A 192,426-nucleotide genomic window follows, 5' to 3' on the forward strand; every position below is an offset into this window, starting at 1 on the left:
TGTAAGTATTTTCTCGCAAAAGTATGGATATCCAGAATTTCCTTTCTCGCAAAGCAGCATAAGCAGCCAAGGACTGCATTTTGTTGTTTAAATGATTTTTTATAAAAACAAGATATATACAACATAACATCATCCTTTGCTGCTTTGCTTCTTATGCTGCTTTGCGAGAAAAAAAAGGCCGAAGGTTCATTCCTTGAACGCTTTACGAGAAAAAAACCATTGCAAGCACATCATGTAAACTTAAACTCACTTCCATGAACGACAAAAAGCTAATTGTACAATCACTCCGCGATGGATTGCTCAAAGGCAATGCCCATGTAACTTTCGAAGAGGCTATTCGCAACCTCCCTGCTGAAAAACGCGGAGAAGTGCCGGAGAACATGCCTTATAGCATCTGGCAACTAGCAGAGCATATACGAATAACACAATGGGATATACTTGATTTCTCTCGAAACCCACATTACAAAGAGATGAAATGGCCGCATGATTACTGGCCTAAGGAGCGTGCGCCGAAAAATGAAGATGCCTGGAAAAAGTGTATGCATGAAATCAAGGAAGACCTCCACGCATTCATCGCGCTGCTCGAGGCACCCGATGCGAATCTCTTTGAGCCTTTTGCTCATGGCGATGGACAGCATCTCTTCCGGGAAGCTTTGCTGATCATTGATCATAACAGCTATCATGTGGGCGAAATCGTTGCCCTGCGCCGCTTACTGGGTGTATGGCATGGATAAGGAAGGTTTCAGTAACTTGCGTCGGATACAAACAGGCAGCAGTTGCGCATGGATTTAAATTATTGGAATACGTATATCCGTAACAGAAGATTTTATAAAGATGTCCGAGAGATGTATATCGCGGATGCAGACAGAGAAAGGATTATTACTAATATCTTTTCTATCGGCGGTAAACGCGGATGGTACTATGGCAATTGGCTATGGCAGCTACGTGGATGGATGGATATGCTGGTGGGCGGCCCTGGCCTCAAACGCGGCAGACGAGCGCCACGCATACTGGAGGCAGGTGATTATGTAGATGTATGGCGGGTATTGGAGACAGATAATCGAGCAGGACTACTGCTGTTAAAAGCAGAAATGAAAATGCCTGGTGAAGCCTGGCTGCATTTTGAGCTGAGAGATAATAAAGTAATACAAACTGCTGTATATACACCAGGATCGGTATTAGGAGATATTTACTGGGCAAGTGTCTGGCCGTTTCATGGGTTTATATTTCCTGGAATGCTGCGAGGAATTGTAAATTATAAAGCATAAAAAAAGCGTCTCTACAAATAGTAGAGACGCTTTTTTTATAAAGAGCAATTCCTTTGTTATTGGTTAGCTGGTTTTTCCAGCAGTTTGAAGAACTGGTCGAGCTGAGGCAGGATCACAATTCTTGTTCTGCGGTTAGCAGCTTTACCTTCTGGTGTGTCGTTAGAAGAAACAGGCACATATTCAGAACGGCCAGCAGCGGTCATCCTTGCAGGAGGAATACCGTATTGGTTCTGCAGGATACGAACCACGGAAGTAGCGCGTTTAACAGAGAGGTCCCAGTTGTCGAGCAGTACGTTCGGACGGTAAGGAACATTATCTGTATGACCTTCTACCATGAATTCAATATCAGGCTGGTTTAAGAGTACTTTAGCCACTTTACCCAGCACATCTTTTGCGCGATCGGTTACATCATAGCTACCGCTTTTAAACAGCAGTTTATCAGAGATATCGATGTAAACCACTCCTTTTTCTACTTTGATGTTGATATCTTTATCATCGAGGTTACCGATAGCACCTTTCAGATTCAACACCAGTTGCATATTCAGAGAGTCTTTACGAGCGATAGCGCCCTGGAGATCTTTGATATATGCATCTTTAGCACCGATATTGTCCAGTGATTTTTTGATGCTTTCTGCCTGAGAGCTGGAGATTACAGAGAGTTCTTTCAGGTGTTCCAGCATCTGGCTGTTATTTGCTTTCAGCTGATCTTGTTGATCAGTCATGTTTTGAACACGGTCCCTATAAGCAGCTGCAGCGCGTGCTGCATCTTCATCACACTTCTTCAGTTGTTCTGCCGTGCTACGATATAAACTGTCCAGACGAGCATTTCTTGCCTCAGATTCCCGCAGCTTTCTTGGAGCTGAACAGGATGCCAGTACGGTGGAAATTGCAAGCACAGGCAGGACAAAACGTTCTATTTTCATAAAATGCACTTTTAATTAATCTGATAAATTTCTTTAATAAGTTGACTATAGGTCCCCTAAGGTAAGGCAGCACATGCAAATAACAGGCCGAAGCAGGTTATCTTTAACAAAATCTTCTTAAAATGATATTAATTTTTGATTAGTAGCAAAGAAATAAATATTATTGCATTTATATATCTGTCTAAATTATTGTATTAGACCTCACTGATACGACCTCATTCTTTCTGTTCAATTCCGAGTCATTTATAAGAAGCCTGTGGTAATCAGTGGCTGTTTTATCAGTAGATATCTGTTAAATAAAAACCATTAACCATATGTCAACTTCTATAAACTATCACTATTTTCGTTGAAATGCTGTTCACAAACTATAGGGTAATAAAGAAGCGCGATACTGAAATAATTGATTATATATTTGTCGCCAGCTTGTTCACTGTATCTATTTTCCATTAATTGCTGAAATGTATGAGAAAGGTGGTTTCTTCGGGTCAACCAACAATAAAGGAAATTGCTAAAAGGCTGAATATCTCTGTATCAACTGTTTCCAGGGCATTACACGATCATCATAGTATCGGGTTGAGGACCAAGACGAGAGTACAGGAGCTGGCCGCAGAACTGGGATATGAGCGCAATCAGACGGCGATCTTCTTCCAGCAGGGCAAGACTTTTACTATTGGCATTTTATTACCTGAATTATCGGAGGCATTTTTTGCCAGTGCTATCAGTGGTATTGAAGATGCTGCTTACAGCAACAATTATACAGTATTGCTAGGCCAATCACACGATGATGAAGCCCGTGAGAAACAGATTATTCAGAGCATGAAGCATCATCGCGTGGATGGTGTGATCGTGTCTGTCGCTAAAAATACCCGTAACTACGAGCATTTTGAGATGCTTCGCCAGGCGAAGATCCCGGTGGTATTCTTTGATCGTATTCCGGCCTTACCTAATATCAATAGTGTTTCCTGCAATCTGGAATCAGGCACTGTAGAAGCAGTGGACTTTCTGTTAAAGAAAGGCCATCGTGTTATTGGGATGATCAATGGTCCTGAGCAGATGGTGGCGAATAAAGAGCGCACCAATGGCTATATCCAGGCATTAAGCAAACATCGCCTGAAGTATGACCCTGAGCTGGTAGTGAATGCCGACCTCACTGCCGCCGGCACCGCCGCTGCCATGGAGCAGCTGTTGTCGCTCAAAAGGAAAGTCACGGCAGTAGTTACCTTCAACGACTATGTAGCCATGGATGCCGTACAATATGCACTCAAACAAAACCTGGAAATAAACAAGGATATTACGTTCGTATCGTTTGCCAATACACCGGTAAGCGGATATACAGCCTTCCCTCCTGCTGCCTCCGTAGAGCAGTTTCCTTATGAGCAGGGACAAGCAGCTACTAACATGCTGCTGGATATCCTCAACGGCAAACATGCGCTCAATGATTACCAACAGATGATTATTGAATCAAAATTGGTATCTCACTAAAAAAATAAATATCTTGTGGGAATATAACTGCCGATAACCCTGCCATAGTTGGTTTTACCATGGCACAGGTTACCTGCCTTGTTCATTGTTCTAAATAAAATTGTTCACTGTTGCGTAACTTACCACGCTTCATTGTTCACTGTACACACCTAAACAGATGCGGTCTCTTTTCTGGCGGCGCTAATTGTTCACTGTATTGCGCCTTACTGTTCACTGTCTAAATAAACTGCTTTTCTTACGTCAGAAATTTTACTTTCTGTATTAATTGCTCCTCTAGTTTACGCAAATGTTTTAACAATTTCTTTACGCAAACGCTTGCGCTATCAACGCAAGCGTTTGCGTAATTCCAGCGCAAACGCTTGCGTAAACCTGTCTTGATTTGTGTATACCATACACACTATTCGCGCATCGCTCCATGAAAATTCCATCATTTTTTATTATCCTTGTCTCCACTATTCTTTTATACATTCATTTATTATGAAAAGAAAATTCCTTCGCTGGATGAAACCCTTGCTTCCAGCGGTACTTTTATCAACCATGCTACAGGCGCAAAATAAAGACGCCACCAAAGACCTTATATTTCATGATGCCCTGGAATTTCCGGTAATAGATAAATACCACGATGAAGCCAACTATAACAGATTACCCGCAAAATTCAAGGCTACCGTGCGACCAGAAGTATGGGCGCTTGGCCTTAATTCTGCCGGCATTGCCATTAGATTCCGCTCTAATGCGTCCAATATCGCCGCTAAGTGGAAAGTAAAGAATACAGCCAACCTTAATAATATGAACGCTACCGGCGTAAGAGGCTTGGACCTCTATGCACTCGTAGGTGAAAAGTGGCAATACGTCAACAGCGGCGTTCCTGAAAACACCGCCAATAGCCAGAAAATGCTGATTAGTGGCGGCAAGCCGGAATACAGAGAATACCTTCTTTTCCTTCCCCTTTATGATGGCGTAGATTCATTGTCGATAGGCATAAACAAGGACGCAGAAATTTCCAAGCCTGCCACGCAGCATCTGCTCAATAAAAAACCAATCGTATACTATGGCAGTAGCATTGCTCAAGGCGGATGTGCCTCCCGGCCAGGGCTGGCTTATACTAATATGCTTGTGCGCGAACTGCAACGCCCTGTCATCAACTTCGGATTCAGCGGAAACGGTATGTTCGAAGCCTCCGTGGGAGAAGCCATGATAGAAATAGACCCTGCGCTGTATGTCATTGATTGCAGCCCGAATACAAGTCCGGAGCTGATACATGAACGCGCTGTTAAACTGGTGCAACAAATTCGTGCGAAAAAGCCAGATGTGCCGGTATTACTGGTAGAGAACTACATTTATGAGGCGGCCTTCTTTCAGCCCACCATTATGGATATCGCTACAAAAAAACAGGTGGAGCTGAAAAAAGCCTATGATGAACTAATTGAATCCGGTGTTAAACATCTATATTATAAAACTGGTGAAAACTTCATCGGCACCGACCATGAAGGCACTGTAGACGGTATACACCCTAGCGACTTAGGCATGAAAGCCTTTGCTGAACATATTCTTCCAACATTGCAAAAACTGACCAAAGGTCAGCCATAATACACAACGCATACTCCGCCAGAACCGCATCTTTGCAGAGGCATGCCATTTTTTATCTCAAATCATACTTTTTTTATGAAAAGCGTTTATGCTTTCACGTTGCTCTTCTTCTTTGCCGCTTTTGGAGCAAAGGCTGCCAACCTTTCTGATTCTGTACGTATTCCGGGAATGCCGGGCCAGGGCAGCTGGATTAACCAACCTGCCAAAATCACTGTAAAAGGCAACAACCTGAATTTATTTGCACCTAAAGAAACCGATTTCTATCACGCCCCGAATGGTGGCTTCAAAGCTACATCTGCATCCATCCTGCTTTTCCAGCCGGATTCTAATTTCACCATCACCACACGTACCAAGGTAGCATTTGGTAAAACTTATGATGGTGGCGCTATTTTCGTGTATGCAGACACCACGCACTACATCAAATTCCTCTTTGAATTCAGTCACTATGGTAAATATTCGATCTGCTCCGGCGCTACAAACGGCGTAACCGATGATTGTAACAATGCAGTGGCGGTAAAAAATGAGGTTTATCTACGCCTCAGCAAAAACGGTCCTGTTTACGGTCTTTTCTATTCATTGGATGGTAAAGAATGGTTCTGCGCCAGGATGGTGCGCTTCAATCCTGGTGGCAACATCAGGGTGGGCTTCTCTTCACAGGCACCGCTTAGCCAAACATGTGAAACCACTTTCTCAGATATTCAATATGCGCCTGTCGGATTTAAGAACGGCAATACCGGCGATATAAAATAACGGTAACACACCTACGAAGGAGCCTTGTAATAGGCTCCTTCGCTGTTTATACGGGTTTCCGTTTTTGATATTGCTATTATACATATTGCTTCAACGTAATCGAATTAGCAATCTTCGTAGGCATTTCTATCATCATATTTTTCCAGGGGGTATATGGTAATATCTTCCACATCAGTTGTCCCATCCAGAATTTAAACCGAGTGGCAGGTACAAACCATTGTGCGCCATCTGCCATTTTCTGACAACGTTTTACCAATGGCCTCATATGCGCCTCGTAGCTGGCAAAAGCCTGTTCGTAATTACCATTGGCCTCCTTTAGCTCTCCAGCCAGAATATAAGCCCCTATTACCGCCATACTGGTGCCCATGCCCGACATTGGAGAAGCGCAATGTGCGGCATCGCCCAGTAGGACTACCCTTCCTTTTGACCAGCGATCTATCTTAACCTGGCTAATAGCATCAAAATAAAAATCGGGCGCATTATCCATCATCTCCAGTAGTACAGGTACTTTCCATTCTTCCTTGGCAAATTTCTCTTTAATAATCTGCTTCTGTTGAGCAATATCCCGATGATTATACGCTATTTGTTCTCCTGCGAAATATAAGGATGCCCTGGCTTCTGTACCTTCCCTGGCGCCAAATACGCCTACTCTTTTACCTAATGTACTGTAAAACACCCCATCCATATTTAATTTCAGAAAATCTGGCGTGGTGAAGATAGCCACATACATTCCCAGGTGCGAAACACAGCTGGCTTCATCTGCAAAGGCGATACTTCGCACTTTGGAATGCAGGCCATCAGCGCCGATCACCAAATCGAAGTCACAGGTTTTATGACGTTTAAACGTCACCGTTACACCATCTGTATGCTCTGTTAGCGCAGTAATCGTATCATCAAAAATATAGCGTACATTTTCGCGGGTGGCATTATAAAAGATGTTTGCCAGATCTCCCCGCATAATCTCTAACTCGCCACTGGTAAAGGCGTCAGGAAAATTACCTACTTTATTATTATGTTTATCAACAATATTGATTTTGGCGGTACGTGTTTCAAATTTTTTGATTTCCTCCAGGAGACCCATCTGTTGCAGCACAGAAAAAACCACGCCTCGAAAATCAACGGCATAACCACCTGGTCGGATGGCAGGCGCCTGTTCTATGATAGTAACATCAAATCCAAATTTGTGCAGCCAAAATGCAAGTGCAGGTCCGGCGATACTGGCGCCTGACACCAGAATAGTTTTTGTTGTTTTCATGCTTCAAAACTAGTCGCACGGCTACTCTTCATCAATTGACAATCGGTAGGTTTCTGAAAAACCTCGGTAAGCTATTCTATTTCTCCGGCAAAAGCTTATCTATTATAAGCATAAAAAAAGGCTGACCAAAAGTAGGTCAGCCTATGGATTATACAGTGGTCATCACAGTTAACCTTTACCTGCAATCAATTTGTTTAAAACATTCACTATTTCTTCTTTTTGAGAAAAATCCAGGTTGGCTGCTATAAAACCGCGATGGTCAATAATCATCACGTGCGGGATGCTGGTAATGCTAAACAGCGGTGTAACTCCCTCTTTGGGAGATAATCCGCCAGGGGTGATTACCTGTTTCCATTCCATTTTTTGCGCAGCCAGTGCATCTTTCCATTTCTTATCATCTTCATCGATAGATACGCTCACAAATACTACACCTTGATCCTTGAAGTTATTGTAATGCTCACGCATTTTGGGGATATAGGCCAGGCAAGGCGCGCACCAGGATGCCCAGAAATCCATGACAACGATCTTACCCGCGAAATCCTTCATTGAAATGGGTTTTCCGGAAGGATCCGTCATCTTGAAATCTTTCATTTCCTTGCCCGCACCTACGCGCTCGTAGTTGAGTAACTTAGTTTTTAGCTGTTTGCCATAATAGGAGTCCTTTGCTGCCGCTGGCAACAAATTGTAAACCTCTGTTGTATTAACGTAATTAAATGCCAGCAAGCGTGCTATAAACGGCGCTACCAATGTATTCGGATGCGCCTTGAAATAATCTCTTGCAGAGAGTTCACTCTTCTGCCATCTGCAATACTCTGCATTGGCAACGCCGCCTTTCAGGCTATCCGCAGCAATGGTGGCAAAATTCCCTTCGATTGAATAGCTTGTATTTTCCAGGAAGACAATGAAGGTTTTGGTACTGATTTTAAGCAACACCGGCTGCGGATGATCAAGCTTTCCACTATAGGTAAATTCACCGTTTTCGATTTTGACTTTCGGTGACAGGAGCGAATTTATTTCTCCATCGGGCCCGTCTTCTCTCAAAGTTATGCTTACACTACCACTGATTATTCCATTCACTTTCCCTTTGATGACAAATCCATCTTCAGCTAAGCTCACCAATGGCGCCAGTATGCACACTACAAGTCTGAGTAAATATTTCATGTAGTAAAGATTTATTTATTTTGAAGCAGCGGAGTTTTTCGTAGTCGTGCCAAAGATCTCTGCCATTTTTTTATCGAGTTCAGCATCAAACAGATTTTTAGCTATCACCTTTCCATCTGGGCCTATGAGGACGTTCTGCGGAATAGCGGCAATGCCATAAGCAACGGCAGCAGGCTCGCTCCAGCCTTTCAGTGAAGAAACGTTTATCCATGACAGTTGGTGTTTCTCAATGCCATGCAACCAGCCATCACGTTTGGAATCCAGGGAGATGCCCAGCATTTCAAACTGCGTACTTTTATATTTTTCGTGCATGGATTTAAGATAAGGCACCTGCGCAACGCATGGCGCACACCAGCTGGCCCAGAAATCTATAAACAGGTATTTACCTTTAAAATCAGCCAGGGAAATTACTTTACCGTCTACATCCGGAATAGTGAATGCCGGGGCAGCCTCACCCACTTTAAGGTTATGTGGCACACCTGGTACGTCGGCGCCATCATCTCCAATTTTAAGGCTCATCGGACTTGGATCAACCTTGCCGGGATGCAGGTAACGCTGCATAATACGGCTATTCACCGCATGTTCTCCAAGTGTACCAAGGATAGAATCTCTTTCCTTTTTCCCTTGAATATAACAGGTAAGTAAATAACCGGTGACGCCAGAATTACTGTGTTTTTTTATCCATTCTTTAAAGAAGGTATCTCGAACGACTGAACGCTCTGTCGCCTCTTTCAGGTAGATATCTGCTTTATCTTCATCTCCCACTTCCATTGCTTTATGATAAAGTGCTTCCAGGTCTTCATCTCTCTTACCATCAGCAAATGCCGGGTTGATTTTTCTATCTATCTCCTGCCATTCAGCTACCCACGGAGATCCGGTATACTTTGCATCGTTGAAATCCTTACCTTTTATTTGCATGTTGCCCTCTTCCAGGTAAAAAATATTCATTAAACTATCTTGCGCATTCCCAATTTGAATAATATAGATACTTCCACCTTTGGGCATAGCCATACTAAACTTAAACTGATGATTTTTTACAATACAGGTATCTGATTCCCCTGAATATGGTTCGTAAAGCAAGGCCTTCTTACCATCAGCAGCCTTATCCAGCTTACCCGTGATTACTACTGCTTTTTGTGCATAGGCAGCAATACCACTTATACTCAGTACCAGTGTCAAAAACTTCTTAATCATTTATTATTTTTTTAGGAAGATGATCGATATTATTGTTGTGAACGAAATCTATTTTTTTGATTCATTGACCATATCTGTTAATATGTTTAAAGTTTCTGCGAGATAAACATCTTTCTTCAATCGTTCCAGCATGTCACTATATCCTTTGGATACCTCATTCATAGGGGATTTAAACGCTGGATTCAGGTTGCGGTATAAAGCCGGCGACACATTTAACCAATTGGGCGTTGATAATTCTCTGTTAGCCAGGATTTCTTTATTATACTTATTCATTAGCTTATACTGCTCACAAAAAGCGGTGTATGCTAAAGACATTGGTTGATCAGGAAGCGAATTCAGTTGTTGAGAATAATTCTCGATATTTTTGAATGCTGTATTTTGTTTAACTCTTTCTCTTGCTTGTGCTACTATTTTATCATAGTTAAAAGGAAAAGATAAACGCTCGAATGATGTCAGCATAACAGAATCAAATGCTAGTGCGGAAGGATAATCCTTTTCCATTATCGCCTGAAAACTAATTCTGTTTTGCATTACAACATCTGGTGTAACCCCCTTTAACTGCGTGGCATTTCCGGTAACCCTGTAAAACTTCTCCACGGTCAATCGCATGTTACCATAGTTTACATCCTTGGTACCGAGGGCAGGGTCGCCCATTCTGCCAACATTGAGTGTTTGTTGTGCGGTACCTTTTCCAAAGGAAGAGGAAGGCCCCACGATGATAGCGCGGTTACGGTCCTGCATGACAGCTGCAAATATTTCAGAAGCGGAAGCACTGTTCTCATCAATCATTACAGTGAGTGGTCCTTCATACAACGCATTGCAGCTACTCATCGCATAACTGTCTATTTTATCTTTACTTCGTAACCAGGATACCGGCCCTCCTGGCAAAAATGCCACAGACATTTTTACTACCTGATCGAGTGCACCACCACCATTTCCACGGAGGTCCATTATCATCCCATCTACTTCCTGTTCTTTGAGTTTGGCCACCTCTTTCAAAACATCAGCCGCAGATCCATTACCTTGTCCGCCTGATTGGTCCATATAAAAAATCGGGAGATAGATATAACCGAATTTCTTCCCATGTTGCTCTATTATAGCGCTCTTAGCACGGTTCTCCACATCATTTACCTGTTCCCGTTTAACCGTTACCGTTCTTGCGGTTTCTCCAGGTTGTTGCAACATCAGCCTAACGTCTGTATCTTTTTCTCCGCGGATCATATTAGAAACATCCGTAGATTCAAGCCCACTAACATTTTGCATTTGTCCTTTATCATCTGAGATAGCCAGGATATTATCATTCTCTTTTACTACACCGCTCTTGAAGGCCGCCCCGCCAGGCAACAGACGTTTTACAAAATAGTCGGCGTCTTTTAGTCCCAGCTCCATTCCCAACCCGTAATACATTTTGTTCAACTGCTGATTGAGTTTATCATCCTTAGGCCCCGCGAAATAAGTATGTGGATCTATCTCTATCATAGCTACCGACATGTATTGTGTAAACAGCTCATTCGAATAGTTCGCTGCGAGTGCCTTTTTAAAAAACAGGTCGTTCATCTTCCGTGTTTTCTCTCTGGCCTTTATCTCCAACGCGGAATCCATCCTGCTCGTTTGTTCAGCTGATTTTCCAGTGGCCGCCAACAGTTCCTGGTAGTTGCTAAGCGTGGTATATTTAAGTCTCTTACGCCAGATATCTTCCCGCTCCTGCAAAGTAGCCGGAGCAGGAAGTTTTTTTCTGTTTAGAATGACTGATTCTTTTATCGTATAGTCGAATGGGTTAGCCAGCAATTTTTTATACAGATCATTGCACTCCTTCAGCCGTTGGTTATAAATGGTAACGGTCGCATCAAAAAAGGCTGTCTGCCCATCGTTAAAATCTTCATCAATGGATTGTTTATATTTAGCAAGACTATCCAGGTCTTTCTGCAGAAAAACATTTCTGTTTATATCGAGTGCCTGCATAAAACTGCTCCATACTGCCTCACTGTATGCATTATCAATTGCCCTCGGCTGGAAATGCATTTTCTTTACTTTGGCAATAGTAGCTGCTACGGTACCTTTTCTGAAAGCCGGTAACTCTGCCTGGTTGGATGGTATCTGTGCATGGGCTGATATACCTGTCAGGGTAGCTCCCATGAGCAACAGCCATTTATTTCTCTCAAAAATTTTCATATTATCTTAAATATTTTAAAGAAGGTCTTCCTATTTAACCTACTGCTCTTCACCGATTGCTTGTAAGTCAACGCCGATGCTATTGAAGTAATTAACGACAGTAGCATATTTCTTTTTGATGAGTCCTTTGGTATCTACTTTTGGATCGAATATACCTGCGGTGGTTTCCGCCTGCGAATGACTGGCGATATACTCTACATACCCCAGAAAATCCACCATCATGTTGCTGATTTGCCCTGGCAATATTGGTTCTATAATTCCAAAGGAATATTGTGTAGAGGCAATCATCGCATTATAATCTGGCGGACACAAAGCCACAAATGAAGGGGGAATTGTCAATGCAAGCCCTTTAAATGCTCTGTCAAAGTAATTCCGGTGAAGACTTCCTCTGATTTTTTTTAATTCAGCCGAACTTTTAGATAGCAAGGTGCTATCTGCCCAACCTATGCAGAGCATACTTCTTGTATTGGCAAATCCATTTGCATTACGTTTATTACCTGCACCTATATACGCTGCCAGCAAAACCTTTATAGGCAAAGTTTTTCTCAATAATGAATCCGGGTATCTGTTCAACACCTGCGTCTTAAAAAGATCAAGTACCGCAGGGATATACGCTGGATTTGCAGCAAAAGCACTGTCGGATAATTTGTCGATATAATTGTAAGCATAATCTACCTGTGAAAATTTATACAGGATATAGGTATCATACTTTTTATATATAGAAACGATCGTATCGTCGTACGCTGCTGTTCCCTGAGGAATTTTGTATAGTGGTCCTGCCGGGGTGGCCGTCAGGTCTTCTTTTTTGTTACACGCAGTCAGTAAAACAACCGCTGTCAGAATATAAAATATTTTCATAACCAGTATTATTGAAGATTATTCTGCTTTTCTCAATCCTGAGATAGTCGGGTTTGGTGTTAATGCAGGGTTTCTTGTCATAGCACTCTGCGGTATGGACATGATATACTGCGGATCGCGGCGTTGCAACTTATAATATTCGGTAACGCCTGCAGCAGGCAGGTAAGCATGTGTGATAGATGGCATGCCATATCTTCTCAGATCAAACCAGCGGTGACATTCTTCTACATATAGCTCCCTCCGTCTCTCCGCTCTGCAGCTATCCAGCATTTCACTTGCAGGCAATAATGTCCATGGTTTAAAGTCTGCCGGCATAAACCTGCCCTGCCGCAGCGTGTTCAAAGCCTGGAGACCTTTACTACCCGCTGGTCCATCTCCCTTCGTACGATACAACTGTATGTAAGCCTCCGCCATATTCAGATAGGCTTCTGCACTTCTCCAGGTATTTGTGAGACCATTATCAGAATTTAACCCACCTGTCATATTTTTCTGGGAGGAATAATCAAAGGCAAAAATAGATTTCAATTCATCCGGCGTCTGCTGAATAGCTATCTGAGATCTCAAATCAGCTGGCTCAAAACAATTTGCCAGATCATGCGAAATATTATAGCAAGTACCGTATGGCTGCAGGCTTTGCTCATTTACATTTCCATAACACCATATGGTTTCTATATTAGCTCTTCCTGTTAAGGGCTTGGTGAATATATCGTCTATCCCAATCCATTCATTGTAATTCATCAATTGAGGATGGTCTCTGATAACCACCGCTGCATGGCCGATTGCCTGATCCCATTTTTCTTCATAGAGATATACTCTGCTCGCCAGGAGATGAGCTGCCAGGTAGGAGATCCTGTAGTCTTCTACTTTACTTTTATGTAACTCCATCAGATATATGGCACTATCCAGATCCTTTTCGACCTGCTCATAGACTTCTTTCACGGTACTCCTTGCCAGGTATTGATCCGATAAATTGGCTGATAATCTCAACGGAATACCCGGGCTCTTTTCGGGAGTAGTAGTAGAATCGTTATAGGGCCTGCCATATATATTTACGAGCATAAAATGATAAAATGCCCTTAACGTATAGGCCTCCCCTTTATATTGGTCTTTCTCTGCCTGTGTACCGATTGATTTATCAAGGTACTGCAATGCAACGTTAGCGCCCAGCAATACCCTGTAATACGCCTCCCAGGTGTCTACAGTCGGATATCCTTTTGAAGGGGCAGTGTTATCGAAATTGGGTTGCCATTGATAGAAATCGCGTGCAGTGCCTGCCTCGCCTGCTATAAAGGGAGCAAAATAACATTGCACATCATCGGTCAGATAAACCATCCATGGTTGCAGGAGCTGACTTCCTACCGGATATCCTTCCGTATAGAGGATCTCTCCAAAGTCGGCCGCGGTTTTAGGGATAACCTCTGTCTGTGAATATTCCCGCAGGAACTTTTTACACGACATTAAACTTAAAGTTCCCAGAAGTAGCAATATCAGTTTCTTCATACTGAAGGATTAAATATTTTGTTAAAATGTCGCGTTTAATGAAAAGGCATATTGTCTCATCCTTGGCAGTGCAGAGCTTCCAACACCGTCAATTTCAGGGTCCTGACCATGCAGCTGCTTGTTAGCAATGGTGAATACATTATTTACTGAGAAACCAGCAGAAGCCCCTTTTATGTAATATTTCGCCAGCAAAGATGCCGGGATACCGTAATTGATATTGATTGCATTACAGCGGAGATAATCATTGCGCACCACTCTTATATCCGATAAATTATATGCTGTATAAGGATTAACCTTATTGGTTAATGGTAATCCCTGAGCATCCGTCGTAGCATATGGCACAATTATAAAGTCTTCATACGGTACCATACCCATCATTGCCGGAACATTGGTATGTTGCTCATCACCAGGTTTTCTCCAGCGATTAAAATAATCGCGTGTCACATTGGTATAAGGTGCAGGAAGAACGCCTACCTCCATTGCCTTCAGGTAAGGATCATTCAGACGTTTGCTACTGCCAAGACTAACATAGAAAGCTGCACTGATAGAAAAAGATTTGTAAGTGAAACTAGGCGTGATACTACCTGAGAATTTAGGAAAGGTCTGTCCGGAATACACTAGAAATGAATCCGGGATACTAGTTTTAGCCTGGTTCATTTTATCAAAAGTTGGCAATCCGGTATTATGATCTAAGCCTTTGAATATATAGGAATAGAACCCTGATACCGCCTTGCCTGCAAGGTGTCCGGTTCCGGTAAACAGGTAAGCATAGTTACTGAGATAGGCCTGATCAGATACACGGTTAATAACCTTACCAGCGATAAAACTCATCGAAAATCTGGTATACTTTCTTCTGATAATAGTAGCATTAACTGAAACATCCACGCCACTATTGAATAAGTCGCTGCCATTTCTGTACATCATCCGTCTCCCGTATTCCAGTGGAATATCTATATTATCCAATACGTCTACGGTTTTTTTCCGGAAGTAATCAACTGATAATGTCAGGCGTCCATCCAGCAAGAATGCGTTCGTACCAAAGTTCCACTGCCCGGTTTTTTCCCAGCGCAGATTAGGGTATGGTAATGTTTTGATACGCAGATATGGGACATTGGTATAGGTATCCCCCATTCCATTTGCCGCATATGTGGCAATGAGCTCAGGCCCCACAGCACTTACCACATTCCCTTGTGTTCCATAAGATACGGTGAATCCCAGATCGCTGATAACAGCACCAACCGGGAACCACTTTTCTGCTGCGGCGTTCCAACGCCCGGAAATACTGTAGTTAGGTAAAAATTTTCCGTTGGAATATTGACCGAATCGGTTAGATCCATCGCTTCTGATCGTTCCACTAAAAATATAGCGGTTCATCAAATTATATGCTGCCGTGCCTAATACTGAAACGGTGTTTTGCAGATCATTCATAATAGTAGTATTACTTATCTGCTTCCTGGATACATCCGCAGGAAAGAACGCCTTACCTCTGTCAGGAAAATAACCAGGCTGTGTGGAATAGATGCTGTTACTTTTAAGGCTGCTTATTTCATTAGCAATAGAAAAATTGACCTGGTCCCTGTTATTAAATACACTGGTGCTATAATCCAATGTATTGACCATCCTCAACGTTCTGCTGGCAGAGGTGATCATATCAGCAATACCGCCATAAGGAATGGGTGAACTGAGAAAAAATTGACTCTTGCTGTCAGGAGTCTCTCCATAATTCCACCCTCTCATATTGGCAATGTAATAGGACTTGTCATCAGCCGCAGACATGCCACTGGCATTATTAATGATAGCACTCGAATTGTGACGGAACAACCAACCGTGGCCAATCTTATATTCTAACTGCACATTCATGCTGGTTGAATTGGAAGTGCTGGTATTTTCTGTATGCGTTATTTCATTAAGGATATTAAAATTCAAAGCATTTAACTGCTTCCTGATATCAAGGTAGCCATAGGAATCGCCATTGACTGAACTTCTCATTGGATAAAAAGCGTCTGGACTGTATCCCCTGTTGGTTTGCAAAGCATATCCCAATGGATTAGCCGACCTGTAATAACCGGTAGAATTACTGTAGTTACTGTTGAGCGTAACATCCAAAGTCAGCCGCTTACTCAAACGCGAATGAAGATTGACATTTCCACCATACATTTTCTTATTATCATTGGTAGCAGATCCGTAAAAATTAGCATAGTTCAATGAGGCATAATAAGTGGTTTTATCATTTCCCCCGCTTACACTCAATGAATGCTGCATACTCAGCTGACTTCTGAAAAGAAGCTTAAACCAATCCGTATTGCGGGTTTCCATGGCTGCCACTTTTTGATTAAAGGTCGCCTCATCAATATTCCTTGCATATAAATCCTGCAGCAAGCCTTCATAGGAAATGTTTTCTTTTACACCAGTCGTTATACCACTATTTACAATTCCATCTTCTTGCATCTCCTTGGAAAATTCCAAACGCTCTTTTGAATTCATCAAATTCAATCTATTGTAAGAGGGCCGACCCGTATAACTTATATTGGTATTATATGTCACTTGCATAGGCCCCGATTTACCACGTTTGGTAGTCACCACGATTACGCCATTCGCCGCGCTGGTTCCATAAATGGCAGTAGCCGCAGCATCTTTCAGTACAGTGATACTTTCAATATCGTAGGGATTCAATCCGCTTATTGCGTTTCCCATCAATTCAAAATTCGATTGAGAAGCACTGCTGATCATATTGTTTAATACCGCTGAAGAAATGTCTACCGGGTCAGGACGGATCATCCCATCTATCACCCATAGTGGCTGGGCATTTCCCAGTAATGTGGACGTTCCACGCAAACGGATGGTAGGTTTTCCATTCACACTACCCGTGGTATTTATGATCATCATACCAGGCACTTTTCCCTGCAACATCTGATCTACACTGGTAACTCCAGGTTGTATGATATCTGCTGCCTTTAATTTGAACACAGAACCCGTCGCCATACGTGGATCTATTTTCTGATAACCATTCACCACCACCTCTTTGATTTCCCTGGCAATGGTATCCATTTTAAAATCGATTAGTCCTTCAACACCAGCCTTTACATTATATACCAGCGACTTCATACCAATCCTGGAAAAGATGATTTCTTCATTAGGATAAGGCACCATAGTAAAAAGGCCGTCGGGCTGCGTTACCGTCATTAACTTAGATTCACTGGCCCGGATACTCACGCCAGATAAGGGATTACCACTTGGATCAGTAACCCTTCCAATCAAAACAACTGCTGTTTTTCTCTGCTGGCTTTCCTTCAGTATATTGGTGGCCGACGTTGACTCCTTCTCATAGATGGTAATACCACCTGTAGGATCTACCTCATATACCAGATTTGTATTGGATAATATTTTCTTTAACAACTCCCCTAATGAAATATCTTTTACATCAATAGTTACAGGAGGTTGATGACTGATCAGCTCTGTGTTGTAAGTGAGCTTTAATTTAGTTTTTAAGCGCAGTTCCTTCAAGGCCTTACCCATAGGCAGGTTATTCACCTTATAGGAAAACTTTTGCGATAAGAAAATCTGGTTGGTTTGTGCAAAGATTGTAGTTCCCTGTAGTAACAGGAAGATAAACAGAATAGGTAAGCAATAGGCATACAAAGCCCGCCCCTTCCGTAAGAAGGACATGCCAATAATTTTACGCATTTAGTCTGGTATTTAGATTTTTCTAAACAACTATCCGTTGTAGTGAATTCGAGCTGTATTTATGCCAGCACGTGTTTTATGGTTGATATAATACTGTAACGGTTTTATCTTTTATCTGAAATCTGATCTTATGATCACTCTGCGTGATTTTGTTTAATACATCCTGTAATACAGGTGTCCTTGTCATATTCAGTGTAAATTTATTTTTCGATGTCAAAGGATTTTCAAAACGAAAATCATAATCATAACTTCTCGCTAAAATGGTGGTGATGTCCTGTAACGTAGCATCCTCAAAAAACAACTCTCCATCTTTCCAGGCAGTATAAGCACTTACTTCTACCCACTGCGTTCCAATATCGCCGCGCGTTCCACTGTAAACGGCCTGTTGGCCAGGCTCCAGTAATACAACGCCCGTTTTTTTCTCTACCGCTATTCTGCCACTTTCCAGCGTAGCCACCACATTATTCGTATAGTTGTTTACGTTAAAAGCGGTTCCTAAAACCTTCATATCCACATCACCTGCATGTACGATAAAAGGATGATTTTTATCAGCAGCCACATCGAAATAAGCCTCTCCTTTAATATATACATCTCTGGTATTTTTCTGAAAGGCCGCAGGATAAATCAGACGTGAACCGGCGTTTAACCAAACCTTGGTTCCATCTGCCAGACGTAGGGAAAACTGCATCCCACGTGGAATATCAAGCGTATCAATACTGGCAGCTGTTTCATTATTATCCGCTTCATATACAATGGCTGATTGAGCGGCAACTACTTTCGCCGTGCTACTTTGCAGCACTTGCGTATCTTTATCGATGGTAATTACCTTACCATTTCCGAGCTTCAGCTGCACCTTTCCGGATGGCAGCTGATCTGCCAGCTGCACTTTGGTATGTGTATATTTTGAAGATGATAATATCCACCATCCTGCTCCTATCATCAGCAGCACAGCTGCCGCTACTTTCAGCAGACTAAATATTTTCGCTCTCTTCTGTTGACGTTGTTGTTCAAATAACGCCCAGCCATCTTCAAGAGAGAATTGATCAGCTCCCAGCCTTGCCTGCATTTCCTTTGCAGTTGCCAGCAGCTCCAACTCCTCCTGCGTAAGACTTCCCGGTATACGATTCTCTTCCATCGCATCCAGTATCTTATCCCAATCTATCCCCAATTCATTATCCTTATCATTCATATATTAAATCATTGATAAGATGATTACTAAAGTGGTCAACTTAGCCATCCAGCCGCATTCCTTTCGTAAAAACTGTAAAGAGAGTTTGATCTGCGTTTTTACAGTATTGATAGAGATATCCAGTGCCGCTGCTACCTCTTTATATTTCATACCATCGCGGGTACTCATCAGAAAAATCCGCCTGCGCTGCTCCGGCAACTTCGACACAGCAGCCCATAAAGCCGCATTACGGCGCTCTTCCTCATCCAAATCTGCCGAAGGAAACTTGTGCAATAGATGCTCCATCACATGCGTTTCCTGCAGTGTCATTTTATCCGACTGTTTTATATAATTCAGCGAAGCATTTCTGATAGCCTTCAAAGCATAGCTTCTGAAGTCGTGTGTCAGCTGGATAATATCCCGTTTATTCCAGCAATAGAGAAAGAAGTCCTGCACTATATCCCTGGCAGCTTCTGCATCGTTCACTACATAAAAAGCGGCTGTGCATAGGAATCGATAATGAAGCCTGAACTGTTCCTCAAAAGAAACCGCTTCACCTGTATTTGGTTGATACATAATCCATTTTCCACCTCTGTTTATATGGCCACAAAGTAGAAATAAATCCTGGTTAATTTCTATCATCAGCTTTTCCTGCTTTATGCATGATTGAAATAGTTACCACTTACTATCTCATTAAAATAGTTATTACACATGACTCCTGGCTATAGCTTCCTAAGGCTCGCTACTGATTTAAAACCCTCATTTGGCGCTGACCGATGCTATAGGCAACGAAATGGTAAAAAAGGGTGAAGGCAAATCATTATTTTTTTAAAAATTTTTTGTTAACGAGGTAAAACAGAAATTTTGGGAGAGAATTGTATCAGTATATAATAAAAAAGAGCAGGTCAAAATGAATGACCTGCTCTTTTTTATCACTATAAGGATATCTTACTTCAGATATAAGTCGAAATAATCAGTAATCTTCTGCATCAGATGTACCCTATCTTTTCCAAGTACATTATGTAAATGTCCCGGATATACGAAATAATCCACCTGCGTACCCGTATCCACACAGGATTTCAGGAATTTGATAGAATGTTGCCATACCACTACATCATCGTTGGTACCATGAATTAACATCAGGTGTCCTTTCAGATTTTTGGTTTTTGTCAGCAGATTATTATCCGCATAGCCTTGTGGATTTTCCTGCGGCGTATCCATATAACGCTCTGTATACATTACCTCATACATGCTCCAGTCGATCACCGGACCACCTGCTACCGCCACCTTGAACACATCCGGATGACGCAGCATCAGTGAAGTGGTCATGAAGCCACCAAAGCTCCAGCCGTGCACGCCCATTTTGTCGGCATTAACGTACGGTAAAGATTTCAGGTAAGCCACACCTTGCAACTGATCATTCATTTCCATTGTTCCTAACTGGCGGAAAGTAGCCTGTTCAAAAGCCATTCCTCTGTTTGAACTACCACGACCATCCATAGTAAATACGATATAGCCATGTTGTGCCATGTATTCATACCAGAGGTTTCCACTGGCAGGATAAGTGTTTTTGATCAGCTGTACATTCGGGCCATTGTAGAGATACACAATTACCGGGTATTTTTTGCTGGCGTCAAAATCTGTAGGCAGAATCAGTTTGCCGTAAAGTGGTGTGCCATCATCTGCTTTCAGCGTTACATTCTTAATCTCAGGGCGCTTGAAGGCTTTGAGAGGATCTGCGCTTTCGATAAGGGTTTGTTTGAACTTACTTTTAACACCCAGGATTTGCGCTACAGCAGGCACATTCGCAGAACTGTAGGTATCCAACAAATAGTTACCATCTGTGCTCACCTGTGATTCATGCCAACCGGCGGCATCGTCGATACGGCGCATGGCAGCGGTTTTCAGGTTCACGGCATACAGATGTTTCTCCATAGGACTTTCCTTGGCAGTGCTAACGATCACCTCATTAGCAGCCTGGAAACCCAGTATATCATTCACTACCCAATCGCCTTTGGTCAGCTGGCGCTGTAATTGGCCATTTGTGTTGTAGAGATATAAGTGCGTATAGCCGTCCCTGTCAGAATACCAGATAAACTGATCATTTTTTCCAGGAACAAAAGTAAGCGCATGACTAGGATGCACATATTTAGGATCTGTTTCTTCGAACAATGTTTTTACCAGTTCACCGGTAGTAGCACTATATTGATTTAACCAGAGATGATTTTGCTCACGGTTTAATATGGCGATATATACAGATTGCTGATCAGGCGCCCAGGTAACACAGGTTAGGTAATGATCTGCAGGCAGGCCTGTTTTCAGGAATACTGTTTTTTGTGTAGATGGTTGGTAAACGCCCAGTGTTACTTCATGAGAAGTACCGCCAGCCATTGGATATTTAATAAGATTTGCTTTCGCAGGTGTAACAGACCAATCGATGATGGGATAATCGTTCACCATGCGCTGGTCCATACGGTAGAATGCCAGCAGGTCGCCGTTTGGAGAGAAGAAGATGCCACCGTTGATACCAAATTCATCACGGTGTACACTTTTACCATTTACGATATTGATATCGTTGTCGTTGGTGATTGTCTGTGTCTGACCATCTGCTGTGCGTAGATAGAGATTATTATTAACGGTCCAGGCGATCTGGCGGGTTTTATTATTTACACTTATATTTTCAGCGCCGGCAGGCAGTTCGCACCAGCTGGCAGCAGTCCATTTGCCATCTTTCTGGGTAACGGTATAAAGTTGGGTTCCTAAGGCAAACCAGGCATTGGAGCTGTTGGCCCAATGTAATGTAGGCAGATTGCTAAGTGTTCTTGAGCCGGAAAGTTGCTGATTCAGGGTAGCGGCGGTAAGCAGGGTATCGGCTTTCATGGACGGAAGGCTGTACTTAACCCAGGCGCTGGAACCGTTGCCAGTGATCATCCTGGTATAAGCTTGTTCGCCGGGCACCCATTCAAACAGTTTAAGTCTTTCAGGGGCCAGCTCCATGCGAAGCCCGTTGGTAGCTTCCGACATGGTGTACATCCGTTGCTGGGCATAGGTATGCTGCCAGGCACTCATCACACATCCAGTCAAAAGCACTAGGAACGCTTTTTTCATCCTTTTTACAGTTTTAGGATGCGAATGTAACCAAAACGGCCCTGTTTACCAGCGCAAAATCAGGTCACTTGCCAGTTGCGTTGCATCCATTCCTGTTCTTCCGGAAGGAGATAGTCGGCACGTTTCTCTTTTATCCAGGAAAAGGTTTTCCGTACCTCGGCTTTTGCAGTCCTAAATTTCCAGAGATATTCCAGGCCTAACATCAAATCTGTAAAGCCGCTTTTCACCGCGTCTATATTGAGATGGGGCACATTAGTGCGTTTTTTTGATAAAAGGTCTGTCACCCTGTTAATCACGGCCTGGATAGCATTTTCGTCGCCATATTTATAAATGGCTTCCATGGCCTCCGTTTTGAGTTGCCCCCGCATCAGGTTGCGGGTATAGAACATCACTTCTTTCTCTCTTTCTATATCAGCAATGGTGGCAAATGCCATACTACGGATATCCTGCCTGGAATGCTCCAGCAACTTTCTAAGGGCAGTCAGACTCTTACGGGAGGCAATCTTATGTAAAAGAAGGGTTATATAATATATATCATACTCATTTACAGTCCGTTGCAATAATTGCAACGCCCATTCTTCTACAGCAGGGTTTTTCGTCTGCCGAAGCGCCAGCAGCGCTGATCTTCTTACATTCACATTACTGCTGAGGGTATTATTGAGTAGAGGCTGGATGTTGATATATCCGGGCACAGGTAATCCTCTTTCCAAATCCTGCTGAATACCGGTAACCATATCTGCATCTTGTTCTATACGAAGGCGATCTATTAGGAATCTTACTACTTCAGGCTCGTTGGTATTGCGGGCTAACTGTGCAATGATATAACCTGCAGCCCGGCGTTTTTCTTTATCAGGTTCATTTTCAATGTACTGATATAAAGTAGGAATATAGGCGTGGTTGGCCAGTTGTTCTGCCTCCCTGAGTGCCTGCCAGCTGATGGTCTGAGAATCGTGAAGCTGATCTGAGCGGTCGCATATCCTGTTGATTAGGTTTGTTAAATAATCCATCGCTATAGATTTTTGATCTGCTACCTTAACATTTTCAAGAACCATACCAACATGGATGTATCAGCTTAATTGTATAGTTGGCCCTCTCCGATTAACAGTTTTATACTACATTTGCGACTGTATTTTTGGATTGGTTTCGATATAAAGCTCAGTACATACAGATGCACATATTACTCAAAAACGTAAAGATTTTAGCGCCTTCTTCTCCCTTCCACGGGCAGCAAAAAGACATTTCCATTCAAAATGGCGTCATCCATCAGATCGCTGATCACCTGGAAGATAGCCATGCCACTGTAATTTCAGGCGACAACCTGCATGTTTCTGCGGGCTGGATGGATATTTTCTCTCATTTCTGCGACCCAGGCCAGGAGCATAAAGAAGATCTGCTCAGCGGTATCCAGGCAGCGGCCAAAGGTGGTTACACTACTGTGATGGTAGTACCTAACACCCAACCAGCCCTGCATACCAAACCACAAATCGAATACGTAATTAGTAAGTCGCGCCATAGCCTTGTAAACGTACTCCCGATTGGCGCCGCCACCAAAAATCTGGAAGGCGCTGGCATCGCAGAAATGTATGAAATGCATGAAGCAGGGGCTGTCGCATTCTCCGACGGCTGGAAACCAATACAGTCTCCCGGCCTGCTCCTAAAAGCGCTACAGTATATTAAAGCCTTCAACGGTACGCTGATCCAGCTGCCAGATGATACCAGCATTTCCGCTCATGGCCTGATGAACGAGGGTATCTACTCTACCCGCCTCGGTATGCCAGGAAAACCTGCGCTCGCCGAAGAACTCATCATCCAGCGTGATCTTGAACTGGCAAAATACACCGATTCCCGCCTCCATATAACGGGCATCTCTACACGTAAATCTGTAGAACTCATTGCCAGAGCCAAAGCAGATGGTATCAAGGTAACCTGCTCCGTAGCGCCTTACCATCTCTCCCTGACAGATGCGTCGCTCATGGACTATGATTCCAATTTTAAAGTAAATCCTCCACTGCGCACCGCGGATGATGTCAAAGCACTGCAGGATGCCGTGAAAGACGGTATCATCGACTGCTTCGCCACCCACCATCTGCCACAGGACTGGGACGCTAAAGTGCTGGAGTTTGAATATGCAAAAAATGGTATGATCGGCCTGGAAAGTACCTTCGGCGTGTTACGTAAACACCTGCCGGAAGTACCACTTGAACAGTTGCTGACCATGCTCACAGATAAACCTCGTCAGATCTTCGGTATTACCCTCCCGGCCATCCAGGAAGGCGCCGTAGCCAATATGACCATTTTCAATCCTGACCAGGAATGGACATTTACAGAAGCGGATATTGCTTCCAGGTCCAAAAATTCAGCGTATATTGGAGCTGCCCTGAAAGGTAAACCTGTAGCTATAGTGAATAACGGGCAAGTAACTAGTAAGTAAGTCATTTATTCCTACATCTAAATAAACTTTGTTGCTATGTCAAACAAAAACCATATTGCTTACGGCGTTGCCGCTGCTTTGATCCAGTTTGTACTCTCCCTGGGCTTCTATTTTGCAAAATTGAACCAGGAAAAATGGACCGGTTATGTGAGCCTCGCTGTACTCGTTGTCGCAGTTATTCTTTCTTGCCAGGATTATGGTAAGAAGAATCCAGGCCAGACTTTCGGTAGCATTTTTGCCAATGGCTTCAAAACAACCGCTGTTATTACTGTCATCGGCATCTTGCTGAGCATAGTTTTCCTGGCTATTTTCCCGGATGTAAAAGAACAAGCGATGGAAGCTGCACGTAAACAAATGGAAGCTGACCATAGGTTAACAGAAGACCAGATTGATACAGCGCTTGAACTAACCAAAAAAATGTTCTATCCGCTGGTAATCGGTGTTGCGCTCTTCGGTAACCTTATTGCTGGTTTAATCGCTTCACTGATTGGCGCAGGAATTGCACCAAAAGCGCAACAAGGCCGGCCACAATAAAACCATCAGCCGACCGCAATAATATCAAGGAGAAAAATAATGAAGTTGAACATATCCGTCATCGTTCCTTTAAAAAACGAAGAAGAATCATTACCAGAGCTGGCAGCCTGGATAGACCGTGTCATGCAAGCCAATAACTATTCCTACGAAGTATGGATGGTAGATGATGGCAGCACCGACAACTCCTGGCAGGTAATCCAGCAACTCGGTACCGAAAACCCTAGCATCAAAGGCATCAAATTCCAACGTAACTACGGCAAGTCAGCAGCCCTCAACGAAGGCTTTGCCGCCGCTCAAGGTGATGTAGTCATCACCATGGACGCCGACCTGCAAGATAGTCCGGACGAAATCCCCGAACTCTACAAAATGATTGTAGAAGACGGCTACGACCTCGTCAGCGGATGGAAAAAGAAACGCTATGATAACGCCGTTACCAAAAACCTTCCCTCCAAACTCTATAACTACACCACCACACGTATGAGTGGCGTAAAACTGCACGATATGAACTGCGGCCTCAAATCTTACCGCAAAAAAGTCGTGAAGTCCATAGAAGTTTACGGGGAGATGCACCGCTATATCCCTGTAATCGCCAAATGGAACGGATTTCGTAACATCGGCGAGAAAGTAGTGGAACACCGCGCTCGTAAATATGGTACCAGCAAATTTGGCCTGGAACGCTTTGTAAATGGCTTCCTCGACCTGGCAACCATCATGTTTATCAGCAAATTTGGTAAAAGGCCCATGCACTTCTTTGGCGCCCTGGGCTCCCTGTTTTTCTTCCTGGGTTTTATTATCGCCGGATATCTCAGCCTCGCTAAAATTTTCTACGATAAATATAACATGACAGACAGACCTATCTTCTTCCTCGCCCTGTTGAGCATGATCATAGGTTCACAACTGTTTCTCACCGGATTTATCGGAGAACTGGTAACAAGAAACGCCAGCGAACGTAATCACTACCTCGTAGAGGAAAGAATGAACAACGCTAAATAATGCCACACGGCCACCATTAAGGCCGCGAACGATTTATACAATGGCTCAGAAAAAGAAAATATTGATTGTCGGCACAGCCTACCCTTTCCGGGGTGGGCTGGCTGCTTATAACGAACGCCTCGCCGAAGAATTGCAGCAGGAAGGCCACGACGTGGAAATATTCACGTTCACCGTCCAATATCCTGAATTCCTCTTTCCCGGCAAAAGCCAATACTCCACTGATCCAGCACCAAGCCATCTTCGTATCAAACGATTGGTTAACTCTGTTAACCCGCTGAACTGGATCAAAGTAGGTCGCAGGATCCGGAAAATGAACCCGGATTATATCCTCGTGAAATTCTGGCTGCCCATCATGGGCCCTGCCTTTGGTACCCTACTCCGCATAGGAAAGAAAAAAGGGCATACCAAAGTGATTTCTATCCTGGATAATGTTGTTCCACACGAAAAACGCCCCGGCGATATTCCTTTCACAAAATATTTTCTCAAACCCGTAGATGCATTCATCGCTATGAGCCAATCTGTGCTCAACGATCTCCGCGTGTTTGAACCAACAAAACCTGCTTCCCTCATCCCCCATCCTATCTACGATAACTATGGGGAACATATCTCCAAAGAAACTGCCAGGGCTAACCTTGGACTACAGCAAGACAAAAAATATGTCCTTTTCTTTGGTTTTATCCGCGCTTATAAAGGCCTGGACCTCTTCCTCAAAGCCATGGCTGATGAGCGCATGAAGGACATGAACGTACATGCTATCGTAGCCGGAGAATATTATGAAGATCCAGCCCCTTACCAGCAACTGCTGGAAGAACTGCAACTGGGCAACCGTGTGCTCATGCACACCGACTTCATTCCTACGGAAGCTGTTAAAAATTACTTCTGTGCCGCCGACCTGGTAGTACAACCCTACAAGAGTGCCACCCAGAGCGGTATTTCACAGATAGCCTACCATTTCAATAAACCTATGGTGGTCACAAAAGTAGGTGGACTCACAGAAATGGTGCCCGACGGTATAGTAGGTTTTCAGGCGGATCCCGAGCCACAAAGCATCGCCGCCGCCATCGGGAAATACTACACCGACCATCGCGAAACAGATATGACAGAGGCTGTGAAGAAAGAAAAATTACAGTATTCCTGGCACCGCCTCGCCACAGAAATTCATAAATTAGCCGACGAAATTTAAACACAAATATCTAAACCCATTCCTGGCGTGATTTACAGAAGTAAAGCTCCTCTACGTATAGGCCTTGCCGGTGGCGGCACCGACGTAAGTCCTTATTCAGACTTATACGGCGGCGCTATCCTCAATGCTACCATCTCTTTATATGCCCGCGCTTCCATTGAACCGCTGACAGAGAATAAAGTTATTTTTGAATCTGCTGACAGAAGAGAATCCCTCTCTTACGACGCCGTATATCCCTTACCGTTAGATGGTAAGCTCGACATACTCAAAGGTGTTGTAAACCGTATCTTCCAGGATTACGGCAAACTACCGTCCGGATTCAGACTCACCACCTACGTAGATGCACCTCCAGGCTCAGGTCTCGGTACCTCCTCCACACTGGTAGTAGCCGTACTTGGCGCATTCGCAGAATGGCTCAAACTCCCACTGGGTGAGTACGACATGGCACATCTGGCATACTCCATCGAAAGAGAAGACCTTAAACAGGCTGGCGGTAAGCAAGACCAATACGCCGCCACCTTTGGGGGGGTCAACTTCATGGAATTCTACTCCGGCGATAAAGTGATCGTAAACCCACTCCGCATTAAAGACGTTTACCTACATGAATTAGAAAATAACCTCGTGCTCTTCTATACCAGCACCAGCCGCTTATCTTCTACCATCATCTCTGAACAACAGAAAAACGTAAACGAGAAAAAAGACGATAGCATTGCTGCCATGCATCACCTGAAAGAACAGGCAGTAATGATGAAAGAAGCCCTGCTCAGAGGTACCATCGATAAAATCGGTGATATCCTCGACTATGGCTTCGAACAGAAAAAGAAAATGGCCCACGGTATCTCCAACCCCCAACTGGACGAAATCTATGATGCTGCTCGTAAAGCAGGGGCCAGCGGAGGAAAAATCTCCGGCGCAGGTGGCGGCGGTTTCATGATTTTCTACTGCCCGAAAAATACCAGATTCGCCGTAGTAGACGCCCTCAATAAATTCGGAGGAGATGTTAAACGTTACCATTTTACCAATAATGGTGTTCAAACCTGGAGCATCTAACTTAACTTTAGCAGATGAAGCAAGAAATAGCGAATAGATTGAAAGCCAGCATTTCCGTGAAAGAGGCAATATGCCAGGACGAACAATTGCTGGAAACCATACACCAGGTGGCCGAAACAATCACCAACAGCCTGAAAGCTGACCATAAAATTCTTTTCTGTGGCAACGGCGGCAGCGCCGCTGATGCACAACACCTCGCTGCAGAGTTCTCCGGCCGGTTTTATAAAGACCGTACACCACTCTACGCAGAAGCATTACACTGCAACTCCTCCTATATGACCGCTGTAGGTAATGACTACGGCTACGATCAGGTATACGCCCGTATCCTCCGCGGTATCGGTCGTCCCGGCGACGTACTCATAGGCATCTCCACTTCCGGCAATTCCGGTAATATCCTCGAAGCCATGAAAGTGGCCAAAGAACAAGGTATGATCGTAGTAAGCATGACTGGACAAACAGGCGGAAAAATGAAAGAAGGAAGTGATTTCCTCCTCAATATGCCATCCACCGATACGCCACGTATCCAGGAAGCACATATCACCGTCGGACATATCATCTGCGAAATAGTTGAAAATAACCTCTTTTCATGACGCCAACTGAATGTATTGTGCTGGCAGGAGGCTTGGGAACAAGACTTCGTGATGCAGTAGCAGACAAGCCCAAATGTATGGCGCCCGTTGGCGACCAGCCTTTTCTCTATTTTCTCCTGCAATATCTCCACCGGCAAGGAATTACGCATGTAATTCTCTCTCTTGGATATATGGCAGAACAAGTGATAGAATGGTGCAATAACAATCCTCAGCCTGTTCGTATCTCCTTTGCCACAGAACCAGAACCCCTGGGAACTGGTGGTGGTATCATGTACGCATTAGATAAAGTAGAAGGAGATAATATTTTTATCGTTAATGGAGATACCTATTTCGATGTCAATCTGCCTGGGTTAAACAGCGTCCATACTAGCCACCATAGCAATTTATCCCTGGCATTGAAGCCAATGACGATGTTCGACCGATACGGTACTGTAGCCATCAACAATAAGGGGCAAATTTTCGAGTTCCGCGAAAAACGATTCACAGTGGATATGAGTTTGATCAACGGAGGCATCTACATAACCAGCGCCAGCTTCCTGAAAAGCCTTGGCCTACCCCTGAAATTCTCCTTCGAGAAAGAAGTACTGGAACCTTTGGCAGCATCAAAACAACTATACGGTTTTGTCAGTGATGCTTACTTCATTGACATCGGTATTCCTGACGATTACTATGCGTTCGTAAATAAGTACGAGCAATAAATCTGTTATCAGTATTATGACTTTATTCCTTGACAGAGACGGTGTTATCAACGATGAAATAAAAGACGGATACGTACTAAACTGGGACATGTTCCACTTCAGCGACGGCGTTCTGGAAGCCATGCCTCTCCTAACAAAAGCATTCGATCGTATTATTATCGTTACCAATCAACGTTGCATTGGCCGCGGACTCCTTACTCACAGTGGCCTGGAGGGCATTCACTCCAAAATGATGGTGGAGATTCAGAAAGCCGGTGGTCACATAGATAAAATCTTCTATTGTCCTGAAGTCAACAATGATAGTCCCTGCCGTAAACCACAAACTGGCATGGCCTATATGGCACAGATGGAATATCCCGATATTTCATTTACCGATGCAGCAATCGTAGGAAACTCCATGAGTGATATGCAGTTTGGGAGAAACCTGGGCATGAAAACTGTTTTCATCGCTTCCACGCATCCTGAAATCACCCTGCCTCATCCGCTGATAGACGAACGCTTTGATACCCTGCTCGATTATGCCAGGGCCATACAATAAATTAAGCGCATAACCGTATAATAAGTATGGTAAAAAAACTGATTTTATTCTTGCTGCTTAGCAGCGCTACCTATACCAGTCAGGCGCAAAGCCGCGTTCCGGCTACAACACCCGGAGTACCAGCACTGGAGCCCGCGGCCCGTACCAGCCTTAAACATTACCAGGACACCCTGAAAAAGCTTAGCCAGGAGATATTCCTTGGCAAAGGAGATGAAGGCCGCCAGCATGCCTGCGATGAGTTTATTCCCATACTGGTGAAAGCCCTGAAAAACAAGCATTCTTTCCGCTTTCCTTTCGACTCACTGCGCACCATATCGATACAGTACCCGAAAGATAGCAGCTTCCGTATTTTCTCCTGGGCACTCGAACGTGAAAATGGCTTCTATCGCCACTTTGGCGCTATTCAAATGAATACTCCAGACGGACAATTAAAACTGTTTCCGCTCTTCGATGCCTCCGATTACATGACCAACACAGACACTATCACCGATAATAAATACTGGTATGGTTGCCTCTATTATCATATTGAGCAGCGCCATTATTTTAACCAGGAATTTTATACCCTCTTTGGATGGGACGCTAATAACCCACGCAGCCAGAAAAAAATCGTGGACATGCTGACATTCAAAGATGGGAAACCTGTATTCGGCGGGCCGTATTTCAGCTTTGCACAAGACAGTACGCCCAAACCTGGTAAAAACCGCTTTATACTCGAATACAAAAAGGAAAGTACCATTAGCCTGAACTTCCAGCCAGAAAAGGACATGATTATCTACGATCACCTGGTATCAGAATCCAATGAGCCGGAAAAAAAACACACCATGGTATCCGATATGGATTATGAAGGCTTCAAATGGATGATGGGAAAATGGATGCATGTAGATAAAATCTTCCACGATGCCATCCCTATGGGCAAAGGAGCACCCGTTCCGATGCCAATGGACGTGAAAAAGAAAAGCATGACCAATCCGCAGAGCTATGAGGAAGCAACAGGCACTGGTACTGCTGCACCAGCTCCTACTCCGCAAAAAAAGAAAACGACTAAGTCATAAATTATCTGTTCAATAAAAAATCCCCAATGACTTCAGTCATTGGGGATTTTTTATTGTTCTTTCCGTCTGTTTCACAGGCAGAAATTATGCTGAAGAAACAAAATACAAGCCTTTGCCTCTCTGCGGGAAATATTAAGCGAATAATTCTCCCTGTACATTGCTATCATCTTCCGGATCTGGATCTTCATCTTCAGAAAGTAACTCTGCACTGATCAGATCATCACCGGCAATCCTTGTACCCACTGCTTTCCAGCCAGTCACTTCGATAAACTCTGCCAGGTTGATTTCCTCTTCTTCTGGATTACGTTTTTTACCAGTTTTCAGCAATACCACTGGTTGTGTATGCGTAGTCACCATTTCCAGATAGTTGCCCTGTCCTTCCTTAATGAATACAAACTTGTTATTCAAGGTTTGCGTTTCAATGCGGAAACGTTTTACATTGAACTGTTTTTTGTCTGCATCAAAATAAATAGCAGTAACGATTTTATCCGGATTGAACTTCTCAATATATACGACATCGTTAGATTCGTAACGGTTGGTTAACTCATAATTTGTCAACTCATAGGTACCATTCTTAAATGCCACGAAGATTTTATCTTCTCCTTCAAAACTACCGATGTATACACCTCTTTCTTCGGTATTCAGTCGGCCGGTTTCAGGATCATACCAGATTTTTTGTCCTGCCAGTGTACTAACGCCTTTCTCTTTGAATTTCACACCACGGATAGGATATTTAGTTACCTGGTTACCCATGGAGTTACGCCCTTTAATCGCAATGGTTTCAAAGAACAGATCAAATTCTTTATTTCTGGCGGAGCAGTTCGGACTAAGCTTAATGGTTACTACTTCTGCTTCTCCGTTAGGGTTAGCAGAGAAGTAATGTACCTTGGAGTTCTTTTCTCCTTTATGTGCCAGATCGTATTCTTTATCACGCGTTACACCCGTAACATTGAAACGTTTTGCGTAGCTGACGCCTGTTTTACCTTCTACATAAATCATGTTGTAGGTAGTACGTTCATCATTTTTACGAAATACATCTACGTGAATAATATCTTTACCCACAAAGGTTTTATCAGCTACTTTGGTCACCAGCATCTTACCATCTTTGCGGAATACAATGATATTGTCGAGGTCAGAGCAATCTGCAACAAATTCATCTTTCTTCAGGGAAGTACCGATAAATCCATCTGCACGGTTCACATAAATTTTGGTATTGGCAATCGCCACCTGTTGTACCTGAATGGTGTCAAAGGTTTTGATTTCTGTATTACGTTCACGGCCCTTACCATATTTTTTGAGGAGTCCTTCGAAATACTCTACAGAGTAGTCTACCAGGTTAGCGAGATGGTGTTTTACCTCTTTAATTTCGCCTTCAATTCCTTTGATCTGCTCATTTAGTTCATTGATATCGAGGCGGTAAATCCTACGTACAGGCTTCTCCGTTAGTTTAACAATATCTTCTCTAACGATGGCACGTTTCAGGTTTTTCTTATATGGAGCAAAAGCCTTGTCGATGGCCGTCAGCACAGCTTCCCAGTCTTTATGCTTCTGTTCCAGTTCTTTATAGATACCTTTCTCGAAGAAGATTTTCTCCAGGGAAGTATAATGCCATTTATCTTCCAGTTCTGCCAATTTAATTTCCAGTTCCTGCTTCAGCAGTTCTTTGGTATAATCAACAGAAGATTTAAGCAGATCCGAGGCAGTGATAAACTGCGGTTTATCATCCACGATTACGCAGGCATTCGGGGAGATAGAAATTTCACAATCGGTAAACGCATATAATGCATCGATCGTGATATCTGGAGAAATCCCTGGTGCCAGCTGCACTTCAATTTCAACATCCTTAGCAGTGTTATCAACTACTTTACGGATTTTGATCTTACCGCTGTCGTTGGCCTTAACGATAGACTCCATCAGCTGGGTAGTGGTAACACCGTATGGCACATCCTTTACCAGCAGGGTTTTCTTATCTTTCTCTTCAATATGTGCACGAACACGCACTTTACCTCCACGTTTACCGTCGTTGTAGTTGCCTACATCGACCATACCGCCGGTGGCGAAGTCAGGAAACAACTCAAATTTTTTCCCTCTCAGGTATTTGATAGAAGCGTCCAGCAGTTCGTTAAAGTTATGTGGTAATATTTTAGTAGACAGACCTACTGCGATACCTTCTGCACCTTGTGCCAGCAGCAGCGGGAACTTCATCGGCAGTGCCAGCGGCTCATTTTTACGGCCGTCATAGCTCTGCTGCCAAGTGGTAGTTTTAGAGTTGAATGCTACATCCAGTGCAAACTTAGAGAGGCGAGCCTCAATATATCTGGCCGCAGCCGCATCATCACCGGTTCTTACATCTCCCCAGTTACCCTGTGTTTCTATAAGCAGATCTTTCTGTCCAAGGTTTACAATGGCATCGCTGATGGAAGCATCACCATGCGGATGGTACTGCATCGTTTGTCCGATAACGTTAGCCACTTTATTGAAGCGGCCATCATCCATTTCCTTCATGGCATGCAGGATACGGCGCTGAACGGGTTTCAACCCATCTTCAATGCTGGGAACCGCGCGTTCCAGGATTACGTAGGAAGCATAATCCAGAAACCAGCTCTCATACATACCGCCGACATGCGTGACATTATGCAGAGATTCGTCTGTTGTTTGATTTTCCATATCCATTTATTACTCTTACGATTTTACTTTTATCATTTTTTCAAAATCCTCTCTCCATACACGTACACTATCTTTTCGTACATCATCCATGGAGTTGAGTTCTATAAAACAGCAGTCTGTTACAGCAATGAGCTGATGCCATACCAGGATAGGTATTTCTACCCGGCAAGGCGCCTTTATCTCCGTAATCACAATTGCATCACCATCCAGCGGACACCAATGTATTTCGGCTGTTCCACTGAAGAGATACATGATCTCAGGATTCTTATTATCACTATGACCTTCATGATAATGCTGGCCACTGCTACTGCCTGCATTTCTGTAACACAACATGAAATCACCAGTACGTTGGCTATTCCACATATAATTACTACCTCTTTCATCTTCTCCCTGCAGGGATACTGGCGTTATTTCGATCATAGTAATAAAGCTGGCTTAATATATCTTTCTAATTACTGGCGACGCACTGCTAGGCATTTTCTACCGGTACTGTGGCGGTTGCTTCTTCGCCACCAGGTTGTTTAATTTCAAAATCTTTCACAGTTTTGAGCTCTCCCCTGCTTTCCAGTTTTCCTTCACGTACCAGCTCCTTTAATCGCCAACCAAGGAAATGCTCTGGCAGCGGATATTTCAGCTTACCTCCCACCTGATTGGCTATACGCCAGGCTTTAGTAAACTCTTTACCTGCCTGCAGTTGCAAATCTTTATCATAGAATGTTGCCGGCTCTCCTCTTAGTTTTTTACCGCCTTCGAGTATACGAATTCCAGCATTTTCATTCATGAGGCGATGCCACTCATCGCCATCCAACTCAAACTCAGCCAGCGACACAGGGCGGGCAAGTTTCTTAGCTTTCAGGAATTCTTTCGGAAGTATCTGATGCAGATGAGTAGGATAAAATACCGCCCCTTTTTCATTTAAGAAAGGAAGATTGTTCAGGTAGATGATATGAACACGACCAGAGAAGTCGTACAACTGACTGACCAACCAGAAATAGCCGGTTACGTCCTTTGAGTTTTGTCCGGCCCAGATCCAGATTTCTAATTCAGGATCCTCTTTCAGCATTGTTTTTAGCTCTCGGAAACGATCCTCATCACCAGGTATTTCAGGTGCTGATTCCACTACCGGCGCAGCCGCTTCTTCAAACATATCGGCAGTTGTAGCCGCAGCAGGCGCTGTGCCCTGCATTTGCTGCCACCACTGACGACGGCCCGCTTGCCCTTCCTTCGTATCAAGGATGAACAAAGGTCCTACGGACAGGTCATCTTCAAAACACAGAACATCTCCCTGCATTTTTTCATCCATGCCAATGGCTTCAGCCAATACCGGCACAGATGACAGACCAAACACAATATGCTTTAAGCTCATACAATCTCTAAATTACCTGACAAACTATTCTTCCACGAGATCCTTCTCGTAACGGAGGTTATTAATGATAAATTCTTGTCTTGCCTGTGTATTCTTACCCATATAGTATTCCAGCAGTTTCTGGATATGGATGTCTTTAGACAAAATGATTGGTTCTATACGCATATCATCACTGATGAATCTGCCGAATTCCTCCGGAGAGATCTCTCCCAATCCTTTAAATCGGGTAATCTCTGGTTTACCAGTCAGCTTTTTAACCGCCTTCTGTTTCTCCTCTTCATTATAGCAGTAGATGGTTTCCTGTTTATTACGTACACGGAACAACGGTGTTTCTAAAATATATACGTGCCCGTTCTTCACCAGATCAGGGAAGAATTGCAGGAAGAATGTGAGGATCAGTAAGCGGATGTGCATACCATCCACGTCAGCATCAGTTGCTACTACAATATTATTGTAACGCAGCCCTTCCAGCCCTTCTTCAATATTCAAGGCATGTTGCAGCAAGTTGAACTCTTCATTTTCGTAAACGATCTTTTTAGTCAGACCGAAACTATTTAAAGGTTTACCACGCAAGCTGAATACCGCCTGTGTTTCCACATTGCGAGACTTAGTAATAGAACCACTTGCAGAATCCCCCTCCGTAATAAATATCGTCGTATTTAATCTGCGTGCTTCCTGTTCTGCTTTGTCCTTACCCGTAACTTCCTCATTCAGGTGAATACGGCAGTCACGCAGTTTTCGGTTATGCAGGTTCGCTTTCTTCGCACGCTCGTTGGCCAGTTTTTTAATACCTGCCAATTCCTTACGCTCTCTTTCACTCTGCTCGATACGTTTCTTCAACGCATCCGCTACTGCTGAATTTTTATGCAGAAAATCATCCAGGTGCTTAGACAGGAAGTCCAGTACAAAAGCCTTCATAGAAGGACCGCCATCGTACACTGTCAGGGAACCCAGTTTGGTTTTTGTCTGCGATTCAAACACCGGCTCCTGTACTCTTACTGCAATAGCAGCGCAGATAGAAGCACGGATATCAGTAGCATCATAATCTTTTTTGTAGAAATCACGTACCGTTTTCACAAATGCCTCACGGAATGCCGCCAGGTGCGTACCTCCCTGTGTCGTATGCTGCCCATTCACAAAGGAATAATACTCTTCCCCATATTGGTTTTCATGGGTAATCGCCACTTCAATATCTTCTCCTTTCAGGTGAATGATAGGATAACGCAAGTCATCATCATTCGTCTTACGCTGCAATAAATCCAGCAGACCATTTTTGGAGATATACTTTTTACCATTGAAGTTGATCGTCAGGCCCGCATTTAGGAAACAATAATTCCACATCTGGTTCTCCAGAAATTCAGGAATATAACGGTAGTTCTTAAATACAGTATCATCAGGCGTAAAGGTCACTAAGGTGCCATTCTCTTCGTTTGTAGCCGTTTCTTTATGATCTTTTATCAAAACGCCACGATCAAACTCTGCTACCTTCATTCTTCCTTCACGCACGGATTGTACGCGGAAATAGCTGGACAAAGCATTCACTGCTTTGGTACCCACACCATTCAAGCCCACCGACTTCTGGAACGCCTTGCTATCGTATTTGGCACCAGTGTTGATCTTACTCACCACATCCACTACTTTACCTAATGGAATCCCACGCCCGAAGTCTCTCACCGTTACGCTATGCTCCGTTACCTTAATATCTACCTGCTTACCAAAGCCCATTGTATGCTCATCGATACAGTTGTCGGTTACCTCTTTCAAAAGAATGTAAATACCGTCGTCCATGCTGGAACCATCGCCCAGCTTACCGATATACATACCAGGACGGAGGCGGATATGCTCCCGCCAGTCCAGCGACCGTATGGAGTCTTCCGTATAGGAAGCAAATAGATCCTTATTATCCGTTTTGTCCGTATTTGCCATAATATATTAAAGTTTCCTTATATTTATACTGTTTCTTCTCAAATCCGGCTGTCATCTCTACTAAATCTTTTAGCAAAACCAGATTACTGGCAAAAATAATGGATTCAGCGAATCAACCCAAGTCTAACTTAAATAAATAAAAAAATGTATGCGTAATATTGGTTATATAACATATATTATTATATTTACAAAAGATAGCCTTTTCTTGTAATTTCTACTGTAGATGACGAATTATTTAATAAAACAATCATCTACAAATAATAGTTTTTCAGAAAGATATCTTTACAATATACCTATTTTTTGAAATCCTAGCCAATGTCCTTATGAAAACACTATGCCTTATCCTTTCCCTGCTGCTCATAGTTGCAGCCTTTATTGCCAGCCGCTATATCCGCAAAGAGCAGGAAAATAACGTAGGAAATAAATTTCTCAGACTCATCCGCAAGTTCGATAAATGGCAGATGATGCGCTAACTTCTTATATTTTTTATTCCAATTAACCGGCTTTACCTACTGAATTGAAATTAGGTCGCTCAGCATGGCTATGACAGATTAAGATACTTTCATCTTTAATCCTGTTCCCTATGAAAACTAGTTTATTATTTAAACTGGCTTGTCTGTTGATTGCCGCAATGGTTTTACTGGTATACCAAATACGAAATTGGTTAAAAACAGAAAGGCATTGAATAAATCAATGCCTTTCAATTTCTTATTACTTATGTAGTACAGTAATTATCGGTTGTAATACTTGTTCACTGCATCAGTCCTGCTGCGTACATGCAGTTTTTCATAGATATTGTGGACATGCCTTCTCACTGTCTCAATACTAATAAATAAATTGCTCGCAATTTCTTTATACAGGAAGCCTTTGGACAACTGATCCAGGATTTCCTTTTCACGGGTAGTCAGGGCCTCCAGCGCCGGATTAGGTTTCGCCTGCTTCTGGAAAAATGCTACCACTCTTCTCGCAATCTGTGAACTCATCGGTGAGCCACCTTCATGTAAATCACGAATAGCTTCCAGTAATTCTCCCGGAGAGGTTTTCTTCAGAATATAACCACTAGCGCCAGCTTCCAATGCATTGAAGATTTTATCATCATCCTCATAAACCGTCAACATCATAAACTGCATATCCTGGTATTCCGCTTTTAATCGCGCAATACATTCAATACCATTCATACCTCCCGGTAAGTTGAAATCCATCAACACTACATTTGGTAATAAATGAGGGATCTGTTCCAAAGCGGTTTCTGCATTATTGAAAGTGCCAACACAGGCATATCCGTCAGAACCATTAATCAGCAATTCCATAGCCGTGCGAATATCATGGTTATCCTCTACTATAGCAATAGAGATAATATCCATGTTATCCTGGGACTTCTTCTTTGAGTATACCGTCATGTTTTAAGTAATTCTAACACTTAGATGTTATAGTAACAAATGTATGTTAATTTAGTGGGATATCGAGAAAAACTATTGTTCCGTTATTAGACGTTATTTCAGCATTTCCCCCTACTGCTGTCATTCTTTTCTGAATATTTTTCAAACCATTTCCGAATAATCTCACCTTTTCCTGATCAAATCCTTTTCCATTGTCCTTGATCATAATGGTCATATTCTTATTGTTCATCTTCACCTCTATCACCACCTCGGTCGCCTTTGCATGCTTCATCACATTATGCAACGACTCCTTCACAGCAAGGTAGATATTTCTTCGTGTCCCCCCGCTCAACTTGATGTTAGGTATGGTTTCCGGAAAATAAAATTGATGCGTGATATGTGCGTGCTCCAGAAAATCAGCCGCGAAACTTCTCATATAAGCAATCAGGTTAGCAAGCGAATCATTTGATGAATTCATGGCCCAGATAATCTCACTCATCTTATCCACCATCTCTCCTGCTGTCTCAGAAATACGCTCGATCTCCTTCGTCTGCGAACTGTCCTGTATCTTACGCTTCGCAATTTCACTCAGCAACCTGATAGTGGAAAGCCCCGACCCCAGATCATCGTGCATATCACTCGATATACGCGCACGCTCCTGGTCCACCGCCTGCTCCTTCTCCAATTTTAATTTCTCATGACGAATCTTATAGTCAAGATACAATGTTGAAAAATAATATGCAATGCCTAACAATAATAACAGCAATAAAAATCTAAACCACAGCGATTGCCAGAATGGTATTCGTATCAAAATCTCCAAAGATGTTGGCGTAGTATTCCAGATATCATCGTTATTGGAAGCCCGCACCTTAAATGTATATTTCCCCGGATGAAGATTCGTATACCTCGCCATCCTGAACGTTCCGCCATCTACCCAATCCTCATCCGCTCCCTCTAACTTATACTGCACCCTGTTCTTCGGCGGGTTCGTATACTCCAATGGTACAAACTCCAACGCTATCGTATTTTGGTTATACGGCAACTCTACCTTCTTCAGTAAAGAAACCACCGTGTCAGACTCATACGGCTTGTCCAACACCTCCATGCGCCTGATCACCACCTTCGGATAATAGGGATTGTTACGGAAATTCTTCGGATAAAATCCATTTACCCCTCTGATACCTCCAAAAAACAATTCTCCATCCACCGACTTAAAACATGCACCTGTATTAAATTCATTCGACTGCAACCCATCTTCATGATCAAAAGTGATAATCTCATTGGTGACCATGTTTATCTGCGACAGTCCTTTGTTATGACTCACCCAAATCTTATCCTTATCGTCCAGCAACACGCCATACAGATAGTCATTGATCAGCTTCGGATTATCGTAACTGTTGAAATGCTGTACGATCTTGTCTTGCTCATTTAATACAAATAACCCTTTGGTGCCTGCTACCAACGCCTGCTTATGACTATTCTTAGTGATAGCCTTTACTGCTGCACCCTCTGGCAAATTAACACGGTTCCAATGACTGTTACCTGTATGTCTTACAAAAACCGCCGACTTAGTTCCCACATACTGATTGCCCATCATATCTTCATAATAAGCAGTCAATACTTCATCACCAAAATCATGCACCAGCGATACTTTATACTTGCCCGCCTCTGAGGTGAACGTCAGCAGATAATGCCCATAGTTGAAATATAATTCTCCATTGGACCGCTTGAATAAAAACGGAAACTGCCCCGGATCTCGTGGCAGCCCCAGTGGCTGAATATATTTCGTCAGATCTGTGTAATTGCGATTGATCACATTGAATAATCCAATATGCATGCCTTCAAAACTCAGCCAGATATGTTCATAATCCTCTCTGCAAATGGCTGCCAAACTGTTTCCCGGGAATTTTTCAGGATAGGTTTCATTGGAAATCCTTTCCAGGAACCTGCCGGCATCCCCATAAACATTCAGCCCATCATTCATCAGCCCTACATACAATTTGCCATCATCGTGCTTGTATATAGACCTGACCATATTATGGGTGATATAGGGAGATCTGTAAAGATTAAATATTTTTCTGTGTGGAGAATATTTTTTGATACCATCACCATCTGTTCCTACCCACATGTTATCAGAAGCATCCCTGTAAAGGAAAGTAGTTACATTGAACGAGTGCGTTTCAAAAGTATTGTAACTAACAATATGGCGGATGATTTCATTTCTGGCAATACTATATATCAATACGCCATCATTACCGCCAATCCATGCATTCCCATCATGGTCCAGCTCCATTGTTCTTGGAATAAAAGGCTCATTCCGCTCATTACGTACCTCATAAGCACGGTCGCTGAACTTATTCCTTTTTTTATTGAAGATGGTAATATGTCCGTCGCTGGCAATTATAAGCGAATCTTCATTCAGCCGGCGCATCACCGGATTCGCACCTACACCAGGCAAACAGAATGTTTGTAGCTGTAAAGTGTGAATATTCAATGCCAGCAACTCTCCCGGCTGGTACGACATCCAGATCAGGTCATTATCCTTGTAGGCAAACTGAGGAATGATGCCAGCAGCAGTAAATTGCCGCGGATATGCAATGATTCGTTTTTTAGAGTATGTGTCTCTGTCCACTACGTACAACCCTTTCATCGGACGCCATATCCAATAAGTATGCGTCGCCGTATCTTCGCCAAGTATCTTAAACTTTACATTATTATCCCGCTCTGCAGCATTGATACAAGAAGTATCTAATAATATAGCGTTGAAATTATTCAGGTACTTATTGTAAATACTGATACCATTATTATGGGCCAGCAACAATTGATTACGACTATCTTTAAAAAAGGAGTATCCTTTATACCCTCTCAGATCAAATCGATTAATAACTGCCCTGTTACCATTGGTAGTACGAGGTACCAGCTCCCCTCTCCCATCTCCGGGCTTAATCTGAACATTGGGTTTATATCGGTATTCGTTGAAGATATATCCATCAAAACGGTTAATACCATCTCTGGTAGAAAACCACATAAAGCCCTGGTCGTCCTGGGCAATATCAAATATGGAACTTTGAGAAAGACCCTCATTTACACTATAGCTGTCAAATATGTAGGGCTTCTCCTGGGCACGTGCGATCATCGCACATAAAATGCATAGGCTTATCAGGACAAGTACTTTCATATTACGCGGTAAGTGCACGATGGTTTTAGTGTTAATGACAGTAAGCAGGTTAAGGCTTTATTGCAAATATATAATTCTGCTTCACACTTTATAGCAATTTTGTAATTTTCTTCCCGCTAACAGATTGGAAATAAATATCATAACTTATGTTCACTGACCCTTTTTTTGGTACCGCTAAGAAACGTTACACTTTACAGTGGCTGCTTTCAGCCGCAGGAGTTCGTTTCATATTATTGATTATTTTACTCCTGGCAAACCGTATTTCATTGTCTGCCCAACAAAAATATCAGGTAAAAATAATCTGCCCTCAACCTGAAGCTACCAGTATTCGTGGTCTTGCCACTACCAGCGATAGTGCCATCTGGGTATCTGGCACCAAAGGCAAAGTGGGCAGGTCACTTGATGATGGTAGCAGTTGGGAATGGTTTATGCCCGATCCCAATTGCGATAGCTGCGACTTTCGCTCACTACATGCTTTCAATCGCAATACAGCTGTCGTTATCCGGATAGGGCAACCCGCAAAAGCTTATCTGACACAAGATGGCGGAAAATCTTGGACTAATACGCTCACCATCGATACCGCAGGTATATTTATCGACGGACTCACTATCTCAAAAAATGGCGAAGGCTATGCTATCGGCGATCCACTCCCCGATACCACAGGACAGCTACGCTTTGTAATGCTACAAACTCACCACGGAAAACAATGGCAAACCATCACAGGGCCTATTGCTGCTAACGGTGAGGCCATCTTCGCCGCCAGCAACACCAGCCTGATATTGCTACCAGATGGAACACCCTGTTTCGTAACCGGTGGATCAAAATCAGCCATTTACAAGAAAAAAGGACTTAACTGGAATGCCTATACGCTGCCAGTCATTCAGGGCGAATCCGGTACCGGCGCTTTTTCCGTAGCCTTCCGCGACCAACAAAATGGCATCGTCGTTGGCGGAAATTATAAATCAGATACCCTCCGGGATCGTAACTGTTTCCTGACCACCGATGGTGGGAAAACATGGAAACCTGCCCGTACAGCGCCTTCCGGTTATAAATCCTGTGTAACATGGCTGAATAAAAATATGGTGATCACTACCGGCACCAGTGGTACCGACATCTCTCTGAATGGTGGCCAGGACTGGCAAACTATTGGCAAAGGATTTAACGTATCCACCAAAGCTGTCTATGGAAACAAAATTTTCCTCGCAGGCAAGGAAATTGCAGTAATAACTGTTGAATAATAAATGATGAAGGGAAGTGAGATGGACCTGCTACTAATCAAAAAGGTGCTCCTGGAAAGGTGCACCGCTGGAATAGGTTAAAGCAAAAAGTACATTTATTGCTTTCAAGTTAATAAGATATTTATACTTTTTTGTGTCTTTTTTGTCAATTGAATATTTTTTATCGTAAACGTACCGATATACATTCTGAACGTGAAAGCCCGAAAGCACAATTTTTTTTGTGTAATTTAAGCCCGGGATATCCAATACATTGAATTAGAGTTTATGCAAGTCGAAACTTCATCCAGCAAATATTCTGAGAAACACTACCCGGACGCGATCAGGTCCTGGAAAAAAGAAGGCAATTATTTTTCTTTCTATACCTCTGAAACCATCCTCGAAATACGCGTTATTTCAGATAAAATAATACGTTTCAGATACGCTTCTGATGGCACTTTTCAACGGGATTTCTCCTACGCAACCAGCGATACACTAGAAGAATCCCCCATCGCGTTTGGTATCCGGGAATTTGAAGAAAACTTTGAAATATATACAAACTGTATCAAGGTATTGATTGCCAGAGATAACCTGCGCATCACCATTACCGACCTGAATGGAAAAGTGATCAACCAGGACGAAATGGGATTTCACTGGCAGCACTATCTCCAAAAAGGTGGAAAAATCGTTTACTGCAGTAAACTCATTCCTGAAGGAGAGGTTTTCTACGGACTTGGTGATAAACCTACTGACCTGAACCTCCGTGGCAAACGCCTGGAAAACTATGGCACCGATGCCTACGGCTACCAGAAAGATACAGACCCACTCTATCGGAATATACCTTTCTATTACGGATTGCATAATAATATCGGCTACGGTATTTTCTTTGATAATACTTTTCGCACCATTTTCGATTTCGGTAAAGAAAGAGAAAATGTATGCAGCTTCTGGGCAAGAGGTGGTGAGATGAACTACTACTTTATCTACGGCCCACAACTCATGGAAGTAGCGGAAGCCTATACCCGCATTACAGGCACGCCCGAATTACCTCCCATGTGGGCACTGGGTTATCACCAATGCCGCTGGTCTTACTACCCCGAAAAAAGAGTTAGAGAAATAGCCACCGAATTCCGCCAGCGTCAAATTCCTTGTGATGTCATTTACCTCGACATCGACTATATGGATGGTTACCGCTGCTTTACCTGGAACAAAGAATATTTCCCTGATCCTGCTAAAATGATCAGCGACCTGGAGGCACAAGGCTTCAAAATCGTTGTCATTATAGATCCTGGCATCAAAGTAGATCCGGAATACAGCATTTATCGCGACGGCCTCAAAAATAATTACTTCTGTAAACGCGCGGATGGCGCACTTATGGAAGGCGATGTATGGCCAGGAAAATGTGTATTCCCTGACTTCACCAATCCTGAAGTACGCGAATGGTGGGCCAGCTTATTCAAAGGTCTTGCAGAAACCGGCGTACGCGGCGTTTGGAACGATATGAACGAACCAGCTGTTTTCGAAATGGGTAGCTTCCCGGAAGATGTACGACATGATTATGATGGCGAAGAAGTAAGCCATAGAAAAGCACATAACATTTATGGGCATCTTATGAGTAAGTCTACCGCAGCCGGGCTCAAAAAATACCTGATGCCGCATCGTCCTTTCGTAATTACCCGCTCCGCCTATGCAGGCGCACAGCGCTGGTCATCCGTCTGGACAGGTGATAACGTTAGCAGCTGGGAACATTTATGGCTGGCTGCTGTGCAATGCCAGCGCCTTGCCGTTTCAGGTTTATCATTTACGGGCAGCGATATTGGCGGTTTCATTGGTGAGCCCGATGGTGAACTTTATACCCGCTGGATCCAGCTGGCCACTTTCCATCCACTGATGCGCACTCATAGCGCCAGCAATGAAACAGGTTTCAACCAGGAACCATGGAGCTTCGGTGAGAAATATGAAGCTGTCACCAAAAAATTTATTAGTCTAAGATATCAGCTGCTTCCTTACTTCTATACCACTTTCTGGCAATATGCACAAAACGGTACACCGATGATCCGGCCACTATCTTTTGTAGCACAAGACGAACCTGATACCTGGAACTGCTCGCATGAGTTTATGTTCGGCGACTCCCTGCTGATCAGCTTTGTGAATGAAGCCAACATGCAGGAAAAGGATGTTTATCTGCCTAAAGGGGAATGGTACTCTTACTGGAATGATCAACGCTATACTGGCGGCCAACATGTAATGGTACCTACTCCACTGGAAGAAATGCCATTGTTCGCAAAAGCAGGCAGCGTAATTCCTTCTTTTCCGCTTATGCAATATACCAGCCAGCAACAGCCAGAAGAAATGATCCTGGATATTTATTATGGAGAAGAAAAAACAAAGAGTACCCTCTATGAAGATGCAGGCGATCATTACGGCTATAAAAATGGCCAGTATAATGTAATTCGCTTCAAGCAGTTATCAGACGCAAATAAATTCTTCCTGAAGAAAAAATACTTCGTGAATTACCAAACTTCCTATAACCGCTACAGGATAAGAGTACACGGTTTACCATTTGCAGCTAATACGATTCTGGCAGATGGAAAAATCATCCATGCAGAACAAAACGCTGCGGCAAACATCACAGAATTCTTTACAGATAAAGGATTTGAAGAGATTATCATTCAGCCTTGATGATCGTTGCAACGTGCTGTGGATTTTTTTAGAAAGATTTGATAGTGAAGTAAAAAATAGGTTTAAAAAAAGCAGGCACAATAGATAGATATCTAATGCCCTTTGTCCTAACCTATGCCAACTTTAGAGTATCAAAATTAAAGCGTCTTTAATACACTTCAAAATTCATTGCTGCAAAACAGCCATAATGAACAAAATGAACAGGAATAGCAACTGTTCATTTTGTTCACATCAGTCCAACCTGCTCCCACACTTGATTTTCAGGCAAAAATGCATTTTGCAGATAGCTCATCCGTGCAAATACAAATCAGCATTGTGATCGCTAGCTGTAACAGCCAATTATGATTTGGGAGAGGTATAAAAACAAAAACTCCCCTTTTCAGGAGAGTTTTATATGGCTATAAACTGCGAAAAATTTATACCATCAGGCTAACCAAGTATTGCTCGGTATTCATGTTAATAATATATCGATAGGAAACAAATAGACATTAATGCGCAAAATATCAGAAAAATAAATACTGCTCTAAACATCAATTCAATTTTGTCTACACTGAAATCATAATGATTCCCTTCTGAGTGACGTTTCGCGTGGTGCAAGCTTAGGCTTTTCATACAAACAATTTAATAGGATTATGGAATAAAGAAATACAAAAAATAGCTGTATTTCAATGGGTTGATATAGCTAAACATCCAGATAAATTGAAAGTACAACTAAAAAAGCTAAAATGGACAAATCTTTTTGTTCATTTTAAAGTATAGGTTGTTCATTTTCTGCCTAGTGCTTCTTCTTGCCGCCTGCAGCCGCTTCATGTGGCAATTGTGATACTGGCGCCTTTGGTGCCACAGACACTGGGATGGAATCATTATCACCAGCTTCTGAAGCTGGGATGATCTCTCCCAGGCGGTAATATTCCTTGCTCATTTTTCCTGTTTCCTCGTCATAAACCTTCCAGAGTCCTTGTCTTACAGGATTACCTTCCCTTACAATCTCCTTCATCGTCTCATTTCCAGTTTCCAGATCAATTACAGCAATAGTATCTTTCTGTCCAGGTATTTCAGATGATACAATCAGTCCTTCTGCACTTTTCTTTCCATCCGGATAGAAATACTTGCAATAGCCGTTCAATGCGTTGTTTTTATATGTTTCCTCCGCCAGTAAAATTCCTGAATGTGTACTTTTCGTCCATTTTCCGTCTTTCCGGTCATTTTTATAAACTCCCTCCCAGGTAAATCCAGGCTCTCCCCTGATCTCTCCTACTTCCTCCATCCACAATCCCTGCTTTCTACCTTTTTCATCCTTCTGATTGTGTTTAGGGACCTTATACTCCAATTGCTGGGCAAAGGCACATAGCACAAAACACTGAATCATACAAACAAGTAATAACCGACGCATAAAATAGTTTTTCACAAGTTAAAGAAAAGATATATATATTAACAAAAAAGCCTCTCCCTTTGATGGGGAGAGGCTCTGACAATAAATACGGCGTTACTGTTTGCTAAGTTTGATCTGACCCAGCGGTGTATCCTGGCCTTTATTAATACTTACATTGGAGATAGTGGTATCCTTGTAAGGCGCAGATGGATTGATGAAAACATTCCAGTTACCTGGTTTCAATCCACGCACTTTAAATGAACCATCTTTCCATGGCAGTGCATAAAGGGTATCGCTGTTACTGTTATAAACAGTTATAACAGGGTAGGCATCTGTAGGTGTAACGCGACCTGACAAGCTGCCCATTTTCAGGATAGTGAATACGTTAATGTAAGGGCTCAGAATAAATTTACCATCTCTGGTTTTGATAATAGAACGTTGTACATCAAAATCAAGCCATAACTGCAGGTTATCTGTGCTCAGCTGATCCCATTCTGTATGTCTCACACGAATGATGATCTTACTCTGACCAGTGATAGAAGTTACAGGATAGGTAACTCCGTTTTTAACCAATGAATTGTTACTACCGATAGTGATACGGATACGTTCCATGGTACCTTTGTGAACTGTGCCTCCGGCAAGCAGGGTATCAGCGCCGTTACGCAGGGTTAACAGGTCATAAACACCTGGATGAATGGCCAGCGAGTCCCATACTTGGCAACTGTCGCTTTTCTGACCTAATTCATTGTCCCAGCCACAACGATTATGGTCGTCCCAATCTTCGTTGCCTGCCTTTCCGCAGGTGTCTACCAGCACTTCTACTTTACGGATATCCAGCATTACTTTGTCAAAGTATCCAGGATCATCGGAAAGGAAAAGACTTACTTTTTGCTGATTGGCCGGAATGGGCTGGGTAGAAGTGGAGTTATCCTTGTTACAAGCTGTAAAAAATATGGCTCCTGCTGTAACAAGCACTGCAAATACTAACCCGGCTTTACGGAGATAGTTCCTCATAAATAAATGGTTTTAAATCAATAAAAAATATGGATGCAAAAACTTGGTTGAAAAATTTCTGATTAGTTGACAATGAGCCTTATTGTCTGCCATTGGGGCACTCTCTGTTTCACCGCAATTTCCGGCCCGCTTAAATAGATTGTTAAAATTCCTCAGGGTTTAAAACAGCAAAAAAAATGGCTCACCTGGTTAAGGTAAGCCATTATATAACTCCAAATGCGATCAGTTTATTATCTGGCGGGCGCAGAATAACGAAGGATTGTGGCTCCCAATGGTGGTAAGCGCAAACCAATCGAATATTCTCTCCCATTGTAAGTCTGCTTAACTGCCTCCTGCTCCTGCGAATTAATAACGCCACTGCCATAATACTCAGCAGCATCACTATTCAATACTTCCTTCCACTTACCTGGAACCGGAACTCCAATAAGGTAGTTTTCTCTCGGAATAGGTGTCATGTTCAAGGCAACCAACAGCAAATCATCTGGCCGTATGCCTTTACGCATGTATACCAGCACGCAATTATCATAGTCATTTACGGTAATCCACTCAAAAGTAGCGCTGTCAAACTGCTGCTCATATAACGCGGTAGAACTGGTATATAACTGATTCAACGCTTTCACATATTGCTTCAAACCTTCATGTGGCCTGAATTTCAGCAGATGCCAATCAAGTTCCGTTTTATAATTCCATTCAGATGTCTGCCCAAACTCATCTCCCATAAATAACAACTTCGTACCCGGATGCGTAAACATATAACTATACATCAGTCGCAGGTTAGCAAACTTCTGCCACTCATCTCCCGGCATCTTATATAACATAGGAGATTTTCCATGTACAACTTCATCATGACTCAATGGCAACATGAAGTTTTCGCTAAAAGCATATACCAGGCTGAATGTCAGATCATTCTGATACCACTTTCTATACACAGGGTCCTTTTTGAAATAATCGAGGGTATCGTTCATCCATCCCATCATCCACTTCATTCCAAATCCCAAACCGCCGAGGAAAGTAGGTCTGGAAACGCCATAGAAAGAGGTTGATTCCTCTGCGATAGTTTGCACGTCAGGAAACAAGGCATACACCGTTTCATTCAGCTTCTTTACAAACGTGATTGCTTCCAGATTTTCATTTCCACCATGTTCATTAGGTTCCCAGCCACCACGCTCCCTGCTGTAATCCAGGTGTATCATAGATGCCACTGCATCCACCCTTAAGCCGTCTGCATGATATTTATCTAACCAGTAAACTGCATTACTCAAAAGAAAAGAACGCACTTCATTTCTGGCATAATTAAAGATATAACTGTTCCAGTCGGGATGATAACCTTTACGCATATCCGCATATTCGTAGGTATGAGAACCATCGAATCGGAAAAGGCCATGAGCATCATATGGGAAATGCGACGGTACCCAATCAAGTATCACACCTATTCCTTCCTGGTGCAGTGTATCAATCATTTCCATAAACTGCTGCGGCGTGCCGTAGCGCGAAGTTGGAGCATAATATCCTGTCAACTGATATCCCCAGGAGCCATCAAAAGGATGTTCCATTACCGGCATCAGCTCCACATGGGTAAAGCCCATCTCCTTTACATATGGCACGAGCATACGGGTAATTTCCGGATAAGAATAAAATTTTTCTTCATCCAGCGGATCAGGCTTACGCCAGGACCCCAAATGCAATTCATATACACTGAAAGGACGCTTAAGCGAATTATGATCTTTACGTACTTCCATCCATGCTTTGTCTTTCCACTTATAATCCAGCGAATGAACAATAGAAGCGGTTTTAGGCCTCACTTCCCACATGGTGGCATAAGGATCTCCTTTAAACAATTCTTCGCCGCTATTGGAGCGGATAAAATATTTGTAAAGACTGCCATCACCGATATCAGGAATAAATCCTTCCCAGATGCCGGAGCTATCCCAGCGTGGTAAAAGGGTATGGCTGTAATGATCCCAATCATTAAAATCTCCAGTTACGGATACATAGGCCGCATCAGGCGCCCATACTGCAAAATAAGTTCCCTGCATACCGTCGCAGGTAGCGGGTCGGGCACCAAACTTTTCGTACAGCCGATAATGTGAACCGGCCTGAAATAATGCGATGTCTGCGGATGTAAAAAGGGAAAAGGGGATAACGGACTGTTCTACGTTATAGGAATCTCCGGTCATAAGACTGCTGGTTGAATGTAGTATCAACCAAGATAGTTTAATTTTTGGGAAATTGACAAAATAAAATTCTGTTTACGAAGAACATTTTTCGACTCACGGTAGTGGCTATATGAAGAAAGTTGCATCGGTGGGAGCAGCCATAGGAAGGGCATGACAATAAAAAAGGGCTCTATTGTGTAGAGCCCCTTTTCTTATTGCAATTTCAGGTATTGATTAGTCTTTAGAGAACTTACGTTTAAACGGAGGTCTTCCACCGCCACCGGAGAATTCTCTTTTTTCGCCTCTTTCACCACCACGGTTTCCACCGCCTTCGGTGCTGTGCCAGCGTTTGCGAGGGCCGTCATCTCTGCGACCACCACCACCGCCACCGCCGCGACGTTTATCACCATCCTGGGACATTTCGATCCTTACAGAACGGCCATTGTATTCAACTTTCTTGAAGCTCTGGGTTACTTTTTCTACCACATCGTTTTCTACTTCGAAGAAAGAATAAACACCTTTCAGATCGATACGACCAATTTTGTTACCGCGAACGCCAGTGTTATCACACAGGTAACGCAGCATATCACCACGGTTGAAATCGTCTACAGAACCCAGGTTGATGAACAGACGAGTGAACTTGCCGTTATCGCGGCGTCCACCTCTTTCTTCACCAAATGAACGTTTTTCTTCTTTCACGTTCAGGTCTGCAGCATCCTGGTAGTATTCGAGGAATTGGTTGAATTCCAGAGAAGCGAAGCGTTTGATCAGCTCTTCTTTGGTCATGTTAGCAAATTCTTCGTTGATACGTTCCAGATATGGTTCGATCTGTTCTTCGTTTACCACTACGTTATGTACTCTGTGGATCAGACCAAACAGTTGTTTTTCACATACTGCGAAGCCATCAGGTACTTCACCTTTAGTAAATTTCTTACCGATCACTCTTTCAATCTGACGGATTTTACCGATATCACGGCTGCTAATGATAGCGATAGAAGTACCAGACTTACCTGCTCTGGCGGTACGGCCAGAACGGTGAGTGTAGTTTTCTACGTCATCAGGCAGTTCGTAGTTAATAACGTGCGTAACGTTGTCAACGTCGATACCACGGGCAGCAACGTCAGTAGCTACCAGTACCTGCAATGCTCTTTCACGGAAGCGTTTCATTACCTTATCACGCTGTTGCTGGGTAAGGTCGCCATGCAGTGCATCTGCATTGTAGCCATCTTTAATGAGAGATTCTGCGATTTCCTGAGACTCAATCTTGGTACGTGTAAAAATGATACCGAAGATATCCGGGTTGTAGTCAACCAGGCGTTTCAGTGCTGCATATTTTTCACGTGGGCGTACCACGTAGTATTCGTGTTCGATATTAGCGTTACCGCTGTTTTTATTACCTACGGTCAGTTCAAATGGATCTTCCATGTACTTCTGTGCGATACGACGCACTTCCTGCGGCATGGTAGCGGAGAACAACCAGGTAGTTTTTTCTTCAGGGGTGTTAGAAAGGATACTGTTGATATCTTCCTGGAATCCCATATTCAGCATTTCATCTGCTTCATCCAGTACAGCATAGCGTACATTGTCGAAGTTGATAGCGCCACGATCGATGATATCGAGTAAACGACCCGGGGTCGCTACTACGATATGAACTCCTCTTCTGAGTTCACGCAGCTGTTGAACGATGCTGGAACCACCATAAACGGCAACGATGCTAACGTCGCCCAGGTGTTTACTGAAGTTTTTCAGATCATTGGTAATCTGAAGGCAGAGCTCACGGGTCGGGCATAATACCAGTCCCTGAGGTTTGTGCAGGTTTACATCAATTTGCTGAAGCAGCGGCAGGCCAAATGCTGCTGTTTTACCAGTGCCCGTCTGGGCAAGACCCACGAAGTCGCGGTCACCACTCAATAAAACGGGAATTGCTTTTTCCTGAATAGGGGTTGGAGCAACAAAGCCCAAGTCTGTAATTCCCTTTAAAATGGACTCTTTTAAGCCCAGTGATTCAAATGTTGTCATTGATTTACATTGATCCGGCTCCGTCGGGAGCCTTAGTAAGAGTGCCCGTTTAATGCGGGGACTTTTGAAATATTTTTTCTGTTACTTCAGACATTTTGCCTGAAGCAAAGAGGCAACGCAGGTTTTTTCAGCGCGCTGCTTACACCAGTTCTCCTTCGAGGTCGTAGTCAAATGCTTTCGTGATACGAACCTCCACGAAGTCGCCGGGTTTAAGGCGTTTGGTGGTATTTATTATCACTTCATTATCTACTTCCACAGAGTCAAATTCAGTGCGGGCAAGATACCTGCCGGACTCTTTCTTGTCTACGATTACTCTAAAAATCTTCCCAACCATTTCCTGGTTCTTTTCCAGGGAGATTTCCTGTTGCACAGCCATAATATCCTGTGCTCTTCTTTCTTTTTCCTCAGCCGGAATGTTGTCTTCCAGTTCGTAGGCACTGGTACCTTCTTCATGGCTGTAGGTGAATACGCCTACACGGTCGAAACGCATTCTTTCGAGGAAACTTTTGAGTTCTTCCACATCTTCCTCTGTTTCACCAGGGAAGCCGGCAATCAACGTTGTACGCAGCGCAATGCCTGGTACTTTTTCGCGGATAGCCTGAACGAGCTCTTCAATTTCTTCGCGGGTTATCTGACGTTTCATCGCTTTCAACATACCATTAGACGCATGTTGCAGCGGCATATCCAGGTATTTGCAGATATTTGGGAACTCATTCATTACATCGAGCACCTCCAGTGGGAATTTAGTAGGATATGCATAATGCAGACGTATCCATTCTAATCCTTCTACCTGGGCAAGGGCGCGCATTAAATCACCCAGACGGCGCTTTTTGTAGAGATCCAGACCATAATAAGTCAGTTCCTGTGCAATAAGCATGATTTCTCTTACACCTGATTTAACCAGTTTTTCTGCTTCTGCCACCAAATCTTCAATCGGCTTGGAAACATGTTGACCGCGCATCAGTGGAATTGCACAAAATGCACAGGTACGGTTACATCCTTCTGCAATTTTCAGGTAAGCATAATGGGAAGGAGTACTAAGTAAACGCTCTCCTATCAGCTCAGCCTTATAATCAGCATCAAATTTTTTGAGAATCAGCGGAAGTTCCATTGTACCAAACCACGCATCCACTCCTGCAATCTCAGATTCGAGATCACCACGGTAACGCTCGCTCAGACAGCCGGTAACATAAACTTTGTCCAGTTTACCTCTCTCTTTGAGTTCTACTTGTTCCAGGATGGTGTTGATGGATTCTTCTTTGGCTTTGTCGATAAAACCACATGTATTCACTACCACAATGTTGTGGTCGCGTTTTGTACTTTCATGTACAACGTCAATTTCGTTAGCAGCAAGCTGACCGCTCAATACTTCCGAATCAACCATGTTCTTGGAACAACCAAGCGTAATAATATTAACCTTGTCTTTCTTTAAAGTTTTCGTCTTCAAGGGCGAATGTTTTAGAGCATGCGGGTCAGAATTTTTCTGTTCCGCTACCGCCACGAAGACACACAGACACTAACATAATAAAACAGCAGACTTACTGTACGTGACTTTGAGCCTTAGTGGGGGTTGAATTTGGAAGGTGCAAAGTTAACAAAAAGATTGATAATTATAAAATTAAAGATAAACGACTGCAAGTCAATTTTTTATAATCAGCTCAGATCTAATCAGGCATCAATTAATTTTAATACCTTATTAGCCCTGTCCTGTGCCAATTCGCGTTTTTTATGATACCACCATTGCGGAGCCAGCTTAATAAGCAGGTTATTCATGCCTCTTAAACCAACTATATGATAGAGCCCGTTTAATTTACCAGCCAACGACTGGTCCAATGCACGTAAACTCATGGCAAAACCACCATCTATATATTCCATATGGTGCCAGTAGCCACCAGGCATAAACAGGGTATCTCCATGTTCGAGTATGGTGGTATAACCGCTGGCATAGTTCAATGCCGGGTATTCAGTTGTGTTTAATTGCTCATGCCAGTTTACAAAACTAGCGGCACTCTCCACTGTAAATGGCATACGATAAATGTAAGGCGATTGGTCATTTTCCAGTAAAAGTACTCTTTTACGGCCTACAAACTGTGTATGGAAAATATGAGAGAGGTCGATATCATAATGCATATGCGCTACTGATCCTGCGCCGCCTACAAACAACATCGGGTACTTTTTCAATAACCCTTTTGCATATACGTCTGGCCAGGTAAAATCTTCGGTTAGCTGGGGTACATGCTGGAAAATGTTGAAGAGGAAAATCCTCAAGGCTACAGGTCCTTGCTGGACCATGTCCAGGTAATCGCCGAATTTAATGTAGTCATCGGCGCCGTTGACGGGTGTGTTGGCATCAGCGCGGGTATTATTATATACCCCTACTGTTTTATCGCCTACGATCGACTTGAAATAATCCCAGGTCCATTTATCCCTCGCTATCCAGTCTTTACTGATCCCTGTCATTATAACAGGTTTCCTTGTTTCATAGTAATTCTTTCTGAAGTCTTCCGGGGTGATCTTATCAACTCGATCTATGCTTTTTATATTCATAATCGCGAATTGTAATTATTTGGTCCAAAAAAACGACAACTCTAATTTAATGAATGGCAGGGTTATGAAGCAACAATACTAGTCAGTAAGGAAACTTGAGATGAGTACTAACCAGCAGGCAGCAATATAGTTATTGCGAATATAACGTATTTGTTTACTTGCTGGTTAGGTTTACTTAAAGTAAATATGTAAGTGGAAATTACTTAAATAATCAGATAAATTATACAATATTATGTATATCATTCGTTTATGCTAAACAGAGAATCTACAAAAGCATTTTTATCAAATACCTGTAAATCTTCCATTTTTTCACCAATACCGATATATTTTACTGGAATTTTGAATTGATTAGCAATAGCTAATACTACACCACCTTTGGCAGTTCCATCTAACTTGGTAATTGCAAGTGAGGTTACTTCGGTGGCAGCAGTAAACTGACGGGCTTGTTCAACGGCATTTTGTCCGGTAGAACCATCGAGTACCAGCAGTACTTCGTGTGGTGCCTCAGGAATAACCTTTTTCATGACGCGCTTTATTTTACTCAGCTCGTCCATGAGGTGGAGTTTATTATGTAATCGGCCGGCAGTATCGATGATAATTACATCTACATCTTTGGCAGCGCCACTTTGTACGGTATCAAATGCGACAGCGCCTGGATCAGAACCCATTGCCTGTTTTACAATAGGCACTCCTACTCTTTCGCTCCAGATGGTCAGCTGGTCAACAGCTGCAGCGCGGAAGGTATCCGCGGCACCTAACATTACGGATTTACCAGCTTTTTTAAAGTTATAGGCCAGTTTACCAATGGTGGTGGTTTTACCTACCCCATTCACCCCAACCACCATAATCACATAAGGTTTTTTGCCGGCAGGAACATCAAAGTCACGAAATCCACTATCTGGCGCGTCTACTAGCAATGCTGCAATTTCCTCTTGCAACAACCTGTTCAACTCACTGGTACCCAGATATTTATCTTTAGCAACACGTTGCTCAATTCTGTCAATGATTTTTACGGTTGTATCCACGCCAACATCTGCAGAAACGAGAGCGTCTTCCAGGTTATCCAATACTTCAGTATCAACGGTAGACTTACCTGCAATTGCACGGCCAATCCGGGAGAGGAAACTTTCTTTTGTTTTCTGGAGGCCCTGATCCAGGCTTTCCTTTTTCTCTCTGGAAAATAGATTTTTGAAAAAGCTCATATTAGTTATAATAGGTCTGTAATGCAGTCCCTGTCATTTTTGCAATTCAAACAGGTCGCTAAATTACGGGTTTTTCCCGGTTTCTTGACCTGCAAAGATTACGCCAGCAGGTCTTTTCTTGCTGCTATGTAGCTCAGACTGCAAAAATAGCAGGTAAGGGTTAACTTTTTTTATCTCCAAGACATTTTGGGGAATACCTGTCTTTGTTAGATGAAGCGGAAAATCCGCTTACAGCAAAACCAGGAGCATCGGTATACAAACACAAAAAGCCGTCCCAAGAGGGACAGCTTTTTTAGTATGATTAGTAAAGCCGAATTACTTTGCGTTGATATGCTCCTGCACTTTATCTTTGTGCACGATAGCTTCTTTGAAAGTATAAGCACCAGTTTTTGGAGAACGCACTGCTTTCACCACTTTGGTCCATACTTTCGCGTCAGCTGCTGCTTTAGCATCCTTTACTTTCGAGTTCTTTGAAGCTGCTTTTGCCATTGTATTTATTGTTTTTATGGACTAATGGTTATATGGCTGGTATGCAAAACAACCATCAACCATCAACAATTAACTATTTAATTTCTTTGTGTACAGTCACCTTTCTCATGATAGGGTTGTACTTTTTCAGCTCCAGACGTTCAGGAGTGTTTTTCTTATTTTTTACAGAGATATAGCGGGAAGTACCTGCGAGACCTGAGTTTTTATGCTCAGTGCATTCCAGGATTACCTGCACTCTATTACCTTTTTTTGCCATTTTGTATACAAATTAAGTGAGTCCACGAATTAGATTTCCTGACCAGCTGCACGCAATTCCTTCACTACTGCATACAAACCTCTTTTATTGATGGTTCTTAAACCGTCAGCAGATACTTTTAAAGATATCCATTTGTCTTCTTCCGCCAGGAAAAAACGTTTTTTCTGCAGGTTAGGCAGAAACCTTCTCTTTGTCTTAATGTTGGAGAAGGAAACATGGTGACCTGTAATCGGCTTCTTTCCTGTCACCTGACATACTCTTGCCATGATTCTTAAAATTTAGGAATGCAAAAGTCGAATTTTTATGTGGATTTTGCAAATATAATTACATGAATTTATTAACAAATTCGAAAATTCATGATTATAACAGTCAATTCCACACGAAAAACAACTCCGCAAGTGATTAATAATCAATTGTTTATGGAGCAAATTTTCATCTGTCCCCCGATTCAAATATTTTTTATAATAATACAATCAAACTCCTCAGTACTGCACCGAGTCTGACAGCATCCAAAACACGCTGTGGTTCTGTACCATGTTTCACGACAGCCTCCTCATGAGAGGTTACACACATCTCACAACCATTCAGCGCAGAGATCACCAGGCTTAACAGCTCGAAAAACTCTTTTCCTAAAACAGGGTTAGCCATAATACTCATACGGATACCTGCAGAGGTCGCGGTATAAAACTCCTTATTTACAAAATGTCTGAAACGATAGTACACATTATTGGCACTCATCAGCGAAGTACAGCTAATAGCTTCTGCCACCTCTTTTTCACTGGCTCCTTCCTGCACGGCCAACTTTCCAAATGAAGCCTCTAATATAGTACTTCTTTCATTCACCGCAACAGCCAGACCTATCAGATAGGCTTCCTTCTTGCTCAGGGAGGCAGCTCCCAGCGAATTGGTTACGTTAATTTTCAGATCCTTCAGGTAACGGGCATCTGCATTCACTAAAGCCTGCAGCTTTTCTGATACCGGCTGCTCTGCTAAACCAACAGCTTCTAACAATTGAATAGCGGTATCCTGATTTGTTGTTGCGAACATATATATTTTGTATAGTCTGTTAAAACCTGGGGAAACAGGCCATGCTTATTGCATTTCCTGTTTCCCCGCTTTATTGTAATAATTATTTGCTGATTAAGCGTTCAGGGTAGCTTCACCTTTCTGCCAGTTGCAAGGGCACAGCTCATCTGTTTGCAGTGCATCCAGTACACGCAGAACTTCTTTCACGCTACGACCTACAGACAGATCGTACAGAGATACCCAACGAACGATACCTTGTGGATCTACAATGTAAGTAGCACGGTAAGCAACTTTCTCATTTGATTCCAGGATACCCAGTTCTTCTGCCAGGGATTTAGAAGTATCAGCCAGCATTGGGAACTGCAGGCCACGCAGATCTTCGTGATCTCTTCTCCATGCAGCGTGAACAAACTCACTGTCAGTAGAAGCACCGATCAGTACAGCATCACGGTCAGCGAAATCTTGTGCATGTTTGTTGAATTCAGCAATCTCGGTAGGACAAACAAACGTAAAGTCTTTAGGCCACCAGAACATCACCATCCATTTGCCAGAAGCTTTCAGTTCTTCGGAAGACAGTTCATAAAATTCTTTTCCTTTTTCGATAGAAACTACAGCCGTCTTTTTGAACTCAGGAAACTCTGACCCTACGGATAAGATAACATTTTTCATAATTCTATTTCGATTTTTGATTTGCAGATTTAGCTATTTACTTTTTCCGGGCGCAAAGATCACTTTACATTCATTATTAATCAAATAGATTTTAAAAATGTGACATAGAGATTGCTTATATATTATGCTTTATACCCTATATCCGCGCCTATTCTCCGTTTATCTTCCTATAAACAAAAAAATAATGTACAGCATAACATTATTATGGGATTTCTGTAACATTTTGGCACGTTATTTAGTTATATAATCGGACTTAATTAAAAATAGCATGGAAATGAAAAAGAAATATTTTATACTCGTAGTACTCACGATTGGACTTGCTCTGATTCCGTTTATCAAAAACAGCATCATAAAACAAGATGAATTTGACGCCACCAGAGATCTGTTCATCTAATGTTTAGCGGGTCCCGTTGTACTTTCAGAACTTCCCCAGCCCGGGGTCAGGCTTCCATTTGCTGTTAGGTTCATAGTGCTGCCAAATTGCATACCCAACCTTCCTAAGTAACTGCCAGGCTTCATTATCCCGGTTCCAGCTTTGATCTGTATTGTTTTTTGTGGCAATACAGTATACATAATCACCGTGAGGTGCATTTACCATAATCACCTCCGATCTGGATTCATCCACCGCCCCATTTTTAGACGCTGTTCTGATATTCTCCGGGACCTGTAACAAACCTTGTGTATCCCAATAATTGCGCGTTAAATTCCTGTACATACGCTCACTACTACTCTTATCGATCACTTCACCTTTATAAATCATTTCCATTAATCTCGCCATTTCAAAGGGAGTCGTCTGCCCCCATCCATAAACTTTTCTATTCTCTTCCCTACCCGGTGTTCTGCTATTCACCCGCAATTGCTTAAATCCATTGGCCTCCAGCCAACTGTTAATCGCCAATCCTCCACCTGCTAACCCCTGCAGCCATAAACTTGCTGTATTATCGCTCATCGTCAGCATTAGCATCATTACTTTGTCCAGGTAGATTTTCTCTCCATCCTTGAATGATCCGAGTATGTCTTCTCCTTTATACAGCAAAGAATCGCGGTAAATCAATTCCTGATTATATTTCAGCTCTCCTGCGGCTATTTTATTGAAGAGGCCTACCTGTATAGTGGTTTTGATCATACTGGCCGTAGGAAACAGCGAATCTGCATTAATAGCGACAGTTTTATTAGATTTCAGGTGATGTACATAGATGCCCACCTGACCGTGGAACTCCTTTAACATAGGCGCCAGAATGGCTTCCAATTTTTTATCCGTTTTCTGGGAAAAGGTTGCCAGCGACAGCAGGCAACAAACGAGTGTGGTTGATAACAGTTTCATAGGGATAAGATAAAAAAAAATCCCTCGCTGTTGCGAGGGATTATATATCAGGTAACTTCATTTATCAGGTCTGCAAAATTTCGAATGCCTAGCTTTTTAGCGGTGGTATAACCTTCGGCATACTCAACCCCTACCATTTTCCCGAGCATCCTCGCGCGATATATCACGCTATCGAAGAAGCCAGAAGAAGATATATAGGTTTGCGGCTCATTATCCTTGGGTGCCAGGAATTGTGAACTAAATGCCTTAATGGCTTCCAGTTTACGATCCATTACCGGGCTGATATCAAGTACAAAGTCAGGTTCATGATACCTGTCTTGCAGGAAATGGAATACCTGCTTAGGTCTCCATGCTGCCTGCTCTTCTCCATTGTGCTGTGTGCTGATTTTGCGTAGGCCTGCCAGGAAACAGCTGTCTGCAATTAGTTTTGCAGCGCGGCCATGGTCAGGATGGCGGTCATCAATCGCATTTGCCAGCACGATCTCCGGCTGATACTTCCTGATGGCAGTGATGATAGCCATTTGCTCCATGGTATCATTGCGGAAAAATCCGTCTGCCAGTCCTAAATTTTCACGTACTTCCAGTCCCATTATGCGTGCAGCGGCTTCCGCTTCCTGTATCCTGCCTTCCGGCGTGCCACGGGTACCGAGTTCACCGCGGGTAAGGTCTACCACGCCGGTTTTCAAACCTTTTGCTGCATGCATCATCAATGTCCCGGAACACCCCAGCTCCACATCGTCGGGGTGCACCGCTATTGCGAGTATATCCAGTTTCATGTGCTATAAATTGTGCGGCAAAGATACGTATCAATCTTCTGTACTGAGAATAGCAACGCCGGCTTTCTTGCCTGTAAGGTGGTATTTCTCTTCTAACTCTTTGCTGCTAAGTATTTGCAGTGATTGAAATGTACGGCTGTCTACCGTAAATAACCTGGCTTCGTCTGTTGGCGTCACCACTTTATCATTTACAATAAAAACCAGGCTACTGTCTAATGGCTGTTTTTTACGCAAACTGTCATAGGCCTGAGAAGATGATCGTAGCAACTGATCTACTCTTCTGCGCGCAAAAGGTTTTGTTTCTATATATACCACGCCATTCTCCGCCTGGCTGCCATATAGCAGCACTGCTCTCTTACCTTTTGCAATGGTGATCAAGCCTACCTGGTCAGGCGTAAAATTATTGGCAGCAGAAGTAGATACGCGTACAGAATCAACTACATATACAGGATCATCATCTGCTTCCTGTGCAAATAATGTAGTGGGTAACAATAAGATGGCAATAAAAAGTAATTTAAATCTCATGTAAACGAAGGTATGGAATCTATTGGTGCGAGTTAGTTAAAGGCGCGATAATGTTGGTATTGCTCCAACTCCTGGACAATCACCTCAATATCTTTATCTTCCTGTTTATCGTAATCGCTTTTCAGGTTGCCACCGAAGAAGAAGGCTACGGTTTGCCATACACGGGCATTAAAGCCACCTTTCAGTTCTTTGATAATCTCAAAGCAGTTCTGTCCTGTTTCGCGATCAATTAGTTTCATCAATACTTTTCCCTGATATACAGAAAGATTAGTGAGTTTATCGCCAAATTGAGCCTTCAGCTCTTTTTCCTTAGAGGCCAGGTAAGCCTTTCTGGCCCGGCCATTGGGCAGTTTCGCCAGTTCTACGTTTACATCCTTGAGAATACGGGCAGCCGATTTAGCATAAGGGTAAGTAACATACACGGCATTGCGTAATCTTGTCCAGCGTTCTCTTTCTTTTCTCAATGCTTTAGGCAACTTATCCACTACATCGAAAATGGCGAGGGTAATAACGGGGATGGTGTCTGTTCCAACGACTACGGCATGCAATGCGATACTGTCCGCGCCATGGGCCTGCTGCGCTGAAGCATTGCTACTACAGAGGCAAACACCCATTACCAGGGATAAGTATAAAAAGATATTTTTCAGCGGACGCATATGCTATAAACGCAACTTACTATCGGAATGTTACCACAAGTTAAACAAAGATTTGACATTTAGTACACCCCTCCTATCGCCCGCATATGCAGGGTGTGAACAGCAAAACTATCCATCACTTCCTCTACCCTAGGCACGGCTTTGCTGGTAAGATTACTTCCCAGCACATGTGCGCCTGCGTCAGGGATAGGTACTGCGATCTTTTGGTTGGCGGGTGTCCGCAAATCGCGGTTCATGGCGAGTATAGCAGATACTTTCACAGTAGGGTCCTGATGGTCTTTATCTTTGTAATAATACATCGTCAGGGATGGTTGTTGTACATGCTCAAAGGTAGATGCTATCATCGTTGTCTCCAGTAGCTCTTCCAGCTGCACCACTGCCTCGAGGCGGTAAGTATTATTCCAGTATTGATGGTGGATGGTATTGGTATCTTTCCCTACCCTGAAATTCCCTTTGGATATCAGCCTTGCCAGCTGAAGCCCCCAGTGGTCATTGGCGAGGAAAGCAAATTTATCATTGATGGCAACGTTGGGCGACATATTTATCAATGCATAAACATCATCGGGGAAGGTGGCGGCAAGTTTCAGGCTGAGCGTACCGCCAGTAGAAGTACTCATCAGAATCACTTTTTCACCTAACGCCTTACCGATACTTAATGCCCGGCAGGCATCATTCCAGAGGCCTTCGGCAGTCATATGCAGGAGTGGATTATCGGAGACTAACCCATGTTCGTTTAGGCGTGACAGGTAGAGGTTGCAACCAAACTTTTTAGCGAAGTCGCGGTGTACAGGATTTCCTTCTTCCTGACTGCCAGAAAAGCCATGGAGATATACGATTGCATATGGTGTCTTATGATGCAGGCTATCTGCCCAAATAATCCTGGCTTCATTATCTGGTTTTACAGGCAAAGAATCTTCACCAGTACGTACATAGGCAACCAGAGAATCCGGCTGCATCGGTACTATTGGTAATACCTTTTTATATTCCGGTTCAGCAGGTTTGGGGCCTAACAGGAATAAAACCAACAAAGAAGCAATTATGATCAAGAATATACGAAACCTTCTACGTTTCATAATCAGGGTTTTGGAATATAAATGTAGGAAGATAAAACGATCAAAAATCGCATAAAAAAATGGTGCCAGAGTATTCCCTGGCACCATTTAATCATTTATTAATAACGGCTTATTAAACACGTTCTTTTACTGGAGGGACTGATTTTGCAGCTCCCTGTTTACCGCCTTTATTCAGTCTTACTCTGTAAACAATACTGATAAAGGTACCAGCCACCATTACGATTACGCCTAACCATAATACATTGATATATGGGAACACAAGCGCTTTCATGATCACATAATCGGAGCTGCTGTCAGCTTCTTTTACTTTGATCTGCACTTTATTTTCAGCAGGCATAATTTTGCTGAAGCGTACCTGCAGGGCCAGTGGCGCCAGTGTATCTTCGATACTGTACTGGTAAGCACTGTCACGGATCAAGTATACCGGTTGCAGATTGAAATGATCATCTGTCTGGGTATATACTTCCAGGTCGGCACCAACAGCCAGATCACCGATCTGTGCCTGGTAGTTCTTATTGGAAGGTTTAGCATTGATATCTTTGAGGATCATGAATCCTTTAGAGAAGAAGATTGAATCACCTGGTTTCACATCATGTGTAACATAATCAGCTGTATCATTTGCCGCTGCATTTTTATCTTTCAGCGGAGGCGTTGCAGTGATATAGGTGAAGATATCTTTCGTCAGGTAATGCCTGGAAGACGGATTGGAGGTCAGGGCATTTTCCTTGGTATTGATAAAGGCGTTTGGATAGAGGCGGAAATGTTCTACAACGTTACCCGCTTTATCTTTACGTTCATAATCTACTTTGAAATATACTTTCGCATCACCAGTAGCAGTAGAGTCGCCGATATAGGTAGCGTGATAGTCACCCATTTCTACCGGAATGTTTCTTGGCAGCATGATGTTTTCGCGTGCTACCTGCTTAGATTCTTTACGGAACAGGTCCTGGCTGAGCATTTTCATCTTATCGATGGAAATAACTTCTTTTTTGGCCGATGATAATAATATACCAAGTAACACCATACCAAAACCTACGTGCGCGATAGAAGCGCCTGCGGCTTTGAGTTTGCCGTTAAGCCCGGTAAAAATGAACATCAGGTTACCTACGATTGAGTAGATGCTGGCAAACAGCATGAAATAAATCGCGGCGAGGAAGCCAGCACCATAGTCGGTATAATTCACTCCACCAGAGAAGATGATAGCCAGGGTAGCTGCCAGTGAAATGACAGTTGGTGGCAACAGCTTTTTAGTGAGCTGACGACGTGGTGTGTCTTTATACTTCATAAACTGGACGATCGCGGTGAGTACACCCAGGATCATAGCCAGCCAGATCTGAATTTTGTTGTAATGGAATAATGGATCTGCCGGGGGCGCCATTACGTCCATTTTGAAGAGGCTTCTGAGACCAGTGAGGTCCAGTAGTTTATTCCAAACAGGGATAGAGGTAGTGAAGGTAATCTGGATAGCAGCGATCAGCAGTACCAGGGAACCAACGAACAACCAGAATTCGCGGGAATAAGTACTTTCTTCCTTATTCACTGTAGGAATTTCTTTTCTGCGGATGATCATCAGTGCAACAGACGGGATAGTGAATGCTGCCATGAAGATCAGCAACTGTCCACTCATACCGAGGTCGGTGAAGGAGTGAACTGAGGAATCTCCCAGGATACCACTTCTTGTGAGGAAAGTGGAATACAGGATGGTGATATAGGATATAAAGAAGAAGAATACGGTAGATTTCAGTGCATGACCAGTAGATTTATAGGCCAGGCAAGTATGAACGCCTGCTACCATGGTGAGCCAAGGTACAAGGGAGGCGTTTTCTACTGGATCCCATGACCAGTAACCACCGAAGTTCAGTGATTCATAAGCCCATGCGGCCCCCATCATGATACCAGTTCCCAACATCATTACTGCGAAGAGGGCCCAAGGTAATACTGGCTTTGTCCAACCGGTATAATCGCGGGTCCAGATGCCAGCGAATGCAAATGCAAAAGGAACGATCATGGAGGAGAAGCCCAGGAACAGAATTGGCGGGTGAATCACCATCCAGTAGTTCTGAAGGGTAAGGTTCAAGCCATTACCATCTTTAATGAAGCTAAGGTATTCCGCTTGCTGGAAAATAGGGGCTGCCTGATTTTCCTGCGCCTGGCGCAGCAACATAAATGGATTGCTACCTACTTTATACCCAAGGATAAAGATACCAAGCAACATACTGCTCATCATAAACTGAGACAGCGAGATAACAGACATTACAGGGTTCTCCCACTTGCCGCTGGTGCGGATAAGGATGATACCGAGTATGCTATTCCAGATACTCCAGAGAAGGAAGCTACCTTCCTGATCGGACCAGAGGCTGGATAAGAGATATTGAACAGGCAGGTCGCGGGAGGTATTGCGCCATGCGTATTTGTATTCGAAATAATGATTATACAGAATATGGTAAAGACAGATAAATATACCTATAACGGCAACGGATTGAATAAAGAAACCCCATCTGGCTACCTTTTTCCAGGATTCTTTCAATGGATCTTCCTTATTTACCACTGCGCAATAGTAGGAAACGGTCGCTACTAAAGATGCTACAAACGCTAATACGGCAAAAAAGTGACCCAGTTGTCCTGGCAATAAATGTTCCCCTACAAACTTCATAAAATCTACAGATAAAAATTAAAGAGACTGATTACCCATGGCAACCTGATCATTTTTATACTTTGACGGACATTTCATCAGTATTTTACTGCAATGAAACTCAGTACCTTCCATTTTGCCGGTGAGCACAACGGATTCGGCCTTCTCAAAGTCGGTCGGTTTAGCGCCATAGAACACCACTTTACGGGTCTCTCCTTTTTTATCTTTTACAAAAAAGCTGAATAAGTTAGCATCCTTTAACGGATCATATGACATTGTCTGGAGTGTATCGAGTGTGCCGATTACATGGAACTCCTTCCCTTCTTTCTGACGTGCGGTTGCAAATGTTTCATAGGTACTGAAATCACCAACCATCGTTATGATCACCCCTATAGCCACTGCAATAACCACTAGCAGGATAATATTTGTTTTTTTCATATAAAAATTATCTTCCCTATTGTTATGATACAAGCGCAAAAAACCTTTACCAGTCTATATTTCAAATCCCTTGCAATGTACCTGTAATTATCTACTCCAGATTAATTGCGCAAAATTAACGCAAAATGACTTGCCGACGACAAAATTTATATAAAAGGCAATTCTTTTTTAATGAAATCAGGCTGTAAGTAAACATAATAGTATCTTTGCGCGGAATTTAGAAATGTAAGATTTTATCATGGCTGATTTATCTCAATTTGATCCCAACTCAGTGGGTCTGCTGTCGAACAATATTTTCGGGCTTCCATTCCAGGAAGAAGACGCGAAACTGGTATTGGTGCCAGTTCCTTGGGAAGTAACTGTTTCTTATAGTAATGGTACTGCCCGCGGTCCTGAGCATATCTTCAGGGCTTCTTTACAGGTAGACCTGTACGATGCAGATGTAAAAGATGGCTGGAAAGCAGGCTTTTTTATGCGTGAACCAGACAAACACCTGCTATTACGCTCTGATTATCTGCGTAAAGAAGCAGAATTATATCTGAAATTTCTGACAGAAGGCGGAGATATTTCAGAAAATGAATTTCTTAAAAAAACACTGGTAGATGTTAATAGCGGTACCAAAGCAATGAACGAATGGGTATACACCCAAACCCGTGAACTGCTGGCCCAGGGTAAACTGGTAGGCCTGGTAGGTGGTGACCACAGTACACCACTGGGTTTCTTCAAAGCAATCGGTGAGCACAAAGGCGATTTCGGTATCCTCCAAATCGATGCACACTGCGACCTGCGTGACAGCTACGAAGGATTTAAATACTCTCACGCTTCTATTATGTACAATGCACTGGCCGAAGTACCGCAGCTGAAAAAGCTGGTACAGGTAGGTATCCGTGACTATTGCGAAGAAGAAGTAGATTATATCAACAGCAGCGAAGGCCGCGTCGTAACTTTCTTTGACAAAGACATTAAAGAAAGACAATTTGAAGGCGAAACCTGGAAAGCCATCTGTGATAGCATCGTTGATACTTTACCACAACAGGTATATATCAGCTTTGATATCGATGGACTGGACCCTAAATTATGCCCGCATACCGGTACTCCAGTAAGTGGTGGTTTTGAGACAGAACAGATTTACTATCTCTTCAAACGTGTGATTGCGAGTGGTCGTCAGCTGATAGGCTTTGACCTGAACGAGGTAAGTGCTTCCCACGACGAATGGGATGCCAACGTAGGTGCACGTGTACTGTTCAAACTGTGTAACCTGCTGGTAAGCGCTAATCAATAATTAATAACACCTATGTACAGACTGCGAATTATTCATCCCAATGCCAATAGCAGATTACGTTTATTACCTGTTATGCATGGTGTGGCGGGAGTTGTGTTACTGGTAAATGCTATTGCTATTTCCCGGGGCGATCACCCAAGTTGGTTACTGGCAATTGTATTCTTGCTGGTAGGGCTTTTCAGCGTGATGTTTCCCTTCCTGGCCAAGAAGTTCCGCAACTTTGCCTCTGCAAATACCTTTACAAGACTGTTACAGGTATTTGTGAGTCTGTCCGGCAGTTTGTATTTTTTGTCGCACCTGCAGCCGCTGGCCGCTTTACAACTGATTATCATAGGGTTAGGCCTTGGCTATATTGGATGGGCAGAATATAAAATATTACAACCAGCCTGGTTAAGGATGGATGAGAATGGCATAGAAGTGCCAGGGGCCTTCACTCCAAGGCAGATTGGCTGGAACGAGCTGAATAATGTAATTTTGCGTAACGACCTGTTTACAATAGATTTCAGAACTAATAAAATCCTGCAGCTCGAAACGATCGATCTGCCTGGTAAGGAAGAACAGGAAGCAGTTAACGCATTTTGCAAAAGCAGACTTTCATAAGGAAGTCTGTATCAACATTAACAAGAATTATGGCGGTATTAAAGCAAACACCTTATATACTTTATTCCGACGGGAACGGTAATATCTTTGAAGATACTTCAATGACCGTAACCGGCCGTAGTGGCTGGGATGCATGGCCTATTGAAGCGGAAGAATGGATAGAATTACCAGAAGGCGGAAATTTATATGAACTTCCCGGCCGTCGTGGAATCGGCATCAGTGTAGAAACCGGAGAAATGCAGCTGTGCGACAAAGGCTGGGCTGTAGCCGCTTTTATCCCGCCTGCTCATACTGGCTTTTACCTGGCTGCATATGAGACCATGCCGGACGCGCCTACCCTGCCACTGTTCTGCTACACCGCAGTAGGTTGGCTGGATGGTAAATTTTATGTCCCTGCTACCCGTATTGAAGCGGATATCCGTCAAGAATGCGCCGGTTTCGATGATAAAAAAGTTAAACAAGGCGTAAATCAACTATTAGAAGCTTACCCGCACAACAGGCTGGTTCAGCATCTGGCAGAAAACTGTGCATTGACTTATCATTGCCCTGCTGCCCGTAACTATTTTATGGGAAGATGGGAATGTCCTATTCCTTCCTCTCCTGCATGTAATGCCAACTGCGTAGGATGTATTTCCTTCCAGCCGGAAGAAGAAAGCATCGTTTCTACCCAGGACCGCCTGCGTTTCAAACCAACTGCAGAAGAGATCGTGGAATATACCGTTCCTCACCTGGAAACAGCACCTTTCCCTATCGTTAGCTTCGGACAAGGTTGCGAAGGCGAACCCCTGCTGATGTGGGAAACCATTCGCGAATCTATCATCGAAATAAGAAAACATACGCCTAAAGGCAGCATCAATATCAACACCAACGGTAGTAAGCCAGATGCAGTACGCGCACTGTGCGAGGCCGGACTAAACAGTATTCGTGTTAGTATGAACTCTGCACAAGAGAAGTATTATACACCATACTATCGTCCTAATAACTACCAGTTTGAAGATATCATTGAAAGTCTGAAAGTGGTACGTGAATTTGGTGGCTGGACATCTATCAACTATTTCGTATTCCCTGGTATTACTGATAGTGAAGATGAGTATCAGGCCCTGCGTAAACTGATTCGTGAAACAGGACTGAATATGATCCAGTGGCGTAACTTCAACATTGATCCAGACTGGTATATGGGCAGAATGAACATTACAGAAACAGGCGACTGTTACGGTATGAAACAACTGCTGGAAATGATCCAGGAAGAATTCCCTGATCTGAAGTACGGTTATTTCAATCCGCCAATGGAGCGTATTAAAGGAGATTATATGGAAGATTTCGCGCACTAATTGCACGATATCTTTTTAAGAAAAATCCCGACTCTACAAATTAGAGTCGGGATTTTTCTTAAAAAGATATTTTAATGCTATGCTTCCAATGATAACAGCAAACCATCTCTGGCAGCTGATTCTGTAGCAAAGCGATATTGTCTTGCATAAGTAGACGGTGACATGCCTGTTATCTTCCTGAATACCCTATTAAAAGTAATAGGATTATTATATCCAGTGGCATAAGCTACTGAAGCAATACTATCATATTCGCCGCTGATAATCTTCTTACAAGCGATGTTAATGCGTATTTCGTTCAGGAATTCGAGGTATGTTTTACGTGTATGTTTCTTGAAATACTTGCAGAAAGCATAGGTAGTAAGGTGTGCCACCGAAGCTATTTTCCCCAGTGTAATATTTTCTGCATAATGTTCCAGTGTATACTGGTAGATATCGTTCATTCGCAGCCCTTCCGATTCGCTGTAAGCATACCTGGAGAACCCTGTTGACAAGGACTTCCACTCTTTCACCTGTTTTGTCATCTGCAATAGCAGCTGTACAAATGCGAGAAGTCTTTCCGCGCCGGTGAGTTTAGAGATGCGTACTACATCAGGGCCAAATCTTTCCTCGAACATGGCAGGCAATTGCAGACTGTATTTTGATTGCTGCAGGAATTTACGGACACCATCCATTTCTGGTAATGCCAGCAAGCCTTGTAAGGCATGTTCATGGTCAAAGAAAATATGTATGGCGTGAATATTTTTCTCTTGTTGGTTTTCAAAATATTTAGCATCGCCTTTAAACATATGTGGCTGGTTAGCGCCGATGATATAGATTTCTCCGGCTTTAAAGGGCTGGGTATAGTTTCCGGCGATGAGGGTGCCTTCCCCCTTAATGATCAGGGTGATCTGGGCTTCCTTGTGGCGGTGCAGGTAATGATAGAAATAAGGTAAGATGTCCTCCTGTACTACAACGGAGCCTTCGTCGGCGACCGGAACGGTAAATTGGATAACTTTCATTTACCAATTTTACTCATTTTTTGTCGATTTTGGCAAGATGAGGACAATATTTGTATATCGTTTAACAATTTTTGTTGATGACAAAAGCGAGATATTACTGTTGATTGGGAGCTAAAAAAGGTGGCACTCCATATGGGTGCCACCTTTTTTTAGCGAGTTCCGGCCGCCAGCGGCGACCGATATTAATTCAGTGTATGATTTATGCTTTCACCATTTTTTTCTGCAACCAATAAAACCCTGCAGCTGAAAGCACACACCCCCCGGCGGTAATCATCCACCATGGGCGAAATCCCAGGTGATCTACTACAAATGCACCGGAAGTAGGAGAAACAATATTGGCAACAGAATAAGATATTGTATATAAAGCGGCGTATTGTCCGCGGTTATGATCTTTGCTGCGTTGTATCCAGAAGCTGTTCATGAAAGGCAGACTAAACATTTCACCGAAGGTGATGATGACCATAAACAGAGAAGCGCAGGCCCATATTGGCGGCATAATGCTCAGGAAGAGATAAGCCAGACAAACCATCAACGCACCGCGAGTAATAAAAATGAGGTTAGGATAACGGCCTTCCAGATGAAAGATCATTACCATTTCTACTACGGCGATCAAGATACCATTGATAGACATATTCAGTCCGATAGCCCATTCCTGCAGGTGTAATACTTCTTTGAAAAACAGCGGTACTATGCTGTTGAACTGGAACAAACAAACTGCGTTGATCATCGCAAAAATTAAAAACCAGATGTAGATTTTATCTGCCCAAACAGATTCCTGATTCTTATTTTTATCGGCATGACTTTTGGCGGGAGCTGGAACAGGCGGCAGGAATACGCGCATGAGAATGGCAGCCAGCATACAGGTAGCACCATCAGCCCAGAAAAGCAGATTATAGCTAAAACTGGCCAGTATACCGCCTATTGCAGGCCCAACAGACCATCCTAAGTTAACGGCTAAACGATTCAGTGCATAAGAACGCGTCCTGTTTTCAGGAGCACTATAGGCTGCAATCGCCACGCTATTGGCAGGTCTGAAGGCATCGCCAACAGAACTCAGTACGAATACACAAGCGCATATTTGCGGGAATGTATGCATCTGACCCAATAAAATGAATAATAATCCGTTAAGGAAAAGACTCCAGAACTGTACCTGATAAAAACCGATACGATCTGAGAGCCATCCGCCAAGCGTAGCACCAACAATGGCGCCTGTTCCGAAACAGGCCATTACAATGCCTGCCTGGCCAATAGAAAAATGCAGATGTTGTGTAAGATAAACCGTCATAAACGGTATCACCATAGTGCCACTACGGTTGATTAACAAAACCAGTGAAAGCCACCAGGTGGCAGGAGCCAGTCCAGAATAGGCGTTACGGTATAACGAGATTGTATGATTAAGCGGTTTCATGAGAGAAACACAAAAATAAAATTAATTCATCAGATATTAGCATAACATAATGCGTAATTCTTAACTTTGAAGCGTTCATAAGTAGCTACCAATGGAGGAAAAAAACGGGAAGAAAAATTTACAGGCCTTAGGTGTAACAATCGGCGTTCATGCGTTACTGTTAGTAGCGCTGTTATTCGCAGGCTTTTCAGCACCTCCTCCCCCTCCTAATCAGGACCTGGGCATGGAAGTAAATCTCGGCACTTCTGATGATGGTATGGGAGAAGTGCAGCCTTTGGACCCTAATCCTCCTGCCGCTGAAGCGCCCGCTCCGGAAGCCTCACAACAACAGGAAGCGGCCAAAGATAATGCAGAGCCTCCACAAGATATCGCTACAGATAATGACGCAGATGCACCGGAAGTAAAGAAACCGGAGAAACCAGTAGTAAAGCCACCTAAAGAGTTGCCTAAAAAACTGGAACCCAAGCCTGAAAAACCAGTAAAAAAACCAAACCCAGCTCCTCCTGTAGAAAAACCTGCACCGCCAGCACCTGCTCCTAAACCTAAAGCAGTATTCGGTGGTGTAGCCAGCAATAACGCACATAGTGGTAACGGAGCCAATGGCTCCAACAATTCTCCTGGTGAAGGTAATACCGGCAAACCTGGAGACAGAGGCCAGATCAACGGAGATCCTAACGCCAAAGGATATACGGGCGGTGGTGGTCTTGGTGGCGGCCGCTCCGACTTTGCATTGAAAGGCAGAAGCCTGGTGGGAAGGCCCAGTGTAACCTACGACAGCAATGAATCCGGCTATGTAGCTATCAATATCAAAGTGGACAGACAAGGAACAGTGATCGCAGCCAATTATACCATGAGCGGCTCTACCATTAGTAATGACCGACTCATTGAAATAGCACGAAAAGCAGCAATGCAATTGAAATATAATGCCAACCCAGATGCACCAGAAGTGCAATTTGGCCCGATTAGATTTTATTTCAAAGCAGAATAAAATAGCAGCATATCTTGTAGCAAAGAACTGTGAGAAAGAGCCTTTATTGAGAAACCGAATCTTGTTATCAAGCTGTAACCTGTTGCAGTCCTTGGAACCAGACCTATGAACCATTGACAGGAATGCGCAGTTTCATGCGCCATAATTCACCGTTATCTTATTTCATTGCCAACAAATGACAACTGTTAGAAAGATCCTATTTGCTGCCGTTATGGCTTCGTCGTGCGGTATAGCTGCATCGGCACAAACTTTTTCCGGATTTCACCAAAGTAATTATGCCGGTGTTTACGGCATACTATCCAACCCCGCCAGCGCCGCTGCTACCAGGTACAAATGGGACCTCAACATCTTCGGCGCCGATGCCAAAGCAGGAAATACCTATATGAAAGTGACCAAAAAAGCCTTATTCAGCAACATGGACTCACTTCATAAAAATCAGGACTACTTCCTCGATACTGCCGCCAGAAGAAGACAGAATGGCTGGGAAATGGCAGAAATAATGATGCCTTCTGTTATGTATTCCATCGATGAAAAACAAACCGTTTCCTTCATCTGGCGCATCCGTAGCAGTAGCAGTGGCGGAAATATACCTACAGAACAAGCTAATTTCTTCGGGAATAATTTCCCAAATTCTGAATATAAAGGCACTTCCTACAATATCCAGCATGCTGCCGTTTCCAGTAACATCTGGCATGAATTCGCACTCAGTTATGCCCGCGTACTACGCAATTCCTATGGTGGCGTCTGGAAAGGTGGTATTACACTTAAATATCTTAGCGGCATAGCCGCAGGTTATGCCGCTGTTGACAATGCACGATTTACTATGAATTCCTCTCGTAGTGGAAGTGTAAGCAGTGGTACCATGCGTTATGGCTATTCAGAAAATATTGAACACTGGGACAAACCATATATCAATAACCTCAAACCCAATGGCAACAGCGGTTTTGGTGCAGATATAGGCGTCATCTACGAATACCGCCCTGATAATGATGGCTTCGGCGATTATGAAGGCGACCACTGGAATCCTGCTTCAGACTCTTACCAATTTCGTATAGGCGTTGCCATTACCGATATTGGACGAATAGGTTATACCAAAGCTCCGTATAATACAGACCTGGCACTTGCTTCAGAAGACATTGACCCCTATAGCCTGGTGTATAGAAAGAACCAAAGTATTAAGCAGTATACCCGACAGTTGAATAATGTATTTACGCCAATACCATCAGATCCGCATTTCAAAATGAGCTTACCTACTATGCTGCATCTTACCGGCGATTATAATATCAACGATAAGTTCTTTGTTGCAGCAAATGCAGACATCTCCCTTAATGCTGGTCCCAACAATATCTACAAAACGTATGGCATGACGCAGGTGATGGTAACACCTCGCTACGACGCTGAATATTTTGGCGCCTATATGCCTATCGTAATTAATCATAACGGCCAGGCAGACATGGGAGCAGGCTTTCGCGTAGGGCCATTGATTCTAGGTTCCTATAGTTTATTTACCAATCTGTTCCGGCATACCATCAATCGCGCAGATGCTTATGTGGCCCTACGTTTCATTCCTTTCGGAAAAAATGATCCAAATGGCGGTGGCATTTTTCATATGCGTAAACGACAGCTACGTTGTCCGGCCAACAGTCAATAAGTAAGGAAGGAATAAAGTGTTGGAAATTGCAAGAATATCTATCTTCGCTTTGAAGATTGAAATACCATGCAAAAATATCAAGAGACACTGGACTTTCTTTATGCACAGCTGCCGATGTTTACCAAAGTTGGAGAAAGCGCCTTTAAGAAAGACCTGGACAATACAATAGCACTTCTCGACATCATCAACAATCCGCATCAGCGGTTCAAATCAATACATGTAGCCGGTACCAATGGGAAAGGTAGCTCCAGTCATATGCTGGCAGCCATTTTTCAACAGGCCGGCTACAAAACAGGTCTCTATACCTCTCCTCACCTGCTCGACTTCAGAGAAAGAATTAAGATAGATGGCAAAATGGTTAGTGAAGCATTCGTGGTCGATTTTACAGAAAAAATGAAGCCCCATATTGCTACTATTCATCCTTCTTTTTTTGAGTTGACTGTAGCAATGGCATTCCAGTACTTTGCAGAAGAACAAGTGGATATTGCCATTATAGAAGTAGGCTTGGGAGGTAGAATAGACAGTACCAACGTTATCACACCGGAAGCCTCACTGATTACCAATATCAGCTATGATCATAAAAATATTTTGGGAGATACGCTTACCCTGATTGCCGGCGAGAAAGCAGGCATTATCAAACCTGGCGTGCCTGCGGTGATCAGCGAAAGGCAAACGGAAACTAAAGCAGTATTCATCGAAAAAGCCGCGGCAGTAAAAGCGCCACTGACCTTTGCAGATGAACGCTGGATGGGATCTGCCACAGGCACCAATATTACCAATACCCACCTGGAACTAACGTTACTGAATATACGTCAGAATGAAACTCATCACTACAAGCTTGACCTGAACGGACAATACCAGGAAAAGAATGTGATGGGTGTATTAACTGTAGCGGGCATCATGCAGGAAAAAGGCTGGAATATCACACAGGAGATCATTACTACTGCATTATCCCGTGTCAAGAAATTAACGGGGCTTCGTGGCCGCTGGGAAGTAGTGAATGAACATCCGCTGACAGTATATGACGTTGGCCATAATGAGGCCGGCATCACAGAAATCATGCAGCAGTTAAGGCATGTCACCTACACGCATCTGCATATTGTTACCGGTTTTGTAAAAGACAAAGAGGTAGATAAAGTATTGCCGTTGTTTCCGTCTACGGCCAGTTACTACTTCAGTAAAGCACAAATCCCTCGTGCACTGGACGAAGTAACCTTAACAGAGATGGCCGCTGCGCATGGGCTGGAAGGCAAAGCCTATCCAACTGTGCAACATGCGTTGCAGGCAGCTAAGCAATATGCGCAGCCAGATGATATGATATTGGTTTGTGGTAGTTGTTTTATAGTGGCAGATGCACTCTAACAGATAATTATTTCATCTGGATACGTCCGAGATGCAATAAAGCATATAACACACATGCTACGTGTAAGCTTTGCAGCAGCTGGTTATCTCTGATCAGTTGCTGCAATTCTTCGATAGACATCAGTACAACCTCGATCTGTTCATTATGGTCCAGCTGTTGTTCCTTCACTTTTTTCCCACCGATAGCCAGGAACATATGGGTCAGGTTATTGGTAGATCCTGGATTTGCAGAAATACTTCCCAGCGATATAATCTCTTCAAAAGCATATCCTGTTTCTTCCAGCAGTTCTCTTTCCATTGCGAATTTCGGATCGGGATCGGTATCATCCATGGTACCTGCGGGGATTTCTATAAGCGTACGTCCCAGCCCGTGCCTGTACTGACGGATCATAATAGCTTGTCCCTCTTCGGTAAGTGCAAGGCCATTTACCCAGTCATTATATTCTAAAACATAGTAAGGGGAAACGGTTTTGCCTTCCGGGGTGAGGCAGATATCTTTTCTTGCAGTCAGCCAGTTGTCTCTATGCAGATATTCTGAAGAAACAATCTTCCATTCCATGTTATTCATTGCCTATCGGTTTTTACTGCCAGTTCATTCGTTCTTTCAGGCTCATGATATGCGCCAGATGGTGCATACTATGCCAGGAATAGAGGGCAGCGAGTTTTGTAAGGTCATTCTCCTCTCCCGATGCGGGGTGGATATATGTACGTTTCCATTGTTCCGGTTGCATATTATCGAAGATGGACACCCATCGGCGATGCAGTGCGTGGAGCAGGGTAATGGATACGTTGATAGGATTGGCCGCAGTGTCAGGCAGTTTTGCCCATTCGGCTTCCTCGTAAGGTTTTATGATGGGTCTCTCTTCTGTCAGCGCCAGTTTGAGTCGGATATATGCGTTCACATGGCTGTCTGCCACATGATGCACCAACTGTGTTACTGTCCAGCCTTCAGGCCTGTAAGGCGTTTCCAGCTGTGCTTCATCAAGGTTTTGCACCGCTATCTCCAGGAGGGAGGGCAGATTTCTAATATCGTTTACGAAGCTTTTTACTTCTTCCTGCGTATAGCTGGCTTTAGACTGAAAGCGCCCGATAGGGTATTTGAGAGATTCCATTGGTGGAGTGAGTTTAGTCTTCTCTGAGTTCTTTGCCGGTCATGTGAATAAATACGTCTTCCAGGTTGGCTTTCTTCACTTCTTTTTTTCTTTCAAAGCCTTGGGAAACGAGTTTATCGATCAGACCATCAGGGGAATCCAGCGCGATGATTTCACCTGCATCTACGATGGCACAACGATCACAAAGGAATTCGGCTTCGTCCATGTAGTGGGTGGTGATGACAACGGTGGTTCCTTGGGCGCGTACTTCCAGGATCAGGTCCCAGAGGCTGCGGCGGGCCTGCGGATCGAGGCCGGTGGTAGGTTCATCCAGGAAGATGATCCTTGGTTTGTTTATGAGTGTAGTGGCGATAGAGAACCTTTGTTTCTGGCCGCCTGACAACTCTTTGTATTTCGATTTGGCTTTATCTTCCAGGTTGAACATTGCCAGTAATTTCAGCGGTTCTACCGGTTGATTGTACAATCCTCCGAACATTTCTATTAGTTCCACAAGGCTGAGGCCTGGATAATAGCCGGAGCTTTGCAGTTGTACGCCGATGATTTTTTTTATATCATTTGGATTTTTGTCGAGATCAAATCCTCCAACATTGACAGTACCACTGGATTTTTCACGGAGTGTTTCAATGATTTCCAGCGTTGTGGATTTACCGGCGCCGTTAGGACCAAGCAGCCCGAAGATTTCACCTTCATACACCTCAAAGCTGATTCCTTTCACAGCAGTAAATTCTCCATAATTCTTCACCAGGTTATTCACCTCGATGATCTTCCTATTTTCCATGGTGCCAAATTATAAATTTATTATCAAAAAAAGGCTGTCTCTAGCGGGTAGAGACAGCCTTTTTATTTTTTCGGCAGTATAAGATTACTGCTTAATAAATACCTGGGTAAAGAAAGTGATACGACCATTTCCTTTGGCGGCGCCGATGCCGATGAGGTTATAGTCGCCCAGCATGTTTTTCCGGTGTCCGGGACTGTTAATCCAGCCCTGTACCACCTGTTCGGCGTCGAGGGTACCGTAGGCAACATTTTCTGCTGCTGCTCCTACTCTGCCCATTTTTTTGGAAATGTACGCAACTCTGTCTTCAAAGCCTTCGTGTCCGAAGCCGGTGCTTCCATCCGCCATATCGCGGCTATGTTGCAATGCTTGCTGGCTGCATAAAGGGTCCAGCTGCAGTGGCTTCAATCCTTTGGAGGCTCTGAATTTGTTTGTGTAATACAAGATTTGCTCCGCTAAAGTACCGCCCGCGTCATTGCCCTGATGACGGGAGGTAGATTTACAGCCTGCGCTCACCTGGAGTGCACTGAAGATAACTACCAACAATGTGAAGATGCTGCGGCTTTTCAATACGTACATAAAGTAATAATGGTTAATAATAAAAAATGATTAATGCGTATAGCACTGACTAAAAAATTGTGCCAAGGTTTATTTTTTTGTGTTTTGGAGAAAAATTTCTGCAAATTGTGGCCATTAAAACGAAAAAGGACCGGTACAAAGTATCGGTCCTTTTCTTTTTTTATTCGGTAGATGTCTAGTGCTTGTTTACGATATCTTTCCAAGTCTCCATCATATTTTTGGAGCCGATAAAGATAGGAATGCGCTGGTGCAACTGGGCTGGCTTCAGCTCCAGCAGGCGTTGACGGCCATTGGCCATAGCTAAACCACCGGCTTTTTCTACGAGGAAAGACATTGGATTACACTCATAGCAGAGGCGCAGGCGGCCAGATTTATATTTTCCGAAGGCAGGATACATAAATATTCCTCCCTGGATCAGCGTACGATGTATTTCCGCTACCATACAACCTACGAAACGGTGACGGTAAATACGGTCGTTCTCATCTCTCGCCATAAAATGATCTATTGAATCGCGTATATTTTTTTCATAAAGATGATAATACCCCATGTTTACGGAGAAGATATCACTTTCCGGAGGGCATTTCAGGTTAGGGTGCGACAAACAGAATTCGCCGATGGAAGGATCCAGGGTAAAGCCCTGTACACTTCTGCGGGTAGCGTAGACCATCATGGTAGAAGAACCGTAGATGATATAGCCCGCGGCAATCTGCTGCGTACCTGGCTGCAGGAAATCTTCCAGGTTACATTCCGTACCATCCGGTGATAAGCGCCGGTATACGGAAAAGATAGTACCTATGGATACATTCACGTCAATATTGCTGGAACCATCGAGGGGGTCCATCAATACCACATATTTAGATTTCATGGAATGTTCATCGGTGAATGCGATGAAGTTTTCATTTTCTTCGGAGGCGACACCACAGCAGTAGATACTGCTTTGAAGAGAGGCGATGAACTGGTCATTCGCAAATTCGTCCAGTTTCTTGACAGATTCGCCCTGAACGTTGGTTTTTCCTGCTTCGCCGAGAATATCGGCAATCCCAGCTTTGTTTACTTCTACGTTTACTCTTTTGGCGGCAAGACCAATATCACGTAAAAGCCCGGACAGCTGCCCGGTTGCACCTGGGTAATTGCGTAATTCCTGGATGGTAAATTCATCCAGAGTCATTACTCTTTGCTTGTGATTCATAACGCTAACGATGATGTTCTTCAGCAAAATTACGCCAATTGAGGTTTATTTTAATGAAACTGTCATTTTACTGTAATCAGATTTTAAAACAATTCTAAACTTGCCGTACTTTGCCAAACAATTTTATCAAAGAAGCAAACTATCATATGAAGGTTTTCAAGTTCGGAGGCGCAAGTTTAGAAAGTGTTGAACGTATTCGCCAGGTAGGGCAAATCGTACAGTCTTTCCCAGAAGACAAACTGTTGATCGTTATTTCAGCAATGGGTAAAACTACAAATGAGCTGGAAAAGGTGGCACAGAACTTCTTTCTTCGTAAGCGGGAAATAGCAGCGCAGCTGCTGTTTAATATCGAGCGCTATCACATGCAGGTGGCGGAAGAAATACTTGGCACCCGCGATAACCCGCTGTTTACACAGCTTCAGCAATTTTTCACTGAGGCGGAATGGACACTGGGCGAAAAACCTATGCGCAACTACGATTATTACTATGATCAGCTGGTAAGTCTGGGCGAATTGCTTAGTACCGCTATTGTGAGTGCCTACTTCAACACGGTAGGTATCCGCAACCATTGGTTGGACGTTAGAGACGTTTTCCGCACAGATGATAATTTCAGAGATGCCAATATCGATTGGGCTGTAACACAGCGCCAGGTCACTGAAAGGGTGCTGCCAATGTTCAGTACCGCCAACATTGTGGTGGCACAGGGCTTTATCGGCAGTACTGACCAAAACGAAAGCGTGACGCTCGGCCGTGAAGGCAGTGACTACTCCGCAGCCGTATTTGCTAATATGCTGGACGCTGAAAGTCAAACCATCTGGAAAGATGTGGAAGGCCTCAAAAATGCCGATCCTAAAATCTTCCCTAATACCGTTAATATTCCTGAAATCAGCTACGGCGAGGTAATTGAAATGGCGTTCTATGGGGCACAGGTGATTCACCCTAAAACCATTAAACCGCTGCAAAACAAACAGATACCACTGTATGTGAAGTGCTTTTTGGATAAAAACCTTCCAGGCACTGTGATCCGTGAAGTAGCAGATGTCAGACAACTGCCACCACTCATCGTGTTGAAAAAAAATCAGGTGTTGCTACATATAACTTCCAAAGACTACTCTTTCATTACGGAAGCTAAGATCAGTGGCATATACGAAATTTTCCACGGACTGAAAATCAAGATCAATCTGATGCAGAATGGTGCAATCAGCTTCTCTTGCTGTATAGACCACAATCCGGAAAAGATAGAGCTTCTGATCAAAACCTTACACAACGATTTTAAAATCAATTATAACGAAGGACTGGAATTACTTACCGTCAGATATTATCAGGATGGCCTGCTGGAAGAATTGAGTAACGGACATTCAGTATTACTGGAGCAACGCTCCCCTGCTACAATACAGCGCCTCTGGAAAAAATAATTTTATCTACTGGATAATATTTCGGACCCCTTGTGCAACTTTTTTCATACCTGTACGTCTTTAGAAAAACGCAGGTATGAAAAAGGTTGTTTTTTTATATAGTTTCTTCATCGTTGGACTCATGGCCGTGGCATGCAGGGGCAATTATTTGTCAGGTCACAGGTCAACCACCGCCCCCGACATTGTGCCTTTTTGTCTGATAAGTGCTAGTAGCTTGAAGGAAACCCAAACTCCCCCATCTGACAATATCACTCATCTTAGAACGGAAACCACAGGAAAAGGTTTGCAGGTATTGTTAAAAAGTATTTTCACAAAAGAAGTTAAATAGCGGGCAATCAGCCCTAGTTTTTGCTAAGAGATTAATAACTACCCGATAGTATGAAAAAGTTTATGATAGCGTTAGGAATGCTTATGCTCCTGATAGTGACCTCCTACGCTCAAAAATCAGCCCCCGGAAACGGAAAAATATCAGTAAAAGTCAGTGATAAAAGCGGGAAACCATTACCATTTGCAAATATCCTGTTACGCAACTCCAAAGATTCTTCACTGGTAAAAGGTGAATTAAGCACCGAAACCGGCATCTGTAATTTCTCTGAAATTGCGAATGGCTCCTACTATATTCAGGCCTCTCAAATGGGCTTCAATACTTTCTATACCAATGCTTTTATTGTAGATGCCAACCATAAAAACATCAATATCGACAGCATATCCCTGGCCCCACTAACCAAGACATTACAGGCAGTAAATGTTACTGCACAAAAACCATATATAGAACATGAACCTGGCAAAACCGTTCTCAACGTAGAAAGCAGCCCTACCGCTGCGGGTAATACTGCCCTGGACCTCATCAAAAAGGCACCTGGCGTACACCTTGACAATAATGAGAACGTTATTCTACAGGGCAAAGCAGTACAGGTAATGATAGATGGCAAGTTGACCTACCTTTCCGGAGACCAGCTGACCAACCTCTTAAAAACTACGCCAGCAGAAAACATTGCACAAATCGAATTGATGTCTACACCTCCTGCTAAATATGATGCTGCAGGTAATGGCGGGATCATCAACATAAAAACTAAGAAAGGAAAAATGAGCGGGATCAATGGCGCTGTTAACGGCACTTATACCCAGTCATATTATCCTTCAGCAAATGGAGGCGGTAACTTCAACTGGCGTACAGAGAAATTCAACCTCTATGGAAATGGTAATATTGGACGCTACAGAAACCATGTAGACCGCGTTTTCCATAGAAACTTTGAAGATAGCATTGGCCCCGCAGAACTTAGACAAGACATCTCTCAGCGCAACAGATTTGAAGACAACAGCTATAAAGTAGGATTGGATTATTTCCTGAATGATAAAAACACCGTGGGTGTATTGGTTAACGGATATAACAATGCTTCCAAATCTACCATCCCGACAACTACCAAACTATACAGGCCTAATATGGCGCCGGATTCTACACTGACCTCTTTCTCCTCAAACAACAATTCATTCAATAATATCGCCGTAAACCTTAACTATAAAGGTCAACTGGATACAAGTGGCAGGGAGATCAGCTTTGATGCAGATTATGCAAAGTTTGGAAACCAAAGGCATATGATCCTGAATGATAGTATGTACAACAATCATTTAGGGGAATTCCGCAACATGAATGGTATACAGAACAATACCAGAACAAATATTACCATTAAGAGTCTGAAAGCCGACCTGGTATGGCCGCTCGACAAACAAAGCAAGCTCGAAGCTGGTGCTAAAGCCTCTTTCGTATCTACAAACAACAAAATGTTATACGATTCTTTGTTGCAGGGAAAATATGTACCGGCACTGACACAGAGCGATGAATTTGATTACCAGGAAGATGTCTACGCAGCATATGGCAGTTACAAAAGAACGATTCAGAAAACCAGTTTCACTGTTGGCGGAAGATTTGAGTATACCCGTTCCCATGGCTATTCTCACACGATGGATAGCGTAGTGGAAAACAATTATCTAAACTTCTTCCCGAACATCAACATTGAACAGAAATTCAATGATAAAAATAAAATCACCGCTGCTTATACCAGAAGAATAGATCGCCCGGACTATGGCCAGCTCAATCCCTTCTTCTGGTACCTGGACAGGTATACTTTCCGCCAGGGAAATCCTTTCCTGAAGCCTCAGTACACCAATAGCTTCGAGTTATCCTATGTGCTGAAGGATAAGTACATTTTTACCCTTGGTTATAGCAGAACCAAAAATATCATGGAAGAATTCCTGCAACAGAATGATAGTACCAAAACTACGCTGAGTAAAGATGTTAACTATCCGCATGCCGATTTCTTTAACCTGGCAGTAACAGTACCAATAGACGTTACGAAATGGTGGCATATGGATAACAATGCTAATGCTGGATATACCTCTTACCTAGTGCAAGCTGGTACCGGACCGCTGGAGACGAGGAGTAATTTTAATTACGGCTTTAATACCACTCAGACAATCAGCCTGCCTAAAGACTATAAGCTAGAAGTAACGGGTTATTACAACTCACCTTTTATCTTCGGTATCTTCACCGGCAAGCCACAATACAATATGAATGTTGGTATCCAGAAAGCTTTCTGGGACAAGCGTGCAACAATAAAATTAAATGCGAATAATCTGTTGCGCAACGAGGTTTTTGAGGGACATGCGAAGTACGGCAACCTGGATATGATGATCAACAATATCTGGCAGTACAAGCAATTCAGTATCTATTTCAGTTATAAATTCGGCAGTAACACCATTAAAGCCGCACGTGACCGGCAAACAGGTACCAGTGCAGAATCTAAGCGCGCTGGTTGATGCTTACACCAAATAGAAAAAGGGTTGGCTGTTTCTGATGCAGCCAACCCTTTTCTTTTTTGGAAAAGTGAGCTGGAAAAAGTTGACTTTGGAGCTACCCTGCTTCGTACAGCCGATAACGTGAAAGCGCCGGATGATTATTGGATCGCGGTTTTCTTAGCCAGCAAATTGTCTTTTCGAAAATGTAATTTTTTGTTAGGTGTAAATTCAAGAGTGACTACCGCTAATGTAGAGTTCAAGGCTGGAGATAATGTGTTTCTGGTCGTCGATGATGTACTTTACTACGTCGCCAATGGAAATAAGTCCGATCAGTTGATGCTTGTTGTCTACAACCGGCAGATGACGGATATGTTTATCTGTCATCATGATCATACAGTCTTCAATTGAATTTTCAGGAGTAACCGTGATTGGATGTTCGGTCATAATCTCGCTGATAAGCGTGTCTTTAGATGCCCTGCCTTTAAGAATGACACGACGGGCATAATCGCGTTCGGAGAAAATACCAAGGAAGTTGCCATTGTGGTCTACCACAGTCAGAGCTCCAACGTTACGATCAACGAGCATCTGAATACCTTCTAATACTGTATTATCCGGTCGAATGGAGTAAACCGCAAGACCCTTGGCTTCCAGGATGTTACGTACTGTTCCCATGGTAAGCCTTTTGATGTTTAAAAAAGAAAAACTGACTCTTACCTAAGATAAGCAATTTCGTTGAGATATAAAAGCAGCAGGCCCCACCTGATGGTGAGGCCTGCTGCTTTTATTTTTGGGTGATATTTTTACAGTGTGCGTACGCCCTGAACGCTGGCAGGTTCCTGCTGCAACAGGTCAAATACTACGATTTCATTGCTTCCTTTTTTCAACCAGGATGCAGGACAATACAGATGCTTCTGTGGTCCTATTTCCCAGTAACGGCCCAGGTTATGACCATTTACCCAAACAATACCTTTTTTGAAGGCTGACATATCGATATAAGTATCATTTGCCTTTGGTAATTCGAAGCTGGCCTTAAAGAACTTACCTTCCCTGCCATCGTTGCCACCATGTTTTGGTTGCAGCTGCTGGATGAATTGCTCATTCATCGGGAGCTTGTATTGATCCCATTGCATAAGGGTCATGCCGTTGAGTACTACTCTGTCGGTAATACCTTTACGGTCGATCATCGCTTCTGCAAAATTGATACGTCCCATGCCTTCTACCAGAATTTCCAGTATTGGATCTTTTACATCAGATTTAGGCAGATCAATAGTTTTCTCTCCCAATCTACGATCCAGTTTACCGACAAATTTTCCGTTGAGGAAAACAGTGGCATAATCATGCAGGTCTCTGATGGTGAGTTTACCGCTTTTATGACCGATCAAGGTCGTCTTATACAGCATGAATCCATAATCCTGCCCCAGGGTCTCAAAAGGCACTGGCTGTGGCGTATGCACAGGCGTAGGCAGTTGGTCCCAAACAGTGGTCATAGGTTGCAATGTCACCGCAGCAAAGGTGGTGGTAGGAATCGCCTTAGGTATGGCAGGTAATTTTTTTCCTTTAGGAAGATAAGAACCGATCAGGTTACGCAGCGCCATATATTTAGCGGTGGTGTCACCTTGTTCATTGATCGGTGCATCGTAATCATAGCTGGTAACATCAGGCTCGTAGCCACCTTTTCCTCCAGAATTGGCGCCGGCCATGTACCCGAAGTTAGTACCACCGTGGATGACGTAAAGGTTGAAAGAACGTTTCGTGTCCATCAGGAATTTCACTTCTTTGGCAATACCATCAATACCTGGTCTTTGCCATTGTTCGCCCCAATGTGTCAGCCAGCCTGGATAAGATTCACTGCTGAAGGAAGGCACATTTGGATTTTGTTTTTTAGCCTGCTCAAAGTCGGCCTCGGAACCGCCAGAATCCAATCCTATTGCTGCTCCCGGCACACCGCCTGCTTCGAGCATAAATGGCGTAGGGCCGTCAGCGGTATAGAAAGGTACATTGATACCATTCTTTACCCACATATCTTTCAACGCATATAAGTATTGCTTATCGTTGCCATAGCTGCCGTATTCATTTTCTACCTGCACCATTACTATAGGGCCGCCATTGGTTACCAATAATGGTTTTATCTCCGCAGACAATGCATCTACGTAACGTTGTACATTCTCAAGATAACGAGGATCTGAGCAACGCACTTTGATATCAGGCGTCTGTAAAAGGTAAGAAGGCAGGCCACCAAATTCCCACTCTGCACAAACATAAGGACCGGGTCTTAACATCACCCACATGCCTTCCTGTTGTGCTATTTTGATGAATTCCGTAATGTTATGATTGGTAGTAGAGAAGTCAAATTTCCCTTTTTCAGTTTCATGATAATTCCAGAAAACGTAAGCTGCTATTGTATTACAGCCCATTGCTTTTGCCATCTGGATACGATGACGCCAGTATTCATGCGGGATACGTGCAGGGTGCATCTCGCCGCTGATGATCTGAAATGGCTTGCCATCCAACAGAAAATCCGTTTTACTTAACTCAAAGGAATGTTTGCCTTGTGCCATAGCACCCTGGCCCATCCAGCAGGACAGTGCCAGCATTCCACTCAGTATCACCTTTTTCATTGTTCTGATATTTTGATCCAATAAGCGTTCAAAATACATTTACTTTTTCAGGTAAAAAAGAAAGCGATAAAAAAATGTCAGTATTTGCATTTTTTTATCGCTTATAGCAAAAGTATATTTAGTGCTGCCCTGTTTCCAACGCAGCACCTCTTCTTAAATATTACCTTTCTTCAGTTCAGATACAGCATGATCACATGCACGTGCAGTGAGTGCCATATAAGTAATTGAAGGGTTCACGCAGGAAGAAGAAGCCATGCAAGCGCCATCGGTAACGAATACGTTTTGCGCGGCATGCACCTGATTGAGACCGTTGAGTACAGAGGTTTTAGGATCACGACCCATGCGCGCGGTACCCATTTCATGGATACAGTGGCCTGGAGGAGGGGCGCCATCGTAACTACCTACATTTTTCAACCCTGCTGCTTCGAGCATTTCGACAGCACTTTGCTGCATATCTTTTCTCATCGCCTTTTCATTCTCCTTAAATTCACAGTCGATGTCGAGTGTTGGCAGTCCGTACTTATCTTTTTTCTCTTTATTGAGTGATACCTTATTCTCGAAGTAAGGCAGATGCTCTCCCCATGAACCGATGCCCATGCTCCATTTGCCGGGAATGCTTTGCGCTTCTTTCAATTCCACGCCGATACCATCCCAACTGGTTCCTCTGCCCCTGCCAGCGCCGCCTTGATAACCGAAGCCACGTACGTAGTCTTTCTGTGTCGTAGCTGCGTTCACGTTACGGAAGCGTGGAATATAAATACCATTTGGACGACGACCAGCATTGTAGTATTGGTCCTGGAAATCTTCTGTATCGCCATATGCACCTACACCAAAGTGATGGTCCATAAGGTTATGGCCAAGCTGTCCGCTGTCGTTACCGAAGCCGTTAGGGAAGCGGTCAGACACGGAATTGAGCATGATAGAAGTGGTACCCAGTGTGGAACCATTGAGGAAGATGATTTTAGCATAATACTCAATGGTTTGTTTTGTGTGGGCATCCATGATTCTTACGCCTGTTGCTTTGGAAGTATCCTTATCATACAATACTTCGAGCACAATAGAATCAGGCCGTAAAGTCATATTACCAGTAGCTGCGGCCGCAGGCAATGTAACACCATTACTGCTGAAATAGCCGGTAAACGGACATCCGCGGGCACAAAGGTTTCTTGACTGGCAAGGACCTCTGTCGTGATGTTTCACTGTTACGTGTGCCACACGACCAATGGTCATGATACGATCAGTGAAATGTTGTTTGATACGGGCTGCCACGTCTTTCTCCAGGCAGTTCATATCCATTGCCGGCATGAAGATACCATCTGGTAATTGTGGCAGTCCTTCGGTCTGTCCACTAACACCGATATAACGCTCTACATACTCATACCAAGGTGCAATATCTTTATAACGGATAGGCCAATCAACGCCATGCCCATCTTTTGCATTGGCTTCAAAATCCAGATCACTCCAGCGGTATACCTGGCGGCCCCACATGAGTGAGCGGCCACCTACATGGTATCCACGCAGCCAGTTGAAAGGTTTCACCTGGTTATATGGGTTTTCCAGATCGTTTACCCAGAACTGTTGAGTACCTTCATCAAAGGCATAACATTGGCTTTGGATAGGATGCTGTTCACGCATCTCGTTGGTATGTTGCAAGTGATGTTTAAACTCCCATGGAGCCATCATTGCAGTAGTATAGTCTTTGATATGCTCAACATTACGACCTCTTTCGAGTACCAATGTTTTGAGGCCTTTTTCACTGAGCTCTTTCGCTGCCCATCCGCCACTGATGCCGGAGCCCACTACGATAGCATCGTAAGTATTCTCTTTCTGCGCTTTTATATTAAGGTTCATTGATAACAGCATTAAGAAGGCCGACTAAAAGTTGCTAACGGCAACGCCACTACGTTTTTTGTAGTGAAACAATCACCTTGCTACTTCCAGTCGGCCTGTGATTAATATGATGGTCAAATCAATCAGAGATTGCCTTTCTTCAGTTCTTTCACGGCGAAATCAGCAGCACGTGCAGTCATTGCCATGTAGGTCAGAGAAGGGTTCACACATGCAGCGGAAGTCATGCTGGCGCCATCTGTAACGAATACGTTCGGAACAGAGTGGATCTGGTTGTTTCCGTTGAGAATAGAAGTTTTAGGATCGCGGCCCATACGAGCGGTACCCATTTCATGGATCGCCATACCTGGCCATGAGCCATTGTCGTAGGTTTTGATGTTTTTCATACCGGCAGCTTCGAGCATTTCGGCAGCATCATTCATCATGTCTACGCGCATTTTTTTCTCGTTCTCTTTAAATTCAACATCGAATTTCAGCACTGGCTGGCCCCATGCATCTTTCACGGAGTGATCCAATGTTACCATGTTATCTTCATAAGGTAAGCATTCTCCGAAGCCACCTAATCCCATTGACCAGGTGCCTGGTTCTACCAGTGAATCTTTGAAGTCTTTACCAACGCCCATTTCAGCGATACCTTTGCTCCAAAGTGCACCACGGCTAGCGCCCCCTTGGTAGCCAAAGCCACGGAGGTAATCACGTTTATCGCTGCCGATGTTGCGGTAACGAGGAATATAGATACCGTTAGCACGGCGACCATAGAAATATTTATCATCATAGCCTTCAGCAGTACCAGAAGCACCTGTGCGGAAGTGGTGGTCCATCAGATATTTACCTAATACACCGCTATCATTTCCTAAACCATTCTGGAAACGGTTAGAAGTAGAGTTCATTAGTACGAAGGTGGTACCTAAGGTAGATCCATTTACGAAGATGATTTTCGCGTAGTATTCCACCATGTCTTTGGAATGTTTGTCGATAACGCGGACACCTGTAGCCTTACCTAATTTTTCATCGTAGATGATAGAGTTTACGATGGAATCAGGACGAAGCGTGAGGTTACCAGTAGCCATCGCAGCAGGCAATGTAGATGACTGGGTGCTGAAGTATGCACCAAATGGACATCCACGGCTGCAGAGGTTACGGAACTGGCATTTTTCGCGGCCTGGCAGTGGTTCTGTGATGTTTGCCACACGCCCCATTGTCATGATACGCCCTTTGAACTTACCTTCAATACTTTTCTTTACATCTGTTTCTACGCAGTTCATTGGCATTGCAGGCATGAACTGACCATCAGGCAGCTGAGGCAGTCCTTCACGGGAACCACTGATACCAGCAAATTTTTCAACGTAATCATACCAAGGCGCTAAATCTTTATAACGAATAGGCCAATCAACGGCGATACCGTCTTTCAGGTTAGCTTCGAAATCGATATCACTCCAGCGGTAAGACTGGCGGCCCCACATAATGGACTTACCACCAACGATATCCGGACGATACCAATCGAAACGTTTTACTTCATTATAAGGAGACTGAGAATCGTTGATCCAATATTTTTCGTTGTGTTCACTGTAAGGATAGTCACGACTCAGTTTAGGATGTGTTTCGCGCTGATCTACTGTCAGGCGGCCACGGTGCGGGAATTCCCATGGATCTTTGGTAGCGGTATCGTAATCTTTTACGTGTTCCAGTTGTTTACCACGATCCAGCATTAATACCTTCAAACCTTTTTCTGTCAGTTCCTTGGCAGCCCAACCACCACTCACACCGGAACCGATCACAATAGCATCATATGTATTTTGCGCCTGTGCTTTTGTATTTAAATTCATTTTCAACAATTTAAGAAGACAAGAAAGTTTCAGTGGTCAGAACCCAACCAAACTGAAAGTCAGCAATAGATTCCTAAATATATTCAGGATCAGGTAGCCCAGGCTTTGTCACCTTTTTTGTAAGGGATGCAACCGTCGTAGTGGCCAGGAACGGCAACATAGCGAAGCGCTTTAGTAGCACCGGGTTCGGAGGTAAAATAGCCCAGCATCGTCAGTTCTTTCATAAACTGGAAGTAGTGTGCTTTATCACCTTCTTTCTTGTTTTCACGTTTGTTGTAAGCAACGCGTTCCTTATCGATTTCGGTAAGTACTTCTGTGCGTTGTTCAGGAGTCAGGTCAAGAAATGCCTTTTTGAATTTCTTGTTGCTGGCTTCATCAATTTTTGTCAGCCCCTCCAGGAAGAGTGCCTGATCTTCTTTCTTGTAACAATCATTCATCATGGTGATGATGAATTCGTCTACCTTGCCGGCTTTCGCGCCTGGCGTGTCGGTGGCAGGAATAATGGTTTCCGCGACCTCAGCCACCATGGTTTTCGTTTGTGGCTTGGTGAGATCATAATTTTTAGGAGCGGAGCCTGTACAACCTTCTAAGGCTGATAACGTGGAAGCGGAAATGGCAGTCCCCAACAAAATCGCCACATTCCTTATTGCGTCTCTTCTGTGCATAAGTAAATATTGATTTGACCGACTGGTAAGTTTGAAAAAAAATATTTAATATCCAAATTAACATGGATAAACGCATGTAATTGGTTATAAAAGCGAAAAGGCCTGGCTGAAACAGCCAGACCTTTTCGCAAATAATATTATTATACAGTGCTTACATTACGTATTTGCCTTTGTCATCGATCATTACCACCGGTAATTTGTGGTGCTTCTCGAAATATTCATAAGCAGTTCTCAGGTCAGCCCAGAACGGACGACTGATAGAATCTGCAACCGGGAAATTACCCAGGTATTCTACAGAACGGTAATTGCTGAATTTAACAGGGAATACATGAACAGGAATGAAGTCCTGTCCAGCATTTTTAGCATTGACCGCGAGTATATATACTTCGTCGATAAATTCATCCGTTAACGGAATACAACCTACGGTAATGCAGTTACCATGTATGTATATTTCGTTTCCTGGCTTTTTAGGATCGCTCAGGATACGGTCTGAGAAGTTAGGATAATTTATACCCAGCGACAGATGATAGTTGCTGTTTGGGTTGAAATCATTGATATAATAGAACCCTTCTGGCACCTGTCGGTCGCCTTCTCTTCTTTTGGGCCCCATCTTCCCGGATAAAGTACATACCCTATAAGATTTGAACAGACGGAAAGTATCCTGGGGATTGTTTTTCACCCAGATTTCCATTTCACTGTCGAGCTTGAAAGAGCGTATAAATATATACCTGGCCGGATATGCCAGGCCTTTCTTTTCAAATTCCTTTCTGAGCAATTCTTCTTTCTGACGATATGCCTCTCCTACTTTAGGATACATTTTCTGGTTTTCAAGAAAAGATTGCTGGGCAAACAAAGTGCCCCCTGCCAACAACATCAGTGCGAGTATAAGTAGTCGCTTCATACCAGATCAACAAAAAATTTTAAGTTATGCCAGATTAATATACGCAAGAAAAAACAAAAACAGGGCTAATAATGAATATACCACTAAGGCTACTTTTTTATTCATAAACCTTAAAATATAGTGTTTACTACCCTGATAAATCAGAATGGCTGTAAAAGCCTGAAAAATCCCACCTAACAGAAACAAAATACCGAACAGCGTTTGAATGCTCATAGACAACGAAACAATTACTCTAAATATTGTTGTAAAGTTAAGTTATTGTCCGGGTTATTACAACCTTGTCCACTCCAATTTAACAGTTGCCGGATCAAGATCGGAAGTTTGGGTTGCCTTTACCGGGAATTTACCTGCATTATACGTGTATACAAAGGTGTTGGTTACAGCCCTGGAAGAGTTCATGCTGGTAAGGGTTTCAGCCACTACATTGTTGGCAGAGAACTGTGCCGGGCGGAAGTCTGTCAGGTATATCAGATCTGACTGTTGCTGTGGATTATTCTTGTTATCATAACGGTAACTGATAGCCGAAAGTGCAATAAACTTTGAGAACCCTGGCTGTTTTCCAAAATTATCCTGGCGGATTACATTCCCGTTTTCCCAGGTCCAGGCCTGGTAGCCACTGTTTTCAAAGGTATTTTTTGCCGGCTGTTTCGTGTACATGTAACGGGTAGAAAGCTGTCCGGCCTGATTATATGCCAAAGAATCCCATGCATATACGGCATTTGCATGGTAATAGCTGATTTTGATCACCCTACCAGCTTCGTTGTATTCCATGGAAGTATTCAGGTCTGCAGGAGTGGCTGCCGGGTTGTCGCCGGAAAGTGTTTTGATAATGCGGCCGTTCTCATACACTGGTACAATCACTTCCTGGTAGTCGGCGCTTTCACCTTTATGCAATACAGTTAGTTTGCTGATGGTGCGGTCGGTATTATAAGAAATGACCGTCTGACCCAGAGGTGAGGAAACTTTTTGCAGATAAGTAGGTTCTGGCTCACCGGCTTTGGCAACAGCAGTTGTCAGCACACAGGCGGACAACAAAAGGACATGGCTTACCCTACGGGCAATCGTTGTGTTGTGCATAGGTTATAATTATTAATTATATAACGGTTAATAGATCTCTAAAGTAATATGGTCTTCTTCTAAATGATGAGTAACGCCTACAGACAAAACTATGGGCATAATAGATACGAGTGAATCTACTGCACGGATTTGACATAACAAAAAATACACATTAATTTTTTGTTACTATGAAAATTACAGGTAAGGACTGCTATTTAAATGCAGTGAATTTTATTCCAGCACGGGCCCGAATTGCTCGGCAGGTGGTGGTGAGCCCTGCATAAAAGCCCTCGGCGACTGCCCCGTAAAGGCCTTGAAGTCTTTTACCAGGTGCATTTGATCAAAGTAACCGCAAGTATGCGCGATAGTAGTCCAGTTGATATCCGCGTCAGACATCTTCATACCCATGGCTTTCATAAACCTGGACACCCGGGCATATAATTTGGGAGGCATACCCACCTGCGCCAGAAAGTGCTGTTCCAGGGCACGCAGGCTCATATTAACACTGGCAGCCAGCTGCTTTACATTCAAGGCTTCCGGACAGGCACTAATAGCCAGTGCCGCCGCAGTGATTCTATCTCCAGTGCCGGTAGCGGTATTACGGATTAGCTTGCCAAGAAAAAAAGCATCAGCGACAGCTTTCATTTGCTGAAGATTTGCTGCTTCCTCCAGCTGTTCCTGAAGGAAACTCACCTCCTTCCCTATCACATCATCGCTATGTACAAGGGTATCGCTCAGTAACTGCATAGGGACATTGAAAATCCGATAAAATCCATTGGCCTTGAGGTTAACTGAAAAGAAACTATAACGGCCATTATAGGTTTGATACCCCTGGAAACGACTAGGAATGCAAAGCAGTTGCCTTTCTTTAGTATTAATGGAGGAAGTACCTTTACTCGTAGCATATAATAAAGGCGTTTTTGCAAGCCAGAAGGTCATAAATGACTGATCAATAGCATGAATAGCCTTTACCAGATCTGTACCATTGGTATCTATTTCCCGCAGACAATAACTACTGATAAAATCACGCAGGGGTAGTGCCGGGAGTGCTTCAGTTGTGAGTACCATAGCAGGGCGGAAATTGGGGATTACAACTTCTTCTGCAAAGCTATTTAAATTCGGTTATGTTGTCAGTCATCCCTGCGTTATTTTACTATTTTCTAAATAAAAACAGCTACCATGGCTTGTTTCTAAAGCTTTGCGATTTTTTACTATTATTTCTGCCTAAAACTAATATCCGAGTAACCGATATAGGCAAACAAAAAAGATCCGCCCCGGAAATTCCCGAAGCGGACCAGCAGGTAGACCTTGTTGTTGTTTTGAAGTATGATTTACAGGTTTCCTCTCAGCGCCTGCTCTCTTTCGATAGATTCGAACAAGGCTTTGAAATTACCTTTACCAAATGATTGCGCACCTTTACGCTGAATAATTTCGAAGAATACAGTAGGACGATCCTGTACTGGTTTGGTGAAGATCTGCAGCAGATACCCTTCATCATCACGATCTACCAGGATGCCCAGTTGCTGCAGTGGAGCAATTTCTTCATCTATCTTACCTACTCTTTCCAGCAATGTTTCATAGTAGGAAGAAGGAACAGTAAGGAATTCCACACCGCGCGCCTGCAGCTCAGCTACGGTTTTAACGATATCATTGGTAGCAATAGCCACGTGTTGTACACCAGGACCACCATAGAAATCCAGGTACTCTTCGATCTGTGATTTCTTTTTACCTTCTGCCGGCTCATTGATTGGGAATTTCACACGACCGTTACCGTTACTCATTACTTTACTCATGAGTGCAGAATATTCTGTAGAGATATCCTTATCATCGAACGACAACAGGTTGCGGAAGCCCATTACCTGTTCGTAGAAATCTACCCAAGTATTCATTTCGTTCCAACCTACGTTACCAACACAATGATCTACATATAACAAACCAGTATCGGTTGGGTTATAAACGGTTTTCCATTCGCGATAGCCTGGCATGAAAGCACCATTGTAATTCTTACGTTCTACAAAAATATGAACAGTATCGCCGTACGTATGAATACCACTACGTACTACTTCACCGAATTCATCTTTTTCAACGGTTGGCTCCATGTAAGATTTAGCGCCACGCTTAATCGTTTCTTCATAGGCAGAACGCGCATCATCCACCCAAAGGGCCAGCACTTTAATACCATCGCCATGTACGTTGATATGTTCAGCAATTGGACTATCCGGATGTAACGGAGAAGTAAGAACAAAGCGAAGTTTATTTTGTGTCAGCACATAAGAAACGCGGTCTCTTACACCAGTTTCAGGGCCTGCATAAGCGGCAGACTGAAAACCGAAAGCTGTTTTATAATAGTTGGCAGCCTGTTTTGCATTTCCTACATAAAACTCAACATAGTCAGTTCCATTCAACGGTAAAAAGTCTTGCTGACCTGTGGTTGTAGCTGTATTCCTGGTAGCTGTTTCCATAACATTCAATTAATTGGTTTAAAGATTTTGTTGTAACAAGATTGGTATTTGATTACAGGAAATTTATTCGGCCCAGCTCATGGTATAGGAGCCATCTTCTATACCCAGCGCGGCTTCTGTTATCTGCAGCGGATGGAAAGTATCAACCATTACTGCCAGTTCTTTCGTTTCTTTAGCGCCGATACTTTTTTCAACAGCGCCAGGATGAGGACCATGCGGAATGCCTGCAGGATGCAGGGTGATCATACCACGTGTAACATGTTTACGGCTCATGAAATCACCATCTACATAATATAGTACTTCATCACTGTCGATATTACTGTGATTGTAAGGAGCAGGGATAGCTTGCGGATGGTAGTCGAACAAGCGTGGACAGAAAGAGCACACTACGAAGTTGGTGCCTTCAAAGGTTTGGTGGACTGGTGGCGGCTGATGCACGCGACCTGTAATTGGTTCGAAGTCGTGGATGGAAAAAGCAAATGGATATTCGCAACCATCCCATCCAACCACATCAAATGGATGATGTTTGTAATGGATAGGATACATTACGCCTTTCTTTTTAATATTAATAACGAAGTCGCCTTCCTGATCAATAGTTTCCAGGTTTTCAGGCTGCCTGATGTCACGCTCGCAGTAGGGCGAGTGTTCCAGCAGCTGCCCATATTTGCTGAGATAACGTTTAGGATAACGTATAGGGCTAAACGATTCAACAATAAAGAGTCTGTTATTTTCAGTATCAAATTGAATCTGATAGATTGTACCTCTTGGAATAACGAGGTAATCGCCGTAGCCAAATTTCAGTTGACCATATTGCGTTTTCAATGTACCGGTACCTTCATGAATGAAGATCATTTCATCCGCATCGGCATTTTTGTAGAAGTAGTCGCGCATGCTTTTACGTGGAGCAGCTAATACGATGTGGAGGTCGCTGTTAACGAGTACGGCTTTGCGACTTTTCAGAAAATCATCTTCCGGAGCGATATTGAAGCCCTGGAAACTGCGGTGTTTCAGCATTTTCTCTTCTGCTACTTTTGGAGCAACCTGATAAGGCTCATCTACTTTCACTATTTCAGTTGGTGGATGGCAATGATATAGCAGTGTGGAATGGGAAGAGAAACCTTCTGTCGAAAACAATTGTTCCGAGTAGAGGCCTCCGTCCGGTTTCCTGAACTGTGTGTGGCGCTTATGTGGAATCTGTCCTAGTTTATGATAATGCGGCATAACAGGAATATTGAATAATGAATAGGATTGTGTTGGTGTATGATGTTGTTCTGGTGTATGATTTATATAGATAGATGCAGATACAGTTACCTGCGTAACCTCCTGCTGATGATATATTTCCTGAGATGATAACCAGTTTGTAGCGCTGGTTGTTAAAACCATTCGTGTAAGAACAGCCGGACTAGCAGCAAATGCTGAAGTAGCAATGAAACGATGAAGCAGGTTTATCAGCTACTACAAAGTTACGCTATAATTACAGGAAAGGGCCCGGTTAGGGCATGGAAGTAAGGGTTATTACAAAGCCGAATCCATGGCGAGGGTGGCCATGAGAAAATAGTAGCGTAGCTGACTATTAGATGTATATTTTAATGATTCAGACAATGCCTGTATTTGTTTACTCGCTAAAGTTAATGATAAATTATTGGTATTTGGTTACCACCGCCAGATTTTTTTAGTTCAGATGATTTTATGGGTGTATTATTTACTAATAGCTGCGGAGCTGCTGCATTAACAATAAATGGCAACAAGATTTGCCATGGAAGTTTGGAACAATACCTTTCATCGGCAAGGAATATCTAACGGGGCATTAATTATTCATGTCAGGTTGCTGTCAGCTGAATCCAGGCAATGCTCATTCAAAATCATAATCAAACATCTTTTTGTCATGTAAATGTCAGTTAAATTTAAAAAACATACTACCCGGTCGCATATACGCAAATAATTTATCTACATTATTGTCTCATAAAACAATTAAAACATCTAATAAAACAACAAATACTTAAAATTTAACAATCTAAAACCATCAATTTTGAAATATTTCAAAATATATTCACTGCACTTTTAATTACCGTTGGAAATATAGACTTTTGTAACACAATCGTCACAAAAAAGTAATAGTGCAACACTTCTCTACATATCACCTCTCCTTCACTCCCTCCTCCGGGGAATGCATGAGCACTATTATTACAACCACCATTATTACAACCCCAGTGCGGGGTTAATTTTCACATATCATCCAACGACCGCAACGAGCGGTAAACAGCCGGAAGGAACCGGAAAATCCATACGTATAAACTTTATTTAATATGCAAGTTTTAAAATTCGGAGGTACATCCGTAGGCAGTGCTAAAGCCATAGAACAAGTTTGCCTCATACTGAAAGAAAATAAACCAACAGGAAAATTCGCTGTCGTTGTATCTGCCATGGGAGGTATCACCGATAAACTGATCAGCTGCGGACAGCTCGCCAGCGCCGGCAATGATCAGTATAAAGCTGTGTTGGAAGAAATAGAAACCCGCCACCTCACCGCCATCCGTGAGTTATTCCCCATTACTGCACAGAGCAGCTTAATCAGCCAGCTGAAAAAGAAATTGAATGCACTGGAAAACCTCTGTGACGGTATCTATCAGATAGGCGAGCTCAGTAAAAGAAGTCTGGATAAAATCATGAGCTTCGGCGAACTGATCTCCTGTGTATTTGTAGCGGAAAAATTGAAACAACAGGGCCTCCATGCAGCCTGGAAAGACAGCCGCGAACTCATTGTAACAGATAATCACTTTGGTCATGCCGCAGTTAATTTCGCAGCAACCAATCATAATATAAAAGCATTCTTCGATCAGCAACAGGCGGACTACACTGTATTACCAGGGTTTGTAGCTGCTACTATCGAAGGAGAAACGACTACACTTGGCCGTGGTGGCTCCGATTACACTGCTGCTATCATTGCTGCCGCTGTAAATGCCGACCTGCTGGACATCTGGACAGACGTTAGTGGTATGATGACCGCTGATCCACGTATGGTATCGCAAGCCATTCCAATTGCACATATCTCTTACGAAGAGGCGATGGAACTTTCGCACTTCGGCGCTAAGGTCATCTACCCTCCTACCATACAACCGGTAATGGATAAACGAATTCCAGTGTGGATCAAAAACACCTTTGCGCCTAACGATTACGGCACATTGATCCACGATGGCACCGATCGTAACTACCCAGTAACAGGAATTTCCGGCATACAACACATTGCCTTACTAACCCTCGAAGGTAGCGGCATGGTGGGTATCCCAGGATTCTCCAAACGCCTGTTCGAAGCACTCTCACGTGAACGCATAAACGTTATTCTCATTACACAGAGTTCTTCTGAACACTCGATCACTGTAGGTATACACGAAAATGAAATGCTCGCCGCCAAAGCGACCGTTGACGAAGAATTTGCCATCGAGATCCATGAGAAAAAAATAGAACCACTGCTGGTTGAGAAAGACCTTTGCATCGTGGCGGTAGTAGGTGATAAAATGAAAAACCACCACGGCACCAGCGGCAAACTATTTGGTACACTGGGCCGCAATGGTGTCAATGTTCGCGCTATCGCACAAGGATCAACAGAAAAAAACATCTCTGCTGTCATCAACAAAGCAGATGTTAAAAAAGCACTTAACCTCATACATGAAACCTTCTTTGAGCAACCACTGAAACAGGTCAACCTATTCATTGCTGGTGCAGGCAACGTGGGCGGCAAATTACTGGAACAATTGCAGCAGCAACAAAGCTTCCTGCAAGATGAACTGGGATTACAGATACGTGTGGCCGGGCTAGCAAACAGTAGAAACATGTTGCTGAGCGAATACGGCATCAAACTGAGTGACTGGCGCGATCAGCTGCCACAGGGCGACAACAACGATTTGCAACAGTTCATTGAAAGAATAAAAACACTTAACCTACGCAACAGCGTTTTCGTGGATAACACCGCAAGTGCAGATGTAGCCAAGGTTTACCGCGAATTCCTCCAACATGGTATCTCTGTTGTTACCTGTAACAAAATCGCTTGTTCATCAGACTACCAATATTATAAAGAGCTGAAAGAGCTGGCGCGCAAGTATGATGCATCTTTCCTCTTCGAAACCAATGTAGGCGCAGGATTACCGGTGATCAACACCTTAAATGATCTTATCCGCAGCGGCGATCGGGTGCACAGTATTGAAGCTGTACTGAGTGGCAGTCTCAATTTTGTATTCAATAATTTCGTTAACGGAGCCGACTTCCGCAAGGTGGTAAAAGCTGCACAGGATGAGGGTTACACCGAACCAGATCCACGTATAGATCTGAGTGGTGTGGATGTAATGCGCAAGATCCTGATCCTTGCCCGTGAAAGTGGTGCAAAAATGGAAATGGATGACATCACCAACAACCTTTTCTTACCAGATGCTTGTCTGAACGCCCCTTCTGTGGCTGATTTCTATGACCAGCTGGATGTGCATGCAGATCATTTCAAAGGATTGTTGCAGCAGGCATCTTCTCAGGGCAAACGCCTTAAGTTTGTTGCCCGTTATGAGGAAGGCAAAGCTTCTGTAGGTTTACAACAGATAGCGCCGGAACATCCGTTCTATAATCTGGAAGGAAAAGATAACATTGTATTATACACTACCAGCAGGTATAAAGAACAGCCACTGATTGTGAAGGGAGCAGGTGCAGGTGCAGATGTAACAGCATCCGGGATATTTGCTGACATCATCAGAACGGCGAGATAGGTATTAAGTTTTCATTATCCTTCTCACCGCATTCACCGTTCCTAAATTTCAATTATTAAATTAAGTATATGGATTGTATAAAAGTATTTGCTCCTGGCACTGTTGCTAATGTTGCCTGCGGCTTTGATGTAATAGGACTGGCCATGGACGCACCCGGCGATGAAATGATCCTGCGCAGGAGCAAGGAACCCGGCATCCGTATTACCGCCGTTCACGGGGCTGACCTCCCGTTAGACCCGCTTAAAAATGTGGCCGGTGTTGCTGTTCAGGCTTTATTACAGAAGTATGAAAATCCTGAAGTTGGCATAGAAATAGAAATATTCAAGAACATACATCCAGGTAGCGGCATCGGCTCCAGTGCTGCCAGCAGTGCCGGCGCTGTAGTAGGTGTCAACTATCTGCTCGGCGAGCCTTTTAGCCGCAAACAGCTGGTACGCTTTGCCATGGAAGGTGAAAGACTGGCATCCGGTTCGGCCCATGCGGACAACGTAGCACCTGCCATCCTCGGTGGATTCACCATGGTAAGGAGCTACAGACCACTGGATATTATCTCCCTGCGCTGTCCATCTGAGTTATGGGTAACCGTTATACATCCGCAGATAGAAGTAAAAACTTCTGATGCACGCGAGATCTTGAAACAGAAAGTATTGATGACAGATGCTATTCGTCAGTGGGGTAATGTAGGCGCGCTTGTAGCAGGTCTTTACCAGGATGATTATGACCTGATCAGTCGTTCCCTGGAAGATGTGATCGTAGAACCGGTACGTTCTATCCTGATCCCTGCCTTTCATGAGCTGAAGATTAAATCCAAAGAAGCGGGCGCCCTCGGTGGCGGTATCAGCGGCTCCGGCCCTTCCGTTTTCATGCTGAGCAAAGGCGAAGGCAATGCCCGCAAAGTGGCAGAAACTATGGACAAGGTATATGCTCCATTAGGAGTCGACTATAAAATCTACGTTTCCCGTATTAATACAGCAGGAGTAAAGGTGATTGATTAACTTTTTAAAGATTGTTCTATGCAGTACTACAGCTTGCAAAATCCGGCACATAAAGTATCCTTCGAGACTGCTGTTACACAAAGTATGGCGCCAGATAAAGGATTGTATTTCCCGGAGCAGATACCACAGCTCGATCCGGCTTTTATCAAAAACCTGGACAAATACTCAGACCACGAAATTGGTTACGAGGTCATTAAAGCTTTTGTAGGAGATGAAATCCCTGAAGATAAATTAAAGAAGATTATTGCAGATACCCTGCATTTTCCTTTTCCTATACAAAAGGTTTCGCGTGCTACCTACGCGCTGGAACTCTTCCACGGCCCTACCCTCGCCTTCAAAGATGTCGGCGCCAGGTTCATGGCTGGCTGTCTGGGATATTTCCGTAGGAACAGTAAAACGCCAGTAACAGTGCTGGTGGCTACTTCCGGTGATACGGGTGCAGCTGTTGCCAGTGGGTTCTATAATGTGCCTGGTGTTGAAGTGATTATCCTCTACCCTTCCAAAATGGTGAGCACTTTACAGGAAAAGCAGCTCACCACCCTTGGTGGAAACGTGCGCGCACTGGAAGTTTTAGGCACTTTTGATGATTGCCAGCAAATGGTAAAAACCGCCTTCCTCGATCAGGAAGTGCAGGCAAAGCGTCCATTGACATCTGCCAACTCCATCAACGTAGCCCGCTGGCTGCCACAGATGTTCTATTACTTCCTGGCGTATAAACAGATGAAGGCGGCACATCCTAATGTAGTATTCTCTGTGCCTAGCGGCAACTTTGGAAATATTTGTGCCGGTATGATGGCTGCTGCCATTGGTTTGCCAGTACATCACTTTATCGCTGCCACCAATAGCAACGATACCGTGCCACGCTATATGCAATCCGGCAAATATGAGCCTGCCCGTGCCGTTCCGACCCTATCTAACGCGATGGACGTAGCGGATCCAAGTAATTTCGTACGTGTATTGGAGTTATATGGCAAGAACTTACCAGAACTGGCTGCCAGCATGAGCTCCTACAGCTTCAACGATAAAGAGACTGCACGCACCATGGAGCGGGTTTATAAAGAATCACATTATATGTTGGATCCGCATGGCGCCGTAGGCTATCTGGGCTTGCAGAAATACCTCGCAGAAGACCCTGAAGTTACCGGTGTTTTCCTGGAAACAGCCCACCCCGTGAAATTCGAGGATACCGCGCCTAAGTCTATCCGTGATGAGATCCATACCCCGGCAAAAGTGATGAGTCTTTATGGAAAAGAAAAGTCCTCTATTGTTATTCCGGCAGATTATCAGGCCTTAAAAAAGACTTTAATGCAGTTAGAATTTCAGAATTCAGAATTAAGCCGTTAATTTGGCGCTGATTATGAGACGACTAACTATCCTTGCCTTGGGGCTGGCCATAACAGCCTGCAATAACAACAATAATAAAGAAACACATAATAGTCAGCAGCAGGACGCTGCTGCTGACTCTGTATATTATAGTGATATCATCCGGCCGGTAACCGACTCGCTGGAGAAATTCCCTGACAACCCGCCACTATACTATCGCCGGGCGTTGCTACTATTCAATACGCACCCGGAATTATCATTAAAAGATTTTGAGAAGGCAGCAGCACTGGACACCGCCAACGTAGAATACTGGGCAGGCGCCGGAGAAGCATCATTAGCCACTGGTAATAATAAAAAAGCCATTGACCTTTTCTCCCGTGCTTTAAAAGGCGCACCGGAATATTCGTACCTGCGCTATAAACTGGCCAGTGCCCTGGTGGAAGACAAACAGTATCCGCAGGCAGATAGCCTTGCTGACATCCTCACCCACTCTGCAGATGCCAAAGACCAGGCCTACTACCTGAAAGCCAGGATAGCAGAAGATCATAAAGACACTGCCAATGCCATTCAGCATCTTCGTATGGCCGTTAGCGTTGCTGGTGACCATCCTGAATATGAGGCCTTGATGGAACTGGGTGATTTGCTGCGTACCCGTAAAAATACCGATGGACTTCAGTTTTATCAAATGGCATTCAAACTGGATAGCACCAATGCGGAGCCCATCTATGCTTTCGGCCGTTTCCAGGAAGACCTTAACAACAAAGATGCAGCGATAACCGCATACCGCAAGGCTATCATCTCGGATCCAGGATATGAGTCAGCCTATATGGCCCTGGGAGATATTTACCGAAAAAGTGGAAATTGGAAAGATGCCTATGTTTTTTATAACCTTGCCGCCAAAGCAGCTCCTACAGACGCCGATGCCTACTTTAATCGCGCGTTAAGCCAGGAAAACCTGGGCAAAAAAGAAATGGCACTCGAAGACTATTACAAGGCAAGCTCCTTCAGAAAAGATTTCAAAGCGGCAAAGGAAGCCATTACCCGACTCAATGGGAAGTAATCCTGCAAACTATTTCTTAAATTTATTGTATAAAAAATTGATAGCCATTGGAACAAAAACCTGTATTAATAGCACCTTCATTACTGGCTTCTAATTTCCTGGAACTGGGAAATGAAGCCGCCATGCTTAACCGCAGCGAAGCTGACTGGTTTCATCTGGATGTAATGGACGGCCGCTTCGTACCTAACATCAGCTTTGGATTGCCAGTGATTGCCGCCATCAGAAAGGCAACACAGAAGACTTGTGATGTACACCTGATGATAGAGGAACCAGGTAAATATGCAGAAGATTTTCAGAAAGCCGGGGCCGACATGCTTACCGTTCACTATGAGGCATGCCCACACCTGCACAGAAATATCCAACAGATAAAGAAACTGGGAATGAAAGCTGGCGTAGCACTCAACCCACATACGCCAGTAGCGCTGCTGGAAAATATAATCAGAGATATAGATCTTGTGCTGATCATGAGCGTAAATCCGGGTTTCGGCGGACAGTCATTCATAGAGCAGACCTATCATAAGATTGCACAGACCAGGCAACTGATCAACGATAACAATGCCCATGCCCTTATAGAAGTGGATGGGGGCATCAATGCACAGAATGCCGGCCAGCTTATTCAGGCAGGAGCAAACGTATTAGTTGCTGGCAGTGCTGTATTTGCAACACCAGATCCGGAAAAAACCATCAGAGAGCTAAAAGCTGCAGCAGAGGCAGGTTTAGGAAAGATGTGAGATAATCTCCTTTGACAAGGGCTTGGTCAGATACCCGCTGACAAACTTGTAACTACGCACGCGTTCCTTGTCCTTTTCATCTATGCTCGAAGTCAGTACAAAGATTTTCACAGATTTAGGTAAAGCAGTTTGGAATCCTGCATATTCATCCAGGAATTCCCATCCGTCCATTACCGGCATATTCAAATCCAGTAGGATCAGATCTGGTAATGCGTCCGGATTATTCGTGTTTTCTCTGAAATAGTCCAGCACTTCCTGGGCATCAGAGAATACACGAATATTATTGCTTATGCCCTGTCGCTCAATCATTATTTTGGCGATCTGCTGGTGAATAGGGTCATCATCCACAATAAAAATCATATTGATCAGGTCCATATAAGCATATTATTCAGGCCTAAAAGTAATAATAAATTTTGTTCCGAGGCCTGGTTTGCTTTCTGCTTTTATACTACCCCCCATTGCTTCTACCTGTGTTTTGGTAATAAACAGTCCGATTCCTTTGGCATCTTTGTTCTTATGAAAGGTTTTTCTGAAGCCAAATAATTTGTTGCCAAATCGTTCCATATCTATCCCAACACCGTTATCTTCAACGGTAAGCATGATGAGGTCATTTTCGACCCAGGAGTGTAAATGCAGTTCCGGCGTGCGTTCCGGAGAGCGGTACCTGATGGCGTTCGTGATGAAGTTTTGTAAGATACTGTCGAGGTAAACCCTGGAGTATATCAGGGCTGGTGCTTTACTGAAATCTGATGAGATTTGAATATTACTGGTTTCAACATCTACCAGCAAAATATCGGTAACTTTCTTCAATCTGTCTGCAAAGAAGAGTTTTTCTTTTTCTACGTTTACATCCTTTCTGATCTGTACTACTTCTACAAGATCATTCAAGGTTTCATCTATCTTTTTAATCACCTCATGCAGCATACCCAGGTATAGTTCACGTTCCTGCTGAGAGGTAGCCTCATTATGCATTTGCATTAACGCTTTCAGGTTGGCAATAGGCGCTCTGAGGTTATGAGAAGTGATATGCGCGAAGTCTTCCAGCTGTTTATTCTGGTTGACCAGGTTTTTATTAAGATTAGATAATTGGTCATTGGCGCGACGCAGTTCCTTTTGCATTTTTCGGCTTTCTGTGATATCCCTGATAAATACCGAAATACCACCGTCTTGCATAGGCGTAAGCAAGAAGTCGAACCATTTATCAGGCGCAGGGAAATAAATCCCGAATGACTGAGATGCTTGCTGGCGGATGCATTCCTGTAGGCGTGCATAGAATACTGTGCCGCTAAGTTTAGGAAATACTTCAAAGATATTACTGCCGGTGAGCGCTTTCCTACCAATCAGTTTTTCTGCTTTCTGGTTGAGGAAGTTGAGCTGTCCATCTGGTTCCATGGCCACGTAACCCATATCGATGGTATCAAAGAAGAGCCGCATCAGCTCTGTGTTACGGGTCAGCGCGTCGCGGATGGCGGACTGCTCCGTGATATCCTGCACAACGCCGTATATGCGTTTGGGTGAACCATTGGACATATCTGCCTGCCCGATAGCTCTCACCCTTTTGATCACGTGGTAAGGCGTTTCGATGACCATTTGTGCATCAAATGGTTTACCATTGCGGATACATTGATCTATTAAAATGCGCAGCGTCTGCCGCGATTCTTCTGTGTAGAAGCTAAGTACATCATCTAATGTAATGGAGGTTCCCGGCGTACATCCATGAATGTTACACGCCTCCTCAGACCATCTGAATTCCCCTGTATTAACAGCCAGCTCCCAACCGCCAATCTTACCTATCTGGCCTGTTTGCTGGAGGAATTCCTGGTTTTTAATATTTTCGAGTTCCTGTGTTTTCTTATCTGTGATATCATTAACCAGGGCCACTACTATCCTTTCTTTATCAACAGGATTTACTACAGGAAATACGGTGAGATCCAGATATACTTCCCTGTCGATGTTTGTCCACCGGCCATCTTTCCCAAAATCTACTTTCTTCTCCAATCGCAGGGGCATATTATCCTGCAATGCCTGCTGGAAGAGATCATCCAGTTCAAACATGGTGGCAAATTCATCGTTCATTACATTGAACTGCCGGCGGGCAGTAGGATGTGGTGAGTCAAAGAAATTACGTTGTGTTTGATTGATACGGCGGATAAATCCGAAGTTATCAAACTGAATATATCCGATTGGCAGATTTTCTATGATGTTATCCAGGAGTCTTTCGCTTTTCTGGAGGCTGATTTCGGCTAGTTTTTTCTCCGTGATATCATCGAGGATGAGGAATATGTTCGCCATATTACTCTGTTTATCTACCACTGGGAAAATGGTTGCCTCAAAATAAATAGGATAAATACGGGTGATATCGTCATAATTCTTCTCAGAGAAGTTGAGCAGAATTTCCCTTTTTAATGTTTTGCGACCACTACGAACATCTTCGAAAAGTTTGGCGAGTCCGTTGAGGCGGTAGTGTGGATCATAGAGCCAGTTATAGTTGGGGGTGGTAAAGAACGCGTGTTCTTGTCCCCAGATCTGTCGTTGGCGGCTATTCATTTCCATGGAGATTCCATCCGGTGAAAATTGTTGCAGTCCGATGGGCAGATTTTCAAGGATCTGACGGAAATATTGTTCATCTTCCTGGATACGTAGTTCAGATAATTTACGATCAGTGATATCCATACCCAGGATAAGGTATTCGTCGGAATGTTGATTATCCACGGTCAGTGGATTGATACCGGCTTCGAGCCAGAGTGGTTTTACGCCGTTGATGAGGAAGCAGAACTGTTCGCGGATAGCTTTACCATTTTTTATGGCATGTAGTGTGCGCTCCCACTGGTCCCCGTTTGCGGGTAGTAGGACAGATTCGAGTGGTTGTCCGCAGACAACCTGTTCTGGCAACTGCAGTGCATTGAGCATCAGTTTATTCACCGAGGAAATGGTACCATCTGTGCTTACTGTGACCGACAGTGCGCAGGCGTTGATGGCAGCTTCCAGGTGTAACAGATGCTGGTAATGCTGATCCATAGCTATATTCATATGATAGCAGAACTTAATATCGTTGTGTCTGCAAAGGGCGTAAAATAGATATTATAAACCAGAAATTTGTTGATAATTCTATAAAAGTAGGAAAATGTTTATGGATTGAATGCGAGGTCTGTCAAAAGTTTGGAGATGTTTTATCCACGTGTGTGGATTTTTCATTTTGTAGAATTTGGTGAACGAGTAATATCTTCGCGTTAGATTAACAATCTGACAAACAATCAAAAAGCAGTTATTTGAAAGTTTTGGTTATCATGGGTCCAGCCGGCGGCCTACTGTTCATGAAGAAGTCGTAGCTTCAGCCCCATAGTAATCCTGACAAAGTAAGTACAAGATGAATTACTGCACAGGAGAGCTGCATGTATCCTGGCACTGGGTGCTGCTGCTGTTGCTTCGAGCTTAGGACTATTGAAGCAGAACGGCTGCAGAATTTAGTGTAAGCTTAACAAGATTGCTATCCAGGTTGCGTAAGAATTAAATATATTCGGTATGATAATATCGACTTTTTTCCTGGACAATTTAAATCTTTGAATCATTGACTGAATCGATTATCAACTTAGATAGTATTAATCCCATTGAGTTTTTCGGAGTAAACAACGGAAAACTGGATTTACTGAAAAAGAAGTTCCCATTGTTGAAAATCCTGTCCAGAGGTACCCAGCTGAAGCTGAGCGGCTCGCCGGAAGAGGTGGCAACAGCGGAGGAAAAGATTGGCCAGATTGTAAAATATCTGGAGCGTAACGGCAATCTGACCGAGAATTATTTTGAACAAATCCTTGGGGATGAAGAGGGTGCCGGTATTGATAATTTCAGTGACCGTAACCCCAATGAGGTGCTGGTATTTGGTCCTAACGGCAGAACAGTACGGGCCCGCACTGCCAACCAGAAGAAAATGGTTAGTCTGGCAGACAGGAACGATATTATTTTCGCTATTGGGCCGGCGGGTACCGGTAAAACCTATACAGCAGTAGCGTTAGCTGTGAGAGCGCTGAAGAACAAAGCGATCAAAAAGATCATTCTTACACGTCCGGCGGTAGAAGCAGGTGAAAGCCTTGGATTTTTGCCGGGAGATTTGAAAGAAAAGATTGATCCTTATCTGCGCCCGCTGTATGATGCGCTGGATGATATGATACCAGCAGAGAAGCTGAGCTATTATATGGCCAACCGCATTATAGAGATCGCACCATTAGCGTATATGCGTGGACGTACCCTTGATAATTCATTTATTATCCTGGATGAAGCGCAAAATGCTACTGATTTACAGATTAAAATGTTTCTTACCCGTATCGGCGCATCTGCGAAAGCAATTATTACGGGCGACCTTACCCAGATCGATTTACCTAAAAATCAGAAGTCGGGCCTTGATAAAGCTACCCGAATCCTGAAAAACATCGATGGTATTGGTTACCTGGAGCTGGATGAAGAAGATGTGGTGAGACATAGGCTGGTGAAGGCCATTATCAGGGCTTACGAGGCCAATAAAGATTAACAGGGTTTAGTATTGGCACTTCATTGAGTGCCAATACTTTAACGCTTCATTAACGAGCTTTAACGTAAGTTCGGGCCTGAAAAGGGGAACTCAGTTGATGACGTTATAATGACGGAACTTTGCAGATATGAATGTTTAACCCTATTTTTGTTAGTGATATATTAATAATTTATCCACCGCATGACCAATATTCGTCGAATCCTGTTACTGGCTGTTATACCAACCTTGTTGTTCAGCTGCAAAAAAAAGGCTACACCGGAAGAAGTAGCGCTGGCTTTTATGCACGCCATCCAGGATTCGAACTTTGACAAGGCAAGGGATTATGCCACTAAAGAATCCCAACAGGTAATACAGCTCTATTCCTTTTTTGATGCTCGCCGCAGCGATGCCGAAAGAGAAAAGATTAAAAATGCCAAAATCGAGGTAATTAAAACGGAGAAAAACGAGGCGGGCGACAAAGCATCTGTAACGATCCTTAACTCTTCTGCTCATCAGGAAGAAGTGCTACAATTAGTGAAAGAAAGTGGCCAGTGGAAGATTTCACTTACACTGGAAAGCATCATTCCTAATTATGCGCCCCCAGCCAACAACGGACAAACCCTCGATTCAGCCGGTGCCGGCGCGGTACCAGCTGATACCGCAGCAGCCAGCGTTCCTGTCCATTAATAGCTTCCCTTTTTTCCCGGCATAACTTACGGGATAATAATAATTTAGCTATTAACACATTGTTACGTAATTTTGCCACGCATTCCGCGAGGGCCGGATATAGATTTTCTCTTAATCTACCCTTTTAAGAACGCAGGGCTGCACCCCCTGTTCACAAACTTAAGCTTGCATTGAACTATAAACATTAAAGTAAAGTAGATTAAATTATGATGACAAATCCCTGGCATAGTGTGAGTCCCGGTAATGAAGTACCACACATAGTAAATGCTATAATTGAGATTCCAAAGGGATGCCGTGCCAAATACGAACTGGATAAAGAAAGCGGTTTACTGAAACTGGACAGGGTACTGTACTCTTCTGTTTACTATCCTGCCAACTACGGATTCATACCACAGTCATACTGCGACGACCATGATCCACTGGATATCCTGGTACTGTCTCAGGTAGATTGCGTTCCAATGTGCATCATCGAAGCAAAAGTTATCGGCGTTATGCAGATGATCGATGGCGGTGAAGCGGATGACAAAATCATCGCTGTAGCTGCTAACGATATGAGCGTAAACCATATCAACGATATATCTGAACTGCCTCCTCACTTTATTGAAGAAATGCGTCATTTCTTCGAAGAATACAAAACACTGGAAAAGAAAACCGTTATCGTGGAAGAATTCCAGGACAAAGCGAAAGCAGAAGAAATTATTAAGAAAAGCTTCGAAGATTACCGTAAAATCTTCAAACAAAGCTAATCTGTATCACTGGTCATTTACCAGTATACGCAAAAAAAGCCGTCTCTATGTAAAGGGACGGCTTTTTTGTTATCGTAAAATGGCCTGGTTAGAGCAATCGTTTTATGATTCGCAGCTTATGGGTACGAATCCCTGTATCACTGTTGATAATACCCTGATTATCGATTGGATCTATTCTTACTTTACCAGATGAATGTATGATTTCATGGTCATTTAGTAAGATGCCCACATGTGTTATTCTCCCTTCTTCATTATCAAAAAAAGCCAGATCGCCCAATTGCCCTTCCTGGAGAAAATCAACGGTGGTGCCTTGTGTTGCCTGCTGGTAGGCATCACGCCATAACGCCACTCCTGCCAGCTTAAAGGTGTTCTGGGTAAGGCCTGAACAATCTACGCCAAATACAGATCTGCCACCCCATAAATAGGCCGTATTAAGATATTTCAAGGCAGCATCTCTGATGATGATTGCCCGCTGCGCTGTAGCTACATCGGTAGTCACGAGATTTGTCGGGATGTTGACCACAAATTGACCCCAGTTTGAGGAACCAGCCTGACCTTTAACGAGGCAGCCAAAAGGAACCATCATTGGCTGACCATTTAACATCACCTCGTTACTCCATCCTGGCAGAAAACCCGAAACCGGAGCCTTGTAAAACGATTCATCTACCAGCTGAAGATGTGATTCCGTGGCCCAACCGATGTAATCATCGTATTGATTTTTGACCTGTACCCAACCTCCGGCGGCGGATGCCAATATTTCTACGCATTCGCCCCATAGCAACTGGGAAATCATTTCGCTTCTATGTGCCGATTCCATGCGCAAAGGCGCAACAGGCACAGTTACAACAGCATATAGCATATGAATTGTATAAATCCGTTTTATAATCCAATATTCTTGTTCCGGTAGTGAACTTTTTCCGATTTAATACGTAAATATAAAATATTAAGTTTATGCACCAGCAGTTAACCAGTTTATCGGACAAAGAGTTAATATCCCGGACCAGAAAACAAAAAGACCGGGAGGCGGAGGGCGTGTTGATGGACAGATACAGTCATTTACTGGTGGCCATTTCCCTACCTCAGCTAAATAGTCGTACCAACCTTGACCCCAACGTTGTTTTTCCCAATTTACTTCAGCGACTTAGCGCCAGTCTTAAAACACAATCCATCTATAAAGCCAATGAATGGATCTTGCATACGCTGCGCGGTTACTTCAGCAAACAGGAAAAAACCACCCCGTTCTATCCATCCCGCGATGGCAGAGATATCATGCACATCGAGAATAAGGTGGAAAAAGCATCTACCAACACCATCGACCGAGAGGAGCTGGTGATCAGACTGGAACAGGCTTTGCATCGTCTTCCAGCTGAGGACAGAGCGCTGCTACAGGAATTTTATCTGGAAAATAAATCATTCACTGAATTAGCCGCAGCCAAAGGCTGGAACCGAGATAAGGTACGTAACCAGCTAAAGGTTGCCAAAAACAAACTGGCAAAGCTTTTCATCAATCAGGCGTATGTTAAGTAATAATTCATCCCAACATGATAAGGTGATCAAGATCTTCTCAGGAATCCGGTGCCTGAGTAAAGATCAGCTCCCTCGTTACCTCGACGGGAGACTGACAGATGTGGAAAAACACCTGGTAGAGCAACACCTGGTAGACTGTGACCTCTGTTTTGAAGCATTGCAGGCTTTAGAGAAAGAAGGAAATACTGACAGATATAATGACCTTACCGGCAAATTACAGCGCTATATACAACAGAGTATTTCCCCCGTTTCTCATACTCAAAAAGTGGCGCAGTATACCCGAAAAGAAAAGTATAAAGAGAACTTCCTCGTATTCTTCTGGATACTTGCTTTTGGCGCTATGGGCATCAGTGGTGTCTATGTTTTGCGTGGCCATATGCGCAATCAGCCGGAAGTTCCGCGTATCATGGCTAGTGCGGTAACGCCTTCCCGTGAAGCCAGCGAGAAGGTTGAAGGTAATACTGATCAGTCTATCGTAAAGCCTGACCATGAATCTCCTCCACCCACTGTACCAGTGGCCGCACATCCGGCGCCTACTACCCCTGTGGTTGCGCCCGGGACTCCAGCCACAACAGCAGTAACACCGCCTGTACCTTTATCTTCTGCAGATTCGGCCAAGCTAAAGGCTTTAAACGCAGCCAAAGCCGCCAAATTAAAAGCTAGGACAGATAGTATTCGTAAAGCTAATCTCGCAGCTGCCGAAGCCCGTAAAACGGATTCTATCAGAAGAGAAAATGAGCAACAGGCGAAAGATCAGCAGGCAAAGGCAGATGCAGCGGCAAAAGCAGCGGCGGCAGCCAAAGAAAAGGATCAGGCCCCACCTGAACCAGCCAAACGTGACGATGCACCCAAAAAGGATGCAGCGGCTATCCCTATCACCAACAGCGATGAAAATCTTTATAAATCTGCATTACAACTACAGCAACAAGGAAATGTGAATGAGGCCATGGATCGCTATCGCAGGATTGAATCCAATGGCAATCCCAGATATGTAGAACTCGCCCGTTATCAGTTGGCCCTTTGTTATCGTAGTAAAGGTCAGTCAGGCAAAGCAAGGCGCATGTTTAAGGAAGTTGTGCGAATGGATGGTAGTATGAAAAATGCTGCCCAACAGGCACTGGACGCAATGTAATTACTTATAGCAGCTATTAAAGACGGCCTCTCTATTCAACAAAGAGAGGCCGTCTTTTTATTGGAATAGAGCAGTTAATTTGCGTGATATGGTAGGCATCTCTCTACGATATAAAAAAAATTATATCTATTATCCATTAATTTTATGGAATATTTATGAAGATTGCATCTCATAAGTAGCATTCTATTTTTAGCCTGTGAATTATCCGGATATACATACACTTTCAGACCAGGAATTACTGCAGCGGTACAAAGCAGATGGTAACACCGAGTGGATCGGCGAATTGTTTGACCGCTATGCTGTACTTTTACTTGGTATGTGCATGAAATACCTCAAAAATGAGGAAGATGCACGCGATGCCGTACAGCAGATTTTCCTGAAGGTATTGTCAGATGTTAATAAACATGAAATACAATACTTCCGCGCCTGGATTTACCAGGTAGCGAAGAATTATTGCCTGATGCAGATTCGTCAGAACCATATGAAGTACAAAGAAGAGATCAGCGATCGTAATCTGGGTGCTATGGAGGCGGAGCAGGAAGATAAACGAATGCACCAGGAAAAAGATATTATGCTGGACCATATGGAACAGGCCATGAGCCAGTTAAGTCCTGAACAGAAAATCTGTGTGGAACTTTTTTATCTTCATAAAAAATCCTACCAGCAAATTGCTGATGAAACAGGATTTAACCTGATGCAGGTAAAGAGTCATATTCAGAATGGAAAGCGTAATCTCAAAATTATACTGGAAAAACAACAACGCGCAAACAAGAGTTAATTTGCATCAATTGTTATGAACGAGCATTTCAAAGATATATTTGTCACTACTGGTTGTCCTTCGCAGCAACAGTTGCTGGATTATGTCCAGGGGCGACTGACACCGGAAGAACAGCATGAGGTGGAGATGCATTTGTCTGATTGTGAACTGTGCAGTGAGGCACTGGAGGGTTTGTCTGCCATTAAGGAGAAAGAAAAAATCCCTGCGATGGTAAGACAGATGAAGTGGGACCTGATGAAAAAATTGCATAAACGTTACCGGAGGAATCGCCGGACAGGGAATTTTAATATATCCCTTACCGTTATAGTGCTGATAATTTTATTTTTCGTGCTGGCTATGTTTTTCGGCTATCACTTCTATACACATCATAGATAGGAAAGATTTTCTACGGATATAAAAATGGGCCCTGGGGGGCCCTTTTTTATTAATATAAGGTCCTGTTTTCCTTACTGTTCCAGTCTTCGAATACGCTGATTGCATCTGGAGAAGGAATATGTATGAGTGGGATACGTTTTTGTTCGTGTGGTTTTTCTATTTCGTCATAAATAAATGAATCATCAAAGGCGATGGCAGCGGCGTCTTCTTTGGTATTAGCATAGTAAACGCGATCTGGCCGTGCCCAATAGATAGCGCCTAGGCACATTGGACAAGGTTCGCAGCTGGTGAATATTTCGCATCCATTAAGCTGGAAAGTATTCAGATGAGCACAGGCATTTCGTATAGCCATTACTTCAGCGTGGGCAGTAGGATCGTTATTGCAGAGTACCTGGTTCCAGCCCTCTCCTACCACTTCATCTCCCCTGACTACAATAGCGCCAAAAGGTCCACCGTCGCCACTTTTCATTCCACGAGCCGATAAACGAACAGCATGTTGTATGAATTTTACTTCTCTTTCTCCGATCATGATTATTATGAGTTGATGTAGACACAATTTAATAAAAAAGCGTTGGATATTTGGTTTGGTTAGGGAGATGATAGGCCTGTATTTCCTGCATTATTTGAATGGAGGCCATTGGCAATTGATACCAAAGGTATCAGTTGGGGGATTCCGCGCTTCCCACGGCAGGCTATCGGCTTGCAACAGTAGCTTTGAATAACGAGGTAGAAACGCATAAAAAAACCCCGCGAAGAATCGCGGGGTTTATTGTAAACTATGTATCGTCGTATTTAGAATTATTTGTTTCGAATTACTACAACGCCATCAAACACATCAATCAACACTGGTTTTGACTTGTCGATATCGCCTGCGAGAATCTTTTTACTCAGCAGGTTGATGATTTCTTTTTGGATGAGGCGTTTTAATGGTCTGGCTCCAAACTGCGGATCATAACCCTGTACAGCCAGGAACTCAAGCGCATAATCTGAGAATTCCAATATTATGCCATTTTTAGCGACCATCTCCTTCAATTGTTGTAATTGTATGTTAATGATTCCTTTAATCTCGTCGCGCATTAATGGCTGGAACATGATGACCTCGTCTACACGATTAAGGAACTCTGGACGGATAGTTGCTTTCAGCAGTGACATTACCTCTGTTTTGGTTTTGTCTACTATTTCTTCCTTATTTCCTTCGTCAATGTTTTCGAAGTTTTCCTGGATTATCTGGCTACCCATGTTACTTGTCATAATGATGATCGTGTTTTTGAAGTTCACGATCCTGCCTTTGTTATCGGTAAGGCGCCCATCGTCGAGTACTTGTAACAAAATGTTAAAAGTATCTGGGTGTGCTTTTTCGATTTCATCTAGGAGAACAACGGAGTATGGTTTACGACGCACGGCTTCAGTCAGCTGTCCGCCTTCATCATAACCTACATATCCTGGAGGCGCGCCCACTAAACGGCTAACGCTGTGTTTTTCCTGATATTCGCTCATATCAATGCGCGTCATCATGGTTTCATCATCGAAGAGATATTCTGCCAGGGCTTTTGCCAGCTCTGTTTTACCAACACCGGTGGTACCGAGGAAGATAAATGAGCCAATAGGACGGCGTGGATCCTGCAGGCCTGCGCGGCTACGGCGGATCGCATCAGATACTGCGATGATAGCTTCTTCCTGTCCTACAACACGTTGGTGTAGTTCTTCTTCCAGGTTGAGTAGCTTATCTTTTTCGCTTTGCATCATTTTAGCAACTGGTATACCGGTGGCTTTAGCGACGTTTTCCGCGATATCTTCCGCATCTACTTCTTCTTTGAGCATACGCTTATGATTCGCAGATAAATCTTCCAGTTCTTTGGTTAGATCATCTACTAACTTCTCTTGCTCTTTCACTTTACCATAGCGGATTTCAGCTACGCGGCCGAAGTCGCCGTTACGTTCTGCCTGTTCAGCTTCGAGTTTAAGGTTTTCGATGGCTGATTTAGCATTTTGTATTTTATCTACTACTTCTTTTTCTGCCTGCCATTTCGCTTTGAAGGTATTACGTTCATCGCTGAGACGTGATATTTCAGCAGCCAGTTCAGCAAGTTTATCTTCATCATTTTCGCGTTTGATCGCTTCTCTTTCAATTTCGAGCTGGCGTATCCTACGTTCCAGTTCGTCCAGTTCTTCCGGCATGGAGTTCATTTCCAGACGGAGTTTTGCTGCACTTTCATCGATCAGGTCAATCGCTTTATCAGGTAGGAAACGATCTGTTATATAGCGGTGTGATAATTCAACGGCAGCAATAATTGCTTCGTCTTTTATCAGCACGTGGTGGTGGCTTTCGTATCTTTCTTTGAGTCCGCGGAGAATAGAGATCGCATCTTCCACACTAGGTTCGTCTACCAATACTTTCTGGAAGCGGCGTTCGAGAGCCTTATCTTTTTCGAAATATTTCTGGTATTCGTTGAGCGTGGTGGCACCGATGGCGCGGAGTTCACCGCGGGCTAATGCTGGCTTCAGAATGTTGGCAGCATCCATTGCACCTTCCATGGCGCCAGCGCCAATGAGGGTATGGATTTCATCGATAAAGAGGATGATTTCCCCATTACTTTCTGCAACCTCTTTTACCACACCTTTCAATCTTTCTTCAAATTCACCACGATATTTAGCGCCGGCCATTAATGCACCCATGTCAAGGGCGTAAATGATTTTGCTTTTCAGGTTTTCTGGAACGTCGCCATTGATAATACGATGTCCGAGACCTTCTACGATCGCGGTTTTACCCACCCCTGGTTCACCGACGAGGATAGGGTTATTTTTAGATCTGCGGGAAAGAATATGTAACGTTCTGCGGATTTCCTCATCACGACCTATCACCGGATCGAGTTTACCTTCACGGGCAAGTTCGTTGAGGTTTTTCGCATATTTCTGTAAGGTGTTATATTGGTTACCGCCAGACTGAGAGTTAACGGTTTCGCCTTTACGTAATTCCTTGATAGCTGTTTTGAGGCCTTTTTCGGTGAGTCCTGCATCTTTTAGCAGTTTGGCGGTATCGTCGCTGCCACCGAGTATTCCCAGCAGCAGGTGTTCTACGCTTACAAATTCATCTTTAAATTCTTTGATAGCGGCACCTGCACGAAGCATGGCATTGTTAGCATCGCGGGAGAGCATTTGTCCTCCCTCGCCTCCGGCCATGCGTGGATATTTTTGCAGCTGTTCGTTGAGTTTACCATTGAGGAAGGTGGTGTTTACATCATTCTTCTTCAACAGATATTCAACAGGACTGTCCTGATCATCCAACAGTGCTTTAAGAATATGCCCTGTTTCGATAGCCTGGTTCTGGTTGTTGAACGCCAGTTGCTGCGCCTGTTGCAGTATTTCCTGCGATTTAATTGTGAAATTATTAAGATTCATAAGTTCGTGTTTTCTCCTTTTTTGTGTCATCAAACGTGCTTTTTTAACAACAAAGCACGAACCAATGTTTTGGGACCGGAAATTTTGACACTTTTTTGCTTTCTGACCTGAATTTTTAGCAGAAAAATGATGTAGAACCTGCTAATATTACATCATATTTAAAGCAGAACCTATATTAAATTGGGCCATGCCTTTGGATATTAGAAAAACCGTACAATCAGTCGTTTGTGCGTTGACGTTAGCAACAGCAATTTTGCCTGTACAGGCCCAGGAGACGCGTGTTATTACCACACCGGCAAAGTTGAAGACTATATTACATGACAACCGCGACAAACATCCGGGAAGCGTCTTACAGGTTATTATTCCCGCAGGAACCTATTACCTGGAAAAACCGTTGGAAATAACACCAGCGGATATCAAGGGATTAAAGGCAGTAAGCATTCAGGGCGCCGGCAACAACGCAACAGTGATCAGCGGAGGCGCCGTGATACAGCCCCTTTTCCGACCCTGGAAAAATGGCATTTATGTGGCTAAAGTCTCGATTCCATACGAATTTGACCAGCTATACATAAATAATGAAGCGCAAGTAAGAGCGCGATATCCCAATTATGACAGCAATGCTACACATTATCATGGTTATGCTGAAGATGCTGTCAGCAAAGCGCGTATTGCCACCTGGCAACATCCGGAAGGCGGCTATATCCATGCCTTACATAAGGCGGAATGGGGGGGCTATCATTACCTGATCAAAGGTGTAGATAAAGATACGACCCTTGTGCTGGCAGGCGGCTATCAGAATAACCGGCAGATGGGCATGCATAGTAGTATTCGTTTTGTGGAGAATATTTTCGAGGAACTGGATACGGCAAGAGAATGGTATTATGATGGCCGTACGCAACAGCTATATTATAAACCAGCTCCAGGCGTGAACCTTGCCAAAGCTGCATTTCGTGTATCCAGGCATAAGGAGTTGATTATTCTGAAAGGTAGCGCCGCAGCACCTGTGACTAATATAACGATCAAGGATATACGCTTTACGCAATGCAAGGCCAGTTTCATGGATACTAAGGAGCCACTGCTTCGTAGCGACTGGGCGATATACCGCAGCGGCGTGGTTTTAATGGATGGTACGCGTAATTGCGTTATACGTGACTGTGATTTTGATAATAATGGTGGTAATGCCATCTTCCTGAGTAGTTATAACAAAAGGGATACGATAGCCGGCAACCACATTTATAACAATGGTGGTAATGGCATTTGCTTTATTGGTAACCCGGATGCGGTAAGGGCGCCATTATTTGAGTACAATGAATCACAGGCCTTTGACGGCATGGACACCATTTCTGGCCCTAAAAACAATCATTTCCCGGATTCTTGCGTAGCAGCCGATAACCTGATTCATGATATAGGTCAGATTGAAAAACAGATAGCCGGCGTACAACTCTCTATGAGTGCGCATATTACGGTTGCTCATAACAGTATTTATAATATTCCTCGTGCAGGCATTAACGTTAGTGAAGGCACCTGGGGCGGACATATCATTGAGTATAATGATGTATTCAATACGGTGCAAGAAACCGGCGATCATGGCTCGTTTAACTCCTGGGGCCGCGACAGATGGTGGTATCCGGACCGTAAGCAAATGGATAGTCTTGCTGCGGCCCATCCATGGCTGGTAAAGCAGGATGCAATGTATACGAATATCATTCGCAATAATCGGTTTCGTTGCGATCATGGCTGGGATATAGACCTGGACGATGGTTCCTCTAACTATGAAATTTACAATAATGTCTGTTTGCATGGCGGATTAAAGCTCAGAGAAGGTTTTGAAAGGAAAGTCTATAATAATATTATTATCAACAACTCATTTCATCCGCATGTATGGTTTAAAAATAGTGGGGATGAATTTCGGCAGAATGTGGTCATGAGTAGTTACAAGCCTATTGGCATTAAATATTGGGGAAAGATGATTGACAATAATTTCTTTCCAGACAGCAGTGCCTTGTTCGCAGCCAGGAATGCAGGTACAGACGCACATAGTCAGTACGGAGATCCTGCATTCAAAGCCCCTTCAACTGGTGACTATACAGTAACGAACAAAGCAGTATTTACAACCGGGTTCAAAAACATTGACATGACAGCCTTTGGTGTCACGGTTCCCCGACTGAAAGCAATAGCAGCCAAGCCTATTTTCCCTGTCCTTGTAACAGTTATTGATAAAGAGAAAGGAAAAACATTGGAATGGAAAAAAGGCATCTTTAAAAATATAGAAACCCTGGGAGAACGTTCAGCCACTGGGATGGCAGACAACAACGGAGTATTGGTAGTAAAAATTCCTTTTCCTGCATTAGGGTTACAGGAAAATGATGTGATACTGGAAATCAATCATCAACCCACAAATAATTTAAAAGAACTGCAATTGGCGCTGGACAAGGTAAATGACAAACCAGTGTTTAAAGTTTTCCGCGGACAGCGGATGATAGCACTATAATTGACTACATCACCCTACTATAACGTAAGAGCATCCTGGCAGCAGGATGCTTTTTTATTGCAGTTCCTTGTCTTTCTTCATTTGGCGGCGAATGCGGGTTCTGTGTTCCGCGCCCCAGGCATGTAATGCCATTACTACGGCTTTCAGTGAACCTGCGTATTCTGTTACTGTATATTCTACTATAACCGGGGTTGCTTTGGAATTGACATTTCTTTTTACGAAACCATTGAGTTCCAATTCTTTCAGCTCATTGGACAGCACACGGGCAGAGATACCTTCTACGAGGCGTTGCAGTTCGTTGAAGCGCAACGGCCCTTCACTGAGTGCAACAATAATGCGGAGTTTCCATTTGCCTCCGATCGCATACAATGCATCTCCAACTGCGCCCAGTGCGGCTGTACAAGCACGGCTCATAGGCGCCTGGTATTCTGGTAAAATTGTTTTTTCTGCCATAATTCCTGATTAACTAACCAAAAGGTTACTACTAACCTTTATATTACTACTAATCTTTAGTAAGCTAAGGTATGTAGTTTTGTGTTATCAAAAAAAGAACATCATGAAGAACATATTCCATATCAGCTCAAGCCCAAGTGGAGAAGCTTCTAATAGTATATTACTGGCTAACAGGATCATTAGCAGCCTGCAGGAAAAATATCCAGATAGTAAAGTAACACATAATGACACTGTTAAAAAGAAATATGGCCATATAGACGGTGTTTTACAAAGCGCCTATTTTACACCTCCATCTGAACGCACTTCATTGCAATTGGAAGCTTTACAGGATTCTGATGAGGCAGTGACACAGCTGGAAATGGCTGACATTATCGTTATCAGCGTAGCTACGCATAATTTCGGTATCCCTTCAGCTTTGAAATCATGGATAGATCATATAGTAAGAGCCGGCAGGACCTTCAGTTATGGCAGTGGAATGCCGGAGGGATTATTAGATAGTAAGAAAAAAGTTTACCTGGCGATTGCCTCAAAGGGTGTATTTTCTGAAGGACCACTTAAAGCGATGGATTTTACGGAGCCATATCTTCGCGTGGTACTTCCGTTTATTGGATTGACTGACATTACCACTTACAGGATTGAAGGTGCAGGAATTCCAGGCTTAATGGATACAGCTGTAGAGAAAGGATTACAGCAAGCTGAAATGGTTTAGTTCATTTACTAAAAAGAATAAAAGAGGATACCTCAAATGGAATAAAAACTTATTGCATTTGAGGTATCCTCTTTCTATGTATAGCTAATCGTGGAATTTAATTCATTATTACTCCCAGGAGTTTACTAATTCCTGATTTTTTTCAATCCATGCTTTTACACCAGCAGCTTCATTGCCATCTGCATCATTAATAGCGCCCATCAACGACCCCAGTTGCTCACTGTTGAGTTTAAGTTTACGGAAGAAATTAACTGCGGCTGTATCTCTGATAGTAAATTCATTATTAGCGATCGTTTGTATTTTTTCTGATTCGCCAAAGACTTTTTTAGGATCTTCCAGGAAACGAAGTTTATATTGAGAGAACATAACATGTGGCTCCCAGCCTGTGAGGACAATTGCTTGTTTTTCATCGATGCTTTTCTTCAGCGTTGCCAGCATAGCTGCTTCACTGGAAGGTTGCAGCTGATAATCGAGGTTGTAAGCGTGTACAGCTTCTTCTGCTTTATCCATGATACCGGCACCAGCATCGATACCTACTATCTTACCACCAAATTTAGCTTTCGCATTATTAAGATCTTCAATTGATTTTATATCTACATAATCCGGTACCACCAAGCCAATACGCGCACCTTCGAAGTTGGTATTGAGTACAGTGATTTTCTCACCGAAGTTCTGCATATATGTCTTATGGGTAACTGGCATCCATGCATCCATAAATATATCTGCGTCTCCGCCGGCTACCGCAGCGAATACGGGTGCTACGTCAGCATTTTTCAATACAACTGTATAACCTTTTTTCTCCAGCAGGTTTTTAGCCAGGTTGGTCATGGCTACACCTTCTGCCCAGTTGACATAGGCGATGGTGATTTTCTTTTCGGCTGATTGGTTGGACTGACAGGCGGAAACACCTATCATGACCACTGCCAATACAGCCAGCATAACTTTTCTCATACTCTTCTATTTTCTGTTCTATTTACTACTTACAGGTTGTTTTTTAATCCGCTTTTTACCGAATGACTGTGTAATACGATCGAGGATGATAGCCAGGATCACGACGGCGATACCACCTTCGAAGCCTATTCCTATCTTCAGTTGCGTAATCCCCTTCAAAACAATCTCTCCCAGGCCGCCAGCAGCGATCATGGCTGAAATAACGACCATGGACAGCGCCATCATGATGGTCTGATTCACACCTGCCAGTATGGTAGGCATAGCCAATGGTAATTCTACCTTAAATAACAGCTGTCGCGGTGTAGCCCCGAAAGAGCGGGTAGCTTCCACAATATCTGCAGGTACCTGTTGAATGCCGAGCGTCGTTAATCGGACAGCTGGGGGCATTGCAAAGATGATGGTAGCAAAAACACCTGGAACTTTTCCGAGGCCGAAGAATAATACGGCAGGAATCAGGTATACGAAAGCCGGCATAGTTTGCATTAAGTCGAGGACAGGCCGAATAATCCTGCCTACTACTTTATTTCTGGCCGCCCAAATGCCAAATGGTATGCCAATTAATAGTGCAATCAATGCCGCTACCAATATCAGCGCCATTGTTTCCATGGTTTGGGGCCAATAGCCCATACCATATACGAGGCTTAATCCCAATAATGAGAACACGCCTGCACCCCATCCTGCACGACGCCATGCGAGGAGGGTTATCAGCCCTATAACTACGTAGAATGGCAAGCCGTTGAGCAGCCACTGTACGGAATTTACCATCACTTCTACTACCTCTTTCACCATTTTGAAAAAGGGATGGAAATTGTGGGTAAGCCAGTTAATAAAATCTTCTATATATTTTCCTATTTTAATCATAATTATCGTTTAGTCATAAGGGTTATAATGTCTGCGTTCCCATCGTTTCAATGATGAGCGCAGTCTGGGAAATAAGTCCCAGCAATTTGTTTGACTGTGGATGAACCACCGCAACTGGTTTATCGGTTTCCGCTATAAATGGTAGCATTTGTTCCACAGTTGTGTCCGGATAAGCCACTGGTACTTCGCGGTGAATCACGGCTTCAATGGTTTTATCGCCGCGGCGTTTTACTTCCAGTATTTCGTTGAGGTAAACAAATCCGAGGAAATGTTTATCTATGGTGACTGCCGGGAGTATATTGAGTCCGGTGCTTCTCATTTTGCGCAGGCTACCTTCAGGGCCGTCTTTACGGAATACAGCAGATACGGGTTGTGTTTCCATCAATGAAGAGGCAGTGATAATAGCTTTTCTATCTACCTTTTCCACGAAGGAGGAAACATATTCAGTAGCAGGACTGGTAAGGATTTCCTCGGGTGTTCCTATCTGAATAATTTCACCATCTTTCATGATGGCGATGCGATCACCGAGGCGGATGGCTTCATCGAGATCGTGGGTGATGAAGACGATAGTTTTATGCATTTTTTCCTGGAGGTCCAGCAGTTCGTCCTGCATTTGCGTACGAATGAGCGGGTCCAATGCGGAGAAGGCCTCGTCCATGAGCAGTACTTCCGGATCATTAGCGAGTGCACGCGCGAGGCCTACACGTTGTTGCATACCACCGGAAAGACCTGATGGATGCTGGTTTTCATAACCTTTGAGTCCTACCAGTTCTATTACTTCAGCGGCTTTTTGATTTCTCTCTTGCGGCGGCGTGCCTTGTAATTCGAGTCCGAATGCCACATTTTCCAATACGGTACGATGTGGCAGCAGTCCAAACTGTTGGAATACCATTGCAATTTCTTTACGACGGATTTGCTGCAGCTGTTTATCATTGAGCTGTGTAATGTTGGTATCATTGATAATGATATCGCCGGAAGTGGGCTCAATAAGTCTGTTCAGGCATCTGAGCAGACTAGATTTACCACTACCAGAAAGGCCCATGATCACAAAAAATTCACCTTTCTGAATTTCAAAAGAAGCTTCCTTCACACCTACAGTACATCCGGTAGCAGCGAGGATATCAGCTTTGCTTTTCCCTTCTTTCAGCATGCGTAAAGCGGTTTCGCGTTCGCGACCGAAGATGAGGGTAAGATTGTCTATTTTAAGTTTAGGCATCATCGTTAGTTGAGTTTAGAAGTAGTAACCAATATTGATGTTAAAGCGGCTGTGCCATTTTTCGCCGGGAGTACCGGCGGCCAGGGCATCGTCCCATACAGGGCCCAGCCAGGGATGATTTTTACCAGCGGCCCAATCTATATAAGTAAAGATGTGGCCTGCAGTGATCATACATCCTAATACATTCATTTGTGAATCTTCAAAGCCTGTTACTTTTTTATCCATATAGGAATAGTCATTGTAGAAGGTCAGCGAAGAAATTGGGCCCCATTTTACCGGTTGGGTAAATGATAGCGAGGCCGTATGGATGAAAGCTTTAGCGGCCACCTGGTAAGCAGCGCCATAGGCGGCCATATCTACTGCATCTTTATATTGCGCGGAATCAGCAACATTGTATTGATAGTACATCGATTGTAGTTTCAGGTTCCACTTGCGGTAGTTCAGGTTAGCATGCAATGCAGCAGCGAAATGATTGCCCATATCGCGGGTGGAAAGATTGTATAATCCGCCGGCCATAACGGAAGCGCCTATACTATTATCTTTATTGATAAAATATTCTGCACGGGCATTGCCCTGGTTTACTTCTTTATTTCTTCCGGCAACATCATAAGAATACCTGGAAGGGTCTGTGGGCGTGTTATCGCCGAAGTTGATTTCTTCTGCATTTTTGAAGAAAGCAAGTTCATATTTCCATTTGGGCGTAATACGTTCAAATTTCACTCCCATATCATAATCATCTTCTTTACCTACATAATAAGGCAGGTTAAAAAACCAGCTGTGAGAGTTGTAGGTGATATTACCAAAGGGCACTTGATTAAGGCCGATATCGATTTTAGTGGAATCGTTGAAATGATAAGTTACATAACCTTCTTTGAGCATACCACCGCCAAAATCTTTTGAGTAGAAGCGATATTCAGCATGCATGGAGAGCTTTTTCCATGCGGCATCTGCGTTGATGCGAAACATATCATAACCGAAGTCGCCGCCTCGTTTTACCTGTTCTTTTTTCCAGGAAGAATTATTGTAGTTAAAGCGTATGGCCCCTCCTAAATGAAAGGTGGGTGCTTCATTTTTTTTCACTGTATTTAAAGAGTCCTGTGCCTTGGAAAGCATTGGCAGCAGCAGGAATAAGCAAGTGCATAATGTTATCCATTTAAGACACTGGTAACGGGAAAAATAAGCGTTAATGGCATAGGAGTTCCTAACCATCCATGATCGTTGAATCATAGCAGTCATAATTCTAATGTGTTTAAGCTGATCTTTTCCTCTGCGACATAGGAATCCTATATGCAGGAACTGCATGTTAACAGTTAATCGGAAATGAAACCGGGTGCGAAGTGACCCGACAAGTGATCAATACCAATAAATATCGACTGTTCTATCGTAATGAGCGTGCTCGGAAGGCACATTAAACAGTCATGAATTGCGTCAAGCTTGACGAAGGTACAAAAAAACGGGCAGGAAGCCAAACGATTCTTAAAAAAATGTGAACAAGGAGTAGGCATCTGCTGTTATAAACATGCAAAATTGTGTCTACGGGCACCGAAAAAGAGATAGATATTCCAATTCCGCCCCGAAATATTTTCTTCATTATTAAACCCTACAATTATGTCTTTCGACTTACTAGAAAGTGTAAAAAATCTTTTCAGCGGCAATGTTGTTAGTCAAATTTCCGCACAATTAGGAGAAAGTGAAGGGAACGTACAAAAGGCCCTCGGCGGTATTGTACCGACTGTATTAACTGGTTTACTTCATAAGACGGAGAACAGCGGTGATGCTTCCAGTTTGCTGAATATGGTGAAAGGAGCTGCTTCTGATGCTTCTCCTTCAGCATTGACATCAGCCGTACAGGGAGGCGCAGGTAGTTTGATAGGCAAAGGTACTGATATGCTGAAAAGTTTATTTGGAGATAAGGTTGGATCTATTGCATCCATGATATCTTCCTTTTCAGGTATAAAAGAAAGCAGTGCCAATACCTTGCTGAGCTCTGCGGCGCCGGCCACTCTTGGAACAGTTGGCCAATACGCTGTCCAGAATAATCTGAACCCTAGTGGTTTTGCTTCTTTCCTAAGTTCTCAAAAAGATAAAATCCTTGGCGCTATGCCTTCAGGGCTAAATCTGGCTGGATTGCTCGGGTTAGGTAGTCTTGGCGAAATTGGTCATAAACTGACCGGTATGGCAGGCAATATAGGCCATTCGGTAGGTAATGCTGCCAGCTCTACTGTCAACTCCGTAAAACAAGCCGGAGGAGGCAATAAATGGATCTGGTCGCTCATATTATTATTAATAGCCATTATATTACTTTGGTATTTAATGCGTGGATGTGGCAGCAAAAATGGTGAGCAGCCAGTTACGGATAGCATCACTAACTCACAGCTAGCCGATTCTGTTGGCGCTACCACCCCACCTGTAACTTCAGAAACAGTTAGAGAAACGATACAGGTAACATTGCCTGACGGCACTGTATTGAATGCTTATAAAGGCGGTATCGAAGATCAACTGGTGACTTTCCTGAAAGACAGCACCAAAGCTGCGGGCAAGGACATATGGTATGATTTCGATAACCTGAACTTTGAAACAGGTAGTGCCAGACTTACACATGAAAGTATGACACAGGTGAGCAATATTGCTGCTATCCTGAAAGCATTCCCTAAAACGAAGATCAAAATAGGCGGCTACACAGATAAAACCGGTGATGCTGCAGTGAATAAGAAATTGTCGCAGGAAAGGGCGGATGCTGTAGTAGCTGAGCTGAAGAAATTGAAAGCGGATGAAAAACAGTTACTGGGCGCGGAAGGCTATGGTTCTGAATTTGCCAAAGCTGCTGCTGATGCTCCAGATGCAGAACGCAAAAAAGACAGACATATTTCTGTTGGCGTAAGAGAAAAATAAGGGAATGTACCTCTGCGGAATTCCCGTAATGTACTTCTCACCAAACCATATCAAAAAAGGCGTGTCTATTCTGTAGACACGCCTTTCCTTTTAATTAGCTAATGTTATTGTTCTTTTACGAAGACGATCCTGGTACGATCTGATTTATAGATCGCATTTCTGAATGCGGCCAGTTCTTTATAATCACTGGCAGGGAACATGCCTGCTTCAATATCCAGTTTGCGTATATACGTGATTGTTGTTTTGTCTTTAATGCTGATGCTCATATCGAAACTACCAAACTTAGTTTTCAGCTGCTGTGGCTTAGGAAGCCCTTCCAGCTGATATCCTGCAGGTATCCTGATATAACAGGTATCAATATCACTATAGGCCATTTCGAAGCGTATGGGAGAGTTACGCAGGGAGTCTTCTTCCAGCTTAAGAGCTGTGCGATGCAGCATATTCGGAGTAAGGAACATACGCTTTCCTGTAACTGTAGCATAGTTGTTGCCCTTAATCTTCAATATCTCGGTTACTGCTGGCAGCTTACCATTGTTGGCGGTTACATCGTAGCTTAAAACGTCGTAGCTGGCGAGGCTAAGGCTTTCCCGCAGGTATTCCAGCTGCCTGGCTTTACTCACACTATTGACGAAATCGGAGATATCTTCCTGTTGCTGGCCGGTAGATTTCATAACCGCACTAATCATGATATGTCCTGTATCATTAACTTCTGCTTCGATCACTGAAATCTGTTTGTTATCAGCTATACTGTAAGACGGTGTATATACCAGTTTACTATTCACTGAATCCATGATCAGCACAGGCCTGTTGCCTGTGAAGCTTCCCATATAACCAGCGGAGGCAATGCTGCTGGTACATTCCAGCCATACACTGTCTTTTCCATTTGGTACGCATAAAATCACGTGGTTGAAATAATCTGACGGAAAATCTACAGGCACCTTATACGGACTACTACCACCTTGTACCAATACTGTATTGGATGGAATACCTGCTTCTTTCAATATGGAATACATCATATTGGAAAGGGATTTACAGTCGCCATATCCCGTTTTAGCTGTGGTAGCCGCATCGATGGTTTGAAAGCCACCAATACCCAGCTGAATGCTGATATATCGGAAATTCTTCTGTAAATATTTATACAGTGCTTTTATTTTCTCTTCTCTTGTAGGCAGCGGATCTGCGATTTCATGGACTTTGGCCTTTACATTGGCAGGCAATGCATCTCTGCCAGCATTGATAGAATAGAAGAAGTTACCTAGTTCCTTCCAGGAATTGCTCGTACCATGGAACCCGCCATAGTCAAACTCTCCCGGCGATAATAGGATGCCCTGTGTACGTTCACGCAGAGGAATGGCGTATTGCTCACTTTTGGCAGCAGGGATTCCGGAGAGTGTCCAGCTATAGCTTTTCCCTTCTTTTGCATCGGCAATAACCGGTTCCTGATTTGCATTCAGTGTTTTATAGTGAATTGCTATTCCTTGCGGTGAGATTACGTTTAACACAGCCTTTTCGATAGCCTGTGATTCAAATTTCTGAGGAATCCAGTCGCCCAGGTAATAGGCAGAATTATATCTGTACTCTACCTCATACTCTACTGTATAAGGAAATATTGTGCTGCTGCCGAAAGTAAAAAACTTATACCTGTTGTCGGTGATGAGTGATTCATCGCCGGTGCCGGCATAATCCTTCACCTCACTTTGTTTCAGTTTTGCGTCCTGTATGCCCAGCAGGTTATAGCGTGCGCCGGAGATATTACGTATTTCGCGTAATTTATCATAAGATAATACCAGAGCAGCGTGTTTCTCTCCTTCTTCATCCAACACTGTAACCACAGTATGAACGGTGGTTCTGATTTCTTTGGTACTGATAATTCTGTTGGTAGTTTCGGAGAGGCGCATGATACTATGCGCATTTTTTTTCAGCTCTGCAGGGATGCCAGTGACAGGGTATAATGGTTCCCCGGCCAGCGCCAACTTAGCAATGCTGCTAATGAATATTAATAAGAATACTCTTTTCAAGGTTATGCTTTTTTCTTTTTCAGAACGATTTGCTCTGCCTGTTTTTTCACGATCATATCGAAGAAACTACGCAATGATTCATAATCATCAGGCGGGAAGGTTGCTTTAGAAAAACGTACACGGCAACGTAATTGGACACGGTTATCTGCTTGTTGAATGAGATATTGGAACTGGCCTTCATTGTCGTTGAAGTTTACGATGGCAGGTTTTGGCATTTCATCTACTACATAACCTTCCGGCACTTCCAGATTCATGGTATAGATTTCATCAAATACAGCAGGCATCTCTACTGGATATCTTCTTTCTGCAGCTTTGAATATATTATGCTTATAAGCCTCTCCCAGCATAGGGTTCAGGTAGATAACATCATCTCCGCTACCTTCTTCTCCTTTCATCTTGAAGTTATATTTTACCAATACCGGATTATCTAAATCTTCCAGGTTTTCGATTTCTGATTCGGAAAGTTCTACTTCTCCATTGTAGGCTTTTTTAATAGATTCGAAATAACCTTCTTTCTTCTTTTTAGCCACATCGGTACGAATCTTATAAGAAGTCAGATAAGTAGGCTGTTGCTGGAATTGGCCAGAGAAGCCGCCATTTTCGAATTTATCGAAGGTAACGGTTGTCAGGGCGATTTCGTGGAGGGAATCAGCAGAGATATTGAAAGCAGTGCCAATATCATCTACGATACGTGCGTCACCGTTATAGCAGTCGCCCAGGAGTTTTCCGAAGCCCAGCATAGGATGTGTGGCGTCCAGTTTTACCGGTTTACCATCGATTTCTACCAATGCAATAATATAGTTGAAGTTGGTCAGCATTGGATAGTATGGGTATACGTAACCATTTTCTCTGGTACTTAAAATCACTGGCGCAGCTTTCAGATTAGCACGACGCAAAAGCCCTACTAATAAGAGATTCACGTCCGAAATATCTCCTTTTTTTTCTGTCAGCGTAGTTTTTAATTTCTGGGAAGTTGTTAATCTTCTTCTATCTGTACATTTAATATTTGTACGAATCCAGTTGAAGATTTTCATGGCTTTCTCTTCGTCTGTTTGGGCACCTTTGATGATTTCTTCGGTGATATTGTCCATGAAGTTGTTGTTCTTACCCATGGCTACACCAAAGTTTTCGTTTTTATTCAGTGCTTCCATCAGCTTAGGCCAGGTGTTACGGAAATCTTTGGTGATCATACCTAAATGGTATGAGCTGAGCTGGAATTCGATTTTATTTACATAGTTATCGACAGTGGTTACATAGCTTTCATCTCTGATTGGCATGAGGTCTTTGGCTGCCCAGCGGTAGTTGTAAACATTTGCATCCATGGTACCCGTTTCGGCAGCAGAGGTACTACTTTTACCACTTCTGAAAATATAGGTGGTACGAGAAGTGCTTCTTGTTTTTTCCGCATAAGGTTCAAAGCCCTGGGCTATCTGTACGTAATCAAAAATTTCTGGAATAGATACAGTATACTCACTCCACAGCGTAGGGATACTATGCTGAAAGGTCCATGGCTCGAGGTTTTCGTAGTATGGAGATATTTTTACGTAAGAATATTCGATGATGGTACCTTCTTTAATTGCCGGGATAGCGAATTTTTTTTCGGTGCGGTTATCATCAATTTTCTCGGTGTAGATATCCTTGCTTTCCAGCTTTGTTTCTACGATCTGACCATTTTCCAGGTTATAGGCAGTTGCCTTGATTTTGCTAACGGTTTCTTCTACGTTATTGTTGTGATAGAGCATGATAGAAACCTGGCCTCTATCAGCGCCGGCTTTATCGACTATCTTAATACGTCGGTGAATTTTATACACCAGGTTGAAGTCCATGGAGCCATCTGACTCAAAAGACGAAGATCCTATTTCGGAGATAATGATAGCGTGTGCTCCAGTGTCTTTATCGAAGCCGAGTTTAAACTCTTCTTTGGAAATCTTTCCATATTTCATTTTTGCTCCGTCCTGAGAAAAACCACTCAACGAGCACAAACAGATCAGCACAATGGAAAATGCTGGTACGACAGAATTATAGCGCATATAGATATAGGAATTATTAATTTTTATCCTGGGTCAATATTGGGCGCAATTTATACAGGCCTGTGAAATTTAAAAAATCGCGGGGGATGTAATCTCGACAAGTTGTAATTTTGCGGCGTGGAACATACCAGGTTTATAAAGGAGCTTGCCCGGGAGTTGGGATTTGAGTACTGTGGCATTTCTAAGGCTACTCAGCTTGACGAAGATGCGCGCAGGCTTGAGGCTTGGCTGAATAAAGGCATGAATGGGACAATGCAGTATATGGAAAATCATTTCGACAAACGGATTGATCCACGTAAGCTGGTAGATGGGGCGCAGTCTGTGATCACACTATTATACAACTATTTTCCTACTGAAGAGCAGCGCTCTGATGCCCCCAAAGTTTCCAAGTACGCCTATGGGGCGGACTATCACGAGGTGATAAGGGCTAAGTTAAAAACGATGCTGGCGCGGATGCAGGAGCGGATAGGCCAGGTGCAGGGCCGTGGTTTTGTGGATTCAGCACCTGTATTAGAACGGGCCTGGGCGCGTAAATCGGGTCTGGGTTGGGTTGGCAAGAATGGTAATATCATCAACAAAAAATCTGGATCTTTCTTCTTTATTGCTACGTTGATCACTGATATTCCGTTGGAGTATGATGGGCCTGTGGGAGATTATTGTGGTACTTGTACCCGTTGCCTGGATGCCTGTCCGACCAATGCCATTGTATCTCCTGGCGTAGTGGATGGCAGCAGGTGTATTTCTTATTTTACGATAGAGTTGAAGGATTTGCTGATACCTTCTGCGATGAACGGCAGCTTTGATGACTGGATGTTTGGCTGTGATACCTGTCAGGATGTTTGTCCGTGGAACCGGTTTAGCAAACCTAATAGTGAGGCGGCTTTTACGCCTATTCCGGCTATTCTGAATTTTTCTACCAGTGATTGGGAGGAGATGACGGAAGAAGCCTTTAAAGAAATCTTCCGTCATAGCCCATTAAAACGCAGTAAATATGCGGGTATCCGCCGGAACCTGCAGTTCCTTAAACTAGATAAATAAATTACTTCTTCCCTTTTGCCTGTTTGATGGCCCAATTGCTGAGGTCAATGGCTGCCTGATAGTTCTGATAATCTGGTGTCAGTCTTTTTCCATCCACATATTCGTTATAGAACCAAGGGTCGCCTACTGCGAATACAGCGCCTTTACCTACTTTGGCTACCGCCATGATAGCGATGTCGCCATCTTTATAAACAGCTCTGGCAGGGGCTTTGAGTGTCAGGCTGGAAATCTCTTTAATATATATTTTCTGTACGCTGGGGAATACTTCATGATTGGCAGGGATCATGAAGGCGCCTTGTTCGTAATGTTTGCCTTGTACGCGGTTACGGGAATCACCGTTGAAGTGAATACCAAAGCGCTCGGAAAGTTTATTGAAATGATCGAACTCCGCGTTGAGAGAATCATTTTCGAGTAATATCAGAACACCACCGGCTTTTACCCAGTTATATATTTCATTGGCATCGCGGTCGTTCATGTAGTTGGGATGGGCCGTTTCCTGCTCTGTATCCGGGTCTACCATGATATAGATATTAGTATTACGCAGGTTGGCTTTCGTAGGCGCTACAGCGAGTGTATCTCTTTTTACGCCCAGGGAATCGAATATATGGCCCCAAAGTGAGAAGCCTCCGTTTTCCTGTTCGTCCCAGATATAATGCCAGCGAATGGTGTTGCCAGCTTTATCTTTCTTAAACTCGTGGTTGTAGTAATAGTCGAGTGTTACCGTCAAACCTTTTCCTGAAGGACTTTGCGCAAAAGTAGACGTAAGTAATCCCATCGCCAGGATGGACATGATTCCGTGGATTAATAGAGAGCGTCGCATAAAAGTTATCAAATTGGGGGAAAAAATTAATCATAATTTTTTACAAATTATAGTCCCTTCAATTTAATTTCTCCCCAATAAAATCTGCAAATTCTGCAAAAATATCTTTGCTAATACTTGACAATGCTTTTAGCAAACTATACATTTGTATTGTGGGAAAGAATGGAGGCGATTGATTTCTGCACTGTAAAATCATTATCACGATAAACTTTTTATGGACCTGAGTGCCATAACGTGGAATTTAATTAAACCTACCCTAATTCTTTAGGGTAGGGATTTTTTCTCTTTCTTTTATGTCTAATTGTATGTCTAAGACGACAGCTGCCTGTATTTTCTTAATCTAATTTTTGTTGATAGAAGAAGGATGAATCCTTTCCCATAGAAAACATGAACTTCCCTGTAATGGTGAATGGAATAGAAGTTTTACCAATCTTCTGTACATATACCGCTTTATGGTAAAAGTCGATTACCATAGAATCCAGGTACATATAGGAAATACGCATATCATAATAGCCAAGGTCCTTCATACTTTTGAAGGCCTGACGATTTTTATCACTTTCATTTTCCAGGTTCCATAAATCATTGGGGAATACCTTATGTTCCAGCCGATAACGTTTTACCGCTTCTACAAAGGCCATGCTGGGGATGATCTGATGTTTTCTTTTTTTGATACCTACGGGAATACTCATGGTATCACAGCCACTTAACACCATGGCGATAGCCATAGACAGGCATAGGATGCTAGTACAGATTTTCATTTCTATCTCAGAATATATATAACGAATGTACTGGAATCGATTGAATATCAGGAGACTGTTGTTTCGATTTATTTTCGGAGAGAAAAAACTTATATTGCCCTTAAGTTATGTCAACCAAAGCAGTGTGTAAATGAGGAAGAGGACCTTACTGAATCTACTTGTATCGACCGTATTATTTTTTGTGCATGCCGTCGGCCTGCACGCCCAAACGCTTAACTACCAGTTCAACCACATCGATATTAACCAGGGCCTGCTCAATAACCAGGTCAATTGCATATTCAAAGATAGCACAGGTTTCATGTGGATAGGCACCATATCGGGATTGAACCGCTTTGATGGCTACCATTTCAAAGCCTTTCAGCACGATATCCGCGATACTGCCAGCCTTTCAGATAATTCCATAGAAAAAATACAAAGAGGGCCCAGTAACCAACTATGGCTCTATACACGCAGTGGTATCAACATCTATGATCCCGCTACCAGCCGCTTTAATCATCGGCCTGCAACCTTATTACAGCAATGGGGTATCCCGGGAAATACAATCAAGTCAGTCATCTGCCTACAAAATCAATACCTCTTCCTACATCCCACCAATGGCGTTTACCTGCTGGAATATAGTATTGACAAGCATCTCGCACAAATCATCTACACAGATAAAAAAAATCACTACCAGACCAGACATCTCCAACATCTCCCTAACGATTCTACTTCTATTATCAATAATATCATTGCAGATATCAATGCTGACAAAGATGGTAACTACTGGACCATTCATAGCAACGGTATCCTGGAACATGTGAACAGTACTACTTTACAGGTAGATTACCGTAATCATTCCCTTGAAAGACCTGACAGCACTGGGTTTACCATGACTACCGATCAAGATGGTGATCTGTGGCTATTTTCAGAGAAAGATGATAATGGAGTATGGTTCTTTAACACCAAAGAAAAAAAATGGACCAACTTTTCGCAAACCACGCCAGGACTAGCGTTGAACAACAATATCATCAGAGGGATTGTGCAGGCGAGCAACGGTGAAATATGGATTGGTACAGATCATGGCGGTATTAATATCATCAATAAAAAAACACATAGCATCCGCTATATACAACATATTGTAGATGATAACCGTAGCTTAAGCCAAAACAGCATTACCACCTTGTACAAGGATAACAGCGGTATCATCTGGGTAGGGACTTTCAAAAAAGGTCTGAACTATTACCATGAAAACATGGTGAAATTTCCTTTATATCAATATCAATCGTACAATAAAAACAGCCTGCCTTTTGACGATGTAAACCGATTTGTGGAAGATGCAAAAGGCAATCTTTGGATTGGCACCAATGGCGGCGGACTCATATACTACGATCGAAACCACGGTACATTCCAGCAATTCAAGCATGATCCGGCCAATGCCGCCAGTATCTCCGGAAATGTTGTCGTGAGTTTATGTATAGATCATGCCCAGCAATTATGGGCAGGCACTTACTTCGGAGGACTGGATCGCTTTACCGGCAATGGTTTCGTGCATTATAAGCACCAGGCAAATGATCCCAATAGCATTAGTGATAATAGTATCTGGGAGATCATGGAAGATGACCAGCAACAACTGTGGGTAGGCACGTTGAATGGGGGACTGAATGTCCTGAATCCCACCAGGGACAAGTTCCGCCATATGGACGAGGTATATAAATCAAAGTATGTAGCAGCTTTATTGGAAGATCATGCCGGTAATATCTGGACAGGCAGTTCAGAAGGAATAACATTATATAACCCGGCCACGGGAACGGTTACACGCTTTGTTGGCAGTAATGGCAAAGCTGGGAGCCTTAGCCACAACAACGTGGTATGTATTTTTGAAGACAGCCATCAACGTATATGGGTGGGCACCCGTGAAGGCCTCGACCTCTATAACCCCGCTACTAAAACATTCCATACCCTTCGCCGCGAAGATGGCCTCCCTGATAATACGGTGCTCAATATCCTGGAAGCCAACGACGGCACGCTGTGGATGAGCACTCCCAATGGGTTGAGTTGTTTGACCGTCAGTGCTGATAACAAGGACTTCCGCTTTAAAAACTATGATGAATCCGATGGATTGCAAGGCAAAGAGTTCAATGAAAATGCAGCACTGAAGACATCTAAAGGAGAGCTATTATTTGGTGGTGGCAACGGTTTCAACCTATTCTACCCCGATAACATCTTACTGAATAAAACTATTCCGCCGGTAGTACTGACCGACCTGCAGGTATTTAACCGCAGCATTCAGCCTGGTGAAAAGCTGCGCGGGGACGTGATTTTAGCGCAAAATCTTTCGCAGACAAAGGAAATCACGTTACGGCATGACCAGAATATGTTTTCCATTGAGTTTGCCTCGCTGAATTATTTTCATCCCGAGAAAAACCGCTACGCCTATATGCTGGAAGGCTTTAACAAGAACTGGCTCTATACAGACGGGAGTCAGCGCAAAGCCACTTTCACCAATCTTGATCCAGGAGATTACATCTTTAAAGTGAAAGCCTCCAATAACGATGGGATCTGGAATGAGGCCGGCACCACCTTGCTGATACATATCCTCCCTCCTTTCTGGAAAACCTGGCCGGCGTTTCTTCTGTATGCATTACTGATATCAGGTGCTTTGCTACTGGCACGCAGGATCATCCTGGAAAGGGAGCGTTTGAAATTCAGCATAGAGCAGCAACGCCGCGAAGCAGAAAGAATGCATGAACTGGACACACTGAAAATCCGCTTCTTCACAAATGTTAGCCACGAATTCCGGACGCCGTTGAGTCTTATTATTACGCCCTTGGAAAAGCTGATTGGCCACGGAGAAAATCCCTTGAAAGGTCAGCTGGAGTTGATGCACAGAAATGCGCGACGTTTATTAAATCTGGTGAACCAGCTGCTGGACTTTAGAAAGATGGAGGTAGAAGAGATTAAACTACATGCAGCGGCTGGAGATATTGCCGCCTATGTGAAGGAGCTGACCTATTCCTTTTCAGACCTTTCGGAAAAGAAGCATATACAACTGACCTTCTCTAGCAACGTGAAATCGTTGAAAATGCTGTATGATGCAGATAAAATCGAAAAAATATTATTCAATCTCTTATCCAATGCTTTCAAATTTACGCCTGAAGACGGGCGGATTGAAGTAGAACTTCAATATGATGCCGGGCAGGAACAATTAGAGATAACGGTAAAGGATAATGGAATTGGCATTCCACTTGAAAAACAGGCGCATATCTTTGAAAGGTTCTTCCAGCATGACGTTCCAGGGTCGGTGATGAACCAGGGCAGCGGCATTGGACTAAGTATTACGCGAGAGTTTGTGAAGTTGCACGGTGGCAGTATCAGTGTAGACAGCGCTCCGGAAATGGGCAGCTGTTTCCTGGTTACTTTGCCGGTGCATACTATGGAAGCAGCTGTGGCCGGGCAATTGAGCACCACCGTAAGAGAACCGGCCAATAGCACCATGCCCACGCCAGCAATTGTTGTGAATAAAGATCTGCCAACCATTTTGCTAGTAGAAGATAATGAAGACTTCCGCTTTTATTTGAAAGATAATCTTAGTCAGTATTTTAATATAGAAGAAGCGGAGAACGGGCATGCCGGCTGGAAAAAACTACAGCAACTGCAACCTGACATGATCGTAAGTGATATAGCCATGCCCGTTATGGATGGGCTGGAGTTTTGCCGTAAGGTAAGGAAAAGTGATAAAACCAGTCATCTCCCTATGATCATGCTCACTGCCAGGGCCGAAGAAACGCAACAGCTGGAAGCCTTGGAGATTGGCGCCACTGACTATATTACCAAGCCATTCAATTTCGAGATGTTGTTGTCCAGGATACGGAATACTATTGCCAGACAGGAATCGTTGCGTGAAACCTTCAAGCAACACTTTGAAGCCAATCCAAGTGAGATCGTCATTTCTTCCGCTGATGAACAGTTTATACAACAAGCCATAGACATTGTAGAAAAAAATATATCTAATCCAGACTTCTCGGTAGAGGAATTAAGTCGTGCACTTTATATGAGCCGGGTATCTGCCTACAAGAAAATTTTGGGCATCACGGGGAAGTCGCCCATAGAATTTATCCGGAGCATTCGTTTAAAACGTGCCGCCCAGCTGTTGGAAAAAAGTCAGCTGACGGTAGCCGAGGTAGCCTATGAAGTAGGGTTCAACAACCCAAAATATTTCACCAAGTACTTCAAGATGGAGTTTAATGAATTGCCATCTGTTTACAGTAAGAAAAAAGTAGACACACCTTAAAATCAGCCATGATGGCGGATACATTAACAATCCGCTACCTACAGCATTCTAAAAAAGAGCGTTTTCAGTTAACATTTTGACCCCTAATCCTGAACAGAACCGTACCCTCAGTCTGACATGGTGCCGTTATTTTTGTTTTCACCGTTATGAACGTTGCCAACGCAAAAATTCCACTATTATGATAAAGAGGACGATTCCGATTGTATTACTCACCTGGTTATCTTCCTGGTGTTATGCCGGGCAGGTAGATAAATTAGCCGACGGACTTATCATCAGACCTATGCATCCTGCCGCTAATGGCGCCAGGCAAATCAGACTGCAGGTTGTCAACGACAAAATAATTCATGTTACTGCTACTCCTGGTGAAACATTCAGCACCACCCCAAGCATTATGGCCGTGACGCCGGCTACCAGCAATGCTAAATGGGACTATACAGAGGAGGGAGATGATTTTGTAATACGTACTACAGCATTACAGGTGCATATCAATAAAAATACCGGCAGGATCTCCTATAAATATCCGTCTGGAAAAATCATACTCACCGAAAACCAGGATGGAGGGCGTCAGTTTGAAGATATTACCATAGATGGTAAAAAGTTATATAAGATACAGCAGATCTTCGGGAATGAGTCTCAGAGCGGCATCTATGGACTGGGCCAGCATCAGACGGGTCTGATGAATTACAACGGCGAAGATGTGGACCTGACGCAATATAATTCTATTGCAGTAGTGCCTTTCCTTGTATCCACAGACCGATATGGCATCTTGTGGGACAATTACTCCATTACTAAGTTTGGTGATCCGCGTAGCCGGCAGCAGTTGAGTGCCTTGCACCTGACCGGCGCAGATGGTAAAGCTGGCGGATTAACAGCAACATATGCAGATAAAGCCACTGGTCAGATATACCTGAAAAGATCCGATGACCATATAGATTATGAATTCCTGGAAGATCTTCCAAGGTTGCCGGAGCAATTTCCGATGGCTAAAGGCAAAGTGACCTGGGAAGGTAAGATGAGCGGAGATGAATCAGGCGACTATAAATTTTTCGTACAGGCGTCAGGGTACCTGACCATTACCGTCAATGGTAAAACCCTGCTGAATAAATGGAGAGAGAGTTGGAACCCAGGTCCATCGCAGTTTAAGATCAACCTGAAAAAAGGGGTAGCCGTTCCCATTAAGATTGAATGGACGCCGGAAACAGTGCAGTCGTTCCTGTCCATGAAGTTGCTCACACCAACACCGGCGGCCTACGCACAGAAGACGGTATTGAGTTCGGAGGCAGCAGAGAAACTGGATTATTACTTCGTTAGTGGTAATAATATGGACGAAGTTATCAGCGGTTACCGCCAGATTACCGGTAAAGCCACCATGCTGCCACAATGGGCCATGGGCTTCTGGCAGAGCCGTGAACGATACAAAACGCAGGATGAGATTGAGCAGACGGTCGCCACTTTCCGCGAAAAGAAAATTCCATTAGATAATATTGTTTTAGACTGGAGCTACTGGAAGCAGGACGAATGGGGAAGTCAGGAGTTTGATCCTGCTCGCTTCAGTGATCCTAAAGGTATGATTTCCCGCCTGCATGATAAGTACCATACTCATTTTATGATCAGCGTATGGCCTAAGTTCTACGAAGGTATCGATAACTATAAGCGTCTCGATGAAAAAGGCTGGCTGTATAAGCAGAATGTCATCAACAAGCAGCGCGACTGGATCGGCCAGGGTTATGTATCTACCTTCTACGATGCCTTTAATCCGGATGCCCGCAAAATGTTCTGGGGTTTCATGAATGAGCACCTGTTCAGCAAGGGCGTAGATGCGTGGTGGTTAGATGCCACTGAGCCTGATATCCTGAGCAATACTACTATTGAAAACCGCAAGGCGCTTATGAATCCAACCGCTATTGGCCCATCTACCCAATATTTCAATACCTATTCTGTAGAAAATGCCCGTGGCGTTTATGAAGGGCAGCGTGCTACCAATCCTGATCAGCGTGTATTCATTCTTACCCGCTCTATGTATGCAGGCAGCCAACGCTATGCAGCGGCATCCTGGAGTGGAGATATTGCGGCTACGTTTGAAGAGTTGAGCCGTCAAATCCCTGCAGGACTGAATTCCAGCATGTCGGGTTTACCTTGGTGGACAACAGACATAGGAGGTTTTTTTGTAGAAGATAAATATGATCATCCGAATCCCGTTGGTCCTGCATTAGATGAATGGAGAGAGTTGAATACCAGATGGTACCAGTACGGCGCATTTTGTCCGCTGTTCAGGGCACATGGTCAGTATCCATACCGTGAGATGTTTAACATAGCGCCAGAAGGCAGTGAAGCGTTCAAGTCTATGCTGTATTATGATGAGCTGCGCTATCGCCTGCTACCTTATATCTATACCCTTGCTGGCGATACTTACCATAACGACTATACGGTAATGCGTGGTTTGCCTATGGATTTTGGCGCAGATACTACAGTTCGTAAGATCAAAGACCAGTATATGTTTGGTCCTGCCCTGCTGGTAAATCCAGTTACAAAGTATAAAGCAAGAAGCAGAGAATTATATCTGCCAAAGGGAACAGGATGGTATGATTTCTATACAGGAAAATATGAAGCTGGCGGCCGTATGATCACTGCAGCAGCACCACTTTCGAAGATGCCTTTGTATGTAAAAGAAGGTAGCATCCTTCCTATGGGCCCTGTTTTACAGTATACCTCCGAGCGCAAACCAGACACTTTAAACATCTATGTATATACGGGTAAAGATGCTTCCTTTAATTTATATGAAGATGAAAATACAAATTACCAATATGAGAAAGGAGCATTCAGCAGAATAGATTTTAAATGGAACGACACCAGGAAGGAGTTCACGATATCCGCCAGGGAAGGCCGTTTCCCGGGAATGCTGGAGACAAGATATTTCAGAATTTTTTACGTGGGAAAAGATAAGCCGGTATCACCGGATCAGTACAACACAGGAGGTGAACTGATAACATATAATGGAATAGCAAAAACGATCAGGGCCTTCTGACCCGGATCAATTTTTTCAGCTACTCGTAATGGATTTGAAAAAAGCTACTCGTAATTGAATTTAATAATAACCAAGACACATTACCCAGCCTTATAAAACACGTTAAACATGAAAATCTGGTACAATCAAGGCAGTACACTGTTCAAGCAGTATTTGCTAGGTACGATGGCCGTGTGCGGTTTCACCCTTACTGCACCGACACTGGTACACGCTACCACACTTAACACAGCTCCATATACCTTTCGGCAGGCAGTAAGCGGACAGGTAGTGGATGCTAAAGATGGCACTCCCCTTCCAGGTGTCAACGTAATGGTGAAAGGCACCACCAAAGGCGCCACTACCAAAGAAGACGGAACATTTACACTTGACGCACAACCAGGGGACGTACTCGTTATCTCACTGGTTGGTTATACCAAACAGGAAATTAAAGTACAGCGTTTAGCCGGCAACGTTATTAAGCTGGCATCTGCTGCTACCGGCCTCAATGAGCTGATAGTAGTAGGTTATGGCGCACAGAAGAAAAAAGTGGTTACCGGCGCTACTGTCCATCTGGGCAATGGGGACCTTATCCAGAACCATAGCGTAAGTGTAGAATCTTCTTTACAGGGCCAGGCGCCAGGCGTGCAGGTAACTTCGAACTCCGGTCAGCCGGGAGAACAGCTGAAAATCCAGATACGTGGTATAGGTACGAATGGCGATAGCCGTCCGCTATATATCGTTGATGGATTTCCGGCAGATGATATCACTTACCTGAACCCGTCGGACATTGCCTCCCTGGACATCCTGAAAGATGCTGCCAGTACAGCGATCTACGGTACCCGTGCTGCCAATGGCGTAGTATTGATTACTACACGCAAAGGTAAAGAAGGACGTACCAACGTTACCCTCGATGCCTCTTATGGCGCACAGAATCCGGCCCGTAAGATGTCGTTGCTGAATGCCCAGCAATATGCGGTGATCATGAACGAGGCGAGCATCAACTCCGGCAAATCACCAATATTCAGTGCCGACGCGCTCAGCAAACTGGGCAAGGGCACCGACTGGCAGGATGCGGCCACCTTGAAAAACGCGCCGATTCAGAATTACAGCATTGGCCTGAGTGGCGGCAACGCCAAGTCCGTATATTCGACCGCGTTATCCTATATGGGACAACAAGGTATCATGGGCTTGCCAGGCAGATCTTTCTTTGAACGTACTTCCTTCCGCATTAACTCAGAACATAAAGTTTGGGACGACAGGATCAAAGCCGGTGAAAACCTCAACTATGCACATATCCGTCAATCAGGCATCGGTACCGGCAACATCTATAATAACTCTATCCGCGGCTTACTCAATGCCAGTCCTGTGATGCAGCTGAGAGATACCGCCGGCAACTATGGCGTGTCTCCAATGGCGGCAGATGAAGTAAACCCAATCGGATTACTTGACTATACACAAAACAGCAAAAGCATTACAGATCGGTTGATTGGTGATGTTTATGTAGATGCTACCATTATTAAAGGACTGGTGTTCCGTTCCGATTTCGGTATAGATCTCTCCTATGTATACAACAACAGCTTTGTTCCGGTATACAATCTTGCTACCAACAACAGCAATACGCATAGCACTGCCAGTCAGGGTATGTACCGCAACCTGAAATGGAACTGGGATAATACCCTCGCCTATCAGCGACAGTTTGGCAAAAGCAATCTGAATGTAATGGCCGGTATGACTGCCTTATCATTTGATGGTTATAATGTAGGCGGTTCTGCCAGCGATCTTATCATCAACGATCTTGCACATGCCTTGCTGAGCAATGGTACCAATGACTCTCTCCGTAAGGTATTTGGGATGCAGGCAGGCAACAGGTTGGCGTCTTACTTCGGTCGGGTGCTGTATAATTTTGATGAGAAGTATTTGCTGACTGCCACCATCCGTAGAGATGGTTCTACCAGGTTCGGTTCCAATAATCGTTATGGCGTATTCCCAGGCTTCTCTGTGGGTTGGGTAGCAACAAATGAAGGCTTCATGAAGGCAGCCGATTCCTGGCTGAACTTCCTGAAAGTCCGCGGTGGATGGGGCCAGAATGGCAATGACCGTATCCGTGATTACGCGTATATGGCTACTGTTTCTAATCTCTACAGATCTTACTATTTTAATAATGCAAAATCTGTGGGTGCATCTCCCGATATTATCGCCAATCCAGATCTGAAGTGGGAAAGATCAGAACAGACAGATATTGGATTTGATGCAACTGTATTTAAGGATTTCAACATCACCTTTGACTGGTATAGGAAGCTGACCCGCGACTGGCTGGTTACCGCTCCTATTCCGCAGCTGGCAGGTACCGGCGCTCCAACCATCAATGGTGGCAGCGTGCTTAACAGAGGCGTGGAACTGGCGATCAACTACTCACACTCCTTCGGCGATTTACGTATAGGCGTTGGTGGTAACATCACATTCAACCACAATGAAGTGATGAGCATTCCTAACCAGGAAGGCGTATTGCATCCTTCGTACAATGGCGTCCTCTCTTCTAATATGGATGAATATTATAGAGCGCAGAACGGAATGCCAATGGGTTACTTCTATGGTCTGAAAACAGCAGGCATCTTCCAGAATCAGGCAGAAATCGACGCTTACACCGATAAAAGTGGAAAGAAAACCCAGCCGAATGCACAGCCTGGCGATGTTAAATTCGTAGACCTCAACGGCGACGGCGTCATCGATGGAAACGATAAAACAAAAGTAGGTAGTCCTCTTCCTACAAACACCTATGGCATCACACTGAATGCCGACTACAAAGGCTTTGACCTCTCTGTATTACTCAGTGGTGTTGGCGGCAACCAGATTGTAGATGGTACAAGATCTTACGATAGATTCTACAATAATTATTCTACAGATATTTTCAATCGCTGGCATGGAGAAGGGACTTCTAACAGCACTCCTCGTGTAACACTTGGCGATGAGCCTAACGGTAACTATACGAAGTTCTCCGATCTGTATGTTCGTAATGGTGCATTTATGCGTATCAAGAGCGTAAACCTCGGCTACGATTTTAAGCATAGTCTGCTCAAACACAGCAGTCTCCAACAGTTCCGCCTATACGTTTCAGGTATGAACTTATTCACCTTCACGCATTATCATGGACTGGACCCGGAAGTGGGTTATGGTATCGACACCTGGTCATCAGGCACTGATCTGGGTTATTATCCACAGCCAAGGACACTGTTAGTGGGACTCAATGTTAAATTCTAATTGCAGCAATTATGAAAAAACTAATCGTATTATTTATAGCAGGCAGTATGTTAGCCTCCTGCGGCAAGAAGTTTCTTGAAACCAGTCCGCTGGACAGGAAGACAATAGACGCTTTTTACAAAACACCAACAGATGCTTACCAGGGGCTTGTTTCAGCGTACAGCATGCTGAATCAGGATGGTTATGGCAATATCTTGCTGACCTCCGAAATAGCTTCAGATGACGCTTTCGGCGGTGCCGGGAATGCTGACCAGGGCTTGAATCAATGGGATAAGTTCATCAACATGAACGACATTAATTCTGCCGCCTGGAGTAAATATTATCAAGGCATTTATCGTTGTAACATCTTGTTACAAAACATAGATGGAGTAGATTTCAAAACAGATACTGCTACTAAAAACAGGTATATCGCGGAGGCAAAGTTCCTGCGGGCATACTATTATTTTGATCTGGTGCGTATGTTTGGCAATGTGCCATTGATCACCAAACCATTAGAGCCGGGCAATTATTTCATTCCGCAGTCTAGTCCGGACAGCGTTTACGCGCAGATAGCCACTGACCTGAAAGATGCGGCCAATGCCTTACCTGCCAAGCAATTCAGCGCTATTCCAAGTTCAGAGTATGGCCGTGCTACCAAATGGGCTGCCGAATCCTTGCTGGGTCGGGTATTCCTGTATTATACCGGTTATTATGGCAAACAGAGTATAGGCGCTGTAGTTAGTAAGGATGCCGCTACCGCAGCAATAGAAGATGTGATCCAGAACAGTGGCTATTCGCTGGTACCTAAGTTCAACAACCTTTTCCGGGCCTCTTCAGACGCTAATGGTTTTGCCGGGCAGAATAACCAGGAAGGCATCTTTGTTATTCAATATACTTATCTGGGATTAGGTGATGCGAATCAGAATAATGGTAACAGGGTGCAGGTGATGATAGGTATCAGAAGCCAGGTGCTGGGGCCATATTATAAAGGCTGGGGGGCTGCTACGGTGAATCCTGCATTGTACAGGGCTTATCAGATCGGCGATACACGCAGGTCATCCTCTATCATCTCTATTGATGATGAAGGATATGCCAGTCAATACACACTAGGAGATCAGGCACAGTATACCGGATATTTTATCAAGAAGTATACACCTATTAGTGATAAAAAGCCAGAAGATCTGGGTGGTAATTTCCAATGGGATAACTACGATAATTATCCGGTGATTCGCTTTGCAGATGTGTTGCTGATGGGTGCAGAGCTGAATTTTAGTAGCAATATCGGAAAGGCGCAGGGTTACCTGAACCAGGTCAGGGACCGTGCATTCCAGGACCAGGCACATCGTGCAACACTGAGCAGTTTACAGCAGATCATGGATGAGCGGAGATTTGAGTTGGCGTTGGAAGGGCATCGTTACTGGGATTTACTGCGTCAGGGAGTGAGCGTGGCTAAATCCGCGATCGACAATGTCGGCGCTACTGCGGCCTTCAATATTACTTTCCGTCCAGAAACCAAAGGACTGTTCTCAATACCAGAAACACAGATCAATCTTTCCAACGGTACACTGCATCAGAATACTGGCTGGTAATAGCTGTCATCATAAATACTTACTACAATGAAACGTCTTCATATATATAGTTTAATACTGCTGGCAGCAACGGTGTATGCCTGCAAACCGTATGAAAAAGACATTACCCCTGAAAGTAATGCAGGTATCAAGCTGGATTTCAGCGTAACACAGACACCAGGCTATGATAACCAGGTCACTTTTAAAAGTAATACTAAGGGCGCCATTCCTTACTGGGATTATGTTTTTGGTGGCACCAATCAAAAAGATGCGGTGGTGGTGATGCCTTTTGCGGGCGACTGGTATGTCAAGTTCTTTGCCTATGGCGCGGCTACGCCAAAGTATGATTCTGTGAAAGTGACCGTATCAGAGAACGACCCGTATTATTTCAGCAGCAAGTACTGGGAGCTGCTCACTAATGGCGCCGCAGGTAAAACATGGGTATGGGCAATGGATGCACCCGATAACAGCTACTATGGCGTGGGCCCGGGCGATTCCCCTACGCCTACCTGGTGGGTTCCTAGTGTTACAGAATTTACCGGTTATGGTGTGATAAATGATGAGATGACCTTTGATCTTAACAAGGGGCTCAATTATCGCTTGTTGCATGCAGGCACTACTACCAAGGCTAATTTTTCCCTGGACACCTTGAACCTGACTTTAAAAATCAGTGGTGCTGATATCTCTTATGGAGAGAAGGTTACCTATAATATATTAAAGCTGACAAACGACGAGCTGTCATTAGTACAGCAGGGTGATGGCTGGCGTAAGTACTGGCATTACAAGCGTAAAGGATTTACATTTTAAAATTCCGCTTATGCCCCGTCTCTACTTTGTGGAGACGGGCTTTTATTACAAAAACATTCAGTATACAATATGCTGTTTTGGTTGTTACCTGTTGCCGGTGCTTTTCAGCTCCGGCTATTTTTTTTGGGAAAGATATTTATTATCTTTCCTTAATAACCTCAATGTATACATGGAAATAAGCGTTCTGACTGCACCTGGGCTGGGTAGTTCTGGTCCTGAACATTGGCAGACCCTCTGGGAGCAGATTATTCCCGGCACTAAACGAATAGAGCAGAGTTCCTGGGATGCACCGGTATGTGCGGCCTGGGTGGCACAGATAGAGCGGGAAGTGGCTGCAGCGGGTCCGAAGGTGGTGATAGCTGCTCATAGTCTGGCTTGCATAGCGGTGGCTCATTGGGCACAGCAAACGAAACGGAGTATTGCCGGCGCTTTGCTGGTAGCGCCAGCAGATGCTGCAAGGCCAGGGTTTCCGGTGGCAGCATCTGGTTTCACACCCATTCCTTCTTCCAGGCTTCCATTTAAGACTATTGTTGTTGCTAGCACCAACGATGAGTATTGCAGCTTAGACAGGGCCACTTACTTTGCCGCTTCCTGGGGCAGCCGGTTTGTAAACCTGGGTGCCAAAGGCCATATCAATGCAGCATCGGGCCTTGGCGAGTGGCCAGACGGCCAGCGGTTACTGAAGGAATTAGTGATGAATTGGGCAACCCTGTAAGGGCTGCCTTATTTTAATAATGCCAGTACCGCCGGATCATTGTAATCATCGATAAAGGCTATAATATTACTATAAGCATCGAACTCATCACGTGTATGCATGGTAGTGAGTACGACTGCCTGCATACCTGCATTAGCAGCGGCTTCTACACCTTTAGGCGCATCTTCGAATACGATACACCGTGAAGGTGATACCTCCACCGCAGCGGCGGCCTTCAGGAAAACTTCCGGGTCTGGCTTGCTGGAAGTAACATCTTCTGCACTTATCACCGCTTTGAAATACTGGCGGATATTTAAATTATCCAGCACATATCCGATATTAAACTGGTTGGCAGCAGTACCGATAGCCATTGGAATTTCCAGTGCAGCGGCTTTTTCCAGGAAAGCAGGCAATCCTGCGATCAGCTGCAGATGCGGGCGGAAAGCCTCCTGATAAAGTTCTTCCTTCTCCTGCGCGATAGATGCCATTTGCTCTTCGGTAAAGTGATCCTTTCCGAAAATACGCTCCAGCAATTCTTCATTTTTACCGTACATATGTGCCCTCACCTGTTCCCGGTTCAGGTTTGCCCCGAGTTTGTTAAGCATATTATACCAGCCTTCCAGGTGATATTCCATGTCGTTGATCATGGTGCCGTTCATGTCGAAAATAAAAGCCATGTTTCTGGTTCTTTTGATGAAGTTCTACGATAAAAAAATGTATATTAGGACTGATTTTAGTGTTAACTAAATGCATACAAGTAATTGTATGGTCCATTTGGCCGTGTCTGCTGCAACAGGCGCGGTTTTTTTTGCAAAGTACGGAGATTCCCCGAAAGGTGCAGCTTGTAGCGGCTGATAAACAAATTACTAAGCACGGCCATATTGGTAAGTGCCCAAAAAAAATTGTTATATTTGGTTCTGACCTCTTAGAAAACCCGATAAATAATCATTGCGATGGATATAAACCGGAGGAATAATATTCATATCATAGGAAAACCAGATGCTACAGCTACATTAATCTTTGGCCATGGATTTGGATTAGACCAGACTTCCTTTCAACAGGTAATACAGGCATTCTCTGATAATTATAAGATTGTATTGTATGATAATGTAGGCGGTGGAAAATCAGATATTTCCGCTTTCAGTTTTAACCGTTATGCCACCATAGAAGGATATATGAAAGATTTAGCCGATATCGTACATGGGCTGGACCTTCAGCAGATCACTTATGTCGGGCATTCTGTTAGTGGCATGATAGGGCTGATGACCAGTTTGTATTATCCGGATATCTTTAATAAAATCGTCATGATAGGTTCAAGTCCACGGTATGCCGATGATCCCGCACAAAACTATATCGGTGGATTTGATCAGGCATCGCTGGATCAACTGTATGAATCCATGGAAAATAACTACTATGCATGGGCCAGTGGCTTTTCTACCTTGGCGATGAACCAACCCGATCGCCCCGAGCTTGCGCGAGATTTTGCACATTCTTTGCAGCAGATCCGCGCAGATATAGCCGTTAGCGTTGCGAGGTCTATTTTCTCTATGGACCAGCGTCATCTGCTGCCGCAGGTAAAAATACCGGTGCTGATTTTAGAAACTGCCGAGGACATTGCTGTCCCATCTGTAGTAAGTAGGTATATGGAAGCGCATATTCCTGGAAGCAAGCGATATAAAGTGAATACTACCGGCCACTTTCCTCATATCAGCGCGCCTGAGGAAGTTATTGCCGGTATAAAAACTTTTCTATAATTTTCTTCATCGATTTAACTCATAAGTGTGATAAGTTGGGAAAGTAAAGCGCTTAGTTTTATAAATCAGACAAGCCGCTGGGATAAAGACAAACACATAGCGTCCTTCCTCTCTTTTAGTATAGATCTGCTGAAAACCCTGTTACAAGCAAATATTATATTACAGATAGAGTTTGAAGATGAGGCTACCGCTAAAATTAAAAATGCCACGCCTTCTTACCTGGAAGATATGGTGCTGAATCCTGAGCCTATTAAAAAGCTGTTATACAGCAACGGTTTCAAAACTATTTACTGGCAAACGATGCCACCAGATAGCCAGAATGTATTAAGAGAAGTACTACAGGCATTTTCTTCTGCGACGCTCATACCACTACATACCGAACCTGCCAGCAGCCTTATTCTGCTGGGATGGAGCGAGCCTATGTCATTCAACAACTCTTTTCAGGAATGTATGGAAACGATTCGCCTGCGCCTGAAGGAGATTATTACCTATACACAGCAGCATGTTCATTTTCAGCGGGTGGCAGCTCGGTTTTCTGCTATCATGCATACGATCCCTCATGCGCTGATATTCATTAACAATGACGGATATACGGGATGGGTCAACAATTCAGCAGCAGAACTACTAAACCTTTCAGGGCCTGGAGAACAGCTGCCAGCCATACTCTCCGACGCCATGATGCAGCTGCGTAATAAAACCAGCAACGCCTCCGAAATTTACCAGGAAGCCATGCGCCTCTTTAGCAGCCCTAACAAAGCTATTACCGACTGGGAATGGAAGTTTCCTGCACCAGCGGATACAACCTACCTGGTGCAGTGTTTGCCGGTATCTACCCAGCAAATCAGTGGAAGATTATGGATTTTTGAAGAAAAGAAATTGTAGCATCTGATAGTAAACGTATAACCGAAAACGTTACTGCTTATACCAAAGAAAATAAAACCTGCTACCCTTACCTGGATCTGATTCAACCCACACTTTACCACCTTGCTCCTCTACCAGCATTTTAAAGATATTCAGCCCAATACCGCTACCACCAGACTTTTCATCCTCACCCCTTTCGAATAGTTTAAAGATACGGTCTGTATCTCTCTTGGCTATTCCAGGCCCATTGTCCTGCACATAAAATTCATAAAAATCTTCTTTATCCTGCCCACCGATATTGATTTCGGTTTCTTCCTTATCATTATACTTAATGGCATTGGCCAGCAAATTTTGAAATACCTGCTGCAATTTTAATTTATTTGTGAAGATGACCGGCAGTTGATTATCGAAATGAAAATGTACATTTTTTGGCAAAAACAATAATTTAATCAGCTGGTTCAGCAGCTGCTCTACATCCACTTCTTCCTTAGGTTGGTCATCATCATTTTTCAGCGTATAATCCAATACGCTGGTGATCATTTGGGTCAGATGATTGGTAGCAGTAAGTACGATCTGCATATATTCATTTAGATCAGGCTCCTGCTTGATCCGCTCATCTTCACTGATGATATTCAATAACCCGATTGCACCGTTCAACGGGGATTTCAGGTCATGTGCCACTACGAACATAAATCGCTCCAGCTGCTTATTCACCTGTTCCTTCTCTGCCAATGCATTTTTAAGCTCGTTCTGATAGAAATACAGTTTTTCAAATACATTAACCTTTGCACGTGTAAGGTCTATGTCTAACGGCTTGGAAAGATAATCTACCGCTCCTTCCTTAAAGCCTTTCAGCACATACTGTTCTTCCTTGTTGATCGCTGTAACAAAAATGATAGAGATATCTTTTGTTTTTGGATTGGATTTCAGTAGTCTTGCTACCTCATAACCATCCATATCTCCCATCTGCACATCCAGCATGATCAATCCGATATCATTGTGTTTCAGGGCCAATCTCAGTGCTTCATTTCCTGAATTAGCCTTCAGGAAGGTACGCTTAGGTGCCTGCAGCATCTCTTCCAGCGACAACAGATTTTCAGGTCTGTCGTCCACCAGTAAGATTGTTAGCGTATTGGATGCATCGGTCATCGTCATGTTATTTACTTGGTACGGTGTATTTTAGGATATATGATATTATTTCGGCTTCCCGCATGATCTTTATGTTGGAAGAAAGATCTATCGCTGCTTGAGGCATGATGCTGAATTCCGCTTCCGCTGGCTGTTGAGCAATGCCAATGCCACCTGCATTAACAATACTGAGTAAGCCTGCAGCGCCATCATTGTTAGCACCACTGAGCAAGATCCCTACAGATCGCGCACCATAAGCATCTGCCACACTATAAAAACTTTCATCAATAGAAGGTCTGCTAAAATTTACCGGCTCTGAATAATCCAGTGAAAAAGTATGATCTGCTTCTATCAACAGATGATAATTCTGCGGCGCGAGGTAAATTTGATTTTTCTTAATTGGCTCTTTGTCTTCCGGCTCTATGATAATTTTATCACCAGAGAGTAGCCTTCCCAATTCACTATTTACATTTTTCAACCGATGCACAATCAATACTACGGGCACTTTCAGGGTATCTGGCAGTTGCCGGATGATTCTTCCCATTACAGGTAAACTGCCGGCAGAGCCACCTATGGCGATGATATCAATTTCGGTTGCTTGTTGCAATAGATTATAATTTACGTCTGAAAATTTTATTAACAGCGTCTATTACTTCAAAATTTTTTCTTTCCTTACTGAAAAGTAATGATTCCTTAATTCCTAAAGCAAGGTATCCTCTGGGTGTCAAACTATCGTAAAACAGCGACACTACTCGTTCTTGCAGCACTTTATTAAAATATATAAATACGTTCCTGCAACAGATCAGTTGAAATTCGTTGAAGGCATGATCTGTAACGAGGTTATGCTGAAAGAAGATGATATTTTTTCTCAGGCCGGGATTGATAATAGCGCTATCATATCTTGCGGTATAATAGTCGGAAAAATCGTGGCGTCCGCCCGATTGAATATAATTATAGGTATAATCCTTCATCCATCTGCTGGGTACTATGCCAGCATTGGCTCTTTCCAGATTGGCGGCATTCATGTCTGTTGCGTATAGCCGACTCCGTTCGAGTAATCCGGCTTCCTGCAATAAGATCGCCATAGAAAAAACTTCTTCTCCTGTAGCACAGCCAGCATGCCATATCTTGATGATGGGATAGGTGGCGAGCCGGGGCAGCACTTCTTCTCTAAGCTTTCGGTAGAATGCCGGATCACGGAACATCTCTGTTACATTGACCGTAATAAATTCTATCATCTTCCTGAAAAACTCCTGGTCAGATAACAGCAATAGCTTTAGTGTTGCCGTATCATTCAGGCGCATATGCCCCATAAATCTTATGAAGCGGCGTTTCAGCGAGGCGGTCGCATAATTATGAAAGTCGTAGCCATACTGTTCCTGAATGATCTGGATCAATTCACTAAGTGCTGTATTGCTAATTTCTTCTATCATAATTATGGGTAAAATGCTATGACAACCACACTCTAATTACCGACAATAGTTTGTTACCTTCCACTGGTTTGGTGATATAATCAGAAGCCCCCGCATCAATTGAATGTTGCCTGTCTTCCGCCATGGCTTTGGCTGTCAGGGCAATCACCGGCAATTGATGAAAACGTTTATCCGCACGGATTCTTCTCATAGCTTCATATCCATCCATACCGGGCATCATGATGTCCATCAGTACGAGGTCGGTGAGTGGATGTTGTTGCAGTAGCTGTAGTGCTTCTTCACCGTCGGCAGCTGTAAGTACGCTGGCGCCTTGTTCTTCCAGGAGGGCGCTGATCGAAAATACGTTTCGCATGTCATCATCCGCCACCAGTATTGTTTTGCCGGAAATAATATTTTCGGTATCACGAATCACCTGTACTGTTTCCAGTTTCTGCGGATCTATTTTCTGTAATTTATAGAAAAAGAGCTCCAGTTCGTCGAGGAGGCGATCGGTAGCCAGGGCAGAGCTGCGTACAATGGCGGTCGTATATTTTTTCAGCTGCACTTCTTCTGATGTGCTGATGTCTTTGTCGAGATAAGCGATGACAGGCGTTTCGGTCAGATGCGTTTTTTCGTATAGTCGTTGGAGATCTTCCAACGACTTTTCCATTTCATTTCCCAGTTCAAAAATAACGGCATCATATTTCTTGTTTTCTAAATAACTGATGGCCTCGTCGATACCCGTCACCTGGTCGTACTTTGTATCGAGGCGTCTTTCTTCACTTTTATTTTTGATACCTGCGTCATCGCTGAAGCTGCCATAAGCCACCAGCAGTACTTGTTTCAACCTGGCGTTGATTTGTGTAGATATATCCAGGAAGAGGTTGTCTAAGTCTACCGGTTGCAGTGGTTTTTGCGTATATCCATTCACGTTATCTGCCGTATGAGAAGATATTTCATTTGCAGAAACAACATGTACTAATATATCTTTCAGGTCATCTGAACTGCGTAATATTTTCAGAATGCTTTCGCCGTCTATCACTGGGAGGTTCATATCCAGCACAATCGCCACCGGCTTATATTGGCGAGCCATCGTAAGGCCATCCTGACCATTATGGGCGATGATTGTTTTAAATCCTTTGCTATGTGCTACATCGCTGAGCATAGTTGCAAACCAGGTATCATCTTCTACGATGAGGATGAGTTTATCTGAAGACAGCAAGTTATCCCGGTCATCTATAGGCCTTAAGATGGGAGCGACAGGCTCCGGAATAGGCTGGCGCTGCACCTTTACAGGTACGGGTGTGTTATTAACTGTAACTGGAAATACAATGGTAAAGGTACTGCCGGCCGGACTACTATTATCCAAACGGATTTCGCCTTGCAGCAATTGCATCAGTTCCCTGCTGATGGAAAGTCCGAGGCCGGTGCCGCCAAATTTCCTGTTGGTAGAGCCATCCGCCTGTTGGAACGCTTCAAATATAAGCTGCTGCTTATCTTCAGGGATGCCCATACCAGTATCGGTTACGGATACATGAACATATTGGTTCACCATATACCAGGAGAGCGTAATCGTGCCTTTCTCTGGTGTAAATTTAAATGCGTTCGAAAGCAGATTTCTGAGTACCTGTTCCAGTCGTTGTTTATCAGTAGTGATATATGATGGTATATCAGGCGCTATTTTCCTGATAAAACGAATATTTTTCTGTTGTGCAACAATAATAAAAAGATCTTCAATATCCTGTTGAATATTATCTACCCTAACATCTTCCAAATGCATCTCTATCTTTCCAGCTTCTATCTTTGAGAGGTCGAGGATATCATTGATCAGGGTCAGCAGGTCAGAACCAGATTTATGAATGATACCCGCATATTCTATCTGGCGAGGCGTAAGGTTTTTATCTCTGTCTTCTTCCAGGATTTTAGCCAGAATAAGCACACTGTTGAGCGGAGTTCTGAGCTCGTGCGACATATTCGCCAGGAAGTCCGACTTATACCTGCTGCTGGCTTCCAGCTCGGCAGCTTTAGCGGATAATGCCTGGCGGGCAGTTTCCAATGCATGATTTTTCACCGTCATTTCTGCATTTACCTGTCTCAATTCTTCTTCCTGTACACGTAATTCTTCTTCAGAGGTTTGTAATACTTCAGATTGACGACTCAGTTCTTCGTTGGACTGGCGCAGTTCTTCCTGTTGATTCAGCAATACTTCCTTTTGTTCCTGTACCTGGTCTAGCAGGTCTAAAACTTTTTCGCGGCTGATGGCAGCATTTAATGCTACGGCAATATCTTTTGATTGTGTTTCGAGTAATTCCTGTTGTACGGTGCTTACTTCATGAAAGGCGGCCAGTTCGATTACCCCAATGATTTCACTATCGAGCCATAATGGGATCATCACCAATTGCTTGGCGGTGGCTGTTCCGGAGGCGGAACTTACTTTCCAGAAGTTTTCGGGGATATCCGTAATCAGGCGGATGGATTTTGATTTCAGTGTTTGTCCGAGTATGCCTTCGCCGGGCACGAGCGAATCAGGTATATCGGCAGGCATGCCAACGGTAGCGGCTAGACGAAGTTTCTGCATGCTTTCATAGTATACATAAAATGCCCCTGCCACAAAGCGGCCGTAGTTGACCAGTTCAGTCAAACTTCTTTCCGCCATGGTTTTTACGTTCAGGATACCCTGAAGGCTGCTGTTCATTTGGTCCATGCCTACCAGTTTCCAGTTACGTTGATTGGCCTGGTTATTCAATGCCACTACTTCGTCGAGGTTGGCATTAAGATATTCTTGTGTTTTGAGGCGTCGTTTAAACTCGCGGTAGGTAACGGCGATGAGAATGAAGCCAACAATCAGTATGAAGAGATTATTCCAGAGCAGGCCGAAGAAAGCTCTGTTAACAGAATTTTCATTTTCGGTTTCCCGCTGCATGAGAATCCTGTTTTCTTCTGTACGTATTGATACAAAGCAATCGCGGATTTTGTCCATTAATACCGCTTCATTGGAGGTAATAGCGATATTTTCCTCAAACGTTTGTTTGAAGGCATGATGGTCCAGTTCGTTCCAGAAGCTGAGGATAGCGTTTATATTATTTTCCAGGGAGTCCATATTACGCTCTTCCGCAGGATCATCTGCCAGCACGGAACGCAGGGTTAGCAATGCCGGCGCCATTTTAGGCAGATTAATTTCATATGCCTGGAGGAATCTTTTTTCGAAAGTGGCGCGGTATCCGCGACGGGACGCTTCCATGTCTAACAGTAACCTGTCGACACGTTCCAGCTGGTTCAGCCCTTTATAAGTTTGCTGTACCCATACAGATTCTGCCCGTTGTTTTGCGAAGGTGCGCCAGGTAAGGTATCCTCCCAGCAGTACCAGCAACACAACAAGTGCGAATCCAATATACAATCTGTTCACTAAAGAAATCTTCATGCTATCTTATGAGAATACAAATATGAAAATAATAAAGTTGGCCTTTGGTTACTGGAGATAAAAAATATTCTATAATTTTGCTAAAAATATCAAAACTTACTCATATTCAACCTTTTTAACAAATCAAACACATAGTTAGAAAGACTAATATTTCACTGGAACCAATCCAGCTGCGCGATTTGTAAGTATATATAGTATATACGTAATAAGTTTTAACCGCCGATCCTTTTGAATTATCGATCTCGATTTGACTTATCCTAGGGAACCCGTGAACTTTTGAAAAATTTCTGAACCACCGACGTGAACAACCGTTAGTCCGTGTTGTTATCGCGGTTAAAAAAAGCGCCACAAAAATGAGTAAGAAAATTCTCCTGGTCGAAGACGATGAAGTAATGCCAAAGATCATTTCCCGCATTTTACCAGAACCAGATTTCATTGTAGATATAGCAGTGAATGGAAAAGAAGCCATGGAAAAGTTAGAGAGCAACAACTACAACTATGACCTGATCATTACGGATATTATGATGCCGTATGCAAATGGATTCGAAATTTTAAGCAAAGTAAAGGGTCATAACCCTGAAAATCCTATTCCGGTAATTATCGTTTCCAATGCAGGAAATGAGGATATGATCATGGAGGGGTTTAAGCTGGGTGTGGATGATTTCCTGAAGAAACCTATCATCCCTGCAGAACTGACACTCCGCGTTAAGCGCTTATTAATGAAGAAGTAAATTTCAACATATTTTGGGAACAACAATATCCGATTACTGGCAGGAGGTCCGTTATGTGTATGGTAACGCGCCACTGGCCATACAGGTTGCCATGATATTTATAGCCGTTGCTGTCACCGCGACAGTGCTGGCCTATCTGACTATCCTGAGAAGCAGATATAAGGCTTATATTAAACGGAAACGGTTGGACAAGCTCCTTCCTCGTATCGATGATTTGCTGATAAATGAAGTGATGACTAATCCTGACATTCCGCAGAATGTGGCACCTTCAAAGGTTTCTTTAAACCTTGCCCCTTTTGAAGAATTGCCTTTACACCGCCGCTGGGCAAGGGAAATGCTGACAACGCGCATCATTCATTTCCGTCAGAACGTAAAAGGAAATATGAGTGAATTGCTGCGTGGTTTATATACCCAGCTGGACCTCGACAAAGATGCCTATCGCAAATTGAAATCACGTAAATGGAATAAGAAAGTGGAAGCCTTGGTAGAATTTACCAATATGGATATGTCGATTTCGGATGTGACTATTTTACCATTGGCCAATAGCCGTAACCGTGAGTTGCGTGCAGCGGCCCGCCAGGCGTATATCAAAATCAGTAAAAACGAACCATTCAAATTCTTTGACTCTGTAACAGACCCATTGCTACCCTGGGACCAGGTAGAGCTTTTCCGTATTATTACTACCACAGAAGATATTGCCATTCCAAACTTCGCCAGGTGGATCACCTACTCTTCCAACAAAAGCGTGGTATCATTCTGTATGAAACTGGTGGCACATTATAATCAGCTCGCAGCTGTTCCTGCCATTATCAAATTGCTGGATAACAGGGACCACTATACGAGAGCAGATGCAATCGAATGTTTGGGACGCCTGAAAGTAGAAGAAGTGGAAGACAAACTGGTGCAGCTTTACACCAGTCAGCCGCTTTTCTGCCAGATAGAAATACTCCGTGCCTTAGGACGTATCAGCAGTGGAAGGCATATTGATTTTCTGAAAAATGAATTCTTGCATGCCACTGACTTCGACCTAAAAAAGGCTGCAGCGCAGGCGATCGTGAAAAATGAATGGATAGCCCGCAATGTTCTTGATGAACTGCTGGCAACTACCAGCGGCCAAAACCTATTGATATTAAAGCATTGCATGAACCCGTTAATTAAGTATTGATGGATACAATTTCAGAAACGCTTGTAAAGATTTATGAGTCTTCTATTTTCGTATATGGACTAACGTTATTAGTCGTATATGCGATGCTGGCATTGTTGTCTATCATTGCTATCCGACGATATCTTTCCCGTACAAAGCAATCGCAGCTGGATACCCTGGCATCCTCTCCCCTCGCGCCAGGCATTACCATACTTGCGCCGGCTTATAATGAAGGGTTGACCATCATTGCCAACGTCAGATCTTTGCTCACACTCAACTATCCCAATTATGAGATCGTGCTGATCAACGATGGCAGTACCGATGACAGCATGGCACAGTTGATCCGTGAGTTTGATATGGTGGCTGTTGATTTTGCCTACAACGAAAAAATCAGGACACAGCCTGTAAAAAATATTTATAAATCCAGGAATCTGGCTTATTCCAACCTGATCGTAATTGATAAGGTCAATGGTAAAAGCAAGGCAGATGCTTCCAATGCAGGTATTAACGTAGCCTCTTTCGATTATTTTGTTTGCACGGATGTGGATTGCGTTTTGCATAAAAATACCTTGCTGGAGCTGATAAAGCCAGTGTTGCAGGAAGAAGGCCGCCGCGTCATCGCCGTGGGTGCTACGCTCCGCATTGCCAACAGCAGTGAATTTGACGAAGGTGTACTAACACGTATGCGTCCTCCAAAACAGCTGCTACCCAGGTTCCAGGAAGTAGAATATATCCGCTCCTTTGTGTTGGGAAAAATGGGATGGAGCGCACTAAACTGCGTTCCCAATGTTTCCGGCGGTTTAGGATTGTTCAACAAAGAAGTGGCTATACGAAGCGGCGGTTACGACCATCGTTCTTTCGGAGAAGACATGGAACTGCTCATTCGCATGTGTCGTTACTGCGATGACAACAAAATGAAATATGCTGTTCGTTACATTCCTAAAACACTCTGCTGGACGGAAGGTCCTGCCACACTGAAGATTTTCGGCCGCCAGCGCACGCGTTGGGCAAGAGGACTGGCACAGCTGATGGTAGCACACTTCGGCATGTTCCTGAACCCACGCTACGGCAGAATGGGATTTGTTGTCATTCCTTATAACTTCTTCTTTGAGCTGCTGGCGCCAATAGTGGAACTCAGCGGTATCATCGTTTATATTGTGCTGGCTATCTCCGGACAAATCAACTGGCCATATGCCATACTGTTGCTCGTATTCGTGTATACGTACGCGGTAATGATTTCCACATTGTCTATACTCTGGGATCAGCTCAGCTTCCATTACTATAAAACTATCAGAGAGGTAATGTCTTTGCTGATCATTCCTTTTCTCGAATTTCTGTTATATCACCCGCTGATCGTATTCTTCTCTATCAAAGGATATTTCTATTTCCTTACAGGAAAGAGAAGTACGTGGGGGACTATGCAACGACAAGGATTCCAGAAGGCAAAGACAAACTAATCTCCAAACATTTAACGCATGGTCGGTATTATATTTCAGAATTGTGTTTTTATCTATGGCATCATCATGTTGCTCACATATGCCTTACTGGCTATATTGAGCAATCGTGGTGTACGCCTGTTCAAAAAGCGGCAGCCGTTTACCGACTACTCCCTGCTGCTGGATTCCCCGCTGACGCCCGGTATATCTGTGATAGCACCGGCTTTCAATGAAGGGGTAACTATTATTTCCAATGTACGCTCCCTGTTAACACTGAACTATACGAAATTTGAAGTCATTATTGTAAACGATGGAAGCACAGATGATACATTAGAAAAACTTATCAATGAGTTTGAACTGGTAGAAGTAGATTTCGCTTATAATGAACGTCTAATTACCAGGCCAGTAAAGAGGATGTTTAAATCTACCAATATTGCCTACGACAAACTATTGGTAATTGATAAAGTAAACGGTAAATCCAAAGCAGATGCCTCCAACGCCGGCATCAACGCTGCTGCTTTCGATTATTTCTTATGCACGGACGTAGACTGTATCCTGGATAGAGATACCCTGCTCCGTATGATCCATCCTTTCATGAATGAGGAACATAAGAAGATCAAAGAAATCGGAGAACCTTGTCCTGAATGCGGATATGTGCATGTAGAAGAAGACAGCATGCGTGTAATTGCTACCGGGGCCACGCTTCGCCTGGTAAACTCCTGTGAAGTAGATGAAGGCGTGATGGTAAGAGTAAAGCCACCACGTAAATACCTGCCAAGGTTCCAGGAAATGGAGTATATCCGTGCTTACGTATTAGGAAAGATGGGATGGAGCGCTATCAACAGTGTACCAAACGTTTCTGGTGGTTTAGGCTTATTTGATAAAGAAATTGCTATTAAAGCTGGTGGTTACGATCATCAATCGTTTGCAGAAGATATGGATATCGTAACGCGTATGGCCAGCTATATGGTAGATAATAAACTCAAATATGCCATCAGGTATATACCTACCAGCCAATGCTGGACAGAAGGCCCTCCTACCATGAAAGTATTTATGAGACAGCGGACACGCTGGGGCCGCGGACTTGCAGAGATCATCACTATTCACCGTCACATCATTCTCAATCCACGGTACAAGCGACTGGGATTAATCGTTTTACCATATAACCTATTATTTGAATTCCTGGCACCCATTATTGAGTGCATTGGTATTATATTTTATATCTACCTGATCATCACCCATCAGGTAAACTGGCCTTACGCCAAAATATTGTTACTGTTCGTATACCTGTTCTCCATCACCATCACCACCTTGTCGATGTGCTGGGACCAGCTCACCTATCCACATTATAAAACCTGGAAAGAGGTCATGGGCCTTACTTTGATGGCCTTCCTCGAACCAATATTATATCACCCGCTGATCGTATTTTTTGCATTAAGAGGTTACTGGTTTTTCCTTATTGGTAAGAAAACCTCCTGGGGAAATATGCAGCGTCAGGGCTTTGCACCGAAGAAGCCGAATTAAATTTTATGATTTTGAGGATAAAGATGAACAAGTATATAACCGTTATCTTCCTGCTATGCTTCACCTTTGAAGCACAGGCGCAATTTCTTAAAAAGAAAAAGAGCAGCCGGGCAGGTGAATACTACGAACAGGCCGTTCAAGAAACAAAACAGCAGCATTATGAAAAGGCAATCGACCTTTCCTTAAAGGCGCTGCATGAACAACCTGACTTCATTGACCAGGAACTACTTCTGGCAAAACTTTACCTGCTTACACGCCGCTATGATCAGGCAAGAAAATACACTAAAAGTGTATTGGAAAAAGATCCGAAATATAAAGACGCCTACTATTTTGGTATCAACATTGAAATGTCTACCAATAATTATCCGGAAGCGGAATGTTACGTAGATGAAGCCCTTAGCCAATTTCCGGGCAGTAAGGACTTTATGGTCAAGAAGCTGGAGATTTTGGATGTACAGAAAAAACTATACCGTGGAGATCAATGGGCAGAAAACATCCTGGAACATTATCCTGACGATACTACCGTAAAAAGAGCCTATGTGGATCATTACCTGCAATCTGGATTTTACCAGCAGCAGCAAGGTAATTTCAATATGGCTCGTCAAAGCTTTGATAAGGTTCTGGCCATTGAACCACAAAACAAAGAGGCCCGGGAAGCCGGACTGGGAACAGAATTGCGTGGTGGTAACCTGCCACATGCACTTGATGTAGTTAACAACCTACTCACCGGCCAGCCAGATAATTATGACCTGCTGATGAAGAAGCTGGGTATTTTACAGGAAATGCATGCTTATGCAGATGCCCTAAGTGTATTACAACAGATCTATAGGAGATATCCAAACGATGCAAAAGCACGTAGCCTGGAAACTGCCCTGCGTATGGAAGCGGCAAGCTACTATACTAACACTGACCCCTACTCGCTGTATCTCTCTGTACTGGAAAAAAATCCTGGTAACAGAGAAGCATTAGACAAAGTAATCGGTTATTGCATGGCAAGAGGTGCCTACATGGAAGCACTGGCCTGGATCAACAAAGGATTGCGTAGCAGTCCTAATGATACACGTTTACTCAACCTAAAAATGGATGTACTGGAAGGCGACCATCGCTACGGCGCCGCTGCCGCTATCGCTGAAGTGCTGTATCAACGCGCGCCAAACGCCGACCTACGCGATAGGCTCGTAAACCTGGAAATTCAGTCTGGCCGACAGTATATGGCCGAAGAACAATATGATCTGGCACTGGCTGCATTCCAAACAGGGCTTAAAATTAGTCCGCGAGATACTACCCTGCTGGGACTTATCATCAATACCTACAGTTCATTGAAAGATAATAAAGCCGCCCTGAAAGCGACCGACAATGCTTTATCTTTCTACCCCGACAATGAAAAATTCCTTTTACGCAAAGCATCTTTACTGGAAACTGCCGGCGATTATGATGGCGCAGCAACTGTGTTGACAACACTTAGCAGCCGTCATCCAAATAATGAAGCCTACAAAGGATCACTGGCAGAGTTAAGACTGGCAGCAGCCCGCAATCTTATGCGCGCAGAAGAATTTGATCTGGCAAAACAGCAATTGTATACCGTACTGGAAGTACAGCCAGAAAACAGAGATGCATTGGATTATATGATCAATCTGCAAAGCGCCACACATAATTTGGACAGCGCCTTGTGGTACAACGACAAAGCACTCAGTTATTATCCTAACGATAAAGATTTGCTGCTGAAGAAATCCAGTGTATTGCAGGATGAAGGTCGCTACAATGAAGCTGCTGCTATTGCCGCTGAGCTGATGGTACGTTATCCATATACCGCTAAATTCAAGACAGCATATATAAATAGTGAGATGTCTGCCGGTACCGCATATCAGCGTAATCAGCAGCCAGACAGTGCATTGGCAGCATTTAACAAAGTACTGGAGCTTAATCCGAAAGATTCATTAGCATTGTTGTACAGCATCAATCAGCTGAATGGACAACAGCGGTATGACAGCGCAATGGGTTATGTAAACCAGGCACTGAAATATTATCCTGACAATGAAAATTTCCTGCTAAAGCGGGTGAATACACTCGAAAATAAAAAAGATTATGCAGCTGCTTCCCTGGCTGCAGATACGCTGGCAAAGCGGTTTCCAACGGCTAACAACAAAGATTATTATGATCTGCTGGCAGTAAAAACCATGAAAAACCAGTTTGGATTATATTACCTCAACAGTACTTATGATTATACTGATAACAGGTATAATATTGCGACAGTAGAGTATAGAAGATTCATCAAAAAAGGTTCTTATGCATTTCGCCTCGATTATGCCGGAAGACAGAATGGCAATGGCTTGCAGGGAGAAGCCGAAATGTATTATGTGCATAATCCGAAACTCTATAGTTATGGGTTGATAACCTTTTCCAATAAAGTGGTGTTTCCACAAGTAAGAGCGGCCTACTCTTTGTTCAAGACCTTTAAGCATGACATAGAAGTAGAGCTGGGCGCACGATACCTGAACCTGGATAGTGTGAGCAGTGTTTCTGGCGTGGTTTCTGTGGCAAAACCATTTGGGGATTTCTGGGTAAACCTGCGTGCTTATGTCATCAGTGAGCCGCCAAGAACGACGACGTCCTTCAATCTGACTACCAGGTATTATACCACGCCTGCACATACCGATTTCATATCGCTGATTGCAGGTTTGGGAACCTCTCCGGATGATCGCAGCCGTTTGATTAATTACGAACAGCTTTCAGGATTACTGACACATAGCGTGGCAGCAGGTTATCAAAAAGTATTTAAATACCGTACTACTGTTGGGTTGTATGGCACATGGATAAATTCAAAATTAGCACCTAATCAATATGGAAACCAGTATGACATCTATGTGGTGCTCATGCGTAAATTTTAAGTAATCAACAATGATTCGAACAATGAGTAGTATCCTTTTAACCATGTTATTCCTGTTGAACAGCAGCTGTGGCACGGCCAGCGGGGATATTAGTGTGGTAAGCAACGGACATAGTGACTACAGCATTGTGACGCCTGCGAGTCCATCCAAAGCGGAAAGCAAGGCGGCCAGCGTGTTACAGGATTATATTCAAAAGATCAGCGGCGTTAGACTGCCGGTAGTAAAAGAAAATGATTACAGTGGCAATACGGCCATTTTTGTAGGTAATACAGAACATACCAGTGGCCCTGAAAAGGTGTATGGAGATGGTTTTTATACGGGCACCGCCGATAAAGCCGTATATGTTCGGGGAGGAAGTGGTAAAGGTGTATTGTATGGCGCTTATCATCTGCTCGATACGTATATGCATTGCCGTAAGACTTCCGGCGAGGCCGCCTTTGTTCCATCCTTAAAAACAATAACGCTTCCTCCCAATATGAAAGATTTACAGGAGCCACGATTTGTATATAGAGAGAGCTATTACCCTATGAGTGCAGATCCGGAATACCTGGACTGGCATGGGTTACAGCGCTTCGAAGATCTATGGGGTTTATGGGGGCATTCCTTTTTTAAGATCATTCCTCCACAACAATATTTCGCTGGACATCCGGAATATTTTTCATTGGTGAATGGCAGTCGGCAGCCAATGCAGTTATGTCTGAGTAATGAACAGGTATATAACCTGACGGTGGCTTATTTCAAAAAGGCGATCGCTACACATCCTGATGCCGTTTATTGGTCTATTTCCCCGGAAGATGGCCCTGGATATTGTACCTGCGCAGAATGCAAAAAAGCAGATGAAGAAGAAGCGAGTCATGCCGGTGCGTTGATACGCTTTGTAAACCGAATAGCAGCGGCCTTCCCGGAGCAACAGTTTACAACGCTGGCTTATGGTTATAGCGCCAAGGCGCCTGCCAGGACAAAGCCAGCACATAATGTATTCATCTTCCTAAGTTCTATTGATGCATATAGACAAACGCCTTTACAAACAATAGCTTCTGCTGCTGACTTCAGGAAGAACCTGTCATCCTGGGGGAATATCTCTGATAATCTCTTTATATGGGATTATACTATACAATTTACCAATTACCTCTGCCCTTTCCCCGATTATGCAAATTTGCAGGCCAACATGCAGTATTTTAAAAACAATCATGTTAAAGGTGTTTTTTCTCAGGGTAGCGGAGAAACGTATGGAGATATGGCGGAGTATAACAGCTACGTACAGGCGGCACTGTTATGGAATCAGGATGCAGATATACAGGCCGTTTCGGCCGATTTCATGCAAAGCTATTACAAGGCAGCGGCACCTTATGTGCAGCAATACATACAAGCATTAACTGAAGCTGTGCATCAAACCCATGCCGTGCTGGATATCTACGGCAGTCCGATTTACAGCGCAAAGGATTATTTGTCTCCCGCGAAGATAGACCAATACAGCAGTTTGTTGGATAAGGCCGAAGCGGCCGTTGAGAAAGATCCTGTGGCATTGAAAAGAGTGAATTGGGCCCGGTTACCACTGGAATATGTGGTATTGCAGCAAAGCCGCACTTATGGCACGGAGAAATATGGTTACTTAACCCCTTCTGGAAATGGTTATGTAGTCAATCCAAGATGGCCGCAGCGTGTGCAGCAATTCGTTACCAACAGTACAGCCGCAGGTGTTACTGAATTATCTGAAGGTGGATTATCTCCAGATGCTTACCAACAGGAATGGAATAAATTGCTGGCGCAAAAATGGGTAGGCGGATTGGCATTTAAGGCGCCTGTGACACTGGCGAATCCTTATACGCCCGAATATAGTCCTATGAAAGAGAAAACCTTGACAGATGGATTATTTGGCACTACTGATTTTAGTTATAACTGGCTGTTTACATATGGCAAGGATATGATTGCGACTATTGATTTAGGTAGTAATAAGGCGGTAAAAGAGGTGAGTATGAATTTCCTGCAGGATGCCAGGCATTATATTTTCCTGCCGGTTAATATCAAGGTAGAGGTATCCAGTGACGGAAGTACTTATCAAATCTTTGGCAGCAAACAGGTGCCGGTACCTGGGGAAGATTTTACGGCCAGTATTTCGCATTATGTGTTTAACAACAGTGTAAGTGCCCGATATATCCGGGTTACGGCTTCCTGTGCGGCGCAACTGCCTGCCTGGAGGACCGTGGGCAGCAAGCAGCCTTCTCTTTGCTGTGATGAGATCGTAGTACAATAAAGCTCAGAATAAATATAAAACGCTGACAGGCAGCCATTTAATGGCAATTTACCTGTCAGCGTTTTTTTTATTTTCAAAAATTATTGAAAGATTATTTGGAAATAATAAACACTGTTCAGTATATTTGCACTGTAAATATTTTCAATGGGCATAACAGAACGCAAAGAGAGAGAGAAAGCAGAGATGCGGCGGCGTATCGTAGATGCGGCGATAGAGATGTTTGTGGCGGAAGGATATGAAAAAGTATCTATCCGAAACATCGCCGATAAAATCGAATACAGTCCCGCTACTATCTACCTGTACTACAAAGATAAGGATGAACTGCTTTATGACGTACAGAGTGAGGCATTTCATAAGCTGGCTGCCTGGTTCCGGGAGCGCATTATTGCGGTGAATCCATTGGAGCGCCTGGAACAGCTCATGATGGCTTATGTATCCTTTGCGCAGGCACATCCTGAATTATACGATCTGATGTTCATCATTAAGGCGCCTATGAATTCGGTGGAAGATGAAGAATGGGATAATGGGCTGGAAGCCTTTAATTATCTCACCGGTACAGCAAAAGCCTGTGTAGACCAAAAGTTGATTCGTTTCGACGACCCTATGGTAGCAGGTTTGAGCATATGGGCCTTTGTCCATGGTTTCGTGAGTCTGAATTTACGCTGTCGCATCAAGATTTCAGAACTCCCCGATGAAGTCCTAGAACAGCTAATCGTCAACGCCGCCAAGATTTACATCTCGCAAATAACTGCCTAAAATATAGTAAAAAAGCCTTCGGGCTTTTTTTAAACAACAGTATTAAACACCGTTCAGTATATCAACAATGATTATAGCCTCATGGCTATTTTTTTTAACACCATTAATAAACACTGTTTATTATGTCAACATCAATAACAAAAGGAGCATTGTTAATATTAGCCCTGGCCTTAGGTTTCAGCGCCAGCGCCCAGCAGAAAACATTGGATAACTATATTCAGCAAGCCTTTAGCTCCAACAAAGGTTTGAAAGATCAGAACATACAACTGGACCAGGCTCTGTATGCATTGAAAGAAGCCAAAAGTTTATTTGGGCCAGATGTAACCTTCCTTGGGAGCTATGTAAAATCCGGTGGCGGCCGTGTCATAGATATTCCCGTAGGCGATATGCTGAATCCTGCATATAGCACTTTGAACCAGCTAACAGGCACCCATAATTTTCCTACAATGGAAAACATGAAATTTCAGTTGAACCCCGATAACTTCCTCGATACGAAAGTGCGCACCAGCATGCCTCTCGTCAATGCGGAAATTTATTACAACCAGCAAATTAAAAAGGAGCAACTGAGCAGACAACAAGCGGCAGTAAACGTATATAAACGTCAGTTAGTCCAGGATGTAAAAACCGCCTACTACCGCTACTATCAAGCTGTTCAGGCGGTAGCAATTTACAAAAGCGCAGATGCACTGATCAATGAAAATATCCGCATCAATGAAAGCATGGTCAGAAATGGTGTCAGAAACAATACTGCTTTATATCGTTCTAAAACAGAAAAAGAAAAGAACGAGGCTTCCATAAATCAGGCAGAAAACAGCAGAGATAATGCCAGAGCGTATTTCAACTTTCTGCTCAACAGGCCACTGACAGATAATATTGAAATAGATAGTAGTACCATAGATCTTCCTGCTACTAATATAGCGAGTGATGATGTTAGTCAGCGAGAAGAATTGCAGGAATACAAACATGCAATCGGCGCTTATCAATACAACAACAAACTACAGCGGTCCTATCTCATCCCTAAGCTGAACACTTTTCTGGACCTGGGTTCCCAGGGATCACCACTAACATTCAACAGCAGCACCCGTTATTATTTCTTTGGTGTAAATATGGAATGGAATCTTTTCAGTTTTCATAAAAACAAGTATAAAATCAAACAGTCAGAAACTGCATTGAGTTCTGTAAATATGGCGGCCTCACAAACGGAAGACCAGCTGAAGTTACAGCTGTTCCAGGCGAAAAATGATTACATCAGTGCTGTAAAAAATTTCAACACCGCCAGAACCCAGCTAGATTTTGCAGAACGTTACTATCGTGATCAGCTAAAGGTTTACAAGGAAGGACAACTATTATATCTCGAGCTGGTAGATGCACAAAATCAACTTACACAAGCCAGGTTGCAGACAGCAGTTACGCAGGCAAATGTTCAAAGCACCATTGCCGCTGTGGAACGCGCGCAGGCAGGCTATCCACTTGAAAACAAATAATCGCTCCTATCATTTACATACCACTACTTCGACTAATAAAACAAGACTTATGAAACAATACGCTTTGCTCATAGTATTATCCGCTGCGCTGGTATCCTGTGGCAGTAAACAAGAAGCAGCCAAAACAGATAATTCAGGTGTCATTCCTGTGAAGACCATGCCCATGGCAGCTCATAGCGGCACACAGGTAATACATGCCTCTGGCCAGTTTACAACAGATGATGAAGTTTATCTTTCTTTTAAAACAGGTGGCATCATCAACAGCATACTGGTGAAGGAAGGTGATGCTATACATAAAGGCCAGCTGCTGGCTACTTTAAATCTGACAGAAATTAATGCACAGGTACAACAGGCTACATTAGCCTACGAAAAGGCAGCCAGGGATTTTCAGCGTACACAGAATCTCTTCAACGACAGCGTTGCTACATTGGAACAACTGCAAAACAGTAAAACTGCTCGGGAGCTGGCTAAGCAACAATTGTCATCCGCACAATTCAACCAAGCCTTTTCTGCTATTCATGCAACCCAGGATGGTTACGTATTGCACAAACTAGCCAATACCGGCCAACAGATTAGCGCAGGCACGCCTGTATTGCAAACAAATGGTGCTAAAACGGCACATTGGATTTTACGTGTAGGCGTTAGCGATAAAGAATGGGCCAGTATTAAAAATGGTGATAAAGCCAATATTGAAACACAGTCCGAAAATATCGGCAAGCTCACAGGGTTGGTTACACGAAAATCAGAAGGTATAGATGCTGCCAGCGGCACTTTCAGCATCGACGTACAGCTAACGGGAAATAAGCCAGCAGCCCTTGCTGCCGGCATGTTTGGGCGTTGTCACATATCCACCGCCGCAGCCGATACCTCCGGAGTATGGCGTATCCCCTACGCCGCTTTACTGGACGGTAACGGCAGCAGCGGATACGTTTTTGTTACGGAAGATGGTAAAACTGCGCATCGTATACCCGTGACCGTTGCTGGCATGGAAAAAGACCAGGTACTTATCAGCGGCACCGTCAATGGGCAACTGATCATATCCGGCAGTGCTTATCTCAAAGACCAGTCTCCTATCCGTATCATCCAATAACTACTGCTCCCATGAAAATTTCAAAATATGCTGTAAAAAATTATCAGTTTACGCTGGTGATATTCATCATGATCATCGTGCTGGGCGTGAGTACGATCATGAATATGCCGAGGTCAGAAGACCCGGAGATGAAAGCGCCGCAATATACAGTGGTGGCGGTTTATCCAGGCACCAGTCCTAAAGACATGGAAGACCTTGTGGTGGATCCACTGGAAAAAGAAATTTATAGCCTGGCCGATATCAAACGCCTCCGCACCAATATCAGCGACGGTGTTGCCACCATGCGGGTAGAATATAAATACAGTTCTAATGTAGAACAGAAATACCAGGAGTTGGTACGTGAAGTGAATAACAAACGGAAAGACTTACCAGCAGACATTTTCAGTCTGGAGGTATTGAAGTCAGAGCCCAGCGATGTAAATGTTTTGCAGACTGCACTGATATCTGAAAATGCGTCCCGTGATCAGTTACGTTTCTATGCAGAAAAATTACAAGAGACATTAGAAAAAATTCCTCAGCTGAAAAACGTAAAAATTCATGGGTTGCCTGATCAGCAGGTGCGGGTGGAATTACAGCTCGATAAAATGGCGCAGCAGCATATCCCTGTAAGCGCTGTGATGGGGGCTATTCAGAGCGAGATGGCTAATATCCCCGGTGGTAGCATAGATGCAGGAGAAAAAAGCTTCAACATCAAAACCAGCGGTAATTACCAGGATATCGCGGAAATAGGAAATACGATCATATCATCTGCCAACAATAAAAATATCTTTTTGAAAGATATAGCCAAGGTTTATTATGGATTTGATGATGAGAAATATTTTGTAAGATTGAATGGACATCGCAGTGTTGTGGTTTCTGCGGCGCAGAAATCAGGCGAGAATATCAGTAAAACCCAGGAGGCTTATTTACCTGTCATCAATGCTTTCAAGAAGACCTTACCCGCGAATATTGACCTGGTGTTGTACTTCAATCAGGCGGAAGCCGTGAACTCCCGACTGGCAGGACTTGGCAAGGATTTTCTCATTGCGATATTACTGGTTGCCATCACCTTACTGCCATTAGGCCAGCGGCCAGCGATCATTGTTATGATTTCAATTCCGCTATCGTTATCGATTGGCATTGTGTTATTGCAGTTGTTTGGCTATAACCTAAACCAGTTGAGTATAGTAGGTTTAGTAGTAGCGTTGGGGTTATTGGTAGATGATAGTATTGTTGTTATTGAGAATATAGAGCGGTGGATGCTGGAAGGTCATAGTCGCATGGAAGCTACGCTGAAAGCCACTTCACAGATAGGCCTTGCGGTTGTAGGTTGTACTGCGGCATTGATCATTGCCTTTATGCCGATCGTATTTATGCCAGAAGGCGCGGGTGATTTCATACGTGGGTTACCGTTAGCGGTGATATTCAGTGTGCTGGCATCTATGGCCGTTTCGCTGACGATCATTCCTTTTCTGGCGAGCAGGTTGCTGAAAGAGCATACTAATCATGAAGGAAATATTTTCATGCGTGCATTGAAGAAGCTGATCCATGGAAGTTATGCGCGTTTACTGGACAAGGCGCTGCATCGCCCAGTGCTGACGATAGTAGTGTCGTTAGTAATATTTGGTGCTTCTATCATGGTGTTTAAAGCTGTTGGTTTCAGTTTATTTCCTTCCTCAGAAAAGCCACAGTTCCTGGTGAATGTGATAGCACCGCCGCAATCGAATCTGGGCTATACTGATCAAATTGTGAAGCAGCTGGAAACTGAACTCTCCAAAGAAAAAGCAGTAAAATATGTGGCCAGTAATATTGGTAAGGGTAATCCTCGTATCTACTATAACGAGATTCCTGAAAACGAGCACAGTGATTATGCGCAGTTATTTGTTCAATTAGATCCTCATACTAGTCCTGCAGCAAAGCTGGCATTGATTGAGCAATTGCGCAGCCGCTGGACACCCTATCCTGGCGCGAAGATAGAGGTAAAGAACTTTGAGCAAGGCCCTCCTATGGCTGCGCCGGTGGAAGTCCGTTTATTTGGCGACAATCTGGATTCCTTACGTAGTCTGGCTGCTACAGTTGAAAAGATGTTGGAGAAGACGACGGGTACTATTTACATTTCTAACCCTGTGAGTAACCTGAAGTCGGACATACGCGTAAAAATAGACCGCGAAAAGGCACAGCAGCTGGGCATTCCAACTGCCAATATCGACAGGGTTGTTCGTTTAGCCGTAAGCGGTATCAACTTAGGAAAATATAATGACATCAATGATAATGATTATGATATCTTGCTGACCAAGCAAAAAGAAGGAAAGCCAACGTTGGACGTGTTCAACGACCTGTATGTGAACAACAGCCAGGGTGTGGCAATTCCGCTGAAGCAGGTGGCTACCTTGCAACTGGAGACATCTCCTTTGAGCATTCGCCATCAGGAAAAAAACAGGATGGTAGCAGTGACTGCGTTTGTGCAGAAAGGTTTTCTGGCTGATAAAGTCATCAATGATGTAATCAAACAGATGGATGCAATGAAGTTACCATCGGGTTACAGTTATGAGATGGGGGGAGAAGTGGAAAGCAGGAAGGACTCTTTTGGCGGCTTTATGACGATCATCATAGTAACGGTATTTATGTTTATTGCCGTGTTGATATTAGAGTTTAAGACCTTCAAAAGCACGTTGATCGTATTATCTGTAATACCACTGGGTATTGTGGGAGCCGCGCTGGGATTGTGGATTACGGGCAATTCACTTTCTTTTGTGGCTATCATTGGATTGATTGCGTTGGCGGGTATTGAGGTGAAGAATACTATTTTACTGGTGGACTTTACGAACCAGTTGCGTATGCAGGGGCATAGCCTGGAAGACGCTATCAGAGAGGCCGGAGAAGTGCGCTTTTTACCAATCGTACTTACCTCACTGACAGCTATCGGAGGATTGATTCCTATTGCGATATCTACTAATCCGCTGATAGCGCCACTGGCGATTGTATTGATAGGAGGTTTGATCAGTTCTACGTTGCTGTCCAGGATAGTGACGCCTGTAGTTTACAAGCTGATACCGCCTAAGATTGAGGTGCCGGCAGCCGCGGTGGCTACTGTCAGGCAAGAGGCGGAAGTAGCCCTGGAGGAAGCATAAGTAGTTGGAAATTATAAAGGAATCTGTACATTTACAGATAATTGGCAATCACCAAATCCTTTTTGAAAATTAGATCTTATGAAAAAAATCTTCCAGGCAGCAGCTGCCTTACTGCTGTTGATCTGTGTTACTGCACAATCATCGCAGGCACAGTTAAAGCGATTCAGTATTGGTCCTTTTGTAGAAGCCGGTTTTCCTACCGGAGATTTCAGCAAAACTAATAAAACAGGCTATGGTATAGGACTTGGCGCCGACATCAAACTGGTAGCTGGTCTTACTGCAGTAGGTTCTGTGAGCTATATGTATTTTGGCGGTAAGTCATTCAATATTAATGGTAATAACGCTGATTACGCAAATGTAAAAGCAATTCCAATCCGTTTGGGGCTGCGTTATAAAGTATTCTCTATCCTGTATGCTAAACTGGAAGGCGGTACTATCCAATTTGCTGGTGGCGATTATACTGGTGTTGGCGGTCTGGTGGCTCCTGGTATCGGTATCCGTTTACTGGGCCTGGATGTAGAAGGTAAATACGAAGCCTGGTTCAAAGATGGCACCAAAGGATTCTGGGGCCTGAAAGCAGGTTACAATTTCTAATTCGCACCGTTTAGGTTAAGCAATACATTTTATAAAAAGGCTCTCTCTACTTGTTAGAGAGAGCTTTTTTTATAAGGATATCTCAAATAGAAATTTTCTGGCTTTAGCCTTCCACGCAGCGCGAAACTCCTCCTGCTGAGACCTTCGGTATCACATGTAAATCAAAGACAGATAAGATAATTCTCTTTTATAGAAAAATTACTCGGGATAAATTATTTCAAACAAACATTCTTATCTACTTAAAAATTTGTTGTTAAAAATATTTCTTCCATTAAAATAGTTATTATTTTCGTTAGGCATCTCACATAACAGATGCAGAAAATTGTTTGTAACCTGACTGTATTAAAATGTCATGAGTATGAAGTAATACCCGACCTATATTCAAGCATTCAAATACACTACTGCTAAGCATTTCAACGACTGCACTTATTTTTACATGAACTGATTTATTATTTTTTTAATTTCTAAAAAATCAATTTAACAAGATAAAATTCCCCTATCTGTATTAGTTAACTCGTTTTAAAAATTAAACAAAAAACAAATGAAGAAAACCTTATCCTTTGCCTTAGGGTCACTGATCCTGGCAACGACGTTCTATGCCTGTACGAAAAATGATGCTCCAGGGAAACCTGCACCCGTGGAAGGTTCCTGGAAAGGCGAAACACAAGTAGTAAAATTGGCATTAAAGGGAGACCTGGTGATTACTGAATCTCCATTGGGCAATGGCAGAACAGCTACTAACCACACAGGCCGTGGCACCGCCGACAGCGTGCTATATGCTGTAGATATCAGAGTAGGTAACTACCAGCCATTTGCACAAGGTATTCTGAAAAGACTTGATACCATTAAGTTTGAAGTACCAAAAGGAGTAGGCTATACGATTGGTTTAGCAGCCATTCGCAAGGGCAGCAGCGAAGCCGGCCTGTTTCAGACTGACAGCCTTGGACTTACTTACTTCGACAGCCCTATCAGGAGTTTTACCAATTTTAAGATGACCAAGGACACCATAGGTGTCAGCAAATTGCAACAAAATTTCCTGGACACACTGAACTACTTTAGTATGGCTGTAGGACAGTTTAACAAGATCGTCAGAAAACATGCTGAGCTGGACATTTACTACGGCTTCTACAATGGCACTGCTGGTGATTCGCTGAAAAGCGCTATTGACATTAACATGCGCAGGCTGACCTATGGCTTTAAATTTATGCCTGTCAACTTCAGTGGCGGCAGTCTGACCGTGAGCTATGGCAATTTTGCTGCAAGCAAAACCATTGCGGCTGCCCAGGCTGGCAATATTGAAAACCTTTATAGTGCGGATGAACTCCGATATGTGGAGAGTGTATATACTGGTATTCCGGTTACACTTCAGTGGAATCGCCCTGATGGTGGTACACAAGATTTAGGAACACGTGTTTTCTATCCTAAGCGTAATGTGCTGAACACGGTATTCATTTCTTTGCCTAGTAACAACAGTTTACCAGTGAAGCTAAATATTACTGAGCAAACCTGGCGTCAGGACACGATTATAGTTTGGTGATCCTGTTTAAAATAAAAGCGGGCGTCTCTGAAAATAAGAGGCGCCCGCTTTTTTACTTTTATAGCTTAGTAAAATACTGCTGACCAGGTCCTGTCGAACAGCTGACCAGGATGCAATACGTTAATACCTTCTTTTTCGGTAAGATCACCAGTAGCCGTTTCGCTGTCTGCAATACCGCACCATGGCTCTATACAAACAAAGTCTGCATCCTTAGCAGACCATATGCCCATATAAGGGAATCCTTCGAAGTGAACACGGATACCATAACCAGTAAGATCGCTCTTGATAGAGATAGTATGAGATGCCAGGTTTTTGAATACGAGTGCATCTTCATAAAATAATGATTTTTGTAAAGGGAGTTTATTGGTATTGTTGAGGAATGGAACAGAGAAAGCAGCGATCTGTCCTTCTGCTGTAAGCGGCCATCGGCCGGCATTCTCCACCTTTTCAAATTCGAGGTAATAATCAGTGAAGGCAGAACCTTCTGCTAATGGCACTTTAAATGCGGGGTGTGCGCCAACAGAGAAATACATCAGTTCATCACCGGTATTTTTCACGTGGTAGGTTACTTTCAGCTCGTCGGCTGTGAGTACATACCGAACGCTAAATATGAATTTGAAAGGATATACCTTATGTGTTGCTTCGTTGTCTATGAGGCTAAACAGTACGCTATCGGGGCCTTGCTCCGTTACTACGAAGTTCATTTCTCTGGCGAAGCCGTGGCGACCCAGCGTGTAGGTCTGTCCGTTATATTGATAGGAATTATGTTTCAGACCACCTACGATCGGGAACAGTACCGGGCTTTTCTTTCCCCAGAAGTCGGGGTTACCGCTCCACATATATTCGAAGCTATTATCATTACGAATAATACTTTGGAGTTCTGCGCCTTTTTCTGCGATCGTTACTGTGAGTTTTTCATTGGAGAGCCGTACCATGATACAGTTGATTTGATTTCTAAAGCGAAGATAATCTGTAAATTGCAAAAGATAAGGGGTAAATCTGTATTGAAAAATAAAACATAAAACACAGTATATGGAAACATTAAAAGGAAAAAAGGCACTGATAACAGGTGCTGGCAAAGGGATTGGACGAGCGCTGGCATTGGCGCTGGCGGCAGAAGGAGTGGATATTGCACTAATGGGTCGTACACTGGAGCCGCTAGAAGCGGTTGCTACCGAAGTTCGTACGCATGGTGTTAAAACTGCCATCGCAACCGGCAATGTGGGTAATATTGAAGAAGTAAATGCGGCCGTAGCCAAACTAAGTGCAGAACTGGGTGCAATAGACATCCTGATCAATAATGCCGGCATATCTACTTTTGGTGGTTTTATGGAGCTCACACCAGAACGCTGGGAAGAGATTATCCAGGTAAACCTGTTGGGTGCTTATTATGTGACCCGTGCCGTTTTACCATCTATGATTGAGCGTAAAACCGGTGATATTATCAATATTTCCTCTACTGCCGGACAACGTGGCGCGCCTTTGACAAGTGCATATAGTGCCAGCAAATTTGGTTTGCTGGGCATGACAGAATCTCTGATGCTGGAAGTACGTAAACATAATATTCGTGTAAGCGCGCTTACACCTAGTACTATCGCAACAGACATGGCGAAAGAACTTAAACTGACAGATGGTAATCCTGAAAAAGTTTTACAGCCTGAAGACCTCGCTGAATTTGTGGTGGCGCAGTTGAAGCTGAATCGCCGTGTGACGATTAAGTCAGCAGGATTATGGTCTACCAATCCATAATATTTATTTACATAAAATAAATTTGATACAATAAAGGCGATCGTTATTATATAGCGATCGCCTTTGTTGTAGGTAGTATGGCGCTTTTTGCTGTTAATGAATATTTATCTAGACGAAATACCATTTGTACATTTTAAATCATGCCATTGCTGTTTTTAATTTTCAAACCCCTAACTTTATAGATAAATCTGATATAAAAAACTATGAAACTCCAGAGAATTCCCCTACTGCTGGCAACAGCAATGCTGCTGGGCGTAAGTGCTAAAGCGCAGCATATTGATCTCGGCGTAAGAGCCGGTCTCAGTATCCCAAAACTCTCCGCCGGCGGTAGTTCTACTAATCCACTCAACGAAGGTTACAGTAGCAGACTTGGGCCTGACTTTGCTGTATTGGCAGAATTCCATTTCAGCAAATTGTTCTCTATTCAGCCGATGATCGAATATTCAGCACAGGGTGGACAGAAAAACGGATTCCAGGCCTTCCCTACTCCAGCTGCGGTAGTAGCAATGCTTCCAGCAGGACAGGCGCCTACTTACCTTTATGCCGACTTTAAGAGCACCGCTAAGATCAATTATCTGATGGTGCCGGTACTGGCTAAATTTGGCTGGAACCTTGGTAAGTCGCCATTACGTTTATACGTGGATGCAGGTCCTTTCGTAGGTTTTCTCCTTTCAGCGAAGCAGGAAGTACGTGGCACCAGCCAGTGGTACCTGGACCCAGGAAAAACACAACCAGTGCCTAACGTTCCTGCACAGAACATGGATGCAAACCAGGATATCAAAGATCAGCTAAACAAAGCTAACGTAGGTATCAGCGGTAACGTAGGACTGGCCTATCAATTCGGCAAGAACCAGCTCTTTATTGAAGGTGGTGGCAACTACGGTTTCCTGAACATTCAAAAAGGAGATGCTAACGGTAAAAACAATATTGGAGCAGGTACAGTAGCTATTGGCTATGCTTACAGGCTTAAATAAAATTACTTGACAGCAAAGTACAAACGCCTTCCAGCAATACTGGAAGGCGTTTATTTTTTATCCATGATGATGTGATAACCATTGGAAGATAAAAAACAGAATATCCTTGCGGTTATCCTCATTATGCATTTCGTGATAACTACCAGGCCATTCCTTGTAGGTAACCATTCCTTTCGGCGCGCGCTCCGCAAATAAACGGGAACCTTCTACAGCTGTGAGTTCATCGGCATTTCCATGTATCAACAAAGAAGGAACTTTTAATAAGGTTGCATGACGCAAACACCAAAGTCCGTTTCTTACCATATCATTTGCCAGACGCAAACTCATTCTATCATGCCGCAAAGGGTCATCTCTGAATTTTTCAACCGCAGCCCTGTTATGGGAGATTTTATTGATATCAAGTCCCTGACTGACGCGCAGATTAGGGAATATGGTAGCGCCAATGTTCAGAATAGCACGAAGCAAAGCACCGGGTCTGCGTGCTACGATCAATGCAGGCGCAGAGATAACGGCAGCAACTATATCCGGTTGTTTTTTTAGCAGGAAACCGGTGAGCGCGCCGCCTCCCATACTATGCCCATACATGACAACGGGCTTACCATATTGTTCTTTGGTTTGCTCAAGGAAATCCCAGAGGTAAGCCATGGTAAAACGCATGCCCCTGGAAGCGCCTTTGGCGCCATCGCTGAGGCCATGCCCATAATGATCAATTCCCGTTACAGCGTAGCCTCTTTCTGCAAAATAAGCAGCTACATGGTCATATCTGCCTATATGCTCCCCTATACCATGCACGATAATCATTACCTGTGTAAACTTAGCAGGAACCCATTGGATACCATGAAAACGGCAATTATTGGAAGACCAGTAGAAATCGTTTCCTGTCATAGATATTTAATTTGAGCAAGGAGGATTGGGTGCAAAACGAAGATAAAGAATATCTTTAACCCCAAAATTTGTAATTCAACCAAACATGAGTAAAGAAAAGAGCAGTTCACCTGTATATAGCATACCGCTTAAATACCGGAAGATGGAAAACCTGCATATCGTATTCTGGCTGCTAAAAGATATAGGCTGGTGTATGATTTGGAAGCCATTGGGCATTGCCATGATTTTCCCGACACTGATAATTTCTATTGTAATTGCCTGGCGTACGCGCCAGTATGTGGCTGAACTATGCCACAATGTGGCCATTACGTTATGGATTACAGCTAACTCCTATTGGATGATCAGTGAGTTCCTGCATTTTGATATGCTGCCATTGTTTGGGGAGTATACCTACAAACACCTGGCGTTGATTCCATTCTTCAGTGGAGTGTTGATATTAGCTTACTATTATTTGTATTATCAGCCTAGACATAAGGAAGAAGAGGAAGCGGAGATTGTGGAGGCATAAGGATTTGCTTTAAAAAGAAAGGAAATAGTATACGGTATTAGTACTTCCCTGCATAATTAAAAAAAATAAACCGGTAGCAAGGCTACCGGTTTATTTTTTTTAAACGCTTCGCTTCATTCGCGAATAAATAAATTATATAGCGTCTGACAATGACGTGAAGGTGAAGTCACGGATTTTCATTGGCGGTATCAGATAGCTTCTATAAGATTCGATGCTGATACTTCTTTCTACTTTACCTAAAGCCTCTACGTTATTGAGCATAATTACAGGGCTTTCGTTGAAGCGGAAATTTTTCACCGGGTATTTGATTTCACCATTTTCGATGTAGAAAGTTCCGTCGCGGGTAAGGCCTGTCAGCAGCAGTGTTTGTGCATCTACGAGGCGGATGTACCAGAGGCGTGACACCAGGATACCTTTTTCGGTGCTTTTGATCAGTTCTTCGAGGGAAGAATCACCACCATCCATGATGATATTGGAAGGCATTGGCATTGGCTTTACCCCTTTCTTCTCTGCCCAATACTGGGAGTAAGCGAGGTTTTTCACTACTCCTTTTTCTATCCAGTTGGTTTTCTCGAGTGGGAAACCTTCTCTGTTCCAGGTATTGCCTGGCAGCATAGGATGGAAAGGATCTGAGTAGATGTTTACCTTTTCGTCCATGAGTTGTTCGCCGATACGGTTACCGCCTCCTTTCTTGCTCATGAAGCTACGACCTTCGTCGGCGCTACGGGCGTCGAGTCCGCGGAACATATTTTCCAGCATATACGTAGCTGCTACCGGTTCCAGGATAACGGTATATTTTCCAGGCTCCAGGGCTTTAGCGTTTACGCTGTTATTGGCTTTTTGTGCCGCAATTTTGGTCGCGGTCAGTGTATCCAGCTTAGTGACATCGTTGAAGCCACGGCCCGCGAAACCAGAGCCAGTACCGGCGCTGTTACGAGTGGTAATGGTAAAGATGACGTCTGTATCCTTATCATAGGCGAAGAGGCCTTTTGAATTCAGGATGGCGTTGAAGCTAGTGGTATTTTCTATGAAGCCGGCAGCTTCTAGCTGTGCATCTTTTGCGGCATTAATGCTTTTTGCTACCGCTTCTGCGCGGTCATCTGGCGTCATTTTAGCGGTGGCCTCTACATAACCTGCAGATTCCTTAAATGTTGCCGGGCCTCGAAGTTGTGTATATTCCGGATTCTCCGGCGCCAGCTTTGCCAATTCTTCTGCACGCGCCACGACACGTTTAAGTGCTTCATCATTAAATTCATTGATAGAAGCAGTACCGGAACGTTTACCGAAGCTGGAAGTAACGCTGAGTGAGATGGTACTGATATCTCCAGCAGTAGAGATGTTGTTGCGGGCATATCGGATATTACCACCTTCTGTGCCACGCAGACTTATTTCGCATTCATCTGCTTTGGAGTGAGAGAGCACTTTTTGCATCAGTGCCTGAGCTTCTTCTCTATTTAAAATTGCCATTGTAGTAGTTATCAGATGTTACGAGCGGTGTTGATTACATTTACGCCATTGAAACGGGTGGTAGCGCTACCATGCGACACGGCGTTTACCTGTCCTGGTTGTCCTTTACCGTCATTGAAGGCACCGCCGAGGCGGTAGTCGCTTTTATCAGCGATAGCAGTACAGCTATTCCAGAATTCCTGGGTATTGGCCTGATAGGCCACATCTTTAAGCATGCCTACAATCTGGCCGTTTTTAATTTCGTAGAATGTTTGTCCGCCGAACTGGAAGTTATAACGTTGCTGATCTATACTGAAAGAGCCATCTCCGATGATGTAGATGCCTTTTTCTACGTTTTTGATCATATCGTTTACACTGAGTGGTGTTTTACCAGGTTGCAGGGAAACGTTTGGCATACGCTGGAACTGAACATCGGCCCAGCTTTGCGCATAGCAGCAGCCTTGTGATTGTTTGAGGCCGATGATATGTGCCTGGTCTCTGATAGCCTGGTAGTTTACGAGGACGCCATTTTTGATAAGGTCCCACTGTCCGCATTTTACGCCTTCGTCATCATAGCCAACGGCGCCGAGGGAGCCTGGTTGTAATTTATCTGCTACTACGTTTACCAGTTTACTACCGAAGTTGAAGTTGCCGGATTTCCATTTATCCAGTGTGAGGAAGCTGGTACCAGCATAGTTGGCTTCGTAGCCTAATACGCGGTCCAGTTCTGTAGGGTGGGCAACAGATTCGTGGATGGTCAGCCAGAGGTGAGAAGGATCGAGTACCAGGTCGTATTTCCCTGGCTGCACGGAGGTAGCCTTCATTTTCTGGTTTACATCCTGTGTGGCATTTTTCACGTCTTCCAGCATATCGTACCTGTTGCGGTAACGGGTAACGATACCCTGTACTTTATCTTCAGGGCGGGCGGAGAGATACTCATATCCCATACCCATTGGAGAGCTGAGTGATTTACGTGTTTCGAATTTACCGAGGCTACGGTCAATTTTGGTAACAGTAAATGTCGGGAAGATGCGATGCACGTCCTGATCGATGTAGGAGCCATCGGTAGAGGCGAAGAATTTCTGCTCATTTACCGCGAGGATGGCGGAGTTTACGAAGCTTGCGCCACCTTTGAGGGCAACATCGTTTACGTTGAGCAGGAGATCTACTTTGTCTTTTACCGGCACAGCGAAGGTGTTTTGCTGTATAGGCGTTTTCCAGGCTACTTCACCATAACCTTGCTGGGGCGCCAGCTGTATGGGTTCAGTGTTTACGCGGCTGTTGGCTTTGGCAACGGCCACGGCTTTTTCAGCCGCTTTAGCGATACCCTCACGGGTCACTTCGTTGGTGGCTGCAAAGCCCCAGCAACCGTTGGCAATAACGCGAATACCTACACCGAAAGATTCTGTGTTGGCAATGTTCTGCACCCTTGTTTCACGGGTGGTAATGAACTGGTTCAAATAACGGCCTATGCGTACATCCGCATAGGAAGCGCCTTTGGACCTTGCTGTGTTGAGGGCAACATCAGCCAGTTCTTTCTTTACTCTTACATCGATACCATCATTCAAAAAAGCAGATGGATCAACAGGAGTTCCGAAGGCAAACTTCGGCAGGACGAGGGCTCCCAGCCCCATCGCTGATAGCTGGATAAAGTCTTTACGTTTCAAAACTGTTGATTTGGTTAGATTTGGTTAGACTTAGATTTCGTTGGTGCACAGGGTAATATAAGTCAGCAATAGCACAAGTAATCGTGTTATTCTCATCAGCTATAAAACCACTATTCTATCTTTCTCCTAAACTAATTTTTTTTCTTCGCTTTTAATAACCGTTGGTCATAATTTCTTTTCCAGCCAGAGGAAAATCATTGACAACAGCAATGGGATCAGCCACCACCAAGCCAAACGGCTCATCGTTTCCGGCTTATTCTCTGCTGGCATAGCTTTTACGGCAGGACGTAAGTTGAGCCAATCCTCCTGCCCATAAACATATATATCAAACACGTGTTGGCTGTTACTAATGGCATGCCAGCCTTTCTTCAGTGGCCACCACGAAGCCTTCCAGGTATCTGGCAGCAGCGGGTGCCCTGCCAGCGGTAAAACCATTTCATCCACCAACAGGCTTTTCTCTTGTAAAGGATACTGGCTATTTAGCGTTAATATAATTTCATCGTTGATGAACGGAAAGTCCTGTTCAGTGGTAAGCTCCGTATCCTGCTTACTTTTGCGCGCTGCCTTATTAATAATCCCTGCCCAGTAATGGCTATAGGCCGTAGTATCTCCTGCCAGCTGCCAGGCGTAGCTATCATTACGGCCCAGGTCTACTACCTGAGCGGCTCCCTGCTGATGGAATACCGGAAAAGGTTTACTGACATTACTATCAGGCTTGAGCAACAGGCCGAGGTCTTGCTCCTGCATATAGGCGTATAGGTTATTCCGCTCTGGCGTACTTAGTGTATGCCTGTCCGTTATTACCAGATCAAAATCATTCAGCAACGCAGGATTCAGTACATCGAGGCGGCGTTCCTTCATATTTGAGAAGCGCGTGGCAAATTGATTGGCCGCCACCTTGGAGCGCATGGCTACCGCAGCGCCACGTTGTGCCAGCCAGTCGGCCAGGAAACGATTTTCGAAATCAGGGCTGGCAGCCAGGAATAGCACACGCAGGTTCAGCATAGGTTTTACGACTACCGGCACTGGTTCTGTGGCCAGCGTATCCTTACCCGCAAGTGCCAGCAAACGCAATACGCCAGGGCCCAAAAATGGCGGGATCGTATGCAGCTTGAAGATCGTATCTTTTCCTGCCGCAATTGTTGTACTATCTAACGCCAAGCCTGCCAATATGAGTTTCAGGGTAATCGCTTTATCCCCAGCATTGTTGAACCTTCCCTGTAGCAGGAGTGGTTGCAGATAAGGTAGCTGCTGTTGCCAGCCTGCCGCAACAAACGCAGGTTTTGCGTTGCTCTTCTCTGCCACATTAGATTGCTTTAATGGCGCCTTCGCAGGCTGATGCCAGGCTGCACTCAATTGCCATAAACTCAACAGTGCAATAACAGTGGCTATAAGTCGCCATGGTAGCCGGCGGCGATCTGTCCGCTGGTACTCTTTTCTTAGCAATACCACCAGTAATAACAGCAGCAGTGCTGGGAATATGTAATGCCAATGCTGCGTCATCCGGGCGTTTGATTTTTAAGTTGTCTGAAATAATATTTTTGTAATCTATTAGGCCTGGAAACTCGTGGCTGCGCCTGTATCTCCGAAGGCAACAGCAATAAGAGGCCTCGTTGTGCGGCACGTATATTCGTTGGCGTTACTTTGCCTGTTAGTACCTCTTGTAAAGCCTGCATGGCATGCAGGTATTTTGCTGGCTCTTTTGCCGCAGCGGCATTGAGTTTCAGCAATGCCTGCTTTAATACCTGTGCAGTAGTATCACTAGTTTTCGTTTGTACGTCGAGGTTATCCAGTATTGCGATAGCCACTCTGATCACCGTATTAGGATCATCGCGCTGTAATACCTGCTTAAGTACGGCAGGATTTATTTTATCCTGGTCGCCAGACAAGCGTTTCTCCGGTTTTAGTGGCGTTGTTTTTATACCTGTTTTAGGCACAAAGGCCCTTGATTTTTGCTGCAAATCTTTCAGCAAGCGCAGTGCTTTATATTCATAGGGCAGCGCCTCCTGCGGCTTATAAAGACGCAATTGCAGTTCGGCTTTCCACATTTCATTGAGGGTTGCTTTCAGCTGTTGCTTTATTTCCGGGTCAAAAAAGGTAGCATCTTCTGCATTGTCGTGCTTATCTGTGAAGGCGTCGATGATTTTTGTAGCATTGCCAAAATCTGCCGGGTCTTCAGTTTCATGCTGTTCGTGTCCACCATGATCATGGTCTTCTCCTACCCTGCTATCACCGACATTCGATTCGGCCTCTTCACCCAAAAACTTACCATATCGCAGGCGTAATATTTTCTGGTCTGCCGCCAGGTCATTGCTGCGCGCGTTGAAACGGCTGGCGACCATACTATCTTTTGCTTTTATCAGTGCTTCTGTTTCGATGATAATCTGTCGCTGGCTTCGGAAGTATTCAGGTTTGATGTTGACTGCGTTGGCGAGGCCTTCGAGACTAAAAAGCGCTGCGGTATCAGGCAGCGTGACGATCATCACGTCAGACAATGTTTGCTGGTTTCGTGTATCCGTAGCCGTGACACTAAAATATAATTCATCGCCAGGCTTCATACCTAAGCCGCCCAGGTCGAGAAGTCTGTTGCCATGAAAGGAGGCCGGCTGTCCGCCGAGTGACTCATTAAAGTTGATATTAATCTCCCTGAACTTAACGGCTTCTCCGCTGCCGCTAGCGATAGTACCACTGATGGCGGCTTTGCTGATACCATAATCATCTGTAATAAGCGAATTTATTTGCAATACAGGTTTATGTCCAAATTCGATGGTAGTATTAGGTAGCGGCTGCATAACCTTAATCAATGGCGGATGATCGGCAATTGTTTGCAGTTGATAATAGGCAGACAACATTGTATCTACTTGCACCTGGTAAAAGCCTTGATGCGTGATGCAGCGGAAGGCAGTCCATTGGCTACGGCCGGCAGCAGGTTTCATCAGAATACGTGTGCTGTCACTGAATATCAGCGCGACAGTATTCGGCGTATTTGTTGTATGGATAGTCCAGGATACCAGGGAGCTGTCTGCCACCAACAGATCGTATTGCTGTTGCTGTTTTGAAGGCAGGCGAGTATATGCAGGCGGTTGTATGCTGACATTGACACCACTGGTACCAGGTAATTTATCTTGTGTTGTAATTGTATTTTGTTTTGCCGCTGGCAGATGATTTTCCCGAATTTTAACAACAAAACATAATCCCGCTATAATCAGCCAGCAGCCTATAGTTGTGGGCACTGACCTATAAAATCGCCGGGGCAGCTTCAATGCACTGAGCAAGGGCGAAATCTTGGCCAGTTGCATTTTCTCCGGTAATGTAAGTTCATCGGCATCACGCAAACATAATCCAGCACTATCTTCCAGCTCAGGAAACTGTTGATTGAGGTAGGTGGCAATTTCTTTGAGATCAGGTTTTTGACGATAAAAATTCATTCCGAAAGCCAAGGCATATACAGCACCCGCGATAATGCCGGCTTTGCCAAGCAGCACATATCCCAGCATGCCAATGGCGATGGCTTGTAGCAAAATGGTAGAGACTTTAAGCAGGACCCATTTTTTTCGTATATGCGTTAACGTACTAAGCATTCGCCACCTCCTTTTTTGCTTTTAAGGAGAGGAGGCGCTCAACAGCCAATACCAGCACCAATAGCAATAGCAGTGTATCTTTCAGATCTATCGTCCTGACAGGTGCGATACGTTTGGAAATACCTAGATTATTATCCGACAGCAGTTGCCTGGAATCGACTGCGCGCAGGTCATGTTTTCCTGGCGATGGCACAGGAACTATTACATCCAGCAGTTGCAGCGGTAACTGCCCTGTGGTAACGGCGTCGTTCCATTCAGGGTGCAGGTGGGAATACAACGTATATTGATTCCCGTTAACTCCAATAAGTGGATATCCGCCATAGTCATGGAAAATAATGGTATCTGATTTTATAGGCACCTGGTGCCTTTTATAAATTGTAAAATCTCCTGCTGAAAGGGTGTCTGCAAAGATGGCCGCACCTGTTGTATATTTTACAATGTGCAAGGGATGCATATCAGCAGGCAGTGGCTTTTCTGACAACCAGCATAACCAGTCGGGGCTTTTATCAGTAGCCATATCTGTGAAAACGATTTCTCTGCCGGAATATTCCTGTACCGCCATGATAGCGGCACGGAGGTAACGGCCATCTGCCAGATGATCATCTGCATAAATACAAACCTTAAACGGCAAAACCGGTGTGGATAATGCTTTTGAAGTCTGAGTCCAGGTAACCCCGTTGTAGGCGGCTACGCCATTTATCTCTCTGACACTATCTTTATTTATTGCAAACGTATATGCGTTCCAGTTATCAACAGTATCCTTGTTGGTATAAGTATACCAGTGTAAAGTAAGATCAAGGGAGGTCCTTGGTCCGTGAAAACGTTTCTGCTGATCGCCGGAAAACACATACAGCGGAAAATCTGGTGGCACCAAGGTTTCCAGGCGTTTGAGCAAAGTCCGGTAGGATACAGAGCTGGAATCGTATGCAGGCAGATGTTTGATATTAATACGTGTAAAAGCGGTATCGAACCTATGTAATTCGCAGCCCGATTCTATCAATGAATCGATTGTTTTCTTGAAATAAGGATAGGCATGATCTTCCAGGATTATCCAGCCCCTGTGTTCTTTTGAGAAGGGAGATTTCCATTGCGGCTGCGACAATAGCATTGCCAGCAGTACAATAAACGCACATCGTAACAGCAATAATAATAGTTCTGATAAACGAAGGCTTCTTGCATGCCGTACAGTAGCCGATTTCAACAGCTGAATACTTCCTATCCGCAATACGCGTCCGGGCTTGCGATGCCATAGGTGTATCAGCACCGGAATGATGATACCGGCAGATAATAACATCCATATGGGTTGCAGTAGGTGTAGCAAAATTATCTTCTGATTTTATTGTATTGCAACAGGAAATCTCTTAATGCGATATCTAAAGGAGATTGCAGTGATAACTGTGTATAAAGTATTCCTTTTGCTGTTAATCGTTGTTTCAATTGTGTAATAAACTGATTCCAAACGACGGCATAAGCATTAGCATCGATGGCACCGTCTAGCTGAAGCAGCTCTCCTGTTTCCAGATCCTCCACAGCCTGGTAACCCTTAAAGCTGGCCTGGCGTTCATTTTCAGCCACCAGGTGAAAGGCGATTACCTGATGTTGCATGGCAGCCAGTGTATCCATCATTTGCATGATTTCCGCTTGTTGTTCATAGAAATCAGAAATGAAAACAAAAAGTTGTCGTTTATGCGGGCCCGTGAACAACTGTTTCAGGGCCATTGGATGCTGGAAGTTGCCTCCTGGCTGTATTTGTTCCAGTTGATAATAGAATCTCGCCATATGTTGCGATTCTTTTCTGGCAGCGAGAGAAAACACCTGGGCAGACTGCATTACGGAAAGTCCGGTAGCATCACCTTGCTGGTGTGATAAATAGCCGATAGCAGCAGCGAGGTAGCGGGCATAATCGATTTTGGTGATGCCTTTATCTTCATGTAGCATAGAATTGCTGGCATCTACGATCAGTTGTATATCAATACTGGTTTCAATTTCGGATTGCCTTACATAGTATCTGTCAGACCTGGCATACATCTTCCAATCCAACCACCTCAGGTCATCACTGGGCTGATAGCTTCTATACTGGCTGAATTCCAGGCCTGTCCCTTTCATCCGGCTGGCATGCATACCCGACAAGAAGCCATCTGCCACTGTTTTAGCGGCGAGTTGCAAATCTTTTATTGCCAGTATAGTTTTAGGATGCAGCAGTTTACTCATTCGTCTAAGATAGGCTGGTAGCTGTTCTGGTAATTTTTTGGAGAAGAATATTAGTCACATCATCCGTTTGCATGCCTTCGGCTTCTGCTTTAAAATTTAGCAGTATTCTATGTCGTAGTACCGGAAGCGCCATGGTTTTAATATCGTCCATGGTAACGGCAAAGCGGCCGTGCAGGAGCGCCAAAGCTTTAGCTGTAAGGATAAGTGCTTGTCCTGCGCGTGGGCCGGCGCCCCAACGCACCAATTCCTGTATTTCCGGGATGGTGGTGGTGGCAGGCCTGGTGGCGCGCACTAATCTGCTTACATAATGAATCAATTCAGGATCTATGGCTACCTCTCTAACAAACTGTTGTAGTTGGAGAATTTCGGTGGCATTGAGTACGGGTTGAACCTGTACTTTTTTGCTGCCGGTGGTACCGGCGAGGATAGCAGTTTCCTCCTGTTCACCGGGATAGCCTATACGAATATAGAGCAGGAAACGGTCCAACTGCGCTTCTGGCAGCGGATAGGTTCCGGACTGTTCTATTGGGTTTTGTGTTGCCAGGATGAAGAAGGGCCTGTCTAGCGGATACGTTTGTCCGGCGTAGGTGACCTCAAACTCCTGCATAGCTTCGAGCAGGGCTGATTGTGTTTTAGGCGGTGTGCGGTTGATTTCATCCGCAAGGATGATATTGGCAAACAGGGGTCCTTTATTGAATTTAAAGAAACGTTTGCCGGTGACATGATCTTCTTCCAATACTTCTGTGCCGATGATATCAGTGGGCATGAGATCAGGGGTGAACTGGATACGGCGAAAAGGCAGGTCCAGCGCTTGTGCCAGCGTACGTACCAGCAAAGTTTTTGCAAGGCCTGGCACACCTTCCAGGAGGCAATGCCCACCAGCCAGCATACTTACCAGTACTTCATCCAGCACTGTTTCCTGGCCCACGATAACCTTTTGTATTTCCCGGCGCAGCACAGGCAGTTTTTGCAGCAGTTGCTGCAATGTATTCTCATTAAGCATTATACCATCGGTTTAGCGAAGAAAATTGGTTGTTTTATGGAATGGCATCTATTCCATACGCTGCACACAATGTAATAACAATCAGTTAATTTTAATAACCGGTCATCCATAAAATTGCGCATCTATCTATCCTTCTTTCCTATAAAATTTAAAAAATGCCTTATCTTGATCCTCACTGCTTATAAGAAATATGGCTGGGAATACTTTTACATTTGTTCGATTACGTTATCATTCCGGCGACTGGGATACAGACCAGCGCATGCCCTCCAATATCCTGAATTCCTTGATAGAGTATACTACAATTCCTGTGGTGATGCAGGAAAAAGTTATTGACTTGAGTAGTCCGGAAATATTTCAGTATCCTTTTTGTTACCTGAGCGGCCATAAGCTGGTGCAGTTCGACAGCCGCGAGGCTGCCAATTTCAAGCAGTATGTGCAGCATGGCGGCTTTGTATTTGTTGACGACTGCAATCATGATATAGATGGTTTGTTTGCCAGATCTTTTGAAAAGCAGATGGCATCTATGTTTGGGGCTACTGCATTGAAGAAAATCCCTAACAATCATGCTATATATCATTCCTTTTTTAAGTTTGAGCAAGGGCCACCTAATACTTCTTTTGAGCTGAATGGCTGGGGGGATGATCTGGTGCATGAGTACCTGAAGGCGATTGAGGTGAATGGCCGTATTGGTATACTGTATAGTAATAAAGATTATGGATGCGAGTGGGATTATGATTTTAGAAACAAACGATTTTTAGCGGAAGACAATACGAAGTTCGGTGTAAATATTATCGTATATGCGTTACAGTGATAATAAAGTTATCATTATAAAAATCCTATTAAAACCCAATATTTATAAGGCTTTACCCAACCTTTTACAAAAACAATTCATTAACAAAACTGATTTTATTTTTTGAAGAAAGCCAACTAATTTTGGTCATCATTAACCCTCAAAAGTCACAACAATGATGATCATATCTATAATTTTTTCGACAATTACAGGCGGATAATCTCAGTCTTTCTGGTTCTTACATATCGATACAATGCGTAGCATTTACGAATAGCAGGAAAGACCTTACAGTAAACCAAAATGCTGTATGCTATTCAGCACTTTGAATAGTAATACAACCAGGATTGTATGTAACATTTACATTATTATTTTTTATTCGGGAGATGCAGATTGGCGCTGCATGTGGCTTTGTATTGCCATCGTGTAGCCAACTGCTAACTTTCAGTTTAAACATTCAAACAATGGCAACACCGATTGCAGAAACACCGATTCTTTATGGTAAAGCAGCCAGAAAATTTCTGCGAGACATCAAAAAGAATGCGCACAAAAGGGCGACAAAAGAGGAAAAAGAAAAGATTAAAAGGGATTATGAGATGCCAAAAGTCATTCAACAATTCGAATGATCCTTGGAAATTTTCGCCTGGTTAGATTAACCCCAGATACTATTATTAAACCTTTTAACTGTGGTGATCAGGATTTGAATAATTTTCTTTTCAAGGATGCCCACAGATATTTTAAGGAATCATTAGCGGTAACCTATATTCTGGAAACAGATACCGAAACTGTAGCCTTCTTTAGTTTGCTGAATGATAAAGTTTCTCTTGTCGATGCGAGCAGCAAAAGCCAAAGGAAGAAAATACCGGGACATTTGCATGGAAGAAGAGAACACCTACCAATAGTTATCCAGCTGCAAAAATAGGATGCCTGGGTGTTACAGATTCTATTCAAAACCAAGGTATAGGAGCAACGATCCTGGATTTCATTAAGAATCTTTTTTTAAATAAAAACAAAACCGGGTGCAAGTTCATTACTGTAGATGCTTATCTCCGTTCTGCCAAGTTTTATGAAAAGAACGGTTTCAAGTATTTCCCGACTAAAGCATTAGATAGTAATACAACCATGATGTATTTCGATTTAATTTATCTCGACTAGTAACACAATCCGTTTTTAGTTGACCGAACTCACCCTGCATCTGTATATAACTTCAACCTCCTTATTTTCAAAAACATACTTCTATAGCAAAAGAAAAAGCTATACCACACTGAACTTACGGTGATATAGCTTTAGTGTAATCTTATTATTAATGCTTGTATTGCTAAGTAGATGCAATCGTTATATCGAATAAAACCAGGTTATCGATTATGTAGTAAAATATCTTTTCAAAAATGCAGCAGTCCTTCCAACACCTCCAGTAGCAATGCTTTCAGGCGTACCTGCCGCCACCACTTTACCCCCCTCCTCTCCTGCACCAGGGCCAATATCAATCACCCAATCTGCTCCTGCCAATACCCGCATATTATGTTCTACTACTATTACTGTATTGCCAGCTTCTACCAGTAAATTCAATTGCGACATCAATCTATCCACATCCGCAGGATGCAAACCCGTGGTTGGTTCATCCAATACATACAACGTATTGCCCTTGCCCATACGCTGCAACTCCGTGGCCAGTTTGATACGCTGTGCTTCACCGCCGGAAAGCTCCGTCGCTGGCTGTCCAAGCCGGAGGTAACCTAACCCTACTTCTTTCAGTACATGCAAGGAATGATGCACCGCCGCATCGTCCGCAAAAAATTCATAGGCATCATTTACGGTTAATTGCAAGACATCAGCAATAGATTTCTCTTTATATTTTATTTCCAGTGTTTTGGCGTTATACCGAGCGCCGTGGCAGGTAGGACAAGGTGCATATACGCTAGGCAGGAATAATAATTCTACCATCACAAAGCCTTCTCCATTGCAGGTTTCACATCTGCCTTTAGGCATATTAAATGAAAACCTGCCAGCGTCATAATGACGGGCCTTAGCCGCTTTGGTGGCAGCGAATATTTTCCTCACATGATCGAATAATCCCGTATAGGTGGCAAGGTTAGACCTCGGCGTACGCCCTATTGCTTTTTGATCTACCAAAACCAAACGCTTTATTTCCTCCATGCCCGCAATGATACGTCCATCTGTGGTCTCAGGCGCTTCGTCTCCCATAGAAGCAGTATCTTCTTCAGCAGGCAAGTCGGTACCCAGCAACGTTGATACCAATTCCACCAACGCCTGGCTTACTAAACTTGACTTGCCCGAGCCGGAAACGCCTGTCACTGCCGTAAAGCAATGCAGCGGAAAATCCACTGACAGTTTCACCAGATTATTACGGGTAATATCCCTCAACTTCAGCCAGGAGTCAGTATTGCGGGGAATATGTGGTGTAAGTTTTTTCTTATTAAAAAGATAAGCAGCAGTAACAGAGGTATCAATTTTCTCTAAATCAGCGGTATGACCACTAAACAGTACTTGTCCTCCTTCGGTACCGGCACGTGGACCTACGTCTACGATCCAGTCGGCATGACGGATAACATCCAGGTCATGTTCTACTACAAACAGGGAATTGCCAGCGGCTTTCAGTCTGTCTAAGGCACGAAGCAAAGCTTGCGTATCAGCAGGATGTAATCCGGCGGAAGGCTCATCCAGCACATATACCACACCAAATAGATTAGAACGTACCTGTGTAGCAAGCCGGAGGCGTTGCAACTCGCCTGGCGACAAAGTAGGTGTACTTCTGTCCAGCGAAAGATAACCTAATCCTAAGTCCATCAGCACCTGTAGCCTGGCTACAAGGTCGGTGGCAATACGTTGTATTACGATGGTTTTTTCGGGATGCTTTTTATCTTCCTGTGGTTGCAGTTGTTGCTGCATCAGCTGAAACAGGCGTTTGAGCGGCAGCTGCGCCATGTCAGCGATATCCAGGCCGGCAAACTTCACTGCCAAAGAAGAGGGTTTCAGGCGTTTACCATGACAAAGTGGACATTCCGTGCTTAGCATATATTGGGATACACGCTTTTTCATCATGGCACTTTGTGTATTGGAGAAGGTATGCATAACATATCTTCTGGCGCTCATGAAAGTACCCATATAGCTGGGTTCTGTCTTTCTTTTGAGCGCCTCTTTCACTTCTGCGGGTGTAAAGCCGGCGTATACAGGTACGGTGGGCTGTTCTTCTGTAAACAGTATCCAGTTACGTTGTTTTGCAGGAAGGTCTTTCCAGGGGATGTCTACATTATATCCTAAGGTAGTGAGTATATCACGATAGTTCTGTCCTTGCCAGGCTGAAGGCCAGGCGGCGATGGCTTTTTCACGGATGGTGAGTGTATCATCCGGCACCATGGACTTTTCAGTAACATCATAGATGCGTCCCATGCCATGGCATTGGGGACAGGCACCTTCGGGCGAGTTTGGAGAAAAAGCTTCCGCATGGATGATCTCCTGACCTTTAGGATAATCACCGGCCCTGGAATACAACATGCGGACGAGGTTACTCAATGTGGTCACACTTCCTACGGAGGAACGTGTAGTAGGTGTACCTCTTTGTTGTTGTAAGGCTACTGCTGGCGGGAGTCCGTCGATTTCATCCACTTCCGGAACAGGCATCTGGTGAAAGAGCCTGCGGGCGTAGGGAGACACAGATTCCAGGTAGCGGCGCTGCGCTTCTGCATAGAGCGTACCAAATGCCAATGAGGATTTGCCGGAACCGGAAACGCCCGTAAATACTACCAGGGCATCTCTTGGGATCTGCACGTCTACATTTTTGAGGTTATGCTCGCGGGCACCTCTCACATTCACAAAGCCCGTAGGGCTCACAGGGGATTTTTGCTGCATGATGAATCCGCCACAAAGAACATGCCGTTGACAATAAAAAAAGGCTGATCTCTGTAGTGCCCCCAAAAAGTTAGACACTTTTTGGGGGCATTTTTTATGAATAAGAAAGTACGATACAGTTTTTCGGAGAAGCTCAGAACAGTTCGATCAATTGAGTCATTAAAAGAGTCAATAG

The 192,426-nt window shown here is 43.7% G+C and carries 150 protein-coding genes and 1 pseudogene (1 of these 151 cut by a window edge); 68 read left to right on the plus strand and 83 right to left on the minus strand.

Features of this window, described 5'->3' with window-relative positions; all coding sequences use genetic code 11:
- From ACE38W_RS18435 to ACE38W_RS18445, 3 genes are all read left to right on the plus strand, one after another.
- On the plus strand, positions 1 to 5 hold the final stretch of the coding sequence (locus ACE38W_RS18435; protein WP_375832987.1) for an L-histidine N(alpha)-methyltransferase. It extends 991 nt beyond the left edge of the window; 5 of the gene's 996 nt are visible here — the last part of the coding sequence; its start codon lies beyond the left edge, outside the window; the stop codon is at positions 3 to 5.
- Between the two features lie 249 nt (positions 6 to 254).
- Entirely contained in the window at positions 255 to 734 is a 480-nt protein-coding gene (locus ACE38W_RS18440) for a DinB family protein (RefSeq protein WP_375832989.1), read from the plus strand.
- 48 nt (positions 735 to 782) lie between these two features.
- Complete coding sequence (locus ACE38W_RS18445) at positions 783 to 1,268, plus strand: DUF2867 domain-containing protein (protein WP_375832991.1); 486 nt, start codon at positions 783 to 785, stop codon at positions 1,266 to 1,268.
- A 56-nt stretch (positions 1,269 to 1,324) separates the two neighbouring features.
- Here the strand turns inward: ACE38W_RS18445 and ACE38W_RS18450 are convergent, their stop codons facing one another.
- Complete coding sequence (locus tag ACE38W_RS18450; protein WP_375832993.1) at positions 1,325 to 2,191, minus strand: flagellar motor protein MotB; 867 nt, start codon at positions 2,189 to 2,191, stop codon at positions 1,325 to 1,327.
- 462 nt (positions 2,192 to 2,653) lie between these two features.
- On the opposite strand from ACE38W_RS18450, the gene ACE38W_RS18455 reads away from it, so the two are divergent.
- The 3 genes from ACE38W_RS18455 (at position 2,654) to ACE38W_RS18465 (ending at position 6,010) form a co-directional block, all read left to right on the plus strand.
- The gene (locus tag ACE38W_RS18455) at positions 2,654 to 3,673 is read left to right on the plus strand and encodes a LacI family DNA-binding transcriptional regulator (RefSeq protein WP_375832995.1); all 1,020 of its coding nucleotides are present in this window, start codon (positions 2,654 to 2,656) and stop codon (positions 3,671 to 3,673) included.
- Positions 3,674 to 4,150: 477 nt separating this feature from the next.
- Positions 4,151 to 5,260, plus strand: coding sequence for an SGNH/GDSL hydrolase family protein (locus ACE38W_RS18460; RefSeq protein WP_375832997.1), 1,110 nt, complete (start codon positions 4,151 to 4,153; stop codon positions 5,258 to 5,260).
- A gap of 75 nt (positions 5,261 to 5,335) precedes the next feature.
- On the plus strand, positions 5,336 to 6,010 hold the full coding sequence (locus ACE38W_RS18465; protein WP_375832999.1) for a DUF1349 domain-containing protein: 675 nt from the start codon (positions 5,336 to 5,338) through the stop codon (positions 6,008 to 6,010).
- A 76-nt stretch (positions 6,011 to 6,086) separates the two neighbouring features.
- On the opposite strand, the gene ACE38W_RS18470 is transcribed toward ACE38W_RS18465, so the two are convergent.
- The 11 genes from ACE38W_RS18470 to ACE38W_RS18520 all read right to left on the minus strand — a co-directional run bounded on the left by ACE38W_RS18470 (position 6,087) and on the right by ACE38W_RS18520 (position 23,117).
- The gene (locus ACE38W_RS18470; RefSeq protein ID WP_375833001.1) at positions 6,087 to 7,265 is read right to left on the minus strand and encodes an FAD-dependent monooxygenase; all 1,179 of its coding nucleotides are present in this window, start codon (positions 7,263 to 7,265) and stop codon (positions 6,087 to 6,089) included.
- A gap of 168 nt (positions 7,266 to 7,433) precedes the next feature.
- Positions 7,434 to 8,426, minus strand: coding sequence for a redoxin domain-containing protein (locus ACE38W_RS18475; RefSeq protein ID WP_375833003.1), 993 nt, complete (start codon positions 8,424 to 8,426; stop codon positions 7,434 to 7,436).
- Positions 8,427 to 8,441: 15 nt separating this feature from the next.
- The gene (locus ACE38W_RS18480) at positions 8,442 to 9,620 is read right to left on the minus strand and encodes a redoxin domain-containing protein (RefSeq protein WP_375833005.1); all 1,179 of its coding nucleotides are present in this window, start codon (positions 9,618 to 9,620) and stop codon (positions 8,442 to 8,444) included.
- Between the two features lie 48 nt (positions 9,621 to 9,668).
- Positions 9,669 to 11,792, minus strand: a complete 2,124-nt coding sequence (locus ACE38W_RS18485; protein ID WP_375833007.1) for a carboxy terminal-processing peptidase — start codon at positions 11,790 to 11,792, stop codon at positions 9,669 to 9,671.
- Positions 11,793 to 11,831: 39 nt separating this feature from the next.
- Positions 11,832 to 12,650, minus strand: a complete 819-nt coding sequence (locus ACE38W_RS18490) for a hypothetical protein (protein ID WP_375833009.1) — start codon at positions 12,648 to 12,650, stop codon at positions 11,832 to 11,834.
- Between the two features lie 18 nt (positions 12,651 to 12,668).
- Positions 12,669 to 14,150 (minus strand): RagB/SusD family nutrient uptake outer membrane protein, encoded by a 1,482-nt coding sequence (locus ACE38W_RS18495; protein WP_375833011.1) that lies wholly within the window; start codon positions 14,148 to 14,150, stop codon positions 12,669 to 12,671.
- A gap of 21 nt (positions 14,151 to 14,171) precedes the next feature.
- Complete coding sequence (locus ACE38W_RS18500) at positions 14,172 to 17,834, minus strand: SusC/RagA family TonB-linked outer membrane protein (RefSeq protein WP_375833013.1); 3,663 nt, start codon at positions 17,832 to 17,834, stop codon at positions 14,172 to 14,174.
- 76 nt (positions 17,835 to 17,910) lie between these two features.
- Positions 17,911 to 19,023, minus strand: a complete 1,113-nt coding sequence (locus tag ACE38W_RS18505; protein ID WP_375833015.1) for a FecR family protein — start codon at positions 19,021 to 19,023, stop codon at positions 17,911 to 17,913.
- A 3-nt stretch (positions 19,024 to 19,026) separates the two neighbouring features.
- Complete coding sequence (locus ACE38W_RS18510; RefSeq protein ID WP_375833017.1) at positions 19,027 to 19,578, minus strand: RNA polymerase sigma-70 factor; 552 nt, start codon at positions 19,576 to 19,578, stop codon at positions 19,027 to 19,029.
- 372 nt (positions 19,579 to 19,950) lie between these two features.
- A complete protein-coding gene (locus ACE38W_RS18515) occupies positions 19,951 to 22,110 on the minus strand; it encodes a DPP IV N-terminal domain-containing protein (protein ID WP_375833019.1) in 2,160 nt (719 codons plus the stop codon).
- Between the two features lie 59 nt (positions 22,111 to 22,169).
- Complete coding sequence (locus tag ACE38W_RS18520) at positions 22,170 to 23,117, minus strand: HEAT repeat domain-containing protein (protein WP_375833021.1); 948 nt, start codon at positions 23,115 to 23,117, stop codon at positions 22,170 to 22,172.
- A gap of 161 nt (positions 23,118 to 23,278) precedes the next feature.
- Here ACE38W_RS18520 and ACE38W_RS18525 point away from each other — a divergent pair, with 161 nt between their 5' ends.
- The 9 genes from ACE38W_RS18525 to ACE38W_RS18565 are packed head-to-tail and all read left to right on the plus strand — an operon-like array spanning position 23,279 to position 31,179.
- Positions 23,279 to 24,541, plus strand: a complete 1,263-nt coding sequence (locus ACE38W_RS18525; protein ID WP_375833024.1) for a dihydroorotase family protein — start codon at positions 23,279 to 23,281, stop codon at positions 24,539 to 24,541.
- A 36-nt stretch (positions 24,542 to 24,577) separates the two neighbouring features.
- Complete coding sequence (locus ACE38W_RS18530) at positions 24,578 to 25,075, plus strand: DUF4199 domain-containing protein (protein ID WP_375833026.1); 498 nt, start codon at positions 24,578 to 24,580, stop codon at positions 25,073 to 25,075.
- A 39-nt stretch (positions 25,076 to 25,114) separates the two neighbouring features.
- Entirely contained in the window at positions 25,115 to 26,068 is a 954-nt protein-coding gene (locus ACE38W_RS18535) for a glycosyltransferase family 2 protein (RefSeq protein ID WP_375833029.1), read from the plus strand.
- Between the two features lie 40 nt (positions 26,069 to 26,108).
- Positions 26,109 to 27,251, plus strand: a complete 1,143-nt coding sequence (locus ACE38W_RS18540) for a glycosyltransferase (RefSeq protein WP_375833032.1) — start codon at positions 26,109 to 26,111, stop codon at positions 27,249 to 27,251.
- Positions 27,252 to 27,278: 27 nt separating this feature from the next.
- The gene (locus ACE38W_RS18545) at positions 27,279 to 28,301 is read left to right on the plus strand and encodes a dehydrogenase (protein ID WP_375833034.1); all 1,023 of its coding nucleotides are present in this window, start codon (positions 27,279 to 27,281) and stop codon (positions 28,299 to 28,301) included.
- A 14-nt stretch (positions 28,302 to 28,315) separates the two neighbouring features.
- Positions 28,316 to 28,891 (plus strand): SIS domain-containing protein, encoded by a 576-nt coding sequence (locus ACE38W_RS18550; protein WP_375833037.1) that lies wholly within the window; start codon positions 28,316 to 28,318, stop codon positions 28,889 to 28,891.
- The gene (locus ACE38W_RS18555; RefSeq protein ID WP_375833040.1) at positions 28,888 to 29,589 is read left to right on the plus strand and encodes a nucleotidyltransferase family protein; all 702 of its coding nucleotides are present in this window, start codon (positions 28,888 to 28,890) and stop codon (positions 29,587 to 29,589) included. The genes ACE38W_RS18550 and ACE38W_RS18555 overlap by 4 nt, the downstream gene beginning before the upstream one ends.
- Positions 29,590 to 29,605: 16 nt before the next feature.
- Positions 29,606 to 30,127, plus strand: coding sequence for a D-glycero-alpha-D-manno-heptose-1,7-bisphosphate 7-phosphatase (locus ACE38W_RS18560; protein ID WP_375833043.1), 522 nt, complete (start codon positions 29,606 to 29,608; stop codon positions 30,125 to 30,127).
- A 26-nt stretch (positions 30,128 to 30,153) separates the two neighbouring features.
- Positions 30,154 to 31,179 (plus strand): hypothetical protein, encoded by a 1,026-nt coding sequence (locus ACE38W_RS18565; protein ID WP_375833046.1) that lies wholly within the window; start codon positions 30,154 to 30,156, stop codon positions 31,177 to 31,179.
- A gap of 132 nt (positions 31,180 to 31,311) precedes the next feature.
- Here the strand turns inward: ACE38W_RS18565 and ACE38W_RS18570 are convergent, their stop codons facing one another.
- Genes ACE38W_RS18570 through ACE38W_RS18585 form a run of 4 tightly spaced genes read right to left on the minus strand, consistent with a single transcriptional unit; the run spans position 31,312 to position 37,138 of the window.
- A complete protein-coding gene (locus tag ACE38W_RS18570; RefSeq protein WP_375833048.1) occupies positions 31,312 to 33,846 on the minus strand; it encodes a DNA gyrase/topoisomerase IV subunit A in 2,535 nt (844 codons plus the stop codon).
- Positions 33,847 to 33,861: 15 nt separating this feature from the next.
- Positions 33,862 to 34,266: a hypothetical protein gene (locus ACE38W_RS18575; RefSeq protein ID WP_375833051.1), complete on the minus strand. Its 405-nt coding sequence runs from the start codon at positions 34,264 to 34,266 to the stop codon at positions 33,862 to 33,864.
- A gap of 49 nt (positions 34,267 to 34,315) precedes the next feature.
- Positions 34,316 to 35,212, minus strand: coding sequence for a DUF1835 domain-containing protein (locus ACE38W_RS18580; RefSeq protein ID WP_375833053.1), 897 nt, complete (start codon positions 35,210 to 35,212; stop codon positions 34,316 to 34,318).
- Between the two features lie 24 nt (positions 35,213 to 35,236).
- Positions 35,237 to 37,138 (minus strand): DNA topoisomerase IV subunit B, encoded by a 1,902-nt coding sequence (locus tag ACE38W_RS18585; RefSeq protein ID WP_375833055.1) that lies wholly within the window; start codon positions 37,136 to 37,138, stop codon positions 35,237 to 35,239.
- Positions 37,139 to 37,461: 323 nt separating this feature from the next.
- Here ACE38W_RS18585 and ACE38W_RS18590 point away from each other — a divergent pair, with 323 nt between their 5' ends.
- Positions 37,462 to 37,611 (plus strand): hypothetical protein, encoded by a 150-nt coding sequence (locus ACE38W_RS18590; protein WP_375833057.1) that lies wholly within the window; start codon positions 37,462 to 37,464, stop codon positions 37,609 to 37,611.
- A gap of 258 nt (positions 37,612 to 37,869) precedes the next feature.
- On the opposite strand, the gene ACE38W_RS18595 is transcribed toward ACE38W_RS18590, so the two are convergent.
- Positions 37,870 to 38,538: a response regulator gene (locus ACE38W_RS18595; protein ID WP_375833058.1), complete on the minus strand. Its 669-nt coding sequence runs from the start codon at positions 38,536 to 38,538 to the stop codon at positions 37,870 to 37,872.
- Positions 38,539 to 38,584: 46 nt separating this feature from the next.
- Entirely contained in the window at positions 38,585 to 41,695 is a 3,111-nt protein-coding gene (locus tag ACE38W_RS18600) for a triple tyrosine motif-containing protein (protein ID WP_375833061.1), read from the minus strand.
- A gap of 146 nt (positions 41,696 to 41,841) precedes the next feature.
- On the opposite strand from ACE38W_RS18600, the gene ACE38W_RS18605 reads away from it, so the two are divergent.
- Both ACE38W_RS18605 and ACE38W_RS18610 read left to right on the plus strand, forming a co-directional pair.
- On the plus strand, positions 41,842 to 42,933 hold the full coding sequence (locus ACE38W_RS18605) for a WD40/YVTN/BNR-like repeat-containing protein (RefSeq protein WP_375833064.1): 1,092 nt from the start codon (positions 41,842 to 41,844) through the stop codon (positions 42,931 to 42,933).
- Between the two features lie 264 nt (positions 42,934 to 43,197).
- On the plus strand, positions 43,198 to 45,591 hold the full coding sequence (locus ACE38W_RS18610) for a glycoside hydrolase family 31 protein (protein ID WP_375833067.1): 2,394 nt from the start codon (positions 43,198 to 43,200) through the stop codon (positions 45,589 to 45,591).
- Between the two features lie 775 nt (positions 45,592 to 46,366).
- Here the strand turns inward: ACE38W_RS18610 and ACE38W_RS18615 are convergent.
- From ACE38W_RS18615 to ACE38W_RS18705, 19 genes are all read right to left on the minus strand, one after another.
- Entirely contained in the window at positions 46,367 to 46,984 is a 618-nt protein-coding gene (locus tag ACE38W_RS18615) for a toxin-antitoxin system YwqK family antitoxin (RefSeq protein ID WP_375833070.1), read from the minus strand.
- 93 nt (positions 46,985 to 47,077) lie between these two features.
- Positions 47,078 to 47,977 (minus strand): DUF4382 domain-containing protein, encoded by a 900-nt coding sequence (locus tag ACE38W_RS18620; RefSeq protein WP_375833073.1) that lies wholly within the window; start codon positions 47,975 to 47,977, stop codon positions 47,078 to 47,080.
- Between the two features lie 230 nt (positions 47,978 to 48,207).
- Entirely contained in the window at positions 48,208 to 50,154 is a 1,947-nt protein-coding gene (gene glgB, locus ACE38W_RS18625; RefSeq protein WP_375833076.1) for a 1,4-alpha-glucan branching protein GlgB, read from the minus strand.
- A 213-nt stretch (positions 50,155 to 50,367) separates the two neighbouring features.
- On the minus strand, positions 50,368 to 52,152 hold the full coding sequence (locus ACE38W_RS18630) for a DEAD/DEAH box helicase (RefSeq protein WP_375833079.1): 1,785 nt from the start codon (positions 52,150 to 52,152) through the stop codon (positions 50,368 to 50,370).
- Positions 52,153 to 52,291: 139 nt separating this feature from the next.
- Positions 52,292 to 53,599, minus strand: coding sequence for a 30S ribosomal protein S12 methylthiotransferase RimO (gene rimO, locus ACE38W_RS18635; protein ID WP_375833082.1), 1,308 nt, complete (start codon positions 53,597 to 53,599; stop codon positions 52,292 to 52,294).
- A gap of 221 nt (positions 53,600 to 53,820) precedes the next feature.
- Positions 53,821 to 54,699, minus strand: a complete 879-nt coding sequence (locus tag ACE38W_RS18640; RefSeq protein WP_375833085.1) for a cupin-like domain-containing protein — start codon at positions 54,697 to 54,699, stop codon at positions 53,821 to 53,823.
- A 239-nt stretch (positions 54,700 to 54,938) separates the two neighbouring features.
- A complete protein-coding gene (ftsY, locus tag ACE38W_RS18645) occupies positions 54,939 to 55,901 on the minus strand; it encodes a signal recognition particle-docking protein FtsY (protein WP_375833088.1) in 963 nt (320 codons plus the stop codon).
- A 315-nt stretch (positions 55,902 to 56,216) separates the two neighbouring features.
- A complete protein-coding gene (locus ACE38W_RS18650; RefSeq protein WP_375833091.1) occupies positions 56,217 to 56,390 on the minus strand; it encodes a DUF4295 family protein in 174 nt (57 codons plus the stop codon).
- 73 nt (positions 56,391 to 56,463) lie between these two features.
- On the minus strand, positions 56,464 to 56,646 hold the full coding sequence (gene rpmG, locus ACE38W_RS18655; protein ID WP_167017616.1) for a 50S ribosomal protein L33: 183 nt from the start codon (positions 56,644 to 56,646) through the stop codon (positions 56,464 to 56,466).
- A gap of 29 nt (positions 56,647 to 56,675) precedes the next feature.
- The gene (gene rpmB / locus ACE38W_RS18660; RefSeq protein ID WP_073086206.1) at positions 56,676 to 56,912 is read right to left on the minus strand and encodes a 50S ribosomal protein L28; all 237 of its coding nucleotides are present in this window, start codon (positions 56,910 to 56,912) and stop codon (positions 56,676 to 56,678) included.
- Positions 56,913 to 57,105: 193 nt separating this feature from the next.
- Positions 57,106 to 57,693: a carboxymuconolactone decarboxylase family protein gene (locus tag ACE38W_RS18665; protein ID WP_375833095.1), complete on the minus strand. Its 588-nt coding sequence runs from the start codon at positions 57,691 to 57,693 to the stop codon at positions 57,106 to 57,108.
- Between the two features lie 93 nt (positions 57,694 to 57,786).
- Positions 57,787 to 58,341, minus strand: a complete 555-nt coding sequence (locus tag ACE38W_RS18670; RefSeq protein ID WP_375833097.1) for a peroxiredoxin — start codon at positions 58,339 to 58,341, stop codon at positions 57,787 to 57,789.
- A gap of 418 nt (positions 58,342 to 58,759) precedes the next feature.
- Positions 58,760 to 59,665: a serine hydrolase gene (locus ACE38W_RS18675; protein WP_375833100.1), complete on the minus strand. Its 906-nt coding sequence runs from the start codon at positions 59,663 to 59,665 to the stop codon at positions 58,760 to 58,762.
- A 47-nt stretch (positions 59,666 to 59,712) separates the two neighbouring features.
- Positions 59,713 to 60,441: a bacillithiol biosynthesis deacetylase BshB1 gene (bshB1, locus tag ACE38W_RS18680; protein ID WP_375833103.1), complete on the minus strand. Its 729-nt coding sequence runs from the start codon at positions 60,439 to 60,441 to the stop codon at positions 59,713 to 59,715.
- Positions 60,442 to 60,471: 30 nt separating this feature from the next.
- Positions 60,472 to 60,966, minus strand: coding sequence for a hypothetical protein (locus ACE38W_RS18685; RefSeq protein ID WP_375833106.1), 495 nt, complete (start codon positions 60,964 to 60,966; stop codon positions 60,472 to 60,474).
- A 32-nt stretch (positions 60,967 to 60,998) separates the two neighbouring features.
- The gene (locus ACE38W_RS18690; protein WP_375833109.1) at positions 60,999 to 61,622 is read right to left on the minus strand and encodes a DUF4294 domain-containing protein; all 624 of its coding nucleotides are present in this window, start codon (positions 61,620 to 61,622) and stop codon (positions 60,999 to 61,001) included.
- Between the two features lie 59 nt (positions 61,623 to 61,681).
- Entirely contained in the window at positions 61,682 to 62,695 is a 1,014-nt protein-coding gene (locus tag ACE38W_RS18695; protein ID WP_375833112.1) for an alpha/beta hydrolase, read from the minus strand.
- A gap of 112 nt (positions 62,696 to 62,807) precedes the next feature.
- Positions 62,808 to 65,348, minus strand: a complete 2,541-nt coding sequence (gene ccsA, locus ACE38W_RS18700) for a cytochrome c biogenesis protein CcsA (RefSeq protein ID WP_375833115.1) — start codon at positions 65,346 to 65,348, stop codon at positions 62,808 to 62,810.
- A gap of 18 nt (positions 65,349 to 65,366) precedes the next feature.
- Complete coding sequence (locus tag ACE38W_RS18705; protein ID WP_375833117.1) at positions 65,367 to 65,765, minus strand: cytochrome c maturation protein CcmE; 399 nt, start codon at positions 65,763 to 65,765, stop codon at positions 65,367 to 65,369.
- 238 nt (positions 65,766 to 66,003) lie between these two features.
- Between ACE38W_RS18705 and ACE38W_RS18710 the strand changes: the two genes are divergently transcribed.
- The 3 genes from ACE38W_RS18710 to ACE38W_RS18720 are packed head-to-tail and all read left to right on the plus strand — an operon-like array spanning position 66,004 to position 68,978.
- Positions 66,004 to 67,047: an agmatinase family protein gene (locus tag ACE38W_RS18710; RefSeq protein ID WP_375833120.1), complete on the plus strand. Its 1,044-nt coding sequence runs from the start codon at positions 66,004 to 66,006 to the stop codon at positions 67,045 to 67,047.
- Positions 67,048 to 67,059: 12 nt separating this feature from the next.
- On the plus strand, positions 67,060 to 67,647 hold the full coding sequence (locus tag ACE38W_RS18715) for a hypothetical protein (protein ID WP_375833122.1): 588 nt from the start codon (positions 67,060 to 67,062) through the stop codon (positions 67,645 to 67,647).
- 29 nt (positions 67,648 to 67,676) lie between these two features.
- On the plus strand, positions 67,677 to 68,978 hold the full coding sequence (locus ACE38W_RS18720; protein WP_375833125.1) for a radical SAM protein: 1,302 nt from the start codon (positions 67,677 to 67,679) through the stop codon (positions 68,976 to 68,978).
- Positions 68,979 to 69,055: 77 nt separating this feature from the next.
- Here the strand turns inward: ACE38W_RS18720 and ACE38W_RS18725 are convergent, their stop codons facing one another.
- Both ACE38W_RS18725 and ACE38W_RS18730 read right to left on the minus strand, forming a co-directional pair.
- Positions 69,056 to 69,976, minus strand: a complete 921-nt coding sequence (locus ACE38W_RS18725; protein WP_375833127.1) for an AraC family transcriptional regulator — start codon at positions 69,974 to 69,976, stop codon at positions 69,056 to 69,058.
- A gap of 199 nt (positions 69,977 to 70,175) precedes the next feature.
- Complete coding sequence (locus ACE38W_RS18730; RefSeq protein ID WP_375833130.1) at positions 70,176 to 71,384, minus strand: MDR family MFS transporter; 1,209 nt, start codon at positions 71,382 to 71,384, stop codon at positions 70,176 to 70,178.
- Between the two features lie 91 nt (positions 71,385 to 71,475).
- Between ACE38W_RS18730 and ACE38W_RS18735 the strand changes: the two genes are divergently transcribed.
- From ACE38W_RS18735 to ACE38W_RS18745, 3 genes are all read left to right on the plus strand, one after another.
- Complete coding sequence (locus ACE38W_RS18735; RefSeq protein ID WP_375833133.1) at positions 71,476 to 72,372, plus strand: hypothetical protein; 897 nt, start codon at positions 71,476 to 71,478, stop codon at positions 72,370 to 72,372.
- A 175-nt stretch (positions 72,373 to 72,547) separates the two neighbouring features.
- Positions 72,548 to 74,023 (plus strand): DUF5723 family protein, encoded by a 1,476-nt coding sequence (locus ACE38W_RS18740; RefSeq protein ID WP_375833136.1) that lies wholly within the window; start codon positions 72,548 to 72,550, stop codon positions 74,021 to 74,023.
- A gap of 66 nt (positions 74,024 to 74,089) precedes the next feature.
- Positions 74,090 to 75,385 carry a bifunctional folylpolyglutamate synthase/dihydrofolate synthase gene (locus ACE38W_RS18745; RefSeq protein ID WP_375833139.1) on the plus strand — a complete coding sequence of 432 codons (1,296 nt, stop codon included), beginning with the start codon at positions 74,090 to 74,092 and terminating at the stop codon, positions 75,383 to 75,385.
- Between the two features lie 7 nt (positions 75,386 to 75,392).
- On the opposite strand, the gene ACE38W_RS18750 is transcribed toward ACE38W_RS18745, so the two are convergent.
- The 5 genes from ACE38W_RS18750 to fbp all read right to left on the minus strand — a co-directional run bounded on the left by ACE38W_RS18750 (position 75,393) and on the right by fbp (position 79,040).
- The gene (locus tag ACE38W_RS18750; RefSeq protein ID WP_375833141.1) at positions 75,393 to 75,953 is read right to left on the minus strand and encodes an NUDIX hydrolase; all 561 of its coding nucleotides are present in this window, start codon (positions 75,951 to 75,953) and stop codon (positions 75,393 to 75,395) included.
- 13 nt (positions 75,954 to 75,966) lie between these two features.
- Complete coding sequence (locus ACE38W_RS18755) at positions 75,967 to 76,497, minus strand: YfiT family bacillithiol transferase (protein ID WP_375833144.1); 531 nt, start codon at positions 76,495 to 76,497, stop codon at positions 75,967 to 75,969.
- Positions 76,498 to 76,510: 13 nt separating this feature from the next.
- The gene (locus ACE38W_RS18760) at positions 76,511 to 77,275 is read right to left on the minus strand and encodes an ABC transporter ATP-binding protein (RefSeq protein WP_375833147.1); all 765 of its coding nucleotides are present in this window, start codon (positions 77,273 to 77,275) and stop codon (positions 76,511 to 76,513) included.
- An 84-nt stretch (positions 77,276 to 77,359) separates the two neighbouring features.
- Positions 77,360 to 77,851 (minus strand): CAP domain-containing protein, encoded by a 492-nt coding sequence (locus tag ACE38W_RS18765; RefSeq protein WP_375833150.1) that lies wholly within the window; start codon positions 77,849 to 77,851, stop codon positions 77,360 to 77,362.
- A gap of 175 nt (positions 77,852 to 78,026) precedes the next feature.
- The gene (gene fbp, locus ACE38W_RS18770) at positions 78,027 to 79,040 is read right to left on the minus strand and encodes a class 1 fructose-bisphosphatase (RefSeq protein ID WP_375833152.1); all 1,014 of its coding nucleotides are present in this window, start codon (positions 79,038 to 79,040) and stop codon (positions 78,027 to 78,029) included.
- A gap of 146 nt (positions 79,041 to 79,186) precedes the next feature.
- Here fbp and ACE38W_RS18775 point away from each other — a divergent pair, with 146 nt between their 5' ends.
- Entirely contained in the window at positions 79,187 to 80,455 is a 1,269-nt protein-coding gene (locus ACE38W_RS18775) for an aspartate kinase (protein WP_375833155.1), read from the plus strand.
- A gap of 378 nt (positions 80,456 to 80,833) precedes the next feature.
- Positions 80,834 to 83,272 (plus strand): TonB-dependent receptor domain-containing protein, encoded by a 2,439-nt coding sequence (locus ACE38W_RS18780; protein ID WP_375833157.1) that lies wholly within the window; start codon positions 80,834 to 80,836, stop codon positions 83,270 to 83,272.
- A 207-nt stretch (positions 83,273 to 83,479) separates the two neighbouring features.
- Here the strand turns inward: ACE38W_RS18780 and ACE38W_RS18785 are convergent, their stop codons facing one another.
- From ACE38W_RS18785 to ACE38W_RS18830, 10 genes are all read right to left on the minus strand, one after another.
- Positions 83,480 to 83,923 carry a CBS domain-containing protein gene (locus ACE38W_RS18785; RefSeq protein WP_375833160.1) on the minus strand — a complete coding sequence of 148 codons (444 nt, stop codon included), beginning with the start codon at positions 83,921 to 83,923 and terminating at the stop codon, positions 83,480 to 83,482.
- 128 nt (positions 83,924 to 84,051) lie between these two features.
- The gene (locus ACE38W_RS18790; RefSeq protein ID WP_375833162.1) at positions 84,052 to 85,869 is read right to left on the minus strand and encodes a beta-galactosidase family protein; all 1,818 of its coding nucleotides are present in this window, start codon (positions 85,867 to 85,869) and stop codon (positions 84,052 to 84,054) included.
- A gap of 153 nt (positions 85,870 to 86,022) precedes the next feature.
- A complete protein-coding gene (locus ACE38W_RS18795; RefSeq protein ID WP_375833164.1) occupies positions 86,023 to 87,720 on the minus strand; it encodes a GMC oxidoreductase in 1,698 nt (565 codons plus the stop codon).
- Between the two features lie 122 nt (positions 87,721 to 87,842).
- Positions 87,843 to 89,543: a GMC oxidoreductase gene (locus ACE38W_RS18800; RefSeq protein WP_375833166.1), complete on the minus strand. Its 1,701-nt coding sequence runs from the start codon at positions 89,541 to 89,543 to the stop codon at positions 87,843 to 87,845.
- An 89-nt stretch (positions 89,544 to 89,632) separates the two neighbouring features.
- On the minus strand, positions 89,633 to 90,208 hold the full coding sequence (locus tag ACE38W_RS18805; protein WP_375833169.1) for a gluconate 2-dehydrogenase subunit 3 family protein: 576 nt from the start codon (positions 90,206 to 90,208) through the stop codon (positions 89,633 to 89,635).
- A gap of 151 nt (positions 90,209 to 90,359) precedes the next feature.
- Positions 90,360 to 91,109 carry a murein L,D-transpeptidase family protein gene (locus ACE38W_RS18810; protein ID WP_375833172.1) on the minus strand — a complete coding sequence of 250 codons (750 nt, stop codon included), beginning with the start codon at positions 91,107 to 91,109 and terminating at the stop codon, positions 90,360 to 90,362.
- Positions 91,110 to 91,379: 270 nt separating this feature from the next.
- The gene (locus tag ACE38W_RS18815) at positions 91,380 to 92,186 is read right to left on the minus strand and encodes a hypothetical protein (RefSeq protein WP_375833175.1); all 807 of its coding nucleotides are present in this window, start codon (positions 92,184 to 92,186) and stop codon (positions 91,380 to 91,382) included.
- Positions 92,187 to 92,396: 210 nt separating this feature from the next.
- Positions 92,397 to 93,233, minus strand: a complete 837-nt coding sequence (locus tag ACE38W_RS18820) for a helix-turn-helix domain-containing protein (protein ID WP_375833177.1) — start codon at positions 93,231 to 93,233, stop codon at positions 92,397 to 92,399.
- 263 nt (positions 93,234 to 93,496) lie between these two features.
- Entirely contained in the window at positions 93,497 to 94,627 is a 1,131-nt protein-coding gene (gene hppD / locus ACE38W_RS18825; RefSeq protein ID WP_375833179.1) for a 4-hydroxyphenylpyruvate dioxygenase, read from the minus strand.
- Between the two features lie 63 nt (positions 94,628 to 94,690).
- Positions 94,691 to 96,010 carry a homogentisate 1,2-dioxygenase gene (locus tag ACE38W_RS18830; protein ID WP_375833182.1) on the minus strand — a complete coding sequence of 440 codons (1,320 nt, stop codon included), beginning with the start codon at positions 96,008 to 96,010 and terminating at the stop codon, positions 94,691 to 94,693.
- A 923-nt stretch (positions 96,011 to 96,933) separates the two neighbouring features.
- Between ACE38W_RS18830 and thrA the strand changes: the two genes are divergently transcribed.
- The 5 genes from thrA to rpe all read left to right on the plus strand — a co-directional run bounded on the left by thrA (position 96,934) and on the right by rpe (position 103,484).
- The gene (thrA, locus tag ACE38W_RS18835; RefSeq protein WP_375833185.1) at positions 96,934 to 99,375 is read left to right on the plus strand and encodes a bifunctional aspartate kinase/homoserine dehydrogenase I; all 2,442 of its coding nucleotides are present in this window, start codon (positions 96,934 to 96,936) and stop codon (positions 99,373 to 99,375) included.
- Positions 99,376 to 99,443: 68 nt separating this feature from the next.
- Entirely contained in the window at positions 99,444 to 100,370 is a 927-nt protein-coding gene (locus ACE38W_RS18840) for a homoserine kinase (protein ID WP_375833187.1), read from the plus strand.
- An 18-nt stretch (positions 100,371 to 100,388) separates the two neighbouring features.
- The gene (gene thrC / locus ACE38W_RS18845) at positions 100,389 to 101,714 is read left to right on the plus strand and encodes a threonine synthase (RefSeq protein ID WP_375833190.1); all 1,326 of its coding nucleotides are present in this window, start codon (positions 100,389 to 100,391) and stop codon (positions 101,712 to 101,714) included.
- A gap of 13 nt (positions 101,715 to 101,727) precedes the next feature.
- Positions 101,728 to 102,753 carry a tetratricopeptide repeat protein gene (locus tag ACE38W_RS18850; RefSeq protein ID WP_375833193.1) on the plus strand — a complete coding sequence of 342 codons (1,026 nt, stop codon included), beginning with the start codon at positions 101,728 to 101,730 and terminating at the stop codon, positions 102,751 to 102,753.
- Between the two features lie 47 nt (positions 102,754 to 102,800).
- Positions 102,801 to 103,484, plus strand: coding sequence for a ribulose-phosphate 3-epimerase (gene rpe / locus ACE38W_RS18855; RefSeq protein ID WP_375833196.1), 684 nt, complete (start codon positions 102,801 to 102,803; stop codon positions 103,482 to 103,484).
- Here the strand turns inward: rpe and ACE38W_RS18860 are convergent.
- Together ACE38W_RS18860 and ACE38W_RS18865 are read right to left on the minus strand one after the other, a co-directional pair.
- Positions 103,470 to 103,859: a response regulator gene (locus tag ACE38W_RS18860; protein ID WP_375833198.1), complete on the minus strand. Its 390-nt coding sequence runs from the start codon at positions 103,857 to 103,859 to the stop codon at positions 103,470 to 103,472. The genes rpe and ACE38W_RS18860 overlap by 15 nt on opposite strands.
- 9 nt (positions 103,860 to 103,868) lie before the next feature.
- A complete protein-coding gene (locus ACE38W_RS18865) occupies positions 103,869 to 106,514 on the minus strand; it encodes a PAS domain S-box protein (RefSeq protein WP_375833201.1) in 2,646 nt (881 codons plus the stop codon).
- A 538-nt stretch (positions 106,515 to 107,052) separates the two neighbouring features.
- Between ACE38W_RS18865 and ACE38W_RS18870 the strand changes: the two genes are divergently transcribed.
- The 3 genes from ACE38W_RS18870 (at position 107,053) to ACE38W_RS18880 (ending at position 109,418) form a co-directional block, all read left to right on the plus strand.
- Positions 107,053 to 108,006 carry a PhoH family protein gene (locus ACE38W_RS18870; RefSeq protein ID WP_375833203.1) on the plus strand — a complete coding sequence of 318 codons (954 nt, stop codon included), beginning with the start codon at positions 107,053 to 107,055 and terminating at the stop codon, positions 108,004 to 108,006.
- A 180-nt stretch (positions 108,007 to 108,186) separates the two neighbouring features.
- A complete protein-coding gene (locus ACE38W_RS18875; RefSeq protein WP_375833205.1) occupies positions 108,187 to 108,672 on the plus strand; it encodes a hypothetical protein in 486 nt (161 codons plus the stop codon).
- 206 nt (positions 108,673 to 108,878) lie between these two features.
- A complete protein-coding gene (locus tag ACE38W_RS18880; RefSeq protein ID WP_375833208.1) occupies positions 108,879 to 109,418 on the plus strand; it encodes an inorganic diphosphatase in 540 nt (179 codons plus the stop codon).
- A gap of 88 nt (positions 109,419 to 109,506) precedes the next feature.
- Here ACE38W_RS18880 and ACE38W_RS18885 read toward each other — a convergent pair whose 3' ends face one another.
- The gene (locus ACE38W_RS18885) at positions 109,507 to 110,277 is read right to left on the minus strand and encodes an NlpC/P60 family protein (protein ID WP_375833210.1); all 771 of its coding nucleotides are present in this window, start codon (positions 110,275 to 110,277) and stop codon (positions 109,507 to 109,509) included.
- Positions 110,278 to 110,369: 92 nt separating this feature from the next.
- On the opposite strand from ACE38W_RS18885, the gene ACE38W_RS18890 reads away from it, so the two are divergent.
- The 4 genes from ACE38W_RS18890 (at position 110,370) to ACE38W_RS18905 (ending at position 113,230) form a co-directional block, all read left to right on the plus strand.
- The gene (locus tag ACE38W_RS18890) at positions 110,370 to 110,945 is read left to right on the plus strand and encodes an RNA polymerase sigma factor (RefSeq protein WP_375833212.1); all 576 of its coding nucleotides are present in this window, start codon (positions 110,370 to 110,372) and stop codon (positions 110,943 to 110,945) included.
- Positions 110,935 to 112,077, plus strand: a complete 1,143-nt coding sequence (locus ACE38W_RS18895) for a zf-HC2 domain-containing protein (protein ID WP_375833214.1) — start codon at positions 110,935 to 110,937, stop codon at positions 112,075 to 112,077. The genes ACE38W_RS18890 and ACE38W_RS18895 overlap by 11 nt, the downstream gene beginning before the upstream one ends.
- 196 nt (positions 112,078 to 112,273) lie before the next feature.
- The gene (locus tag ACE38W_RS18900) at positions 112,274 to 112,855 is read left to right on the plus strand and encodes an RNA polymerase sigma factor (protein WP_375833217.1); all 582 of its coding nucleotides are present in this window, start codon (positions 112,274 to 112,276) and stop codon (positions 112,853 to 112,855) included.
- A 15-nt stretch (positions 112,856 to 112,870) separates the two neighbouring features.
- Complete coding sequence (locus ACE38W_RS18905) at positions 112,871 to 113,230, plus strand: zf-HC2 domain-containing protein (RefSeq protein ID WP_375833219.1); 360 nt, start codon at positions 112,871 to 112,873, stop codon at positions 113,228 to 113,230.
- Positions 113,231 to 113,279: 49 nt separating this feature from the next.
- Here ACE38W_RS18905 and ACE38W_RS18910 read toward each other — a convergent pair whose 3' ends face one another.
- On the minus strand, positions 113,280 to 113,759 hold the full coding sequence (locus tag ACE38W_RS18910) for a nucleoside deaminase (protein WP_375833222.1): 480 nt from the start codon (positions 113,757 to 113,759) through the stop codon (positions 113,280 to 113,282).
- A 269-nt stretch (positions 113,760 to 114,028) separates the two neighbouring features.
- The gene (clpB, locus tag ACE38W_RS18915) at positions 114,029 to 116,629 is read right to left on the minus strand and encodes an ATP-dependent chaperone ClpB (RefSeq protein ID WP_375833224.1); all 2,601 of its coding nucleotides are present in this window, start codon (positions 116,627 to 116,629) and stop codon (positions 114,029 to 114,031) included.
- Positions 116,630 to 116,816: 187 nt separating this feature from the next.
- Here clpB and ACE38W_RS18920 point away from each other — a divergent pair, with 187 nt between their 5' ends.
- Positions 116,817 to 119,120 carry a right-handed parallel beta-helix repeat-containing protein gene (locus ACE38W_RS18920; protein WP_375833227.1) on the plus strand — a complete coding sequence of 768 codons (2,304 nt, stop codon included), beginning with the start codon at positions 116,817 to 116,819 and terminating at the stop codon, positions 119,118 to 119,120.
- Between the two features lie 54 nt (positions 119,121 to 119,174).
- Here the strand turns inward: ACE38W_RS18920 and ACE38W_RS18925 are convergent, their stop codons facing one another.
- Positions 119,175 to 119,573 (minus strand): winged helix-turn-helix transcriptional regulator, encoded by a 399-nt coding sequence (locus tag ACE38W_RS18925; protein ID WP_375833228.1) that lies wholly within the window; start codon positions 119,571 to 119,573, stop codon positions 119,175 to 119,177.
- A gap of 103 nt (positions 119,574 to 119,676) precedes the next feature.
- Between ACE38W_RS18925 and ACE38W_RS18930 the strand changes: the two genes are divergently transcribed.
- On the plus strand, positions 119,677 to 120,282 hold the full coding sequence (locus ACE38W_RS18930; RefSeq protein ID WP_375833230.1) for an FMN-dependent NADH-azoreductase: 606 nt from the start codon (positions 119,677 to 119,679) through the stop codon (positions 120,280 to 120,282).
- A gap of 108 nt (positions 120,283 to 120,390) precedes the next feature.
- On the opposite strand, the gene ACE38W_RS18935 is transcribed toward ACE38W_RS18930, so the two are convergent.
- Genes ACE38W_RS18935 through ACE38W_RS18950 form a run of 4 tightly spaced genes read right to left on the minus strand, consistent with a single transcriptional unit; the run spans position 120,391 to position 124,546 of the window.
- Positions 120,391 to 121,233: a glycine betaine ABC transporter substrate-binding protein gene (locus tag ACE38W_RS18935; RefSeq protein ID WP_375833233.1), complete on the minus strand. Its 843-nt coding sequence runs from the start codon at positions 121,231 to 121,233 to the stop codon at positions 120,391 to 120,393.
- Positions 121,234 to 121,251: 18 nt separating this feature from the next.
- Positions 121,252 to 122,094, minus strand: coding sequence for an ABC transporter permease (locus tag ACE38W_RS18940; protein WP_375833235.1), 843 nt, complete (start codon positions 122,092 to 122,094; stop codon positions 121,252 to 121,254).
- A 22-nt stretch (positions 122,095 to 122,116) separates the two neighbouring features.
- The gene (locus ACE38W_RS18945) at positions 122,117 to 123,313 is read right to left on the minus strand and encodes a glycine betaine/L-proline ABC transporter ATP-binding protein (protein WP_375833237.1); all 1,197 of its coding nucleotides are present in this window, start codon (positions 123,311 to 123,313) and stop codon (positions 122,117 to 122,119) included.
- Positions 123,314 to 123,325: 12 nt separating this feature from the next.
- Entirely contained in the window at positions 123,326 to 124,546 is a 1,221-nt protein-coding gene (locus tag ACE38W_RS18950; protein ID WP_375833240.1) for a hypothetical protein, read from the minus strand.
- A 372-nt stretch (positions 124,547 to 124,918) separates the two neighbouring features.
- Between ACE38W_RS18950 and ACE38W_RS18955 the strand changes: the two genes are divergently transcribed.
- Positions 124,919 to 126,202 (plus strand): DUF937 domain-containing protein, encoded by a 1,284-nt coding sequence (locus ACE38W_RS18955; protein ID WP_375833241.1) that lies wholly within the window; start codon positions 124,919 to 124,921, stop codon positions 126,200 to 126,202.
- Between the two features lie 104 nt (positions 126,203 to 126,306).
- Here ACE38W_RS18955 and ACE38W_RS18960 read toward each other — a convergent pair whose 3' ends face one another.
- Together ACE38W_RS18960 and ACE38W_RS18965 are read right to left on the minus strand one after the other, a co-directional pair.
- The gene (locus tag ACE38W_RS18960; protein WP_375833244.1) at positions 126,307 to 128,220 is read right to left on the minus strand and encodes a DUF3857 domain-containing protein; all 1,914 of its coding nucleotides are present in this window, start codon (positions 128,218 to 128,220) and stop codon (positions 126,307 to 126,309) included.
- A 2-nt stretch (positions 128,221 to 128,222) separates the two neighbouring features.
- Positions 128,223 to 130,250, minus strand: a complete 2,028-nt coding sequence (locus tag ACE38W_RS18965) for a transglutaminase domain-containing protein (protein ID WP_375833246.1) — start codon at positions 130,248 to 130,250, stop codon at positions 128,223 to 128,225.
- A 117-nt stretch (positions 130,251 to 130,367) separates the two neighbouring features.
- Here ACE38W_RS18965 and queG point away from each other — a divergent pair, with 117 nt between their 5' ends.
- Positions 130,368 to 131,288 carry a tRNA epoxyqueuosine(34) reductase QueG gene (queG, locus tag ACE38W_RS18970; RefSeq protein ID WP_375833249.1) on the plus strand — a complete coding sequence of 307 codons (921 nt, stop codon included), beginning with the start codon at positions 130,368 to 130,370 and terminating at the stop codon, positions 131,286 to 131,288.
- A gap of 1 nt (position 131,289) precedes the next feature.
- Here the strand turns inward: queG and ACE38W_RS18975 are convergent, their stop codons facing one another.
- Both ACE38W_RS18975 and ACE38W_RS18980 read right to left on the minus strand, forming a co-directional pair.
- Positions 131,290 to 132,078, minus strand: a complete 789-nt coding sequence (locus tag ACE38W_RS18975) for a hypothetical protein (protein WP_375833251.1) — start codon at positions 132,076 to 132,078, stop codon at positions 131,290 to 131,292.
- A gap of 365 nt (positions 132,079 to 132,443) precedes the next feature.
- Entirely contained in the window at positions 132,444 to 132,866 is a 423-nt protein-coding gene (locus ACE38W_RS18980) for a hypothetical protein (protein WP_375833253.1), read from the minus strand.
- A gap of 130 nt (positions 132,867 to 132,996) precedes the next feature.
- On the opposite strand from ACE38W_RS18980, the gene ACE38W_RS18985 reads away from it, so the two are divergent.
- From ACE38W_RS18985 to ACE38W_RS19010, 6 genes are all read left to right on the plus strand, one after another.
- Complete coding sequence (locus ACE38W_RS18985) at positions 132,997 to 137,136, plus strand: two-component regulator propeller domain-containing protein (protein WP_375833255.1); 4,140 nt, start codon at positions 132,997 to 132,999, stop codon at positions 137,134 to 137,136.
- A gap of 178 nt (positions 137,137 to 137,314) precedes the next feature.
- Complete coding sequence (locus tag ACE38W_RS18990; RefSeq protein ID WP_375833257.1) at positions 137,315 to 140,161, plus strand: TIM-barrel domain-containing protein; 2,847 nt, start codon at positions 137,315 to 137,317, stop codon at positions 140,159 to 140,161.
- Between the two features lie 108 nt (positions 140,162 to 140,269).
- Positions 140,270 to 143,398, plus strand: a complete 3,129-nt coding sequence (locus ACE38W_RS18995) for a SusC/RagA family TonB-linked outer membrane protein (RefSeq protein WP_375833260.1) — start codon at positions 140,270 to 140,272, stop codon at positions 143,396 to 143,398.
- A gap of 11 nt (positions 143,399 to 143,409) precedes the next feature.
- Positions 143,410 to 144,966, plus strand: coding sequence for a RagB/SusD family nutrient uptake outer membrane protein (locus ACE38W_RS19000; protein ID WP_375833263.1), 1,557 nt, complete (start codon positions 143,410 to 143,412; stop codon positions 144,964 to 144,966).
- Positions 144,967 to 144,993: 27 nt separating this feature from the next.
- On the plus strand, positions 144,994 to 145,752 hold the full coding sequence (locus ACE38W_RS19005) for a hypothetical protein (protein WP_375833266.1): 759 nt from the start codon (positions 144,994 to 144,996) through the stop codon (positions 145,750 to 145,752).
- Positions 145,753 to 145,762: 10 nt separating this feature from the next.
- Complete coding sequence (locus ACE38W_RS19010) at positions 145,763 to 146,467, plus strand: RBBP9/YdeN family alpha/beta hydrolase (RefSeq protein ID WP_375833268.1); 705 nt, start codon at positions 145,763 to 145,765, stop codon at positions 146,465 to 146,467.
- Between the two features lie 8 nt (positions 146,468 to 146,475).
- Here the strand turns inward: ACE38W_RS19010 and ACE38W_RS19015 are convergent, their stop codons facing one another.
- On the minus strand, positions 146,476 to 147,123 hold the full coding sequence (locus tag ACE38W_RS19015; protein WP_375833271.1) for an HAD family hydrolase: 648 nt from the start codon (positions 147,121 to 147,123) through the stop codon (positions 146,476 to 146,478).
- A 276-nt stretch (positions 147,124 to 147,399) separates the two neighbouring features.
- Here ACE38W_RS19015 and ACE38W_RS19020 point away from each other — a divergent pair, with 276 nt between their 5' ends.
- Both ACE38W_RS19020 and ACE38W_RS19025 read left to right on the plus strand, forming a co-directional pair.
- Complete coding sequence (locus ACE38W_RS19020; RefSeq protein ID WP_375833273.1) at positions 147,400 to 148,200, plus strand: alpha/beta fold hydrolase; 801 nt, start codon at positions 147,400 to 147,402, stop codon at positions 148,198 to 148,200.
- Between the two features lie 27 nt (positions 148,201 to 148,227).
- Positions 148,228 to 149,082 (plus strand): hypothetical protein, encoded by an 855-nt coding sequence (locus tag ACE38W_RS19025; protein WP_375833276.1) that lies wholly within the window; start codon positions 148,228 to 148,230, stop codon positions 149,080 to 149,082.
- A 30-nt stretch (positions 149,083 to 149,112) separates the two neighbouring features.
- Here ACE38W_RS19025 and ACE38W_RS19030 read toward each other — a convergent pair whose 3' ends face one another.
- The 4 genes from ACE38W_RS19030 to ACE38W_RS19045 are packed head-to-tail and all read right to left on the minus strand — an operon-like array spanning position 149,113 to position 155,022.
- Complete coding sequence (locus ACE38W_RS19030) at positions 149,113 to 150,210, minus strand: ATP-binding protein (RefSeq protein WP_375833277.1); 1,098 nt, start codon at positions 150,208 to 150,210, stop codon at positions 149,113 to 149,115.
- A gap of 7 nt (positions 150,211 to 150,217) precedes the next feature.
- Positions 150,218 to 150,796 (minus strand): chemotaxis protein CheB, encoded by a 579-nt coding sequence (locus ACE38W_RS19035; protein WP_375833279.1) that lies wholly within the window; start codon positions 150,794 to 150,796, stop codon positions 150,218 to 150,220.
- Between the two features lie 4 nt (positions 150,797 to 150,800).
- Entirely contained in the window at positions 150,801 to 151,622 is an 822-nt protein-coding gene (locus ACE38W_RS19040) for a CheR family methyltransferase (RefSeq protein WP_375833282.1), read from the minus strand.
- Between the two features lie 16 nt (positions 151,623 to 151,638).
- Positions 151,639 to 155,022, minus strand: coding sequence for a response regulator (locus tag ACE38W_RS19045; RefSeq protein WP_375833284.1), 3,384 nt, complete (start codon positions 155,020 to 155,022; stop codon positions 151,639 to 151,641).
- Between the two features lie 353 nt (positions 155,023 to 155,375).
- Here ACE38W_RS19045 and ACE38W_RS19050 point away from each other — a divergent pair, with 353 nt between their 5' ends.
- From ACE38W_RS19050 to ACE38W_RS19105, 12 genes are all read left to right on the plus strand, one after another.
- Complete coding sequence (locus ACE38W_RS19050) at positions 155,376 to 155,753, plus strand: response regulator transcription factor (RefSeq protein WP_375833286.1); 378 nt, start codon at positions 155,376 to 155,378, stop codon at positions 155,751 to 155,753.
- A gap of 13 nt (positions 155,754 to 155,766) precedes the next feature.
- Entirely contained in the window at positions 155,767 to 156,918 is a 1,152-nt protein-coding gene (locus ACE38W_RS19055) for a HEAT repeat domain-containing protein (protein ID WP_375833288.1), read from the plus strand.
- Positions 156,918 to 158,354 (plus strand): glycosyltransferase, encoded by a 1,437-nt coding sequence (locus ACE38W_RS19060; protein WP_375833291.1) that lies wholly within the window; start codon positions 156,918 to 156,920, stop codon positions 158,352 to 158,354. Before ACE38W_RS19055 ends, ACE38W_RS19060 begins: the two co-directional genes overlap by 1 nt.
- Positions 158,355 to 158,372: 18 nt before the next feature.
- Positions 158,373 to 159,857: a glycosyltransferase family 2 protein gene (locus ACE38W_RS19065; RefSeq protein ID WP_375833293.1), complete on the plus strand. Its 1,485-nt coding sequence runs from the start codon at positions 158,373 to 158,375 to the stop codon at positions 159,855 to 159,857.
- Positions 159,858 to 159,880: 23 nt separating this feature from the next.
- Positions 159,881 to 162,745 carry a tetratricopeptide repeat protein gene (locus ACE38W_RS19070; RefSeq protein WP_375833296.1) on the plus strand — a complete coding sequence of 955 codons (2,865 nt, stop codon included), beginning with the start codon at positions 159,881 to 159,883 and terminating at the stop codon, positions 162,743 to 162,745.
- A gap of 22 nt (positions 162,746 to 162,767) precedes the next feature.
- Positions 162,768 to 164,999, plus strand: a complete 2,232-nt coding sequence (locus tag ACE38W_RS19075; RefSeq protein WP_375833299.1) for a DUF4838 domain-containing protein — start codon at positions 162,768 to 162,770, stop codon at positions 164,997 to 164,999.
- A gap of 144 nt (positions 165,000 to 165,143) precedes the next feature.
- Positions 165,144 to 165,755 (plus strand): TetR/AcrR family transcriptional regulator, encoded by a 612-nt coding sequence (locus tag ACE38W_RS19080; protein ID WP_375833302.1) that lies wholly within the window; start codon positions 165,144 to 165,146, stop codon positions 165,753 to 165,755.
- Positions 165,756 to 165,877: 122 nt separating this feature from the next.
- The gene (locus ACE38W_RS19085; protein WP_375833304.1) at positions 165,878 to 167,239 is read left to right on the plus strand and encodes a TolC family protein; all 1,362 of its coding nucleotides are present in this window, start codon (positions 165,878 to 165,880) and stop codon (positions 167,237 to 167,239) included.
- 49 nt (positions 167,240 to 167,288) lie between these two features.
- Complete coding sequence (locus ACE38W_RS19090; RefSeq protein ID WP_375833307.1) at positions 167,289 to 168,329, plus strand: efflux RND transporter periplasmic adaptor subunit; 1,041 nt, start codon at positions 167,289 to 167,291, stop codon at positions 168,327 to 168,329.
- Positions 168,330 to 168,340: 11 nt separating this feature from the next.
- A complete protein-coding gene (locus ACE38W_RS19095; protein ID WP_375833309.1) occupies positions 168,341 to 171,439 on the plus strand; it encodes an efflux RND transporter permease subunit in 3,099 nt (1,032 codons plus the stop codon).
- Between the two features lie 78 nt (positions 171,440 to 171,517).
- Entirely contained in the window at positions 171,518 to 172,033 is a 516-nt protein-coding gene (locus ACE38W_RS19100; protein ID WP_375833312.1) for a hypothetical protein, read from the plus strand.
- Between the two features lie 541 nt (positions 172,034 to 172,574).
- Positions 172,575 to 173,570 carry a hypothetical protein gene (locus ACE38W_RS19105; protein ID WP_375833315.1) on the plus strand — a complete coding sequence of 332 codons (996 nt, stop codon included), beginning with the start codon at positions 172,575 to 172,577 and terminating at the stop codon, positions 173,568 to 173,570.
- 65 nt (positions 173,571 to 173,635) lie between these two features.
- Here the strand turns inward: ACE38W_RS19105 and ACE38W_RS19110 are convergent, their stop codons facing one another.
- On the minus strand, positions 173,636 to 174,505 hold the full coding sequence (locus ACE38W_RS19110) for an aldose 1-epimerase family protein (protein WP_375833318.1): 870 nt from the start codon (positions 174,503 to 174,505) through the stop codon (positions 173,636 to 173,638).
- A gap of 97 nt (positions 174,506 to 174,602) precedes the next feature.
- Here ACE38W_RS19110 and ACE38W_RS19115 point away from each other — a divergent pair, with 97 nt between their 5' ends.
- Together ACE38W_RS19115 and ACE38W_RS19120 are read left to right on the plus strand one after the other, a co-directional pair.
- Positions 174,603 to 175,319, plus strand: a complete 717-nt coding sequence (locus tag ACE38W_RS19115) for a 3-ketoacyl-ACP reductase (RefSeq protein WP_375833320.1) — start codon at positions 174,603 to 174,605, stop codon at positions 175,317 to 175,319.
- A 203-nt stretch (positions 175,320 to 175,522) separates the two neighbouring features.
- Positions 175,523 to 176,293 (plus strand): porin family protein, encoded by a 771-nt coding sequence (locus ACE38W_RS19120; RefSeq protein WP_375833323.1) that lies wholly within the window; start codon positions 175,523 to 175,525, stop codon positions 176,291 to 176,293.
- Between the two features lie 57 nt (positions 176,294 to 176,350).
- On the opposite strand, the gene ACE38W_RS19125 is transcribed toward ACE38W_RS19120, so the two are convergent.
- Entirely contained in the window at positions 176,351 to 177,178 is an 828-nt protein-coding gene (locus ACE38W_RS19125; RefSeq protein WP_375833326.1) for an alpha/beta hydrolase, read from the minus strand.
- 85 nt (positions 177,179 to 177,263) lie between these two features.
- Here ACE38W_RS19125 and ACE38W_RS19130 point away from each other — a divergent pair, with 85 nt between their 5' ends.
- Complete coding sequence (locus ACE38W_RS19130; RefSeq protein ID WP_375833329.1) at positions 177,264 to 177,686, plus strand: hypothetical protein; 423 nt, start codon at positions 177,264 to 177,266, stop codon at positions 177,684 to 177,686.
- Between the two features lie 132 nt (positions 177,687 to 177,818).
- Here ACE38W_RS19130 and ACE38W_RS19135 read toward each other — a convergent pair whose 3' ends face one another.
- The 7 genes from ACE38W_RS19135 to ACE38W_RS19165 form a co-directional block, all read right to left on the minus strand.
- Positions 177,819 to 179,153 carry a TldD/PmbA family protein gene (locus tag ACE38W_RS19135; RefSeq protein WP_375833331.1) on the minus strand — a complete coding sequence of 445 codons (1,335 nt, stop codon included), beginning with the start codon at positions 179,151 to 179,153 and terminating at the stop codon, positions 177,819 to 177,821.
- Between the two features lie 11 nt (positions 179,154 to 179,164).
- On the minus strand, positions 179,165 to 180,799 hold the full coding sequence (locus ACE38W_RS19140; RefSeq protein WP_375833333.1) for a TldD/PmbA family protein: 1,635 nt from the start codon (positions 180,797 to 180,799) through the stop codon (positions 179,165 to 179,167).
- Positions 180,800 to 180,964: 165 nt separating this feature from the next.
- Positions 180,965 to 182,302: a hypothetical protein gene (locus tag ACE38W_RS19145; protein WP_375833336.1), complete on the minus strand. Its 1,338-nt coding sequence runs from the start codon at positions 182,300 to 182,302 to the stop codon at positions 180,965 to 180,967.
- On the minus strand, positions 182,299 to 184,380 hold the full coding sequence (locus ACE38W_RS19150) for a hypothetical protein (protein ID WP_375833338.1): 2,082 nt from the start codon (positions 184,378 to 184,380) through the stop codon (positions 182,299 to 182,301). The genes ACE38W_RS19145 and ACE38W_RS19150 overlap by 4 nt, the downstream gene beginning before the upstream one ends.
- Positions 184,373 to 185,701, minus strand: a complete 1,329-nt coding sequence (locus tag ACE38W_RS19155; RefSeq protein ID WP_375833341.1) for a BatA domain-containing protein — start codon at positions 185,699 to 185,701, stop codon at positions 184,373 to 184,375. Before ACE38W_RS19155 ends, ACE38W_RS19150 begins: the two co-directional genes overlap by 8 nt.
- Positions 185,702 to 185,703: 2 nt before the next feature.
- Positions 185,704 to 186,591 (minus strand): DUF58 domain-containing protein, encoded by an 888-nt coding sequence (locus ACE38W_RS19160; protein WP_375833344.1) that lies wholly within the window; start codon positions 186,589 to 186,591, stop codon positions 185,704 to 185,706.
- A gap of 4 nt (positions 186,592 to 186,595) precedes the next feature.
- Positions 186,596 to 187,594, minus strand: a complete 999-nt coding sequence (locus tag ACE38W_RS19165; RefSeq protein WP_375833346.1) for an AAA family ATPase — start codon at positions 187,592 to 187,594, stop codon at positions 186,596 to 186,598.
- Between the two features lie 190 nt (positions 187,595 to 187,784).
- On the opposite strand from ACE38W_RS19165, the gene ACE38W_RS19170 reads away from it, so the two are divergent.
- From ACE38W_RS19170 to ACE38W_RS19180, 3 genes and pseudogenes are all read left to right on the plus strand, one after another.
- On the plus strand, positions 187,785 to 188,405 hold the full coding sequence (locus tag ACE38W_RS19170; protein WP_375833348.1) for a DUF4159 domain-containing protein: 621 nt from the start codon (positions 187,785 to 187,787) through the stop codon (positions 188,403 to 188,405).
- Positions 188,406 to 188,845: 440 nt separating this feature from the next.
- Positions 188,846 to 189,007 (plus strand): hypothetical protein, encoded by a 162-nt coding sequence (locus ACE38W_RS19175; RefSeq protein ID WP_375833351.1) that lies wholly within the window; start codon positions 188,846 to 188,848, stop codon positions 189,005 to 189,007.
- A 277-nt stretch (positions 189,008 to 189,284) separates the two neighbouring features.
- Positions 189,285 to 189,536 (plus strand): annotated as a pseudogene (locus ACE38W_RS19180) (GNAT family N-acetyltransferase); the annotation flags it as partial.
- A gap of 207 nt (positions 189,537 to 189,743) precedes the next feature.
- Here ACE38W_RS19180 and uvrA read toward each other — a convergent pair.
- A complete protein-coding gene (gene uvrA, locus ACE38W_RS19185) occupies positions 189,744 to 192,251 on the minus strand; it encodes an excinuclease ABC subunit UvrA (RefSeq protein WP_375833354.1) in 2,508 nt (835 codons plus the stop codon).
- Positions 192,252 to 192,426: the final 175 nt, after the last annotated feature.

Source organism: Chitinophaga sp. Hz27 (assembly GCF_042263525.1).
Lineage (GTDB): Bacteria > Bacteroidota > Bacteroidia > Chitinophagales > Chitinophagaceae > Chitinophaga.

Bases quoted from the DNA above. Each gene is read 5' to 3' on its own strand.
- ACE38W_RS18440 (WP_375832989.1), top strand. From the start codon at position 255: ATGAACGACAAAAAGCTAATTGTACAATCACTCCGCGATGGATTGCTC.
- ACE38W_RS18445 (WP_375832991.1), top strand. From the start codon at position 783: ATGGATTTAAATTATTGGAATACGTATATCCGTAACAGAAGATTTTAT.
- ACE38W_RS18450 (WP_375832993.1), bottom strand. From the start codon at position 2,191: ATGAAAATAGAACGTTTTGTCCTGCCTGTGCTTGCAATTTCCACCGTA.
- ACE38W_RS18455 (WP_375832995.1), top strand. From the start codon at position 2,654: ATGAGAAAGGTGGTTTCTTCGGGTCAACCAACAATAAAGGAAATTGCT.
- ACE38W_RS18460 (WP_375832997.1), top strand. From the start codon at position 4,151: ATGAAAAGAAAATTCCTTCGCTGGATGAAACCCTTGCTTCCAGCGGTA.
- ACE38W_RS18465 (WP_375832999.1), top strand. From the start codon at position 5,336: ATGAAAAGCGTTTATGCTTTCACGTTGCTCTTCTTCTTTGCCGCTTTT.
- ACE38W_RS18470 (WP_375833001.1), bottom strand. From the start codon at position 7,265: ATGAAAACAACAAAAACTATTCTGGTGTCAGGCGCCAGTATCGCCGGA.
- ACE38W_RS18475 (WP_375833003.1), bottom strand. From the start codon at position 8,426: ATGAAATATTTACTCAGACTTGTAGTGTGCATACTGGCGCCATTGGTG.
- ACE38W_RS18480 (WP_375833005.1), bottom strand. From the start codon at position 9,620: ATGATTAAGAAGTTTTTGACACTGGTACTGAGTATAAGTGGTATTGCT.
- ACE38W_RS18485 (WP_375833007.1), bottom strand. From the start codon at position 11,792: ATGAAAATTTTTGAGAGAAATAAATGGCTGTTGCTCATGGGAGCTACC.
- ACE38W_RS18490 (WP_375833009.1), bottom strand. From the start codon at position 12,650: ATGAAAATATTTTATATTCTGACAGCGGTTGTTTTACTGACTGCGTGT.
- ACE38W_RS18495 (WP_375833011.1), bottom strand. From the start codon at position 14,150: ATGAAGAAACTGATATTGCTACTTCTGGGAACTTTAAGTTTAATGTCG.
- ACE38W_RS18500 (WP_375833013.1), bottom strand. From the start codon at position 17,834: ATGCGTAAAATTATTGGCATGTCCTTCTTACGGAAGGGGCGGGCTTTG.
- ACE38W_RS18505 (WP_375833015.1), bottom strand. From the start codon at position 19,023: ATGAATGATAAGGATAATGAATTGGGGATAGATTGGGATAAGATACTG.
- ACE38W_RS18510 (WP_375833017.1), bottom strand. From the start codon at position 19,578: ATGTATCAACCAAATACAGGTGAAGCGGTTTCTTTTGAGGAACAGTTC.
- ACE38W_RS18515 (WP_375833019.1), bottom strand. From the start codon at position 22,110: ATGAAAAAAGCGTTCCTAGTGCTTTTGACTGGATGTGTGATGAGTGCC.
- ACE38W_RS18520 (WP_375833021.1), bottom strand. From the start codon at position 23,117: ATGGATTATTTAACAAACCTAATCAACAGGATATGCGACCGCTCAGAT.
- ACE38W_RS18525 (WP_375833024.1), top strand. From the start codon at position 23,279: ATGCACATATTACTCAAAAACGTAAAGATTTTAGCGCCTTCTTCTCCC.
- ACE38W_RS18530 (WP_375833026.1), top strand. From the start codon at position 24,578: ATGTCAAACAAAAACCATATTGCTTACGGCGTTGCCGCTGCTTTGATC.
- ACE38W_RS18535 (WP_375833029.1), top strand. From the start codon at position 25,115: ATGAAGTTGAACATATCCGTCATCGTTCCTTTAAAAAACGAAGAAGAA.
- ACE38W_RS18540 (WP_375833032.1), top strand. From the start codon at position 26,109: ATGGCTCAGAAAAAGAAAATATTGATTGTCGGCACAGCCTACCCTTTC.
- ACE38W_RS18550 (WP_375833037.1), top strand. From the start codon at position 28,316: ATGAAGCAAGAAATAGCGAATAGATTGAAAGCCAGCATTTCCGTGAAA.
- ACE38W_RS18555 (WP_375833040.1), top strand. From the start codon at position 28,888: ATGACGCCAACTGAATGTATTGTGCTGGCAGGAGGCTTGGGAACAAGA.
- ACE38W_RS18560 (WP_375833043.1), top strand. From the start codon at position 29,606: ATGACTTTATTCCTTGACAGAGACGGTGTTATCAACGATGAAATAAAA.
- ACE38W_RS18565 (WP_375833046.1), top strand. From the start codon at position 30,154: ATGGTAAAAAAACTGATTTTATTCTTGCTGCTTAGCAGCGCTACCTAT.
- ACE38W_RS18570 (WP_375833048.1), bottom strand. From the start codon at position 33,846: ATGGAAAATCAAACAACAGACGAATCTCTGCATAATGTCACGCATGTC.
- ACE38W_RS18575 (WP_375833051.1), bottom strand. From the start codon at position 34,266: ATGATCGAAATAACGCCAGTATCCCTGCAGGGAGAAGATGAAAGAGGT.
- ACE38W_RS18580 (WP_375833053.1), bottom strand. From the start codon at position 35,212: ATGAGCTTAAAGCATATTGTGTTTGGTCTGTCATCTGTGCCGGTATTG.
- ACE38W_RS18585 (WP_375833055.1), bottom strand. From the start codon at position 37,138: ATGGCAAATACGGACAAAACGGATAATAAGGATCTATTTGCTTCCTAT.
- ACE38W_RS18590 (WP_375833057.1), top strand. From the start codon at position 37,462: ATGAAAACACTATGCCTTATCCTTTCCCTGCTGCTCATAGTTGCAGCC.
- ACE38W_RS18595 (WP_375833058.1), bottom strand. From the start codon at position 38,538: ATGACGGTATACTCAAAGAAGAAGTCCCAGGATAACATGGATATTATC.
- ACE38W_RS18600 (WP_375833061.1), bottom strand. From the start codon at position 41,695: ATGAAAGTACTTGTCCTGATAAGCCTATGCATTTTATGTGCGATGATC.
- ACE38W_RS18605 (WP_375833064.1), top strand. From the start codon at position 41,842: ATGTTCACTGACCCTTTTTTTGGTACCGCTAAGAAACGTTACACTTTA.
- ACE38W_RS18610 (WP_375833067.1), top strand. From the start codon at position 43,198: ATGCAAGTCGAAACTTCATCCAGCAAATATTCTGAGAAACACTACCCG.
- ACE38W_RS18615 (WP_375833070.1), bottom strand. From the start codon at position 46,984: ATGCGTCGGTTATTACTTGTTTGTATGATTCAGTGTTTTGTGCTATGT.
- ACE38W_RS18620 (WP_375833073.1), bottom strand. From the start codon at position 47,977: ATGAGGAACTATCTCCGTAAAGCCGGGTTAGTATTTGCAGTGCTTGTT.
- glgB (WP_375833076.1), bottom strand. From the start codon at position 50,154: ATGACCGGAGATTCCTATAACGTAGAACAGTCCGTTATCCCCTTTTCC.
- ACE38W_RS18630 (WP_375833079.1), bottom strand. From the start codon at position 52,152: ATGACAACATTTGAATCACTGGGCTTAAAAGAGTCCATTTTAAAGGGA.
- ACE38W_RS18640 (WP_375833085.1), bottom strand. From the start codon at position 54,699: ATGAATATAAAAAGCATAGATCGAGTTGATAAGATCACCCCGGAAGAC.
- ftsY (WP_375833088.1), bottom strand. From the start codon at position 55,901: ATGAGCTTTTTCAAAAATCTATTTTCCAGAGAGAAAAAGGAAAGCCTG.
- ACE38W_RS18650 (WP_375833091.1), bottom strand. From the start codon at position 56,390: ATGGCAAAAGCAGCTTCAAAGAACTCGAAAGTAAAGGATGCTAAAGCA.
- rpmG (WP_167017616.1), bottom strand. From the start codon at position 56,646: ATGGCAAAAAAAGGTAATAGAGTGCAGGTAATCCTGGAATGCACTGAG.
- rpmB (WP_073086206.1), bottom strand. From the start codon at position 56,912: ATGGCAAGAGTATGTCAGGTGACAGGAAAGAAGCCGATTACAGGTCAC.
- ACE38W_RS18665 (WP_375833095.1), bottom strand. From the start codon at position 57,693: ATGTTCGCAACAACAAATCAGGATACCGCTATTCAATTGTTAGAAGCT.
- ACE38W_RS18670 (WP_375833097.1), bottom strand. From the start codon at position 58,341: ATGAAAAATGTTATCTTATCCGTAGGGTCAGAGTTTCCTGAGTTCAAA.
- ACE38W_RS18675 (WP_375833100.1), bottom strand. From the start codon at position 59,665: ATGAAACTGTTATCAACCACACTCGTTTGTTGCCTGCTGTCGCTGGCA.
- bshB1 (WP_375833103.1), bottom strand. From the start codon at position 60,441: ATGAAACTGGATATACTCGCAATAGCGGTGCACCCCGACGATGTGGAG.
- ACE38W_RS18685 (WP_375833106.1), bottom strand. From the start codon at position 60,966: ATGAGATTTAAATTACTTTTTATTGCCATCTTATTGTTACCCACTACA.
- ACE38W_RS18690 (WP_375833109.1), bottom strand. From the start codon at position 61,622: ATGCGTCCGCTGAAAAATATCTTTTTATACTTATCCCTGGTAATGGGT.
- ACE38W_RS18695 (WP_375833112.1), bottom strand. From the start codon at position 62,695: ATGAAACGTAGAAGGTTTCGTATATTCTTGATCATAATTGCTTCTTTG.
- ccsA (WP_375833115.1), bottom strand. From the start codon at position 65,348: ATGAAGTTTGTAGGGGAACATTTATTGCCAGGACAACTGGGTCACTTT.
- ACE38W_RS18705 (WP_375833117.1), bottom strand. From the start codon at position 65,765: ATGAAAAAAACAAATATTATCCTGCTAGTGGTTATTGCAGTGGCTATA.
- ACE38W_RS18710 (WP_375833120.1), top strand. From the start codon at position 66,004: ATGGCTGATTTATCTCAATTTGATCCCAACTCAGTGGGTCTGCTGTCG.
- ACE38W_RS18715 (WP_375833122.1), top strand. From the start codon at position 67,060: ATGTACAGACTGCGAATTATTCATCCCAATGCCAATAGCAGATTACGT.
- ACE38W_RS18720 (WP_375833125.1), top strand. From the start codon at position 67,677: ATGGCGGTATTAAAGCAAACACCTTATATACTTTATTCCGACGGGAAC.
- ACE38W_RS18725 (WP_375833127.1), bottom strand. From the start codon at position 69,976: ATGAAAGTTATCCAATTTACCGTTCCGGTCGCCGACGAAGGCTCCGTT.
- ACE38W_RS18730 (WP_375833130.1), bottom strand. From the start codon at position 71,384: ATGAAACCGCTTAATCATACAATCTCGTTATACCGTAACGCCTATTCT.
- ACE38W_RS18735 (WP_375833133.1), top strand. From the start codon at position 71,476: ATGGAGGAAAAAAACGGGAAGAAAAATTTACAGGCCTTAGGTGTAACA.
- ACE38W_RS18740 (WP_375833136.1), top strand. From the start codon at position 72,548: ATGACAACTGTTAGAAAGATCCTATTTGCTGCCGTTATGGCTTCGTCG.
- ACE38W_RS18745 (WP_375833139.1), top strand. From the start codon at position 74,090: ATGCAAAAATATCAAGAGACACTGGACTTTCTTTATGCACAGCTGCCG.
- ACE38W_RS18750 (WP_375833141.1), bottom strand. From the start codon at position 75,953: ATGAATAACATGGAATGGAAGATTGTTTCTTCAGAATATCTGCATAGA.
- ACE38W_RS18755 (WP_375833144.1), bottom strand. From the start codon at position 76,497: ATGGAATCTCTCAAATACCCTATCGGGCGCTTTCAGTCTAAAGCCAGC.
- ACE38W_RS18760 (WP_375833147.1), bottom strand. From the start codon at position 77,275: ATGGAAAATAGGAAGATCATCGAGGTGAATAACCTGGTGAAGAATTAT.
- ACE38W_RS18765 (WP_375833150.1), bottom strand. From the start codon at position 77,851: ATGTACGTATTGAAAAGCCGCAGCATCTTCACATTGTTGGTAGTTATC.
- fbp (WP_375833152.1), bottom strand. From the start codon at position 79,040: ATGAATCACAAGCAAAGAGTAATGACTCTGGATGAATTTACCATCCAG.
- ACE38W_RS18775 (WP_375833155.1), top strand. From the start codon at position 79,187: ATGAAGGTTTTCAAGTTCGGAGGCGCAAGTTTAGAAAGTGTTGAACGT.
- ACE38W_RS18780 (WP_375833157.1), top strand. From the start codon at position 80,834: ATGAAAAAGTTTATGATAGCGTTAGGAATGCTTATGCTCCTGATAGTG.
- ACE38W_RS18785 (WP_375833160.1), bottom strand. From the start codon at position 83,923: ATGGGAACAGTACGTAACATCCTGGAAGCCAAGGGTCTTGCGGTTTAC.
- ACE38W_RS18790 (WP_375833162.1), bottom strand. From the start codon at position 85,869: ATGAAAAAGGTGATACTGAGTGGAATGCTGGCACTGTCCTGCTGGATG.
- ACE38W_RS18795 (WP_375833164.1), bottom strand. From the start codon at position 87,720: ATGAACCTTAATATAAAAGCGCAGAAAGAGAATACTTACGATGCTATC.
- ACE38W_RS18800 (WP_375833166.1), bottom strand. From the start codon at position 89,543: ATGAATTTAAATACAAAAGCACAGGCGCAAAATACATATGATGCTATT.
- ACE38W_RS18805 (WP_375833169.1), bottom strand. From the start codon at position 90,208: ATGCACAGAAGAGACGCAATAAGGAATGTGGCGATTTTGTTGGGGACT.
- ACE38W_RS18810 (WP_375833172.1), bottom strand. From the start codon at position 91,109: ATGAAGCGACTACTTATACTCGCACTGATGTTGTTGGCAGGGGGCACT.
- ACE38W_RS18815 (WP_375833175.1), bottom strand. From the start codon at position 92,186: ATGCACAACACAACGATTGCCCGTAGGGTAAGCCATGTCCTTTTGTTG.
- ACE38W_RS18820 (WP_375833177.1), bottom strand. From the start codon at position 93,233: ATGGTACTCACAACTGAAGCACTCCCGGCACTACCCCTGCGTGATTTT.
- hppD (WP_375833179.1), bottom strand. From the start codon at position 94,627: ATGGAAACAGCTACCAGGAATACAGCTACAACCACAGGTCAGCAAGAC.
- ACE38W_RS18830 (WP_375833182.1), bottom strand. From the start codon at position 96,010: ATGGTTTTAACAACCAGCGCTACAAACTGGTTATCATCTCAGGAAATA.
- thrA (WP_375833185.1), top strand. From the start codon at position 96,934: ATGCAAGTTTTAAAATTCGGAGGTACATCCGTAGGCAGTGCTAAAGCC.
- ACE38W_RS18840 (WP_375833187.1), top strand. From the start codon at position 99,444: ATGGATTGTATAAAAGTATTTGCTCCTGGCACTGTTGCTAATGTTGCC.
- thrC (WP_375833190.1), top strand. From the start codon at position 100,389: ATGCAGTACTACAGCTTGCAAAATCCGGCACATAAAGTATCCTTCGAG.
- ACE38W_RS18850 (WP_375833193.1), top strand. From the start codon at position 101,728: ATGAGACGACTAACTATCCTTGCCTTGGGGCTGGCCATAACAGCCTGC.
- ACE38W_RS18860 (WP_375833198.1), bottom strand. From the start codon at position 103,859: ATGGACCTGATCAATATGATTTTTATTGTGGATGATGACCCTATTCAC.
- ACE38W_RS18865 (WP_375833201.1), bottom strand. From the start codon at position 106,514: ATGAATATAGCTATGGATCAGCATTACCAGCATCTGTTACACCTGGAA.
- ACE38W_RS18875 (WP_375833205.1), top strand. From the start codon at position 108,187: ATGACCAATATTCGTCGAATCCTGTTACTGGCTGTTATACCAACCTTG.
- ACE38W_RS18880 (WP_375833208.1), top strand. From the start codon at position 108,879: ATGATGACAAATCCCTGGCATAGTGTGAGTCCCGGTAATGAAGTACCA.
- ACE38W_RS18885 (WP_375833210.1), bottom strand. From the start codon at position 110,277: ATGCTATATGCTGTTGTAACTGTGCCTGTTGCGCCTTTGCGCATGGAA.
- ACE38W_RS18890 (WP_375833212.1), top strand. From the start codon at position 110,370: ATGCACCAGCAGTTAACCAGTTTATCGGACAAAGAGTTAATATCCCGG.
- ACE38W_RS18895 (WP_375833214.1), top strand. From the start codon at position 110,935: ATGTTAAGTAATAATTCATCCCAACATGATAAGGTGATCAAGATCTTC.
- ACE38W_RS18905 (WP_375833219.1), top strand. From the start codon at position 112,871: ATGAACGAGCATTTCAAAGATATATTTGTCACTACTGGTTGTCCTTCG.
- ACE38W_RS18910 (WP_375833222.1), bottom strand. From the start codon at position 113,759: ATGATCGGAGAAAGAGAAGTAAAATTCATACAACATGCTGTTCGTTTA.
- clpB (WP_375833224.1), bottom strand. From the start codon at position 116,629: ATGAATCTTAATAATTTCACAATTAAATCGCAGGAAATACTGCAACAG.
- ACE38W_RS18920 (WP_375833227.1), top strand. From the start codon at position 116,817: ATGCCTTTGGATATTAGAAAAACCGTACAATCAGTCGTTTGTGCGTTG.
- ACE38W_RS18925 (WP_375833228.1), bottom strand. From the start codon at position 119,573: ATGGCAGAAAAAACAATTTTACCAGAATACCAGGCGCCTATGAGCCGT.
- ACE38W_RS18930 (WP_375833230.1), top strand. From the start codon at position 119,677: ATGAAGAACATATTCCATATCAGCTCAAGCCCAAGTGGAGAAGCTTCT.
- ACE38W_RS18935 (WP_375833233.1), bottom strand. From the start codon at position 121,233: ATGAGAAAAGTTATGCTGGCTGTATTGGCAGTGGTCATGATAGGTGTT.
- ACE38W_RS18940 (WP_375833235.1), bottom strand. From the start codon at position 122,094: ATGATTAAAATAGGAAAATATATAGAAGATTTTATTAACTGGCTTACC.
- ACE38W_RS18945 (WP_375833237.1), bottom strand. From the start codon at position 123,313: ATGATGCCTAAACTTAAAATAGACAATCTTACCCTCATCTTCGGTCGC.
- ACE38W_RS18950 (WP_375833240.1), bottom strand. From the start codon at position 124,546: ATGACTGCTATGATTCAACGATCATGGATGGTTAGGAACTCCTATGCC.
- ACE38W_RS18955 (WP_375833241.1), top strand. From the start codon at position 124,919: ATGTCTTTCGACTTACTAGAAAGTGTAAAAAATCTTTTCAGCGGCAAT.
- ACE38W_RS18965 (WP_375833246.1), bottom strand. From the start codon at position 130,250: ATGCGCTATAATTCTGTCGTACCAGCATTTTCCATTGTGCTGATCTGT.
- ACE38W_RS18975 (WP_375833251.1), bottom strand. From the start codon at position 132,078: ATGTCCATCCTGGCGATGGGATTACTTACGTCTACTTTTGCGCAAAGT.
- ACE38W_RS18980 (WP_375833253.1), bottom strand. From the start codon at position 132,866: ATGAAAATCTGTACTAGCATCCTATGCCTGTCTATGGCTATCGCCATG.
- ACE38W_RS18985 (WP_375833255.1), top strand. From the start codon at position 132,997: ATGAGGAAGAGGACCTTACTGAATCTACTTGTATCGACCGTATTATTT.
- ACE38W_RS18990 (WP_375833257.1), top strand. From the start codon at position 137,315: ATGATAAAGAGGACGATTCCGATTGTATTACTCACCTGGTTATCTTCC.
- ACE38W_RS18995 (WP_375833260.1), top strand. From the start codon at position 140,270: ATGAAAATCTGGTACAATCAAGGCAGTACACTGTTCAAGCAGTATTTG.
- ACE38W_RS19000 (WP_375833263.1), top strand. From the start codon at position 143,410: ATGAAAAAACTAATCGTATTATTTATAGCAGGCAGTATGTTAGCCTCC.
- ACE38W_RS19005 (WP_375833266.1), top strand. From the start codon at position 144,994: ATGAAACGTCTTCATATATATAGTTTAATACTGCTGGCAGCAACGGTG.
- ACE38W_RS19010 (WP_375833268.1), top strand. From the start codon at position 145,763: ATGCCCCGTCTCTACTTTGTGGAGACGGGCTTTTATTACAAAAACATT.
- ACE38W_RS19015 (WP_375833271.1), bottom strand. From the start codon at position 147,123: ATGGCTTTTATTTTCGACATGAACGGCACCATGATCAACGACATGGAA.
- ACE38W_RS19020 (WP_375833273.1), top strand. From the start codon at position 147,400: ATGGATATAAACCGGAGGAATAATATTCATATCATAGGAAAACCAGAT.
- ACE38W_RS19030 (WP_375833277.1), bottom strand. From the start codon at position 150,210: ATGACCGATGCATCCAATACGCTAACAATCTTACTGGTGGACGACAGA.
- ACE38W_RS19040 (WP_375833282.1), bottom strand. From the start codon at position 151,622: ATGATAGAAGAAATTAGCAATACAGCACTTAGTGAATTGATCCAGATC.
- ACE38W_RS19045 (WP_375833284.1), bottom strand. From the start codon at position 155,022: ATGAAGATTTCTTTAGTGAACAGATTGTATATTGGATTCGCACTTGTT.
- ACE38W_RS19050 (WP_375833286.1), top strand. From the start codon at position 155,376: ATGAGTAAGAAAATTCTCCTGGTCGAAGACGATGAAGTAATGCCAAAG.
- ACE38W_RS19060 (WP_375833291.1), top strand. From the start codon at position 156,918: ATGGATACAATTTCAGAAACGCTTGTAAAGATTTATGAGTCTTCTATT.
- ACE38W_RS19065 (WP_375833293.1), top strand. From the start codon at position 158,373: ATGGTCGGTATTATATTTCAGAATTGTGTTTTTATCTATGGCATCATC.
- ACE38W_RS19070 (WP_375833296.1), top strand. From the start codon at position 159,881: ATGAACAAGTATATAACCGTTATCTTCCTGCTATGCTTCACCTTTGAA.
- ACE38W_RS19075 (WP_375833299.1), top strand. From the start codon at position 162,768: ATGAGTAGTATCCTTTTAACCATGTTATTCCTGTTGAACAGCAGCTGT.
- ACE38W_RS19080 (WP_375833302.1), top strand. From the start codon at position 165,144: ATGGGCATAACAGAACGCAAAGAGAGAGAGAAAGCAGAGATGCGGCGG.
- ACE38W_RS19085 (WP_375833304.1), top strand. From the start codon at position 165,878: ATGTCAACATCAATAACAAAAGGAGCATTGTTAATATTAGCCCTGGCC.
- ACE38W_RS19090 (WP_375833307.1), top strand. From the start codon at position 167,289: ATGAAACAATACGCTTTGCTCATAGTATTATCCGCTGCGCTGGTATCC.
- ACE38W_RS19095 (WP_375833309.1), top strand. From the start codon at position 168,341: ATGAAAATTTCAAAATATGCTGTAAAAAATTATCAGTTTACGCTGGTG.
- ACE38W_RS19100 (WP_375833312.1), top strand. From the start codon at position 171,518: ATGAAAAAAATCTTCCAGGCAGCAGCTGCCTTACTGCTGTTGATCTGT.
- ACE38W_RS19105 (WP_375833315.1), top strand. From the start codon at position 172,575: ATGAAGAAAACCTTATCCTTTGCCTTAGGGTCACTGATCCTGGCAACG.
- ACE38W_RS19110 (WP_375833318.1), bottom strand. From the start codon at position 174,505: ATGGTACGGCTCTCCAATGAAAAACTCACAGTAACGATCGCAGAAAAA.
- ACE38W_RS19115 (WP_375833320.1), top strand. From the start codon at position 174,603: ATGGAAACATTAAAAGGAAAAAAGGCACTGATAACAGGTGCTGGCAAA.
- ACE38W_RS19120 (WP_375833323.1), top strand. From the start codon at position 175,523: ATGAAACTCCAGAGAATTCCCCTACTGCTGGCAACAGCAATGCTGCTG.
- ACE38W_RS19125 (WP_375833326.1), bottom strand. From the start codon at position 177,178: ATGACAGGAAACGATTTCTACTGGTCTTCCAATAATTGCCGTTTTCAT.
- ACE38W_RS19130 (WP_375833329.1), top strand. From the start codon at position 177,264: ATGAGTAAAGAAAAGAGCAGTTCACCTGTATATAGCATACCGCTTAAA.
- ACE38W_RS19135 (WP_375833331.1), bottom strand. From the start codon at position 179,153: ATGGCAATTTTAAATAGAGAAGAAGCTCAGGCACTGATGCAAAAAGTG.
- ACE38W_RS19145 (WP_375833336.1), bottom strand. From the start codon at position 182,302: ATGACGCAGCATTGGCATTACATATTCCCAGCACTGCTGCTGTTATTA.
- ACE38W_RS19150 (WP_375833338.1), bottom strand. From the start codon at position 184,380: ATGCTTAGTACGTTAACGCATATACGAAAAAAATGGGTCCTGCTTAAA.
- ACE38W_RS19160 (WP_375833344.1), bottom strand. From the start codon at position 186,591: ATGAGTAAACTGCTGCATCCTAAAACTATACTGGCAATAAAAGATTTG.
- ACE38W_RS19165 (WP_375833346.1), bottom strand. From the start codon at position 187,594: ATGCTTAATGAGAATACATTGCAGCAACTGCTGCAAAAACTGCCTGTG.
- ACE38W_RS19170 (WP_375833348.1), top strand. From the start codon at position 187,785: ATGGCTGGGAATACTTTTACATTTGTTCGATTACGTTATCATTCCGGC.
- ACE38W_RS19175 (WP_375833351.1), top strand. From the start codon at position 188,846: ATGGCAACACCGATTGCAGAAACACCGATTCTTTATGGTAAAGCAGCC.
- uvrA (WP_375833354.1), bottom strand. From the start codon at position 192,251: ATGCAGCAAAAATCCCCTGTGAGCCCTACGGGCTTTGTGAATGTGAGA.